Annotated in this window: 182 protein-coding genes, 1 tRNA gene and 1 pseudogene (1 of these 184 cut by a window edge); 100 read left to right on the top strand and 84 right to left on the bottom strand. The window is 57.2% G+C overall.

Going from position 1 to position 228,532, the window contains the following annotated elements; genetic code table 11:
* Positions 1-32: 32 nt before the first annotated feature.
* The 5 genes from DSM3645_RS10905 to DSM3645_RS10885 form a co-directional block, all read right to left on the bottom strand.
* Positions 33-1,436, bottom strand: coding sequence for a leucine-rich repeat domain-containing protein (locus DSM3645_RS10905; RefSeq protein WP_040351774.1), 1,404 nt, complete (start codon positions 1,434-1,436; stop codon positions 33-35).
* A gap of 73 nt (positions 1,437-1,509) precedes the next feature.
* Positions 1,510-2,592 (bottom strand): hypothetical protein, encoded by a 1,083-nt coding sequence (locus DSM3645_RS10900; RefSeq protein WP_131282440.1) that lies wholly within the window; start codon positions 2,590-2,592, stop codon positions 1,510-1,512.
* A 298-nt stretch (positions 2,593-2,890) separates the two neighbouring features.
* Positions 2,891-4,198 (bottom strand): beta-ketoacyl-[acyl-carrier-protein] synthase family protein, encoded by a 1,308-nt coding sequence (locus tag DSM3645_RS10895; protein ID WP_002652210.1) that lies wholly within the window; start codon positions 4,196-4,198, stop codon positions 2,891-2,893.
* 179 nt (positions 4,199-4,377) lie between these two features.
* Positions 4,378-5,718, bottom strand: coding sequence for a hypothetical protein (locus tag DSM3645_RS10890; RefSeq protein WP_131282437.1), 1,341 nt, complete (start codon positions 5,716-5,718; stop codon positions 4,378-4,380).
* 184 nt (positions 5,719-5,902) lie between these two features.
* Positions 5,903-6,895 (bottom strand): zinc ribbon domain-containing protein, encoded by a 993-nt coding sequence (locus DSM3645_RS10885; protein WP_040351773.1) that lies wholly within the window; start codon positions 6,893-6,895, stop codon positions 5,903-5,905.
* 463 nt (positions 6,896-7,358) lie between these two features.
* On the opposite strand from DSM3645_RS10885, the gene DSM3645_RS10880 reads away from it, so the two are divergent.
* From DSM3645_RS10880 to DSM3645_RS10855, 6 genes are all read left to right on the top strand, one after another.
* On the top strand, positions 7,359-8,924 hold the full coding sequence (locus DSM3645_RS10880; protein ID WP_050769349.1) for a MotA/TolQ/ExbB proton channel family protein: 1,566 nt from the start codon (positions 7,359-7,361) through the stop codon (positions 8,922-8,924).
* Complete coding sequence (locus DSM3645_RS10875) at positions 8,925-9,740, top strand: hypothetical protein (protein WP_002652206.1); 816 nt, start codon at positions 8,925-8,927, stop codon at positions 9,738-9,740.
* Complete coding sequence (locus DSM3645_RS10870) at positions 9,740-10,864, top strand: hypothetical protein (RefSeq protein WP_002652205.1); 1,125 nt, start codon at positions 9,740-9,742, stop codon at positions 10,862-10,864. The genes DSM3645_RS10875 and DSM3645_RS10870 overlap by 1 nt, the downstream gene beginning before the upstream one ends.
* 380 nt (positions 10,865-11,244) lie before the next feature.
* On the top strand, positions 11,245-15,024 hold the full coding sequence (gene amt / locus DSM3645_RS28100; RefSeq protein WP_002652204.1) for an ammonium transporter: 3,780 nt from the start codon (positions 11,245-11,247) through the stop codon (positions 15,022-15,024).
* A 2-nt stretch (positions 15,025-15,026) separates the two neighbouring features.
* Positions 15,027-16,073: a response regulator gene (locus tag DSM3645_RS10860; RefSeq protein WP_237564797.1), complete on the top strand. Its 1,047-nt coding sequence runs from the start codon at positions 15,027-15,029 to the stop codon at positions 16,071-16,073.
* Between the two features lie 372 nt (positions 16,074-16,445).
* Positions 16,446-17,003: a sugar O-acetyltransferase gene (locus tag DSM3645_RS10855; RefSeq protein ID WP_002652201.1), complete on the top strand. Its 558-nt coding sequence runs from the start codon at positions 16,446-16,448 to the stop codon at positions 17,001-17,003.
* Between the two features lie 26 nt (positions 17,004-17,029).
* Here DSM3645_RS10855 and DSM3645_RS10850 read toward each other — a convergent pair whose 3' ends face one another.
* Positions 17,030-18,154: a GTP-binding protein gene (locus DSM3645_RS10850; RefSeq protein ID WP_002652200.1), complete on the bottom strand. Its 1,125-nt coding sequence runs from the start codon at positions 18,152-18,154 to the stop codon at positions 17,030-17,032.
* A 44-nt stretch (positions 18,155-18,198) separates the two neighbouring features.
* Positions 18,199-19,026 carry an MIP/aquaporin family protein gene (locus DSM3645_RS10845; RefSeq protein ID WP_002652199.1) on the bottom strand — a complete coding sequence of 276 codons (828 nt, stop codon included), beginning with the start codon at positions 19,024-19,026 and terminating at the stop codon, positions 18,199-18,201.
* Between the two features lie 248 nt (positions 19,027-19,274).
* Here DSM3645_RS10845 and DSM3645_RS10840 point away from each other — a divergent pair, with 248 nt between their 5' ends.
* The 5 genes from DSM3645_RS10840 (at position 19,275) to DSM3645_RS10820 (ending at position 22,758) form a co-directional block, all read left to right on the top strand.
* A complete protein-coding gene (locus DSM3645_RS10840) occupies positions 19,275-19,964 on the top strand; it encodes a hypothetical protein (RefSeq protein ID WP_131282434.1) in 690 nt (229 codons plus the stop codon).
* A gap of 148 nt (positions 19,965-20,112) precedes the next feature.
* Entirely contained in the window at positions 20,113-20,763 is a 651-nt protein-coding gene (locus DSM3645_RS10835) for a hypothetical protein (protein ID WP_237564796.1), read from the top strand.
* Positions 20,760-21,437 carry a hypothetical protein gene (locus DSM3645_RS10830; protein WP_002652196.1) on the top strand — a complete coding sequence of 226 codons (678 nt, stop codon included), beginning with the start codon at positions 20,760-20,762 and terminating at the stop codon, positions 21,435-21,437. Before DSM3645_RS10835 ends, DSM3645_RS10830 begins: the two co-directional genes overlap by 4 nt.
* Positions 21,434-22,111: a hypothetical protein gene (locus DSM3645_RS10825; RefSeq protein WP_040351772.1), complete on the top strand. Its 678-nt coding sequence runs from the start codon at positions 21,434-21,436 to the stop codon at positions 22,109-22,111. Before DSM3645_RS10830 ends, DSM3645_RS10825 begins: the two co-directional genes overlap by 4 nt.
* Entirely contained in the window at positions 22,108-22,758 is a 651-nt protein-coding gene (locus DSM3645_RS10820) for a hypothetical protein (protein WP_002652194.1), read from the top strand. Before DSM3645_RS10825 ends, DSM3645_RS10820 begins: the two co-directional genes overlap by 4 nt.
* Positions 22,759-23,145: 387 nt before the next feature.
* Here DSM3645_RS10820 and DSM3645_RS10810 read toward each other — a convergent pair whose 3' ends face one another.
* Positions 23,146-24,159 carry a hypothetical protein gene (locus DSM3645_RS10810; protein WP_002652192.1) on the bottom strand — a complete coding sequence of 338 codons (1,014 nt, stop codon included), beginning with the start codon at positions 24,157-24,159 and terminating at the stop codon, positions 23,146-23,148.
* A 151-nt stretch (positions 24,160-24,310) separates the two neighbouring features.
* Here DSM3645_RS10810 and DSM3645_RS10805 point away from each other — a divergent pair, with 151 nt between their 5' ends.
* Entirely contained in the window at positions 24,311-26,740 is a 2,430-nt protein-coding gene (locus DSM3645_RS10805) for a PVC-type heme-binding CxxCH protein (protein WP_040351771.1), read from the top strand.
* Here DSM3645_RS10805 and DSM3645_RS10800 read toward each other — a convergent pair.
* Together DSM3645_RS10800 and DSM3645_RS10795 are read right to left on the bottom strand one after the other, a co-directional pair.
* Positions 26,734-28,146, bottom strand: a complete 1,413-nt coding sequence (locus DSM3645_RS10800) for an undecaprenyl-phosphate glucose phosphotransferase (protein WP_002652190.1) — start codon at positions 28,144-28,146, stop codon at positions 26,734-26,736. The two genes, DSM3645_RS10805 and DSM3645_RS10800, sit on opposite strands and share 7 nt — an antisense overlap.
* 189 nt (positions 28,147-28,335) lie before the next feature.
* Positions 28,336-29,280 carry a DUF1559 family PulG-like putative transporter gene (locus DSM3645_RS10795; RefSeq protein WP_131282428.1) on the bottom strand — a complete coding sequence of 315 codons (945 nt, stop codon included), beginning with the start codon at positions 29,278-29,280 and terminating at the stop codon, positions 28,336-28,338.
* A gap of 254 nt (positions 29,281-29,534) precedes the next feature.
* Here DSM3645_RS10795 and DSM3645_RS10790 point away from each other — a divergent pair, with 254 nt between their 5' ends.
* On the top strand, positions 29,535-31,130 hold the full coding sequence (locus DSM3645_RS10790; RefSeq protein WP_002652188.1) for a PilW family protein: 1,596 nt from the start codon (positions 29,535-29,537) through the stop codon (positions 31,128-31,130).
* Positions 31,131-31,514 (top strand): hypothetical protein, encoded by a 384-nt coding sequence (locus tag DSM3645_RS10785; RefSeq protein WP_002652187.1) that lies wholly within the window; start codon positions 31,131-31,133, stop codon positions 31,512-31,514.
* A 453-nt stretch (positions 31,515-31,967) separates the two neighbouring features.
* Here the strand turns inward: DSM3645_RS10785 and DSM3645_RS10780 are convergent, their stop codons facing one another.
* Positions 31,968-33,899: a cation:proton antiporter gene (locus DSM3645_RS10780; RefSeq protein ID WP_237564794.1), complete on the bottom strand. Its 1,932-nt coding sequence runs from the start codon at positions 33,897-33,899 to the stop codon at positions 31,968-31,970.
* A gap of 154 nt (positions 33,900-34,053) precedes the next feature.
* Here DSM3645_RS10780 and DSM3645_RS10775 point away from each other — a divergent pair, with 154 nt between their 5' ends.
* The gene (locus tag DSM3645_RS10775) at positions 34,054-35,259 is read left to right on the top strand and encodes a 3-keto-disaccharide hydrolase (RefSeq protein WP_002652185.1); all 1,206 of its coding nucleotides are present in this window, start codon (positions 34,054-34,056) and stop codon (positions 35,257-35,259) included.
* Positions 35,260-35,269: 10 nt separating this feature from the next.
* Here DSM3645_RS10775 and DSM3645_RS10770 read toward each other — a convergent pair whose 3' ends face one another.
* Together DSM3645_RS10770 and DSM3645_RS10765 are read right to left on the bottom strand one after the other, a co-directional pair.
* Positions 35,270-35,752, bottom strand: a complete 483-nt coding sequence (locus DSM3645_RS10770) for a hypothetical protein (RefSeq protein ID WP_131282425.1) — start codon at positions 35,750-35,752, stop codon at positions 35,270-35,272.
* 152 nt (positions 35,753-35,904) lie between these two features.
* Positions 35,905-37,002, bottom strand: a complete 1,098-nt coding sequence (locus DSM3645_RS10765; RefSeq protein WP_002652183.1) for a DUF1559 domain-containing protein — start codon at positions 37,000-37,002, stop codon at positions 35,905-35,907.
* A gap of 342 nt (positions 37,003-37,344) precedes the next feature.
* Between DSM3645_RS10765 and DSM3645_RS10760 the strand changes: the two genes are divergently transcribed.
* Positions 37,345-38,280 (top strand): cupin-like domain-containing protein, encoded by a 936-nt coding sequence (locus DSM3645_RS10760; protein WP_002652182.1) that lies wholly within the window; start codon positions 37,345-37,347, stop codon positions 38,278-38,280.
* A 9-nt stretch (positions 38,281-38,289) separates the two neighbouring features.
* Here the strand turns inward: DSM3645_RS10760 and mdoH are convergent, their stop codons facing one another.
* The 3 genes from mdoH to DSM3645_RS10745 all read right to left on the bottom strand — a co-directional run bounded on the left by mdoH (position 38,290) and on the right by DSM3645_RS10745 (position 42,331).
* Positions 38,290-40,275 (bottom strand): glucans biosynthesis glucosyltransferase MdoH, encoded by a 1,986-nt coding sequence (gene mdoH / locus DSM3645_RS10755; RefSeq protein WP_050769347.1) that lies wholly within the window; start codon positions 40,273-40,275, stop codon positions 38,290-38,292.
* A gap of 83 nt (positions 40,276-40,358) precedes the next feature.
* The gene (locus DSM3645_RS10750) at positions 40,359-40,769 is read right to left on the bottom strand and encodes a hypothetical protein (RefSeq protein WP_002652180.1); all 411 of its coding nucleotides are present in this window, start codon (positions 40,767-40,769) and stop codon (positions 40,359-40,361) included.
* The gene (locus DSM3645_RS10745) at positions 40,757-42,331 is read right to left on the bottom strand and encodes a glucan biosynthesis protein (RefSeq protein ID WP_081444792.1); all 1,575 of its coding nucleotides are present in this window, start codon (positions 42,329-42,331) and stop codon (positions 40,757-40,759) included. The genes DSM3645_RS10750 and DSM3645_RS10745 overlap by 13 nt, the downstream gene beginning before the upstream one ends.
* Before the next feature lie 461 nt (positions 42,332-42,792).
* Here DSM3645_RS10745 and DSM3645_RS10740 point away from each other — a divergent pair, with 461 nt between their 5' ends.
* The 3 genes from DSM3645_RS10740 (at position 42,793) to DSM3645_RS28095 (ending at position 48,533) form a co-directional block, all read left to right on the top strand.
* A complete protein-coding gene (locus DSM3645_RS10740) occupies positions 42,793-44,661 on the top strand; it encodes an FAD-dependent oxidoreductase (protein ID WP_116344477.1) in 1,869 nt (622 codons plus the stop codon).
* Positions 44,662-44,815: 154 nt separating this feature from the next.
* A complete protein-coding gene (locus tag DSM3645_RS10735) occupies positions 44,816-45,238 on the top strand; it encodes an ExbD/TolR family protein (protein WP_002652177.1) in 423 nt (140 codons plus the stop codon).
* A gap of 4 nt (positions 45,239-45,242) precedes the next feature.
* On the top strand, positions 45,243-48,533 hold the full coding sequence (locus DSM3645_RS28095; protein ID WP_002652176.1) for a hypothetical protein: 3,291 nt from the start codon (positions 45,243-45,245) through the stop codon (positions 48,531-48,533).
* Positions 48,534-48,642: 109 nt separating this feature from the next.
* On the opposite strand, the gene DSM3645_RS10725 is transcribed toward DSM3645_RS28095, so the two are convergent.
* Positions 48,643-49,311 carry a hypothetical protein gene (locus tag DSM3645_RS10725; RefSeq protein ID WP_002652175.1) on the bottom strand — a complete coding sequence of 223 codons (669 nt, stop codon included), beginning with the start codon at positions 49,309-49,311 and terminating at the stop codon, positions 48,643-48,645.
* A gap of 213 nt (positions 49,312-49,524) precedes the next feature.
* On the opposite strand from DSM3645_RS10725, the gene DSM3645_RS10720 reads away from it, so the two are divergent.
* The 3 genes from DSM3645_RS10720 (at position 49,525) to DSM3645_RS28090 (ending at position 54,713) form a co-directional block, all read left to right on the top strand.
* Complete coding sequence (locus DSM3645_RS10720; RefSeq protein ID WP_002652174.1) at positions 49,525-51,333, top strand: hypothetical protein; 1,809 nt, start codon at positions 49,525-49,527, stop codon at positions 51,331-51,333.
* A 103-nt stretch (positions 51,334-51,436) separates the two neighbouring features.
* Positions 51,437-52,282 carry a hypothetical protein gene (locus DSM3645_RS10715; protein WP_040351768.1) on the top strand — a complete coding sequence of 282 codons (846 nt, stop codon included), beginning with the start codon at positions 51,437-51,439 and terminating at the stop codon, positions 52,280-52,282.
* Between the two features lie 256 nt (positions 52,283-52,538).
* Positions 52,539-54,713 carry an alpha/beta hydrolase gene (locus DSM3645_RS28090; RefSeq protein ID WP_050769346.1) on the top strand — a complete coding sequence of 725 codons (2,175 nt, stop codon included), beginning with the start codon at positions 52,539-52,541 and terminating at the stop codon, positions 54,711-54,713.
* Positions 54,714-54,747: 34 nt separating this feature from the next.
* Here DSM3645_RS28090 and DSM3645_RS10705 read toward each other — a convergent pair whose 3' ends face one another.
* Positions 54,748-54,984: a winged helix-turn-helix domain-containing protein gene (locus DSM3645_RS10705; protein WP_040352411.1), complete on the bottom strand. Its 237-nt coding sequence runs from the start codon at positions 54,982-54,984 to the stop codon at positions 54,748-54,750.
* A 212-nt stretch (positions 54,985-55,196) separates the two neighbouring features.
* A complete protein-coding gene (locus DSM3645_RS10700; protein ID WP_002652171.1) occupies positions 55,197-55,739 on the bottom strand; it encodes a hypothetical protein in 543 nt (180 codons plus the stop codon).
* A 220-nt stretch (positions 55,740-55,959) separates the two neighbouring features.
* Here DSM3645_RS10700 and DSM3645_RS10695 point away from each other — a divergent pair, with 220 nt between their 5' ends.
* On the top strand, positions 55,960-56,877 hold the full coding sequence (locus DSM3645_RS10695; protein WP_002652170.1) for a YybH family protein: 918 nt from the start codon (positions 55,960-55,962) through the stop codon (positions 56,875-56,877).
* A gap of 161 nt (positions 56,878-57,038) precedes the next feature.
* On the opposite strand, the gene DSM3645_RS30435 is transcribed toward DSM3645_RS10695, so the two are convergent.
* Together DSM3645_RS30435 and DSM3645_RS28085 are read right to left on the bottom strand one after the other, a co-directional pair.
* Positions 57,039-57,476 (bottom strand): hypothetical protein, encoded by a 438-nt coding sequence (locus tag DSM3645_RS30435; protein ID WP_002652169.1) that lies wholly within the window; start codon positions 57,474-57,476, stop codon positions 57,039-57,041.
* Between the two features lie 169 nt (positions 57,477-57,645).
* Positions 57,646-58,374, bottom strand: a complete 729-nt coding sequence (locus DSM3645_RS28085) for a hypothetical protein (protein WP_050769345.1) — start codon at positions 58,372-58,374, stop codon at positions 57,646-57,648.
* 171 nt (positions 58,375-58,545) lie between these two features.
* Here DSM3645_RS28085 and DSM3645_RS10680 point away from each other — a divergent pair, with 171 nt between their 5' ends.
* Positions 58,546-59,139 carry a hypothetical protein gene (locus DSM3645_RS10680; RefSeq protein WP_002652166.1) on the top strand — a complete coding sequence of 198 codons (594 nt, stop codon included), beginning with the start codon at positions 58,546-58,548 and terminating at the stop codon, positions 59,137-59,139.
* A gap of 322 nt (positions 59,140-59,461) precedes the next feature.
* On the opposite strand, the gene ispH is transcribed toward DSM3645_RS10680, so the two are convergent.
* The gene (ispH, locus tag DSM3645_RS10675) at positions 59,462-60,403 is read right to left on the bottom strand and encodes a 4-hydroxy-3-methylbut-2-enyl diphosphate reductase (RefSeq protein WP_002652165.1); all 942 of its coding nucleotides are present in this window, start codon (positions 60,401-60,403) and stop codon (positions 59,462-59,464) included.
* 111 nt (positions 60,404-60,514) lie between these two features.
* Here ispH and hpnC point away from each other — a divergent pair, with 111 nt between their 5' ends.
* From hpnC to hpnE, 3 genes are read left to right on the top strand one after another with little or no spacing between them, the layout of a single operon-like run.
* On the top strand, positions 60,515-61,474 hold the full coding sequence (hpnC, locus tag DSM3645_RS10670) for a squalene synthase HpnC (RefSeq protein ID WP_002652164.1): 960 nt from the start codon (positions 60,515-60,517) through the stop codon (positions 61,472-61,474).
* The gene (locus DSM3645_RS10665) at positions 61,471-62,358 is read left to right on the top strand and encodes a phytoene/squalene synthase family protein (protein ID WP_002652163.1); all 888 of its coding nucleotides are present in this window, start codon (positions 61,471-61,473) and stop codon (positions 62,356-62,358) included. The genes hpnC and DSM3645_RS10665 overlap by 4 nt, the downstream gene beginning before the upstream one ends.
* Entirely contained in the window at positions 62,358-63,791 is a 1,434-nt protein-coding gene (gene hpnE / locus DSM3645_RS10660; RefSeq protein WP_002652162.1) for a hydroxysqualene dehydroxylase HpnE, read from the top strand. The genes DSM3645_RS10665 and hpnE overlap by 1 nt, the downstream gene beginning before the upstream one ends.
* Before the next feature lie 178 nt (positions 63,792-63,969).
* Here the strand turns inward: hpnE and DSM3645_RS10655 are convergent, their stop codons facing one another.
* Entirely contained in the window at positions 63,970-67,068 is a 3,099-nt protein-coding gene (locus DSM3645_RS10655; protein WP_002652161.1) for a VWA domain-containing protein, read from the bottom strand.
* Positions 67,069-67,193: 125 nt separating this feature from the next.
* Between DSM3645_RS10655 and DSM3645_RS10650 the strand changes: the two genes are divergently transcribed.
* From DSM3645_RS10650 to DSM3645_RS10630, 5 genes are all read left to right on the top strand, one after another.
* On the top strand, positions 67,194-67,799 hold the full coding sequence (locus DSM3645_RS10650; RefSeq protein WP_002652160.1) for a nitroreductase family protein: 606 nt from the start codon (positions 67,194-67,196) through the stop codon (positions 67,797-67,799).
* Between the two features lie 562 nt (positions 67,800-68,361).
* Positions 68,362-69,666, top strand: a complete 1,305-nt coding sequence (locus DSM3645_RS10645; protein WP_040351766.1) for a DUF1501 domain-containing protein — start codon at positions 68,362-68,364, stop codon at positions 69,664-69,666.
* 222 nt (positions 69,667-69,888) lie between these two features.
* Positions 69,889-72,324, top strand: a complete 2,436-nt coding sequence (locus DSM3645_RS10640) for a PPC domain-containing protein (protein WP_040351765.1) — start codon at positions 69,889-69,891, stop codon at positions 72,322-72,324.
* Between the two features lie 79 nt (positions 72,325-72,403).
* Positions 72,404-74,830, top strand: coding sequence for a DUF1549 and DUF1553 domain-containing protein (locus DSM3645_RS10635; protein ID WP_116344476.1), 2,427 nt, complete (start codon positions 72,404-72,406; stop codon positions 74,828-74,830).
* 81 nt (positions 74,831-74,911) lie between these two features.
* On the top strand, positions 74,912-77,446 hold the full coding sequence (locus DSM3645_RS10630; protein ID WP_002652154.1) for a c-type cytochrome domain-containing protein: 2,535 nt from the start codon (positions 74,912-74,914) through the stop codon (positions 77,444-77,446).
* A gap of 32 nt (positions 77,447-77,478) precedes the next feature.
* On the opposite strand, the gene DSM3645_RS10625 is transcribed toward DSM3645_RS10630, so the two are convergent.
* On the bottom strand, positions 77,479-78,276 hold the full coding sequence (locus tag DSM3645_RS10625) for an HpcH/HpaI aldolase family protein (protein WP_002652153.1): 798 nt from the start codon (positions 78,274-78,276) through the stop codon (positions 77,479-77,481).
* Between the two features lie 156 nt (positions 78,277-78,432).
* Between DSM3645_RS10625 and DSM3645_RS10620 the strand changes: the two genes are divergently transcribed.
* The 4 genes from DSM3645_RS10620 (at position 78,433) to DSM3645_RS10605 (ending at position 82,817) form a co-directional block, all read left to right on the top strand.
* Positions 78,433-79,647 carry a protein-L-isoaspartate(D-aspartate) O-methyltransferase gene (locus DSM3645_RS10620; RefSeq protein WP_050769344.1) on the top strand — a complete coding sequence of 405 codons (1,215 nt, stop codon included), beginning with the start codon at positions 78,433-78,435 and terminating at the stop codon, positions 79,645-79,647.
* A gap of 237 nt (positions 79,648-79,884) precedes the next feature.
* Positions 79,885-80,934: a TIGR03000 domain-containing protein gene (locus DSM3645_RS28075; RefSeq protein ID WP_002652151.1), complete on the top strand. Its 1,050-nt coding sequence runs from the start codon at positions 79,885-79,887 to the stop codon at positions 80,932-80,934.
* A gap of 168 nt (positions 80,935-81,102) precedes the next feature.
* Positions 81,103-81,852 (top strand): hypothetical protein, encoded by a 750-nt coding sequence (locus DSM3645_RS28070; RefSeq protein WP_237564793.1) that lies wholly within the window; start codon positions 81,103-81,105, stop codon positions 81,850-81,852.
* On the top strand, positions 81,849-82,817 hold the full coding sequence (locus DSM3645_RS10605; RefSeq protein ID WP_002652149.1) for an HTTM domain-containing protein: 969 nt from the start codon (positions 81,849-81,851) through the stop codon (positions 82,815-82,817). Before DSM3645_RS28070 ends, DSM3645_RS10605 begins: the two co-directional genes overlap by 4 nt.
* 681 nt (positions 82,818-83,498) lie before the next feature.
* On the opposite strand, the gene DSM3645_RS10595 is transcribed toward DSM3645_RS10605, so the two are convergent.
* The gene (locus tag DSM3645_RS10595) at positions 83,499-84,923 is read right to left on the bottom strand and encodes a hypothetical protein (RefSeq protein WP_002652148.1); all 1,425 of its coding nucleotides are present in this window, start codon (positions 84,921-84,923) and stop codon (positions 83,499-83,501) included.
* A 245-nt stretch (positions 84,924-85,168) separates the two neighbouring features.
* Between DSM3645_RS10595 and DSM3645_RS10590 the strand changes: the two genes are divergently transcribed.
* Positions 85,169-85,678 carry a hypothetical protein gene (locus DSM3645_RS10590; RefSeq protein ID WP_002652147.1) on the top strand — a complete coding sequence of 170 codons (510 nt, stop codon included), beginning with the start codon at positions 85,169-85,171 and terminating at the stop codon, positions 85,676-85,678.
* A 51-nt stretch (positions 85,679-85,729) separates the two neighbouring features.
* Here the strand turns inward: DSM3645_RS10590 and DSM3645_RS10585 are convergent, their stop codons facing one another.
* Entirely contained in the window at positions 85,730-86,089 is a 360-nt protein-coding gene (locus DSM3645_RS10585) for a SpoIIAA family protein (protein ID WP_002652146.1), read from the bottom strand.
* Between the two features lie 342 nt (positions 86,090-86,431).
* On the opposite strand from DSM3645_RS10585, the gene DSM3645_RS10580 reads away from it, so the two are divergent.
* Entirely contained in the window at positions 86,432-87,307 is an 876-nt protein-coding gene (locus DSM3645_RS10580; RefSeq protein WP_040351763.1) for an SDR family oxidoreductase, read from the top strand.
* Between the two features lie 44 nt (positions 87,308-87,351).
* On the top strand, positions 87,352-87,549 hold the full coding sequence (locus tag DSM3645_RS10575; RefSeq protein WP_002652143.1) for a CsbD family protein: 198 nt from the start codon (positions 87,352-87,354) through the stop codon (positions 87,547-87,549).
* 93 nt (positions 87,550-87,642) lie between these two features.
* Here DSM3645_RS10575 and DSM3645_RS10570 read toward each other — a convergent pair whose 3' ends face one another.
* Positions 87,643-89,310 (bottom strand): ABC transporter permease, encoded by a 1,668-nt coding sequence (locus DSM3645_RS10570; protein ID WP_002652142.1) that lies wholly within the window; start codon positions 89,308-89,310, stop codon positions 87,643-87,645.
* A gap of 346 nt (positions 89,311-89,656) precedes the next feature.
* Between DSM3645_RS10570 and DSM3645_RS10565 the strand changes: the two genes are divergently transcribed.
* Positions 89,657-90,112 (top strand): ferritin-like domain-containing protein, encoded by a 456-nt coding sequence (locus DSM3645_RS10565; RefSeq protein WP_002652141.1) that lies wholly within the window; start codon positions 89,657-89,659, stop codon positions 90,110-90,112.
* 152 nt (positions 90,113-90,264) lie between these two features.
* Here DSM3645_RS10565 and DSM3645_RS10560 read toward each other — a convergent pair whose 3' ends face one another.
* Positions 90,265-90,591 (bottom strand): hypothetical protein, encoded by a 327-nt coding sequence (locus DSM3645_RS10560; protein ID WP_002652140.1) that lies wholly within the window; start codon positions 90,589-90,591, stop codon positions 90,265-90,267.
* Positions 90,592-90,893: 302 nt separating this feature from the next.
* On the opposite strand from DSM3645_RS10560, the gene DSM3645_RS10555 reads away from it, so the two are divergent.
* From DSM3645_RS10555 to DSM3645_RS10545, 3 genes are all read left to right on the top strand, one after another.
* Positions 90,894-94,334: a transglutaminase family protein gene (locus tag DSM3645_RS10555; RefSeq protein WP_002652139.1), complete on the top strand. Its 3,441-nt coding sequence runs from the start codon at positions 90,894-90,896 to the stop codon at positions 94,332-94,334.
* Positions 94,335-94,414: 80 nt separating this feature from the next.
* Positions 94,415-96,952, top strand: coding sequence for a circularly permuted type 2 ATP-grasp protein (locus tag DSM3645_RS10550; protein ID WP_161603321.1), 2,538 nt, complete (start codon positions 94,415-94,417; stop codon positions 96,950-96,952).
* A gap of 19 nt (positions 96,953-96,971) precedes the next feature.
* Positions 96,972-97,871 carry a transglutaminase family protein gene (locus DSM3645_RS10545; protein ID WP_002652137.1) on the top strand — a complete coding sequence of 300 codons (900 nt, stop codon included), beginning with the start codon at positions 96,972-96,974 and terminating at the stop codon, positions 97,869-97,871.
* Between the two features lie 315 nt (positions 97,872-98,186).
* Here the strand turns inward: DSM3645_RS10545 and DSM3645_RS10540 are convergent, their stop codons facing one another.
* Positions 98,187-99,143: an alpha-E domain-containing protein gene (locus DSM3645_RS10540; RefSeq protein WP_002652135.1), complete on the bottom strand. Its 957-nt coding sequence runs from the start codon at positions 99,141-99,143 to the stop codon at positions 98,187-98,189.
* Positions 99,143-100,612, bottom strand: a complete 1,470-nt coding sequence (locus DSM3645_RS10535) for a circularly permuted type 2 ATP-grasp protein (RefSeq protein WP_002652134.1) — start codon at positions 100,610-100,612, stop codon at positions 99,143-99,145. The genes DSM3645_RS10540 and DSM3645_RS10535 overlap by 1 nt, the downstream gene beginning before the upstream one ends.
* 301 nt (positions 100,613-100,913) lie before the next feature.
* On the opposite strand from DSM3645_RS10535, the gene DSM3645_RS10530 reads away from it, so the two are divergent.
* Entirely contained in the window at positions 100,914-101,132 is a 219-nt protein-coding gene (locus DSM3645_RS10530; protein WP_002652133.1) for a DUF1653 domain-containing protein, read from the top strand.
* Positions 101,133-101,222: 90 nt separating this feature from the next.
* On the opposite strand, the gene DSM3645_RS10525 is transcribed toward DSM3645_RS10530, so the two are convergent.
* The 5 genes from DSM3645_RS10525 to DSM3645_RS10505 all read right to left on the bottom strand — a co-directional run bounded on the left by DSM3645_RS10525 (position 101,223) and on the right by DSM3645_RS10505 (position 106,593).
* Positions 101,223-101,414 carry a hypothetical protein gene (locus DSM3645_RS10525; protein ID WP_002652132.1) on the bottom strand — a complete coding sequence of 64 codons (192 nt, stop codon included), beginning with the start codon at positions 101,412-101,414 and terminating at the stop codon, positions 101,223-101,225.
* Positions 101,392-102,009 carry a Tll0287-like domain-containing protein gene (locus DSM3645_RS10520; protein ID WP_081444788.1) on the bottom strand — a complete coding sequence of 206 codons (618 nt, stop codon included), beginning with the start codon at positions 102,007-102,009 and terminating at the stop codon, positions 101,392-101,394. Before DSM3645_RS10520 ends, DSM3645_RS10525 begins: the two co-directional genes overlap by 23 nt.
* 48 nt (positions 102,010-102,057) lie before the next feature.
* On the bottom strand, positions 102,058-103,404 hold the full coding sequence (locus DSM3645_RS10515; RefSeq protein WP_002652130.1) for an ammonia-forming cytochrome c nitrite reductase subunit c552: 1,347 nt from the start codon (positions 103,402-103,404) through the stop codon (positions 102,058-102,060).
* A 20-nt stretch (positions 103,405-103,424) separates the two neighbouring features.
* Positions 103,425-105,383: an FAD-dependent oxidoreductase gene (locus DSM3645_RS10510; protein WP_002652129.1), complete on the bottom strand. Its 1,959-nt coding sequence runs from the start codon at positions 105,381-105,383 to the stop codon at positions 103,425-103,427.
* Positions 105,384-105,774: 391 nt separating this feature from the next.
* Positions 105,775-106,593: a c-type cytochrome gene (locus DSM3645_RS10505; RefSeq protein WP_002652128.1), complete on the bottom strand. Its 819-nt coding sequence runs from the start codon at positions 106,591-106,593 to the stop codon at positions 105,775-105,777.
* 133 nt (positions 106,594-106,726) lie between these two features.
* Here DSM3645_RS10505 and DSM3645_RS10500 point away from each other — a divergent pair, with 133 nt between their 5' ends.
* On the top strand, positions 106,727-107,530 hold the full coding sequence (locus tag DSM3645_RS10500; RefSeq protein WP_002652127.1) for a class I SAM-dependent methyltransferase: 804 nt from the start codon (positions 106,727-106,729) through the stop codon (positions 107,528-107,530).
* Here the strand turns inward: DSM3645_RS10500 and floA are convergent.
* The 3 genes from floA to DSM3645_RS10485 all read right to left on the bottom strand — a co-directional run bounded on the left by floA (position 107,527) and on the right by DSM3645_RS10485 (position 109,552).
* Positions 107,527-108,609 carry a flotillin-like protein FloA gene (gene floA / locus DSM3645_RS10495; RefSeq protein ID WP_002652126.1) on the bottom strand — a complete coding sequence of 361 codons (1,083 nt, stop codon included), beginning with the start codon at positions 108,607-108,609 and terminating at the stop codon, positions 107,527-107,529. The genes DSM3645_RS10500 and floA overlap by 4 nt on opposite strands.
* 83 nt (positions 108,610-108,692) lie before the next feature.
* A complete protein-coding gene (locus tag DSM3645_RS10490; RefSeq protein ID WP_002652125.1) occupies positions 108,693-109,034 on the bottom strand; it encodes a hypothetical protein in 342 nt (113 codons plus the stop codon).
* 2 nt (positions 109,035-109,036) lie between these two features.
* A complete protein-coding gene (locus DSM3645_RS10485) occupies positions 109,037-109,552 on the bottom strand; it encodes a hypothetical protein (RefSeq protein WP_002652124.1) in 516 nt (171 codons plus the stop codon).
* A gap of 288 nt (positions 109,553-109,840) precedes the next feature.
* Between DSM3645_RS10485 and DSM3645_RS10480 the strand changes: the two genes are divergently transcribed.
* From DSM3645_RS10480 to DSM3645_RS10470, 3 genes are all read left to right on the top strand, one after another.
* Entirely contained in the window at positions 109,841-110,047 is a 207-nt protein-coding gene (locus DSM3645_RS10480; protein ID WP_002652122.1) for an SEC-C metal-binding domain-containing protein, read from the top strand.
* Between the two features lie 293 nt (positions 110,048-110,340).
* Entirely contained in the window at positions 110,341-111,660 is a 1,320-nt protein-coding gene (locus DSM3645_RS10475; protein WP_116344393.1) for a carbohydrate porin, read from the top strand.
* Between the two features lie 524 nt (positions 111,661-112,184).
* On the top strand, positions 112,185-113,723 hold the full coding sequence (locus tag DSM3645_RS10470; protein WP_040352399.1) for an arylsulfatase: 1,539 nt from the start codon (positions 112,185-112,187) through the stop codon (positions 113,721-113,723).
* A gap of 126 nt (positions 113,724-113,849) precedes the next feature.
* Here the strand turns inward: DSM3645_RS10470 and DSM3645_RS10465 are convergent, their stop codons facing one another.
* The 3 genes from DSM3645_RS10465 to DSM3645_RS10455 all read right to left on the bottom strand — a co-directional run bounded on the left by DSM3645_RS10465 (position 113,850) and on the right by DSM3645_RS10455 (position 119,749).
* The gene (locus tag DSM3645_RS10465) at positions 113,850-116,900 is read right to left on the bottom strand and encodes a PVC-type heme-binding CxxCH protein (protein ID WP_002652117.1); all 3,051 of its coding nucleotides are present in this window, start codon (positions 116,898-116,900) and stop codon (positions 113,850-113,852) included.
* Between the two features lie 57 nt (positions 116,901-116,957).
* Entirely contained in the window at positions 116,958-118,313 is a 1,356-nt protein-coding gene (locus tag DSM3645_RS10460; RefSeq protein ID WP_002652116.1) for an SGNH/GDSL hydrolase family protein, read from the bottom strand.
* A gap of 305 nt (positions 118,314-118,618) precedes the next feature.
* On the bottom strand, positions 118,619-119,749 hold the full coding sequence (locus DSM3645_RS10455; protein ID WP_002652115.1) for an ISAs1-like element ISBlma8 family transposase: 1,131 nt from the start codon (positions 119,747-119,749) through the stop codon (positions 118,619-118,621).
* A 285-nt stretch (positions 119,750-120,034) separates the two neighbouring features.
* Between DSM3645_RS10455 and DSM3645_RS10450 the strand changes: the two genes are divergently transcribed.
* Both DSM3645_RS10450 and DSM3645_RS28065 read left to right on the top strand, forming a co-directional pair.
* Positions 120,035-123,811, top strand: coding sequence for an SIR2 family NAD-dependent protein deacylase (locus DSM3645_RS10450; RefSeq protein WP_040351761.1), 3,777 nt, complete (start codon positions 120,035-120,037; stop codon positions 123,809-123,811).
* A gap of 134 nt (positions 123,812-123,945) precedes the next feature.
* Positions 123,946-124,569 carry a hypothetical protein gene (locus DSM3645_RS28065; RefSeq protein ID WP_154657803.1) on the top strand — a complete coding sequence of 208 codons (624 nt, stop codon included), beginning with the start codon at positions 123,946-123,948 and terminating at the stop codon, positions 124,567-124,569.
* A 511-nt stretch (positions 124,570-125,080) separates the two neighbouring features.
* Here the strand turns inward: DSM3645_RS28065 and DSM3645_RS10435 are convergent.
* The 4 genes from DSM3645_RS10435 to DSM3645_RS10420 all read right to left on the bottom strand — a co-directional run bounded on the left by DSM3645_RS10435 (position 125,081) and on the right by DSM3645_RS10420 (position 130,774).
* A tRNA-Glu gene (locus DSM3645_RS10435) sits at positions 125,081-125,153 on the bottom strand.
* Between the two features lie 298 nt (positions 125,154-125,451).
* The gene (locus DSM3645_RS10430; protein ID WP_002652110.1) at positions 125,452-126,882 is read right to left on the bottom strand and encodes a DUF1501 domain-containing protein; all 1,431 of its coding nucleotides are present in this window, start codon (positions 126,880-126,882) and stop codon (positions 125,452-125,454) included.
* A 34-nt stretch (positions 126,883-126,916) separates the two neighbouring features.
* Positions 126,917-129,514 carry a PSD1 and planctomycete cytochrome C domain-containing protein gene (locus DSM3645_RS10425; protein WP_050769343.1) on the bottom strand — a complete coding sequence of 866 codons (2,598 nt, stop codon included), beginning with the start codon at positions 129,512-129,514 and terminating at the stop codon, positions 126,917-126,919.
* Between the two features lie 201 nt (positions 129,515-129,715).
* Positions 129,716-130,774 (bottom strand): lactonase family protein, encoded by a 1,059-nt coding sequence (locus DSM3645_RS10420; RefSeq protein WP_002652108.1) that lies wholly within the window; start codon positions 130,772-130,774, stop codon positions 129,716-129,718.
* A gap of 231 nt (positions 130,775-131,005) precedes the next feature.
* On the opposite strand from DSM3645_RS10420, the gene DSM3645_RS10415 reads away from it, so the two are divergent.
* Positions 131,006-132,019: a sugar phosphate isomerase/epimerase family protein gene (locus DSM3645_RS10415; RefSeq protein ID WP_002652107.1), complete on the top strand. Its 1,014-nt coding sequence runs from the start codon at positions 131,006-131,008 to the stop codon at positions 132,017-132,019.
* Positions 132,020-132,037: 18 nt separating this feature from the next.
* The gene (locus DSM3645_RS10410) at positions 132,038-132,274 is read left to right on the top strand and encodes a hypothetical protein (protein WP_002652106.1); all 237 of its coding nucleotides are present in this window, start codon (positions 132,038-132,040) and stop codon (positions 132,272-132,274) included.
* A gap of 357 nt (positions 132,275-132,631) precedes the next feature.
* On the opposite strand, the gene DSM3645_RS10405 is transcribed toward DSM3645_RS10410, so the two are convergent.
* A complete protein-coding gene (locus DSM3645_RS10405; RefSeq protein WP_002652105.1) occupies positions 132,632-133,909 on the bottom strand; it encodes a polysaccharide pyruvyl transferase family protein in 1,278 nt (425 codons plus the stop codon).
* A gap of 302 nt (positions 133,910-134,211) precedes the next feature.
* Between DSM3645_RS10405 and DSM3645_RS28060 the strand changes: the two genes are divergently transcribed.
* Entirely contained in the window at positions 134,212-135,228 is a 1,017-nt protein-coding gene (locus tag DSM3645_RS28060) for an endonuclease/exonuclease/phosphatase family protein (protein ID WP_081444787.1), read from the top strand.
* Between the two features lie 7 nt (positions 135,229-135,235).
* Here the strand turns inward: DSM3645_RS28060 and DSM3645_RS29985 are convergent.
* The 4 genes and pseudogenes from DSM3645_RS29985 to DSM3645_RS10380 form a co-directional block, all read right to left on the bottom strand.
* Positions 135,236-135,433: pseudogene (locus DSM3645_RS29985) on the bottom strand (type II secretion system protein); the annotation flags it as partial.
* Positions 135,434-135,590: 157 nt separating this feature from the next.
* Positions 135,591-136,001 carry a hypothetical protein gene (locus DSM3645_RS10390; RefSeq protein ID WP_002652102.1) on the bottom strand — a complete coding sequence of 137 codons (411 nt, stop codon included), beginning with the start codon at positions 135,999-136,001 and terminating at the stop codon, positions 135,591-135,593.
* Positions 136,002-136,117: 116 nt separating this feature from the next.
* The gene (locus DSM3645_RS10385; RefSeq protein WP_002652101.1) at positions 136,118-137,104 is read right to left on the bottom strand and encodes a DUF1559 domain-containing protein; all 987 of its coding nucleotides are present in this window, start codon (positions 137,102-137,104) and stop codon (positions 136,118-136,120) included.
* A gap of 291 nt (positions 137,105-137,395) precedes the next feature.
* Positions 137,396-138,172: an NRDE family protein gene (locus DSM3645_RS10380; RefSeq protein WP_002652100.1), complete on the bottom strand. Its 777-nt coding sequence runs from the start codon at positions 138,170-138,172 to the stop codon at positions 137,396-137,398.
* 418 nt (positions 138,173-138,590) lie between these two features.
* On the opposite strand from DSM3645_RS10380, the gene DSM3645_RS10375 reads away from it, so the two are divergent.
* Complete coding sequence (locus DSM3645_RS10375) at positions 138,591-138,950, top strand: DUF2750 domain-containing protein (RefSeq protein WP_002652099.1); 360 nt, start codon at positions 138,591-138,593, stop codon at positions 138,948-138,950.
* A 173-nt stretch (positions 138,951-139,123) separates the two neighbouring features.
* Here DSM3645_RS10375 and DSM3645_RS10370 read toward each other — a convergent pair whose 3' ends face one another.
* Both DSM3645_RS10370 and DSM3645_RS10365 read right to left on the bottom strand, forming a co-directional pair.
* Entirely contained in the window at positions 139,124-139,525 is a 402-nt protein-coding gene (locus tag DSM3645_RS10370) for a hypothetical protein (protein ID WP_002652098.1), read from the bottom strand.
* A 475-nt stretch (positions 139,526-140,000) separates the two neighbouring features.
* Positions 140,001-140,549, bottom strand: a complete 549-nt coding sequence (locus DSM3645_RS10365) for a hypothetical protein (protein WP_002652097.1) — start codon at positions 140,547-140,549, stop codon at positions 140,001-140,003.
* Between the two features lie 276 nt (positions 140,550-140,825).
* On the opposite strand from DSM3645_RS10365, the gene DSM3645_RS10360 reads away from it, so the two are divergent.
* Both DSM3645_RS10360 and DSM3645_RS28055 read left to right on the top strand, forming a co-directional pair.
* A complete protein-coding gene (locus DSM3645_RS10360) occupies positions 140,826-141,782 on the top strand; it encodes a hypothetical protein (protein WP_002652096.1) in 957 nt (318 codons plus the stop codon).
* Between the two features lie 100 nt (positions 141,783-141,882).
* Positions 141,883-143,436, top strand: coding sequence for a serine/threonine-protein kinase (locus DSM3645_RS28055; protein WP_002652095.1), 1,554 nt, complete (start codon positions 141,883-141,885; stop codon positions 143,434-143,436).
* Between the two features lie 108 nt (positions 143,437-143,544).
* On the opposite strand, the gene DSM3645_RS10350 is transcribed toward DSM3645_RS28055, so the two are convergent.
* Together DSM3645_RS10350 and DSM3645_RS10345 are read right to left on the bottom strand one after the other, a co-directional pair.
* Positions 143,545-145,089, bottom strand: a complete 1,545-nt coding sequence (locus DSM3645_RS10350; RefSeq protein ID WP_002652094.1) for a sulfatase family protein — start codon at positions 145,087-145,089, stop codon at positions 143,545-143,547.
* A 274-nt stretch (positions 145,090-145,363) separates the two neighbouring features.
* Entirely contained in the window at positions 145,364-145,756 is a 393-nt protein-coding gene (locus DSM3645_RS10345; protein WP_002652093.1) for a hypothetical protein, read from the bottom strand.
* 159 nt (positions 145,757-145,915) lie between these two features.
* On the opposite strand from DSM3645_RS10345, the gene DSM3645_RS10340 reads away from it, so the two are divergent.
* A complete protein-coding gene (locus DSM3645_RS10340) occupies positions 145,916-148,111 on the top strand; it encodes an alpha/beta hydrolase family protein (RefSeq protein WP_002652091.1) in 2,196 nt (731 codons plus the stop codon).
* A 19-nt stretch (positions 148,112-148,130) separates the two neighbouring features.
* Here the strand turns inward: DSM3645_RS10340 and DSM3645_RS10335 are convergent, their stop codons facing one another.
* The gene (locus DSM3645_RS10335; protein ID WP_002652089.1) at positions 148,131-148,361 is read right to left on the bottom strand and encodes a hypothetical protein; all 231 of its coding nucleotides are present in this window, start codon (positions 148,359-148,361) and stop codon (positions 148,131-148,133) included.
* Positions 148,362-149,365: 1,004 nt separating this feature from the next.
* Between DSM3645_RS10335 and DSM3645_RS10330 the strand changes: the two genes are divergently transcribed.
* From DSM3645_RS10330 to DSM3645_RS10320, 3 genes are all read left to right on the top strand, one after another.
* Positions 149,366-149,647: a flagellar biosynthesis anti-sigma factor FlgM gene (locus DSM3645_RS10330; RefSeq protein ID WP_002652088.1), complete on the top strand. Its 282-nt coding sequence runs from the start codon at positions 149,366-149,368 to the stop codon at positions 149,645-149,647.
* Positions 149,648-149,900: 253 nt separating this feature from the next.
* On the top strand, positions 149,901-150,422 hold the full coding sequence (locus DSM3645_RS10325; protein WP_050769342.1) for a Fur family transcriptional regulator: 522 nt from the start codon (positions 149,901-149,903) through the stop codon (positions 150,420-150,422).
* A 137-nt stretch (positions 150,423-150,559) separates the two neighbouring features.
* Complete coding sequence (locus DSM3645_RS10320; RefSeq protein WP_002652085.1) at positions 150,560-151,102, top strand: DUF6790 family protein; 543 nt, start codon at positions 150,560-150,562, stop codon at positions 151,100-151,102.
* A gap of 29 nt (positions 151,103-151,131) precedes the next feature.
* On the opposite strand, the gene DSM3645_RS10315 is transcribed toward DSM3645_RS10320, so the two are convergent.
* Positions 151,132-151,914, bottom strand: coding sequence for a haloacid dehalogenase type II (locus tag DSM3645_RS10315; RefSeq protein ID WP_002652084.1), 783 nt, complete (start codon positions 151,912-151,914; stop codon positions 151,132-151,134).
* 290 nt (positions 151,915-152,204) lie between these two features.
* On the opposite strand from DSM3645_RS10315, the gene DSM3645_RS10310 reads away from it, so the two are divergent.
* Positions 152,205-153,116, top strand: a complete 912-nt coding sequence (locus tag DSM3645_RS10310; RefSeq protein ID WP_002652083.1) for a lactate/malate dehydrogenase family protein — start codon at positions 152,205-152,207, stop codon at positions 153,114-153,116.
* A 68-nt stretch (positions 153,117-153,184) separates the two neighbouring features.
* On the opposite strand, the gene DSM3645_RS28050 is transcribed toward DSM3645_RS10310, so the two are convergent.
* Together DSM3645_RS28050 and recQ are read right to left on the bottom strand one after the other, a co-directional pair.
* On the bottom strand, positions 153,185-153,910 hold the full coding sequence (locus DSM3645_RS28050; RefSeq protein ID WP_131282415.1) for an FkbM family methyltransferase: 726 nt from the start codon (positions 153,908-153,910) through the stop codon (positions 153,185-153,187).
* A gap of 448 nt (positions 153,911-154,358) precedes the next feature.
* On the bottom strand, positions 154,359-156,569 hold the full coding sequence (recQ, locus tag DSM3645_RS10300) for a DNA helicase RecQ (RefSeq protein ID WP_002652081.1): 2,211 nt from the start codon (positions 156,567-156,569) through the stop codon (positions 154,359-154,361).
* Positions 156,570-157,241: 672 nt separating this feature from the next.
* Here recQ and DSM3645_RS10290 point away from each other — a divergent pair.
* The 13 genes from DSM3645_RS10290 to DSM3645_RS10225 all read left to right on the top strand — a co-directional run bounded on the left by DSM3645_RS10290 (position 157,242) and on the right by DSM3645_RS10225 (position 171,036).
* Positions 157,242-158,126 carry a DUF1559 family PulG-like putative transporter gene (locus tag DSM3645_RS10290; RefSeq protein ID WP_002652079.1) on the top strand — a complete coding sequence of 295 codons (885 nt, stop codon included), beginning with the start codon at positions 157,242-157,244 and terminating at the stop codon, positions 158,124-158,126.
* 87 nt (positions 158,127-158,213) lie between these two features.
* Entirely contained in the window at positions 158,214-158,615 is a 402-nt protein-coding gene (locus DSM3645_RS10285) for a carboxypeptidase regulatory-like domain-containing protein (protein WP_002652078.1), read from the top strand.
* A gap of 133 nt (positions 158,616-158,748) precedes the next feature.
* Positions 158,749-159,633, top strand: a complete 885-nt coding sequence (locus DSM3645_RS10280; RefSeq protein ID WP_002652077.1) for a DUF1559 family PulG-like putative transporter — start codon at positions 158,749-158,751, stop codon at positions 159,631-159,633.
* A 556-nt stretch (positions 159,634-160,189) separates the two neighbouring features.
* A complete protein-coding gene (locus DSM3645_RS10275) occupies positions 160,190-161,215 on the top strand; it encodes a DUF1559 domain-containing protein (protein WP_002652076.1) in 1,026 nt (341 codons plus the stop codon).
* Between the two features lie 65 nt (positions 161,216-161,280).
* The gene (locus DSM3645_RS10270) at positions 161,281-161,706 is read left to right on the top strand and encodes a hypothetical protein (protein ID WP_131282412.1); all 426 of its coding nucleotides are present in this window, start codon (positions 161,281-161,283) and stop codon (positions 161,704-161,706) included.
* Positions 161,707-161,822: 116 nt separating this feature from the next.
* Positions 161,823-162,842, top strand: a complete 1,020-nt coding sequence (locus DSM3645_RS10265) for a DUF1559 domain-containing protein (RefSeq protein ID WP_040351758.1) — start codon at positions 161,823-161,825, stop codon at positions 162,840-162,842.
* A 119-nt stretch (positions 162,843-162,961) separates the two neighbouring features.
* A complete protein-coding gene (locus DSM3645_RS10260; protein ID WP_002652073.1) occupies positions 162,962-163,342 on the top strand; it encodes a carboxypeptidase-like regulatory domain-containing protein in 381 nt (126 codons plus the stop codon).
* A gap of 215 nt (positions 163,343-163,557) precedes the next feature.
* Complete coding sequence (locus tag DSM3645_RS31275; protein WP_002652072.1) at positions 163,558-165,588, top strand: GDSL-type esterase/lipase family protein; 2,031 nt, start codon at positions 163,558-163,560, stop codon at positions 165,586-165,588.
* Between the two features lie 183 nt (positions 165,589-165,771).
* A complete protein-coding gene (locus DSM3645_RS10245) occupies positions 165,772-166,785 on the top strand; it encodes an aspartate-semialdehyde dehydrogenase (protein ID WP_040352384.1) in 1,014 nt (337 codons plus the stop codon).
* 151 nt (positions 166,786-166,936) lie between these two features.
* Entirely contained in the window at positions 166,937-167,719 is a 783-nt protein-coding gene (gene truA / locus DSM3645_RS10240; RefSeq protein ID WP_002652070.1) for a tRNA pseudouridine(38-40) synthase TruA, read from the top strand.
* A gap of 17 nt (positions 167,720-167,736) precedes the next feature.
* Positions 167,737-168,897, top strand: a complete 1,161-nt coding sequence (locus DSM3645_RS10235; protein WP_002652069.1) for a glycosyltransferase family 4 protein — start codon at positions 167,737-167,739, stop codon at positions 168,895-168,897.
* 225 nt (positions 168,898-169,122) lie between these two features.
* A complete protein-coding gene (locus DSM3645_RS10230; RefSeq protein ID WP_081444784.1) occupies positions 169,123-169,992 on the top strand; it encodes a serine/threonine protein kinase in 870 nt (289 codons plus the stop codon).
* Between the two features lie 57 nt (positions 169,993-170,049).
* Positions 170,050-171,036 (top strand): acetyl-CoA carboxylase carboxyltransferase subunit alpha, encoded by a 987-nt coding sequence (locus tag DSM3645_RS10225; RefSeq protein ID WP_002652067.1) that lies wholly within the window; start codon positions 170,050-170,052, stop codon positions 171,034-171,036.
* A gap of 1,316 nt (positions 171,037-172,352) precedes the next feature.
* Here DSM3645_RS10225 and DSM3645_RS28040 read toward each other — a convergent pair.
* Positions 172,353-173,300, bottom strand: a complete 948-nt coding sequence (locus DSM3645_RS28040; RefSeq protein ID WP_002652065.1) for a CvpA family protein — start codon at positions 173,298-173,300, stop codon at positions 172,353-172,355.
* 224 nt (positions 173,301-173,524) lie between these two features.
* On the opposite strand from DSM3645_RS28040, the gene DSM3645_RS10205 reads away from it, so the two are divergent.
* Both DSM3645_RS10205 and DSM3645_RS10200 read left to right on the top strand, forming a co-directional pair.
* Positions 173,525-174,268 carry a metal-dependent hydrolase gene (locus DSM3645_RS10205; RefSeq protein WP_002652063.1) on the top strand — a complete coding sequence of 248 codons (744 nt, stop codon included), beginning with the start codon at positions 173,525-173,527 and terminating at the stop codon, positions 174,266-174,268.
* The gene (locus DSM3645_RS10200; RefSeq protein ID WP_002652062.1) at positions 174,268-174,750 is read left to right on the top strand and encodes a PH domain-containing protein; all 483 of its coding nucleotides are present in this window, start codon (positions 174,268-174,270) and stop codon (positions 174,748-174,750) included. The genes DSM3645_RS10205 and DSM3645_RS10200 overlap by 1 nt, the downstream gene beginning before the upstream one ends.
* Here the strand turns inward: DSM3645_RS10200 and dtd are convergent.
* The 3 genes from dtd to DSM3645_RS10185 form a co-directional block, all read right to left on the bottom strand.
* Positions 174,747-175,196, bottom strand: coding sequence for a D-aminoacyl-tRNA deacylase (gene dtd / locus DSM3645_RS10195; protein WP_002652061.1), 450 nt, complete (start codon positions 175,194-175,196; stop codon positions 174,747-174,749). The genes DSM3645_RS10200 and dtd overlap by 4 nt on opposite strands.
* Complete coding sequence (locus DSM3645_RS10190) at positions 175,193-175,852, bottom strand: hypothetical protein (protein WP_002652060.1); 660 nt, start codon at positions 175,850-175,852, stop codon at positions 175,193-175,195. The genes dtd and DSM3645_RS10190 overlap by 4 nt, the downstream gene beginning before the upstream one ends.
* 344 nt (positions 175,853-176,196) lie before the next feature.
* Positions 176,197-177,723 (bottom strand): sialate O-acetylesterase, encoded by a 1,527-nt coding sequence (locus DSM3645_RS10185; RefSeq protein WP_002652058.1) that lies wholly within the window; start codon positions 177,721-177,723, stop codon positions 176,197-176,199.
* A 268-nt stretch (positions 177,724-177,991) separates the two neighbouring features.
* Here DSM3645_RS10185 and DSM3645_RS10180 point away from each other — a divergent pair, with 268 nt between their 5' ends.
* From DSM3645_RS10180 to DSM3645_RS30430, 4 genes are all read left to right on the top strand, one after another.
* Positions 177,992-178,681: a 3-keto-disaccharide hydrolase gene (locus DSM3645_RS10180; RefSeq protein WP_002652057.1), complete on the top strand. Its 690-nt coding sequence runs from the start codon at positions 177,992-177,994 to the stop codon at positions 178,679-178,681.
* Positions 178,682-178,813: 132 nt separating this feature from the next.
* On the top strand, positions 178,814-179,620 hold the full coding sequence (locus tag DSM3645_RS10175) for a site-2 protease family protein (protein WP_131282406.1): 807 nt from the start codon (positions 178,814-178,816) through the stop codon (positions 179,618-179,620).
* Positions 179,601-180,404, top strand: a complete 804-nt coding sequence (locus DSM3645_RS28035) for a hypothetical protein (RefSeq protein WP_131282403.1) — start codon at positions 179,601-179,603, stop codon at positions 180,402-180,404. The genes DSM3645_RS10175 and DSM3645_RS28035 overlap by 20 nt, the downstream gene beginning before the upstream one ends.
* Positions 180,405-180,790: 386 nt before the next feature.
* A complete protein-coding gene (locus DSM3645_RS30430) occupies positions 180,791-181,048 on the top strand; it encodes a hypothetical protein (protein ID WP_050769340.1) in 258 nt (85 codons plus the stop codon).
* A 94-nt stretch (positions 181,049-181,142) separates the two neighbouring features.
* On the opposite strand, the gene DSM3645_RS10160 is transcribed toward DSM3645_RS30430, so the two are convergent.
* The 3 genes from DSM3645_RS10160 to DSM3645_RS10150 form a co-directional block, all read right to left on the bottom strand.
* Complete coding sequence (locus DSM3645_RS10160) at positions 181,143-182,225, bottom strand: Mrp/NBP35 family ATP-binding protein (protein WP_002652052.1); 1,083 nt, start codon at positions 182,223-182,225, stop codon at positions 181,143-181,145.
* A gap of 24 nt (positions 182,226-182,249) precedes the next feature.
* On the bottom strand, positions 182,250-182,678 hold the full coding sequence (locus DSM3645_RS10155; protein ID WP_002652051.1) for a hypothetical protein: 429 nt from the start codon (positions 182,676-182,678) through the stop codon (positions 182,250-182,252).
* Between the two features lie 78 nt (positions 182,679-182,756).
* Positions 182,757-184,121 (bottom strand): helix-turn-helix domain-containing protein, encoded by a 1,365-nt coding sequence (locus DSM3645_RS10150; RefSeq protein WP_040351754.1) that lies wholly within the window; start codon positions 184,119-184,121, stop codon positions 182,757-182,759.
* Between the two features lie 137 nt (positions 184,122-184,258).
* Here DSM3645_RS10150 and DSM3645_RS10145 point away from each other — a divergent pair, with 137 nt between their 5' ends.
* Entirely contained in the window at positions 184,259-185,443 is a 1,185-nt protein-coding gene (locus DSM3645_RS10145; RefSeq protein WP_002652049.1) for a M20 family metallopeptidase, read from the top strand.
* Between the two features lie 77 nt (positions 185,444-185,520).
* A complete protein-coding gene (locus DSM3645_RS10140) occupies positions 185,521-185,895 on the top strand; it encodes a hypothetical protein (protein WP_002652048.1) in 375 nt (124 codons plus the stop codon).
* A gap of 125 nt (positions 185,896-186,020) precedes the next feature.
* On the opposite strand, the gene DSM3645_RS10135 is transcribed toward DSM3645_RS10140, so the two are convergent.
* The 6 genes from DSM3645_RS10135 to DSM3645_RS10110 all read right to left on the bottom strand — a co-directional run bounded on the left by DSM3645_RS10135 (position 186,021) and on the right by DSM3645_RS10110 (position 191,046).
* Positions 186,021-186,344 carry a hypothetical protein gene (locus tag DSM3645_RS10135; protein WP_002652047.1) on the bottom strand — a complete coding sequence of 108 codons (324 nt, stop codon included), beginning with the start codon at positions 186,342-186,344 and terminating at the stop codon, positions 186,021-186,023.
* A 188-nt stretch (positions 186,345-186,532) separates the two neighbouring features.
* A complete protein-coding gene (locus tag DSM3645_RS10130; protein WP_002652046.1) occupies positions 186,533-187,315 on the bottom strand; it encodes an MBL fold metallo-hydrolase in 783 nt (260 codons plus the stop codon).
* A gap of 165 nt (positions 187,316-187,480) precedes the next feature.
* Entirely contained in the window at positions 187,481-187,714 is a 234-nt protein-coding gene (locus DSM3645_RS10125) for a hypothetical protein (protein ID WP_002652045.1), read from the bottom strand.
* A 283-nt stretch (positions 187,715-187,997) separates the two neighbouring features.
* Complete coding sequence (locus DSM3645_RS10120) at positions 187,998-188,882, bottom strand: NAD(P)H-hydrate dehydratase (protein WP_002652044.1); 885 nt, start codon at positions 188,880-188,882, stop codon at positions 187,998-188,000.
* 17 nt (positions 188,883-188,899) lie between these two features.
* Complete coding sequence (gene larB, locus DSM3645_RS10115; RefSeq protein WP_002652043.1) at positions 188,900-189,673, bottom strand: nickel pincer cofactor biosynthesis protein LarB; 774 nt, start codon at positions 189,671-189,673, stop codon at positions 188,900-188,902.
* 44 nt (positions 189,674-189,717) lie between these two features.
* The gene (locus tag DSM3645_RS10110; RefSeq protein ID WP_002652042.1) at positions 189,718-191,046 is read right to left on the bottom strand and encodes a hypothetical protein; all 1,329 of its coding nucleotides are present in this window, start codon (positions 191,044-191,046) and stop codon (positions 189,718-189,720) included.
* A gap of 286 nt (positions 191,047-191,332) precedes the next feature.
* On the opposite strand from DSM3645_RS10110, the gene DSM3645_RS10105 reads away from it, so the two are divergent.
* The 7 genes from DSM3645_RS10105 to DSM3645_RS10075 all read left to right on the top strand — a co-directional run bounded on the left by DSM3645_RS10105 (position 191,333) and on the right by DSM3645_RS10075 (position 198,706).
* Positions 191,333-192,283 (top strand): bifunctional riboflavin kinase/FAD synthetase, encoded by a 951-nt coding sequence (locus DSM3645_RS10105; protein ID WP_002652041.1) that lies wholly within the window; start codon positions 191,333-191,335, stop codon positions 192,281-192,283.
* Positions 192,284-192,300: 17 nt separating this feature from the next.
* Positions 192,301-193,290 (top strand): DHH family phosphoesterase, encoded by a 990-nt coding sequence (locus DSM3645_RS10100; RefSeq protein ID WP_002652040.1) that lies wholly within the window; start codon positions 192,301-192,303, stop codon positions 193,288-193,290.
* A gap of 152 nt (positions 193,291-193,442) precedes the next feature.
* Positions 193,443-194,012, top strand: coding sequence for a QcrA and Rieske domain-containing protein (locus DSM3645_RS10095; RefSeq protein WP_002652039.1), 570 nt, complete (start codon positions 193,443-193,445; stop codon positions 194,010-194,012).
* Positions 194,009-195,928 (top strand): cytochrome b N-terminal domain-containing protein, encoded by a 1,920-nt coding sequence (locus DSM3645_RS10090; protein WP_002652038.1) that lies wholly within the window; start codon positions 194,009-194,011, stop codon positions 195,926-195,928. Before DSM3645_RS10095 ends, DSM3645_RS10090 begins: the two co-directional genes overlap by 4 nt.
* A 266-nt stretch (positions 195,929-196,194) precedes the next feature.
* Entirely contained in the window at positions 196,195-196,911 is a 717-nt protein-coding gene (locus DSM3645_RS10085) for a hypothetical protein (RefSeq protein WP_002652037.1), read from the top strand.
* A 254-nt stretch (positions 196,912-197,165) separates the two neighbouring features.
* On the top strand, positions 197,166-198,203 hold the full coding sequence (locus tag DSM3645_RS28030) for a DUF1559 domain-containing protein (RefSeq protein WP_002652036.1): 1,038 nt from the start codon (positions 197,166-197,168) through the stop codon (positions 198,201-198,203).
* Positions 198,204-198,307: 104 nt separating this feature from the next.
* Positions 198,308-198,706 carry a hypothetical protein gene (locus DSM3645_RS10075; RefSeq protein WP_002652035.1) on the top strand — a complete coding sequence of 133 codons (399 nt, stop codon included), beginning with the start codon at positions 198,308-198,310 and terminating at the stop codon, positions 198,704-198,706.
* Between the two features lie 292 nt (positions 198,707-198,998).
* Here the strand turns inward: DSM3645_RS10075 and DSM3645_RS10070 are convergent, their stop codons facing one another.
* Both DSM3645_RS10070 and trpD read right to left on the bottom strand, forming a co-directional pair.
* On the bottom strand, positions 198,999-199,328 hold the full coding sequence (locus DSM3645_RS10070; protein WP_261339712.1) for a transposase: 330 nt from the start codon (positions 199,326-199,328) through the stop codon (positions 198,999-199,001).
* Positions 199,329-199,529: 201 nt separating this feature from the next.
* Entirely contained in the window at positions 199,530-200,552 is a 1,023-nt protein-coding gene (gene trpD / locus DSM3645_RS10065; RefSeq protein WP_002652032.1) for an anthranilate phosphoribosyltransferase, read from the bottom strand.
* Between the two features lie 201 nt (positions 200,553-200,753).
* Between trpD and DSM3645_RS10060 the strand changes: the two genes are divergently transcribed.
* Positions 200,754-201,701, top strand: coding sequence for a nucleoside hydrolase (locus DSM3645_RS10060; protein WP_002652031.1), 948 nt, complete (start codon positions 200,754-200,756; stop codon positions 201,699-201,701).
* 30 nt (positions 201,702-201,731) lie between these two features.
* Here the strand turns inward: DSM3645_RS10060 and DSM3645_RS10055 are convergent, their stop codons facing one another.
* Together DSM3645_RS10055 and DSM3645_RS10050 are read right to left on the bottom strand one after the other, a co-directional pair.
* Positions 201,732-202,856 (bottom strand): S1C family serine protease, encoded by a 1,125-nt coding sequence (locus tag DSM3645_RS10055; RefSeq protein WP_002652030.1) that lies wholly within the window; start codon positions 202,854-202,856, stop codon positions 201,732-201,734.
* A 186-nt stretch (positions 202,857-203,042) separates the two neighbouring features.
* Positions 203,043-203,447 carry a TraR/DksA family transcriptional regulator gene (locus tag DSM3645_RS10050; protein WP_002652029.1) on the bottom strand — a complete coding sequence of 135 codons (405 nt, stop codon included), beginning with the start codon at positions 203,445-203,447 and terminating at the stop codon, positions 203,043-203,045.
* 562 nt (positions 203,448-204,009) lie between these two features.
* Between DSM3645_RS10050 and DSM3645_RS10045 the strand changes: the two genes are divergently transcribed.
* The 4 genes from DSM3645_RS10045 to DSM3645_RS30215 all read left to right on the top strand — a co-directional run bounded on the left by DSM3645_RS10045 (position 204,010) and on the right by DSM3645_RS30215 (position 208,631).
* Complete coding sequence (locus tag DSM3645_RS10045; protein WP_002652028.1) at positions 204,010-205,641, top strand: FHA domain-containing protein; 1,632 nt, start codon at positions 204,010-204,012, stop codon at positions 205,639-205,641.
* Between the two features lie 200 nt (positions 205,642-205,841).
* Complete coding sequence (locus tag DSM3645_RS10040) at positions 205,842-206,432, top strand: hypothetical protein (protein WP_040351753.1); 591 nt, start codon at positions 205,842-205,844, stop codon at positions 206,430-206,432.
* 96 nt (positions 206,433-206,528) lie between these two features.
* The gene (locus DSM3645_RS10035; protein ID WP_002652026.1) at positions 206,529-207,836 is read left to right on the top strand and encodes a lactate racemase domain-containing protein; all 1,308 of its coding nucleotides are present in this window, start codon (positions 206,529-206,531) and stop codon (positions 207,834-207,836) included.
* Positions 207,837-207,905: 69 nt separating this feature from the next.
* On the top strand, positions 207,906-208,631 hold the full coding sequence (locus DSM3645_RS30215; RefSeq protein WP_131282400.1) for a hypothetical protein: 726 nt from the start codon (positions 207,906-207,908) through the stop codon (positions 208,629-208,631).
* Positions 208,632-208,751: 120 nt separating this feature from the next.
* Here the strand turns inward: DSM3645_RS30215 and DSM3645_RS10020 are convergent, their stop codons facing one another.
* Entirely contained in the window at positions 208,752-209,615 is an 864-nt protein-coding gene (locus tag DSM3645_RS10020) for a universal stress protein (protein ID WP_040351750.1), read from the bottom strand.
* A 286-nt stretch (positions 209,616-209,901) separates the two neighbouring features.
* A complete protein-coding gene (locus DSM3645_RS10015) occupies positions 209,902-214,305 on the bottom strand; it encodes a DEAD/DEAH box helicase (protein WP_002652023.1) in 4,404 nt (1,467 codons plus the stop codon).
* 162 nt (positions 214,306-214,467) lie between these two features.
* Between DSM3645_RS10015 and DSM3645_RS10010 the strand changes: the two genes are divergently transcribed.
* Entirely contained in the window at positions 214,468-215,898 is a 1,431-nt protein-coding gene (locus DSM3645_RS10010; RefSeq protein WP_002652022.1) for a PQQ-binding-like beta-propeller repeat protein, read from the top strand.
* Between the two features lie 79 nt (positions 215,899-215,977).
* On the opposite strand, the gene DSM3645_RS28025 is transcribed toward DSM3645_RS10010, so the two are convergent.
* The 3 genes from DSM3645_RS28025 to DSM3645_RS09995 all read right to left on the bottom strand — a co-directional run bounded on the left by DSM3645_RS28025 (position 215,978) and on the right by DSM3645_RS09995 (position 218,251).
* On the bottom strand, positions 215,978-216,379 hold the full coding sequence (locus DSM3645_RS28025; RefSeq protein WP_002652021.1) for a hypothetical protein: 402 nt from the start codon (positions 216,377-216,379) through the stop codon (positions 215,978-215,980).
* A gap of 14 nt (positions 216,380-216,393) precedes the next feature.
* The gene (locus DSM3645_RS10000) at positions 216,394-217,332 is read right to left on the bottom strand and encodes a DUF1559 domain-containing protein (RefSeq protein ID WP_002652020.1); all 939 of its coding nucleotides are present in this window, start codon (positions 217,330-217,332) and stop codon (positions 216,394-216,396) included.
* 271 nt (positions 217,333-217,603) lie between these two features.
* Complete coding sequence (locus tag DSM3645_RS09995) at positions 217,604-218,251, bottom strand: 3-keto-disaccharide hydrolase (RefSeq protein ID WP_002652019.1); 648 nt, start codon at positions 218,249-218,251, stop codon at positions 217,604-217,606.
* Positions 218,252-218,956: 705 nt separating this feature from the next.
* Between DSM3645_RS09995 and DSM3645_RS09990 the strand changes: the two genes are divergently transcribed.
* Positions 218,957-219,910, top strand: coding sequence for a DUF1559 domain-containing protein (locus DSM3645_RS09990; protein WP_040351749.1), 954 nt, complete (start codon positions 218,957-218,959; stop codon positions 219,908-219,910).
* Positions 219,911-220,024: 114 nt separating this feature from the next.
* Positions 220,025-220,441, top strand: coding sequence for a hypothetical protein (locus DSM3645_RS09985; protein WP_002652017.1), 417 nt, complete (start codon positions 220,025-220,027; stop codon positions 220,439-220,441).
* A 174-nt stretch (positions 220,442-220,615) separates the two neighbouring features.
* Here DSM3645_RS09985 and DSM3645_RS09980 read toward each other — a convergent pair whose 3' ends face one another.
* The 3 genes from DSM3645_RS09980 to DSM3645_RS09965 all read right to left on the bottom strand — a co-directional run bounded on the left by DSM3645_RS09980 (position 220,616) and on the right by DSM3645_RS09965 (position 225,516).
* Complete coding sequence (locus DSM3645_RS09980) at positions 220,616-222,601, bottom strand: hybrid sensor histidine kinase/response regulator (protein WP_002652016.1); 1,986 nt, start codon at positions 222,599-222,601, stop codon at positions 220,616-220,618.
* 202 nt (positions 222,602-222,803) lie between these two features.
* Positions 222,804-224,771 carry a chloride channel protein gene (locus tag DSM3645_RS28020; RefSeq protein ID WP_002652015.1) on the bottom strand — a complete coding sequence of 656 codons (1,968 nt, stop codon included), beginning with the start codon at positions 224,769-224,771 and terminating at the stop codon, positions 222,804-222,806.
* A gap of 181 nt (positions 224,772-224,952) precedes the next feature.
* Positions 224,953-225,516, bottom strand: a complete 564-nt coding sequence (locus DSM3645_RS09965; protein WP_002652014.1) for a hypothetical protein — start codon at positions 225,514-225,516, stop codon at positions 224,953-224,955.
* Between the two features lie 267 nt (positions 225,517-225,783).
* On the opposite strand from DSM3645_RS09965, the gene DSM3645_RS28015 reads away from it, so the two are divergent.
* Positions 225,784-226,167: a GlsB/YeaQ/YmgE family stress response membrane protein gene (locus tag DSM3645_RS28015; protein ID WP_002652013.1), complete on the top strand. Its 384-nt coding sequence runs from the start codon at positions 225,784-225,786 to the stop codon at positions 226,165-226,167.
* Between the two features lie 160 nt (positions 226,168-226,327).
* Here the strand turns inward: DSM3645_RS28015 and DSM3645_RS09955 are convergent, their stop codons facing one another.
* The gene (locus DSM3645_RS09955; RefSeq protein WP_002652012.1) at positions 226,328-226,666 is read right to left on the bottom strand and encodes a P-II family nitrogen regulator; all 339 of its coding nucleotides are present in this window, start codon (positions 226,664-226,666) and stop codon (positions 226,328-226,330) included.
* Positions 226,667-227,560: 894 nt separating this feature from the next.
* Here DSM3645_RS09955 and DSM3645_RS09945 point away from each other — a divergent pair.
* The gene (locus tag DSM3645_RS09945; protein ID WP_002652010.1) at positions 227,561-227,995 is read left to right on the top strand and encodes a SufE family protein; all 435 of its coding nucleotides are present in this window, start codon (positions 227,561-227,563) and stop codon (positions 227,993-227,995) included.
* A 112-nt stretch (positions 227,996-228,107) separates the two neighbouring features.
* Positions 228,108-228,532 carry the 5' end (the start) of a 3-keto-disaccharide hydrolase gene (locus tag DSM3645_RS09940; RefSeq protein ID WP_002652009.1) on the top strand. 565 nt of this gene lie beyond the right edge of the window, so the window shows 425 of its 990 coding nt (coding positions 1-425); its start codon is at positions 228,108-228,110; its stop codon lies beyond the right edge, outside the window.

Here is a 228,532-nt window from a genome sequence, read left to right as displayed (position 1 = left end):
CTTCTTGGGCCGTATAGCGGACTCTACGCCGATTAGGCGCTGGGGCGGTAGTTGCGCGCTTTGGCGAGCGCCTCGTGCAGTTTGATCTGCTCTTCGTTGGTCAGATTAGTCTCTTCGACATAGATCTCGTCGATGTGATAAAGCTGCTTCAGATAGGGCAAGTCGGCGGCGCCGATCGGCGTGTTCATCAGAACGACGCCGCGCAGCTTTGGCAACTTTCGAAGCTCTAGCAGTTGCTCTCCCTGGACGTTCGACTTGCTCAAATCGATCCACTCCAGATTCTTCAGCTTGGCGATATCGACCATCGCCTGACCGTCGAGTTTCGTGTTGTGCAAATGGAGTTCACGGAGCGATTGCAACTGCGAGAAATGTTTGGCCGCAGCCGAGCTGATGTTGGTTTCGCTCAGGGTCAGCGATTCGAGCTGCGACAATTCGGACAAGTAAGCCAGCCCGCCGTCGGTGATTTTGGAGCCGGTCAGATCCAACTCACGCAGATTGGGGAAGTCGCCGATGGTGGAGAGGAATTGATTTCCAATGCCGGTCTGCCCGACGTTTAGCTTTTGAATCTTCAACTGTTGCGTCGCGAGCGGGCAAGACTCGTCAGGGAGCGATGACCTGACCAAAGAGAGATCGACCAAATTCGGCAAGTCGGCAAGACGCCGGAAATCGTTGATCGTGAATTGGCCCACGGGACAGCTGAGCTGTAGTTGCTGGAGCGTGGGGATCGAACAGACCTCGCCGATCAGGGCCGCGTCCGCTTTTCCGCCGTCAATCAACAACGTTTTCAATTGCGGAAAAGAACGTTCGTCGAGCGCCCAAGGCAACGCCAGTTCGCTGTTGCGAATGTTGAATTGATTCAGATTGGGCAAGCCGCGGAGGCCGCCGATCACCGCTTGATTGATCACCAAATCGGTAAACTCGACCTGCTCCAGCTTACGAAGCTCTTCCAGTCCAAAAAAACTATCGGAAGAGGCCTTCGTTTTGGCGATCAGCAACGCTTTCAAAGGGCTGAGCGTCGTGACGACGCGAATTCCCTTGTCATCAAAGCTTTCGTGCAACTGCAATTCGGTCAGTTGGTGCAACTGACCGAGAACGTCTCCCACTTCTTCGGCAAACTTGGTCTGGTGCAGCGACAGCAGCTTTACATCGGGAAGCTGCAGCAGCAGTTTCCACTGCTCTGGCTTGATCTTGTCCCCTTCGACGCGGACACAGGCGTATTCGTGCCAATGAAAGAGTTCAGAACGAAGCGAATCGGCATACCCAAAGGTACATCCGGACCGTTCCAACTCGGCGACGATCGCTTCGGTTTCGCGCGCCTGATCGCTGGCGATCTGCGGAATTAACTCCAAGGGAGCCGGCGCAGGCTGTGCCGCGACGACAGAATACAGAAGCAGTGGTAACAGTAGTGCTGCCGTACAACAACGATGCGAAACCATATTGAACCTCCTGCTCAAAAGGACGCCGCCATTTTCATGGAATGCCCCAGCGCCTCTTCTCCACCAATTATCGCTACTCTTTCAAATTTGGCGACTTCAACTTTGCCTCAGGCGACACTTGCGGCTCGATAAAATTGATCGATGCGCTAATAATCAACTGTGGCCATTTCCCCTGCAACGCCTGTAACCCCTCTTTTGTCACTGTCGTATTGCGGACGTTCAGCGTGTTGAGCCGCTTCATTTGACCGAGCTTCACCAGCCCGGCGTCGGTGATTTTCGTATGCGCGAGATTGAGGTTCGCCAACAGCGGTAGTTGCTGTAATGAATCGAGATCCTCGTCGCGGATCGTCGAATTGGCCAGTTCTAGTCGATGCAAGTCGCGGAGATCGCCGATCGGCCCTAGCCCCCCTTTGATGCTGCTGTCGTTCATCGTCAGAAACTGCAACTCTTGCAGTTGGGCGAGCGGTTTCATTTGCTCCGCCGTCGTGCGGACATTCCGCAGATTGAGACTTCGCAGATGGGTTAGCTTTCCTATCTCGGCGAAACCGGCGCCATCGACGCTTTGCACGCTCAAAAACAAAAGTTCGAGCTGCGGCAATTCGCCCAAGCCGGCCAGGTCACTTGATTTTAATTTGTCCGATTGCAGCGTCAGATTGGTCAGGCTGCGAACGTTCGCGAGATAATGAAAGCAGTCGCCATCGAAGCTGGCGCTTTGGATCGTCAGGTTTTCGAGAAAGCGAAGTTCCTCGAGATACCACAATCCAATGTTGCTCAGATTGCGCCCGTCGATCAGCAAGGTCCGCAAATTGGTCAATTGCGCGATCTGGCGCATGTCGTCATCGGTCGGCTGCGAATGGAGATAAAGATACTCCAACTCTCGCAACTGCATGATCGCTTCCCACGACCGTTCATTCAGCTTGAACGAACGGCCGAGCCAGAGGCGCTCGACATGGGGGAGCTTGACCAGGTGACGCAGATTCTCTTCGGTCGCGGCGGCATCCACAAAGTTCACGTTGAAGAGCATTTGCCCTTCCGCATTTTCGTAATAGTTGACGCTCGCTCCGCTCTGACGCAGCGCTTCGGTCGCTTCCAAGATCGCAGGCGAAATCGCAATTTCGTCGGCCTGCGCCATGATCGGCGCAAGCAAAAGCAGCAAAAATCCGCAGGCTGCTCGCAACGACCTTAAACCCAACATATCTTCCATTCTGAATAAAAACCGTATCCATTCCGAATTATGCGATACCAGACCAGATTTCACGAAATACGTCAAACTGACTCTGACAACTCAACATTTCCTATCCGCTCAATTCTACACGCCCTCTGCCGGGCGACAGCGAAAGATCCAGCTTGATCTTGGCAGAATTGCGCTAACGCTCTCTTCGCCGTCGCACGACAAAATCGTGCGCAGCAGTCGCCTACGCCAACGATTGCAACAACGAAAGAACCAACGCTTTCTAGACGCCGGCGATGATGACCGCCGCTTGTCCTTGCGGCGTCACACTGAGATTCAGAACCGGTCCTTGGGGGGCGGGCATCGACTGACGAACCAAATTGACCGGACAAGCAGGATCGGGCGTCTCGTAGTTCAAAACAGGAAAGAGCTGTTTTTCACGAATCGCGACCAAACTGGCGATTAGTTCAACAACTCCGCCAGCGGCGCCTAGATTGCCAAAGCTACTTTTCGCCGCGACTACCGGAGGCTGTTTCGCCGCATCGCCGAAGACCTCCACAATCGCCGCCGCTTCCTGCTGGTCGCTATCAACGGTCGCTAGCCCATGCGCATGAATATGGCCGATATCCGCAGGAGACAGTTGGGCGTCGTGCAGCGCGGCTCGCATCGCATTGGCCAAAGCCTGACATCGATTGGATTCCCCATTTTTGGCGATCACGGTCGACATCCCTTGCCCCAGAATTTCGGCCAACGGCTTGGCGCCGCGAGCTTCGGCGTGCTCCAGCGTCTCCAATACCAACGCTCCTGAGCCTTCGCCCAGCACCATGCCGTTGCGGTTTTTGTCAAAAGGGCGGCAGAGTCCGGCAAATTCACCGGTTGCGACCGTCTCTTGCAAAGTCGTATGAACCGAACGCATCTCGTGCACTCGCGTGCCGGTCGCTCCGGTGATGATCACGTCTGCATGGCCGCGACCAATCGTCATATACGACTCGCCGATGGCGGCGTTGGAGGACGATTCACGCAACGTCAACGAGTTATTCGGCCCCCGCATATCGTTGAAAATCGCGATATGACTGGCCGGCATGTTGGGCAAATACTTGAGCAACCACAGCGGATTGATCTCGGGCATTCCCAGCCCGGCCCAAGTATCAAAGTTGCGATCATTCAGTTCGCGTTCACACTTTTTGACGCCTGCGGCATATTCCTCAGGCAGCGTCATCATGTAGTCAGAACCGTAAACGACGCCGGTCCGCTCTGGGTCGTACGTGCCGCTCGCGAGCTCGGCGTGATGGATCGCGAGTTGCGCTGCGGCGACTCCCATCTGAATTTCACGGCACATCACTTTGATGTTTTTGCGAATCGAGCGTTGCTGCGCTTTGTCGAGCGGTCCAAACTCTTCGATCGCACCGGTAAACGCGAGCGCTTCGGCGCCGTAGGGAGTTGGCAGCGCGTCGTCTGGCAAGCTCTTCAACCGCGCAACGGCGTTTCGAGAAGAAGATAGTCCATCCCAAGCCGCTTCGGTCGTGTTACCAAAGGGGGTGATGCAACCGTATCCGGTGACGACGACGCGGCGCTGTCCGACTTCCGCCATATCTCAACTTCTAAACGATGCGGATGCTGGCGGGAAAGTCCCCCCAGCAACCGGATTGATGCAGGATGCAAACCGTGTAATTACTTAGAGTTCTGTATTTTAAACACGCTTCTCCAGCGTGTCGACGGGACACGGAGCCCATCGCGATTAGCTCAAGCGTCTTCGCCGTCGCAATCGGGTTAGTATCGCCCACGATTATCGATCGCAGCCGCGTCCGGCGTAATCGCCGGTTGTCCCGGTTTCGATTTCGCCGGCCCCAAATATTCGACAAACATCAGTCCATCAGCTCGGGCCGGGCCGCTCGGCAGCGAAAGAGACAGGGGGAACGAGGCCGCCGTGGAGACCCCCATATCAGGCTGAGCCACCACTCCGCAGCTAATCAGAAGCACCTGATCCGAGGGCCAGCGAAACCGCTCGTGCAATCGCCAACTAACCATTTGGGGGATCTGCACTTGGATCGTTTGCGTTCCGCCGGTAGCGGTCGGCACGTCGATATCGACGTTCACAAATTTTTCGATCTGATCGACGCTACATTTGAGGACCGCATCGATCGTCTTGTCGTCAGGAGCCAGCAGAGGGCTCACTTCCAGCGAGAAACCGGCTTCGATCTGATCGCTTTGCAGTTCATACCCCGGCCAGGCGGCGGTTGCCCGTACTGACCGCATAAAGGTTTGCGGCTTGAGCATCGAGACGGCGCTCGACTGTCCGTTATGGATGAGCAAATTCGCCGCTTGGTGTTCTTTGTAGTCGCTCCGTTTTCGCAAGCTGTCGAGCAAAATAGCCGCATTTTCTTTGCTCAACAACCAAGCTTCGATCCCCGGCGTTTTGACCGAGACCGGCTGCATCATGCGATAGGCCAGACGGCGCCAATTGGGGCTTTTCACGGTGACCAGACGCAGTCCAAGCGTTTTGACTTCGGCCTGACTTTCGACAAAGTCTTCGACAACGTCCCGGACAATCTGCTGCATCTCTGGAGTGTGATAGACTCGCAGCGTGTTTTTGTCGGCGTGCAGCATACCCAGCGGTTCGCTGAACCAAACGTCAGTGCCGGTTTCTCGCAAGATCCAATCGATGATCGCTTGCTCGGGCTTCGACGTCGAAGTTACTCGTAAGGTGTAGGGAGTAATATCGTAGTCGCGCCAAACTTGGCCTTGATCGTGTGGCAGCTCGTTGAGCCCGCTCTTCACTTTCAAGAGCGAACCAGACGGGGGGAGCGCTTCGCTGCGCGGTGCGGACGACATCGGCGCCGCCGTCGAATCAGACGAGTAAGCCGATGCGGTTTTGATCGCTTCGTTAGGGTTGCGCCACGCCGAGTTGGCGACGGCGCCTGGCGTTTCGGCGATGACGGCCGGCAAAGGAGCAGCGGCCGCTTTGTCGCTTTCGCTGAGCGGGGACGGCGGTTTGACCGTGGGAATCGGCCGAGCGGTCGACTGCGAGCTAACTCTTCCCGCTTCTTGGGCGAAGGTCGAGCCGACGCAAATCAGCAGCAGGGTTAGCATTGTCATCCAAGTACGCATCATAGCCGTCATCCTTGTCGGCGCGAAAACGATCGTCAGCGTCACGCAAACGCGAGCCAATTGGGTCCATAATTCGGGCGGAGTATAGGAGTCGAGTGATGGACTCACAAGGTCGATCAGCACGAACTTGGCGAAATCGCTCAAGTTCTCGCCCCCCTTTGCCGACAACCTAGGCAGCTAGCAGTGACTACAGAAGATCGCTCAGCCAATCGTCGTCGGCTGCTTTCGGCTTTTGCGGCTTTTCGACGACAGGCTTAGCTGCCGGCGGAGCAGGGGACGCCGGCTTGCGATCCTGCTGCGGCATCGGTTCGCTTTTCGCCGGACGCGCCGCAGGGGATGATTTCCCACTTGAGGCTGCCGTTGGCGCGCTGGTCGAACCAGGACGGACGACTTTTCGCTGCGGCGTGGTCGTTGTCGGCCTGGGCTTGGGTGGAGACTTTGACTCGCTTGGCAACTCGGCGTCGGGAAGATCGAAATTTAAGGGGCCAGTCGAACTCGCCGCGTTGCTTTTGACCGGAGCGCCGCTGACCGGAGCGCCGCTTCGAACGCCGGCACTGGATTTGACCGGGGTGACCGCAGCCGCTGCAGTTTCACGTTCCGCTTGTTCTTTCGCCAATTGTCGTTTCCGCGTTGGATCGTGCAGCAGTCCGACCAACTGCATGATGCGATACCAACCGATCCAAACAGCGACGAGCAGCGGTAAGGTCAGCAGTGCCCAAGCGCCCATCCGAAAGTGGGCGACCGCGAGAAAAATGATCGTGAGAACGACTCCGCCGATCGCCGAATAGTTTAAGACATCGCGGGGGCGAGTCGATTCGTGCAGTTGGTCGGCGAACCAGGCTTCCCACTTCGTCTTCGGCTCTTCCCGCACGATCAGATTCTCGGCCTTCAAATCCTCAAAGTAGGTTTCGAGCTCGAGATGCCAACCGCACTGTTGGCATAATTTAGCGCTGGGGCGCAACGAATGGGAGCATTTCGGACAGATGCGCCCCACATTGTCTTCTTCCAGGGGGACCGCGTCGTAAGCTGCTTCGACCGGCTGGGCGAAATCATCCTCCTCGGAACCTTTAATTGGGACCAGACTTACGCATTTCGGACAACGAATCGTTTGTCCCGCCAATTGAGGTTTGGCGCGCAGCGAAACGCCGCAGCAGGGGCAGACGACACGAATATCACTCATGAAAATTCCTTAAGGGGTCCGACGCGTTCTCTATTTTCTCGGTTGGCGCTAGAATTTGCAACAAACAGGATGTGCGTCGACCCCAACGCAAAAGCGCTTCTAGATACGTAAATTTCAGGGGCAAACCATGACAGCTGGGAATAAAAAGAGGTTCAAAATCAGAATAAAGGGTATTAGGCCAGAGTTGCCCTAGCTTTTTTCTTTTTTATCCTGACACCCGGTTATTGGCAGTTTGGTTGCATAAACTAGAAAACTAGTGCATATCATGAGGGTGTAGCCCTCTTTTCTTCCCCCCGCGGATCGCTCCGCAGCATTCGCTCCCTCCTGAAGATTTATGTATTTCAAATTTAAATGCCCGCAATGCGGCCAGTCGCTTAAAGTACGCCAGGAACTTGCCGGTCAAAAACGGAACTGCCCTTACTGTAAGGCCAGCGTCCGTATCCCGAATACGACGGAGATCGATATGGATCTTCCGCCGTTGGAATCTTCTGGCTTTCCGAGCTTCGATGACGGCGGCGGCGCTGGAGGCAACCCGCTAGGCGGACTCGATCTCGGCAATCTGCAAACCGACCCGCTATCGACCAAAACAGCCGCCAAAGCCGGGGGCAAAAAAGGCGCCGCGACGCCTCCGCCGCGACAAGCGGCCGCCGCAGCGTCCTCAGCCTCCTCTTCGGATGGTGAGTTCACCGATCCGAGCGACGTTGGACTGGTCGGTTCTGGCATCTTCGGATTTTTCGCGGCGGTGACCTTCCTGCTCCTCCTTTGGCCTTCGAAGGGAACCTACATCGGCGACCTGTTTTTGGCCGGCGGTTTTCAGGGGGTGATGATCCAGTTCCTCTCCACGTTCATGTTCTTTTGGGCGATGGCGATTCTCTGGAAGAAAAATCGCAAGATCAAACGTCAACGCGACTATCTGTTGATGGACGTGCTGCCGACCGATATTTCGCCCGAAATACGCTTCGATACGCTTGATCGCTTTGTCGACAATATTCGCCAACTGCCGGGCGAACATGGCGAGAGCTTTTTGATCAACCGCGTTTTGCGCGGCTTGCAGCATTTCCGCGTTCGCCGCAACGCCGCCGAAACGGTGACGATGATGGCGTCGCAGTCCGAAATTGACTCGAACAACGTCGCGTCAAGCTACACCGCGATCAAAGTGCTGATCTGGGCGATTCCGACGATGGGTTTTATCGGCACGGTGCTTGGTATCAGCTTGGCGGTCGCGTCGCTCGCAGGCGCCCTGGGCGGTAATGATCCGTCGCAGTTGATGACCTCTTTGACGTCCATGTTCTCTGGCCTCGGCACCGCGTTTAATACGACGCTGGTCGCGCTGGTCATGAGCATGATCATTAAGTTCCCCATGTCTTCACTGCAAAAGAGTGAAGAAGGGGTGCTCAACTGGGTCGACGAATACTGCAACGAAAACCTGCTCCGCCGCTTGAACGATGGTCGCGAAGGGGGCAACGAGCCGACTGGACCGCTCGACACCAAGATCTTCCGCCGCGCGGTGGAAGAAGCGATGGCCGCGCAGCAGTCGGAGCTGGAGGTCTGGATTCAGAAGCTCGAGCTGGTCGGGCATACGATCACGAAGCAAACGACCGAAGGCTGGACTGATATCCAAGCCAAGCTGCTGGAAGGTCAAAAAGAGATTACCGCTCAGGTGCTCGACCAGATGCAGGCGAAAACCGGCGAAATGCAGACCCGGCAGGAAGAACAACGCGCCGAAATGCAGGATCAACTGACGCAGATGCAAGAGATCGCAGCGCAGTTGCAAAGCACATTGGGCATGGTGGCCAACGTCGCGGCTCAGTCGTCGAACCAGATGAACGCCAATGTCGCTGCTTCGACGGAACGACTGGAAGACTACTTCTCTGGCGTCGAACGTGGATTGACCGGCCTGAATGAAGTGTTGTCCAAACTTGGCAACGAAACGGTCGTTGTTCAGCAGGTCGAAGCGCCGTCCCACGGCGGCGGCTGGTTTGGCATGGGCGGCGGCAAAGCGAAATCACGTCGCAATGGGAAACGATAAATGGCCAAACGCAGTCAAGACGGGGGCGATGACGTATCGCTCTTTCCGTTTCTTAGCGTGCTGGCCTGCGTGATCGGCACGTTAACGATGATCATCGCTGCGGTCGCGGTCCAGGCGCTCGACAACGATACCGTCGACCAGGCGATCAAGTACGAAGAAAAGAAGGCCGAACTTGCCGAAACGGACGCTGCTTTGGCCAAACTCAACGCCGAGTTGAAAAAGAAAGAGGCCCAGCTCAAATCCGAGCAATCGGCCGAACAAAAGAAATTGGCGGACGCCAAGAAACGGCTCGCTGAATTGTTAGCGAAATTCGATGAGGCGCAAAGCAAGCTCTCGCAAATTTCGCTCGATGGCCCAAAAGTCGATCTCGCCGGCGAAGCGGAATCGATCAAAGAGATGGAGTCCGAGCTGAAATCGAAGCGCGAGAAAATCGCCCAGATGGAAAAAGAGATCGCCGATCGCAAGCTGCCCCCCAAAGAATCGGAAGTGTCGATTTTGCCCGGCGGCTCCGGCGTTGGATTTGATCCAACCTTTATTGAATGCGACGAGTCGCGAATCGTGATTCATGACGGCGCGAAAACGACGCCGGTGCGTACGAATGAACTGAACACCAATCCCGATTTCGCCAAAGCCCTCGCGGAAGTCAAAGCCAACCCCAAAGGTTCGCTCGTCTTTCTCATTCGAGACGACGGCTTGTCCACCTATTGGTCCGCACGAAATTTTGCGCGAGCCAAAGGGGTCAAAAATGGTAAGCTGCCGGTAATCGGCGACGGACGGATCGACTTGAGTTACTTCAAAAAGAAGACCCCGGAATAATGGCCAGACGCAAACCAGACAACGACGAAGACGGCGGACTTGACTCGTTGCTTGACACGATGTTTAACGTGGTCGGCATTTTGCTGATCGTGTTGGTCGTCGTCCAGCTCGGCGTGCAAAAAGCGGTCGAACGAATCGCCGAAACTTCGGCGGTCGATCCCGCGGCGCTCGAAGCGATGATCAAAAGACTGGAAGAGGCTCATAAGGAAAAACTGAAGGTCGAGACCTCGATTGACGAGCTCAATCCAGACGAGTCGAAACTGGAAGAATTGCTCAAGCGTCTGCAGTCGGAATCGGTCGCCAAAGAAGCGACGCTCGTTGGCAAAGAAGGGGAGTTGAAGAAAGCGCTGATCGCCCAAAAAGTGCAAGAAGAAGCACAGATGAAAGCCGGCGAGAACAAAAAGATCCGCGAGAAACTGTCGACCGATTTGAACTCGAGCCTAGAGAAGCTGGCCAGCTTGGAAGCGAGATTGGACGACTCGAAACCGCGAGCTCAACTTCCTCCCAAGGTTGTTAATTTGCCCGATCCACGGCCGGCCCCCGAGGGAATCAAAGAGGCGGTCTTTCTATGCGTAAACAATAAGATCTATCCGCTCAATCCGACCGAGTTGCGTGAAGACGCCAAAAAGCGCTCGGAATATCAGCTTTCCCGCGGACTGAAGAAATACGTGAAAGATCCCGCGAAAGGAGTCGACGGCGAAGAGTTTGTCGAGGACTTCAACCAGCGCGTCTTGCAAGACGATTACTTTAAAGCCGAAATGTACGTCTCGGGCCGATACCCCCGCTTGCGACTCACCCCGCGGGAGAGCGAAGGTTTTTCGATCGCCGAGATCGAGAACCCCCGTTCTCGCTTCCAAAAACTGTTGCTGATGACCAATCCGGAAAAGTACTACTTCCGCTTCTTTGTCATGCCCGACAGCTTTGAAGCCTATGTCGCCGTGCGCCGCGTCTCGGACAAGGCCAACTATCTGTCCGGCTGGGAACCGCAGGCGCCCGATTGGAAATATACGACTTCGGTCGGTGGTAAAGTGAAATTCGGCCCCGAACCGGTGGTCGATCCCAATGCGCCGAAACCGCCGCCCAAACCGGCGACGCCGGCCCCCAAACCGAACGTGCTCGACTAGATTGTCACGCCGTCGGATTCTTTCGCATTTCTCAGCTCGGTCTTTTCAGACCGAGCTTTTTTGTTGCGCGTTCCTGCAGGCTTTGCGGGCATTACAGACGACCTGTATCAATTGCGCCGCTGGCGCTGACCAATATCGATGCGCAAAAGGCGCTAAATCGCCTAGTGGGCTGCTGTTACCTGAAAAAGAGCATTTGATTTGCTATTCGTAACCTAATCTTTGGGAGCTCAGGATCACCCTTATGGGATGCCCTGCAAGTTCTCACGGTTGTGGATTCACTCCCAAAAATTAACCTGCCCCTTTCGATCGGAACGCGCTTCTTGGCGGAAAGCGTTTCTCGATTTTGCCCACCCAACAATTGTTACTCGCGAGACTTCGCTATGTCCGCTGCTGATCCATCTCTTGATATCGCCTGGATGCTGATTTGCGCCGCTTTGGTCATGTTGATGCAAGGAGGTTTTTGCTTGCTGGAAAGCGGCATGGCCCGGGCCAAAAACAGCTTCAATGTGGCGCTCAAGAATCTGATCGACTTCTGCGTTTCAAGCGTCATCTTCTGGGCGTTTGGATTCGCGCTAATGTTTGGCGCCAGTTATCACGGGTTATTCGGTACGACCAACTTTCTTTTAGAGGATTCCGCGTCTCCTTGGCTCATGGCCTTCCTCTTCTTTCAGTTGGTCTTTTGCGGCACGGCCACCACGATTATCTCAGGCGCCGTGGCCGAACGTATCCGTTTCCAGGGCTACCTGCTGATCAGTCTATTTGTCTCGGCCATCATTTATCCGCTGTTTGGGCATTGGGCCTGGGGGGGTGCGATCGAAGGCACGCCGACCGGTTGGCTTGCTCAACTGGGCTTCATTGACTTCGCCGGTTCGACGGTCGTTCACTCGGTCGGCGGCTGGGTCGCTTTGGCGGCGGTGGTGGTGATTGGTCCGCGAATTGGTCGCTTTGACGGCGGCGAAGACCGCCCGATCTCCGGACACAACTTGACGCTGGCGACGTTTGGCGCGCTGGTGCTGTGGTTTGGCTGGTTTGGCTTCAACGGCGGCAGCACGCTCAGCATGAACAGTGACGTTCCTAAAATTCTGGTGAATACAAATCTCGCTGGCGCGATGGGCGCGTTGACTTGCCTGGTCCTGTCCAAGTGGGTCCACAAGCGCCCCGATGTCGGGCAAGTGATGAACGGCGCCATCGCCGGCTTGGTGGGCGTGACCGCGTCTTGCCATATCTTGGCGCCTTGGGCGGCGGCGCTGGTCGGAGCCGGTTCGGGTCTGATCTGCAGCGGCGTCACCTACTTGCTGCCAAAAATGAAAATTGACGATGTCATCGGCGCCGTTCCTGCGCATGCTTGTGCCGGCTGCTTTGGCACGGTCGCTTTGGCGCTGTTGGCCGACCCGGTTCACTTCGGCGAAGGGGTGACTCGTTGGCAACAGCTGGGCGTGCAACTACTGGGCGTCGGAACTTGCTTCGTCTGGGCGTTTGGCGGCGGCTATGCATTCATCTCGCTCGCCAATTTGGTGATGCCGTTCCGCGTTCCTCGGGATCATGAGCTGCGGGGACTGAACATCTCGGAACATGGGGCCAGCACCGAACTGATCGACCTGCTGACCGACATGCAGCGACAACGCAATTTGGGGGACTTCTCCGACGACGTGCATGTCGAACCGCACACCGAAGTCGGTCAGATCGCCGCCGAATACAATCGCGTGTTGGCCAAAGTGAACTGCGAGATGAAGCAGCGCAGCGAAGCCGAACGACGCTTTCGCGAGATCTTTGAAAACGCCGTTGAAGGGATCTATCAAACGACGCCGGAAGGGTTCTTTGTGACCGCCAACCCGGCGCTTGCCCGGATGCTGGGTTACCCCGATCTCGCTTCGTTACGCGATGATATTAAAAACGTCGCGACGGACGTTTACGTCAATCGGGATCGGCGTGATGAATTTGTGGACGAAATCCATCAGAACGGCGTCGTCTTCAACTTCGAGTCAGAGATTCGTCGCGGCGACGGAACATTCGCGTGGATCTCGGAGAACGCGTCGGCGCGACGAAATCAAAACGGAGACGTGCTGTACTACGAAGGAACGGTAGAAGACATCACGGAGCATCGCAAAGCGCTGCAACTGACGGATGAAATCAAAGCGGCCGAAGCGGCTAACGAAGCGAAAAGCACGTTCCTGGCCAGCATGAGTCATGAAATCCGCACGCCGCTGAACGGCGTGATCGGCTTTCTTGATCTGCTGCATACGACCAAATTGGATGATCAGCAAGGCCGATTTGTCGAACTCGCCAAGTCGTCGGCTAGTTCGCTGCTGCATCTGATCAATGACATTCTGGATCTCTCGAAGATCGAAGCCGGCGGTATTGAACTGGAGCAGACCGAGTTCGTGCTGACCGACCTGATCGAGTCGGTCCCGGAAATGTTCGCACCGCAGTGCCGCATGACCGGGCTGGAACTGAACAGCAGCGTCGCGACCGATGTTCCCCAGGCGGCGATCGGCGACTGCGAACGCATCCGTCAGGTATTGGTGAACTTGTTCGCCAATGCGGTGAAGTTCACCGAGACCGGAGGAGTCTATTTGCGTGTCGAGCGCGAACGCTCTGTCGCGTCGTCCCACGACGCGATCGCTCGCATCCGCTTTTCGGTCGAAGACACCGGCATCGGCGTTCCCCGCTCCAAAATGCAGCGATTGTTTAAAGCCTTCTCGCAAGTTGACGCGTCGACGACGCGCAGTTACGGCGGCACCGGGTTGGGTTTGGCGATCTGCAAGCAGTTGGTGGAATTGATGGGAGGTGAAATCGGCGTCGAGAGCGAAGTCGGCAAAGGCTCGACTTTCTGGTTCACGCTGCCGTTGCAAGCGATCGAACGATCGACTTGCAACCTCATTCCCAACATCCAGGGATTGCGCGTGTTGGCGGTCGACGACAACCACATGAATCTGCAGGTCATCAAAGAACAATTGCAATCGTGGGGAGTCGAAGTTTCTACCGCCGGCAATGGCCGTCGCGCGTTGGCGCTGTTGGAAGACGCCGCCAAACGGAATGTCCCTTATCAATTGGCGATCCTGGATCACTTGATGCCTGAGCTCGACGGCCTCCGTCTGGCGCATTTGATCAACGACCATCAAATGCTGCACGAAACCCGATTGTTAATGCTCACCTCGTACGAACACACGATTCCGCACGCCGAATTGAAAAAGCTGGAGATGGTTTGCTTGCCGAAACCGGTTCGGCAAACTCGCCTGCTTGATGCGCTGGTCGCGTTAACCGGCGAGCGTTCTCCGAAGCAAAAAGTGGAGAAAGTCGAAAACCAACAGCCGGTCCGTGAGCGAGCTCCACTGGAAGGCGCTATCCTGGTTGTCGACGATAACGAAATCAATCGTATCGTCGCAAAAGAAATCCTGCAGTCGGAAGGGTTCCAGGTTTCGCTCGCCGAAAATGGGCGTCAAGCGGTCGAAAAGATTCAAAGCGGACAGTTCGACCTGGTGCTGATGGACTGCGAAATGCCGGAAATGGATGGCTTCGCCGCGACGCGCATGATTCGCAATCTCGCCGAAAATGGACATCCCGAGTTAGCGAATTTGCCCATCGTGGCGCTGACCGCTCAAGCGGTTCTCGGCGACAAAGAACGCTGCCTGGCCGCCGGCATGAACGGCTACGTGATGAAGCCGGTCAATCGAAGCGAACTGATCGACACGATCGTCGACTGTCTTTCTCGCAAGGACTCAAGCGTCGCTGAAATGGATCTGTTGAGCTTGGAAGAAGAAACCGATCACCTGGAAGAATTCGTCATCGATCCCACCGAAATCGAAAGCTCGATCGACGTGGACGATCTGCTGGCGCGTTGCGGCGACAATGACGATTTGGCTCGCCTGATTTTGAATAAGTTTCGCGATCGATCGACAAAAGACGCCGCCGCTTTAGCGGAAGAAGTCGCTGCGGGTCGAGCCGACGCGGTCGCCCAGTTGGCGCATTCGCTTAAAGGTATGGCCGCCAACATTTCGGCCAAACAAGTCGCTGCGGCGGCCGATCTGTTAGAACAAGCGGCCAAAGCCAGCCAAACTGAAGAACTTGCAGATCTCTTTTCGAGCGTCGTCGCACGCTTGGAAACATGTGAATCGGCAATCGATCGCCTCCTTGCCGGGACGGAAATCGGAGAACGTTGAATATGACGCCTACTGAACCTGCTGTGGACATTCTGATTGTCGACGACGATGACATCTCGCTCGACCTCTTGCGATATGCGCTCGAAGCACACAACTTTCGCGTCTGGTCCGCCGCTAACGGAGCCGAAGCGTTGCGCGTGCTGGAGTCGCAAAACATCAACCTGGTCGTCACCGACTGGGAGATGCCGATCGTAAATGGTCTCGAGTTTTGTCGCGAAGTTCGTCGCCGGCAGTCCGATCACTACATCTATGTCATCCTGTTGACCAGTCATGGCGCGCGCGATGAGATCGTCGAAGGCATGGCGGCCGGCGCCGATGACTTTATCGTCAAACCGTTCAATCCGCCTGAGTTACTCGCGCGGATTCAGGCCGGCCGGCGCGTGCTGGCGCTCGAAACGCGCGACCTGGTCATCTTCGCGCTGGCTCGACTCGCCGAATCGCGCGATACCGACACCGGCCAACATCTCGAGCGCGTGCGACTTTACGCACGACGCTTGGCGGAAGAGTTAGCCGCGTCGTCCGCTTTTCCGGAAGAAATTGACGCCGAGTTTATTCGCCTGGTTTTTCAAACCAGCCCGCTGCATGATATCGGCAAGGTCGGCATTCCCGACTCGGTGTTGCTAAAGCCAGGCAAGCTGACCGAAGAAGAATTCGAGGTCATGAAACGACACACGATCATCGGCGCCGAAACGCTGGACGCCGCGCTCTGTCAGTTTCCGCATGCTCGCTTCTTGCAGGTTGCTCGCGACATCGCGATCGGACACCACGAAAAATGGAACGGATTCGGCTATCCTTACGCACTCATGGGTCAGCAGATTCCGCTGGCGGCCCGCATCGTGGCGATTGCTGACGTCTATGACGCATTGACGACGCGCCGCGTCTACAAAGATGCGATTCCTCATGACGAAGCGGAAGCGATGATCATCGCCGAAGCCGGCGAGCATTTCGACCCGCTTATCGTCGCCGCATTCCAGCGCTGCAGTCACGAGTTTGTCCGAATTTCGCAGCGTTACGCCAATTCCCACCAACCGGCGGTTTGCACCGTGTAACGAAATGGCCTGCGACAGCACGAGTGCACCTACTGCACAATCCGACCTATCTGACTTGGCCCATTCCTATTGCAGGGTTGGGGAAGCTGGTTTCTAGTGAATGCAAGCGTCTCCGCGGGGCTATCTGCCGCGGTGGGCCCTTACTTCATCCCATAGGCGGTCGTGTTGGCCGCCGCAGAACAGAGCCTCCATCGACTCGGTAGTGGGCGCGAGTCGTCCGATTGCCACTCTGGACATGGTGCTCCGCTTTGTGGTTATCATGATGCTGATCGCCGATCTCGATCGCCCCCTGGAAGGCCTGCGGCGCGTGAACCATCAATCGATGGTCGGGCCGCACCAATCAATCCAGTAGATTGCAAGGGAGAAGACGCTGTGCCCACCGAACGAGAAAAAATGTTGGCCGGCGAGTTGTATGACGCACTTGCCCCACAGCTGACCGCCGCGCGAGCCAGAGCGGAAGATCTTTGTTACGACTTCAACGCGACGCGCCAACGTCAGTCAGCGGAACGTCGCGAGATTTTGCAGCAGTTGCTCGGCGACGGAGGCGATTCGGCCTGGATTCAGCCGCCGTTCTTTTGCGACTATGGAACCAATATCTATCTCGGCGAGCGCGTCTATTTCAATTTCAACTGCATCGTGCTTGATGTTTGCGAGGTACGGATCGGCGACTTCACATTTCTGGGCCCCGGGGTCCACCTCTATACGGCGACGCATCCGCTGAACGCCCAACTGCGACGAACACAAGAATTTGGGAAGCCGATTACGATTGGTTCCGATGTCTGGATCGGCGGTGGAGCGATCATCTGCCCAGGCGTCAACATCGGCTCGAAAACGGTAATCGGCGCCGGCAGCGTCGTCACCAAAACCATCCCGCCCGGCGTCTTAGCCGCCGGAAATCCCTGCCGAGTCATTCGCGACCTAGCGCCCTAACCAAGCCACCGCTCTCCGCTTTACTTCTACTTCGGCGCCGAAAACCGGTGCGTCGGAACCGGACGCCCTGGCCGAAAGTATTGCGTTTGCTGTCGTTCAATCCGCACGCCAAACTTCTTCGCCGCCGCGTCAATCGCATCGTCGACTTGCTGGCGCAGTTCTTCCGGCGAGATTCCGACCCGCGCATTGACCACCACGTCGGCTTCTTTGGCCTGGCAGTTCGAGGGCAAAGAGAGGATCGGCGCGGTATCGCTGCTGACCAAATTAGCGACTCCGTAAAAACCTTCCCACAGGCCAATCGTCTTTAGGTGGGCTGTTTCCGCATGCGAGTTCGCCAATGTCTTTTGCATCGCGTTCATGATCGCCATCAGAAAAGCGTCCAGGTCAAACGCCTCCGAAGCGGTCGCCTTCAAACTGCTGTTGAGCCAGCCCAGTTCGGCTTCTCCTTCGGCATAGACGTCGTAGTCAATATCGAGGATCTTTTTGCCAAACTCGCCGCGTTGATCGATCAACTCCACCAACGCGTCAAAGCCGGCGCCGGTCTTGGCCGATGTCCGCAGGATCGGCGTTCCGGGAAACGCTTCCGTAATCAAGCTGGCGAGTAGATCGACTTTTTCGGCGTCGAGTTCGTCGATTCGATTGATGATCACAAAATCGGCTTCTTCCAACTGCTTTTTGAAGATGTAGGCCGCTTTGGGAGAGAAGCCGCCGCTATCTTCTCCCTGCAAAATACGGAGCCCGTGCGACGGTTTCAAAATCACGCCGTAAGGAGCGACGTCAAACTGAGCGTCAAACATGCGAACCAGCGGCTGTACGACGGTCGCGACCAGATCAGTGCAGCTGCCGACCGGCTCGGCGATGACGATGTCGGGACGATCTTCGGCGGCCAGCTTTTCCACCGTGCCGGTCAATTCGTTGAAGTTGCAACAGAAGCATGCGCCGGCGACTTCTCCCACCCGAAAACCTTGCGAGCGCAGCATCTGCGTGTCGACCAGATCGGTCGCCTGATCGTTGGTGACGATCCCGACGTTCAAACCCTGATCGCGATAGTGCTGAGCCAAACGGCCGATCGTGGTCGTTTTGCCGGCGCCCAAAAATCCGCCGATCATGACAAAACGAATCAAGCCGGTTTCATTGGCGGAAGTCGACATGCGAGTGCTCCGAGAAAATAATGGTCGAATGATGGATTGGGAAACTAGTCCGCCGTCGGCGTCGGTTCGATCACGTACGGTCGCACCAATTTTTGATACAGACCGCAACCCACGATCGAGCCGACAATCGGCGCAACGATGTAAACGGTAACCATGCCGATTCCGTTGGGCCCCGGAATCGCCGCGCTTCCCCAACCGGCGAAATAGGCGAACAGCCGCGGCCCAAAATCGCGAGCCGGATTAAAACAGGCCTGGGTAAGCGGCGCGATCACGCAAATCAGCACCGCGACGCATAAACCAATAAAGACCGGCGCCAGATTCTTGGGCCCGCCCAGGTTTTCTTTTTCGGTCGTCGCCAACACGACCATCGCCAAGATCGCGGTCCCCACGGCTTCGGCCAACCAGGCCATCGGCTGACTAAAACCGGCCTCCCAAACCGCCAAGTCGGCGTCCGTCACCGCGGCGCCGCCCAGTTTGCCGGGGTTGGGATAGTACTCGCCAAAACACATCGCCGTCACGATGCTGGCCGGTTCTCCCCGCACGATCCCTCGCTCGGCTTCCGTCGCACCGAAATAAGACGCATTGATCGCAAACAACAACGCCGCCGCCGCAATCGCGCCGACGAGCTGTGATCCGACATAGGGGGCGACGCGCCGCGCCGGAAACAGTCCCCATGTCGACAGTCCGATCGTGATCGCCGGGTTGATATGAGCGCCGCTGATCGGCCCGATCGTATAAATGGCCAGCATGATCGCAACGCCCCAGACGATCCCGACCTGCCAAAGTCCGGCCAAGTCCCCATGCAACACGGCCGTTTGCACGGCGCCTAAGCCGAAAAAAATCAGCAGGAAGGTGCCGACTATTTCGGCCACGCAGCAGATCCAAAGGGGGCGGGGAATCATCAATTGACCTTCAACGTTTCGCCCAGGAAGAGTAGGGTGACCCCTATTTTAACCGCGCCAGCGCGGCGACTCATCCTTCGAAAACGTGTCGAGAGAGGAAACATTCAAACGTCCATTTGAACCAAAATCGGTACGAATTCAAGATCCGGTTCCGCCTTCGGCTCATTTTTCCGATTGGCGCAATACTTCCCGCTCCTCCTTCAGCCGCAGATCGCGTCGTGGAAAAGTCACTTCACCGTCAACTGAAAAATCTCTATGCGGGCGCAGACGCCGCGACCGAGGTCCGTTTTGGCCGTTATCGAATTGACGCCGTCGTCGGCGAAGAATTAGTCGAAGTGCAGTGCGCGTCGCTCTCGGCGATTGGTCCCAAGATCGCAGCGCTGGTCGAGCAGCGGCCCGTTCGCGTCGTCAAACCGCTGATCCAGCGGAAGCGAATCATCAAGCGCGCCAGCAGCGGTGGTAAGATCCTCAGCAACCGGCTCAGCCCCAAGAAAGGGACCTGGCTCGATCTGTTTGACGAGTTGGTTTATTTCACCAAGGTTTTTCCACACGCCAATCTCACGTTGGAAGTGCCGCTGATCCATATCGAAGAGCATCGCCTGCCGGGACATGGACGACGGCGCCGCAAACGTCAGAACGACCATACCGTCGAAGATACGCACTTGGTCGAAGTGATCGAGACCCGTCGCATCAAAACGGCCGATCAACTCTGGAAATTTTTGCCCGGCAAGCTGCCCCAAGAATTTGATACCGGCGATCTGGCCCGCATGCTCACTTGCCAACGGTGGATCGCTCAACGCATCGCCTACTGCCTGCGCGAAACCGGCGCCGCCGAGATCATCGGCAAACGGGGCAACGCCGTCCTGTATGCGAAAGCAAAAAAGCGGAAGAAATCAAAAGCGGCGTGACGCCGATTTATCGCGCAAGATTTTCCTTCCACCAGCGAATCGACTAAGATCGGAAATCACTCTTCCTAGCCGGAAGACGTTGGACTTTCGGCTGCACAAATTCCCCGGTATGACGCAACTGCGAAAGCTTTGTTCTCGGTCTACTATGGTGACAGTTCAACGCATCTTGAAACTTGGCCTCACGCTGGCGTTTGTCGTCGGCGTGGTGATGTTCTGCTTGGCCAAACGCGAGCAGCAGCCGATTAAAGCCGAGTACGATCGGCTGACCGCCAAGTTTGGCGAGATGCCGGCGATCGCGCCTGATCGCTATCAGGTGCTGCGTTTGCCGACCAACGAGCCGTGGGACTTGATGTGGCGATTTCGCCGACCCGAGAATACAGGGATTCTTATCGAAGATTACATTGCTTTCGGCGGCGGCTCTTGCAGCGGAAGTTTGTATTCCAATGATAACAACCGTGACGCTTCGATCGTTCGCTTTCACATCGATTTTGACCGTCCGCAGATGCGTTGTTTCTTCAAGTTTGATGGAGGCGCTTCGACGTGCGGCTCGGGAGATAAAAAAACGGCCGATGCGTTTCGTGAACATTGGGACGAACTGAAGATAGAGACCGTTTCGTCCAGCCATGCCGTCGACTTCTCCCCAGACGAGATCCTAGAACTGGTTCGCATTACGGCGCCCGCGAAGTTTGCCGACGGTTCGTCGGTTAGAAGCGGAAAAGATGGTCTCTGCCTGCTGGTCCGCGTCGGCGCCCAAGCCGCGTTTGATCAAGAAAAAGCAGCCGCCGAGAAGCAGCGATGAACGCAGACCCGATTTTTGAAGGCAACACGACCGGCTTAGAGCCGCCGCGACCTTCGCTCTGGCGATTCAGTCTCTACACCGTGATGTCGACCACCGCAGTCATCGCCGTGTGGGTCGCCTACTTGGTCACGTTGGAAGAAACGAAGCGGATGCAGTTGCAACTGCCGGGGCTGCGCGAAGTCGCCCGCGAACTGCAGATTGACGATCCCCAGCAGTACGCCGTCGTGCGCCATCATGAGCTCTCGAACGATGACTATCGCTGGCGCATCTATCTGCCGCCGGAACAAAAATATCAACTCTTCCTGGCGACCAAAAATGTGGATCAAAATCACGCTCCGCAGAAACCGAAACCCGGTCCATCAATCGCAACGCCGATCGCCCCCGGTGAACACGAGTTGTCGCTCAGGTACGAAAAGCAGACAGAAGGCTGGATCGTTCAAGTCAGCGTCGACGGCCAGATTGTCTTAGAAGAGTTGCAACCGCCGGAGTGGAACCTGGGAATCGGCAGTACCGGCGGAAGCAATTTTCAAGGGAGTCAGCAGCAAGCGACTGACGAACCGCTGGAGCTGTTTGATCAAGTTTTTTCGGTTCCACATCCGGAATCGCCAAACTCTTCGAGCCCGCGCGATTCAGAAACGGGGGGGCGGCTGTGGATTGAGAAGTTGGAACCATGACAGAAAAGCTCGGCTGGCAACTAACACCGCTGAGATTCCTTCACATCTTTCTGATGTTACTCACCATGTGGGGCTTGTTCGGGACGTGCATTTCCAATCATGAACTGCGCCAGCTCAACGCGCAGCGAGCTCAAATACTCGCGAATCTGGGCGACTTCGGCCAGAACGATCCGACCAAGTTCAAGCTCATGAAGCTTCCCAGCAAATACGACCACGAACTTCGCTGGCGTTACTATCAGCCTCCCGGCGTATTGACGCAAGAGCGAGCCTATCACGGTCATCAAGGGCCAGGCTACCAATCCACCATGATGACTCCGGAAGAGGGAGAATATCTCTACCGCATCAAGCTCGTAAAAGTAGGTGAGCAAGTGATCCTCTTTTATACCGGCGCCAACCGTTCCAGCTATTGGCCGATCAAGGATCCCTTCGTCGCGCGATTGCTGTACGACCACTGGGACGAGTTGGAATTTGAACATGCGGAGGAGGGACGAATTCAGGAGGTCGACGCGGATGCGACTTTCGACCTGGTTCGTATCGTCGCGCCCCTCGCATTGTTGCGGCAGTTGGGAGACGACAAGCGACTTGAGGATCATCAACTCCTTTGGATCCGCCGGGGAGCGGACGCGGCGTTCAAGAAACAAGACGCGCTGAATGCGAATCGGATGGCGCCATGAATTTAGACGAAGAAACGCCTGCTTCGCCGCCGCTGCGCCGACCGGGTCAATTTGGCATCTTGACATTGATGCTGCTGTCGATGGCCATTGCTGCTTGGGTCGCCGCTTTTCAACTGCCGCAGCAATGCCGACAAGCGCGGGTCGAGTTGGATGCGCTGCGACGACTCACGAACGCGGATGAACAAGAACCTTGGCGACGTCTTTCGGCGATCCCTTTTACCGGTCGCAATATTACCGGATTCCTCTGGGCTGTCTACCTTCCGCCGCAAGCATCTTATCGGATCGCGTGGACGACGGCCCGCTCGCCGGATAGCGGCGGCGCGTTCGTGTCGATGGAGAGTGCGCCGATATCCGCCGGCGAACATGAGATTGCCATTCGCTATTTTTTCGAGGACGACCATTGGGTCGCGCAAACACGGATCGATGATCAGGTATCCTTCGAGCAGCAATTGCCCGCCGATTGGAATCTTCAATTGGGCTCTTTCGACTTGATGAAAAATCGCGGCGGCGTCGAACAGCCGGCGAATCAAGCTTGCGTGCTTCACGACGAAATCTACTACACGCCTGACGAAACTAGGTCGAACCGTCCCAGTACGAAGAACTCCAACACCGGCTTACGCGTTTGGCTCGAACCGATCGAACAATGATGCAGTCAGGGCCGAGCACGCCAAAGGTTGTCTCTTGACGAAGCGCACAGACTTCGGATCGATTGGGGAGTCGGATTCTAAGACGCAAAACATGGATCGCCGCAAACTTGCGGTTGCGTTAGAGATGCGCGCCGCCGGGCCGATATTTGGCGGCGCAGTTCGCAAGTTGGTTCGATCCCAGCCGCCGGACACAAAAAAACAAAGCAGTCCGGTCCAGTCCAACCTTTCCGACGGAAAAACAAAGCAGTCCGGTCCAGTCCAACCTTTCCGACGGAAAAACAAAGCAGTCCGGTCCAGTCCAACCTTTCCGACGGAAAAACAAAGCGGTCCGGTCCAGTCCAACCTTTCCGACGGAAAAGCAAAGCGGTCCGGTCCGCGGTGATGGCCTTACTTTTTCAGCTGGTAATCGGCTGGCGTCGTACCGGTTTTGAATTTGCCAAATCCGAAAAAGCTCGGCTCGTAGTCGCCGACCAGTTCGACGTTCGCTTGGCCGTCGATCTTGTCGGTCAGACCCGTGAAGTAATAAGTTCCGTTCACCAGTAGGCGACGATAATCTTCACACAAGAAGTCGGGCGCCGAGCCGAACGTCGTGCAAAGCGACGGCGTGGTCACGCCGTTTTCGCCTTGGTATTTGTTGAGCCAAATGATCGGCATCATCGGATCGTTGCGATTGTCGGTGACCGGAGCGTCGTCTGGCTTCATTCCGGTCAAGATCTGGCCACGCACTAAGACTTCGGCGTTGGCCGGCAGTTTTTTCACGCCATACACGTCGGTCGGACCCCAGATGTCCGTGACGCCGCGCAAGATCGGGTGATCTTTCATGTCAGGATTGATCACGCCGCGAGTGCTCTCGCTGCCGTGGTGACCATGATGGCTGATCCAGGTTTCGCCAAAGACCTGGCGACCAAACCCGCCGGACCACGCAGCGTCTCCGTTGTTCCAACTATATTTTGCGTAGGGCGAATCTTTCGGAAAGTTGAACGCGTGGGTCGACGTGCGAATCGCGATGATCGGTTTGCCGGAATGGAGATAGGCGAGGATCGGCTCCATCTGATCGGCCGGCAGGTTGCGGAACCGGGTCAGCATGATCAGCAGGTCAGCGTCGGCCAGCGCCGAAGTGCCGGGGATGTTCGTTTGATGCGATGGGACGATCTCCCCTGACTTGGGATCGATCGGAAACAGCACTGTGCACTTAAAACCATGCCGCTGCGACAAGATCAGTCCCAACTGCGGCAACATTTCTTCGGAACGATATTCGTCGTCGCCGGAGATCAGGACGACATGCTTGCCGGCGCCGGGTCCTTCGCCGCCGGGATACACGACCCACGGGTCAGCCGCCAACGAGAAAGAAGCGAACGAAGTAGTGGCGAGGGCGAAAAGCGCCAGCGAGAATATTCGCATGGGAAGTTACAGGTCCTAGGCGGGAGAAAGGGTGTTCGGCCGGTCACTTTCCGTTATAAACCAAACTTTGACGCGGTGCGAGAACTTGCCCCGTAATCGGGTTATAATAGCCGCAAACCCCATCCCAATTACCTTCCCCTGGTTTCCCTCCATGTTACATCGGTTCTCTTTATTCATGCTGTTGGGCGCTGTTGGATTTGCTACGACCGCCGCGGCGGAGCCTCCGCGCGTGCTGGATGATCGGATGCAGTTAGAGATGATCGCCGAGAGCCCGGCGATCGTGACCCCGATCGGCGTCGCGTTTGACGCCCAGGGACGGCTGCTAGTGATCGAATCGCAAACGCACCATCGCAAAGAAGATTACGTAGGCCCCGAGAAAGATCGCATTCGCGCCTTCGTCGACAGCAACGGAGACGGCAAGCGGGACGCGTGGAGCACCTTCTACGAAGGGACGACCTTCACGATGAGCCTGGCCGCGGCGACCGATGGTTCGATCTACGTCGCGACGCGAATGGAGATCTTCCGCCTCCGCGACACCAACAACGATGGCGTCGCCGATGAAAAAACGCCGATCGCGCATCTTGAGACCAAGGGCAACTATCCGCACAACGGTCTGGCTGGTCTGACGTTCGCTCCGGACGGTACGTTGATCTTTGGCATGGGCGAGAACCTGGGAGCGCCGTTCGCGCTGGTTGCGGCGGATGGAACGCAAATCACCGGCGGTGGAGAAGGGGGCTGCGTCTATCAATGCGAAGCGGACGGATCGAAGCTGCGGAAGATCGCCACCGGCGTTTGGAATCCCTTCGGCATGTGTTATGACCCTGAGGATCGACTTTTCTGCGTCGACAATGATCCCGATGGTCGACCGCCGTGCCGGTTGTTAGAAATCGTCCCCACCGGCGACTACGGCTATCAATTTCGGTACGGCCGCTCCGGCGTTCATCCGCTGCAAGCTTGGGACGCGGAACTGCCGGGCACATTGCCGATGGCGGCCGGAACCGGCGAAGCGCCCTGTGCCGTGCTTTACGATCATGGTTCGCTGTTAGTCACCAGTTGGGGCGATCATCGGATCGAACGCTATGCCCTCGAACATAGCGGCGCGACGGTTCGCGGACGGATGTCGCCGGTTGTCGTAGGTGACGAAAACTTCCGTCCGACCGGCATGGTCGAAGGCCCCGATGGCGCTTACTACTTCGCCGATTGGGTCGATCGCAGTTACCCGGTCCACGGGAAAGGTCGTCTTTGGAAACTCTCTTGGAAAAACGGCCCGCCGAAAGAGGTTCGGCTGACGCTCTCCGACGCCGAACAGGAAGCGCGCAAGTTGGCTGGGAAGTTTGATTTCAAGCCGCTCGACTCGAAAGATCTCTTCCTTCGCCAAGCGGCGATCGCCGGGCTGACCAAACAGCCAGCGCGATTGCTGGGGGTCGACTGGGATACGCTGCCGACCGGCCAGCAGCGGCTCGGCGTGCTGCAAGCGCTCCGCTGGATCGGCGCGACGCCAGACGAAGCGCACCTAGACGAGGCGCTTGCCGACGAAGACGAAGCGGTCCGCATCGAAGCGGTCCGCTGGATCGCCGATGAGCAATTGAAGCCGTACGAAGCAGAACTCCAAAAACAACTCGCCGCCGGCAAACTATCGGCGCGCGCGTTTCCCGTTTATCTGGCGGCGATCGCCTGGCTGCAGAGCGGCAAAGTCGGGGGCAACAGCGAATGGCTGAGCCAAAAGCTGCTCAGCGACGCGGCGACATCCTCTACGGCATCGCCCGAAACGCGTGCGATGGCGATTCAACTGCTGCCGCCGAATCACGCGTCGCTCAAGACCGACAAGTTGACCGAATGGGCGCATCAAGACAATCCCGCGCTGCAGAAGGCGGCGATCCAAACGTTGGCGCTGCAGCACACGCCGGAGGCCAACGACCAACTTGCCAAGTTGGCGGAGGATCGTCAACTTTCGCCCCAGTTGCAAGCCGACGCGATCAGCGGCTTGGCGAGCGATCAAGAAAAATATGGCCCGCTGTTGACCAAACTGGCCAGCGACGACAACCCGACGATCGTCACCGCAGCCCAGCGCGCCGCTCGCAACGGCGACAAAATCGACGCGGCCAATCGCCCGCCGCTCGACAATGTGGACGCTTGGCTTTCGCAACTTCCGCAAGAGACAAGCCGCGCCGCCGGTTGGCGGGTCTTTACTTCGGATCGGGCGATGTGTTCACGTTGCCACACGTTCGACGGCCGCGGCGCCAAAGTTGGTCCTGACCTGACGCATATCGGCGCTCGGACCGATCGACGCCGGATTTTGCAATCGATCTTGGAGCCGAGTAAAGAGATCGCGCCGATGTTTGTCGCCGAGATGTTATTGCTGGATGATGGACGCGTATTGAGCGGCTTTCCGCTGCATCAACTGGTCGAAGACAAACGCGAGCTGTTTGTCGACGCGACCGGCAAAACGTTTGAAGTCGATCCCGATCTGATCGTCGAGCGCCGCGCGGCGGAGAAGTCGATCATGCCGGAAGGATTGCCGGGACAATTGACGCTCGACGAAGTGGCCGACTTGCTGACGCTCCTCTCGGGAGATCAGTAGGCGTTCTTTTTCAACAGCACCACCGAGATCGTCTGCAGCAGAATACGAACGTCGCTCCAGATGCTCCACGTGCGGATGTACTCGTGATCGCACTCGATGCGGCGTTCCATTTTTTCCAGCGTATCGGTTTCACCGCGCCAGCCGCGCACCTGCGCCAAGCCGGTGATCCCGGGCTTGATCTTGTGACGCAGCATATAGCCTTGGATCACTTTGCGGTATTCTTCGTTATGAGCGGTCGCATGCGGCCGCGGTCCGACGAGCGACATATTGCCGTACATCACGTTAAACAGTTGCGGCAGTTCGTCCAAAGACGTACGCCGCATGAAGCCGCCGATCGAGGTCACCCGTTTGTCGTCTTTGGTCGCCTGCGTGACGACGGGCCCATCTTCGCAGACAGTCATCGTCCGGAACTTCCAGACGTAAAACTCGCGTCCATCCAAACCATAACGGCGCTGGCGAAAGAAGACTGGTCCCGCAGACGTTAGCTTGATAGCCAGCGCGATCGCCGCCATCGGCAAGGCGCACAACAGCAACAACAGCGAACCCAACACCAGATCGGTTGTCCGCTTCACCAAACCGTCGACGCCGTAGAGCGGGTTTTCAAAGACGCTGACCACCGGCAAGCCGCGGATGTCGGTCCAGCGCGAATGCAACAGTTCAAAGACAAAGAAGTCAGGCACAATATAGACCGATACCGTCGAGTCGCTCAACTGCGCCAAGACCTTGCGAATGCGATCTTCGGCCCGCATCGGGAAGGTGATGTAAATCCGATCGACTTCGCCGTTGCGAGCGGCGGCGACCAAGTTGGCGATATCGCCCACTTGCGTGCCGAGCGAAGCGGGAATCGAAGGTAAACGGCTTTGCGGGCGATCATCAAAGAAACCGACGAAACGCAAACCCAGGTCAGGCGTATCCCGAATGTTGGCCGCCAACTGAATCCCCAAAGGATTGACGCCGACAATCGCGAATCCGCGGTTATTAAGTCCTCGCGCACGCAACGCTTCTAGCAAGCAGCGAATCGAGACGCGTGTGAGCACCATCAGACCCGGCGTCATCCATAGCCAGTACCAAGCGGTCAGCAGCGAGTAGGACGCTGCGTGACCGGTGAGCAATCCAACGACGATCAACGCGCCTAGGCTCACTCCCCAGGTCACCACGCCGCAGCCGATTTCTCGCTGGGTCGAAACGCCGCGCCAGTTGCGGTACATGCCGGTCAGTTCGGCGATCACATAAAACAAGCCGATCGCGACGGCGGCGGCAAATTGATGCGCAAAGCTGAACGTGGAGTTCGACCAATCGACGGCGAGCCACAACCCGACCAAGATCGAGATGCCGTCGACGACGCGATAAGATGCGTCGAGCAACGTGGACTGCTGTCGAATTGGCGATATGTTGCTGGGAGTCATTGCGCTTTGGGCGGTACCGCGCTAAAGATGGAACCCAAAAACATAGGTCACGGTGACTCACACGTCCGATACGCAACGGGAAGTTTTCGCGCTCCACCGCAAACCGGCTGTGGAAGGTCCGGTCGTACCGGTCGCACCATCTCCGCTGGCGCCCAGCGACTCTTCGTAGCCCGAAGAACAATGCCGGCCTTAGGGGACTTTGGCTGCGGGGGCGGTCGCTGCGGGCCAGACCAACTGATCGGTCCCTGCGACTTTGGCCTGGGCGTCGTTGGTCGCTTGCATTTGAGAAAATAGAATTGCGTCGATCCGCTCGTTGATAAACTTGCCGGCGCCGCTGCCGAACATCACGTTGACCCCGCCGGGATGATAGCTCGAAAGTCGAGAAAAGCGGGCGCTGCCGTTCCCTTGGCCTGTTTGCTGATTGATTCCTAGGATGGCTTCGGCGTCATTGCTCCAGAGGAACGCGACGTCGGCCTCGGTGGCCGACGTCCAACTGCCGGCATCGACGTTTTCGCCCAATAGCAACGTCATCTCTAAGCCGTCGAGTTCGGAGATCTGTTGCAGCGTGAATTGCTCAAAGGCGACGCCCGAGTTTTGATGGAGCCGATTTTGAAAGATACCGTTGGCGGCCCAATCGGCCGGGATCTCGCTGGTTGGCGGCACATCCGGCATGCCGCTGTTAGCGACAAACGAACTGACGCCGCCCCATTGTTCAGGATCCTCCGGCGCGTCGTCGGGGCAGATCGCTTCGTAAACCGTGAAGTCAGGAACTTGCCCGGCGAGTTCGCCATCGGCGGAGTAGGCCTGAAACGCTTCCAAATAGGGGGGCGGCGGCATCTCGCCGGGGGTCGGATAAATCCGACTTTGCAGGTAGGGAAGGGCCGGAAACAACCAGCCGGTATCGATCGACGTAGCCTGCAAATTGGCGTATCCCGGCAGTTCGCGGAGATCTTCGTCATACGCAATCAAAGCATCCGCCAGCAGCTTTTGGCGGAAAAGACAGGTGTTCCGACGCGCATTTTCGCGACTACTGAGCAACAGGGGGGCCGCCATCAAGAAGACCACGCCCAGCAGGGCGATCACGATGATGATTTCTTTAAGCCCAAAGGCGCGGCGGTTGTGATGATATTTCACGTAAGTCCTTGTGAATTCGGCAGCTTGCGTCGACCAATCGCTTGACGAATCGACGTTTTGTTGCTGCAATGGATCTGTATAAGATAACTTTTCAAAGTAGCGCCGCCAAATCACAGCGTTACGAAATTACAGCGTTGCCAAATCGCCTCCGGCCAGCAGGCGATGCCCCGTCTCTTCCTCAGAGCACGCTCCCATTTGCGGTCGATTGCGTAAGTACCTTCCGGCGCTTTCCTCCGTCAGGAAACAGATACGTCATGATTCGAACCTTTGCTCATCCTCTCGCTCGTCGCGGGCTCACGCTCGTTGAAATGTTGGTGGCGACGACCTTGACGCTGATCTTGTTCTTCTCGGTCGCCCAAATCTTCGCCTTTTTGGGCGATACGATGCATGACGCGCGATCGACCATTGAGCTCTCTGGCAATTTGCGCGGCCTGACCACAACGATGCAGACCGACCTTGATTGCCACACCGCGCCGGGTCTTCCCTGGCTGCCGGTCGGCGGCAATCAAGGCTACTTCACGGTGATCGAGGGCTCAGACCGCGATCGTGATTTCGCGACGCTGGCCAGCGTCGCGGGAGACGCCGACGACATCATCGCGTTTACCGCCTATAGCAAAGACCAGCCGTTTGTTGGGTTGATCAACGGCAGCTTGCAACGCGACACACTGGATGGCGTCTTGCGCGTCACCCAGCCAACCGACTCCAGCGACGTTTCTCCGCTGACTTCTCACTACGCCGAAATCATCTACTGGACCGAATTCACCGACTATGACGACACCGATGGCAATGGAGTCCGCAATGCGGACGAATCGGTCACGCTGTTTCGCCGCGTCTTGTTGATCCGCCCCGATATCGACTTCACGCAGTATGCCGAATCGCCGCTGGGGACCGCAGGGGGTCCCAGACGAATCACCCATCTGGATGTCTTTAACAATTCGGATCTCTCGGTTCGTCCCGTCCCACAAAGCGGCGGCACATACGAATGGGCCACCAACTCACTGGAAGACCTGCAAACGCGACAAAACCGTCACGGCTCGTGGCTGATCGGCTCTTTCGATCCGACCAACTCGATTTATGAATCGCTCGCGTCGAATTCGATGGATGCTCGCAAGTTTCCCTTTCCACTGAAGCCAACCTATCTGCGATCCTTTGAAACGATGGCGAAAATCGTCGCCGACGAAGTAACGGCCGGCGGTACGACGACCAACTTCCGCGATCGAACCGGCGAGGACGTGATCATGGCCAAGGTACTGGCCTTTGACGTGAAGGTGTTTGATCCCTTCGCGCCGATTCTTATTCATTCGACCGACAACGATATCGCTGCGATTCCTGGTGATGTCGGTTTTGACACGATGAATACCGGAAGCACGTACAACGACGCCGGAACCGGCGCCTTTGTCGACTTGAACTGGTCGAACATCGTTACAGGCGGCGCAGGGTCCCCGAAGAACTTTGATCGAGGACACTTTTTCTCTCCGCCCAGCGGCAAGTTCCTCGCGGATAACGCCGCGGCGTTCACCTTGGCTGCCACAGCTCGCAGTCCCAGCATTGCCCCCGCAGGTCGGGCGATGGTCGTCTATGACACTTGGCCGATGATCTACGAACAGGACGGTTTGAATCAGGATTATGTCGCCGATGGCGCCGCCAATATTAATACCGCACCGATTGACGAAGGATCGAACGGCATTGATGACGACGGCGCCAACGGTGTTGATGATCCGGCCGAACGCGAAACGGCGCCGCCGTATGATCGTCCGCTGCGCGGGATTCAGATCACCATTCGAGCGATCGAAGATGGCTCGCGTTTGATTCGCCAAGACACGGTCACCGCCAACCTGATGACCGAGTAAGTGAGCGACTCCCCCCATTCGATTCGCCTGAACGGTCCCTGGCAGGCCTATTTTGGAACGGACGCGAATCCCACGCGAATCCAATTGCCGCGTGATTGGTCGACGATTCCGGCGGTGACGCGCGACGATGGATTGAAGTTGACGCGTGCGTTTCATGCTCCCACCGGAATCGCTCCCGGCGATGAAGTCGTGCTGGTCCTCGACGAACTGCCGATCTCTGGTAAGGTCTCGCTGAACGGCCAAGAGTTGGGAGACTTCTCGCGCAGCGAGCGTTTCACGATCACCCAACACCTAGCGCTCCGCCACGAAATCAAGATCGAGGGACTGTCGCTAGACGCCGGCGAGCAAGCCGGCGAAGTGCGACTTGAGATCTTCGCTCGATAGGTGGGCTGATCGAAGTCGATCCCTCATCGTAACCCGAAGCGCGCGTTTTGAAGCGGCGCTATTTTCGGCTTCTACGAAATCAGCCGCACGGCGTTAGCCTCGGTTTCTGTCACCAATTGTCTTTCGCAAATGAGTTCCCGTCAGAAACCGGTGCGAACGCACTACGGCTAATAAGAAAATGGCGCCCGAATATTGTCACGTGACAAAACACTAGCCCGCAGCGCCAGCGAAGTAATCCGCTCGGCGATACCAGAACGGATTGAAGCGGCGAGCCGCATTCCCTCGTTGGCGCAGCGGGCTAGTGTTACGGTGTTCGAATGGATTCCGACCGTGTTTTACCGCTTTTCATCCGTGGCTTGGCCGTGTTCCATTCTTCTCTTCCCGCAAATCGCGCTATTTCCTAACTTGCGATTGGGGCGACGAAGCCCAAGCGTCAGCCGGCGGCTGTTTCGCCTAGGAGGAACTGGGCGATTCGGTCTCGGACGGCGATTCGTCTTCTTCGTCCGTGTCCGCTTCTTCGGCGACCGGTTTGACGGGATCGACCAGCGAAATCAGCGATTGCCCCGGCTTCGGGGTCGACGTCGACTCGGCCGTACGGACGTCGAGCTTCTTTCCTTCGTCGATGACAAACAAGACGAGCGCCGAATCGCCGTATCTTTTCAAGAAGTCCGCATAGGTGAACTCAGCGGTGAGTGATGTCTTTTTGATCTGCGCACCGGCTGCAAAACGCCGCGCCAACACGTAAAAATCAACCCCTTCCGAGAAGAGCACGCGACCGCGGAGATGTTCCGAAACCGATGCGCGACGCCCTGATCCCGAATCCCAAGCCGCCAACTGATAGACTTCTTTGCGGCCAAACAGGTGGATAAATTCCTGGCACGCCAGCGCGTTCACTTCATCATTCGCGGTGATCGCCAATAGCCGGCCGATGCCGCCGATGTTGATCTCTTCGGTCACGTAGTCGGACAAAATACTGGCGCAGTGGGCCGGCAGTCCCGCCATCTTCGCCGCCGAAATGTTGCGATAGTTGGTGTCGACCACCAGCACTTGGAACCCGGCGTCTTGAATCACTTTGCCCAACTCACGCACCCAGCGATCGGCGCCGGCGATCAGCAAGCCTTGCGGGTTGGGAGAGGCAAGCCCCAACAGCCGCGCGACCGGCGCCGCGGTCAATCCATAGAAGGTCACCGTGCCGACAATCACTAGCAGCGTCAGCGGCGCTAAGAGTTCGGCTTGGGCGATCGTCGCGGCGTCGGCGCCGCGATGCACAAATTCTTCAACGATTTCAAACGCAAAAACCGAGGAGACCGCCGCGGCGACAATCCCGCGCGGCGCCATAAAGCAGAGGAATACCTTTTGCTGCCAGCTGAGACCGCTGCCGATCGTCGAGAGGAATACCGATACGGGCCGGACGATCACGATCAAAATCGCGAGGAACATTAGACCTTGCCAGCCCACCTTGGCGATCTCGGCAGGCGATATTCGGGCCGCCAGCACGATAAACAAGCAAGAGATCAATAGTACCCGCAGGTTCTCTTTGAACTCAAAGATATGCCGCACGGGGATTCGTTTTTGATTGGCCAACACGATTCCCAGGACGGTCACCGTCAACAAGCCGGACTCGGGCTGCACCGCATTCGACACGGCGAAGACGACCAGGATCGCGGCCAGGATCGACGCGTTGTGCAAAAAGTCAGGAATCCAAAACCGGCGCAGCAGGAAGATCAGCGTCACCGCCGACGCGGCGCCCAATACCAGGCCAACGACCAACGTCTTGACGATCGCCAGTCCTGCGACGGCGAAAACATGGTTCACGCCGGTTACGACGACCGCTTCATAAACGAGAACCGCCAACACGGCGCCGATCGGATCGATCACGATCCCTTCCCATTTGGCGATCGAGCCAATCTTGCGAGTCGGGCGAATATAGTTCAGCAGCGGCGCGATCACCGTCGGTCCCGTTACGACCATGATGGCGCCGATGAGCGCCGACATTTCGATCGGAAAACCCATTACAAAATAGGCGCACAGGCCGACCAATCCCCAGCAAACCGCGGCGCCGATGGTCACCAGACGCAACACGACCCCGCCGGCTTCGCGCAGTTCGGTCAGTTTCAGACTCATCCCGCCTTCGAACAGGATCACCGCGACCGAAAGCGAAACGATCGGGAACAGCAACTCTTTGCCGATGATCTCGTCCGGATCGCCGGCTAGCTGGGCGAAAAAGCCAAACGCCAACAACAGCAGGATGGAGGGCAAATGCAAGCGCCAGGCGAGCCACTGCGCAGCAATGCCCAACCCCAACACACCGGCAAGATACAGCGGATAGTAATCTGGCGTTACAGGCGGCAAGAGACGGCTTTCACTCGAAATCGAAGTGGACAAATCATGATGTGCGGTCTGAACCTACGAGTCTAGCTCGCAGCGACTCGACGGCGCGGAAAGTTTGATGTAATTTGAACCAGCGTCGAGAGTTAAGAAAACCCCTCACACGTCCAATTCAGCCGTTCCCCCCGTCCAACCCATCCAGGTCGCAGCTATGCAATACTCGCGAATTTTGCCGGCGTTTCTGTTAGCGCTGATCGTCGCTCCCCTGACTGCGGCTAACGCCGAGCAAGCCCCCAATACGCTTTCGGAGGCGGAAATTGCGGACGGTTGGCTGCTGCTGTTTGACGGCGAAACAACTTTTGGTTGGAAATCGGAGGGAAAGATCGATTGGACCGTCGACCAGGGAGTCATTCGCGCGACCAAGGGAGATGTCGGACAATTGCGCACGACGACCCAGTTCGCAAACTATGAATTGCACGTCGATTTTCGCGCGCCGGCCGAGACCAACAGCGCCATCTTTTTGCGAACTTCGCCCAAACCGGAGAGCCCGACCTATGGCTGCTATGAATTGAATATCGCGCCGGAAAGCAATTCTTATCCGACCGGCAGCCTGGTCGGTCGCATGAAAGTCACTCCGCCGTGCGTCGCCGATCAATGGCACTCGTTTGACGTCACCGCCGATCAAGGCACAATCGTCGTGAAACTGGACGGCGCCGAAGTGCTGAAGTACGAAGATCCGCAATACGTGGGCCTCGGCTTCATTGGATTGCAGCACAACCAAGGGGAGATTGAGTTTCGCAACGTGAAGCTGAAACCGCTCGGCATGCAGTCGATCTTTAACGGCAAAGACTTGACCGGCTGGAAAACGTACCCCGCGATGGAAAGCGAATTTACGGTGACCGACGAAGGTACGATTCACGCCAAAAATGGTCCCGGTCAGTTGGAAACCGAGAAATCTTACGGCGATTTCGTGCTGCGGTTAGACGCGATCACGCATGCGAAGAATCTGAACAGCGGCGTCTTTTTTCGCTGCATTCCCGGCGACAAGATGATGGGCTACGAAAGCCAGATCCACAACGGCTACGAAGCCGAAGATCGCACGCTGCCGATCGATCACGGCACCGGAGCGATCTTTCGCCGCATGAAGGCGCGTCGCGTCGTCAGCGACGACCAGAAGTGGTTCACCAAAACGTTGATCGCCCAAGGGCCCCATATCAGCGTCTGGGTCAACGGCTATCAAGTGACCGATTGGACCGATCAACGTAAGCCGGACGAAAACCCGCGGCGCGGACTTCGCATCGAGCCAGGCACAATCATGCTGCAAGGGCACGACCCGACGACCGACCTGTCGTTCAAAAATCTGCAGATCGTCGAGTTGCCCAAACGTTGGCCTGCCGACCGCGGTGGCGACCAATAATTTTGTCGACCTAGTCGACGAGTTCCAGGTCAAACTCATTCGGGCCGCGCGGCGTCACATCCGCCGTCAGGCCCGACTTGCTGGCGTCGGCGTACTTGGCCGGCAGCATGTTTTTCGGACCTGGGGCTGGGCGAGCGTTGTCGTCAGGAGGCGTATATTTCTCTTCGACGTTTTCACCGCTTGGTCCCGTGGCGCTCGACTTTTCTGCCGCCGCCGGCTGTTTCGACTCGTATTTCATCACGGTAATTTGGTACTTGCCTGCGACGGCGCCGGCGAATTCTCGCGTCGTCAACTGAAAGACGCCGTCGACGCCGGACTTGCCGACCGCCGGCTGCGCAGGCTCTCCGCCAACCGGTTTAAATTGCACGATCGCGCCCTCGACCGGCTTCCCGCGATAGGTGACCTTGCCGCTGACCGGCACAGTCTCAGGTCCGCCGGAACCAAAATTACAACCCAAGCTGGTCGTTATACAAGCGAGAGCAAGAAGCAGCATGGGCTGCACGGCAGCGCGAAGATAGGAGGCGTTCATAGGGCAGGCGTCAACAAGGTTGGGGTGTGCGATAGTCCAAAAAAGCGCCAACTTACGGCGCAGGCGATCTCTCCACCAACGCCGCAGCAAGCGACAAACAGGGAAGGGGAGCGCGGCTAGAAACTGCTAGTCGGCTCGCCGCCTGCCTTCGATCCGAGAGCGCCCCAAACGCCGTAGTTGCTTGGTCCGCTCGCCGGTTGGGCGACGCTGAGATCGCCGGTGTCGATCGTCTCGGCGATAAAGTGGATCGAGCCGTCGGCGAACAAGCCGTTCACGCCGCCGGGATGCTCGCTATTCGGCGGGATCTGCACATCCGCTCGATCTCCATTGGTCCCCGAATCGTCGGTGCACGCCGGACCGTTGGGCGGCAAGATTGTCGTGATGCCCACGTACATCGGCTGAGCGTCGCAATAGGCGGTGCCCCACCGTCCTTGAATATTGGTTCCAGCGACGATGTACTTGCCGCTGATCGCGGTGTAACAAACGTTGGGCGCGGCTTTGGTACCTGAGATGCCGACGGCGACCGCCAACTTGTACTGGATTTCGTTTGCCGTCGTCGTATGCCCTGCTGAATCTCTGGGCATACCAGCTTCGCACAAACGTTCGCTCATCATCAACGTATTGCTCGAGCCGTCGACGATATCGGCGAAGCGCGTCGTCCGAACGCGACCAAAGATTCCGCGCGGATTCATTTCGTTCGTCGCACCGTCCATGCGATCGCCGATTACAAAGCCGTAACTATTATAGGCGCCGCTATTATCCGGAACGCCGGCGTCCGACGGACAGACCAAGAGATCGGGAGCATCTCTCCAGCCAGCCCAGCCCGCTTGCCAACCAGAAGGGCCCTCCGGATTTCGGTGGTCCGCCGTGTTCGGCAAATTCGTGCCGCCTGATTTAATTTGATCCCAGAGCGCGCTTTGTTCCAAGAAAGGCAACAACGAGATAAACCCGCTTCGACGCCCGAAGTTTGAAAGATCGTAGTCGGTCTCTCCCGACGGGCTATTGGTTCCCCCTTTGCGATAGACGAACGAGCCATAGGTGTCGTGGTAGTTGTGCAGCGCCAGCCCCAACTGCTTCAGATTGTTGGTGCACTGCATCCGCCGAGCCGCTTCCCGCGCTTGCTGAACCGCCGGAAGCAGCAGCGCGATCAACACTCCAATAATTGCGATAACAACCAATAATTCGACCAGCGTAAAGCCGCGCTGTTTTTGCATGATTCGGGGCCCTATGGGAATATGCATGACATAGCCAAGAAATGATCTATTCATTACTTCTTACCCCTTCTAGAGCGGGATGAAAACAGTAAAAAGCGAAGTTCCACCCTATTTTTTGCCGCTTTTCAGCATTTATTCGCCGCTATACCGAAATAAAGGAAGTCAAGATACCACTAAACAGGCCGATCTCCGCGAAACGGCCCAAGGACCGCCGTGAGCAGAAAGCGTGTTGCGTCCTCCCGCAAGCGAGCGTGCGTGACCTATGCTTTTTCATCTTTCGAACTTCTGCGCAGACGTCCGCTATAGCGACGTCGTCCCTTCATTGCTGAAAAGGCCATCGCCATGTCGTACGGCAATTTGATTGATTGGAATAAGAACCTGCATCAAATGGAGACCGAAGCGATCACCACGACGCATCGTCTGGTCGAGACCGGTCTGTTTGATGACGAGCATCTGGTTCGCATTCTCGATACGCATCCCCGTGACGCGTTGAACGTCAATACAATGGGAACCGACGCGACGAAGACCGAATGGAAAGAAGGAGACGCGTCCAAACTCAACGGCGAGCAACTGCTGCAAGCGACCAAAGAGGGGCGGCTGTGGCTGAACATTCGTAACATGCTGACCCATCACCGCGAATACGCCGACCTGATCAACGGCATCTATGACGAGCTAGAGAGCAAGGTCAGCGGCTTCCAGGCGCTCGAGCGTTCGGCCAACTTGCTGGTTTCGTCGCCGACCGCGATCGTCTACTATCACCTCGACATTCCGATCAACATGCTGTGGCACTTGCGCGGCAAGAAGCGGGCCTACGTCTATCCTCCTTACGACGAACGCTTCGTTTCGCAAGCGACGATCGAAGACGTCATTTGCGGCGAAAGCTATGAAGAGCTCGCCTACGACGCGACATTCGACGAGAGCGCCTTCGTCTGCGATTTGGAACCAGGGCACATGGTGACCTGGCCGCAAAACACGCCGCATCGCGTGAGCAATGTTGAAGGATTGAACGTTTCGCTGACGACCGAGCACAAAACGCCTAAAGCGATCCGCCGTATCAAGCTGTTTCGCGCCAATCGCTTTTTCCGTCATCAGTGCGGCTACCAAAACCTGTCAACGGCGACAGAAGGGGTTGGCTACAACATGAAGATGGCGGGCTTCGCATTCGTGAAAGCGTATCGCAAGTTGTTCCGGAAGAAATCTGGCAACTACGCCTATCCGGTGACGTTCGAGTTGGATCCGATGAATCCAACTCAAGTTCGCGACATGACGACCAAATAGGTCGCCGCCTTAGCGTGCTCGAGCTTCGACATCTTGCAGTAGTCGTTCCGACCAATAGGCGGCATGCGCCTGATGCAGTTTGTCCGCGTCCACTAATAGCTCGCGTCTTTGATCCAGCGTCATTTCGCTCAGCGCTAGTTCGCTGACCGGCAGATTGCTGAGCGGATCTGCGCTGAGTTGTGCGATTGCGATATGCGCCGCCATCGCGTGCGGGTCACGCACCAAGCGTTCTAACGTCGCGTCTTCGCTCGGAACCGGCAGATCAAAGTAGGCCTGTTGCCGCTGCATTACAGGGCAGGGGTTCGACTCTTCGGCAATCAATAGCCGACCATGGCTCTGCAGCCAGCGCCCCAACTGCGGCGAACTCAACACCAAAATCAGCGGCGCCGCTCCTAACCAGCTTGCTAACAGCGGCGAGAACCACAGCAGCGCCGTTGGGTTGACCAGCCAAATCAACACGGCTGCGATCGATCCCAGGACAACCAACTTCCAACCGACCGCCCAAGCGTCTTCCCAGGTGAGATTTACGTCTCCCCGATTCTGCGCGTTCCATTCGACCCGCCGACCACGCAGCGTGGCGATCACAAATTGCGAATGGAACCACATCAGTAGCGGAGCGAACAAGGTTGAAGCGACCGTCTCCAGCGCGGCGTCCAGCCAAATCGCGCGGGCGGGCCGACGGTTTTCGATCGGCGTCGAGCGGATAAAGTCGGTCACCGCCAATACTTTGGGCGCCATCAACAAGATTAAAGTACCGACCAGCAGCAGCAGCGAAGCCGAAGCGGCGCTGATTCCCAGCGAGGTCGCTCCAGAACTCGACACGCTCAGCAGTAAGGTCAGCTGCAAGACGACAAACGCCAGCCAGAGCGGGCTCGCTAAATACGAAAAAGCGCCGCAGAGCAGATGCCAACGATTCGTCAGCGGCAACTGGCAACGGACCAAAAAGTTTAAGTGCTGCAGATTCCCCTGGCACCAGCGTTGATCGCGTTGCAGATAGTCGAGCACCGAACCAGGCGTCTCTTCGTAACTTCCCCCCAAGTCATCCGCGATCCGGACTTTCCAGTCAGCACGGCGGAGCAGGGCGGCTTCAACAAAGTCATGGCTGAGGATTTCGCCCCCCATGGGGCGTTCGCCCGGCAATGTGGGAAGTCCGCAACATTGGACGAAAGCGCGCGTGCGAATGATCGCGTTATGCCCCCAGTAGTTGGCGGCGTCACCGCACCAATGTCGATAGCCGCGCAAGAAACCGCTGCCGTAAGTCGCCGCGGCAAATTGCTGCGCACGAGCCAACAGCGACGCGCCGTTGATCGGACGCGGCGGAACTTGGATCAACGCGACGCGTTCGTCCTGTTCCATCCGTCGAACCATTTCGACCAATGTTGCGCCCGACATCAGGCTATCAGCGTCGAGAACGATCAGGTAGCGATAACGGCCGCCCCAGCGTTCGCAAAATTCAGCGATGTTGCCCGACTTGCGGGCGATGTTTTTTGGTCGGCGGCGATAGAAGACCGACGGTTTGAGCGAGTCCGAGGTCATTTCTAACCAGACCGCTTCTTCTTCGGCGGCGATGTCGGGATTGGTCGTATCGCTCAGCAGAAAAAACTCAAACGTCTCTCCCCCGCCGATTTTGGCCAGTTCTTCCCGCATCGCACGTACGCCGGCGGCGACGCGTCGCGGCGATTCGTTGTAAACGGGAACCAGAATTGCCGTCGACGGCAATTGAGCAAGTTCTTCCGGCGACAGCGGCTCGGTCGAAAGCGGCTCGGGCGGAGGTAACAAATGACCGACGATCGACATGCCGATTCCATATCCCAGCCAACCTGTCAGCAGCACGAAGAACGTACCGGTCACCGCGTCGATCGGCCCTAGACCGCCGTCGGCGGCGGCGATATCGAGAAACAGCCAGCTCATCAGTCCGCAAACCGCCAATGCGATCGACATGATCGACGCTTTGGGATGATTTTGAGCAACCGATTTCACCGCTCGGAGAATCATGTTTTTTGATTTGGAAGGTTCCACAGCTACCTGCGTCTCTCTGCCCCAATTGAATGTTTTACGCGCGCGGCCCATGGCGTGCTTTAGAACATCCGCATTGAATAAGCGAATTGTCGAAAGACGTCTTGCGTTCTTCGCCACGCGGCGACGTAAAACTCGGGTCGAACAACGATCGGCGGTTCGTGCAGATCTTGCAATCGCATCGGCGCAGTTGCTTCGTTCGGCACGGCGAACAGCCGTTCGAGATCGTGAAATCGAGATTCCGGGCGTTTCAAATAGGCTTGGACGCCAAAGTAAATAATCGAACGAGTTCGATCACGTCCGACGACGTCGTCGGAAATCTGATGCAGCGCCGCTTCGACTAACTCATGCGTCGTCTGAACTGCTTGCTCTGGATCGTCCACCCCATTGGCGACGACATACCGGAGCAACGCTCGTCGTGCGAGCACAACTTGCGCGTCAGCCAGCGACTGAGGCTCAATCACGGTTGACATTGGTAACTCCATGTTTCACTTAAGTAATCGGATCCATCCTTGAGGCAAGCGCGAATCTCTCGACTCACACCGGTTTTGCTGGCCGTTGTAAATGTCGCGATCAGGCGGTCTCCTTGCCGGACCACATCCGTGCGACTTTCCACGGGAAGCTCCGTCTCAATCATCAATTCGGGATCGGCCTCCGGCTTCACCCCGGTGAACGTCAACACAAATTGCGTGCCGCCGTCCGCTTGGCGTTCGATTCGCGACTCGACCACTTTGCCGCCGACATGTTCCGCCGGGTCGCCGGGGCCAAAATCGATGGAGTACGCCAACTCAATGACGTCGCCGCATCGTATCGGCTCGTCAGGCGTCCAAAAAGTAGCAAGATTATCGATCCATTCGCCCGGCGATTCGATTTCTAACAATTCGATTCGTCCTGCCGGAAACGCCCCCTTTGGACGTATCCAAACGGTGGGCCGTCGATGATAGTTCGCTTCTTGATCTTTGTAATTTTTTACGTCGCGATCGCGCTGCAACAGTCCGAAGCCCTTCACACCAGGCAAGTAGAACGCCGAGAGTCGGGTTGCGTCAGGATTGCGTACCGGACGAAACAGCCATTCGCCGGTGACCGACTCGGCCAACAAGCCATCCGAGTCATGGACCTCGGGACGAAACTCTTGTCCCTCGGGGGGCGATTGTCCGTCTCCCCAGGTCCACATGCTCGTGATCGGCGCGACGCCCAACTTTTCGATATCGTTGCGGGCCAGCAAACGTGCGCGAACTTCGATTCGCGTCCACTCGCCGGGGATCACGGTGAACTGATACAAGCCGGTAGCGCTTTTACTGTCGAGCCAAGCGTAGAAGGTCGCTGATTGATCGTTGGTCGGTTTCTCGAGCCAAAACTCACGGAAGACGGGGAACTCTTCTCCCTTGGCGGCGCCGCAGTCGATCGCCAGCCCGCGCGCCGAAGCTCCATAAACGGTATCGGCGGCGACGGCGCGAAAGTAACTAGCGCCTAAAAACGCGACGACTTCCGAAATCGGCTTCCCTGCTTCCAGGTGATTCCACAACCGAAAGCCGGCGTAGCAGATCGGATCCCCTTGAAGATGATTGGGGTCGATAACTCCCTGATGATACTCAAAGAGGCTCGTATCGATTTCAATCGGCTTAGCGTTACCTGCCTTCGATTGAAATTCGTTCAAACGAATGCATTCCCGAAAGATATAGCCGGGGTGAAAGTAATCGAGCCGCCAGGACGAGCCGCTATCGGCCCATTGCTTTTTCGCGGGATCATATACAATCTTGCGATATTCGTCATAACCAAGTTCGGCTAAGGGCCCATAGTTGACGATGGGATAAGCGTTTTCGCCAAACTTGCGTTTCTCCACCGCTTTCCAAAGCTCTTGAAAACGGGGCGATACCGCAGCCGCTTCGCCGGCGGCGACGCCAAATAGACGTTGATCAGCAAGCGTTTGCGTCTGGCAAAAAACAATCGCCAGCAAGGCCAAAAACCATTGGCAGCCGCTTCGCCTGCTAGGGCGGATAACGCGTGCGTCAAAATGTAAGAGAGGAGACGACATAAGGAAACTTCTCCGTTCCTGAGAGTTCGCCGCTCTTAGAGCAAGAGTCGTGCCACAATCCGTTCTACCAAGTCCCTGTTAAGTCGGTTACGGGTCGAAATTGAATAGGGATCGCAAAAAATGACCAAGGTTTCATATCAATAAGATTTAGTTTGTCGGCTATGTCCGTGGCGATTCCATTGAATCCCATTTAACGGCAGTCCAATGAACAATTTGCCTGTTTCTGCTATTCTGAAGTCTTTCGCAAACAGGTCTCGGAACTAACCGCCAAATCGATTGGCGCAAATTAACGTTGATGCGTTGCTTGGCTACCGAGCGACCACAGCGACTAGGAAACGAGCAACAGCTAGCGAAAAACATGAGCAGCCAAGCAATCAAACCGTTTGGCTGCTACCTGGTCACCAATCAACTTCCTCCCGCGCAATCCCCCACCTACGCCTTCTCAACAAGAGCCTATGCCGATGTCCCGATTCGTTCCGGCCGCAATCCTGTCACTTCTCATCGCTGGTTTTCTCCCTTGCGTTTCGTTGGCGGATCGCCCCCAAAAGCAGCAATATAATGTGGTTGTCATTGGCGCCACTCCCTGCGGCATCGCAGCCGCCGTCAGCGCTGGGCGAACCGGCGAATCGGTGCTACTGGTCGAACCGACCTCACGGCTGGGCGGCCTGATGACCAACGGCCTGTCTCATCCCGACTTTCGCAGTTTTGAAGCGTTGACCGGCTTCTACAAAGAATTCGCCGATCGCGTTTTGGCTTACTACGCCAAAGAATATGGCGCCGACTCACCCCAAGCGAAAACCTCGTTGGGCGGCACGCATGCCGAACCGCGGGTCAACCTGCTGGTCTTTCAGCAGATGCTCGCCGAGCTTCCCAACATCACGCTGCTGACGGAGCGTCAACTTGATCGGGTCGACGTCGGCGCCGATCATCGGATCGCGTCGGTAACGCTGGTCGATCGTCAGGGCGACGAACAAACGTTCGCTGGAAAAGTCTTCGTCGACGGAACGTACGAAGGAGACCTGATGGCCGCCGCCGGCGTACCGTTCTCGGTCGGGCGTGAAGCGGCCGCCGAGTATGGCGAATCGCTCGCTCCCGCCCAAAGCGATGACTGCGTACAGGGCTACAACTTTCGTCTGACGATGACCGATCAGCCGGACAATCGGGTCCTGGCCGCCAAGCCGGAGGGTTACGACCGGAACGACTTTCTACCGCTCCTGAAATTACTGGAAACCAAGAAACTGAAGTCGGCCGCTTTTCGCATGACCGACGGACACACGACCGCGGCAATTTACAAAGTCCAAGACCCGAACCTTCCCAATGGAAAGTTTGACATCAATGACATGTCGCGCGGCGTTGTTCGACTTTCGCTGCCGCAGATCAACAACGCCTGGCCGACCGGCGACGCCGCTACCCGCGCCGAGATCTTCGCCGCGCATGTCCGGCACAACGTCGGCATCCTCTACTTCCTGCAGAACGACGACGAAGTGCCGGCCGATATTCAAGCCGGAGCGCGTGAGTTTGGCTTCTGTCGCGACGAGTTTGTCGACAACAATCACCTGCCGGTTCAGCTGTATGTGCGGGAAGCGCGGCGGATGAAGGGGAAGTCGATCTTCACCCAAGCCGACGTCAGTCAGGGCGACGATAACGATGTTCGCAGTCACTTTGCGCCAGACGCGATCGCGATGGGCGACTACGGCCCCAACTGCCATGGAACCGATCACGAAGGCCCGACGATCGGCGGCAAACATACCGGCGAGTTCTATCAGTTGGCTGCTCCCTACCAGATTCCGTACGGCGTCATCCTCCCCAAGCAACATCCCAATCTGCTGGTTCCCTGCGCCATGTCGGCTTCGCACGTCGGATTCTGCGCCCTCCGGTTAGAGCCGATCTGGGCTTCGTTAGGAGAAGCCGCCGGTGTGGCCGCCTGTATCGCGATAGAAGAAAACTCACCCGTACAACCGATTGATCCGGCGGCGATTCGCGCGCGATTGCATGCCGTCGGCGGCGCGACCCTCTATGTGAGCGACGTCCCGCGCAATCATGCCGACTTCGCCGCCGTGCAGTGGTGGGGCTCGCTGGGAGGATTGCATGGTCTGCACCAGGTCGATTCCGACCAGTACGGCAAGCGGGGACCGCATTTGCGAGGTCAGTACTTTGCGGCGTTCCCGCTGCACGCGGTCGAGTTGGATCAGCCGCTCGATGGCCCATTGCGTCAAGCCTGGCAAGAGTTAGCGGCACAACATGGGATTACCGGTAAGAAGCTCTCCGCAGCGACAACGCGTGGGGAGTTCATTCGCGCAGCGCACCAAAGTACGCAGGATAAGCGCTAAGGGACGATATTTTTGCGAAAGCACATAACTTTCGCCTATCGCTCTTCACAAAACCTTGCTCATTCCGCGGTTGGTTGCGACAATCGAAAGCAATCCCTTTGCGCGGACCAATCCAACCTTTGCGCCCCCACCTAAACGCAGTAGTCGCTCGCCCATGGCGGTAAAAGTCAAAAAAAGCTCCGCCTTATTGGCGTTGAACATTACTCCGTTGATCGACGTTGTGTTCTTGCTGCTCGTCTTCTTCATGGTGATGACGCGGTTTGACGAAGAAGACTACAAGCTGGAAGTGGCCTTGCCGGCCGCTAGCGAAGCGCAGCCGCTGATCGCTCAGCCGCGTGAGTTGATCATCAATATTGACGCCGACGGCAAGTATCACGTGCAGGGCGACTTCGTCTCGTTGGAGCAAGTCGAGAAGATATTGCAGCAGACCTCCGCCAACAATCCCGATGCAGCGGTGATTATTCGCGCCGACCGACGATGCCGGCTGGAGTTCCCGGTCAGCGTGATGAACGCGTGCAATAAGGTTCACTTAACGAACTACTCGTTAACCACGTCCGCGCCTGAGCGCATTGACTAACTTCATGCCCGAAACGAATCGACCTCGAAAACCAGAGAGCGGCAAGCCAAGCGCGTGGGAAGAGCGCAGCTGGCCGGTCTACGTTTCGCTTGCGCTGCTGGCCGGCTACTACGCCGCCGTCAGCCAAGCGTTGTTCGATTGGGATCACCCGCAGTGGTATTTCAACGCCAAGTTCTACATGGCGCTCGCGCCGGTATTACTAGTGCTCGGTTTTTTGCTGGTCAAGTTTTCTGAACAGCAAGCGATTCGCCGCGGCATTCAGCTTTCGATCATTCTTAGCTTGATCATGCACTTGAGCTTGTTTGTCGGGATGGTGGCGCTTGACCTGGTCAGCGTTCCGCAAGGCGAGGACGTCGCCGCCACGCGTCGCCAGGCGCGGCGCGATCCGGTGATTTTGCCTGACTACCATCCGTCGCAATGGGACTCGACCAACGAGACGCAGCAAGACTATGAGAAGCCGGTCGAAGCGGACGAGGCGCAGCCCGATCAAAAAGAAGTCGAGCGGCGTCAGATCGATCCCAAACAGCCGAGCCGCGAAAACCAGCCGACGGTCGATCCCGAAATGGAGCGCGAAGCCACCCCCAATACGCCGACCAAAGTCGCTCGCCAAGAGCAAGCGCCCGCCGAGACGTTGCAGCAGATGCCGTCGAAGCTGAGCCGCAATTCGGCCGAAATGGAAACACCGAAACAGCAGCCGGAACAGATCGAAGTCGAGCGTTCGTCCGATCCGCAGCAACCGCAAACCTCGGCCGCCGTCGCCGAGATGTCGCGTCAGCAGAACTCCGCGACGCAATCTCGCCAAGAGAGCCAGATCGAAGCGGCCGCGTCCACCGCCGCCCAAATGAATCGCCGCGACACTTCTCAACAGCAGCCGCAGCTCGCCGCGTCCAGTGCGCCGCTCGAGCGACAGTCGGCCGAACCGACCCTTTCGGCGTCGGCACAAGCGCTCGCGGTCCAACGGATGTCGGACCAACCGGTCGCTCCGGCGGCGCAACCAACTTCCAGCGCTCGCAGTAGTGCGGCGGCGGCCGCTTCGAGTCCGCAGCAGTCGCAGGTCGCATCGGCCAACAGCGCCGCTTCCGCTTTGCCAAGCAGCGCGATGTCGCGAGCCGAAGCCGCGGCCTCCTCGGCGAGCCAGATCGCTCCGGCTTCTTCCGCTCAGATCGCGAAAGCCAGCGGAGCCCGTGCAAATCCAACCGCGTCACTATTCGCCGAACCATTGGACTACGCCGCCGAAGCCGGCTCGCGCAATCCAAGTCAATTGGCGAGCGCCGCGACCAACATCGGCCGCAGCGCCGCAGGCGCCGGAGCCGGCGACGATGGCGCCGCCGGCGAAATGCTGGGCGGCGTGGAACTGGGAGTCGTACGACTCGCATCGAACGGAACATTACGCCGCGCCACGAGCGATGGCTCCCCCTCGTTGGAATCGGCTCTCTCCGGCGGAGGTCAGGCCGGCGGACAAGCAGGGCGCTCCGGCGGCGGACTCTCGCCGGGAGCTTCCGCTTCGCTCGATGGCGCCGTCGGCGGAGCAGGAATGCGAAGTAATGGACGCAGCAGCGGCAACGCCGATGGACCGCAACTCGCTTCCGGTTCGAGCGGCAGCATGACCGAAATCGGCCGCCGCGACTCCTCTGGCGTACCCGGCGGATCGGCGTCAGGCTCTGCCGTAGGAGTCTCTGGAACCATGGGAACCACCGGATTGGCCAGCGGTGCGATTGGATCGCGGGCCGGCGGCGGCGATTCTGGCTCGGGACAATCGCTCGCAGCCGCGGCCAGTATCGGCGGCGCAACCTTTGGCCGCAGCGGCGGCTCTGGCACTGGTCCCGGCGCCGTAATGATCGCCGGCGATGCTCCAGGGATGGGGGGCGACATTCGCGCCGCGCCCAGCGGCGGCGGACCATCCGGCGGATCGCTCGCTCCAGGATCAGCCGGCCCCAGCATCGAGCGACGCGGCGCAGGAATGTCTTCGATCGTCAAAGTCAACGCGGCCGAAGGCGCCGGCGGGCTGGGAGATCGGATGGCGCCGGCAGTCGGCACGGTCGCACGTCGTCAAAGCAACGACGCTCCCCAACTTTCGATCAATATGACCCAGTTCCCGTTGCGGGCTTCGCGTTCGGGACTGCCGCAAATCTCCTCGGCGATTGCGATGCCGACCGAAGCGTTCCGACGCCGCATGATGCGTGAAGAGGAAGCCGGCGAAGGCGCCGATGGACCTTCCCCGGAAGTGCGGGAAGCGATTGAACGGGGTCTCGCGTTTCTCGCGCGCCATCAAATGCCCAACGGCAGTTGGAGCCTGAAGAACTTCCCGCTGACGCAACCCGATCATGCCGCCGCTTATCGCAATGAACGTTCACGGATGGATTCGGACACGGCCGCCACGGGATTGGCGCTGCTCGCATTTATGGGCGCCGGCTACCATCACTTGGATGACAAGTACCAAAACGAAGTCCGAAAGGGGCTCACCTTCCTGATCGAAAATCAACAGGAAAACGGCGATCTCTTCGTGCGAATGGACAACTACTCCAACTCCAACGCTTGGCTCTATAGCCATGGCATCGCATCGATTGCGCTCTGCGAAGCGTACGGCATGACGCAAGACGCCAACCTGCGTGAGCCGGCGCAAAAGGCGATCAACTTTATTACCGAGTCGCAGGATACGTCGGTCGGCGCCTGGCGGTATATCCCCGGAGTCGGCGGCGATACCTCAGTTAGCGGCTGGATGACCATGGCCCTGAAAAGTGGTCAACTCGCGGGGCTCGACACTTCGCCGCAAACCTACAACGGGATCAATCGCTGGCTCGCTCGAGCCGCCTATCAGCCCGAAGGCGGAGCATTGTTTGTTTACAATCCCGACGCGATCAACAACGCCGAGCAACGTCACGGCCTTTACCCGTCCAAGACAATGACCGCAGTCGGTCTGCTGATGCGACTCTATATGGGCTCGAATCGCGAAACCGAAGTCATGCAGCAAGGCGCCGAGCACTTGTTGGCCAATCTGCCGGAAATCGGCAATCGCCAACAACCGCAACGCGACACCTATTATTGGTATTACGCGACCCAGGTCATGTTCCATATGAAGGGCGAATACTGGCAAGCCTGGAACAACCGTCTCGAGCCGATGCTCGTCGAGTCGCAATTGGTCGACGGCCCGCTGGCCGGCAGTTGGGAACCAGAAGGCCCCATCCCAGATCGCTGGGGCGAGTACGCCGGGCGCATCTACGTGACGACCATGAATTTGCTCTCGCTAGAAGTCCATCACCGGCATCTGCCGTTGTATGTGGACGCGGCGAAGTAACAATTCGCCGGTTCGCGCCGGGCTGCCATCAAAGAATTACCTTGTTCCGTGAGAGGCGGATGCGTTTGTTTCCCCTCGCTCGTACGAGCATGCCGAGGCCGAGTGAGTGCTATTTAGATCCCTTTGCCTGGTAGTCCATTAAAGAAAGTTCCAGCCGACCGAGGATGAACGAAACGCCATGTCCGGTCTCTCTACCCAAGTAAAAGCCCCGCATTCTCTTGCCGCAGGCTAAATACTCCAAATGAACCGAGCCGTAGATTCGCATGCGATCGTTCTGAATCTCGTAGGTGCCGGCCAGATGATTGCCACCCTCTTGGACACGACCTTCGATGGCAACTTTGTCAAAGTCATGGTCGTATCCCTCCCCAACAACGCGATTTCCTTCAAGGCGAAGCTCAATTTTTGCAGTATGTTTTTTCACGCCATTTGGGTAATCGAAATGCCCAGGAACAACGATATCTTCACCACTCGTTTCCCAGTGGCCAGAGCAATCACGAATTTTTAATTGTGATGCTTCAATTCCAACTCCGTTTTCCCCCACGACAAAGTCTTCGACCGGTTGGCCAAATATCCTCTCATATATTGCTAGCTTCTCAAAAGATCCACGATGACGGCGACCATCCAAGGATGTCTCGTAACGGCCAACGACATCACGCGAAAGCTCAATTCCCTCGGTTTGTAAATGAGCAATAAAGGCATTTCGCGTGCGAAATCCGTGCTCAAATCGCGCTTTCGTGATGGCTTCTCCGTTAATTAGAGGCCCCTTCTCGGCTCCCATGAAATCCTCCCAAAGGCTGGCAAAATAAAGACTTGGAGTATCTTAACCGGTTAAAAACTCCGATTCGAGCACTTTTCACACGGCATTTGAGCCATTTCACGCAACTTTTCTACTCCCCGGTCACCTCTAGGATGAGAGTGCTGCCAAAGCGGCAAAACAGGAATGGTTGATTTTCAAAGTAAAAAGCCCTGTTACTTCAAACGGTGTTGAACGATGAAATGCCCGAAAAGCTTAGTGCTGATGCTTTGTTGTCTCATGATCACGGCGCTGATTCTTCCGCAACCATTGCTGGCGCGATGGGGTGGCGGCGGCTTCAAGCCAAACCTCAAGCCAAACCTCAAGCTAGATCCCAAGCCAAACCTCAAGCTAGATCCCAAGCCAAACCTCAAGCTAGATCCCAAGCCAAACCCCAAGCTAGACCCCAAGCCAAACCTCAAGCTAGACCCCAAGCCAAACCTCAAGCTAGATCCCAAGCCAAACCTCAAGCTAGATCCCAAGCTAAACCTCAAGCTAGATCCCAAGCTAAACCTCAAGCTAGATCCCAAGCTAAACCTCAAGCTAAACCTCAAGCTAGATCCCAAGCCAAACCTCAAGCTTGAAGAGGTTCTACCGAATGGCCACCATCTCTCCGAATCCATCATCGATAGCGGACCGAACGTTGACATCAGCGATTTTCAGTTCAAGCATTCGAAGAAAATGCAGGCCGAATTGTCCGCTTTGATCGCGGACCAGATTCCCCCAGTTGGCAAATCGGTTCCATTTCAAACTCCGGGTCAATCGATCTCGCCAATTAACGGTTCGTGGAAAGACATTGCCCCTCAGGAATTGCTGAACGCGATTGACGAGGGAAGTTTAAAAATCGATGCGAGTGAACTCAATCCCGAAAATTGGGATCTGAGTCGCCTTGACCCGAGTATTCCTTTGTCGAGCGTCGACCCCACGATCATCGCTCTCGCGATTGATCCTTCCGGCACGCTGGTACTTGCATTGGAACATCAACGTCGTCGAGAAGCCAAGGAGGCTCAAGCTGCATTGCAGAAGTATGAACGCGAAATTGACGATGCGATCGTCGCGTTGGAGACGCAGGAAAAAGAACTTCTCGCTGAAGTCATGTCTGTACTCGACGGCGCTCGCCAATCAGATGTTTCGTCCGAAAGTCCATTGTTCGACTTCTGGCGAAATGTAAATCAATTTGACAAAGACTTACAATCCGCGATCCATGAAATCGAACGAAGCGTCAACAAGGCGGCCGAAGAATATGAACGCAACCTGCGAACGCAATTCACTGCAGAACGAGAGCGTCAAATCGCGGACTTTTTGGTCCAGGAAGACGAAGCGATTTCCCAACTCAATACGCATTTCCGAGGCTTGAATCGTGAAAATTGGAAGAAGGCATTGGCGGAATTGGAACAGATTTTTCAGACCCAATCCCAGTTGATTCACGATTCGCAACATTCCGAACACGAGAAGCGAGAATCCTTCAGCTACCTGGAATCCAAAGTGAAAACCAGACGGGCTCAGCTGAACGCAAAGTTCCAACGTCAAGAAGAGTCACCGTCGCCGACCTGGCAAGAAGCAAGACAACAAGTTGCTAGTCAGTCTGCCGAATATCGCGACAAGTTTGACACGCTACTGGAGAATGAATTCGTCGCGAAACTGGCGAAATATCACGCTAAGCTGGTCGCCGAAGAAAGCCGACTCACTACCGATACCACTCAGGCATTCCATTTGGAGCTTTCCGAGTACGCCAACGAATCGGCGCGTGGTTTGAAGTTGGCGATCGCTGACACAATGGCCGAATTGACCAAATGCAAGGCCCAAATCAACGATCAACAGAGCGAATTGAAAAACGCAAACGACTGGCGAAATCGCATCCAGCCGAAATTGCCGAAATTGCTATTTGCATCGCCGGTGTTCAACTATCCTTCGACTCGTGAAGTCGGCGAACTGCAAGACGCAATACAGCGATTTAATCTCGGGAAAATTGCGATCGAGCAGCCTATTTTTTTTCGATCTTTCTAAGTGATCCAATACTCGATTCGATTGGAAACGCGGTCCCTTAACGATTGGCAGAGCCAAGCGAGTTGCGATCCTGATTACTAATTTTTAAGAAGGGTGATTGACGATGAAACATATTTTAAAATTGATTGTCATCTCGATTCTGCTTCTGGAAACGTCGTTTTTGTTTGCCGATGGTGATCGGCCATTCTTCCGATACTATGGCGCCTACGGGGGTTTCGGAAATCAGGGTGGAGAACCTGAGGATTCACTTGACGAAGTATATCAACGACACGACGAAGGCTATGGGCGTCGAGGACGATTCGATGCCAAATCGGACGCGATTTTGATCGAGCAGACTCCAACCGCGCTATCACGCGGGGATGTCGGTGCCGAAGGCATCGTCAAGGGACCGATGGCAGCCTGGTTCTTCTTACACATGCCCTCCGTCTATCGGTTCAAACCTGATGGTGAAAGTACTGTCCTCCTACCGCTTCCCGACGGCGCGAGCGCCGTTGGCGTTCACAAGCTGGAACAAGCTGCGGGGCTTGTTAAAAATCCAGGGCAAATTTCGGTCGAAGTCGACCGACTCAAGTCGCAGCACCACGCGTTGCGAAAAAATATTGACGCCGCCTTCGATGATTTCGAGGATCGCCTCGAAGTCTCGCTGCCAAACGCTTCCGTCGCTTGTTCTGTCGATCTTTCTGAGATCAGCGTAATCGATTTGTCCACCGTGAAGAGCCTTGGTTCAGCACCCAAATTTCGGAGTCTTGGCAAATTCCAGCAGAATGCGTTAGCACACGGCGTTGGCGCACTAGCTGGTCAGGGAACCGGAGTGGCGGCCGGGTATCTTGCTGGCCCATATGCTGGTTGGGTCGTGGGAACTTCGACCGCAATTGTCGTCGGCAATCACGCCAAAAAGAAATGGACGGGGCGCGGACTGAACAACTGGCGTCGTCCATCCCATTGGTAACAAATTCCTCGTTCAATCGATGGAAGCGGCTTTCTCGCGTTCAACGAAATCTGCATTGACATTCTAAAATTGACTCGGGGCATACATTCCCCTGTGGCCCGTCCAAGCTGCTGTAGACCGGACGGGCCACACGATGGCGAAGTAACAATTCGCCTCTTTTTGCGCTTCGTGAGAGATCCAGCTTTCACTTCCCCTCCAAATAGGGAAGAATCGCAGTTTATGCGATACGAAAGGGAGTCCTAACGGGAGCAATACTGTGCAGCGGCAATTCTGGGGACGAGGCCATATTTTCTTGGCGTTTGTCTGTTTCTCGGCGCCAGCGGGTCTAGCCGTCGCTCAAGGGCAATCGCATATCAAGCTCCCGCTTGATTCTCCGATCATTCGAACGATCGATGCCGGCGTCGGCGCGACGCTGGTCGTTTCGGATCAGGGTAAAGTGATTCGATTTAACCCGAATGTCGAGAACGGACAGCCTGAGAGTCTCGCCGCGCTCGCTCAACCGATCGCCGACCTGGTCCCGCTGCGTGATCTCTCGGCGACGCTGATCTTGGATCTCGAAGGGCAACTGCGACTTTTGCGCGATGGTGCGATCGACTCCGAATTCCTCCTCGCAGCGCCGATGCAAGGAAAGCTGTTCGCCGCCGAAAAAGGTCGAGCGCTGGTCGCAGACTCTGATGGCAACTACGCGCTGATTGACGTCGCGTCCAAGACTGCCGCCCCGGTCAAAACCTTTCCGGACTTCGGGACCAATCTCAAGCTGTACGACGATCTCTCGCTCGCTGGTTTTCAGGCGAGCGAGTCGTTGCAATTGGTCGATGTTGATACCGGCGAGAGTCTCGCGTCGCTGCCGATTGGGGAAGCGGTGGACTTTGACGTTTCGAAAACTCGCGGCCTGGTCGCCGCCGCTAGTCAATTCGGCGGCGTGCAGATCTGGGATCTCGTCCAGCAAGAACCGCTCGACTTCACGTTGGGGATGCTCGACGAAGTCTGGTATCTGAAGTTTTTGGAAAGCGGCGATCTTTTGACCATCACGCGCCCCGGCGTCGCGACCATCTATAGCAGTCAGGACTGGCGGCCTGTGCATACGTTTCAGGTTCCGCCGATGTCGGAACTGCGATTTGCGAACGTTAGCGGCAACAACGAACTCATGCTGACGACCGAAGCGGAGTCGGTGCATACGATTCCGCTGGTGCAATATGGCTTCGCCGCCAGACTAACTTCCAGCGGCTATGTCCCCGTCAAGCTCTGGTATGCGACTAATCGACTGCCTGGCGAACAAGCGAGCTCGCTCTCCAGCCGGCTTGTCCAATGGATCTTTCAGGCCGACGTCGTGGCGGTACTTGCGATCGTCGGAGTTTTGGCTGCGACCCTGACTTTTTTCACAATCAAGAAAGGGTGGAGACTGCTGACGTCGGTCGCTGTCGCCGCTGCGTCGATTCTCGTGCTTGCCGCCGGGCTGTTCACTCTGGTCGATCGCAATGCGAAAAGTGCGCCCGCCGCACCCGAGTCTTACTATGGGAATGTGCTGAATGAAAGCGGCGACATTGCGTGGGGCAAGTGCGAAATCACCGTTCCTGTCGATCGCCTACCCGGCGAGATCAACGAGCCAGGCGGCTTTCTCGGATTTCAGGAAGCGGCGAACCCCGAGAAGCACTTTATCATCACCGCTGTCGAGCCGACTTCGTCGGAATCGATCCTCGACCAAGTAAAATCCCGAGGAGAACCGGAAGAGTTCTTAGTCTTCGTCCACGGCTACAATGTTCCCTTTTCTGCAGCCGCCAAACGAACGGCGCAGTTGAAGGTCGACTTGAATATCCAAGGAGAGGCTTTCTTTTTCTCTTGGCCCTCCCACGGCGACCTAAGCAAATACCTGGCCGATGAAGACAACGCCGAACTGTCGAAAGCCCCATTTCAGGAGATGCTGAAAACGATCAGCCAATCCTTCCCCAACGTGCGGATTCATCTCATCGGGCACAGCATGGGCACGCGCATCATTCATGAAAGCATCCGGCAATTGCATGCCGAACGCTCGCCGGCGCTTGATTCGCTAGACTCCTTGGTGCTGGCCGCGCCCGATATTGACCGCCGCCAATTCCGCAGCGAACTAGCGAAAACGGTTCAAGAGCTCGACCTGCCGATCACGTTATACGCGTCCGCCAATGACAGGGCGCTGTTGGTTTCGGGCCAGTTGCACAATAACAGTCGGCTGGGAGATGTGTTTCCCGAACCGGTCGTCATGCCTGGCGTTGAGACGATCGATTGCTCACTGATCGATACCGACTGGCTCGGACATGGCTACTACGGCGATAGCCGGGATCTGCTCCAGGACCTGATCCAAGTCATCCGCGACGATCGGCCCGCCGCACAACGATTTGGGCTCACCGTCCAGACAATGGATAACGATCAGCGCTATTGGTTTCTGCGTCCGTAGCGTCGACTTGGGCAGCCGAGCAGAATCCGCAGCGTTATTCCGTCGCTTCGCGCAGACAGACCAACTTGTTGCGTCCGCTTTCTTCAAACGCCAGCTTATCTTCGCGGGCGAGCCATCCGATTGCCTGCATCACATGGTCGCGCGGCAGGCCGACCTGTTTGACAAGTCGCGATAAAGACATCGGACCGTCGGCGTGCAGCGTTGACCAAATAGCGCCGGCCGTTTCGCCAATCCGTGCAAGCGATTCGAACGTGGCGGAGTCCGTAGACATCGCAGTCGTCATAGTTTTCCCTCGTAGGCGAATTCTCGCAAAGTGCGTCGATGAACATGCAGACGTGGGGGGCGCGCTGATTATAACGAATGTCGCCTGCATTGCTCAAATATTTCCTGGCCTGTTCTTTCGACGCTGCGCATAAAAAAACGCGACGAGGGAAATTCGTCGCGTTGGAATTCGCGTTTGTCGCGGCTAAAGACCGCGGTGGACTACGGAACGATGATCGATTGCATCGGAGCGTAGTAGGTGGTCGTCGGCGTCGTCGCGGGGACAGTACCGTAGAACGACGTTGTCGGAGCGTAATAGGTCGTGGTCGGACTCACCACTTCCGTTCCGCCGTAGTAGGTGGTCGTCGGCGCAGCCGCCGCGGCGCCGCCGTAATACGTCGTGGTTGGTGCGGCCAATGTCGTTCCGCCGTAATAGGTCGTGGTCGGGGCCGGCGAATAATAATTCGTCGTCACGACGCTTGGCGCCGGCGAATAGTAATTGGTGGTGATCGGGGGCGCATAGGCCGGAGCGTAATAGTTGGTCGTGATCGGAGCCGCGACGACCGGCGCCGCATAAGCGCCGTAAATCGGGCGATACGAGGTTCGCCATCCAAACAGTCCACGGCGCTCTGGAACATAACCGACGACCGGCGGAGCGGCGACAACCGCAGGCGCCGCATAATAGGCGACTTGCGCGTGGGCCGCGCCGCAATACGAGGCCAAAACCAACAGGGCGGCCGAGGCCCAAACAAATGTACGATTCATGACTTGTGTGTCCCGCATAAAGAAGACGAGATTTGGTTTTTCAAGCATAGGTTCTAATTTCACTGCATCTGGAGCATTCTACGCGCATTTCTGCGGTTAGAGGGGAAGGTTTCTCCAGGAATTCTTGAGAAAGCGTTTGGATTGATTCATTACCAGTCGTAGAAATCAGAGTGGATAAGCTAGCTCGTTTGACCAATACCGGCGAATAAGGTGGACATTTATGAAGGCGCAAACGTTTCTAACGGCAATTTGCCTGGCGATGTTGACATTTGGCATCATTCAAGCCGAAGAACCTCTTACCGCCGAGGAGGAAATCACCGCCAACGTCGTTTCGTACATCGCCGCATTTAATGCAGCCGATCCTGACCGGCTCGCAGAACACTGGGCGAAAAACGCCGAATATCTTTGCCGTACTACCGGCGAAAAAGTGGTCGGCCGAGACGCGATTCGCCGACAATTCGCCGAGCGCTGCGAGCAGGGCGATCTGCCCGAATTGACGGTCGAAATCGACTCGATCCGCTTCGTGAAACCCGATGTCGCCGTCGAAGAAGGAACGGCGCGGATTTCCCATTCCGGAGAAACGCCAAAACTGCTGTCCTACACCGCGATTCATGTCAAAGAAGACAAAACGTGGAAACTGGATAGCGTTCACGAAACGATCATTAGCGACCAGCTGTCAAGCGAGCCGCAAGTTTCTCTGGCCCGGCAGCAACTAGAGCCGTTGGCCTGGCTCGTCGGCCGCTGGGTTGACGATTCGGAAGGAGCGACCGTCGAGACGATTGGACGCTGGAGCAAAAATGAATGCTTCTTGATCCGTTCCTTCAAAGTCTATGTGTCCGATGTGGTCGATCTGGACGGGACCGAAGTCATCGGCTGGGATCCAGCCCAGCAATGTATTCGCGGCTGGGTGTTCGATTCGGATGGTGGATTCGCCGAAGAAAAATGGGTCGAAGAAGATGGACGCTGGTTTGTCCGCTCGACCGGCGTTTTGCCCGACGCTCGCAAGGCTTCGTCCCTGCGCACGATGCGTCGCACGGCCGACGATAAATATGAGTCGCGATCGATCTGTCGCACGCTTGACGGAGAGCTGCTTCCTGATCTTGGACCTTTCCATGTGGTCCGACAGCCCGAACAATAACCCAAGATGCTATTTGTCCAACTTGCCGGGACAAACAACCGAACCAACATGAGGCGCGTCATGCACGCTCGAAATATTTTTCTGACCGGATTAATCGTATCAGCCCTCGTGCTGCCTAGCGCAGCCTTTGCCCGCGGCTTTGGTGGCGGCGGCGGAGGAGGTCATGGGGGCGGGGCCCGCATGAGCGGCGGTGGCGGCGGTGGCGGCGGCGGACACATGAACGCCGGGCGCCCGAGCGCTCGTCCCAGCGGCAGTTTTGGAGGAGGATCCCGCGCCAGCGCTAACTCTGGCGGAGCAGGGCGAAGTCCCTCGATGAGCCGCCCGTCAGCAAGTCGACCCTCCCCAAGCCGACCTTCGACCCGTTTGCCAAGCAGCAGCAGTCGCCCTTCCGTAAGTCGACCGGCAGTTTCTAGTCGTCCCAGCGCCAATCGACCGACGACCTCCAATCGGCAGAACTCGCTGCCGACGTTGGATCGCTCGTCGCTCGGTAGCAATCGCCCTTCGCTCGGTAACAACAATCGCCCCGGCTCTGGCACGCCTGGTAACGGTCGTCCAGAAATTTCGCGTCCGGGCAATTCCAGTAGCAGCCGACCGAACATCACGGCACGTCCCAATTTTGACAACAGAGGCGGTAGTCGACTCCAGGAGCGCCCCTCGAATACGCAGCTGAATGATTTCTTGGGCATCACCGGTAGCCGACCTGGCGCCAATCGACCTACGACGCAGCCGGGCAACACGACTCGGCCCACTCGACCAAACGTGGGAAATCTAGATCGCCCCAATCGCCCTGCCGCAGGGGATCGACCTACGACTCTTCCAGGCAACATCAATCGCCCCGGCAATAACAACCGCCCCGGTAGTGGTGACCGCCCCGGAATCGGTGATCGACCCGGCAATGGAGATCGGCCCGGCATCGGTGATCGACCCGGCATCGGGGATCGACCCGGCATCGGTGATCGACCCGGCATCGGGGATCGGCCCGGCATGGGTGATCGGCCCGGCAACGGAGATCGGCCCGGCAACGGAGATCGACCCGGCATCGGGGATCGGCCCGGTAACGGTGATCGGCCCGGTAACGGCGATCGACCCGGCAACGGTGATCGGCCCGGCAACGGTGATCGGCCCGGCAACGGTGATCGCCCCGGCATGGGTGATCGACCCGGCATCGGTGATCGGCCCGGCAACGGTGATCGACCCGGCAACGGTGATCGACCCGGCAACGGTGATCGACCCGGCAACGGTGATCGGCCCGGCAACGGTGATCGGCCCGGCAACGGCGATCGGCCCGGCAACGGTGATCGACCCGGCAACGGTGATCGACCCGGCAACGGTGATCGGCCCGGCAACGGTGATCGGCCCGGCAACGGTGATCGGCCCGGCAACGGTGATCGGCCCGGCAACGGGGATCGGCCCGGCAACGGGGACCGCCCCAATCGTCCCGGCAACGGGAATGTCGTTCGTCCCAACCATCCGCATGGTCCTGGACACGACGCCCATTGGAACAACTGGCAGAACCGCGGCAACCACGTTCGTAATCGCTACAACTATTGGAGCGGTCGCAACAACTGGAACTCCGGTTTCTGGGGTTGGAACAACGCCGGTTACAACCGTTGGGGTTTCTACAACTATCGCCCGTATCCTGGATATTGGTGGCGTTGGTCGACGCCGGTGGGACTCACTTCGTGGTTCTACTGGGGCAACACTTGGGGAACTCCTTGCTATTACTACTACGGCGATAACGTGATTTACGACACGCAGTACGTCTACATTAACGACGCGCCAGTCGCGACGACGGTGCAGTACGCTCAACAAGCGTCGGACTATGCCGCCGTCGGTCGAGAAGCGCTCGCCGCCAATCCGCCGACCGATGAGAACGGCGAGAACTGGATGCCGCTCGGCGTCTTCGCCCTGGCCAACCAGGACGAAGGGGATCCGATCATGTATCTGCAGTTGGCGGTCGACAAAGACGGGATCATCGCCGGCACTTACTACAACACCGAAACCAAGACCAACTTGCCGGTGCAGGGGAGTGTCGACAAAGATTCGCAACGCGCCGCTTGGACGATCGGTGACAAGACCAGCACGGTCATGGAAACCGGCATCTACAACCTGACCCAGGACGAAACGCCGCTCTTGATTCACTTTGGTGAAGAAAAGACGCAGACCTGGATGCTGGTTCGCTTGCCGGAAAACAAAGAGGCGCCGGCCGCGGGCGACCCAACCGTGGCGGATCCCAACGCCGTCGATCCATTTGGTCCGTAGCAAGTCGTTAGCAAAACAATGGCGCCGGCGGCCTTGCCGCGGCGCCTTTGTTGATGCGCAAGTTGTGAGGTTGTGCTTTTCGGCAGGTTCACCAGAAATAGCGACTCGCACTTCATCGTAGCCCGCGGCGCGAGCCGAGGGAATTCGGCTGGGTAGTTCGAGTCGTTGAACCGCTTGCTCTTGGCTCGCGCGTCGGGCTACGATCGGCTTGACGATTTCCTATTTCCTGGAAAATCCGCAATCTCACGGAGATTGCGGTCGCAAGTGCGCCGCTTCAAGATAGCGCAACATCAAAACGCGCAGCGTTCTAGCGTGAAGAATTTTACGCCTTCGGCAGCGCCTTCTCTCGCAGTTCGCGCGGCAGCGGAAAGTGAACCTGCTCTTCGCGAATGCTGTGCGGCGTGATTTGGGCGCCGTGATTCTCAACTAGATAGTCGAGACATTCCTGCACAACTTCTTCGGGCGCACTAGCGCCGGCGGTGACCAGGACCGTTTCCACCCCTTCAAACCACTCTGGCTTCAAGTCGGAAGCTCCGTCGAGCAAATAGCCCTTCGTCCCTGATTCTCGCGCCAGTTCTTTCAGCCGTTGGCTGTTCGAGCTGTTCTGGCTTCCCAGCACCAGCACCAAATCGGCCTCGGTCGCCAAAATGCGCACCGCTTCCTGGCGATTTTGCGTTGCGTAGCAGATATCTTCTTTCGGCGGACCGATCACCTGCGGAAAACGCTGCTTGAGCGCACCGATAATCCGATTGGCGTCGTCGACGGACAATGTCGTCTGCGTCAGATAGGCCAACTTGCTGCCGTCGGCGACTTGCAGATTGGGGACATCCTCGGCCGATTCGACCAAGATGATCGCCTCGGGGGCTTCCCCCATCGTACCGATCACTTCGTCGTGACCTTCGTGGCCGATCAAAAAGATCGTGTAATGTTGTTTGGCGAAACGAATCGCTTCAAGGTGAACTTTGGTCACCAGGGGGCAAGTCGCGTCGATTGCGAAGAGTTTGCGGTCCTTCGCCATCTGGCGAATTTCGGGCGAAACCCCATGCGCGCTGAAGAGCAACGTCGAGCCTTCGGGCGCTTCGTTCAAATCGTCGATAAAAATCGCCCCCTTCTCTTTGAAGGTGGTCACCACATATTTGTTGTGGACGATTTCATGATAGACGTAGACCGGCGCCCCAAACGCCTGCAAAGCAAGGTCGAGACTCTCAATAGCCATGTTGACGCCGGCACAAAAGCCGCGGGGACTGGCGAGGATCACTTTCATCGTAGCGCACTTCTCCTTACGATTGCATCATACTGAATCGCCGCAGCGGCAGATAGCGGCGTTTGCTCCCCCCAACTTCCGGAACCGTGACGCCCAAGGCGGATGTAACGCGTGCCCGATTCACGATTTGAGCGGCAGCTTCAACAATACGGTCCCAATTCTCAGCACGAGCCCTGTTCGCTCGCGGCGGCGACCGATTATTGCCAACAGCTGACAAAAAGCCATTACGAAAATTTCACCGTCGCTAGCTGGCTTCTGCCGCAAGAGTTGCGCCCTCATTTCGCCCACGTCTACGCTTACTGCCGCTGGTCCGACGATCTGGCTGACGAAGTGGGAGACGACGCTCGCAGTCTGCAGCTGCTCGCATGGTGGAGATCCGAACTCGACGCTTGTTATCGAGGTCAGACCTGGCATCCCGTGTTTGTCGCGCTGGCCGAGACGATTCGCCAGTTTGAGATTCCGATCGAGCCGCTGGCCGACCTGCTGACCGCTTTCGAGCAGGACCAGCGGGTCAAACGGTACGCGACGCATGAGCAACTGCTCACCTACTGCGAAAATTCGGCCAACCCCGTCGGGCGACTCGTCCTCTATCTGGGGCGGTCCTCCCACGCCGAAACCGTGAAGCTCTCCGATTCGATCTGCACCGGGCTGCAACTGGCCAATTTTTGGCAAGATGTGGCGCGCGACTATGCGATCGGCCGTATTTACCTACCGGAAGAAGATCGCCAAAAATTTGGGGTGACGGAAGAAATGCTCGCTTCGAGCGTCGCGACTCCCCCATTTCGGCAACTGTTGCAATACGAAGTCGAGCGGGCCGAGCAATATTTGCACGCGGGTCGTCCCTTGATGGACCAGATCGCGCCGCAGTTACGGCTTGATATCGAACTGTTTCTGGCCGGCGGGCTGGCGATCTGCCAGGCGATTCGCCGACAAAATTTTGACGTACTGAAATCTCGCCCCACCGTCGGCAAATGGCGCAAGCTGCAACTGCTGCTTGGTTGCCTGACGCGGCGCACCTTTTCGCGCGGTTCACGCCAATCGATCGCCGCAACGCCGGAGGCGCTCCTTTGACGCACTCGCTCGCCGACAGTTACGCCTATTGCCGCAAGGTGGCCAAGCAATCCGGCTCGAACTTCGTCATGTCGTTCATGCTCTTGCCGCGTCCCAAGAGCCAAGCGATGTATGCGCTCTATGCGTTCATGCGACAAACAGATGATTTGGGAGATCAGCCCGGCGACCTGCTCGAAAAGCAAACCGCGCTCAAGCAATGGCGGCATGACCTGCACGCCGCGCTCGCCGGAGAAACGCCGAGCGATCCTCGTTTGCCGGCGCTCGTCGATACGATCCGCCGCAACGAAATTCCAGTCGAGTATCTCACTGCGGTGATCGACGGCGTCGAGCGAGATTTGACGCCGCAGCCGTTTCCCACATTCGCCGAGTCGCAACATTACTGCTACCAGGTTGCGGCCGCGGTAGGTCTGGCCTGTTTGCACGTCTGGGGTTTTCAAGGGGAAGCGGCGATCCCGCCGGCGCTTGCTTGCGGCTACGCGTTCCAATGGACCAACATCCTCCGCGACCTGCACGAAGATGCGTTAGCCGGCAGACTCTATCTGCCGCAAGACGAAATGACCCGTTTCGACGTCTCGATCGATGACTTTGCGACCAGCCGCGCGACCGACGGTTTTCGCGAACTGATGCAATTTCAAATCCAGCGGGCCGAACAATTTTACGACCAGGCCGAACCGTTGCAGTCGCTGCTGCATGCCGATGGCCGCAAGATTTTTCCGGCGATGTTTTGCACCTATCGAGGTTTGCTCGCCCGCATCGAGCAAGATCCAACCGCCGTGCTACGGCAGCGCGTCTCGGTAGGATCTTGGAAGAAAATGCGGATCGTCACCTCGTTGATGCTGGCCCAACTCTTTGATTTCTCCACTCCGACGACGGTCTCGCGCTGATGAAGTCTGGCAAACGAAGTGAAGCGGCGCACCGGCCTTCGGTCGCAGTCGTGGGCGGCGGGCTCGCCGGACTCGCGGCGGCCGAAGCGCTGTCACGCAGCGGCATGTTGGTCACGTTGCTCGAATCGCGGCGCTATTTGGGGGGACGCGCCGGTTCGTTTAAAGAGGAAGCGACCGGACAACTTTTTGATCATTGTCAGCATGTCGCGATGGGCTGCTGCACCAACTTTCTCGATTTCTGCGAGCAAACCGGCGTCGCTGCGTACTTTCGCCGCGAGCGACGACTGCACTTCATCGATGCGCAGGGGAAAACGTACCCTTTTGCGCCGGTCGAAGCGTTGCCGGCTCCGCTGCATCTGGTTCCGGCGTTCTGGCGACAAAGCTATCTCACGATGGGAGAACGTCTCGGGATCGGCACAGCGCTGCGCCGTATGGCGCGACTCTCCGAGGAACAAGCCGAATCGCTGTGCGTGGGGCCTTGGCTGCGAATGCAAAAGCAATCGGCCGACGTCATTCGTCGCTTTTGGGAAATCATCCTGGTCAGCGCGCTGGGGGATTCGATTGAGAAGACCTCAGTCGCCGCCGCGCGTAAGGTGATGATCGACGGATTTTTGGCACATCATCACGCGGCCGATTTGCACCTTCCGGCCGCGCCGCTGGGGCAGATCTACGAAGAGGGGATCGCGCGCAGTCTGTTTGACCGCGGAGTTCGCATCGAGATGGAATCGCCGGTCGACGAAGTCTTTCGCAAATCGGTCGGCGGCGGATTCAGCGTTTCGGTGAAAGACGAAGCGACGCTGCAATTTGAAAACGTCGTGTTGGCGATTCCCGGTCGTCGCGTCAAAGCGGTATTGTCGCCGCGCTTGTTTGAAAAGGTCCCTGATCTGGCCCGCGTCGACCAGATTAACCATGCGCCAATCACCAGCGTTCATCTCTGGTTTGAAAAGCCGATTACCGATTTGCCGCATGCGGTTCTGCTTGATCGAACCAGTCAGTGGCTCTTCGCCCATGGCGCAGCGACATCACCGCATGACGGTCAATCCGCGGCTTACTACTATCAAGTGGTGATCAGCGCATCGCACGATCTGCCGTCCGGCGATCAGGCGGCGATCATCGCCGCGGTGACGCGTGAACTGGCCGAGTTGTGGCCAATCGCCGCATCCCCTTTGTTTGCTCGCGTGCTTACGCAAAAGGCGGCGGTCTTTTCTGCAGTCCCCGGGCTGGAAGCCATTCGTCCTCCGCAGTCGACGCCGGTCACCGGTCTATTTTTAGCCGGCGATTGGACCAAGACCGGCTGGCCCGCCACGATGGAAGGAGCCATCCGCAGCGGTCGACTCGCCGCCGAAGCGCTGCTGCGGCGATACGGCCGCGAAGAGAAGCTGGTGACGCCAGACTTGCCGCACACCTGGCTCTGCCGGAAGCTGTTTCGGTAGAACCGAAAAACGAGTTTGCTGCGCCCGTTTTAATGTGCCGCTATTTAGCCTTTGAGCTGACATCTATCTTCGTAGCCCGCTGCGCCAGCGAGGGAAATGCGGTCGGCTACTTCGATCCGCTTTGGAATCGCCGAGCGATTTCCTCTCGCTTGTGCAACGGGCTACGAAGAGAAAACGACTACGAAAAGAAATCGTCGTCATCGGGGGAATGCTCACTCGTCTCGCTAGCCGCTTCTCGAGCTTGCCGCTTCGCTTTCAAGAGCCGAGTGACGTAGTCCTCTCCCTCTGACTCGCCGCCGGATAATTGCGTTTCTTCCTCCGTGAGAGTCTGCGAATCTTCCTCGTGCAGCGAAGGAGCGACGCGGGATTTGGCTTCCGGCTCGGCTAGTTCCGGCGATTCGAAGCGGGCCGACGCTTGATAAGAAGCGGAAGCGCGTTGCTTGGTGGCCCGCAGTCGCTCGAGCCGATCATCGTCTTTCGATTCGTCCCCTTGCAGTTTCAGGCCGAGCCAACGTCGCACGGCGATCAACCATTCCCAGCCGATCGTGATCCGGCGAAACGCGACGTCGCCGACAAACGCCGCTGCCGCCAACACCAAAACCCACGGCCAGGCTTGCTGCAAACTAGTCGCCGCCGACAAGCCGCGGCGAAACGTATCGACGCGAGCATCGACGCTTGCGTCGGAAGTCGCGTTGTTGATGACGGCGCCTGGCTCGCCCCCTTTCGGCACGTTGCCGGCGATCTGTTCGAGGAGATGGAGATTGGTCGGACGGCGCAGGAATTCGGCTGAGTAGCTGATATTGACGCCGGTCCGCAAGACCGGCTTGCCGGGTCCGGTCGCGATCGACACAAAGTAACTTCCCGAATCGCGAGCCGGAAAGCTGCCCTCGTAACGCCCTGGAGCGGTTTGCGTCAGCGAGAAGTTCTCCGCCGCCATGCCTGGGGTGACCGCAGCGCCGACGACCGTTAGAAAGTTCGTGTCCTCCTTCGCCGTATCGAGCGCCGTAACAATTACCTTCACTTTGCCGTTCGCTTCTTCGGTCGCGACGGCGAAATCGGCCTGATCGCCGGCGGGTCGCATCGCGTAACGCAGCATTTGCATGAAGAACTTGTCGTAACCTTCCCACTCGGTCCAGCGATTGGTCCAACGCGCGCCGGCGTCGCTGGTAAAGACGACAGTTCGACCCAGTCCATATTGCCAACTCGCGAGCAAGGTGGCGTTTTCGGGATGCTTCTCCGGAATCGGCGCGACCAGGCCAACTTCGACAAGCGGACTATCTTTGATCGTCGTCATAACAAACCCGTCGAAGGTCGGCATGCCGTCGACGCCTTGCAAGATTTCATGCGAAGAATAGAGAGCCGGAGACATGCCTGGCGCTTCTTTGACCAGCGGCTGCGCCACGCGGCGCGCTTCTCGCATAAAAATTCGGGGGATCGCTTTTGGATTGTTGACGGCGTAAAACTTGCCGCCTCCATTCCTCGCGACGGTCGCCATCAGTTTTTGATCGGCGTCCGATCCGACCGCGACGGCGCTGACGGTCATGCCCATCTTCTTCATGTCGCTGGCGATCTGCGCCACGTTGCCTGGTTCGGTTTGTCCGTCCGACAAAACGATCATATGCTTGACGCCGGCATCGACGTTTTGCAGATCACGAAACCCTAGCGCCACGCCCGGCGTCATGTTTGTTCCGCCGGAAGCGCTTAATTTGCGAACTTGGGCGACAAACATGCCGGGGTTATCAACCTTGCGTATCGGCACGATCCGCTGGGCCTGCGAGTCAAATCCAATGACGCCGGCAAAGTCAGCAGCGCCCATCGCGCGAATCGCCGCGAGCGCCGCGCCTTGCGTCATCTGCATCTTTTCGCCTTGCATCGATCCTGATTTATCGAGCACCAGCATCAAAGCGCCGACCGGCACCACCTTCGCGTCGCGAATCGTAAAGCGAACCGGCGACGCTTCTTCCAGCTTGGTGTTCGCCCAACCGCCGGCGCCAAAACTGCTGGGACCGCCCAGGATCAGCAATCCGCAGCCCAACTGTTGCGTGTTGCGAACCAGCAGTTCGATCTGACGATCGCTAAAGCTGGTGATCTCTTCGCCGCTCGATCCGCTCGCCCGCGGCACATCGGCCAGGATGACCGCATCGTACGGCTGCAGATCGGCCATGCTCGTGAACAGCTGATTGCTCGGCTGGACGTCGACTTCCAACTCGTGCGCTTTCATCCGCTGAATCAGATGATCGAACTGCCCGGCTCGCTCCCAATCTTCGATCAGCAAGATTCGTCCTTTGCCGTGCGCATTGACAAACGACGTCGCTTCGTTGTTTTGCGTCAGCAGGTCGTCTTGTTGGTCGCGAGGCGTAAACCGAACCCGGTACGTGTAGAAGTTCGCTTCATTCAACACATTCTCGAACGCGAACACCTTTTTGCCCGGCGGCAATTCAATGTCTTGTTCCGCGAGAACAACTTCGTTGACGCCGGCTTTGCGGATCAGCGAGAGCTTGCCATGCGCGGTGCGAGCCTGGCCATCTTCAGGCGTTTCGTTGGTCAATACGACGCTGGCCTGAAAGGTTTGTCCGACGCGGGCCGTCTCTGGCGTCGTCAACTTCTCGACGATCACTTCGGCGGAGGAGGGAGACGCGAAAATCGGCGCCACGTCGATTCCCACTCCGCTGGCCGCTAAGCTTCGCGCGATCGGCAACGCATCGCCGATCGTTTGGTTGCCATCCGAGACGATCACGATGCGCCCGGCCGAGTCCGACTGCAGAGAAGCTTGGGCCAACTGCATCGCGCCGGCCAGATTGGTTTCGTCCGTCTCGACCAGCGCGAGTGCGGCCAAACGTTTTAGCGGGGGCAGGGGAGCGTCGGTCGGGGGAAACTCGATCGCCGGCTGATCGCCAAAGACGATCACGCCTACACGATCACCCTGTTCTTCGCGGCGATGCGCACTGACTTCGCGCACCACATATTCGACCATCGCCTGACGTTGATCGCTGGGAATGCTTTGCGACTGATCGAGCAGATAGATGACCGTCATTCGGTCGTGTCGCTGCAACGTTTGCGTTTCAGCCAAGGCCGCGATCAGCAGCAGCAGAATGAAGACGCGAAGCAGAATCGCCGCAGCCCCGCGCGAGCGGGTCATGACCGACAACGACTTCCGTCCCAGCTCGATCACCAAGGGGATCAGCAGCAAGAGCAGAAAGAACCACGGATTATCGAAACGGATCTCGCTGAACATGCCGAGAAAGGCTCCGCTGTTGAATGAAGATGAGTCTTGCATTCTAGCATAGACGCAAGACGACAAACTTCGCTAGCCAAACGCATAGGGGTCGAAGGGGAATTCACCGATGCGGTACAATGCGGACAACCGACTTCGCCCCCTCTGCTGATCTTTTCAAGGTAGACATGGACACTTTTGACGCGATTTACCAGCGACGCTCGATCAAGCACTACGATCCGACGCACGAGATGACCGAAGCTGAAGTCCGCAAATTGATGGACGCAGCGCTTCAATCTCCGACCTCGTTCAACATGCAGAACTGGCGGTTTGTCGTTGTCCGCGACAAAGAGGTCCGCAAGCAACTGCGGGCCGCCGCCTACGGTCAAGCGCAGGTCGAAGAAGCGTCGATGGTGATCGTCCTCTGCGCCCACCTTAGCGCTCATGCACTGGAACCGCAGCGCTACTGGCGAGAATCTCCCCCCGAAGTCGGCAAAAAACTAGCTGACATGCTCTTCAATCTGTACGAAGGAAACGAGCAGCTCCAGCGTGACGAGGCGATGCGCAGCGTCGGAATCGCGGGGCAAACGATCATGTTGGCCGCCAAAGCGATGGGCTATGACAGTTGCCCCATGGTCGGCTACGACCCGGCGAAAGTCGCCGAAGTGATTCGCCTGCCCGAGGAACATGTGCTGGGCTACCTGATCACGATCGGCAAAGCGGTTCAGCCGGCCTGGCCGAAACCGGGTCAGTTGTCGTCGGAAGAAGTGGTCATCCACGACCAATTCAAGTAAGCGTTCAGATCGACGCGAACTACCCAGAATCTGCCATTTGGTAGCTCGTGATATCACGCGATTGCGCCGCCAGATCTCGAAATAGGGCGGGAGATTTGAAGAATTTGATACAAAAGCATGCGGTGACCAAGATTTCCAAAGCCGCAAGCATCTGAACCGTAACGAGTTACGTCCATTTCTGGCCGTTTGGCGAACCGCGGCAAAGAGTCGGAATTACTTTGACAATTCGGGCGAAGACGGTTATCTTCTTCTCTTACGTCCCTTGAGACCGAAACTTTGGTTGCAAGTCGCACTTTATTTTCGGAACTGAAGCGACCCCACCGATTTAACCGGTTCCCATCCGGTCCTACCAACTTACCCCCAATGGTCGAAAAGGCATTTCGATCAACGAGCCAACCACCAGGGATGATCGGACGTCTTTTTCCCTTGCGTCCCTAAAAAAGACAAATTCGACATTCCTCATCGCAAAATCACCGCTAACGGTTTTTTTCGCGAAACCATTTTTCACACCTGCGCCATATCACTCCGTACTCACGTGCCCACCACATCAGGAGAGCATCCGATGCAATGCAAGGGAAATCTGCTAAGCCGACGTAACGCGCTCACCATTGGCGCAATCGGCGGTCTTGGACTGACGCTCAGCGACATGTTCCGCCTCCGCGAAGCTCGCGCCGAGCTCAAGCAATACGACAACATCGCCGTGAAGGCGAAGAGCGTCATCCACATCTACCTGCCGGGCGGCATGGCTCATCAAGAGTCATTCGATCCGAAGCCGTACTCGCCGATCGAGTACCGCGGCGAGATGGGCACGATCAAGACAAACACCGGCGAAATGTTCAGCGAAACGCTGCCGAAGACTGCTCAAGTCGCCGACAAAATCGCCGTCATCCGCTCGATGACCCATGGCGAAGCGGCCCACGAACGCGGCACGCACAACATGTTCACCGGCTACAAGCCGAGCCCGGCCTTGAATTACCCTTGCTTCGGCTCGGTGGTCAGCCACGAGTACGGCCCGAAGAACAATCTGCCGCCGTACGTCTGCATTCCGAACCAACCGAACGAATTCGCAGGCACCGGGTACCTCAGCTCGTCGTTCGCTCCGTTCAGCTTGGGGGGCGATCCGGCCTCCAAAGGTTTCAAGGTTCGCGATTTGAGCCTGCCGGGCAACGTCGATGAAGCTCGCTTCTCGCGTCGCCGCTCGGCCCTGGATGCGGTCAACGATTACTTCAAGCAAAAGAATGAATCGGACGCCGTCGGCGCGATGGACACGTTCTACGAACGAGCCTATAGCCTGATCAGTGCTCCGGAAGCTCGCGAAGCGTTCAACATTGACGCCGAAGACGCGAAGATCCGTGACGAATATGGCCGCAACACGGCCGGTCAACGCATGTTGATGGCTCGCCGCCTGGTCGCCGCTGGCGTCCGCATGGTCACATTGACCTACGGCGGATGGGACATGCATGCCAACATCAGCGGCGGCATGCGTAGAACCATGCCCAGCTTTGATCAGGCCTATGCGGCCTTGATTCGCGATCTTGACCGTAACGGTCTGCTCGACGAAACCTTGGTGATGGTCTCGTCTGAGTTCGGTCGTACTCCGAAGGTCAACAAAGACGCCGGTCGCGATCACTGGCCGAAAGTCTTCAGCGTCGCGATGGCCGGTGGCGGTATCCGCGGCGGCCAGATTTACGGCACGTCGAACGCGACTGCCAGCGAACCGGAAACCGATCCGGTGCGACCCGAAGATTTGGCGACCACGATGTACCACTTGATGGGCATCGTCGCCGACAAAGAACTGATGGCCCCAGGCGGTCGACCGATCGAAATCGTCGACGGTGGTAAGGTTGTGCAGGGTCTGCTGGCCTAGTAAATGGGTCTGCTGGCCGAATAACTGGCGCAGCTAGACGACAAATTGTAGAAAAAGCGCGCCGGCGCGGCGGTTCTGTAGGGAACCCCGCGCCGCGTGATTATGATGAAAACTGCATACCCGGCGTTGTCCACGCTCCTCAGGCGCGCCGTACGTAGGGGGCTTTTGTTGGCCCCAATCCCGCCTGTGACATCGCGAACATCCTCCTTCAGAAGGTTGAAGATGAATCGCCATCGACTATTAGCGATTGCTATTTGCTTCGTCTCTACGTCCATTCTCTCTGCGGCCGAACCGCAATTCAGTTCGATTTCGCCTGTCGGCATGCAGCGTGGGACCGAGCTTGAAGTCGAAATTCGGGGTGACCGTCTCCAAGACTTCGCGGGGATGGTCTTTTACACGCCAGGTTTGACTCTGAAAGAGATCAAGCCGGTCGAGGACAAAGACAAGCCGAAAAAAGCGGTCGCAGTTCTGGTCGCAGATTCGACCTGCCGACTCGGCATGCATGCAGTCCGCATTCGGACCAATTCTGGCGTCTCCAACATGCAGACGTTCTACGTCGGCGCAATGCCGGAGATTTCCGAAAAAGAGCCGAACAGCGAATTTGAAGCGCCGCAACCGATCGAGATGAATGTCGTCGTCAACGGCGTCGTGCAAAACGAAGACGAAGACTTCTATGTGATCGAAGCGAAAAAGGGACAGCGAATCACGGCCGAGCTCGAAGGACTTCGCATTGGTCGCACCAACTACGATCCCTATCTGGCGATCCTGAACGAACAACGATTTGAACTGGCGCGAAGTGATGATGCGCCGTTGCTTTATCAAGACTGCGTCTGTTCTTTGATCGCTCCCGAAGATGGTCGTTACATCCTCCAGGTTCGCGAAAGCAGCTACGGCGGTAATGGCGCCGCCAGTTATCGTCTGCATGTGGGTGAATTCCCGCGACCGCTGGGCGTTTACCCCGGCGGCGGACGTCCCGGCGAAGAAGTCGAAATTACGATGGTCGGCGACGCAGGCGGCGAGAAAAAAACGCGTGTGAAGCTGCCTGACGCGCCCGGGGTATTTCAGTTCTTCGCCCAAGACGAGAAAGGAATCGCTCCTTCGCCGAACCGGATGCGCGTAATCGACATCCCCAACGCGCTGGAAGCGGAACCGAACGACGCCCAAGCCGAAGCGACTCCGATGGAAGCGCCCGGCGCCGCCAACGGCGCGATCGGCGGCAAGGGAGACACCGACTACTTCAAGTTCTCCGCCAAAAAGGGAGAGCAATACGACATTCGCGTTTACTCGCGTGAACCGCTTCGCTCGCCGCTTGATCCGGTCGTCAACGTCTATCGCTCTAACGGCGGCAGCGTCGGCGGTAACGATGACTCCGGCGGACTCGACAGCTTCTATCGCCTGAAAGTCCCCGAAGATGATGACTATCTGGTTCGCGTCATCGATCACCTGCAAAAAGGTGGCCCCGAGTTCATCTATCGGATCGAAATCACCCGCGTCGTGCCTGCTCTGACGATGGGCGTTCCCGAGGTTCGCCAGTACGTCTCGCACTTCGCCGAGGTCCCGCAAGGGAACAACTATGCGTTGCTGCTGAGCGCCAAACGCGAAAACTGGGGGGGCGATCTGAACGCGGTGCTGACCGATCTTCCTCCCGGCGTCGAATACGAGATCCTCACGATGAAGGGGAATCAAACGACCGTGCCGGTGTTGTTTAAAGCGGCGGCTGACGCTCCGTTGGCCAGCGCCTTGGTGAATGTCACGGGAAGTCCCGTCGACGATAAAATCAATGTCACCGGCAACATTGATCAACGAACGTTGCTCGTTCGCGGACGCAACAACTCGGACGTTTGGGGTCACAACGCCGATCGCATGACGTTGGCCGTGACCGAAAAGATCCCGTTCAAGCTCGAAATCATTCAGCCCAAAGTGCCGATCGTGCGCAACGGCTCGATGCAGCTGAAAGTCAAAGCGATTCGCGAAGAAGGTTTCGACGCCGAAATCTCGCTCCGCATGCTTTACAATCCGCCGGGCATCGGCTCGTCCGGCTCGATCAAGATTGAAAAGGGCAAAGACGAAGCGTCTATCCCTGTGACCGCCAACGGCGGCGCCGAGATCGGCGACTGGAAGATCTGCGTCATCGGCCGCGCCGGCTACAAATCTGGCGCCGTCGAAGCGGCGACTCCCTTCTCGACGCTGACGATTTCGGATCGCTTCTTTGATTTCGCGTTCGCCAAGACGGCGATGGAACAAGGGAGCGAGTTGCAATACGTCATCGAGGTCACCAAGAAGCTCGACTTTGAAGGCGCCGCCAAGATCGAGCTGTTGGGATTGCCCAATGGCGCTACGGCGGAACCGACCGAGATCACCAAAGACTCAGCGCAAGCCGTCTTTACCGTCAAAGCGACGCCCGAGACGAAAGATGGTCGCCACAAGTCGATCATGGCTCGCGCGATCATCATGCAAAACGACGAGCCGATCACGCATACGCTTGGAACCGGCGAGATCCGCGTCGACAAGCCGCGTCCCAAAGAAGTGGCCCCGGCGCCCAAAAAAGAAGAGCCCAAAAAAGAAGAACCGAAGAAAGAAGCAGCTCCCAAACCGCTAAGTCGCCTTGAGCAATTGCGCATGGAGAAAGAAGCGGCCAAAGCAGCGGCGGGCAATTAGTTTCTTTTCCAACGTTACCAACGCATACGACTTCCCCCCCGGAAGCGACAATAAGACTAGGAGAATTGCTGTGAAACAAATGACAGCCTCAGGGATGATCGCCCTCGCGATGACCGTCGGCATGGCCGCTCTGGCCGTAGCCGAGTCGGAGATCGTCAAGATCGACGTCTATCCCGAATCGGCCGAATTGTTGACGTCACGCGATCAGCAAAATTTTGTCGTGCGTGCGACCCGCGCCGATGATGTCACCATTGACGTCACCAGCGAAGCCAAATGGTCGGTTGGCGATGAAAAAATCGTCAAGTTGCAGGGGACGACGTTGTTGCCGGCCGCCGATGGCGAGACCAAGCTGACCATCGAATATTCCGGCTTCAAGTCGGAAGTGCCGGTCAAAGTGGAACAAGCAGGCGCCGAACGCGCCGTGAGCTTCAAACAGGACGTCATGCCGGTCTTCATGCGATCCGGTTGTAATACCGGCAGTTGCCATGGCGCGGCTCGCGGCAAAGATGGCTTCCGTCTTTCGCTCTTCGGCTTTGATCCCAACGGCGACTATGACCGCGTGACCCGCGAATTGGCGGCACGCCGCATCAACCTAGCCGTTCCAGAGGCGAGCCTGTTGATGGAAAAAGCGATCGGCTCGGTTCCGCATACCGGCGGTAAGCTGTTCGATCAAGACTCTGAGTATTACTCGACGCTGCTGCGTTGGCTCGAAACCGGCGCTCAACGCGACGCCAGCGAACCGCCGCTTTGTGAAAAGATCGAAATCTATCCTCCCAAGGCCGTTTTGGAAGGGGAAGGCGCCAAACAGCAGTTTATCGTCAAAGGCTTTTACGCCGATGGCACCACCCGCGACATTACCGACCTGGCCGTCTTTTTGACCAGCAACGACAACTCGGTGCCGGTCGGAAAAGATGGCATGGCGGTCGCCGCCAATCGAGGCGAAGCGTTCGTGATGGCTCGCTTCGACACGCATACGGTCGGCAGCCAAGTCATCGTCCTGCCCAAAGACCTGAACTACGAAAAGCCGGCGATCGAGGGCAATTACATTGATAAACTGGTCGGCGCCAAGTTGCACAAGCTGCGGATTACTCCTAGCGGACTCTGCACCGACGAAGAATATCTCCGCCGTGTGACGATTGACATCACCGGCCAATTGCCGAGCGAAGAAGAATACGCTGAGTTCATGGCCGACCAATCGGCCGACAAACGCGTGAAGCTGGTCGATCGCCTGCTCGAGCGGAAAGAGTTTGCCGAAATCTGGGCGATGAAATGGGCCCAGTTGCTGATGATCAAGAGCGAAAACAATCGCGTCAGCTACAAATCGGCCTTCCTGTACAACAGTTGGTTGCAAGAGAAAATCGCCAACGGGGTTCCGTTGGACGAGATGGTTCGCGAGATGCTCGGCGCTACCGGCGGTACGTTTAGCAATCCTCCCACCAACTTCTACGAGATCGAACGCGACACCCTGAAGACGGCGGAAAACGTCGCTCAGGTCTTTATGGGCATTCGCACGCAGTGTGCGCAGTGCCACAACCATCCGTTCGATCGTTGGACGATGGACGACTATTACAGCTTCGCCGCCTTCTTCGCCCAAGTCGGACGCAAGAATGCGGAAGATGAACGCGAACGCATCATCTATGATCGACGCGGCGGCGACGTTCGCCATTTGGTCGACAACCGCGTGATGGCGCCAAAGTTCCTCGGCGGCGAACAGCCCGACTTAAAGGGCCGCGATCGCCGCGAAGTTTTGGCCGATTGGCTCACTTCGCCAGAGAACCCGTTCTTTGCGACCAATACGGCCAATCGAATCTGGGATCACTTCTTTGGGGTCGGCGTCATCGATCCGGTCGACGATATCCGCGTCAGCAACCCGGCCAGCAATCCGGAACTGCTGGAAGCTTTGTCGGCCAAACTGATCGAGTACAAGTACGACTTCAAAAAGTTGGTTCGAGACATCTGTGCGTCGCACGCCTATCAACGGTCGACGTTGCCGAATGAATTGAACAAGACCGACACCAAGAATTTCGCCTACTCGCAAGTTCGCCGCATTCCGGCGGAACAACTGCTCGACTGCATTAGCCAATCGACCGAGACCAAAGATAAGTTCAAAGGTCTCCCGCTTGGCGCCCGAGCGGTCCAGATCGCCGACGGCAAAACTTCGACCTACTTCCTGACCACCTTCGGCCGCGCCGAACGTGCGACGGTTTGTGCGTGTGAAGCGAAGACTTCTCCCACTTTGTCGCAAGCTCTGCACATGCTGAACGGCGACGCGACGCAAGGGAAGATCTCACAAGGCAAGCTGGTCAGCACCTGGCTCAAAGAAGACAAGCTGACGCCAGATCAAGTGATGGAGCAGATTTATGTTCGCTGCCTTAGTCGCAAGCCGACCGAAGAAGAAAAGACTCGCCTTCTGGCGGTGATTGATCAAGATGAGAATAAGCAGCAAGCCTTGGAGGATATCTTCTGGGCGGTGCTGAACTCGCGAGAGTTCCTGTTCAACCACTAAGACGCAATTTCGCAGTGAGCGGCGACGCCTGGTCGCCGCTGCTTGATTTCCTGCCTCGCTTCCTTCCGACGCTAGTCTGCTATGAAAAAAATCTACACCACCGCGATGTTGTTGTTGGTCGCCGCTCCGTTGGCCGCGCAAGAGAAGCCGGCCAGCCCCAAGATCACCTACGACGATCATGTGCGGGCGATTTTTCGCGAGCACTGCTTCTCTTGCCATAATCAATCCGACGCCAAAGGCGGACTCGCCCTTGACTCGTTTGGCAAATCGATGGAAGGGGGCTCCAGCGGCGAAGTGATCGTCGCGCAGGACATCGAAAGTTCGCGTCTGTGGGATCTGGTCGCGCATATCGACACTCCCGCGATGCCTCCCAATCAAGACAAACTGCCGCAACCAAAGCTCGATCTAATCAAAGCCTGGATCGAAATGGGCGCGTTGGAAAACAGCGGCTCGACCGCGAAGAAGTCGAACAAGCCGAGCCTGAAAATGGCCGGTCCGACGACAACCGGCAAGCCGGAAGGTCCGGCGGCGATGCCAGAGAACGTTTGGCGTGAGCCGATCGTTTATACCGATCGCGCCGCGGCCGTCTCTTCAATCGCAACCAGCCCTTGGGCGCCGCTAGCCGCAGTCGCTGGACAAAAGCAGATCTCTCTGTACAACACCGACAACGGACAACTGCTCGGCATCCTTCCCTATCCCGAAGGAATTGCGTACATCCTCCGCTTCAGTCGCAACGGCGAACTATTGCTGGCCGGCGGCGGTCGCGGAGCGCACTCCGGCACGGTCGTCTTGTACGAAGTCCGCACCGGCAAGCGTTTGATGAAGTTGGGTGATGAGTTGGACGTCGTCTTGGCCGCCGATATCAACCCGAGCCTGACCCGCGTCGCGCTGGGCGGTCCGCAAAAGATCATCCGGATTTACTCGACCGAGGATGGGTCGCTGCTGCACGAGATCAAAAAGCACACGGATTGGGTGACGGCGCTCGAATACAGCCCCGATGGCGTTCTCTTGGCGAGCGGCGATCGCGCCAATGGTCTCTTCGTTTGGGAAGCGGACGCGGCCCAAGAGTATCTGAATCTGCAAGGTCACAAAGCGGCGATCACCGCCGTCTCCTGGCGCGGGGATTCCAATGTGCTCGCTTCGGCCAGCGAAGACAGCGCCGTAAAACTGTGGGAAATGAACGAAGGCAAAACGATCAAATCGTTCAACGCACACGGCGGCGGCACCGAATGCGTCCGCTTTGGCCAAGATGGTCGACTCGCGACGGCAGGTCGTGATCGCTTCGCCAAAGTCTTCAGCGGCGACGGCAAAGAAGAAAAGAAGTCGCCCGCCTGCGACGACATCGCCTTAGAAGCGGTTTTGACCTACGACGGCAAACGCCTCATCGCCGGCGATTGGAACGGCATCGTGCGAATGTGGGATCTTGAGAAGATGGAAGAAGTGGCCCAACTGCCGCCGAACCCGCCCACCTACGAGATGCAGATCGCGACTCAGCAAACGGCGCAGACCGCCGCAAAAGCGAAAGCCGACGAAGCGGCGACTCAACTTGCAGCCGCCGTTAAATCAGTGGCCGACAAGAAGTCACAGCAAACCGCCAACGTCGAAGCGCTGGCGCGCCTGCAAAAAGAAATCGCCGATCTCGCCGCTAACACGAAAACAGCGGATAGCGAAAAGAATGCTCAAATCGCCGCGATCAAGCAGAACGGCGACAAGCAAAAATCGCTGGAAGCCGCTATCGCCAAAATGGATCAGGAACTCGCCCAAGCGGTGAAGTCGGTCCAAGGCGCCCAAGAGAAGATGAAAAACGCCGCCGCCCAACTCACCAAGCGCCAAGCGGAATTAAAAGCCGCCCAAACAGCGCTCACCACGGCGACGCAACAAACCGAAGCGGCGAAGCAAAAAGAAGCGACCGCCAAGGCCGATGCGACCAAAGCGACCGCGGCCGCGACTTCGACGGCGGCGGCTCTGAAGACTTCGGAAGAGCAACTTGTTTCGGCGACCGACGCCGACAAAGAAGCGCTCACGCAACAAGTCGCCGAAAATCGCAAAGCCGCCGACGCCGCCAAGATCGCAGCGGATCAAGCCACATCGCTGGCGGCGGCCGCTACGGCGGAAGTCGCCAAGCTGACGAAAGCCGCAGAAGCCCAAGCCGCTGCCGCCAAGCGGTTGGAGCAACAGGTTGCGGCGGATGACGCGGAAGTGAAAAAGCAAACCGCCGAATCGCAGCGTCTAGACGGAGAACGTCAACAGAAGGCCGCTGCGGTCGCCAAATCCAAGGCCGACCTGGACGGCGTCAAGAAGGTGATCGTCGCCGCCCAGGCCAAGCAGAAGCAGTTGGAAAGCGCTATCGCCGGTTACGCCAAAGAGACGCAGCAACGTCAAGCGGCGATCAAACAAGCCGAGGAAGCGAAAGCGAAGCTGACGACCGAATTGGCCGAACTGGAAAAGCAACAGGGAGAACGCGCCGCCGCCGTCGAAGCGACCAAAAAATCGCTCGCCGCCGCCGAGTCGACGCTCACCAAGCTGAAAGCGGAAGCGGCCGCCTACGCCGCACAGCCGCAACAGGTTTCGGCCGACGCGCCCCCCGAGACCCAAGTCTCGGAGGTCGCCAAGTAGTCTCCCCGGCCGAGAAATCTACCGGGTCGGCCCTAGTAATGAACCACGCTTTGCGTCCCTTCCTCGGGACGCAATTTTTTTAGGGTCGCTTCCGCTTCGAGCGCCATCATGCGAACATCGCTGCCGATCGCGATAAATTGCATTCCCTGTTCGGCACGTTGCAGCGCTTGTTCCGCCGTCATCACATGCATGCCGGTCGGCGTGCCGACATCTTTGCCGGTCGAGATCACCTCTTGGATCAACGCTTCGTGTCCGGCTTGGGTGGGGTTGGGATTTTCGACCGTCTTCATCTGGGCCCACAGATCGTTCGGTCCGATGAAGATCGCGTCGCAGCCCGGCAGCGCGTAGATCTCTGTCGCATTGGCGACGCCGCGGGGACTTTCGGTCTGCAGCACGACCAAGATCTCTTCGTTCGCGGCGGCGAAATACTCGTCGGGCGAAGCGTCAAAGTTCATCGAATGCATGCCGCCGCCGACGCTGCGGTCTCCCTGGGGCGGATACTTGGCCGCCGCGATCGCCGCTTTCGCCTGCTCGACGGTATCGACCATCGGCACGACAATCCCCCAAGCGCCGGCGTCGAGTACTCGTTTGATCAGGTCATGGTCACCGCGGGGGACACGCGCCAGCGGCACTCCGCCGGCGTCGGCGACGGCGCCAAACAGGATCGCCGCCTGAGCCCAATCGATCGGCGAGTGTTCTAGATCCAGCGTCAGCCAATCCCACGGCATGCGGGCCAACGTTCGCGTAGCAAAGTAGTCGCCCATTGAAAGCCAGACGCCAAAAGTGGGCTGACCATTTTTCAGCTTCTGCTTTACCGGATTTGTACGCATGATCGATCCATTCGGTACGAAAGGGCGGGGGGAGTACGCAAGTGTTTCACATTCGCTGGCGCGTCGCAAGCGCACGACGATTTTTCGATTTGGCGAAGCCACAAGCTATAATTGCAGAATTCGCCCAAAAATCCGCACGATTGGAGGAACACGATCATGCATCGCCCCTCACTGACTCTCTTGTTGTCGCTGCTCGTCTTCGCCAGCGCTGGTCCCCTAACGGCCGAGGATCCAGCGGCCGCCGCGCGGCGCGTGATGGTGGAAGAAGCGGTCATCGCGAACGGCGTCACCGATCAGCGCGTGATTCAATCGATGATGAGCACGCCGCGGCATGAATTTGTCGCTTACAAGTATCGCTCGCAAGCCTATTACGACATGGCCTTGCCGATCGGCGGTCAACAAACGATTTCGTCGCCGTTCATCGTCGCCTACATGACCGAGTCGCTCGAAACCAAACCGGATGACAAAGTGCTGGAAATCGGCACCGGCAGCGGATTTCAAGCGGCTATTCTTAGTCCGCTGGTGAAGGATGTCTATTCGATCGAGATCGTGCCGGAACTGGGCCGCAGCGCCGCTCGAACGCTGCGCCGACTTGGTTATGAAAACGTCCATACGAAGATTGGCGACGGTTACAAAGGGTGGGCCGAGCACGCGCCGTTCGACAAGATCATCGTGACTTGCTCCCCCGAAAAGCCGCCGCAACCGTTGATTGATCAACTGCGCGAAGGGGGCCGCATGGTCATCCCGGTTGGGGAACGCTACCAGCAAACCCTTTATTTGTTTACGAAGAAAGATGGAAAACTCGTCGCCGAAGCGCTGCGTCCCACGTTGTTCGTGCCGATGACCGGAACCGCCGAAGACAATCGTGAGGTCAAACCCGATCCGCTGCATCCCTTTGCCGCAAACGGCGATTTTGAGGCCGACTTGCAAGAGCATGATCAGATGGCCGGCTGGTACTATCAACGCCAGTTTGAGTTGGTCGAGGACGATTCGGCGCCGCAAGGAAAACGTTTCGTTCGCTTTCAAAACAGCGACCTAGGGCGAACCTCGATGGCGCTGCAAGGCTTCGGCGTCGATGGCGAAAATGTTCATCGTCTGCAAATCACGGCCTGGGTCAAAACCAGCCAAATCGGGCTAGGCGACGATCGTCGCGAAGCCCCGATGATCGCGGTCACTTTTTATGATGCGGCTCGCCGTGATGTGGGCCGCGGAGTCGTCGGTCCCTTTGTCGCCGACTCGGACTGGCGACAGATTGACGAAACGATCCGCGTCCCCCCTGCGGCTAGAGAAGCGCTGCTCCGAATCGGTTTGTTTGGCGCGACCGGCGAGGCCTGCTTCGACGATGTCAAAATGACCCCCCTAACAGATTAACCGGAAAAATAGGTCCCTAAAATTGGCGTCTGCAGGGATTTATGTCAAAGGACCCCCTCTATTGCAACAATCGCACCTGGCCTCAAATTTTACCTATTCTGCTTGAACTACTGTCGGAGCATGTTATGTTCGAGTGATAGCAGCTGGCGTCGCCAGTGCTCTCAAGTCGGTAGGACAACGTTCAGACGCTTTAGGAGATACAGCAAGATGGCGAGGCTAGGACACAAGGCGGCTGCGATGGCCGCCGTAATGGCAATCGGTTTGATGTCAACTTCGGTGCAAGCCGGTTGGCACGGTTCATGGGGATCCAGCGGCGGAAGTTCCTGCAGCTGGGGATCCAGCGGCGGCAGCTCCGGCAGCTGGGGTTCCAGCGGTGGAAGCTCGAGCGGCAGCTACTATTCCAGCGGCGGCAGCTCGGGCGGTTCGAGCGGCAGCTACTATTCGAGCGGCGGAAGCTCGGGCAGCTACGGCAGCAGCGGCGGACTGATCAGCCGTTTGGTCCAACATCACCGCATGAACAAATATTATCGCAGCCACTACTCGAGCGGCGGTAGCTCGGGCGGATCGAGCGGCAGCTACTACTCGAGCGGCGGAAGCTCCGGCACGTACGGCAGCAGCGGCGGTTCGAGCGGCGGAAGCTCCGGCACGACCTACGGCGGCAGCTACTACTATGAAGCTCCTGCTACGCCTGGCACGGACGTGATGCCAGCGGCTCCGGCTGACGCGATGCCGACCCCGATGACCAGCGCTCAAAACGACGCCGTCATCAACGTCGAAGTCCCCTCGGACGTCAAAATCTTCGTCAACGGCAAGGCCACGACAAGCGAAGGGCTCCAACGCCGCTTCGTCTCGCGTAACCTGATGCCGGGCTTCAAGTACGTCTACCAACTGCGTGCCGAAACGGTTCGTGACGGTAAGACCGTGGTGGAGACCAAAGAAGTTCAACTCGGTGGCGGTGATTCGGCCAACTTGTCGTTCGAGTTCAACGGCTCGGCGGATCAGCCGCAAGTCGCCAGCGAACCGGTCGACACCAAGCTGACGCTGCACGTTCCCGCCAACGCCAAAGTGTCGCTGGCCGGTAACGAAACTGCGTCGAGCGGCGAAGTTCGCACCTACAACACCAGCGCCCTGAAAAATGGCGCCGTGTGGAGCGACTACCGCATCCTGGTTACCGTCAACAAAGACGGTCGTGAAATCACCAAAGAGAAGGTGATCAACCTGGCTGCCGGCGACGTTCGCGACATCAGCTTTGACTTTGACGCGACCGAACTTGCTTCGGCCAAGTAAGCGACGCATTCGCTGACAATCTGCATAAACCATAAGACCCTCGCAGTCGGCCTTTCCGCTGCGAGGGTCTCTTTTTGCGCCGCGCGGGACAAGCGGCCGGGCATGGTCGATAAAATGCGTGTCGCAGCTTTCTATTTGCTCCACGCATCCAACGCACAACCGTTCGCTATGGCGAAGCTCAGTCGAACTGCCCGCACTGCCGCTCCTAGTCCGATCGTATCGGCCCCCACGCCGACGCCGGACGTGCAGCCGCGCATTCTTTGGAGCGGCGCCGTACGCGGCTGGGTCAGCATTCTGCTGCTCATCCATGTGACCGCGCTGTTCGTCGGTCCCTGGGCGTCTCCCCCGCCATCTAGTTATTTGTCGCAGCAAGTCGAAAAGCTGTACGCTCCCTATTTGCGCATCACCTTTTTGAAGGACCATGGTTACCGCTTTTTTGCGCCCAATCCCGGCGCGAGTCATCTGGTCCGTTATGAGTTGCTTGACGCCGCAGGCAACCAGGTCGGAGCAGGGCGGTTTCCGAACCTGGAAGTTCATTGGCCGCGCCTGCTGTACCATCGGCACTTCATGATCAGCGAGTCGCTGAACAACGTCACCAGCATTCCGCCGCAAGGTCCGCCCCCAGAGGCGCCTGCCGAAGCACGAGCCGGCTATCAAAACGCGGAGCGCTTGCGCGACGCCTATCTCGCGTCGGTCGGCCGTTATTTGCTCGAAGAAAACGACGCCGCGCAGGTGAAGCTGTTTCTTGTCGAACATGGGATTCCTCATCCGTTGGATGTCGCCGCTGGCATGCCGCTTTCCGATCCTTCGCTCTACAGCGAACGCGAGCTCGGCGTCTACACGCGTGATGGAGTTGAGAAGAAGTCTTCCGTTCCGGTGATGCTGACCCCTCCGCCGGTAAAGGCCGAAGAAATATGATTCGCGACTATCTGCACGAACTCTATCGCGGCGTTATCGACGGCTGGAACCGCTTTTGGTTCACGCCGACCGATCCGGCCACGCTCGGGCTGATTCGGATCTTGGGCGGCGCGATGATCTTTTATACGCACCTGGTCTGGTCGTTGGACCTCTATGGTTTTCTGGGCGCAGGCGGACGCATCTCGCATGACTTGGCCAATCGCATGCAAGGGCAGAGCCCCTTCGCGTGGAGCTATCTGCCGCTAGTCGACGGTTCGCCGGCGCTGCTATGGTCGGCCCACATCGTGGCGCTGGTCATCTTGCTGATGTTTACGCTCGGTCTTTACACTCGGATCACCGGCGTGCTGTCGTTCATCATCACCATCAGCTACGCGCATCGCGTGCCGGGCGCCTTGTTTGGTCTCGATCAAATCAACGGGCTGCTGATCATGTACTTGATGCTGGGCGCCGCCGGCGAAGCCTATAGTCTTGACCATTGGCTCAAGCGCCGCCGCAAGGTCCGCATGGATGGACCGCAGCAAAGCACCGTCGCGAATATCTCGATTCGTCTGATTCAGGTTCACATGTGCGTCATCTATCTGTTCGCCGGTTTGAGCAAACTGGGTGGCGAAACCTGGTGGGATGGCTCGGCGATGTGGGGCGCACTGGCGAACTCCGAATATCAATCGCTCGACATGACCTGGTTGGCCGCCTATCCGCTGGTCATCAACGCACTGACGCAAATCAGCGTCGCCTGGGAATTGACCTACACCTTTTTGGTCTGGCCCCGACTGACTCGCCCGCTGGTGATCGGCATGGCGATACCGCTGCACTTGGGCATCGCCATCTGCATGGGGATGATCACCTTTGGCCTAGCGATGCTAATCGCCAACATGGCGTTCATCTCTCCCTGGATCATCCGCCGGCTCGAACAAGCGATCACCGATCGGTTACGCCCCAGCGCGGCCGAACCGGCCGTCGCCTAACCGGACCGGACCGCTCTGCTTTTTTTTGAAGTTGGCGGACTGGACCGGACCGCTCTACTTTTTTCCTAGGTCGTAAGGAGCGATCTGCCCCCCGAGTTCCTCCTTTTCAGCCTTTTATGCGATTCGACGCACTCGGCTACGACTTCGTGACTGGTTTCACAATGTGGACTGGACTCGAGCGCGTTTTTTCTGGAGCGAACCACTGGACCGGATCGCTTTGATTTTTTGTCACGTCCAGCGGACCGCCCATCTTCAAGCTTGACCTCGATCTCCCCAACTAACCTTACCCAGCTTGTCCACTCCCATTGGACCAGGTTGGACTGGACAGCGATCCGGACTCCCTCCATCGTCGCCTTTCGTTCCCGCATGAGTAGCGTTCTAAAACCTAGTGCTAGTATGTATGATCCGTTGGCCGCCGTCCGATCATAAATCGCTGGTGGGTCCTCCGCCTAGAATCGACCCGAATTCCGTGCGTTCTGTCAACGGACAATCTTCGGCATTTCCAGAGGCGCACCACCCCGCGCGTCGCATGCAATCAGCGTCGCTCCCGGCATGTAACACGCGTAGGTGAAGCAAGCCAAGCTCCGGTAGTTAAGATCGATCGAGATTGCCGACCGCGCAACCCACCAAGGAGGCCCTTCGCTTGATGGCGACGGCTTTTGGAGAAATGAAATACGAGACTCACGACTCACGGACCGTCTCGTCCGCATCTTCCCACCGCTGAAGATACACGGTTAGTATCTTCTTGGCTGCTGCGTGAGGCGCGAGATCGCGCGCCGTCTCTAACTGACTCTTGATCAGGATCCAATCGATCTTTTTGCGCCGGCAATGATCCGCGTAAGAGGTTAATTTCGAAGCCGCTATCCACGACGAATTTTCGTCTCCGCCGACGATCAGTTCTACCAGAAGGTCGAAGCCATCCTCGCATATTTTACGCTTGGAATCGCTATACCGGCGCATCAGCCCGTCGAGCGCCGCGCAATACGAAATCGCGGGGATTTGCCTTTCCGGATGATGCAGCGGATGGAATTGGCGATGGAAATGCAACACAGCGGCGTAGGTCGCTTCCTGGTCGATATCCTGCTTGGGGACATACAAACCGCCAGCGAAACGGATCACGCTCGAACGATATTCGATGCGGACATCAGGAGTGATTTGTTTTTCCAATTCCGTAAGCGCCGCTCGCCGCAAGACGCCTGGCGTCTTCGAATAGGAATCGCAAAGCAAATACCGGATCTCATTGTTGAGAACCCGGTAGTTGACTCCGTCCGGTTCGGTGAAAATAGTGGCGAACCGACGCAGATGACTTCGATGTCTCATCTCATGCTCGTCCACCGTAAGCTCCCGTTGGGCAAGCCTCTGATCAACGAATTGATAGACCGCCGGATGCGTGCTGGGATCCTGGAGGATCTTCCACAGCAACGAAGAATACTGCTCCTCTGATATCCAAGCTCGAATCGCGCCATAGACTCGCTCGTGCCTTAGATCGCCGCTTTGCTTTGGATATGATCCATGGACGCTCAGGCACCAAATCGCGAAGTGCGGATCTGGATCGACGCATCCTGCGATCGTCCGTTGGGCCGCTTGCTGCGAATCCTTCATGGCGATGATCTGTTTCGCCCGCTCGATGCGATCAATTTCGACAGAGACCGCCTGACCCAACGGAGCCCGACGAAACAGTTCCGGCAATTTACGATCTTCATTGGCTCGATATTGGTAAAAGACCTGGTCGCCGACTCGCGGATGCCCCAACTCGCCGCTGGCAAGATAACGAGAGGGATCATACCAGACCGATTCCAAGATGAGTTCCTGCTGCGGAAGGGGAGGGCCCAGCATCGTCCGCTCGATCGTGATCGTCAACATGACTTGTATGCGACCCTGGATCGTGCCTTGTCGCTGTTCTGGTTGCTCAATTTTCTTCAGCGTTCCCAAGACCAGCGATTCCGCAGATCCTTCCCAGGCGCCTGGTCCCAGCGGATAAAAAGGGACCGGCGTCGAAAGTTGCTGTTCGCCCGCAATGCCGTTCTGAGAGACGATCACTAGCAGCAAGATCGCAACAAGGCGTTGAATCTTCAAGATCTTGGCTCGACTGTAGGGCCAGGTCACGTTGTTGAACTGCTTATTGACGACGTTTTCTTCCGCAAAGTCAACAATTTCGTGTTCAGAAGACTGTAAGAATGAAGCTCGTTGGCCCCCAGACGCCTCATGCTACCGCCGCTAGAACCTCAATCCACAAAAACTGACTAATCGTTAAAGTCTGCCACAAAAAGGGTCGATGTGTATTGATAAGCCGGTAAGAGGAATGGAAGCCTCGCTGCTAGCACCGGGTTTATGAGGAAGGATCGACGCACATGCTATCCGAATCGAGACGATTGCCGCTCTTTACGTTGCCCGTTCTGGCGATCTTGCTTGTCGGCGGCGGATGCAGCGGCATTCCATTGGCCAAACAAACCGCCGAACAAAATGCGACGGCTGCCGCCGGGGGACCGCAATACATTGTGGAACTAGTCGATGAAGAACATCGCGGCGAAACGAAAAAGCTGCCGCTGACCGAAGGCGCAACCGTGCAAACGGCGATCGACGCTTCGCGTGCGAATCGCAAGTTCCATCGCTTTCATGTCGCGATTAGTCGCTTGCCGGCCTACCCCGGAGCGCCGCCGCAAAAGCTGGTCTCGGGATACGATCACCTCTCGAAACAAGTTCCGATGGAATACGATTATTCGCTGCGGCCCGGCGATCGTATCGTGATTTTGAAAGACACGAACAATTCGCTCGACGACATGTTTGGAACGCTGATTAATCCGTTCCGCATGATGGGGGGGGCCCCTTCGGTCGACGCCAATCCGCTGAGTCACGACTGACCGTCGGTTGAAAAACTCAGAACGGAGTTCTTCACGGAACTCCAGCATCCATCAGTCCTCGAGCCATTCGAAGGCTTCGGCTCGTTGGTCCGGTCCAAAGAAATGGATCTCGGCTGCTGTGAACGGCTTGCAGATCACGGCCATCCATTTCTCCCAGCTCGACTCGCCGATCAGCGCGACCTTGCGAATGTGGTGATAATGTTCGACCGCGAACTTCGTATCTTCCCACGCCGCGCCGGCGTCCCAGCCTTCAAACTGGTCCATCACGAATAAGATGCGGACGCGACCTACTTCTTCGATCATCCCTTCCACCGCCGGCACAAACGTCGCATAGTCGGCGCTGGTCAGCTTGCCCGACGCGGTGACTTGCAACAAATCGGCTTCATAGTTCTCCGCAATCTCGATGGTCATCTTTATTCTATCTGGCTAAGCGATTCCGGGCAGTCGGTACTGACAAACGCCCGCTCCATTGTCGGGCGTAAAGAGGTCGCACGCAACTCGCCATTACGGCGTCTGGCTCTGGTTGACCAATTTTTCTTGCGAACTTCGCTTGTCGACGATCCTGGCTGATTGCCGCACGTCCAAACGGAACGACCACCAGGCCCACGAGCGTTCCGCGAACTCTCGCTTTTTCTCGCGATATCAAGCTGTTTTTGCTCCCGATAGCTCGATTTTCGCCGGACGGCGCAGCGTTTGCAAACTGCTGAATTACTTCCTCGCCGGGATCTATTTTTGTACGGAGAGTGATCACGTATGGCTACGAAAATTGATGAACCTCGTCCACCGTTCCCCCCCCAAAACATGAGTCCGCCGGGACTGGAACGCGAGATGTCGCCGAGCCCGCAATTTGAAGCCCAGCAATATCGCGCGGCAGGCAAGTTGGAAAACTGCGTTGCGTTGATTACGGGAGGAGACTCCGGAATTGGTCGTGCAGTCGCCTACCTTTTCGCTCGCGAAGGCGCCGACGTCGCGATTCTCTATTTGCCCGAAGAACAAAACGACGCGGCCGAAACGAAACAAGCGATCGAAGCCCTGGGACGGCGCGTCTTGCTTTTGGCCGGCGACATTTGCGACGTCGATTTTTGCAAACAAGCCGTCGAATGGACGCATCAAGAGTTTGGCCGCATCGACATTTTGGTCAATAACGCCGCCTATCAAAAACATCGCGACGGGCTCGAAGAGATCTCCAGCGACCAGATCGATCGCACGTTTCGGACCAACGCGATCGCCATGTTCCATATTTGCAAAACGGCCGTCCCGTACATGCCGCCTGGTTCGGCGATCATCAACACGGGTTCGATCGTCGGCCTGGAAGGGAGCGGCAGTTTGCTCGACTACGCCGCGACCAAAGGGGCGATTCACGCATTCACAAAATCGTTGGCGCAAAATCTCTTGGACCGCGGCATCCGGGTCAATTGCGTCGCACCGGGTCCCGTCTGGACTCCGCTGAATCCTGCCGAGCGTCCCGACGAGGAGACCGTCAACTTTGGAGGCAAAACGCCGATGGGGCGTCCGGCTCAACCCGAAGAAATCGCCCCGGCTTATGTCTTCTTGGCTTCAGCGGCGGACTCGAGTTACCTCACTGGACATGTCCTGCCGTTGACCGGCGGTTCGCCAACCGCTTCCTGAGTCACCCCTTTTGCGTACCTGCTCTTTTTTACAAGGATCCAACAATGAACTGGGATCAGATCGAAGGAAATTGGAAGCAATTCAAAGGCAAAGCCCAACAGCAATGGGGCAAGCTGACCGATGACGACCTGAATCGCGTTAACGGCAAGCGTGAAGAGTTGGCCGGCTGTATCCAAGAGCGTTACGGCACAGCCAAAGAAGATGCCGAGAAAGAAATCGACGAGTTTTGCAAACGTTGTTAGTCGCAACGCATACGCATACGCATAATCGATGGCGGCGCCCGCAAGGGTCGCCCATTCGACAGCCGATTCCACCAGGCGGACGGCTGTCGTTTTTTATTCGGCGACGCGCCAACGACGATTGAATAGCCAGGTCATGGAGCAAAACAGCGCCAGATTTAGCAGCGACGTAAACGCCGCGTAGTAGCCGAACTTGACCCAACTGCCGACAATGCTCTGCGACTGGTCGCCCACTTGAAACGACATCGGCACGTTCCAGGTTGCGGCGAAGGGGCTAATGATTGTCAAGCGATCGGCCCAAGAGACAATCGCGGCGTTGGTCGCAATGACCTCGGCAGGCGCATCGAGCGGAGTCTGCCCGAACGCCAAATCGGCGAAGTAGGCGAACGCCAGCGGACCGGCGAACATGGTGATGATCACCAGGTAGGTCGTCATCAAACTATGGGCCGTCTTGCGGAAGTTGACCGACGCGAACAACGCGAGCATCGAAGAAGTGAAACAGGTCAGCGCGATGATCACCAGATAGCCCAGCACCGACGTGAAGTTCTCCCAATAGTGAGTCACCATCACGCAGGCCAACAGCAGCGGCCACAACAAAAAGCCGGTCAGCACCGTCGAGACGCGCAGCCCGGCCAGCAACTTGCCCGAGAGGATCTGCCAAGGGGAAATCTCGGTCGTCAGCAACAAGTCGAGCGTTTGTCGCTCTCGTTCTGACGTAATGCTGCCGGCGGAAAAGACCGGGCCGACCAACATGTTGAACAGCACGACGTACGAAATGTAATAAGGCGCGTTGTGCGGCCAGATGTACAAGCAGATCGCCATCAACGGGATCGCCAGCACCATGCTGACCTGGATCACGACCCGCAGCATCAACGTTCCTTGCGCGAAGATCTCGCTATGAATCTCCTTCTCGTAGACCGGGTTGGCGTTGTCTTCCAACAACTTCGTGCGTTTGGGAGGTGCGAACAATCGGTCTGGAAACTGATCGCGCTGGATCACCAAGCCGACCGCTTCTTCCGCTTCTTTATCAAGATCGACGACCTCGCCCCCTTCGCTGCCGACATCCGGCGGATAGAGCAAGCGCCGGCTGGTGATTGCAAACAGGACGCCGCAAATCGCGACCGAAGCGAGCGGCACAAACGCCAACAAGACGGCGAGTCGCGTAGCGCCAGAGCCTTGGAACGATTGCCAGAACATCGCGCCAACCAGCGCAATCGGCAAGATAACCAGATACGAGACGACCAGCGACGAAGCGGTCCGCTGAAAGTAACTGCTGCACGCGACGCTAATCATGCCAAAGGTCGCGACCGCGACCATCAACAGAAAGTAGGCGGCGATCACTTCGTACAGCGAAACCCCTCCCAACGGCAAACAGAGCAGCACGATCGGCAGCGACGTAAAGATCAGCAGCGCCAAGTGCGCGAGCGACGCCATCAGCTTGCCGATGACAATTGCGCCCGGCTTCAGCGGACTGGCCAGCAGCATTTCGTAAGTCTTCCGCTCTTTTTCTCCGGTCAGCGCACCGGCGGCGAAGCTGGGCGCCATCATCGACGCGAGGATGAACTGGCCGAGAAAAAAGAGATTGAACAGCTTCTGCGCTTCGGCCCGGTTTCCTTCGGGATCCCAGCGTTCGACCTGCGGCCAGGCCGCATAGACGACGCCTGCCAACAAGACATGAAACAGAAACAACAAGACGAACGAGCGAACCGTCCGCAAATTGACCAGCAATTCCCGCTGCAGCACGGGATTTTCAACGAGGTACATCCAGGTGTGCGCTCCGTCAGCCGTCGCAAGGTGATGATTTCTGGCGTCATTGTAAGCGGCCGATCGCCGGTCCGCCCACCACTTTGTCGATCAGATCGCCGAGAGTCGCAAACTTATTGAGACTGAATCACCCCACACGAACGCATCAATCAAGGCGCAAATGAGACAGGCTATCTTTTTGAAGAAAACTAAGCCCCTACGTCATAAAGACTTAGCCCATTCTCGACAGCCGCCGAAAGAACGCTAGGATAAGAGTAGAAGTTGAGACTAACCGCGAGCCAAAGGGCGCCTGACTTTTTCGGCGTCTGCCGCCAGCAATACATACGCCCAGTAAGGAGAGACAATCATGGACCAAACAGTCATCGACAAGTTGAACGACATTTTGCGGCACGAGTGGACCGGAGTCGCTCAATACTCGCAAGCTGGTTTCGTCGTAACCGGCCTGATGCGTGAAGTTTACTCCGACATGTTCCTGGACAGCGCCAAAGAATCGTTTGGCCACGCCAAGAAGATCGGCCAGAAGATTTCGGCCCTAGGCGGTGTTCCGACCGTCGAACGCAATCCGGTCAAACAGTCGACCGACCTGACCGAACTGCTAGAAATCGGGCTCGAATTCGAGTCGAAAGCGGTCGCGCTGTACACCGAAGTGCTGAAGATGGTCGACGGCAAAGATCGCCCGTTGGTGATTTTGCTCGAAGATATCCTGCTCGAAGAGCAAGAAGGGGTCGACCACATTTCACTGATCCTGAAGGATCACCCCGGTTCGGCCGCCAGCGGCAAATCGACCAGCAAAGTCGGCTAGCAGTCTACCGCAGCCTAATTTTTGGGGACCATTGCCACGGCCTTGCGTGGCAATGATTGTGCATGAAATAAACGTTTGGCGGTGCACTGCTCACTCGATTCCTGCGTACTTTCACGCTAGGAATCGACCGCAACAGGTTAGAAGCCGAATTATTAGGCCGATTCGGCTTGCCAGACTTTCAAATGAGACGCAAAGACGTCGGGGCGCTCTCCAGCGATCCGGCGTTCTTTTTTGGATTCGGCGACCATTTGCGGCATCGCACCAGCTTGTCCGAGGGCCTGACGCATCGGCGCCAATTGATCGGCGGCGAGACGAATGCTGGACTGGGTAAACCAGCCGACGCGATCGCCCCCCCATGACTGCTGTCGCACCTCGATGTGGCTATCGCCAGCGTCGTTGGTGCAAACAACCACAGCAGTGCGCTCTCCATCCGTGGAAGCGTAAACGGTGTTGACCGTATATTCTTGAGCAATCTGCATATTGAAGCGTACTCTTCAGAAAATGAGACTCGATCTCATGTGCAGTGCAATTATCAAGGGTGGGAGCAACTATGTCAAGCGCAAACGATTCACGTCTGTAGGATTCCGACGCGCCAATCGTTATTTCGCGACACGAGCGCGCATGGTGCTTTAAATTTAGGCAAAAAACGCCCGGAAAGTTTTGCCTGGACCTAACTTAGAGCAAAATTAGAGCGGGGCCCAAGATTTGCTTGATAGCATAGAAGCTTTCCCCACCCCACCCAAAGCAAAATAGCCGCGACGCACGCAAAGGCACTACCACGATGGCGATTCTGACCGCGCTGCACCATTCGACCTTTTATCAATACGACCGTCATATTGGGATGGGCCCGCAAACCATTCGTCTGCGGCCAGCGCCCCATTGTCGTACGCCGATTCACAGCTATTCGCTAACGATCAGCCCGAATGCTCACTTCCTGAACTGGCAGCAAGATCCGTTCGGCAACTTCGTCGGCCGCGTCGTCTTCACCGAGCCGGTCGATCATTTCCGGGTTGATATCGACTTGATCGCCGAGATGACGGTGATCAATCCGTTCGACTTCTTCATTGAGCCCGCAGCGGAGATGTACCCCTTCGCTTACGAAGCGGCGCTGAAGGCCGATCTCCTGCCGTTCCTCGAAAAGGAACCGGCTGGTCCGCTCTTGAATGAGTTGGTGCAGTCGATCGATCGGACGCCGCGGAAGACGATCGACTTTGTCGTCGACCTGAATCAACGCATCCACCAAGAGCTGGAATACGAAATCCGGATGGAGCCCGGCGTGCAAACGCCAGAAGAATCGTTGACGCTCCGTCGCGGTTCGTGTCGCGACTCGGCCTGGTTGTTGGTGCAGACGCTGCGCAACCTTGGCTTCGCGGCTCGCTTCGCTTCGGGTTACATCATTCAGTTGAAGCCGGACGTCAAATCGTTGGACGGCCCCTCCGGCACCGAAATCGACTTCACCGACTTGCACGCTTGGGCGGAAGTCTTTCTGCCTGGCGCCGGTTGGATCGGACTCGACGCGACCTCGGGTCTGTTGGCCGGTGAAGGACATATTCCGCTCGCGTGCACTCCTTCGCCGATCAGCGCCGCGCCGATCGACGGCGGTCACGAGGCGTGTGAGAAGGTGGACTTCAGCTTCTCGATGAACGTATCACGTTTTCGAGAAGATCCGCGCGTCACCAAACCGTACACCGAAGAAGAGTGGGAGAAGATCTACGCTCTCGGCGGAGAAGTCGATCAGCGTCTCGATCAAGCCGACGTCAAAATGACGATGGGCGGCGAGCCGACGTTTGTCTCGATCGATGACATGGAAGGGGACGAGTGGACCACCGCCGCGGTCGGCCCCACCAAGCGCCGCCTGGCCGACAACCTGATGCGTCGCTTGTTCAATCGCTTTTCACCCGGCGGTCTGCTCCATTATGGCCTGGGCAAATGGTATCCCGGCGAGCCGCTTCCGCGCTGGGCGTTCCGCTGTTATTGGCGCGAAGATGGACAACCAATCTGGGAAAACCCAGAACTGTTCGCTGTCGATCATGTCGACTACGGCCATACGGCGGACGTCGCGAAAGAATTTGGCGTGATCCTGGCCGAAAAGATCCAGGTCAATCCGCAGCATGTCAGCTTCGCCTATGAAGACGCGTTTTACTATGCGTGGCGCGAACGGCGGATGCCGGCGAACGTGAATCCCAAAGATTCCAAACTGGAAGACAAAGAAGAGCGTCTGCGCATGGCGCGGATCTTCGAACAAGGGCTCACCAGCCCGGTCGGCGTTATCCTGCCGCTGCAATTCGCCCATTGGGAGCCGACGCCTCGCTGGATCAGCGGCGAGTGGGTAGTTCGTTCTGAGGAATTGTTCCTCGTCCCCGGCGACTCGCCGATGGGATTGCGCCTGCCGCTCGACTCACTGATTTGGGAAACGAAAAACGAACGTTCGATTCTTTTCCCGCTGGATCCGTTGGCCGAGCGAACTTCGCTGATGTCGCACGAAGAACTCGTAGCTCGCCACAGCGGGATGGAAATGCTGGCCGGCGCGTCGCATGCGCCCATCTACGCTCGCACGCATAGCAACGGCGGACTCGGCGGCGTGCGTCCTGGCCAAGCGATGCATGGCCAATCGCTCGGCGATGGACGACCTGCGTCAACCGGCGGCGGCGGCGGTGGTAACGGCCAAAGCGCTGCCTGGGACAGCACCACGTACGATTCGTCCGTCATACGGACCGCGCTCTGCATCGAAGCTCGCGAAGGACGTCTGCATGTCTTCTGCCCGCCGCTCGACCGGATCGAAGCCTATCTTGATTTGATGACCGCGATCGAACAAACGGCCAAAGAGTTGAATGTTCCGGTCGTGATCGAAGGCTATTTGCCGCCGCACGATGATCGGATCAACAGCTTCAGCGTGACTCCCGATCCCGGCGTGATCGAAGTCAACATTCAACCGGCCCACAACTGGGATCAGTTGGTCGATATCACCACCGGCGTTTACGAAGATGCGCATTACTCGCGTCTAGGAACCGAAAAGTTCAACCAAGATGGGCGCCACACCGGCACCGGCGGCGGAAATCACGTCGTCATCGGCGGCCCGACTCCCGCCGATAGTCCTTTCCTGAAGCGTCCTGACTTGCTTCGCAGTTTGGTCGCCTATTGGCACAATCACCCTTCGCTGTCGTACTTGTTCAGCGGTTCGTTCATCGGCCCGACCTCGCAAGCGCCGCGCGTTGACGAAGGTCGTCGCGACTCGATTTACGAGTTGAAAATCGCGTTTGAGCAAATTCCCGAAAGCGGCGAATGTCCTCCGTGGATGGTCGATCGAATCTTCCGCAACTTGTTGGTCGACATGACCGGCAACACGCATCGCTCTGAGTTTTGCATCGACAAGCTCTTTTCGCCTGACAGCAGTTCCGGCCGTCGCGGCCTGCTCGAGTTCCGTGCGTTTGAAATGCCGCCGCATGCTCGTATGAGCCTGACGCAGCAACTGTTGCTGCGTTCGCTGGTCTGCCGCTTCCTCGAGGATCCGTATCGCACGCCGCTGGTCGATTGGGATACGACGCTGCACGACCGCTTTATGTTGCCGTACTTTGTCTGGCAAGACTTTGAAGACGTCATTCTGGAAACGAACCAACACGCTTTTGATATAAAGGCCGAGTGGTTTGCTCCTCACTTCGAATTCAAGTTCCCCAAGATCGGGCACTTTACGCAGCGCGGCGTAAACATCGAACTTCGAACCGCGATCGAACCTTGGTACGTGCTGGGAGAAGAGCAGGGCGCCGCCGCAACCGCTCGCTACGTCGACTCGTCGATTGAACGACTTCAGGTGCGTGTCGACGGGATGACCCCAGACCGCTACATGATTACCTGTAATGGCCGCAAAGTGCCGCTTCATCCGACTGGGGTACAAGGGCAATTTGCGGCAGGCGTCCGCTATCGGGCCTGGCAGCCGCCGTCATGCTTGCATCCGACAATTCCGGTCGACGAACCGCTGACGTTCGACTTGTTTGACATTTGGCAACAGCGTTCGCTCGGCGGGTGCCGATACTTTGTGGGCCACCCCGGCGGAAATAATCCAGAGTCGTTTCCGGTGAATGCCTTTGAAGCCGAATCGCGCCGAGCCGCACGCTTCCACCAAATGGGGCATACTGCAGGCAAAATGCCGATGCCGCAAGATGAACCGAATTCTGACTTCCCCTTCACGTTAGATTTACGCCGGGGTAAAACGGTACGGAAGTGAGCCCGCTTCGTCGCGATCCATTTGATCCGTCGACTGATCCGTCGACGACGACGCCCCCACCATTGTCGAACGAACGCCCCGTGTCGAATGCTTCCCCGAACGCGCCGCCGACACCTGCTCTCTTTTCCCAATATCGGAAAGGAGAAGGGGTCTACGACGAATTGTATGACGCCAGCGGAGTGCGCGGCGCCTGGCGCCCTTTTGTCCAAGCGATTGAAGGGCTCGGCGTCGAGGGCTTCAAACGACGCTGGCAGCAAGCGAATCGCGCGCTAAACCGTAACGGCTTGGCGTACAGCTCGTGGAAAGAAAACGAAAAGGAGGCTCGTCCCTGGGAGCTTGATCCCATTCCATTGCTCATCGCGAGCGAAGACTGGGACATCGCGGTCAAGGGACTGCAGCAACGTGCGCGGCTGTTGGAAGCGATTTTGACCGACATCTACGGTCATCAAGAGCTGATGAAAAGCGGCGTGCTGCCGCCGGAAGTCGTGTTTAGCCATCCCGGCTTTTGCCGACCGTTCCATCGCCAGCGACCGCCGGCCAATCATTTTTTGCATTTTTACGCCGCCGATATGGCTCGTGCGCCGAACGGCAAATGGTGGGTGCTGGCCGATCGGACCGAAGCTCCTTCCGGCGCCGGTTTCGTACTGGAGAATCGCCTGATTCAGTCGCGTACGTTACCGACGATCTTCCATCAAGCGAACGTGCAGCGTCTCGCCCAATACTTTCTCGCGTTCAAGCGCGCGGTCGCCGCCGCGGCCCCCCGCGTCGAAAATCCGCGCGTAGTCATTCTCAGTCAGGGCTCCGGCGGCCCCAACTACTTTGAAGACGCTTACCTGGCGCGGTATCTCGGATATACGTTGGTCGAAGCCTCCGACCTGGCGATTCGCAATCACCGAGTGATGCTGAAAACGCTCGGCGGGTTGATCCAGGTCGACGTCATTATTCGTCGCCCCAACAGCGATCAATGCGACTCGCTTGAGTTGAGCCATACCGCCGAAGGGGTTCCCGGCCTGCTGCAAGCTTCGCGTAACGGCAACGTCGCGGTGATCAATCCGCTCGGCTCGGGACTGGTCGAGTCGCCGATCTTTATGGCTTTCATGCCGAAGCTTTGCCAGGAGTTGTTTGGCGAACCGCTGCTCATGCCAGGCGTCGCAACCTGGTGGTGCGGCGATCCTGGCCAGATGGATCATGTGCTCGCCAATCTCGATACGCTGATCGTCAAACGCTCTTATCGCATGCGTGGCCGCGAGTTGGCGTTCGCCAACATGGTGCGCAATCAGTCGCGGGAAGCGACGATCAAGATGATTCGCTCCGACCCCCACCAGTACGTGGGGCAAGAAGTCGTCAAGCGTTCGACTTGTCCCGTCTGGAAATCGCAGGGCATCGCTCCCGCGCCGATCGCGATGCGTGCGTTCGCCGTCGCATCCGGCGATGATTTTGAAGTGATGCAGGGGGGACTCGTTCGCGTTTCGGCGGCGCCTGATCCGCTCGAAATGTCGATCCTGGCCGGCGAAAAAAGTAAAGACGCGTGGATCCTTTCGCAAGGTCCGGTCAATCGCGTTTCGTTGCTGAAAAAAGCGGGCGGACCGATTGATCTGAAACGGACCGGCGGCGAGCTTCCCAGTCGCGTCGCCGAGAACTTGTTCTGGCTCGGTCGCAATCTGGAACGCGCCGACGTTTGCGCTCGCTTGCTGCGCGCGACGATCGTGCGTCTGACCAGCGAATCGATCTTGGAAGAACAGCCCGAAACGCCGGCGCTGCTGCGAGCGCTGGCCGACATCGGCCAGATTGAAACCGGTTACGGCATCGAAGAAATTCGGAAACAACTGCCGCCGCTCGAAACGGCGTTGCCGCCGGCCGTGTTTGATGCGAGCGACTCGTTCAGCTTGCGCGCGATCGTGACCGAGATCTTCCGCCTGACGACGCGCTCACGCGATCGCGTTTCGTCCGACAGTTGGCGGATTTTGCATCGCATCGATAAAAGTTTTACGCCACCGGCCGTCGGTCAGTGGGATCTGTCTGACTTGCTGACGCTATTGGATGATTTGATCCTCGATCTGGCGGCGTTTAGCGGTATCGTGTCGGAAAGCATGACGCGGACGCAGATCTATTACTTCCTCGATATGGGGCGTCGCATCGAGCGAGCGCTGCAGCAAGTTCGGCTGCTCCGCAATTGTCTGATCGAGCCGACCGGCGATCTGACGGCGATCCTGGAAGCGTTGCTGGAAATCTCCGACAGTTCGATGACTTATCGCTCGCGTTATCTGGCCGATGTCCAGATGCCGGCGGTGCTCGACCTGCTGCTGACCGATGAAACCAATCCGCGTTCGATCGCTCGGCAGTTGGTGCAACTGCTTGACCATGTGAACGCATTGCCTCATAACACGAGTTCAGGACTGTTTTCGCTAGAGCAGCGACTAGCGATGACGCTGTTGAACGAAACGCGAATGTGCGACGTGACTGCTTTCCGAGAATCGGAAGATCTCAATCCCAACGCTCCGCTCAGTCTGCTGCTGCAAGACATTGAGTCGCTCTTGCCAAAACTTGCGGACGCATTGTCCAATCGCTATTTGGTGCACGCCGGCGCCCAAGTGCAACTTACCGAGATTCGTTCCTAAACGGTCAACGCGACGACGTATGCAATATCGCATTTCGCACACGACGAAATACTCCTACGCCGAGCCGGCCTCGGTCTGTCATAACCTGGTTCATCTGGCCCCGGCCAATTTTCCTCGCCAGGCCGTTCACGAGTACCGCCTGACCGTCCAGCCGTCGCCGCCGACCATCGTCAATCGCCGCGACTATTTCAACAACCGGGTCGACTACTTCTCAGTCACCGAGCCGCACGATGGACTGACCATCGTCGCGACGAGTCGGGTCGACGTCTCGCCGCCGCCGCCGATCGAAGACAATCCTCCCTGGGAACAAATCGTCGCGGAGTTTCGCCCCGGCACGCCGCGGATCCTCTCGGTCTTGCAGTTCGCCTTCAAATCGCGACACATTCCGATGCTGGATCAACTGCAGGAATACGCCAAGATTTCGTTCACCAAGAATCGTCCGATCTATGACGCAGCGCGAGAATTGACCAAGCGGATCCGGACCGATTTCAAATACGATTCGTCCGCGACCACCATTCAAACGCCAGTCGCCGAAGCGTTCGCCAACCGACATGGCGTTTGCCAAGACTTCGCCCACATCGCGATCGGCTGCCTGCGTTCGCTGGGCTTGCCGGCGCGTTACGTCAGCGGCTATCTCCGCACGTTGCCGCCGCCGGGCAAACCTCGTTTGGTTGGCGCCGACGCGTCGCACGCTTGGTTTTCGGCTTATTGCGGCGACAAAACTGGTTGGGTCGATCTGGACCCGACCAACGACATGTTGTGCAGCACCGACCATGTCACCAACGCGTGGGGGCGTGACTTTGAAGACGTCACGCCGATCCAAGGAGTCGTCGTCGGCGGCGGCGCCCACATGATGAGCGTCTCAGTCGATGTAGAACCACTGGAGCCGACGGCGACCCAATCACAGTCGCAGTCGTAGGCCGGTAGATCTCTAATTCTTCGTAGCCCGAAGCGCAATCTTGGAAGTTGCCGTTTTTCGAATCAAGCGAACACTAGAGCGTTGCGCCAGCAAGGGAAAGCGGTTGGCGATCCCCGCTCGGATTGAAGTGGCGAACCGCATTCCCTCGCTGGCGCTGGCGGGCTAGTGTGATGATTTTCGGTTGATTCTGGCCGTGCTTTACCGTTCTTCAGCGGTGTTCAATACTTCGCGAATTGCTAAATGGCGCAGCTTTAAAGCGGGCGCAGCCAACTACAAAGAGAGAGTCGCGACCCGTATTCTGGCAGCCGCACGGCGTTACGCCACGTCGGCTTCTCGCGCGAAAAAGGTATTGGAGAGCGCCAATCCTACGGCGTTGACGCGGCGCTGCATGTCGTCGACAAATTCGTGCATGCCGCGATTGATGATGTCGTCGGCGCTGGTGAACGCCAGGCTGGCGCGTAGCTGACCGAGTCGTTGTTCCGGCAGATTGCTGAAGCTTTCTGGATCGGAGCCGGAGATCGCGTGCAACGAATCGTTCGCCTTCGACAGGCAATGCAGGATGGCGCGCGGAAAGGCGCGATCCAACACGAGGAAGCTGACAATGTTGGCCGGAATGATTCGCCCATAACGCTGGCGATACATCTCAAAAGCGCTGGCCGAACGGAGCAGGGCGGACCACTGCAATTCGTCAAACGGCGAACCGACATGTTGCGGGCTCGGCAGCAAGATATAGTACTTGACGTCCAGGATACGCGACGTTTTGTCGGCGCGTTCCATGAAGCGTCCAAATTGACCAAAGTGCCAACCTTCGCCATGGGTCATCGTCGCGTCGGTGATGCCGATAAAGTGCTGTCCCGAGGCTCGGATTTGCTCGTAGAAAACGAGTTGCTCTTCGCTGACGCCGTCGGCGCCGCCGACATCTTTCACCATCAGGTAAAAGTTGTTGATGTGCTCCCACATCTCGGCCGAGATCACCTCGCGAATGCTACGAGCGCATTCTCGCGCTCCGACGAGCGACGACAAAATCGAGTTCGGATTGTTGCGATCGAACGTCAGAAACTGCAGCACGTTTCGCTTGGTCGGTGCGTCGTAGTGTTCGTAGAACAGCTTGTCGTCACCGGTCGTGGTCACCAAAGGTAGCCATTGCTGATGCCCCTCCGAGGCCAGATCCATGCTGAGGTTTAGATTGACGGAAATGAAACGCGCCACGTTCTCGGCGCGTTCCACGTAACGGCTCATCCAATAGATGGATTCCGCGACGCGGCTCAGCATTACGGCAGTTCCTCAACAACCCAGGTATCTTTGCTCCCGCCGCCTTGCGAGGAGTTAACCACGAGTGAGCCCTTTTTCAAAGCGACTCGGGTTAATCCGCCTGGCAGCACGAATACGTCGCGACCGTAGATGATAAACGGTCGCAAGTCGACGTGACGTCCTTCCAGGTGATCCTCAATAATCACCGGCGCTCGGGAGAGACTAAGCGTCGGTTGGGCGATGTAATTGCGTGGATTGGCTTTGATCAAGTCGGCGAATTTCGCTTGTTCTTCGCGGGTTGATCGGGGGCCGATCAGCATGCCGTATCCGCCTGACTCATTGGCCGGCTTAACGACAAACTTATCCAGATTTTTCAGCACATGATCGCGTTGCTTCTCGTCCCAACATACAAAAGTCGGGACGTTCGACAAGATCGGGTCTTCACCCAGATAATACTTGATCATCTCCGGCACATAGGCGTAAACGACCTTGTCGTCGGCGATTCCAGTGCCGGGCGCGTTCGCCAGAGCGATGTTGCCGGCCTCATAAGCTTCGATCAGACCAGGCACGCCTAGCAGCGAATCTTCACGGAAGACTTTCGGATCGATAAAATCGTCGTCAATGCGACGATACAAGACATCGATCCGAGCCAGTCCCTTCGTCGTGCGCATGTAGACTTTTTTGTCTTGCACGACCAGATCGCGGCCTTCGACCAGATCGACCCCCATCTGCTGGGCCAGGAACGAATGCTCGAAATAGGCGGAGTTGTAGACCCCCGGCGTCAGCACGCCCACGGTGGGAGTATCGGTCCGGTCTTCCGCCAAATAGTTGAGCGCGTCGAGCAGCTTGCCGCAATAGTCGTCAATCGGGCGGACCGACAGCGATTCAAACAGATCGGGAAACGCCTGCTTCATCAACTGGCGATTTTGCAGAACGTAGGAAACGCCGGACGGGCAGCGCAGGTTGTCTTCGAGAACGTAGAACTTTCCCTCTTGATCCCGCACCAGGTCGGTTCCGGTGATATGACACCAGATCCCCTTGGGAGGCTTTAGCCCCACGCATTGCGGTCGGAAGGAAGCGGCGGAACGGACGACATGTTCGGGAATCGCGCGATCTTTTAGGATCTTCTGATCGCTGTAAATGTCGCCGATAAATAGATTCAACGCGGCGATGCGCTGCTTCAGGCCGTCGGTGACCCATTGCCACTCGTCGGCGTTGATAATCCGCGGGAGAATATCGAAAGGAATGATCCGCTCGGTCCCTTCTTCGTCTCCATAGACGTTGAAAGTGATCCCAAGACGCACCATTGATCGCTCGGCCGCCAATTTGCGACGCTGCAGATCCAGCGACGTCAGACCGATGACCCGTTTGTAGAGTAAGTTGCAATTGTCGCGAGGCGACGAATCGTGCGCGAACATTTCGTCGTAAAAATCGCCGACGTCGTACTCCGAAACTCCGTTAATTTGTTCCATGGATGTTTGTTGTTGCATGACGTGCGGCTCCTGCGCTTCGATGGGGTTTTCTCAGCGTAGGGTGAAAGTAGCACGTTCTGTGCCACGTCGTCACAAGGACGGAAATGAATCGCAAATTAACTGTTTTCAATCGTTTGCGCTGTTTATTTTGCCCTCGGACAAAAAGTCCCCAAGGGCAAATGCCCGTTTTTCGCGCAGCCTGATTGAAAGTTTGCGCGGCCTGACGGCCGTTGCGCATTCATGATATCAATTGAAAGAGCCGCCGCGACCATTAACTTGGCCACTCTCCAGAATTAATCCTATCGACGGGAACCGCACCATGGACGCCCATATTTCCCCTGGCCGTTATCGCCACTACAAAGGGCCGGAATATACCGTGCTCGGCGTCGCACGGCACAGCGAAACCGAAGAACTGCTGGTCGTCTATCGCCAAGAATATCCCCCGCATGGTCTTTGGGTCCGGCCAGCCGCGATGTTTGCCGAAACAGTCGAGATGGACGGTAAAACGATTCCGCGGTTTGAAAAAATTGCCGAGTGATCGCTCCCCAAAGAGCGATCCGACTACGGCGCCGCTTCGCAGGCCGTGATCATCGCTCCGGCGAGGGTCGTGTAAACCACGGTCCAGGCCTCATTCGTTTCCGGCGTGAACGCATCTCCAAACTTTGGTCGAGCGCCCCAACAACGCGGCGCCGACCGGTTGGTAGTCCTCCGCCTTTACGCCGTAGTCGTGATGGCGGCTGGCCAGCGCGGCGATCGCCGGCGTAATCTTCTCTCGCCGAACAAGCGACGAGCCGACGCTAGTCGATCGGCACGCGGACAATCACTCCCCCCATCGTGTCCCCCATTTTGAACTCGGGGAATTCTGCGCCTCGATTCGGATGATTGTTGTGGCAATCGAAGCAAGCGTTGGCGACCGCTTTGTCGGCGTAGACCGCGACCAGATACTTCTGGCCGGCGAGTTCTTCTTCACCATAAAAGTTATCGTCATGCTCGGCGACATATTCGAGCGCCTCGATTTCGACCGGCGTCGCCGCTTTGTTCTGATCGTTAAGCGGCCACTTTGATTTCAGAGCGTACTGGAAGCCTGCGTCCTCATCGTCGGCGACGATTTCTGATCCCATCCGAAACATCTGCGCCGGCAGCGGAATCGTGTCGTCTTCGTCCTTCCAATATTCGCTCGGAGTGACCGAGCTCTCCTGACTCTTCAAGCGATTGACGACATGCTTGGTATAGACGGTTCGGTCGGCCATCATGACCGAGTGAACCGCATCCGCAAATTTCTTCGGCGAGATGCCGCCGCCTGCGGTCGACGGTACTCCAACAGCGCCTCCCGCGGCTGGCCCGCAGCCGGTCAGTCCCCCAACGATCGTCGTAATCGCGCACAACCAGAGTACGCTGCAATTTCGTAATGACATGCTTCTAGCTCCTTTGGGATATGTTCGATGGAATAACCACTTGGCTCGTCAGTCGCTTGACTGTTTGCGGTTTCTCGCCTGTTTCTCTCGCTCTTTCGCTTCGAACCAGGCCTTGGCCATTTCCAGGCTCTCGACATGCACGGTCGGCTTCGCCTGAAAACAGTTTTCCAGCAGTTGGGTGTCGGCCAGCGAGTCGAGCGAAAACTGCAACCCATGGCAGTTCAGGCAGACCGAGCGAACCATCGCCTCGTTGGGCTGCAGGTTCGCGTTTTGATTGTGTTGAACGGTGACGCGGCGTCCTTCCTCGACGCGCGGCAGATGACACGTCGCACAGCTGACGCCGGAACCGGCCGGCGCCGTGCCGGCGACTTCCGCTTTCCAGAGTTCGAAATGGGAAGAGGCTTGATAGGCTTGCGAATGTTCATCGTCATGACAATTCAAACAAGCGTTGACCGCCGCGTGTTGCGTATCAAACCGATGATCATCGTGACACGACGTGCAACTCAGCTCGCGATGCGCGGCCGCCGCTTTCATGGGCAATCGCGCTTGCTCTGGAGTCATCGGCGACAAACCGGCCGCAATCCGCATTCCGTGCATCCCCTGCAGAAACCCGGCATGCTCGCTCTGGTGACACGTTTCGCAGTCGTGCGTCGTTAGCTGTTCGCGCCATTTGGCCGTTCCACCTTTTTCCACCGGCTGCGCGTGGCACCCGGCACAGTTGACGCCGGCGGCGGCATGGGCCGTTTCGCGCCAATCTGTTTCGAGCGTTGCGTCGTATTTTGTTCCCGCCGGCGCATCTGGCTTGACGACCCTTTTGGCGGGATCTATCTCTGGAGAGAGCAACGGGACGTGCGGATCAGCCAGGATGTCCGATGCGCCGTCGTGCTTGAACAAAAAGTCTTCGTACAACGCCGAGTTGTCGTGGTAGTTGTGACAGCCGGAGGTGGTGCAAGTGTTGAATTCAAAGTTAGCGTGACTGGGTCGTGATTGCGCGATCTCGTCGTGACAATAGACGCAATAGTTGGTGGGGATCGTCACTCCCATCGCGGTCGTCTCATGCGGATCATGCTCGCGATGGCAAGTCACGCACTCGCGAGCTTCAATCTTCTCTAAACGATGCGCGTTGGTCGGGTCGCGAAATTTCTTCGCGGGATGCGTGTCGTACTCTTGAAGCGCCGTATGACAATCGCGACACGAGTTGTTGTTGACTCCGGCGCCGGCGTCATGACAGGCGCTGCACTTCAACTCAATTTGATAGTGCCCATGCGTCGTTTCACCCGGCAGAAAGACGGACTTCGCGACGCTTGGCTCGACGACAAACAGCGAATAGACCAGCGGTGCGCTTACCGCCAAGGTAAGCAGCGCCGCCCAGATCGCTACGCCATATCGGGCCATGATTCGCCGTTCGTCCGTATTTAGAAGTAATAAACGCAGGTCACATGAAATGCGAGAAACACGCCGAGCGGGACCAGAATCCAAATATGAATTTGATTGATCCAGGGACGATATTTTCGCAGCCAAATCGCGACGTCGCCGGTAAATTGGCTTTCGAGCGCCGCTGCGGCGCCGGTCAAACCGCCGGTGATCGCCAGCGCGATAAACGCCAGCGATAGCCATAAGTTCAAATTGGCGCCGAGCCCGCCCCCGGTGTGCAGCCACAACCCGCCCAGTGTTGTAAAACCAACGATCGCGTGAAACGCGCGCCAATAGCCATACTCGCCCCACGTCATGCGCGGCCAGCGTTTCCGCAGCGTAAACAACGTGCTGGCCAACATGACCGCCAGCAGTCCGTAGCCGGTGATCTGCTTGAGCAGGTCATTGCGCCACAGGAGCGACAGCTGATAACGAAACGAATCGACCGATTCGGCCGCTGCGACTTGTCCAATTAACAGCAACGTCGTCATCCCCAAGAGCGTCAAGATGGACGCGGATAACAGCGAGTTTCGCCCAGGAATGCGAGTAACAACTTCGGATGAACCCAAGATCTGTTTCACCAGCGGTTGGCACGATCCGCACGAGGTCGATGCGCCGGTCGCATGGGCGACTTCGGCCACGGACGCACACCCGGAGGCGACCGCCAAATCAATCGCTCCTTTGGTGACGTTCTTACAGCTGCAAATGATCGCGCCGTCGGGCCACTGTTGCACGCTGGCATCGCTTCCCCAGACGTTGCCGGTTCGCTGGAACCGAGCTTGTTGCCAAGGCCAGATACGACCGCCGGCGTCGATCACGGTTCGCAAACGTTCACATTCGCTCCAGGGCCCCACGCCAAACGCACCGACCGCTTTGCCGCCGAGCAAGAGGATCTTGCGCGCGTAGTCGTCACCCGCCGCGGCGATCAGCGTGATATTCGGGGAATCTCCCAGCGGCGATCCCAACGAAGTTACGTCGATATCCAACAGTTTCAGTCGGGCCGATTGATCGGCGCCGACAAATCGGGAGGATCCGCCGAGCAAATTGTCTCCCAGCGTTGTCGCCATCGCGATGCCGGGCCCGACCAAACCATAGACCATGCCGCGATGTTCGGCGCATTCGCCGATCGCAAAGATCTGCGGATCGCTGGTCCGCAGCGCATCGTCGACTTCGATCCCCCCTCGCTTGCCGATCGCCAACTCGGCCTGAGCGGCAAGTTCGGCACGCGGGCGAATGCCGGCCGAGATCACCACCATGTCGACGCTCAGCGAGTCTCCGCTCGCGAACTGCAGCACGCGGCTGTGACCATCGGCGATGATTTCGGTCGAACGCTTGATGAGGTGCACCTGACAACCAAGTTGCTCGATCTTTTCTTTGAGAAACGCGCCGCAATCGGCGTCGAGTTGACGCGGCATCAGGCCGGGCGCAACTTCGATGATGTGAACTTCAAGCCCATAGTCATGCAGCGCCTTGGCCGCTTCCAAACCAAGCAGCCCGCCGCCGATCACCGCCGCTGATTTTGCCCGCAGTGCGTGATTGCGGATCGCGTCGACATCGTCGAGCGTGCGGTAAAGATAAACGCCGTCGAGTTCGACGCCGGGAACATCAGGCCGCCAGGCGCGCGATCCGGTCGCCATCACCAAGCGATCGTAGCCCAGCTTGTCGCCCGACGCACAGGTTACTTCGTGACGATCGCGATCAATCTCGATCACCGCGTCGCCGGTCCGCAGTTGAATGCCGTGGTCTTCATACCACTGGCGCGTCGCGAGTTGCAACACCTCGGGATCCGGCGTCTCAAAGTATTTGGTGAGCCGCACGCGATCATAGGCCGTGCGCGGCTCTTCGCCGATCACGATGATCGAATAGGAAAGCCTTTCGCGGTCAGCGACAAGACGTTGACAAAGAGCATGGCTCACCATGCCGTTGCCGACCACGACTAACGTCTGTTGAGCTGCGCCCATCGAGACAACGTTTCCCCACGTGAAGAATGTTCCAACATCGACCGTCTGGCTGTCGGCAGACTCTTTGCAAGAAGAATGCCAATCGCAGCGATGGACGAGTGGGAGCCAGGCGCCCGAAGAACAGTAACTGCATGGCCGACCTAAGTTTGCGATCGGCAGAGCAGGGGGGGAATCGCGCAATTATTTGACCGCTGTGATGAGTTTGCCCAGGTGCTGCGCAAATCCCTAGCAGCTAAAGTGGACAAGTTGCTCCATTTTTAATCAGCGGGCGACGATTCGAAGAGTTCGGGCGCCTTTGCCGCTCAACGCCGTGGCAATGCCGCCCGGAAATCGGCAAAATCTCGTGCTAACCGACGCATGTTTTGCCGAACATCTTTGGGCACGGCAGGCCCTACTTTTCGGCGTTGTACTCACCGCGCTTCTCCAGCGGCGGCAAGTGCTCTTTCAAGTTGAAGTGGGGCCGCGCGTAGCTGTTCACGAACGCGGCGACGTCGATCGCTTCTTGCTCGGTCAGCGTCGCGTCATCCAGCGGCATCGCTACTTTCAACCAAGGCGCCAGCTTCTCGACGCGGCTCAGGCCGGCGCCGTCGTTGTACGATCGATCGCCCCAGAGCGGCGGGTTGTCGTCATCGCCGCCGCCATCTTCGCCGTGACACTCAGCGCACCTCTGCAGGTAGACAATCTCGCCACGCTCGCTACTGGCCGGCTGATGCGCGGCAAGATCAATCGGCGGCACATGGTTGGGGCCGAGCGGCTTTTCGGCGTTCATTTGGATCTCGGCGCCGGTCGATAGCCAAGTGATATACGCTGTCACCGCGACTGCGACCTGACTCCCGTTCGGCGGACGAACGCCGTTCTGACTGCGCATGAAGCAGTTCAGCACGCGATCTTCGAGCGTGATCACGCGTTTCTCACGCGGCGACCAGGCGGGATAGGCGGCGGCCGTTTGCAAAAAGCTGCCTGCCTGCGGATGCTTTCCCCCTTCCAAATGACACGACGTGCAGCGCAGCGCGTTGCCGACATAGGGTTTCGAGAGAGGATGCTCGTTGGTTCGCAGGACGATCTCTTCGCCAAGCCGGACGACTTCTCCCAGTTTACCTGGCGGGTATTCGGCGGCTGGCTCTGCAGCGAGACAGTTGCCCGCGAAGAACCACCAACCGACGATCAGGTAAAGCGCTGCGACGATCTGGTGCAATTGGCCGTGACTCATTCCGCTCTCCCTTGTCATAAAACGCCCATCAATCGACAAAAAAACTGCCGAGAAAGCGAACCTTAATTGTATCGATTGCGTCGCAATAGCGGCGGTATGACGACTTACAGACTCTGTGCGGTGAACCCAATCGATGACGCGACCGACCGACGATCACATCTTGGCGCACAATCGCGCCGCTTGGAATGACGCCGCACGCAGCGGTAACCCCTGGTCACTTCCCATCGATGCCGCGACCGTGGCCCGAGCGCGAGCCGGCGACTGGCAAGTGATCCTCACGCCGACCCAAGCCGTGCCGAGGTCTTGGTTTGGCGATCTGCCAGGCAAGCAGGTGCTCTGTCTCGCGTCTGGCGGCGGCCAACAATCACCAACCTTGGCCGCGGCCGGCGCCGATGTCACCAGTTTCGATCTTTCGGACGAACAACTGGCGCTTGATCGGCTAGTGGCCGAAAGGGAAGGGCTGCGGATTCGTCTGGAGCAAGGAGACATGGCCGATCTCACTCGCTTTGCCGACGCTTCGTTCGATCTGATCTTCCATCCCTGCTCGAACGTGTTTGTCCGTGACATTCAGCCGGTATGGAGAGAAGCGGCGCGGGTACTGCGCCCCGGTGGTCGCCTGCTGGCCGGCTTTATGAACCCCAGCTATTTTCTATTCGATCATGAAGAAGACGCGGCGACAGAAACGCTGCAGGTCCGATATCGACTCCCTTATGACGAATCGATTCACCCCGACCTGAGCGAGACGCGCCGTCGCCAACTGGCCGGCGGAGAAGCGCTCGAGTTCAGCCATAGCCTGCAGTCGCAAATCGGCGGGCAACTCGCCGCTGGGCTCGTATTGATCGACATCTACGAAGATTGGTGGTCCGATGCGGCGACGCGATTAAACCAGTTCTCGCCCACCACGATCGCGACTTTGGCGACCAAGCCGCCGCTCTAGTTGTCGTCGCCGGATTGCGGCGGCATCAGCAGGGGGCCGTCGGTCGAGAGACCATCAACCGGGCGCGTGTTGGTAGAACGATTGAGAAACAGCACGGGGGCGCCGGTCGAGTACAAGTTGCCTTCTCGAATCGCAAACGCGAGCGCTTTGGGGACCTGGGCTTCGGCACGCACCATCGCGACGCGACAGTCGACCACTTTGGCGACCATTTCCTGCTCGAAGGCGACCGCTTCGGCGCGTCGTATTTCGGCCAACGCTCGAGCGACGCGCGTGTCGGCTTCGGCCTGATCGGTCTGCAGACGAGCGCCGATGTTTTTGCCGACATCGACATCCAGAATGTCAATCGAGACAATCTCAAACGCGGTGTTCGCGTCGAGCCCTCGCTCCAGCACTCCGCGCGAGATGTTGGCTGGCGTCTCCAACACTTCCATATGCGTGTTGGAAGAACCGATCACCGTGACAATCCCTTGACAAACGCGGGCGACAATCGTTTCTTCGGTGGCGCCGCCGATCAACTGGGCCAGATTGGTTCGTACGGTCACGCGGGCGCGCACTAACAGTTCGACTCCATCTTTGGCGACGGCGCTGAGCGACTTGTGGACGCCGCCGACCGGCGTGGGACAGTCGATCACTTTGGGCGAAACGCTGGTGCGAACCGCGTCAAATACGTCGCGGCCGGCAAGTTCGATCGCGGCGGCGCGTTCAAAATCGAGATCGATTCCGGCGCGATCCGCGGCGATTAACGCTTGCATCAGACGCATCACATTTCCGCCTGCCAAAAAGTGGGCTTCCAACTTCTGCGTGCTGATGCCGGTCTGACGGTCGATGCTCAGCCCGGCTTGCTTGCCCATGATTTTCGCGGTGACGATGGTCGCCGGCGGGACTTGTCGTAGACTCATGCCGACCAAACTGCGCAGGCTAATATCTGCGCCGGAGACAAACGCTTGAAACCAGATCGCCCCATAGCGCAGCACCACAATCAGGAAGATCAGTCCGATGACGGCGAGGAAAGCAATGCCGCCGTAAGATAGCATCGGCAGAAATTCGAGATCGGCCAGCAATAGAGCTTCTGCGAACATGCAGGTTTCCTTGATCGGCCGCTAAATGTCAGAAACGAGGACGAACGGCTGACCGGTACGCGCGTCGCGGGGGATAATTCATTCTATGCGTGGGCGGGCGCATCGCCGGCATGACGGCGCATGCGAGCTAACTTTCGCTTCGCTTCGGTCTTAATATTGGCCGGAGTTTCGGCGACCGCCAAGACTTGATTCAAATCATCGGTCGCTTTGGCGCCGTCACCTAAAGCCGAGTAAACCAAGGCGCGATTATAAAGCGCCATCCCGCGCACATCAGCAGGGGTCGCCGTCAGCGCGATGGTTTGCGAATAAAAGTCGACGGCGCCAGGATAGTCGCGCAGCTTGGCTTTGGCCATCCCGCGACGATAAAGGGAGATCGCCTTGCCGCGAGCGGAAAACCAACTGGTCATCCAGAGGATTAGATTCATTTTCAGCGAGCCCTGTTTGTAGTTTGCGGAGTCAGCGAATCCAATTGGCGACATCGCTGCCGCACCGATTGGTATGGCATGCCGCTGGGGCGCTGGTATCGCTCTGCGCGAATAAACCAGAAAGCCAATCCGCCGGTGTTGTGATTTGGCGCGGTCGCCGACTTGGCGGCGCGAACGCCCAGCGATCCCTTGCGGCCGGTCTTGCTCCAACCGCGGGCCTCCATCAGCATGCGCACGATGACGCCGATCGCTTGTCGCAAGCGTTTGCTTTGGTTTAGCTGCATTTTAGCGAGCGCTTGATCGACGGCCGGAATCGCTTCCAGCTCGCGCACCACGCCTGCCAAAGGGGGACGATCATGATGGATCTCCGCCTCTTCCATGCGACGCTGGCGGCCTTCGTCGCTAAAAAAGGCGAGCACCTCGTCAAAGGGTTGCTCAGGATCGTTCGCAACGTCCGCAAACGTGCGTCCCTGATCATCGCTAAGAAACCGCTCGCGAGTCATCTCGACACAATCCATGGTCGAACTCCATTCCGTGAGTCGCGTAGAGCGTCGCGACCAACCGCCGATTCAAAGTGCAGATGCAAAATTTGAATGTCCGATTATTGTACCTGAACCCCGGCGATCCACCAAGGAAATAAACCGACCGCGAGGCCACAATCGACATCTTGGTCCACTCGCTCGCCGGCCGATCGCGCCCCAACACCCAGCGACGCGTTCTCGCGAACTTCCCCGCGCTTGTCGTGTCCACTCTCGATCATGGTCGTTTCTCTTTAACCGATAGGAGGTGCATGATGCGATCGAAACATGACCAACCGGCGGACGACGCTTCCTTTTGTGGGGCCGATGATTAAACGTCGCCGCGGGTTCCCCTCAGAATCGCGAGTCAAACACGGCGTGCGCCTTGTCCAAAGCGTCAAGTTGCTGGAAGAGAAACTGGGGCGCAATGATCCTTATCCTTGCGGATCAGGCAAACGCTTCAAGAAGTGTTGTCTCGACCGGGGCCGATTTTGACGGCGTTAACCGGGACCACTTTTTTTAACGAGGGAGATCACGCAACGATTACGGTCCGTGATTAGCCGGCGTTTCGCCCTAATCGCCAAACTCGGTCCGGCGTCAACTTCCGTAGGGAAGAATAGTAGGCTGTCACGATTGGAGGTCGTCGCGCGAAGTCGATCCGGCGAAATCGCGCGATCGGTTACGTAAAGTCTGCCACTGCCGGGGAGAACTTTTCATCCGCTTGCCAGCATCGACGATAAAAAGGGGGGGGGAGGACCTCGATCGCGTTGACCAAGGCAGGCTGGATTATGCTGTTTCTCGTTCGACGATTTGTCACGTTGCTGGTGCCCCCCCTCGTGATGCTGCTCGGCGGCGTCAGTTCGGCAGTCGCCCAGTGCGACTGTCCCTACTGCACGGCCGGCGCCGCGGCGCCGGCGGCGCCCAACTATGCTGGCTGCATTTGCGAACGCCAGGCGTTATTGGGAGATTGGCTCGGCACGCGCAGCTGCATGCTCGCGCATGGGATGCAGTGGGACATCGATCAAACGGAGTTCTATTTTGGCGTCGCCAGCGGCGGCAAAGAGCAACGGTTTACGTTCGCCGGCCACGGCGACTTTCTGCTGAACTGGGATCTGGGCAAAGCCGGCATTCAAGAAGGAATGTTTGTTAAGCTGCGAGCCGAACATCGTTATGGCGAATCGATTTCTGGTTCGGACGGCGCCATCTTGCCGGCCACGGTCTTAACCGACTTGCCGGCGCCTGGCAGCAACGACGTTTTTCTCACCAATGTCTTGTTCACGCAGTTTCTGTCAGAAGATTTTGCGATCTTCGCCGGCAAGCTGGATACGCTGGAAGGTGACGCCAACTTGTTCGCCCACAAACGGGGCAAGGATCAATTCTCGAACCTGGCGTTTGTCGTTAATCCCTTGCTCCTCCGTTCGGTTCCCTACGCCACTTTGGGAACCGGTTTTATCTTGCTTCAAGACCAAGCGCCGATTTTTACGTTCACCGTTTTGAACTCGACCAATACGGCGAGCACCGCCGGTTTCAACGAACTGTTCGCCAACGGAGTCTCGCTCATTGCCGAAACTCGCTTGCCTTACGAGATCGGAGGCAAGCAAGGGCATCAACTGCTGGGCGGATCTTGGAGCAGTCGTGAATACGTTTCCTTGGGACAAGATCCGCGTGTCGTGCTACCCGACGTCCCCATCGATCGCGCATCTGGAACCTGGGGTTTGTACTGGAACATGGATCAATACCTGGTTCACTACTGTGATGACTCGACCAAGGGCTGGGGAATGTTCGCTCGTGCCAGTGTCGCCGACGATCGGGCCAATCCGTTGGCCTCGTTTTTCAGCATCGGCGTCGGCGGCGATAGCCCGCTCGCTTGTCGACGGCAAGATACCTTTGGCGTCGGCTACTATTACCTCGAGACGAGCAATCAAATTGGTCCCTTCTTAGAAGCGGCGTTGGGACCGATCGGCGACGGCAACGGCGTCGAGATGTTCTACAACGTCGAGGTCACTCCCTGGTTCCATTTAACCGCCGATATGCAAGTGCTGGAGCCGGAGCAGAAAGACTTTAACACGGCCCTGCTGGTCGGTTTGCGCGGCAAGATCAGCTTCTAGTCGCACTGCTGGACGGGCCGTCGCCAAGCGAGACGCGCTGCGAACCTGACTGCGGCCAACCGCATCACTTTGACGCGCTTCAATTCTCTGAACAATCATGTGGCCCCAACAAGACGCGCGTGTCGCCTTTCTACTTCGAGACCGAGTTGGGTTCCCCAGGCTGTTCTAACCATGCTGACAACCGCGGTCGTCGCATCGAGGGGCTGATGAAGTTTCTCGGAAGCTCGCTGTTTTTTTCTTTTGACGGTCCTTTTTAGGGGTTACACTTACGGTTGTCCCAGCTTATCTAATGCAAATTCTCTCCCATCTCTTCCAAGGCAATACTTGAGCGCGCCTCTTTCATCGCGATTCTTCGCGATGTTGATTACAACGCTGCAGAGTCAATGTCAAATCTCGAGGTCGAATCAGCCATGATTCGCCTTCCCAACTACCTCTGTCAATTTCGAGCAGGTCATCCGGTTCAGGATCCACAGCCAGGAGTAATTACAACGATGAAAATTCCTCGTTTACTACTTTCGGTCAGCATGTTGTGCTGTCTGGGAGTAACCGCCGTCCACGCGGCCGACCAGCCGAATATCTTGGTCATCTGGGGCGACGATATCGGCATCTGGAACATCAGCCACAACAGCCAAGGCATGATGGGCTATCAAACGCCCAACATTGATCGCATCGCCCAAGAAGGCCTTTCGTTCACCGACTACTACGGGCAGCAAAGCTGCACCGCCGGACGCGCCGCGTTTATCGGCGGCAATGTTCCGGTCCGCACCGGCATGACCAAGGTCGGCTTGCCCGGCGCCAAAGAAGGTTGGCAAAAGACCGACGTGACCATGGCGACCGTCCTGAAATCGCAAGGCTATGCGACCGGGCAATTTGGCAAGAACCACCAAGGCGATCTCGACGAGCATCTCCCCACGATGCACGGCTTTGACGAGTTTCTCGGCAACCTTTATCACTTGAACTCGCAAGAAGAACCCGAAAATCGCGACTACCCGACCGATATGGTGCTCGCGAACGGGAAAAAGTTTACCGACGTCTATGGTCCGCGCGGCGTGCTCAAATGCAAAGCGGACGGCGACGGCGGGCAAACCATCGAAGACACCGGCCCCCTAAACAAAAAACGGATGGAGACGATCGACGATGAAACCGTCGCCGCCGCGACCGATTTCATCAAACGCAAGCATGAAGCGGATCAACCGTTCTTCTGCTGGTGGAACGGAACGCGGATGCATTTCCGGACGCATGTGAAAAAAGAACTCACCGGCATCAGCGGACCGGACGGCGACGAATACCATGACGGCATGGTCGAACATGACCGGCATGTCGGGATGCTGCTTGATCTGTTGGATGAGTTGAAGATCGCGGACAACACGCTGGTCCTTTACTCGACCGACAACGGACCGCACTACAACACTTGGCCTGACGCCGGCACGACGCCGTTCCGCAACGAGAAAAACAGCAACTGGGAAGGCGCCTATCGCGTTCCGGCGTTCGTCCGTTGGCCCGGCAAATTTCCGGCCGGCAAGACGCTGAACGGCATCGTCGCTCACGAAGACTGGCTGCCCACCTTCGCCACCATCGCCGGCGCGCCGGACATCAAAGAGAAGCTGCAGGCAGGCGTCGAACTAAACGGTCGCAAATACCACAACTATATCGACGGCCACAATCAGCTCGAATACTTGACCGGGAAGACCGAAGATTCTCCTCGCCACGAATTCATTTACGTCAATGACGACGGACAGATCGTCGCGATGCGCTACGACGCGTGGAAAGCGGTCTTCCTGGAAAACCGCGGCATGGCGTTCGAGGTCTGGCGCGAGCCGTTCGTCCATCTGCGCGTTCCGTTGTTGTTCAACCTGCGCCGCGATCCGTTTGAGAAAGCGCAACACAATGCGACCGTCTATAACGATTGGTTTCTCGAACGCGTCTTCACCTTGGCGCCGATGCAACAATTGGGCGCCCAATTTCTGATGACGATGAAAGACTATCCTCCGAGTCAATCGCCTGGTTCATTCAATCTGGACAAAGTTCAGAAGACGATCGAAGACAGCATGGGCGGAAGATAGTCGCGCCCGCGAATAGCACGCAGAGGCTTGCGGTCGCCACCGACCGCAAGCCTTTTTTATGCGCCCGACGAATAGACGAGACCATCGCCGTCGGCCGCCGCTGCTTCAGCGTCCGCAACGCGCCGCTTACTCTGGCGGCAGCGGCGCTTGGACGGTCGACATCAGATAGGCGATCAGGTTTCGCGTTTCTTCGTCGCTCAGCTTTTGCAGCTGACCTTCCGGCATCAGCGAAACCTTGCTCGTCTTCATCTCTTCGATCTCTTGCCGGTCCAGCGTAATCGACTCTTGCGCTGATTTCAGCGTCAGCGTCCGTTCGTTCAGTTCGCCGATCACGCCGTTCAGCACGCGGCCATCGTCCATCGCGATGACGACCGTCCGGAAATCGGCGCCGACGCTGGCGCTCGGATCGATCACATTTTCCAGTAGATAATCAATGTTCTTCCGATTCGACCCGGTCAGGTCAGGCCCCAACAGTCGCCCTTGGCCATACAAGACATGGCAACTGGCGCAAGTCTTCTGAAACAGCGCGCGCCCCGCCGACAGATCGGCTTGCGCCAAAACCTTTGGCGATAATTTCTCCTTGAAGCTGTCAATCAACGCTCGCTTCTCGGCGGCGCTGACGCGGACATCTCCCCACAACCGGATCAAGTCACTCGTCAGCTCTTCATTCTCCAGCGACGCGATTTGCCGCGCCTGAAACGCAGAGATCTCGCTAGCTGCGATTCGCTTCGCCTGGACGGCGTCAAGCAGCGATCGCGCCGAACTCGGCCGCGCGGCGAGCGTCTGGATCATCTCGGCTCGCGCGGCGGCGTCATACTTCGAAACACGCGCCAAAATCTTCGCCGGAATCGACGGGTCATCGTATTGGGCCAATCCGCGCAGCGCCGCGACCATCATCGCCGGATCATCCAGCAATTGCACCAACGTCGGAACATAATCGGCAGGCCGACTGACCAGCAGCGAACGGAGCGCAGAACGTCGCGCCTCGGCAGGCAGCTGGTTATTGGTCACGATCAACCGGATCTCGTCCAGCGCACGGCCGTCGCCAAAGACCACGCTCAGGCTTTGCACGTGATTGCGGATCTCGACGTCCGAGGCCTGACCATACTTCTGCGCGACTTCCGCCCAATGCTTCGGCGCGGTCGCTTTCTGCCAACCGTTGAGCGCCGCGGCCATGCCGCGGATCACGCTCTCGGGAGCGCGGCGTTTTCCATTCGCCGCGAGCGCCAACATCTGATCGACGGCGCCTGGGTTGCGCTCGATCTCTAAGGTCATCCGTCGCGCAACTAGCTCGGTCAGCAGCGGAATTTTTGACTTTTCCAACAGCGCCAGCGCCTGCGTCGAATCACGCGTTATCGCCGGTTCAATTCCATACCAGATCATCAGCGGCAAGACGGCGTCGGTTGCGTATTCGTCGCGCTGCGCCAGTTGCTGGGTGATCTCCCAACGCAGATCCACCGGCAGTCGCTGCAGCGCCGACGCGAGATGCAATTGCACCAATCCTGATGGATCATTGGCCGCCGATTGTCGCAACGTCTGCAATACGGCCGCCGAGGGCGTCGCATCCGCTTGCGTGGTCAGATCGACCAAAAATTTCAAAGCGGCGCTGCGCTGGTACTCATCTTCCGCCGCCAACTGTTCGATCCACCATGACTCGTCCGCTCCGGCGGTTGTCGCGATCGTCTCCAGCAAACGAATCCGCACGATCGGATCACTGGTCTCGCCGAAGCTTTCCTTCAGCGCCGCATGCAGCGTCTTCAGTTCTTCCTGGCTCATCATGGTCGCGGCGCGATTGGTCAACAGCCGCCGTGCCTGACGCGCCCACCAAGTGTTACGATGCGCGAGCAATGCGATCAGTTGGTTCGTCGATTGCTTCTGCAAATCAAACGGGGCGATCCGCTCTGGCTCACCATACGTCAACTTATAGATTCGCCCGCTGCTGCGATGAACTCCGTCGTGGTCATGGCATTCGCCGGTGTCGCTCCAATCGGCGAGGTAGACGCCGCCATCGGGACCGGTGAGCAACTCCATGCCGCGGAACCAGGGATCTTCCATAAAGCAGATATCGGGCCCATGCGTCGCCGCGTATCCGGCGCCGCTTCGTTTGAGATACTCGGTATTGATCCGCAGCCCATGCAGATTGAGCGTATACAAGCGATTGCGATACTCGGCGGGCCAGTTGTCTCCTTGGTAGATCATCAACCCGATATGAGCATGCCCGCCGCCGGCCGCGCTCGTTTTGTCGGTGATCCCTTTACGAACGTCGGCCCAAGCTTCTCCTTCGTCCCAATGCACATGATCGGCGACCTGCTTGAGCAGCTGGTAAGAGTGCGGGTTGATGTCGATCCCAAACATCCGCTCGGTATGTGCGCCCGGGATCACGTGCCACAGATGGCCGATCACGGTGTTGATGACAAACATCTCGCCATGCTGGTCAAAGTCGAATCCCCACGAGTTGGTCATCCCGTGCATCACCGGTTCGGCCACATCGCGCGTCGGATGATAGCGCCACACGCCGGTGTTGATCGCAAACCGCTGCGAGTCGCTCGCGCCCGGCTTGCCGACGCGGCTGGTCGCCAAGATGCCGTGCCGACCATACAGCCAACCATCGGGGCCCCACTTCAGTCCATTGGCCGGCGTATGCGAAACTCCTTTGCTGCTGTCGAATCCATCCAACACAACCACCGGCTCCCCATCCGGCACATCATCTCGATCACGATCCGGAATAAACAACAAGTGCGGCAGACAGATCGCCCACACGCCGCCATCACCGATCTCGATGCTCGTCAGCTTATAAGCCTGATCCCAAAACACCGACCGCTTGTCGAGCGTTCCGTCGCCGTTGGTATCTTCAAAAATCAAGATTCGATCGCGGATGTCGCCGTTAAAACCACCGGCGCCGCCGCCTGCCCAACTGTAGTTCTCCGCAACCCACAGCCGCCCACGCTCGTCCAGCGTCATCGCAATCGGATTCCGCACATCAGGCTCAGCCGCGACCAACGACAACTGAAACCCCGGCGGCAACTTCGCCGACTTCACCACCTCGACAGGATCCACCGGCGTGGAAGTCGATTTCTCGGTGTTATCGGGGATGGCGAATTCGTCGGCGATGGCCTGACCGCCGAAAAGGCCCAGACTTACAACGACCGCAATCAATGCTTGCTTTACCAATGTCATCTTCTCAATTTTCTCGACTACGATCGATAATCAGGGGCGACGCCGGTGATCTTCTTATTACGGAAACAACCCCATCAGCGCGTCTGCAAAAATCGCCAGCCCCGCCGGCCCCGGGTGATTGATGCAGTTCACCATCAGACTGTTGTACGGTATCCCTTGACGCCAGAGTCGACCATACCGCAGCGATGCGTCGGCCAGCGCTACCGGATGCTTCGCGGCGAACCGGCGAAGCCCCTGCACATACGGGCGCGGGTCGTCATCAATGTCATTCTGCCGATCCAATCCCATCCAGTCGGGCCGCACGTAATGCGGCGTCAAGATGATCCACTCGGCGCCGATCGCTTGAAAGTCGGCCAGCAACTTGCCGTAGCGCTCTTCCACCGCCGCCGGGCTCAGACCGGCGTCATTCACAAACTCGCTAATCACCAGGTCAGGCTTCGCGTCCAGCACTGTTTCCTGATAATTGTGCGGCTCACCCGGCGGGACGGCCAGATAGGAACCGGTCGTTCGACCGCCCCAAGCTTCGGTCACTAGTTCGATCTTCGCTTGGGGAAAGCGCTGCCGCAGCCGCGCGACAAATTGTTGTTGCCAGCGCTCGCGCGCTGGGTCGGCCAGATAGGCGCCGTCGGTCACGCTGTCTCCCCAAGCCAAAATTCGCAGCGGCTCGCCAGACCGCAACTTGGCCAGCGTGCGAGGAATTTTCTGCTCGGCCAGCGACGGAGAAGTCGCCGCCGGCTCGGGATACGCCGTCTCTAAAATGGGAAACAGATTCTTCTTCGTCAGCCGCGCGATCTGCCCTGGTATCCAGACATTCGCCAGGCGTCGTTCTCCAGCAGCGATCGACGGCGCCGCCGGAGTTTCGGCCTTCGGCTCGCCGCCGCGATAGTCGATCTCTCCATCGCCGTTCAACACGATCGAATCGATTCGCGACAACGTATGCTGATAGCTGATAAACACCGGCGTCTCCGCGGCGATCTTCCCCCCGGCCAAACGACCAATCCCGCCCCACCGATTTTCAAATTCATAATCGCGACCACGCACGTAGGTTTCGTCACTATCGGTAGGCCCACTGCGAACCACCACGCTGCTCGGATCCAACAAATCAGGCGCCGTCAGCGATTCAGAAATCAACGCCGTCAACCGAGCCCCACGCCGATACTGCGGCCCCGCCGGATCATAAACCGGCAAACTCGCATGCCGCTCAGCCGTCACAGTAAACAACCCCGGCAAATCGACCGCGACCAGCGCCGACACCCCTGGACCATCCGCAGCGCCAGCCACATCGACCTGCACCGCCCAATCCCCACTCAAAGTCACCTTGGCTGGCGGCTCCACCGCCAAAGCAGCCGACGCCGCGAGCCCGCTGATCAGCAGCGCCAACGAAGTAACACGGATTACGAAGAAGCTTTTCATAGAGGGCTCTTTGCTTGCAGAACGGCAGGGGGAGGGAACAAACAGGGCAGGGGAGAAGCGGTCAATCGAAGCGATCAACCGGCGAGGCAAGAGGTGCATTCTACACTGCGGTTGGGGGCGATTGCCAGAAGAAGAATTGGGGGGCGGGGGCACCAGCCTTGTGTCGCAATGAACGAACGTGAGAGCACCGGATTGAACGTAAAAAGCCCGTTTACAATCGCCTCTTCAAGACCTTAAAGAAAGTACACCAATTGAGCTAACGATCCCATCCACTGCCTCGCCCCGCACGGCGATCGCACCATAAATCACGTCCCCAGCAACACTTCCAACAAGTAGGCGTCGTTCCTTCCAGCTTTTAGCCGCTTGTTCTTCACGCCCACCTTCGCCGTTTTGTTGTTCTTCAACAAGCTCAGGCTTGTTCTTCTTAGCAGACTGAAGTTGACGTCGGCGTGGCCTTTGCGGATTCGACTTTGGTCTTCGCCGAACGTTACGTCGAGTTGCCAGTGGAGCGAATTCTCAATGCTCCAGTGCCCTCGGACCGCTTCGGCGAAGCGTTTGCCGGTGAGATATTTGCTCACGATGTAGTAGCGTACTTCACTCGTCTCTTTGCCGTTTTGCTTGACGATATTGATCGTCATTCCGATCGCCTTCAGCTTCGTCCAACGCGAGGCGTACGGAAAATCATCGGCGTCGATTGGACAGAGATAGTAGTAACGCGACTCTTCGCGGCCATGCCCTTTCTCGTGCGTCTCGTGGCGGTGAACTTTCATTTTCGCAAAGTCGATTTCCATCGCAGCGGCGAAGTGATCGCGAATCGCTTGATGCAGATAACGCTGATTCCCTTTAATCGCCAGACAGTAATCACCGCCTGCGTTAACGATCTTGGCGGCGATCTCTTTCTGACAACCCATCGCGTCGATCGTCACCAAACAGCCGGAAACCTCGATGATTTCGAGCAATTTCGGAATCGCCGTGATCTCATTACTCTTCGCGTCAGTCGCGACTTGCCCGAGACTCACATGATTGGCGGTCGCCCAGGCGCTGACCATATGAATCGCGGCCTTGCTGCTGGCGGCGTCAAAGCTGCGCCGCAAAGTTTTGCCGTCGATCGCGATAATCTGCCCATCGGTAATCTCTTGCAACGAAGTGATCCAGCTAAGCAAACACTTCTCAAATTCAGCCGGCTTCAAAGCGCCGAGAATCGCGTTGAAGCGATCATGCGAAGGAACGCCGGTGCTCATGTCGAGGAACTGCGAAAGCCACTCTTTCTTGTCTTCGGCCCAGTCAGTGATCGCAACGAAATCATCTGCTCCACCTAGCACCGCACAGAGCGACATCGTGACGATGTTGACTAGCGGATAAGTTACCTTGCGAGTCCGCGGATCCGTCAGATCGGCGAAGTGTTCTTGAATCGAAGCGCGCGATGAAGACGACATGCTGAACAACTCTCGGCAAGACAAACGCTTGGCCGCGATCAAGCAATCACGAAACCGCCAAGACGCACTTGCCGGATTGTCGCAGGTTGCCCATCATGGCGCAATCGCCGTGGCCTCGCCCCCATGACAATAGCGCCATGACACAGTATTGCAATCGTCGAATTTCGCTCTTGAGAGGTACGCTTACCGAAATGATCGGTAATATAGCTGATAAACAATGGTTTGTGGATTCATCTCAGACTAGCATTTTACTAACCGATTCGAGAAATCCCAGAGCTTCCAATAATGTCTGAGACTAGCAAAAACGAGTTTGAGCACATCCTTTTCGACCTTAGAAACAGACTGCACGACAAACGAGGGTCTAAGGCGTCTGTAATGATTGGCGCAGGATTCAGTCGAAATGCAGTTCCGCGTATTCCTGGTGCGACACCTTTCCCATTATGGCGAGACTTGGTTCAACGAATGGTGACAGAACTGTACATTGATTCAGCAGAAGCCGAACGTCAGCTTATTCGCGCCGAATCTACCAGCTCAGCACTACGGTATGCTCAAGAGTATGAAGCTGCTTTCGGAAGGCCTGCCCTCACGGATTTAATCCGAGAGGAAACTCGTGATGACGAATTCGAACCAGGTGAGATCCTTGAATCCCTCGTAGACTTACCATGGGCTGATGTCTTTACAACTAACTACGATCGGATGTTAGAGTGGGCAACTCGTTCTAGGTCGAGCAAGACGCTTCGCAAACAGACCTACGAAGTTGTTACCTCGGCAGCGCACTTACCGCTTGCTCGTCCACCTCGAATTGTGAAGCTACATGGGAGTCTACCCAGTCTTGATGGACTAGTAATTACAGAAGATGACTTTCGGAAGTATCCGCTCGAGAACCCAGCCTTTGTAGGCCTTGTACGCGCATCACTTTGCGAGAATGCTTTTTGCCTTTTTGGATTTTCCGGTGACGATCCGAACTTTTTGGCATGGACCGGATGGGTCCGAGACACGCTCGCTCTCTCCGCGCCTTCTCTGTATTTGTTTTGCTTAAACGAACCTAAGCATTTCCAAAGAAGACTACTAGAAGAACGGCATGTAATTCCAATTCCGCTGACAAGGGTTTCACAAAAGGAAAATCTCAAAGATGCGCTAAAATGGGTCCTGAATTTCCTCGCACAGGAACCATCCCTAGCGAATGTGGCTTGGAATCGCCCTCCAGATGTCGTGGCGGAAAAGAGCGAAGCAAATGAGCAAACGTCTCCGACTAAAATCAAACACATAGACGTATGCAAGATATGGAAAAAAAATCGCCTGAAATATGGAGGATGGAACATACTCCATATTGAAGGAATAAAACGCCTTTGGATCGATACTCAATTCTGGTTACGTTACACACGATATATCAGCAATAGTACGCATGAAATTTGGCAAAGAGTATTCTTTTCACGAGAACTAACTTGGAGAATGTCAACCTGCCTCCATCCTCTTTTCGATTCCATTGTCTTTAATAACATTGACCCTATGCTTATCGAGGTCAATGCCATGAATGAAACGCAAATCGGCGAAGCATGTCGCTCCCATCCAAGTTTTCTTCTTGATGTATTCGCGATTCGATGCGAGCTTTTGCGACACGCGCGTGAGATTGGAGACTCAAAGAGGTTCGAGGTTCTGTACAGAGCAATCGAGTCGGACGAGCTAAAAGACGAAAACATCCAGAACTTCCTTTTCTACCAACATGCCCTACTACTACTTGGGCAGCTTAAAGCCAAAGAAGCGCAACAAATTATCTCAAACTGGAACACGAACTCCGATTCAATTTGGTCGATCCGCAAGGCCGGGCTCCTTCTCGAACTGGGAAATTTTTCGACCGCGATAGAACTCCTAAACGAACTTGCTAATGAATTAACGGTCTATCGTTCGTCGCGCAACGTTGACCTGAGGGCGCGATCTGCGGAGGGATTGGTACTGTTCCTTCTCTCGGCTTGCGACCAATTCCAGACAGCAAACTCTAGGACCCCACTCCTATCTAAGCGTTTCGATCCTACGAAAAAAGACTCGGAAAACGAAATGATTGGCGAGGGTGACATCCAGCGAAGACTTCGCGAATTGCGACCACTAGGTTGCGACCCACGGCCACTTCTACAAAATCTTCGCGATTCGCTAAAAACAAGACACGAATTCAAGGATATCCGAACCGTAAAAGCCTCTTTTGATATTGGATCCGAAACAATTGACTACAGGCTTAGTGACGTCGATGAAATGACGGACACATACCGAGCGCTTCGTTTCATTGAAGATTCGGGGATTCCACTTCAGATTCACGGCGTAATTCCACTTACCATTACTGCCAAGGTATTCGAGAATGCAACGCACCACATCTCACAGTTATCGACAAGTGAGGGACTAGGACTAGTCTTGCGAAGCCGTAGCGAAAAGCAGATCAAGTCTTTCTTCAACCGACAGCGATTGATCAATACCACCGAAGCTCAAGTCGATAGCTTATTAACGTCGGCAACTAAGACCGTCAACGAGGCGATGGAAAACTTGGATACCCAGCCCACGCTGCGCGAGCATAACGACCAATGGTGGGAGCAACAACTAGGAGTAGCACTCACCGTAATGGACCGCATTATTCCCAAGCTCAGCGATGCTGCAATCACCAATTTGTCCGAACTCTTCATTTCCATTCTCACTCGAACGGATCTCTGGAAAAGGCATGGCATTAGCCCAATACTAGGCAGCTTCATCGACCGATTCGCAAAATGTATGCCCTCACAATCGCTACTCGACCATGCTGCCATGATAATGGAATTACCAATTCCGGGCAGTGATGAATTCCTACATTTCGGCGACCATGTTGGGAACTGGCGCGACCCGTTGACCGTAATTGAAGACAATCAGCGTAAGCTCAAAGCTCCGAAAGAACTGGAGGCAGCGATCAATAAATCCATCTATCGAATTTCACAAACGGAAGGAGTTGCTCGTCAAATTCTCACCCAGCGATTAGTGTCATTCTTTCATCAGGGCTTTCTATCTCGCGAACAAACAATTTCGCTGCGAGATGCGATTCTCGTGAAGAACCAAGATGGCATCCCAACCGATACCAACTGCTTCCCTTCGATTCTCTTAACACTCCCCAAGAAGACCGGTTTTAACGAACAACGAGTATTAAAAACATTTTATCTTTCAAGCAAAACTCACAGAAATGGAGATTACTGGAAAGGCCTCGCAAAAATCGGCGCGGTGAATAGCGCTAGACCTAAGCAACGCACACTAAGATGGACTTCTCACGATCTTTCTCAGCTCTTGATCTATTCTGGCACATGGCTGGAAGAATTTGCTTTACAGAACAGGGAGAATCAAAAGTGGAAAGACAGTGAGTATTCATTCATGCACGCCTTCGGAGAACCTCAGTTGGAGAAACAACGACAGGAAGGGATTGCATGGGCATTATTTTTGGACTGCGTCATAATCCCATCGCAAAATCTGACCGACGACCAACGGACGGAATGCACGCGACTTCTTGACAAAGCAAATAAAGCGGGAATTCCACATGTAGCAACGACTGCATCTCGCTATCTCACTAATATGACATCCGAATCAATGGCGTTTTCTCAGATTCGTGATGCCATTTTATCTCAAGACAGAGAGATGACACCAATATCATGCTATGCAATTCGTAGGTGCATTGAATTTGCTGTGGCGAATCAGATTCGTGTACCCAATGAATTAATTATCTTTGTGGTCCACGCAATTCGAATGCGGCATCCGCAACGGCATTTATATATCTCGATGATTGCCGATCTGATCAAAGTTCTTCCTAAACTGTTATCGAAAAAAATGACTGGTGAGCTGTACGCTTTGCTAGTTGACTTGCTCACCGAAACTGAGTACGACACACGTACTTATCTTTCCGTTGAAGAAAAATTAAACCTACGCATTAGTTGTGCTGAATTAACAGGATCGCTAATAATCGCGAAAAAAGACCATAAATCTCTCGCACTCTGGAAACTCGCAATTGAATCTGATTTATTTGCTGAGGTGCGTCGTTCAGGTGAAAACAATTTCCCCTGAGCATGAAATCCCCTCGCGAACTAATGCACACGAACACCATTCCCTGCCAACGAGCGATTGGTGGAGTTTCGCAAGGGCGTTACCGCCACCAGGGCCGGCCCACGACAACATCACGGTTTAACGAGGCTTCAGCAATGTCAAACCGTAAGAAAACCTCACTCAAAAGCTGCAGGCCGCCTCAAAAGAGATCAGGCGGATGCGTCCCTTCGTCAAAAGATGCCAACCTTAACTCCTACGCCGCGATCGTTCGTCACTACTTGAAGCATTACCAGTCAGGGGCGAACGAAGAGATTCAATTCTACGAACAGCTCCCCTCTTGGGACGAAGCGCTTCGTCGGGCGTCGTTTGCGGAAACGCCTCAGGGCCGGCGGCATCCGCATCAGTATCGTTTGAAGTGGGTCAATCTGCAGAAGGTTCATGCTCGATTGCGAAGACGAAATCTCGCCGCATGCGAAACTTTTCACGAACTGTTCCTGCTGGTCGAAGAGGCGATCCTGAGCATTTCGGGGATCGGCGAACTGATGGTCTATGACACGGCGCATCGCTTGGGCGCCTTTCTCAGACTTTCGCCGGAGTTCGTCTATCTCCATGCCGGAGTGCGGGTTGGAGCCGTCGCGCTAGGCCTGGAACGTTCGCAGAAATGGCTGGAACCCCGCGATCTTCCCAGGGCGTTTCGCCGGCTGACTCCACAACAGATGGAAGACTGCCTGTGCATCTATAAGTATGAGTTGCAAGCGATCCCGGCGAAGCGGAAGTAGTAGGTCCGTCAGGCCAATGATTGTCGCTTGACAAAGCGCACGAATCCGGGGTCCACTACCCAGGAAATTCCGAACCAACCACGATCACTCGCCGGCCGACAAGGCCGATTCGAGGCCGCTGTGCTGCGCCATGAAAATTTCCGCCGCCGATCAACCGGACCGCTGGACGCCGCGTATGCAGATGCAGCCGGTCCGGTCCAACGTTCCAACTCAAAAAAGCGCGGAGTCCGGTCCGGTCCAACGTTCCAACTCGAAAAAGCGCGGAGTCCGGTCCTGTCCAACGTTCCAACTCAAAAAAGCGCGGAGTCCGGTCCGGTCCCACGTTCCAACCCGAAAAAACGTGGACTCCGGTCCTGTCCAACGTTCCAACCCGAAAAAACGCGGGAGTCCGGTCCGGTCCAACGATCCAACTCAAAAAAGCGCGGGGGTCCGGTCCAGTCCAATGATCCAACCCGAAAGAGCAGGGGGCCGTTAGCGCATAAAAAAAAGCCGCATTGCTGCGGCTGGAAAGTACCCCCTAGGGGAGTCGAACCCCTGTTTTCGGACTGAGAATCCGACGTCCTGGGCCACTAGACGAAGGGGGCGTACTTTTTGGGTTGTGGTTTGCTGGGGAGTTTGCCCCAACTTCAAGCAGGCCTAGAGGTTGGCTCGCAGGGGAAGCGGCTGATTTCCACTCCCGTTTCATCGTCATCCAGACACCGGCGAATCAAGGATGTTCGCCAAAGGGCAGGTTAACGAAGGTTTCATGATTTTAATGCCGCAGTCCATCTAGTCAACCGGCCCGCCTTTGACGGGAATGACGAATGAGGAAACCAGAATGTCGAAAGAAGCCTGAATGACTGAATCGAGGAGACCTCCAATCCGGCATTCGTCATTTCGCCGCTAGGCGATGATGTCGTTCACGACGTGCCCATGCACGTCGGTTAGGCGGAAGTCGCGGCCGGCGTAGCGGTAGGTTAGTTTTTCGTGGTCGAAGCCCATCAGTTGCATGATGGTCGCGTGGAGGTCGTGGACGTGGACTTTGTTTTCGACGGCGGCGAAACCGAAGTCGTCGGTCGCTCCGTGGATGTGGCCCCCTTTGACGCCGCCTCCGGCCATCCAGACGGTAAAGCCATAATGATTGTGATCGCGGCCGTTGATTTTGCCCTGGTTCGAGCCTTCCTTCGGCATCTCGACGGTCGGCGTGCGGCCGAACTCGCCGCCGCAGATCACCAGCGTATCCTCAAGCATGCCGCTTTGTTTCAGGTCTTTCAGCAGAGCGCCGATCGCCTGATCGCACTGCTTGGCCAAGCGGCGATGATTGACTTCGATATCGTCATGACTGTCCCACGGCTGACCTTGGCCGTGCCAGACTTGCACGAAGCGGACGCCGCGTTCGACCAGTCGACGCGCGATCAAGATTTGGCGAGCCTGGGTTCCTTCGCCGTACATGTCGAGGATATGTTTCGGTTCGCGGGAAACGTCGAACGCTTCGGCCGCTTCGCTTTGCATGCGGAACGCGAGCTCGAACGACTGAATCCGCGATTCCAACTGCGGGTCGGCGCCGCGCTGCGCTTGATGCTGCGCGTTGAGTTGACGCAGCAGCTCCAACTGGCGCACCTGGGCGTCGTGATCGATGCGTTGATTGCGGACGTTGGCGATCAGCTTTTCGAGGTCGGTGTTTTTGGTGTCGACGTAGGTTCCCTGAAAGACGCCTGGCAGGAAGCCGGATTGCCAGTTTTGCGACTCTTGAATCGGGTAGCCGCCGGGGCACATCGAGATGAACGACGGCAGGTTTTGATTTTCGGTTCCCAGACCATAGACGAGCCACGAGCCGAGACTGGGCCGCGGCAGGCGGGCTTCGCCGCAGTTCATCAACAGCAGCGACGGCTCATGGTTGGGGACGTTGGCGTGCATCGAGCGAATGAAGCACATGTCGTCAACATTTTCGGCGACATGCGGAAAGATGTCGCTGACTTCGATCCCGCTTTGCCCATACTTTTTGAACTTGTAAGGGGAGGGGAGCGCAACGCCGGTCGGGCGTTCGGTCCGCATTTTGACCGGGATCTCTTTGCCGGCGTATTCTTCCAGCTTCGGTTTGGGGTCGAACGTATCGACGTGCGACGGACCGCCGTTCAAGAAGATATGAATGACGTGCTTCGCTTTGGGAGCGAAGTGGGGCGCCTTCGGCAGCAGCGGATTGGCGGGCGCAGCCGACGCCGAATTGCCGAACATCGAACCGAGCGCCAGCGAACCGAGCCCCATGCCGGTCATTGAGAGCATGTCGCGACGGTTCAGAATATTGCGATCGGGCGAGTTGATCCAGTTGTCCATAACTTCCTCTGGCGGCGAAGGGTCGCACGCGTCGTTAGTCGACAAAGTGAAATTCGTTGGAGACCAGCAGCACTTGGGCAAGTTGCGTCCAAGCGTCGACCGGTCGCTGCGTGTTGAAGTCGGAGGCGCTGTTCCAGGCTTGAATCGTGTCGCCGCGCATCAGCAGGTTGACGGTCCACTCGAAGGTGTCGTTGCTAATCGTTTCGCCGGACTCGGTGACAAAGTCGATCACGTCGCCGGCTTTGACTTCGACCTGCTCAACGTTGGTAGCAGCGCCGCCGTGTTTGGCTTTCCAATTTCCGACAGGTCCGCCGGGACCGATGATCGAAACAAAGACGCCGTCGCCGTTTTCCGACTTATGACGCAACTTGCCTTCAATCGTGATCACGCCGCCGGTCGGAGCCACAAAGCGGCGAATCGCGGCGAACTTTAAGCTGCCGGGATGACCGCCGCCGGCGTTGAGACTGGACCAGCCGGCGACCTTGTTGGGCAGCTCGGCCGCGGCTTGCCAGGTTTTGCCATCGGCCGAGACCGACGCATACGGCGTGAACTGAGCGACTTTGCCGGTCTCGCTATCGCGACTGCCGTAGCCATACAGCCAAGGCGTCGCCGGCGCCGGGTCGCTGGGAGCGCTGGTGACAAACTGGATCGCCAGCTTGAGTTCGGCTTCGCTGGGATCGCGGCCGAGCGCTCGTTGGTAGAGCTGTTTGACGCGCTGCTGCGGATCGGCTTGCGGGGCCGAGTCGCGAGCCAGCTTGTCGGCCTGATTCATGATGAACGAGCTGTTGAGCATGAAGAGCGCCTGTTGCGGCACGGTCGTCTCGGGACGAATCGGACAATGCGCATCGGGGCCGGCGAAGTCAAACGTGCGGAACATCCCAGGCAAGTTCTGCCGGTCGACCTGGCCATAGATCGTCCGCCGCGGCGGCGAAGGATTGGCCGTGATGTCGACGGCTGGGCCGCCGAGCGTTTCGTCGAGCGAACCGGTCGCCACCAACAGGCTGTCGCGCGACGCTTCAAAATCCAAGCGGCGGCGATTCATCCGCCAGAGATAAATGTTGGTGGGATCGATGGCGCGACAGTCGGCGCGATCGGCGCTGGCTTGCTGATAAGTAGCGGTCAACAGCAGACGGCGAATCAAACGCTTGACCGACCAGCCATCCTCCATGAACTCGACCGCGAGATCGTCTAACAGCTGCGGATGGCTCGGCTTCTCGCCTTGGGCGCCAAAGTCGCTCGGCGTGGTGACCAGGCCTTCGCCAAACAGATGACCCCACACGCGATTGACAAACACGCGAGCCGTCAGCGGGTTGTCGCGGGCCGTGATCGCTTGGGCAAGCTGCAAACGTCCACTGCCGTCGGTCAACGGCAGCGGCTTGTCTTTGTCGGTCAGAACCGAAAGGAACTGCCGCTTGGCGATGTCGCCGCGATTACCGGCCTGGCCGCGTTTGAAGATCCGCACGTCGTGCGGCTTTTCGTCGTGCAGGATCGGCGGCATGCCTTCCGGCGTTTCTTCCTTCGTACCGCCGAGGACGCCGTACATGCTGTAGTAATCGGCCTGACTGATCGGATCGAACTTGTGATCATGGCAACGCGCACAAGCGACGGTCAGCCCCAAAAAGCCGCGAGCGACGACGTCGATGCGATCGTCGAGAATGTCATGTTTGTTGTTCAAAAAGCGACGTCCCAGCGTCAGATAGCCGAGCGCCTCGAGATGACGTTCTCCCTCCGGAAGACGATCGGCCGCCAATTGCTGGGCGACAAACTGGTCAAACGGCAGGTCTTCGTTCAGCGACGTCACGACCCAGTCACGATATTTGTAGGCGCCGGGATAAGCGCGATCTTCCTGGAAAACGTAACCCTTGGTGTCGGCGTAGCGCGCGACGTCCAGCCAGTGCCGCGCCCAACGTTCGCCGAAGTGGGGCGACGCCAACAGTTGATCGACCAGCTTCTCGATCGCTTCCGGAGAGCTGTCAGCGGCGAACGCGTCAATCTGCTCTTTGGTCGGCGGCAGGCCGGTCAAGTCAAAATAGAGCCGGCGAACCAGCGTGGTCGGGGCGGCAGGCGGAGAAGGGGAGAGCCCTTGTTCTTCTTGCTTCGCCAAGATGAAATGATCGACGCGGCCCTGCGGCCAGTCGGCTTGTTTGACTTGCGGAGGATCGTGACGCTGCGGATCTTTGAACGACCAGAAGTCGCGGGGGTCTTTTTCGACGTAGGTGATCGCTTCGCCGCCGCGCGGATCGGCCATCCCATCGGCGACCCACTTCTCGAAGATCGCGATCTCTTCGTCGGCCAGTTTGGCCTTGGGAGGCATTTGATACGAGAATTCGCCGTAACGGACCGCTTGGATAAACAAGCTGTCTTCGACGTTGCCGGGTTCGACCGCGGCCCCGCTATCGCCGCCAGCCAAGATGCTGGCGCGATTGTCGAGGATCAGACCACCTTCCAACTTGCGCGACTCGGCCGAATGACACTCGCTGCAATGCTTGGTCAACAGCGGAGCGACCTTCGCTTCGAAGAACTGAATCTGCTCTGGCGAAAACTTCGCTTCCGCGGCAGGCTCTTCCGCCTGCGCAGCGGCCGACACAAACAGCGAAATCGCAAGCGGCATCCATAGCCAAGTACGGCGCATGGGCGGCATTTCCTAGAGGCGGGAGGTTGGTAGGGAGGCGGGGAGCGGCCAACGGCCGGAGTGCACGTTTCCTACCCTCTAAGATACGCAATCGACGACGGTTCGGCAACAAGATTCCCCAAGTGCGCACAGAGGCGCAAAGTGACGCAGCACGCCCTTAGTTCGTTTCGCTGGCTGAAAAGGATCACATTAACCCCTATATTAGTCCGCGAAAGTAACAACCTGCACCCAACTGGGGGTTTTTCCCGTTTTGTAAGTTGCGAGCGGAGTGAGATCGCCGCTCGTTTGATCGAAACGATAGGCGGCCAGCTGGTCGCTTTTTTGGCCGGCCGAGTAGAGAAACTTTTGATTGGGGGCCAAGTTGAACGATCGCGGGACGCTTTCGGTGGGGGTTTGCCCCAGCGCGGTTATCTGACCATCGTCGCCGATTGCGAAGCGAGCGATCGAATCGTGCCCGCGGTTGCTGACCAGGGCGAACTTGCCGTTGGCGGTCAGCTCGAGATCGGCACAGGTGTTTTTCAAACCGTCATAGCCGGCAGGCAAAGTCGAAACGGTCTGCCGCGGCTTCAGCGTTCCTTTCGCCGGATCAAAGTCGTACGACGTGATGCTGTCGCCAACCTCATCAGAAGAGAAGACCAACGGCAGGGTCGGGTGATATTGCACGTGTCGCGGCTCAGTCGTCGCCGGACCATTGACCGACGGCGGATCGTTGGCGGTCAACTTGCCGCTGGATGGATCAAAGCGGAACTGAAAGATCTGGTTGGGGCCCGTGTGAGGGACCAGCGCAAAGCGGTTGGTAGCGTCGGTGCGGATACAGTGGGCGTTTTTCACGGTCGGAATCGTCTGCGCCAAGTCGCCGATGTCGCCGCCGCTGACGGGATGAGCCGTCACTTTGCCGGCGCTGTAGTACGTGTTGAGCAACCACTTACCGGTCGGATCGCAGTAGACGAAGCAAGAGGTCGCATCGAGCGGAACCGCTTCAAGTTGCGTCAGATCGCCGGTCTCGGCGTTGACGGCGAAGCTCAACAGACTGTCGGGCCGCGAAGTGGAGACATACGCGAACTTTTGATCCGGCGACAGCGCCATCGGCCCCGGCGCCGCTTCCAGCTGCATCGTGTTGACCAATGTCAGATCTCCCTTTTCTTCGTCCATCGAGAAGAGCGAGATCGTTTTGTCGCCCCCGTTCGAGACGTAGACGAAGGACTTGGCCGAAGCCGAAGCGGAAACCAACAAGACCAAGAGCAGGGACAAAACGCGCATCACGTGTTCTCGCAATCCGAACAGGGCAGGGGGGCGGGAAAAAAGAGGGGAGAGGTGAGAGTCCGCCTCCAACGAAGGCGATGACTAACAGAATAACTCCTTTTTTCGCACGAAGCGACCACTTTTTTGCGTCTCTTTGCGCGGTGCTAGGGTGGTTGCGACTCCGCCGCTTCCCCCGCACAATACACGTCTTTCTCCGTGTTCCTGAAACCATTTTCGCTAGGGCGATTCATGAACGAGCTTCCCCAAGTCCTCCTCTCCGGCTTTGCGGATGAAGCGGCGAATGACAAACTCGCAGTACAACAATTCAGTGCGTTCGCGGCTCTTGGACTCGAGTATTACAGTCTCCGTTTTATCGATGTCGGCAACGGCATCAAAAACGTGATGCAGCTGAACAAGTCCGAGATCTCCAAGATCCGCAAGATGGAAGGGGAATACGGTCTGAACGTCGCGTCGATCGGTTCGCCGATCGGCAAAGTGAAACTGGTCGACTCTGACGATGGCTCGAAGAACAAGTTCGTCAAGTTCGATAAGTATCTGGCGACCGACGTGCAAAAGGCGTGCGATCTGGCGCATGCGTTCGAGACGAAACTAATCCGCGGCTTCTCGTTCTATCACCCGATCGGATCGGATCCGTACGATCACATTCCGCAAGCGGTCGAACAGTTGGGCCAAATCGCCGAAATGTGTCACCGCAGCGATCTGACCTTCGGGCTCGAAGTCGAAGCGAACCTGATCGGTCAAACCGGCGATATCTTGGCCGAGATTCACAAGAAGGTGAATCACCCGGCGATGATGCTGATCTTTGACGCCGGCAACCTGGTCTGCCAAGGCTATACGCCGGACGAAGTTTATCAGCAGTACGTCAAGATGAAGCCGGGCCTCGGCTGGATGCACATCAAAGACTACAAGGTGACCAAGCCGATCACCGAGAAGGGGCACATTGACGAAGACGCACTCAAGAACTTCGTGCCGTCCGATCTGGGCGACAGCGCTCATGAGCGGATCTTGCGCGACTTTGGCGCGATGATTCCGAAGCTCGAGAAGAAGTTGCAAAAGCGGGGCATTCCCGGCGTCTTCCTCGACCTCGAACCGCACGTCAAAGGGGGCGGACAGTTCGGCGGTTTCAGCGGCCCCGACGGCATGGGCGTCGCACTTCGCGGCCTCTGTCGCACGCTCGATTTCGCCGGCGTCGATTATCACCTGCGTGACTTCGACGACATTTGTGCAGCCCGCGGCTTCTAACAACAGCGGCTACCAATTATGTCACGCGATCGTCAAACGATTGGCGGTTGTCCCAAGTGCAAGTCAGATACGATGACTTGCACTTACAACCACTTTCAAAACGACGAGCTGGAAATCCACAGTTGGGAGCACAAGTGCCCCGACTGCGGACATCGCGAAACGTCGGCGCTGCGCAGCGACGAAGAAGACGACGCCGAAGATTTTCCGAACGGCGATCGCTGCCCGTTCTGTGAACGAACCGTCGCGCCAGCTTAAACCACTAGCTCGCGCCGCGAGCCAAGGGAATTCGTTCGGCGACTTCGTGCTTTACGGGATTCGCAGAATCGATTCCCTTGGCTCGCGTCTTTTGAAGTTGCGATTATCGGCCGGACGGAGGCCGGGTGGCCCGGATAGCTCCGCTATCTGGACCGACGAAGTCGGTAAGAGGACTTTATCCGGGGTTGGCGTCCAAGCGGATGCGTACTCGGCGGATTCGGTTCGCAAAAGGTTCCTTCGCTGCAATCCGCTAACAAAGGCCTCTAACGGCTGCGCCGCCCCGATAGCGGAGCTATCGCGGCCAACCGGGGAAACGCTCGCACCGTGGGAAAGTGTTTCCTCGTACGGTGCTATGCGTTACGACTTCGCCAACTCTCGTTTCAAAACGGCCATCGATTCGGCTTGCAGTTTCTCGACACGCTTCTGAGCGGCGACTGCTTTTTGCTGGGCCTGCGCCGGATCTTTGGCGATCTCCACCACGGTCGGCACGATCTTGCCCACGCTGGCTGGATCGTCCATGTCGAACAACCAATCGCCGAGCCCGATGTCTTCCCACATGTAGCCTTTGGTCGTCTGTTCTTTCCAGCGACAAACGACGGCCGGCACGCCGTGGCCGATGCACATGATCGGCGAGTGCATCTCGTTGCCGAACAGACCAGCGCTGCGGATGTAGGTGCTGACCGCTTCGCCGGTGAGCCAATAGTTGGGGCGCCAGACGACGCGTGTAAGAACGTCGGCCGGCAATTTGTCGAGCAACATCTCTTTGCCGATCTGCATCTGGGTTTGATCTTCAGGGCAGATTAAGACTTTCATGTCGGTGGTTCTGATGACTTCGACGATCGCGTCGCGTAATGGAGCGTGATCGTGCTCTTTCATTTCCTCATTGCGAACATGCTTGGCTGGATCCACGGCGGTCTTTTTGTAGATCCAGGATGGAGTGTAGCGGAGTCGTGGAATACAGCAAAGAAACTTGCCGGTTTCGAGACCGTGTTTCTTCATAAACGCATCGGCCTTGTCATCATCACGCAGGTCGCAGGCGAACGCGCCGTCAGGACCGAACTGCATAATCGGCGTTTTACAACCTTTTTCTTGGGCGAACGCCAACGAGCGGGAGTCGCGGAAATAAACAAACTGCGCCCCGTTCAAAATGCGGACCGATTCCATCACCGCCTTCTCGCTCCTCGGAACAGTGCTCGATGAGCTCTTGGGGGGGAAGGTAATCCCGTAGATTCCGTACGGCTTCTGCGTTTCGTCGGACCAACGTCGCACATCTCTCTCGGCGACAAGCGATGCGCCGGAGCCGTGCAGCAGAAAATCGCAATCTTCGAACGCCGCACTGAGCTGCTGCTTTCCTTGCGCGATCCGCAGCTTGGGGAAATTGGCCAACAGCAGCTTGTCAACGCCGTTGTCGATCTTACTGGGCCACAACGTCACCTCGGTATCGGGCAAGTACTCGGCCAACAGTCGCAACACGCCCGGCGTATGAGCGATGTCGCCGATGTTGATCGTCTGCCATGACGAGCGAAGGAGAATGCGTTTTGGCTTGGGCTGGGCGGCGAATGCGGTGGAGACGCCGGCGGCGGTGAGACCAAGAAGTCCCAGCGCGCTGCGCCGGCTGATGCGGGTGGGGTTCATGCGGAGATTACAGGTTGGTGGTGCAATAAAGGGGGCGGTTCATAACACGCTCTCGTTTCGTCTGCTATGCACTATAAACGCGGCTCGCTCCATTTGCCACGGTCGGCGAACACTTTCGGGGGGGCTTCTCCAAGGTTTCCGATGTCGGCGACAGCTGAACGAAAAAGACTTTTGCTGCGCAAATCGTCAGGCGTGTTGCGCCGATTGCTGGTATGTCGTTCACCATGAGCAATTTAAGATGAGATTTCGTCAGCTGCTGCGTTTCTCCCCACTCATTCCACCACTTTCCCAGGAGTTGCTCGTTGCGTATTGCAGCCCTCTTCGTCATCAGTCTCGCTATCACATTGCCCTCTAGCAGGATCGTACTTGCGCACGACGGCGACTCCATTCAGCTGCGAGTGCTGTCATTCAATATTTTGCAGGGAGGGAACGACGCGAACAACACGGGGTTCTCCAACAAGCGGTTCGGCGGATCGCGGCATGATGAACTCGCGGCCGTGATAAAGCAAACGCAGGCGGATGTGATCGGCGTTCAGGAAGATACTTCGTCGGATCGCCTGCTGACCGCTTTGGGCGACAACTGGCGACGCGCCGGCTCGATCTACTCCAAGTACCCGCTCACGCCGATTTCCGTCGATCGTCTGCCGACGGTCTGCCGCGTTCATCTCCCTTCCGGCGATTCGATCGTGATCGTCAACACCCACTGGAGACCGGGGCCCTATGGGCCTTATGACATTCAAAAAGATATTCGTCAGAATGGAGCTCCCCAGAATTTTGATTTGTGGGAACAACAGATTCTTGATGGCTGCGACAAGAATCATGGCGCGAGGGGATACCAAGAAACTGTCGATACGATTCAATCCTATGTCGCCGCCGGCGAGACCGTCATCCTGACAGGCGATTTTAACGAACCGTCGCATCTCGACTGGACCAAGCGCGCCGCCGAGCAGGGTCTCGACCGCTGGGTGGAAAACCCAACCCACGTGCCGCTGCGATTCGCCATCGCTTGGCGGGGATCGCAAATGCTGGAACAAGCCGGAATGCGCGACGCCTATCGCACGGCGTTTCCCGACGAAGTCGAAAAGCCGGGACTAACATGGACGCCGACCTATCCCGCTGGGACCCCAGGGCGGCATCCGAACGCGGATCGCGTATTGGATCGAATCGATATGGTCTACTTCACCGGAGCAAACTTGCGTGTGAATGATGCGGCTGTCGTTGGCGAGTCGGCGGCGTTCAGCGAAATTGTTTTTCCTGGCGAATGGCCGTCCGATCATCGTGCCGTTCTCGTCGAGTTCGAGATTGGCGCCCAGCCTTAGTCATTTTAAGCGAGAGCCCGATCTGCTTCAGATTGTTGGTGCAACTCATCCGCCGCGCCGCTTCCCGAGCTTGCTGAACCGCCGGCGGCAACAATGCGATTAAGACGCCGATGATCGCAATGACCACCAACAGTTCGACCAGCGTAAATCCTGACTTTGATCTCCTAGAACTAGACTTTCGAAAAGAGCAAGAGAGAGGACGAATGAGAAGAACGCCGACGGCCGCCAAGCGAGTGATGGATCTTGGGGCGCATCAAGCTCACACGTTGCGATCATGATTCTTTGGAAACGAAGCGCGCCTAAAAAAACCTCGCCGCTGAGGACGAGGTTTTTTCAAGGGAATCTGAGCTGGCCGCCGGTCGCTATTTGGACTGCAACTCGAACACAAAGTTGTTGCCCCACGATTCGACCGTCTGCGTCAGTTCGGTGTCACGATTGTAGCGATGCGGAACGACTTCTTTTTTCAACGACGACATTTCTCCGTTGGGACCGATTGGGTGCGGCGCTTGATAGGTGGAAATGCGAACGCTGTGATCACCAACCAGCGCTCCTTTACGCGTCGCCGAATAGTGGACCTCAAAACGACCATCGGGGTCAGTGGTTCCGACCGAGGGTCGGCCGGAAACCGGCTGAAATGTGACTTCCGCTTCTGGGAGCGGCTTTCCGTCGAGTAGAACCTGACCTGCGACCTCGGCAATCGGAGGACCATCGGGGCTGCACCCAACTGCCGTCAGCAGAAATGAAAATAGTAGCAACAAGCCGTAGCGCGCCATGATGAAACTATCCCTGGAGACGATCTCCAAACTGAAAAATGAACGGAACCTGAGACGCGAGCAAAGCGACGTTTGCATTTTCCGTCGAGGATCTCGAACGGCATGCGGCCGGTACGTTAAGGGATCGCAACGACGTTGCCATCGTTGATCACGTGCAGCGCTTGGTAAACTCCGGTAAACCGAGAGGGATCATCCTGACCGTCGGTGATATTCGGCCACCAGGTTCGGTCGGTCTTCGAGTCGATATGCTCGCTCAAGAAGTGAACGGAAGCGTCGCCAAACAAAAAGTGCGCTCCACCGGGATGATGACTGCCGAATGCATGGTGAGCGTTGTCATAGTACGTATCGGCCGCCGCGTGATAGACGTTCATCGGATAGCCGGCGTTACGAATGATCGCAAACGTGCGACGATAGGTGTTGTCGTCAGAACCGACGCCGCAAGGATCGCCGTTGTGGTACCACGGAACAGTCACTTGCCCACCGTAGTAATGTTGCAAGTTGCGTGCAGCGTTGCCCGACATATATGGCGTGACGCGCCAGACGACTTCGCCGACCACAATCGAATTGGACGAACCATCGGTAAAATCACGAAAGGCTCGCTTGCTGTTGTGATAGAAGACACCTTCTTCGATTCCGCTGCACTTGTTGGGAGTGTACATGTTCGCGCCGCCTGAGGCGCAATAACTAGTTGTCGCCTGCTCGGGAAGCGACAGTTCATCGTTCGTCTTCGGCGCCTGATCGCTGGGACAATTGGCGATCGGGATGGTGTTGAGAATCGCCGTCGCATTGCTCCCGTTGCTAGGCGATAGCTTGAAGTTGATCGCATCATGAATGCTGCTCTGCTCAATAAACGGAAGCAGCATCGAACCCCAAGACCAACCGCCGTTGGCCGAAGCGGTCAGACCCGGCGGCAATACGCCGTGGACGTCATGGTAGTTATGCAGCGCCAATCCAAAATTCTTCAGCTGACTTCGACAAGTCAGACGTCGCGCCGCTTCGCGCGCCTGTTGGACCGCCGGTAAAAGCAGCGCGATCAATACGCCGATGATCGCAATGACGACAAGTAACTCCACCAGAGTAAAGCCGGTCTGTTTCGGTTTCATAGGACGCTCGCACCCAGGGAGGGAAGTGGGGCCGCATACCCCTTACGTGCTAGAAAATAACCCAATTAAATAATGTTTTCAATCACAAAACGTGGGATTCTTTGTAGCGCCTTATTCGCTTGCAAATCATTATATTAGGCCAACTTTCGACAGTTCGATCTTCGCCGCTATGTGTCGGCCAGACGCGAGCCGGTTTACTGCTGCAAGATTCTCGCTCTCGGGCGGCGCGCAAAAAAAGAGCCTCGTTGCGTGCGAGGCTCTTGGAGAGATCAAGCTAGTAACGCAAACGCGTTAGCTGGTTTGCGTTTTGGTTCGCGCTTCGCGAAGTCCGCGGCTGAGGATGTCACGCAACAGCGGCGAGAAATCTTCGTACGGAACTTTCGTCGGAGCGCCGGCAGCAAATTGATAGATCGCATCACGCGGCTTTTTGCCGAGGGCGATCAGCGTGGAGCTGACCGTTCCCCATTCGCGACCTTCCATCACCATGCCGGGACGACCGGGAGCGGCTGACGGTCGAGCAAAAACTTTGCTCGCCACAGCGAGGAACTTCACGGCTGAATCGAGCGTTTGCAGCGTCAACAGTCGATGAGCCAGCTTGACGCGTTCGTCGCGGGAATCGTTCAGATCACCGCCGCCGATCAAGTTCAAACCTTCTTCCAACGGTTGAGCGTTGATGTCATCTCCCCCATGAATCGCATAGCCGGTACGGCCATCAGCGACCACAAAGTTGACTCCGTCATACTCGTCATTGTTGAGTGCTTCCATCGCCATATCAACGGCCGCTTGGGCCGAACTAGCGCGAAGCAGTTCGCGACAGAGCAGTCCACGCGATCGAGGAGCGATGGGGCGATTCATCTTGCGGCGATTGCACGCACCGACAAATAGCCCGTGTTGATTGACGCCCAGCCACGTTCCGCCGGCTTGCTGATCAATTCCGCATAAAGCACGAGGCTTCCCTGATTGAATCGAAGGAGCGGAGCTGGGACGATCGTAAAATTCTTCTCGATTGGCGGCGACCAAAATGGGCGCTTCGGCAACCGAGCGATATTGGATTGCCAGTAGGCACATATTGTGAAAGATCGGGGCAGAAGGTGATGGACTTGCATACTCCCTGGACACGCACCAAGGCAGTTACAATCCTTAAGAGTTTATTCGATTTCCCAAGTTCGGACACCCTTTAATGGGGGCCATGGTCTCGAATTTTATCGAGGAAACATGCGAAAATATTGGACATTCGCTTCCTAACTTACGTTAGCGGCTACTACTCGTCCGCTGAGGTTCAGTTAACGGGCAACAACGCCGGTCCAACCGACCGGTGACGATAAACCGCAACTCCTCGTCATTTTTCCCATTTGCCACGCCGCGACTCGCGAGAGCCCTCCTACTTGGCTCGAAGCAGCGATGGTCCGGTGGACAGCTTGCCCATCCGCATCGGAGCATGCGGTTTACATCATCTCCTCATATTTCATAGTAGAAGTCAAATCGCATGTTCTCCTCGAAACGATTTAACGCCGTTGATCTCAGCGGCGACGAGCGTCTGCAGTACTTCATTCGGACGGTTCGCGAGAATAAAGAACTGTGGGGCTTGTATGCCGACGGCTGGGCCGAATCAACCGATGAGCAGCGGCGAAAGGGATTTATCGTGTTTCCCGATCAGCCGCATGCAGAGCTGTGCGCGACCGACAAATGGAACCGCTATTCACCCAAGCTCATTAAGCTTTCGAGCTTTTTAGATCGATTTCTCGACAAACTTGCCAAGCAAAAGTACACCATCGCTGTCTTTCCCACGCCGTTTGACGGCCCGGTGCAAGTGGAGCCAGACGCTTTACGGCAGGAACTCGCTTAACGAACGGCGCTCGGTTCTCGCAGACTGGGGGCCGGTCGACGGAATCGTCGCGAAGAGTCGCCACAGAGGATTCGAAACCAGCGCGTGCCCGAAAGCTCGAGCACGCGCTGCCCCTACGAGCCGCTGGCGCGACTCGTGCTGATCTACAATCGGTTCGCGATCAACGACGCCGATTATTTCGATTTAGCCGCATTTCCTGCCGAAGCGCGACGTTCCGCACGTCGCTTTTCGGACTCGGCCCGCAGATCCGCGATCTCTTTTCGCTGCTCGGGAGTCAAAGTCTGGTCGACTTTGGCGTCTCTTTCAGCCTTGAGCACGACGATCTGACGGACCAGTTCGTCAAGCCTGGCCTCGTACTCGCTCTGGATCGAGTAGATCTCTTCCTTTTGCTTCTCACTGACTACTTGACCGTAGAAATTAGGAAGCCGGCCACGGGGCTCACTACGAGCCTTGGTCGCCATTTTCGGTTGAGCCGCAACCGACGGCTCGTCTGCCGCTCGGGCCGAGAATGTTGTGAAACCGGCGACGGCTAGCCCCAAGATCATCAAAGCAGAAATGAATCGGACACGCAGCATGCGAAAATCTCCTACCCAAAATGAGATGGAAGCTTCCGTGCCGAAAAAATTCCTAGACTGATGAACCGCAGTTTATATCTAGAGAGGGGGACAATCAATCCACAGAGGGGTAATTTTCACCCCATTTTCGGGAGCGCCTTAGAGGGGCCCGAGCAGACAAGATTGCCTACGGCGCACAAAAAAAGGTCATGGTTGGTCGGTCCGTCGATCCCCATGACCCAATGGAAACGAAACGCGTCTTGCATTCCGTCCGCTCGCGTTGAGTGTGTTGTTCATCATCGGATGCTGGTCGAAGTCTGCTGTAGCCAAACTTGAGGAAAATAATGCTAGCAACGACTATAGCGACAACGCCGCGTTCACTTCAGCGCAAAAAAAGGGCGCGTCTCGGAGAAGACGCGCCCTTTCCCGCTGCTCTGACTGCTTTTGGATCCAAGTCGATCATCACTCCCCGCAAGGATCGGCTCGATCCGAGAATCTAGTTCGGAAGCGTCGCCCGATGGCTGGGGTAGATCAGCTTCGCTTCTTTGGTCGGAACACGCGGCGCCGACGGCATCATTTGGATCTCTTGGTACGACGGTTGTCCCAACTGAATGATGCGGGTACTCGCTTGACCGCAAGCGCTGCAACCTGGAGCGCCGCAGCTTCCGCCGCTGTAACCACGCACTTTGAACATCTTCAGGCAGCTCGGGCATTTCTCGCAAACGCGCTCGAAATGGGGACCATTGCAGTTGCACATGGGGTACTCATCACAGCAAGCGCCGGTAGCGCAGGTCGGTCCGCAACCACAAGCGGTCGGGAGAGCGAACCAGTGGTAACGCCCTTGAATCGGACTGCGGCGTCCGCAGCTCTGATCGGCGCAATACCCGTCCCAAACGTTGGCGCAGTTGGGACCGCAAGCGGCCGTCGAGGCACAACCGCAATCGGCGGCGCTTGAGTACCCCATCATTTCGCCCCAACCGCCGGCGTGGGCCAGCGTGGCGAACATCATCATGCCGAGCAACGCGGCCATGGCTTTCAAATTCATCGGACAGTCTCCAGGCAATTGAGTGGGGGAGTCGGATCGCTCAATCGCCGCAATCCCAAGTCAGGAGCATGGCAAGCGCGAGCGTCGCTCTGGAGAAACATTGCCCACCGTTGGCGTTGTGCAAATGCATCATGGTGATTTTTGGAGAAATTGCGAATTGCCAGCCGCTGCAGAATCGCTCTATCCTTTGTTCACGGCAGCAGTTGGTGCTACGATCAAAGAGGCCCAAAGTCGCCCTGCATATAGAAGGGAGGCAGTCCTGCGTCGGACCGGAACATGACGATTTTGCAGACTCTCGGAGATATCCAGCCCGGCGTCATCACCGGGCTAACGGCGATGATTGCCGGAATTGTCGGCATTTTGCTCTTGGCCTCACGTCGCCGCTCGTTGCAGGGAACAACCCTGATCGCTCCTTGGTGGTGGGTGTTGATCGCCTGGATTGCGGTCACCGGGGTCGAAACCTGGATCGGTCTGGCGGTCTCCGCCGGATCCGCCGTCCCGTTTCGCGATTCGCTTCGCTTTACCGCCGGCATGACTCTGTTTTGCCCCCAGATGGCTCAGCTGGGCGCCAAACGCCCGCAGAATGTCGCCTGGCAATGGGTGGTCGTCACGCTGTGGGCCGTGCTGGTGATGCCGGTCGGCGAGCAATTCGCCTCGGGGCGGGGGGGAGAACTTGTCCTGGTCGGCGCTCGTAGTTGGTTTCTATTTGTGCTGATCGTAGTGGGACTACTAAATAACGGCCCCACGCGTTTCTGCATGACCGCAATTCTGTTGGCGATGGCGCAAACGCTGGTTCTGGCCAAGCATCTGCCGGGAATCGGCGTCGGACTTGCCGCCGGAGGAGCGACGCTGGCAATCCTACTGTTGCTGACCGCGATCTTTTTGACGGTCGTCGACTGGCCGCCGAAGGGGCCCGCGTTACGCCCCGAAGATCGAGTCTGGCTCGATTTCCGCGACAGCTTTGGCGCGTTTTGGGCACTACGTGTCGCCGAGCGGATCAACGCTTCCGCGACTCGCTATCAATGGGGACTGTGGCTCACTTGGAGCGGATTTACCCAGGTCGAATTTGTCGGCGTCACCGGCGAAGTTAATGATGAAGTAAATTCGGCCCTCCGAGTCAGCTTGCGGTCGCTGCTGCGGCGCTTTGTGTCGGACGAATGGCTCCACCAACGGATGCCGCCAGAGAAAGCGGAAGATTCGCGAAAAACCCCTCCTCCAGAGGCCCACCTCTAATCGGCGGATCTGGGGCGACGGTTTCACCCGTTGGTTGCCTTGGAGGAGATCGCCGCCCATACTGAATCTAGGATGTCACTGTTCACCTTGCGGACGCCCCATGGCCGAATCCTCAACTCCAGCCTTCGCCGCGACTTGCGACCTTACGGGCAAATCGTTGGGCGACTATCAAGTGCTTCGGCGGTTGGGTCGAGGCGCGATGGCCGAAGTCTTCCTCGCGCAGCAGACTAGCCTCAGGCGGCAGGTCGCCCTCAAAGTCCTTCTGCCGGCGCTCGCGCAGCAAGAATCGTACGTCAAGCGATTCCATCGCGAAGCCCAGGCTGCCGCCGCACTAACGCACGCCAACATCGTGCAGATCTTCGAGGTCGGTTGCATCGACGGGACGCATTTCATCGCCCAAGAGTACGTCCCGGGGCAAACCCTGAAACAGCTGACCGGCAAAACCGGTTCGGTCGATGTCAAAGCGGCGTTCGCGATTCTGCGTCAAGTCGCCGCGGCCCTGGTCAAAGCGGGAGAGCAGGGGATCGTCCATCGCGACATCAAACCCGAGAACGTGCTGATCACCGCTTCCGGCGAAGTGAAGGTCGCCGACTTCGGCTTGTCACGCGTCATAAGTCAAAACGGCGAAGGGCTGAACCTGACCGAGATCGGCGTCAGCCTGGGAACGCCGCTCTATATGAGCCCTGAACAGGTCGAAGGAAAACCAACCGACTCGCGCAGCGATATCTATTCGTTGGGCGTAACGATCTATCACTTGGTCGCCGGCCGGCCTCCGTTTGACGGCGACACCGCGTTGTCGGTCGCCGTACAACATCTACAGACCGAACCACCGCGATTGGAAACGCTCCGCAAAGACCTGCCGCCGCAACTGACCCGCGTCATCCATAAGATGCTGGCGAAGAAGCCGGAGAATCGCCAGCAAAACGCGACGGAACTGCTGCAAGAGCTGCGCGACGTCTTGGAAGCGGTCGGCCCCGAGACCTTAGGCGGGGGAGTCCACGATTGGTCGATGTCCGAGTTGGCCGCGATCGGCGATCGTTCGGCCGCGACCCGCGAGTTGGATCGCATCATGAAAATCGCCGGGCGATCCCGAAAGCGCTATGCCGCCGCGCGACAGTGGGGTATGCCCATCGCTTTGGTGCTGCTTTGCTTTGGGCTTGGCTCTGCGATCGCCTGGTCGAGTCGCGAAGCTCCGCTACTGCAACCCGAGCGACCAATCGCCGGCGCAAAGTTACCGAATCACGGCTCGGCCGAAGAACAGTTTTATCGCGCGATGATGGATGGGACGCCTGAAGCGTTTCATAGCGTCGGCGAATACTTTCCTCCGGACACTAGCGCTGACGCCAAAGCGTGGACGCTGAAAGCCTGGAAGCAAGAAGCGACGATCCTGATGAATCGCGGCGGAACCGAGAACTACCTCCGCGCGATGCACCTCTTCCGCGATCTGGCCGAGCAAGACAGCTCTGAGACCGAAGCCCGCGCGTTTGGCGCCGCCGGCCAGGCGATCTGCTTGTACCGCATGGAAGATTTTGAGCGAGCCCGAAAAGTCGCGGTCGACGCCAAAGTGATGCAAAAATCAATCGAAGTCGACGCCGACTTCAACCGCCAGTTTGAAGAAGTTTGGGAAGCGCTGAGAAATCGTCCCGGCGCTTAGGCGACGGAAATTCTGCCTTGGCCAATGTTATTCGGCACGAACAATAACCGGCGCCATGCCAAACGTTGACAAAGCGCCGTATGGTCGCCAAACGCTGCAGGTGATTTCCTAGCGGGAAGCCTTGCCGCGACTACTCGGTTTTTTGGTAGAGGGAATCGCCGGGCGAGCCGCCTTCTCTTCGGGGCCGCGAAAGACGTACGGCTCCCAAAGCGTTTTGACTTTGCGCCATTCTTCCAAGGTGCGCGTCGGATACCAACCGGGTACGCCGAGTTGGTTGAAATCGTACTCGGAACTGTGCTCCTGAACCCATTGGCCCACCGTTGCGGTGGGGCACGATTTGGGAAACGCTTCGAGGGCGCGAAATTCCGCCGTGACTCCTTGATCATGGATCACTTCCGTTCTCCATTGCTCCAGCTCCGCCAACATTTCGGCTTTCACCGCGGCGTAGGCGGGATCATCGGCGACGTTGTGAACTTCGTAGGGATCTTTCTTTAGATCAAACAGTTCGACCGGAGGTTTACTGGAAGCCATAAATGCGGACTGCTCCGGCGTCAGTTTTCCTTCCAGGTTTAGGACATTCATTTCCGCCAGCGGCGGATAAGAACCTTCCTTGTAGAAGCTGAACTGGCAATAGGCGCGTTCCGGCATCAAGTTCAAAATCAATTTGTGCGTTTGAGAGCGGATCGCTCGCATCGCGTCATGCGTGTCATCCATTTTGTCGCGTGCGGTGAAGATGTATTTCCGCTCTTGGACTTCCCGGCTGAAGAGACTTGCACCATGCAGAGCAACCGGCGGCTTGATCGCCGCGGCCTCTAAGATGGTGGCGCAAATATCGATCGAATAGACCAGGTCATCGCTCACTTGGCCTGGCTGCACCTTGCCGGGCCAACGCATGATCATCGGGATGCGCGTCCCTTCGTCATACAAAAACTGCTTCCCTCGGATGTGACAACGTCCATGATCGCCGATAAAAAAGACGATCGTGTTTTCCGCGAGCCCATCGTCTTTCAAACGCTTCAAGATCGCGCCAACTTCGCGATCGACCAACTGCATTTGCTCGAGCCCATTCGCCCAATCGCGGCGAATGAAAGGAGTATCGGCGTAGTAGGGCGGAAGTTCGACATCCTCGATCTCAATGGGGCGCTGCGGATCGCGTTTCCAAGGGCGATGCGTTCCGCCAAAACTGATTCGGGCAAAAAATGGCTGCCCCGGCTTTCGTTCTTTCCAATCTCGTCCCTGAAATAACTCCTTGCGAGAGTCGGGCAGGAAGTTGCAGTCCGTTTTCGAACTCATCAGACAGGTGAAATAGCCGGCATCCGCGAACAAATGCGGTACAGGACGAATGCCGTACGGCAGCGGCTTCTTGTCGTCGGTCCGATGTTGCTGCGCACCGATGTAGTTCTGGTGAAACCCGGTCATCATCGCAGATCGCGAAGCCGAACAGACCGGCGCCGTCGTGAAGGCTCGTTCGTATCGAATCCCTTCCGCGGCGAGTTGATCGACATGCGGCGTCTGAATCCCCTTGGTTCCATAACAGGAAAGATCGGGACTCCAGTCTTCGATCGTGATCCACAGAATATTGGGACGATCATCCGCCTGCAGCCATGCGGCGGAGAGCAAAAGAACAAACAGACTGAGGGCAGTACGGATCATTTTCGCTCGCGGGATCTTTGGGGCTATCGGCTTGGGGTGAAATATCTCGCCGGCATTCCATCATGCGGTTCCCAATTTAACTTGAAAAGAGAGAATTGCCCGTTTTCTTAAAATCGTGCAGAGAAAGGGGGCCTGCCGACCCGCGAGCTTGATGATGATTGCTTCTCCAACGGTACGGCAATCCCGCGACGAGTGATCGAAACGCCGTGATCAAGCCAAGAGAAAATGCACCCCCAATCGATTGAGTCGATTTGCACGCTGACCCATCAAATTCTTACCTGTTTAAGACAATCGCAAACCAGATCAGCCCACCTAGTCCTACCGCAACCAACCCCAGAATCGTCCACCACTCGCGGTGTGACATCGCGCGGAACATCTCGCTGATCGAGAGCCGCTCGCCATCTTTAAATTCGTGGCCGCACCAAGCGCACGTCTCATAGAACTGGGGGCGAAACTGATCGTCGCACGTCGGGCAGACCAGCATCGGGTGCTGGTCGCCGGTGACCGGCGCAGCTTGCGGTCGCGACGAGCGCATCTCGTTCCCGGTCTCTTGATATGGCGCAAGTAAAAAATCTTCGGACGCTTCGCCGCAAGCAGGGCAATGCGTCATCCGCCGCTGCCCGCAACCGGGACAAGTGGGCCACGCGGTCCAATCACGACGATTCATCGGTAGGGAAGGGGAGTCCGCCTTCGAAAATTCTGCTTGCATGTTGGGGTCGCTGTCGGTCATCTTGGTATTAACATTTCACGTGACATCGTCGCTCGCTCGACGATCCCCAATTATTATCGACTCCCACCGGTTGTAGACTTCGACAGGATTCTTCCCATGATTCGACTGTTCTGCTTCATTCTATCGCTATCGTTGCTGTCGATCACCGGCGAACTGTGGGCTGATTCACCAAAACCGCTCGCGGCGCCCCAAGCGTTAGCAGACGACGCCCAGCCGGCCGACTATCGTCTGAGCTCGCTGAAAGATCTGCACGGCTACTTTCCGTTCAATCCGCCGGCGAAGGATCAATGGCCCGCTCGCGCCGAGCAAGTGAAACGCCAGCTGAGCGTGGCGCTTGGTTTGTGGCCGCTGCCAGAGAAATCTCCCCTCAACGCCGTCGTGCATGGCAAGCTTGACTTCGAGGACTATAGCGTCGAGAAGGTTTACTTCGAGAGCTTTCCTGGTTTCTACGTCACCGGCAGTCTCTATCGGCCCAAAAATATCAGTGGTCGCATTCCGGCTGTTCTCTGCCCACATGGCCATTGGGAAGATGGTCGTTTTTACGATCGGGGAGCCGACGGCATTCTCCACGATGTGAACAACGGCTCCGAGCGTTTCGAGAACGGCGGTCGCTCTCCGGTTCAGGCCCGTTGCGTCCAACTGGCCCGCATGGGTTGCGTTGCGCTGCTGTATGACATGATCGGCTATGCCGACAGCCAGCAAATTTCGTTTGACGTCGCGCATAAATTCGCGGACCAACGCGCCGAGATGAACACCGTCGAAAACTGGGGACTCTTCAGTCCTCAGGCCGAAGCGAACCTGCAATCCATCATGGGTCTGCAAACGTGGAACTCGATTCGGGCGCTCGACTTTCTCGAGTCGCTCTCTTACGTCGATCCCCAACGCTTGGCGGTGACCGGATCTAGCGGCGGCGGCACGCAAACCATGATCCTGGCGGCGCTCGACCCGCGGATCATTTCGTCTTACCCGGCCGTGATGGTCTCGACCGCGATGCAGGGAGGCTGCACCTGCGAGAACTGCTCGCTGCTTCGCGTCGATACCGGCAATGTCGAGTTCGCCGCTTTGTTTGCTCCCAAGCCGCAGGCGATGACGGCGGCCAACGACTGGACGAAGGAGATGGAAACGAAAGGGTTTCCGGAGCTTCAAAAACTGTATGCGGATCTCGGCGCCAAGAAGAACGTCTCGCTGCACGCCGCGACCCACTTTAACCACAACTACAACAACGTCGCCCGCGCGCCGATGTATGACCTGATGAACCGCGCCTTTGGCTTGGGGTTGAAAACGCCGATCGTCGAGCATGACTACGATCGTCTCCAGCGGGATCAACAAACGGTCTGGGACGAGCAGCACCCGCAGCCCCCGACTTCTGTCGACTTCGAACGCAAACTGTTGCACCAAATGAAGACCGAGTCCGACCGCGCGATCGCCGCGCTTACGCCGCAAGACGAAGAGAGCTTCGCCAAGTTCGACCAAGTGGTCGGCGGCGCTTGGGATACGATCTTGGGAGCGAAGTCCCCAACATTCGACGCGCTTCAATTCAACGTTTCCGACAAGCAGTCGAGCGATGGCTATCTGCAGATCACCGGGCTACTGCAAAAAAACGGGGGCAGCGATCATCAGACCGAACTGCCGATCGTCTTCCTTTATCCCGAGAAGTGGAATGGCCAAGCGGTCATTTGGCTTTCACCAGAAGGGAAGGGGGGGCTCTATGCGAAAGACGGAACCTTGCGTCCGATGGTGCGGCAGTTGGTCACCCAAGGCGCGTCGGTCATCGGCGTTGACCTGTTTGGCCAGGGAGAGTTTGGCGGAGAAGAGACCAATCGCATTGTCGAAAACCCGCGTCAGTTCGCCGGCTACACCTATGGCTACAATCGTCCGCTCTTCGCCCAACGGGTCGCCGACGTCCTGACGGTCGGCGCGTTTGTGCGAGGGCATGATCGAGCCGCCAAGTTTGTCGACCTGGTCGGCGTCGGCCATTGCGGCGCAATCGGGGCGGCGGCCCGGGGCACGGACCCTGCGATGTTTGATCGCGCGGCGATCGCGACCGGCGGCTTCCGCTTTGGCCAACTGCTCGACTTCCGTGATCCGTCGTTCGTGCCGGGCGGCGCCAAGTATGGCGACTTGCCGGCGCTGCTAGCGCTAGCGGCGCCGCAATCGACGCTGGTCTTAGGAGAGTCAAGCGAAGGATTGGCTTTGGTCCAATCGGCCTATGCCGCACGCAAAGCTGCTGAGGCGCAAAAAAATGGGAACGACCGAAGTTCGATCGTCCCCTATTTGCTGGCTCCGCGTTAACCGCAGAGGTTTCCGTAAACTAGAAAAGGTCGTTTTGGGTCGCATCGTCCAAAGCGGCGGCGCGACGATCGAAAGGACGCGCGAGCGACCGTTCGGTTTCAAAGCTACGCCAGGTATGGCGTAGTTCGTTCAACTCGGTGTCGAGTTCCTGCGAAAACTCTAGGTAAGGACCAAGTCCCACCAAAAGTTCGTCGCCTGTGCGACTATCGAGAAGACGAATCTGCAGCTGGTCAATGAGAGGTTCGTCCATGGCGCGAACTCCTTAATGGAAGTCCGCTACGAATCCCTGTAGCTTGGGAAGCGATGATCCTTCACCGCTGAATAGTTAACGTCCGCATCTATCTATTGGACGTTTCGCAGACGAAAAGGGTTCAACCTTTTCGTTTGGGCTCCCGCGTTTGCGGAGAACCACACCCCCAGCTGCTATCGACTCTAGTTAGACGCCGTCATTGTAGATTTGACAATCACTTTGGAAGCGTTGGGTGCAAAATTGGCGAGCCGGCGTCGCTGGGCGCTAGACAGGGTCGCAAAATCCAGAAAGTTTTTTTGCTGTCTGCGTGCAAGCTAGCCGCATGACACTTGGGTCCGCCGTCGCTATCCCGGCGGCCTGCAACTTACGCAGATTCACTACAACGCTAAAAGTTTCTCGGCCGAACCGTCAGAATCGTCTCAAGTAGCCGCGCTCGCCTGCCGCAGTTGCTGTTGATTCGCCAACCCGCATTTTCTATAAACGACGACCGGCATAACCGGTTCAAAGCGTTTGGCGCCAAATTCGCGAACATGGTTTGGGGTCGGGACGTAACAATTACGACCAGACAACTGAACAAATGATCAAGTGGGTGCGTGGCCCGAAGACTGCAAGCCGGTTGAGTTCGCTCAACGTGATGCACAAAGGCGACAAACTTTCGCCGTTCGGAAAGCTCCCCGCGAGTTGTTACAACAAGAAACCAACCATTTGCGATCCAGCGCCGGTGCTAGCATGTCGATGAGAGTAGTGCTTACGCTATTCTCAAGCCGCGAAGTCTCACGCTTCGCATGGATTGTCGGCTAGACACGGAATGCGGCGCTCAGCGGCAAGCTTTGAACTATATTTTTGAGGCACGGAAGCGGTCACTACCTGACTTTCAGATAAATGACTAGCTGGGGCCTCCAATTTCCGGTCAACAACGCCTGGACGAAACGGAACTGAATACTGACGCCCGCAAACGGCGGTAAACGGTTCCACAGCGCCCGAAGGGAGTAGGAAGAAGCTTTATGTATATTAACGGCCCAACTCAATTGCACGGTCCTCAGTCGATTAGCGGTCCGCATCGCGCCGGTGGCGCTACGCAGACGCTGGAACCGACGTCACGTTTTGACACCGTCGATCAGGTCGATATTTCGGCCGAAGCCGATATCGTCAGCCGCGTTCGTGAAACGCCTGATATTCGGGCCGACAAGGTCGCCCAGATCAAAGCGCAAATCGCGGACGGCAGCTACTTTAGCGACGACAAGCTCGATATCGCGCTGGAACGATTGCTCGACGAGTTCGGTTAATTCAGCCCGAACTTTCGGCCCCCCCGGGCCCTCCAAATCAACGTCTCGAAAGCCGGCGCAGCTCGGATGGCTCGCCGGTTTTTTTCTGCGCGCTGCAAGCCGCCCGTTGCAAATAACGCCTCTGCGCCTACAATTTCTTATTGAGACTGCCCACAGCCCCATTTGTCCTAACTATGGGCCTCTAAACGAGATTGCTTGTTGGGAAAGAGTCTCAACAAGCCTGCTAGTATCGTTTCCGTAATTTGAGACCAGCATGTCCCACTCGCAACTTGGCGAATCGTACGCATTGACCAGCGTAGACGTCGCTTTACCCCCCATGGAACGCTTTGAAGAGTATCTTCAGGCCAAGGGGAAGCGAATCACGCAGCCGCGCCGTATTTTGGTCGAGCATGTTTTCAGCAAGCATGAACATTTTGACGCCGACGCGCTGATCGAAGAGTTGGCCCAACGCGACGCCGGCCCCAAACGGGTGAGTCGCCCGACCGTCTATCGCACTTTAAACGAGCTGGTCGAAGCCGGCCTGCTGCGCAAGATGGACATCGGCGGTCGAGCCGTCTACGAACATGACTACGGCTACCCCGACCACGACCATCTTTACTGCACCCAGTGCGGCAAATTGTCAGAGTTTCATAGCGAAGAACTGATCCGCCTGCGTGACGCCGTCGGCCGCGAACAGGGCTTTCGCGTCACCGGCCACAAGTTCATCGTCAACGGCACTTGCCAGGAATGCCAGCGCAAGACGCGGCGGCAGAAGCGGAAAGTCGATTTGATTTAGTTGCAGGCAATCCGGCGATAGCCCAGATAGCTCTGCTATCTGGGCCGGCGATGTCGGCGAGATTCTTCCACGCCAGGCTGTAGCGAATCCGCAGTTTCATCTGCTCGCCCCAACCGCGATTGCGACGGAGTTCAGTCATGCTCGCAGCGATCATCCAATGGGTTCTTAGCAACTACGCCGTTACGTTTTTTCTGATCGGATTATTCTGCTCAGCGGCCTCGCTTGCCGTCCATCGCCAAACGCTCACCCAGCACCGCGTCTTTGAAGCGTTGCTGGCCTACTACTGCTTATGCGGCGTCGGGCTCTTCTACATCTACAACTTTGTGATGCATGTCTTCTTTGGCGAGATCGCGGCTAAATTCATTGGCTGGGCAGATAGCCCATTCCAGCTTGAAGTTGGTTTCGCGAGTCTCGGCTTCGGCGTGGTCGGACTACTCGCGTTTCAAAAAGATTTTGGGCTGCGACTGGCTGCGAATGTAGGGCCGGCCTGTTTCATGTGGGGAGCGGCGGCCGGCCATATTTACCAGATGGTCGCGCGTCACAATTTCGCCCCCGGCAATGCCGGAGTGATGTTCTGGGCTGATATTTTCCTGCCGGCGATTGGCTTTTTCTTTTTGATCGGCTGGAGTTGCTCTTCGCCGGACTTACCGACTCCTCCTGATGCGGATGCGCCCGCCTAAAGATTCCTGCAGAAACCGCCTGCCGCGGCCTACTCCTTCTCGCGCCTCTTCAACGTCTCCGCCAACTCGACCAGATCGCTGACAACATAGTCCGGCTCCATTCCCAGCGGATACATCACCTTACCCGGTCGCGCCACGAACGCCGTCTGCATACCGGCCGCTTTGGCGCCGGCGACATCCCAGCCATGAGCGGCGACCATCAAGGTCTCGTCCAACTCTACGCCCAGTTGCTTAGCCGCCCATTGATAGGTCAGCAGGTGCGGCTTGTAGACCTGGATGTCTTCAATGCTCAAACGGCGATCGAAAAGGTCGGTCAGGCCGGCGTTTTCAAATTGCTTCTGCACTCCCTTGTTGGTGGAGTTTGTCAGGCTGACCAACGTGTAACCTTGGTCTTTCAAAGCCTGCAAACCTTTGACCACATCGGGATGCGGCGGCAATTGCAGCATCGGCGTGACGATCGCCGCTCTGGCCTCGGCTTCGGTCAACGTAATCCCGTTCGCTTCGGCCACCATCATCAGCGCCGCCGTGCCGATGTCGCCAAACAGATGATATTGCCCCGTCGCACTATCGACCAACGAATGATGCAACATGGTTGAAAACCACAGCGGGAGCAAATCCTTGCGGCCCCCCAGCGCCTTCGCGACGGAATCTTGCATTGACTCTAAATCGAGCAGCGTTTCGTTGACGTCAAAGAAAATCACCTTCGGCTTCACCATGGCGCTGTTCTTTCCTTTATCTTCCGCCATCGCAGTGGTCATGGCGATTGCACACAAAACCATCGCGATAAACAATCGTACAACTTTGCTTTTCATAAGTTTCCCACATCGATGTTGTTGGCGAATCTGCAGTTACACCCAGTAAAAGCGGGGAAACGTGACTCCAGTCATCTTTCCCCCCAAACTTGGCGTCCAGATTGGATCGTCGCAAGCTGGTCATTCCCTAAAATGCCAAAAGATCGCGACCGGGCCTCTTCGCTGACATTTCGAACCCAGCACTTTCCGTGCAAGCCCACCCGACTCGCCGCCGCGGAAAGGACATCTCTCTTGATACGACACGGTTATACTTAGGATTCCAGTCGCATCCGAGAAGGAACAGCCTTTCCATGAAAATCAGTATCGTCGGCACAGGTCACGTCGGCTCGGCGATCGCGTTCGCCGCGACCATCAATCCGCTGGCGACCGAATTGCTGTTGCTCAATCGCAATCTGGCGAAAGCCGAAGGGGAAGCGATCGATCTGTCGAACGCCAGCGCGATGCAAAATAGCAACATGCGCATTCGCGCCGGCCAGATCGCCGATTCAGAGAATTCGGACCTGATCATTTTCACCGCCTCCGTTCCGTATGGAGACCCGACTCGTAAGCGAACCGAACTTGCGGCCGAGAACTATCAGATCCTTGAGCAGTGGATTCCTCCGTTGGCCGCCGCCAGCCCCGGCGCGATTCTGATCATGGTGAGCAATCCGGTCGACGCGTTAACCTACGCTGCGATTCAATTATCCGGCTTCCCGCCAGAGCGCGTTATCGGCACCGGCACGCTGCTTGACAGCGTTCGCTACCGCGCTCTGCTGTCGGCAGAACTGGGAATCCATTCCGACGATATCCGCGCCTACATCCTCGGCGAACATGGCGACACTCAGTTCGCCGCGCATTCGGTGGCGATGACCGGCGGACAACGATTTTATCCCAGTGACATGTCGGCCAAACTGTTTCAACAGACGGTCGCGATGGGCTACAAGGTCTCAGGCCTGAAAGGACACACCAACTACGGAATCGCGCTGGCGACGATGATGATCATCGACAGCATCGTCTACGACCTGAAACACACGATGCCGGTCAGCGTGCGGATCGACGGCTTTTTGGGCGTGAAAGAAGTTTGCCTATCCTTGCCAGCCGTGATTGGCCGCACAGGAATTACCCGCGTCTTGTTTCCGGTCCTCTTGGCAGAAGAACAAGCGGCGTTTCAACGCTCGGCTGCAGCGGTGAAAACAAGTATTCAAGCGTTGCAGCCATCGTAAGGCCCGAACGACGCCGACGATGCAAGGCGCCCAATTGCGCCTTGCCTATCCGATTGGATTTTTCACAACTACGCTGCTGATCGTACCGGAGTTGGCGTCGCTACTTTTGGTGAAAGCCGCGAGCGGCCCGTGTCGACCAACGGCACAAGATGAGCGCGTTCTTCTGGAACAAAGACAAAGTCTTTGAACGCACGCTTGTGAATAAATGGTCTCAACTCGACAAACTCCTCCACCGGCGCAAATCCATCGCGGTAAAAGCAGAATCCGCGATAGCCTATCTCGCGGAGATACGCGAAGACATCGACCCGATTTTTTTCAGCATAGAGACATTCGAACAGCAGATCAGGACGATCTTCCGTCAAGATTGACTCGCCGCCGCGAAACACTTCCACTTCGTGACCTTCTACATCGCACTTGATGAAACTGACCGGTCGCGCATCGACCTTTGTGAAGTGCTCGTCAAGGGTGGTGACCTTGATGGTTAAATACTCGAATTCGTACGATTCCTGCGAACGATCCTCGAAGGTTGCACAGTCCCACTTACCCGGACGTCGCGTCATCCGGAGTTCGGTCGGCTTCGACGAAACTCCTTCCGGAATGATACTTAGATTCTCCAGCCCAAAGGACTGCTTCATATCCGTGATAAATTCAACCATTTCCGGTTGAGGCTCAAACGCAAAGACGCGTCCTGTACGCCCGACTTTTCGATGCATCCAATATGAATAGACGCCTTTGTTGGCGCCGACGTCAACAACTGTCTTACCCGCCAGGTTACGGCTCAACAGATAGTTCACTCCCCGCTTTTCATAGCGCAGGCGAAATCGCCAGGCGCGATGCCAAAAACGTAAACGCTTGTATAGATTCACATCCAATCCCCTCAAAAGGCGAAGAAAAACACACCATTCTGCGGGGGAACGTAGGTAAATCGACCAAGACCATCAACCCCATAATGGGTATTTTCTGGCAATTTTCTTCAATTGGGGCCAGTTGATGTTGCTTCATTCGCCAAAACACGCTTTCCAAAGGCGATCGTTCTCGCCAGCACTGGCGCTGCCACGGATTCCTTGACTCAATCGATGAGGGTCGGTGGCGCCTCAAAAAAAGTGACTCCACTCGACCATTTCGACCACCCTCGTCCTGGCGAATCGCGGAGACCGATCGTCATTCGCAGTACTTCCTTTCCCAGGGAAATCGCAACTGCAAAAAATGGAGCGGTGGACGATGAAGAAAGGCCTGTGCGTCTTAAGCCGCTTCACGGTTCTGCAGACACGCCGCGACGATCCGGATCTCGCTATACGGCACTTCTTCATTCAGATGCTCATAGATCGGACGCAGTCCGCCGGTTCCGCATTCTTCGATCGCCGCTTCAATACGGCGTGCGGTTTCGCCGGTGACCCAAGCCGTGGGATCTTCCAGCTTTTCTTCGCGAATGAACTGCTCGAGATAGCCTTGCACGGTGGACTCGGCGCGGCCGATAACGTTGGCGACTTCGTTGACCGTTTGCCCTTTGGCGAACAATGTGAACGCGTCCTTCAAAGCTTGCGATTGATTCTTAGGGGGCTCGCGGCGGGGAGCGGCGATTACCTGCACTTCCATCGCTTCCACTTCCAGCCCGTTCTGCTGGCAATAGTTGACGATGTGCTGGGTGAAGACTTCGCCGTAGTCTTGGCACTTCTTATCGCCGACTCCTTTCATCAGCCGAAAACTTTCGAGCGTCGCAGGACGATGGCGGGCCATTTCGCGCAGAGAACTGTCGCCAAAGACAATGTAGGCGGGGATGCCGGCTTCTTCCGCTTTTTCGCGGCGAAGCGTACGCAGCGACTCGAACAGTTCGCGATCGACCCCTTCCCAGTCATCGGCCCTGCGCGGCCGCTTAGAGCCGCTGCTTTTCTCGGGGCCGGCTTTGTCAGCAATGTCCGGCTTGGTCAGCTTCGGCGTCACTTCGCCGCGTAGCAACTCTCGACCGGCTTCGGTCACTTTCAACACGTTGTATTCGCCGGTCTTGGCCAGATAGCGCTGGCCAGCCAGTTGTTCGATCCACATCCGGACGCTGCGAATACTTTCGTTTTGCAGCAGCCCGTAGGTGCTTAGCTTGTCATGATCGAACTCAAGCACCCGCTTGTCGCGTGAGCCGCACAGGACCTTGGCGTTGTGATCGGCGCCAAAGCGTTCGCCGGTTCGCAGAATGCTCGAGAGAATCTTTTGCCCTAGCACGGTCCCGTCTTCGACCAGCTCCACCGTCCCCAGACAAACGTCGCACGCTTCGCATTCTTCCGCTTCCAGTTCCTGGCCAAAGTAGCTGACCAACATGCGGTGGCGACACTCGGCGCCGGTGCAAAAATGATCGAGTGCGTCAAGCGAACGCATCGCCGCTTGCTGCGCCGCGTCTGGCAAATCGCCCAGCATTCGCTTCCAGGTGACTAGGTCGCCGCTGGAGTAAAGCAGCACGCACTCCGCCTCCAAACCATCACGACCGCCGCGGCCGCTTTCTTGCTGATAGCTTTCCAGCGACTTCGGCATGCCGGCATGGATGACGTAACGCACGTTCGACTTATCGATCCCCATGCCAAACGCGACCGTTGCGACGATCACGTCGGTGCGCTCTTGGATGAACGCTTCTTGATGCTGCTGTCGTTGCACATCGCTGAGCCCGGCGTGGTAGGGAAGGGCTTTGACGCCGGCCGCGTTTAATTGCTCGGCGATCGCTTCGACATCCGCGCGGCGAATGCAATAGACGATGCCTGACTCGTTGGGATGCCGCGCGATCACCTCTTGGATCTGGGCCAAACGATCGGCGCGGCGCAGGATACGGTAGTTCAAGTTCGGACGATCGAACGAACCAACGAGAAACTCGGGGTCGACCAGTCCCAATTGCTGCGCGATATCGAGCCGCACCGTTTCGGTCGCCGTCGCCGTGTAGGCGTGCACGCCGACGCCGGGAAAGCTTTCTTTGAGCGTCTTCATCATGCGATACTCGGGACGGAAGTCGTGCCCCCATTCGCTGATGCAATGCGATTCGTCGATCGCGAAAAACGAGACGTCGGCGCCTGCCAAGAAGTCGAGCATCCGCTCCGAGAGCAATCGCTCTGGCGCCAGGTACAACACGCGCATCGATCCGCTGCGAATATCGGCGGCGATCTGGCGACGCTCGTCGGCCGTGATCGTGCTGTTAATACAGGCCGCTTGAATGCCGCAGGCCGTCAGCGCATCGACCTGATCTTTCATCAGTGAGATGAGCGGCGAAGCCACCACCGCCAGACCTGGTTTGCAAAGGGCAGGGACCTGGTAGCAAAGCGACTTTCCGCCGCCAGTCGGCATCACGACCACCGAATCGCGATCGTCCAGAACGGCCTGCATCGCTTCTTGCTGCAAAGGGCGAAACCCTTCGTAGCCCCAGTATTGCTGCATGGTCGAAAGCAATTGCTCGTGAGTGACCAAAGAAGTCGATTCCATGCGAGGCGCCCCGACCCTATCCATATCTTGCAAAGTCCCCGCGTGATCGGTTTCGCCGCATCGCCAACGGCAGGGGAACGCCGACGATCCTTCGTATTAGAATCGATCAGCCTAACCGGAAATCGGGGGGTAGGTCAAACCACTCGTCTTGGCCGCTTCAGCGCGTTGAATTGCGAAGTGAGAGCGGTGCAAACAGCCGCTTCGCGCTTGGCAGGAATCGGTCAGCCAGGGCGTTCCAACCAAATCCATACCGCTGAGATCGCGGTGGTTGCAAACCAACTGCATGTGATTCTGAACTCCGCCCCAATGGCGCTGGCGAGCTCGGATCGTGCAACGAGAAAAACCTGACAGCAGCGAGATTTCATCCATAGACCGTCCATTAGCAGGGGATTCTTCACACACAAACCCCTTAATACAACTAAGCCGACTACTTATTTATGTGTTAATAATTTTTTTTGCGGCATTCTCCATTTTATACTTTGCATCTGTGTGCAAAAATGCCTCCTGTCTTTTGCGTGATTCTTGGGGCCTATTTTCCTCCTCTTTCTTTTGGCCGCAGGGGTCCGCTGGCGTTTCGCCGGAAGACGCTCTTTTCCCTAGGCTACGCCGCATTCGCGGTCGCCCAGAATCCTCCTTTTTATTATCTAATCAATCATTTTAAAAGGAATTGCCATGGCCCGTCGCTCAGGTTTTACGCTCGTTGAATTGCTCGTCGTGATTGCGATTATCGGCGTGCTGATCGCACTGCTGCTTCCCGCCGTCCAACAAGCCCGCGAAGCGGCTCGCCGGATGGAATGCGTCAACAAGATCAAGCAGCTCGTGCTTGCGTCGCACAATGTCCACGACACTTTTCGCGTGTTTCCGCCGGCCGGCGGAAAGTCGGGCGCACATAACGCGAGAGTCGAACGAAAGGGACCATTCCATAATCTCGCCGGTTCGTTTTACTTCCATATTCTGCCGTACATTGAGCAAAATTCGCTCTACGACGGCGCCATCAGCGCCGGCGGCAATATGGACAATAGCGTCAACGGTCAGGGGGTCTACCGATACATCATCGAGGCTTATCGCTGCCCGTCGGAACGAAGTCCCGCAGCAGGCACCGGGTACGGTTATCCCACCGGCCCCGATGGGACGCATGCGATCTCCAATTACGGCGTGAACTATATGGCCTTCTGCGATCGCTCTAACAATAACCAAGAAGGCGCGTCGACCATCGCCACGATTACCGACGGCTTGTCCAATACGGTCTTCTTCGGCGAACGGTATGGCCAATGCGCCTCCGATAATTCGAGCCTGTGGGCGAATTCCTCCGGCACTTGGGCGCCGCAGATTTGCCGCGGCGTGAATGTCAACAGCGGCACTTGCCCCGTTCCGCAGATCACTCCGTACTACAAGAACGCCGGTATCTCGAGCAGCGGCGGCAGTTCGCCCCATCCAGGCGCAATGAATATCGGCCTAGGCGATGGCAGCGTTCGCAATGTCGCCGGCACGGTTGACCCAACGGTTTGGGGCAATCTGACCAATCCGATCGACGGCAAAGTCATTGGTGAATTCTAATTCTCTCGTCTCGCAGCCACCACGTGATCGCCGCGGTCATTTCGATCGACCGCGGCGAGTTGCCGATTTCTAGGAGCAGGTGAAATTATGAAATTGCATTTCGTTGGATTCTTCCTCAGCGCCGCGCTGATGTCGTTGCTGTTCGTTGGTTGCGGCAGTGAAGGTGAAACCTTCCAGGGAACAGTGACCATGGATGGAACTCCGCTGGACCGCGCCGGAGTTCAGCTTTATCCCAAAGACAACGGCGCAAAAGGAATTCACTACGGCACGGCCGACGCCCAAGGTGCGTACAAAATCACCGAAGATAGCATCAACCCAATCACGCCGGGCGACTACTACGTGGTGGTCGATAAGGTCCCCACGGAGATGGGCGGAAAGAGCGTCGTTCCGGAAGTTTATCGTGACAAAGAATCGTCGCCGTTGACGGTTACGATTTCTAGCGGCAGTAATCAAATCCCGCCGATCGAAATTTCCAGCAATCCCAAATAGCAACGCCGTCGCACCGACGTCATGCGGCCAGCGCCGGCGTTGTTCCACCTTTGACTGAATTGATGCATGGAGACGGTCCCCCCAGCGTTTCGTCTCTTCACCGTATTTCCTCCCTGGTTAAAGGAGAGTTGAAATGACACAGCGCCAAGGTTTTACCCTCGTTGAGTTACTGGTTGTCATCGCCATCATCGGAGTCCTCATTGCGCTGCTGCTTCCGGCTGTTCAACAGGCGCGTGAAGCGGCTCGTCGGATGGAATGCACCAACAAAATCAAACAACTGATCCTCGCTTCTCACAATGTGCACGACACCTATGGCCTCTTTCCGCCGGCCGGCGCCAAGTCGGGTAACTGGAACGGGCGCGTTGAACGAAAGGGACCGTTTTTTGATCTCTCCGGCTCGTTCTTTTTCCATATCCTACCGTACATCGAACAGAACACTCTGTATCAAGGCGCCATCAGCGTCGGCGGCGGCATGGACAACTCCTACAGTGGTCAGCCGGTCTACAAGTACATTATCGAAGCTTATCGCTGTCCGTCCGAACGAAGCCCTGCCGCAGCGACCGGCTATGGTTATCCCACGGGGCCCGACGCGACGCATGCGATCAGCAACTACGGCGTGAACTACATGGCGTTCTGCGATCGCGCCACCAACAATCAGGAAGGTGCGACGAACATCGCCACGGTTACCGACGGCTTGTCAAACACGGTCTTCTTCGGCGAGCGATATGGCCAGTGCGCCGCGAACGAATCAAGTCTGTGGGCGAACTCTGAAGGAAGATGGACTCCTCAGATTTGCCGCACCGTCGATCCTCAAACCGGCACGTGTCCCGTACCGCAGATTACGCCGATCTACTCCAACGCTAGTCGCGCTACCGGCGGCGGCAGTTCGCCGCATCCTGGGGCGATGAATATCGGCCTGGGAGACGGCAGCGTTCGCAATGTAAGCGGCACAGTCGATCCGACGGTTTGGGGTAATCTGACCAATCCGATCGACGGCAAAGTCGTGGGCGACTACTAATCTTTCTCAAGACTTCAAGTGATCGCGATCGCTGCAGCCACTCGCTTGGCTGCAGCATTTTTTTTTTGCTTTAAGCACCCCTGAGAAGCATGAAAATGCCCGGCGCGGCGCCAAGCCGGACAATCGCGACTGGCGCGCTGCGCGGCGACGGGACTGTTGGTTGGTCGCCTGCTGGGTTCCTGCCGTGATTTTAAGCATTCTCTTCCCCGGCAACCGCTGGGAGTAAGTCCCGCATGCTTTCTCGTCATCTCTCAGCCGCTTTTCCTTGGGGGGGCAAGACGCAAAACGCCTCCACTATTTCAGATTTATTGCTGTATTCCTCGATACAGCCTCCGTTCGACGACTTCAGCCGCCGGTTCCCCCCACGGCAGGGCAGGTCGTGGTACGACAATTGCGTTAATTGCTCTTTCGCGGGCTAACGCTGCTTTTTTTTGCATCTTAGATATCACGTTGTATCACCTCTGGTCGGCGTAAGCCGAACTTGGGCCAGCATTTTTCATTCTTACAAGCTTTCGTTCTCGCATCGTAGCGAACTTCAACACACAAAGGTTCTGGCATGGTTTTCCGAACTCGACGACCTGACGGTTTTACGCTCGTTGAGCTCCTGGTGGTCATTGCGATCATCGGCGTCTTAATCGCTTTGTTGTTACCGGCCGTCCAGCAGGCGCGTGAAGCCGCGCGGCGAATGTCTTGCCTGAACAATCTGAAGCAGATCGGCCTGGCGATGCAAAACTACCACGACACGTACGGCCGCTTTCCGGCCGGGGCCGGCGCTACGTCTTCGTCCGCCGCCACCGACCAGAAAAACGCCGCGAATTGGCGCGTCGCGATGCTTCCTTACATCGAACAGAATGCCGCCTATCAGCAACTTGATCATGCGCATGGTTCGTTTTGGGCACACTCAGCGACTCCTCAGGTGCTGTCCGACCTGCGCGTGCCGATGTTTCAGTGTCCCTCTAGCGCCTTCGAGATGACCAATCGCAAAGACATCGTTTATAGCGGTCGAACGTCTGGCGGCGTCGATATCGATTGTCAGGTAATGGACTACGTCGGCGTCGTCGGCGCCTATCCGGACCCAGCCGGTCGCGATGATCTCTGCACCGCCTCGTCGGCGCTACGGTACGGCGCGCTTTGCGAAAACGGCATGATGCGAACCTTAAAGGGAATCGGCCTGCAGGAATGCCTGGACGGAACTTCCAATACGATCCTGATCGCCGAGCAGTCGGGACAAGTCGACGGCGTTGAAAAGAGCGCCAATCCGCTCGGCGGTTGGCACGGCTGGGTTTTCAACAGCGAGACGCACTACACATCTACGACGGATATCGCCACCTATACCGGCACGATCTATGCCGGCGGCATCACCACGGTCCGCGTCGCCCCCAACACGTACTGGAAGTCAGGTGCGCCGTCGAACGCCTACAACCAGTATGCGCCAAACACCGTCTTGAATTCGTTCCACCCCGGCGGCATTCAAGCAGTTTTCGCCGATGGTTCGGTTCACTTCATTCCGCAAACGATCGATTTCACGTTGCTGTCGAAGCTGTCGGTTCGTGACGACGGCGAAGTGATCGGACCCTACTAGGGGCGATCGCAATTCACGCAGCGTCTATCGGTTTTTGATTGAATTGGTCAACTCGGGAGCGTCTTGTGACAAATGCTTTTCAAATGACTTGGGTCGGCGTCGCCGGCTGCTTGCTTTGTTTGGGGTGCGGCCCCAACCTTGGTCGCCCACTCGATCCCGGCAAACCGATCGTCATTCAGATCTTGTCGGGCGGATCCCCCCTCGGCGAAGGCTTGATTGATCTTTCCGGCGCCGGCGGCGGCGCCAAGATCACTTCGACCGGCGAAGCGAACTTCGAGCATGTGCCGTACGGCGTTTACCAGGTGGTCATCCATCCGCCGATGGACCTTAGCAACGTTGCTCCGCTTGACGACGCCAAGCCGACTCCCGTTGTGAAGAAAGCTCAACCCAACCTGATTCCACGAAAGTTCCAACACGAACAAACGACTCCGCTGCAAATTGAAGTCGCGGAAGGAACTGCTGGTCGTTTTGAGTTCGACCTCAAGAAATAGAGCGATTGGAAGCAGCGCCCCGAACGGCGGCGGAGTTCATCCCAAGCCACAATTTTCGGCCGCTAGCTGACTTTGTCTCATCCTTGCATGCCTGGTATCGATAGAAAGTGATTCGCATGACTCTTCGGTCTCGTACTACATCTGGTTTTACCCTTGTTGAACTTTTGGTGGTCATCGCGATCATCGGCGTCTTGATCGCGCTTCTCCTACCGGCCGTGCAGCAGGCCCGCGAAGCCGCGCGGCGGATGTCTTGCCAGAACAATCTGAAGCAGATTGGGCTGGCGATGCAGAATTATCATGATACGTATGGTCGCTTTCCGGCCGGCAGCACCGCCGGGGTCCCTTATACGAAATCGATCAATTGGCGAATCTCGATTCTACCCTACATCGACCAGATGCCGCTCTATCAGCAATTGGACTTTTCGACCACGGTTTTTTGGGGGCATAGCTCCTCCACGCCGCAGGTCCTCACGGACGCGCGCGTTTCCATGTTCCAGTGCCCATCCAGCGTTTTCGGAATGACAAACCGCAAAGATTTTCCGAGTTCGGGCCTGACGATCGGTTCGGTCGAACGGGACAGTCAAGTGATGGACTATGTCGGCGTGGTAGGCGCTTATCCCGATCCCGCGGGCCGGGCCAACGTCTGCACTGGCTCCTCGGCGCTCGTCGGCGGCGCCTTCTGTGAAAACGGGATCATGCGAACATTGCGCGGCGCCGGACTAAACGAATGCATCGACGGAAGTTCGAATACGATCGTCATCGCCGAGCAGTCGGGACAAGTCAATGGAATTGAAATCAGCGCGAACACGCTCGGCGGATGGCACGGCTGGGTCTTCAACACGACCGGCACTCCTTACACGCTCGAAACCGATATCTCCACCTACGCAGGCAGCAATATGTATACCTGCGCCCTGACCACGGTGCGCGTTCCGCCGAACACCTATTGGAAGTCAGGAGCCCCTAGCAACGCGAATCTCCCGTATCGCCCCAATACGATTGTCAACTCGTATCATCCCGGCGGCATTCAGGCGGCGTTTGCAGATGGTTCGGTCCACTTTATCTCGGAAGTCATCGACTTCGATTTGCTGGCGAAGCTCTCGGTCCGTGACGATGGCGAAGTCATCGGCGAATACTAATGGGCGCGGTTTGCATCGCTCCCATCGTTAGACGCGTCTCTTATCTCGAAGAATCCGCTCCGGAGATTAACGTGACTATTTCGCCTAAGTCCAGCCTTGTCACTCTAGGACTGATAGTCTTGGCTTGCTGGGGATGCAATCACGCGTCCGGTCGGCCGGTCGGCGCCGGCAAACCGATTGTGATCCATCTCACCAGCGAAGGCGCTCCGATCTCGGACGCCGCCATCGATCTATCTGGAGTCGGCGGAGGGACTCTCTCGTCATCCGAAGGGGACGCGACGCTGGAACATGTGCCATTTGGATCGTATCGCGTGGTCGTTCACGCCAACGTCAGAATGTCGGAGATGATTCCAACCGAGGAAACCGCCACGCAGCGCAGCATGAAACGTCCGGCTAAATCGTCGATCCCCCGCAAGTACCACGACGAAAAAACGACGCCGCTGGAAATCGAAGTAACGCAAGATGGCCCTGACCGATTTGAGTTCGACTTGAGCAAATAGACAATTTTTTTCGCAGAGGCCTTACGCGACCGAACTCCCCGTTACAGGGGCCAACACACGCATCAACGGGCCCAAAGGGGAGGGTAGGGGACAAAAATCGTCCGATCAGTGACGATTTGGATACAGGACCAATGATTGCGACTTGGTCGCGGGTCAACCATGATAAAAGGTCCTTCGGTCTTGCCCCGCCAAAATTCTCCCCAACGCGATCCGCCATGATTCGACTTGCTTGCTCGCTGCTGTTGTCGCTCCTCATTTGCTACGCTTCGGCCCATGCCGCAACTCCTGATTTCCCCGGCGCCAAAAGCCAATACCAAGGCTTCGACCGCTACGACTTTGATGTTGACGGTAAAAAAGCGACCGTCGTCGTTCCGAAGCAAGCGGCGCCTGGCAATCCCTGGCTCTGGCACGGCGAGTTCTTTGGTCACAAGACCGAGCCTGACGTGGCGCTGCTCAACGACGGCTTCTTTATCGTTTATATGCACGTGCCGAACATGCTCGGCTCGCCGACCGCAGTCGCTCACTGGAACGCGCTCTACCAAGAGCTGACCGAGAAATATGGGTTGGCGAAAAAGCCGGCCCTGACCGGACTTAGCCGCGGCGGGTTGTACGCCTACAACTGGGCGGCCGCCAACCCAGAAAAAGTGGCCTGCATCTACGGCGACGCGCCGGTTTGCGACATCAAAAGCTGGCCCGGCGGCAAAGGCAAAGGGCAGGGGAGCGCCGGCGAGTGGAAGCGTGCGCTTCAAGCCTACGGTTTCGCCGACGAAGCGGCCGCGCTGGCTTACGATCAAAACCCGGTCGACAAGCTCGAGCCGCTCGCCAAAGCGGGCGTTCCGCTGCTGCACGTCTACGGCGACGCCGACGACGTAGTGCCGTGGGACGAAAACACCGGCGTGATCGCCGAACGCTACAAAAAACTGGGGGGCGATATCCAGCTGATCGCCAAGCCAGGCGTCGGTCATCATCCGCATGGCCTGGAAGACCCGACGCCGATCGTCGACTTTGTCGTGAAACATGCTTCGGTCAAGCCAACCTACGAAGCGCAACCGGCCGAGAAAGTGAAACCGCGCGACGGTCTGGGCAACGTTCTGAAAAAGCTGAACGCCGGCCAACCGGTCAAGATCGCCTATCTCGGCGGTTCGATCACCGCCGCCAACGGCTGGCGCGTGAAGTCGTTCGATTGGTTCCGCAAACAATTCCCCCAGGCGAAAGTCGACGAGATCCACGCTGCGATCGGCGGCACCGGCAGCGATCTGGGAGTCTTCCGAATTCAACAAGACGCGCTGCAATACAAGCCCGACTTGCTGTTCGTCGAGTTCGCTGTGAACGACGGCGGCGCCGCGCCCGAACAGATCTGGAAAGCGATGGAAGGGATCGTCCGCCAAACTTGGACCGCCAATCCCGAGACCGACATCTGCTTTGTTTACACCTATCGCACCAGCTACGAAGAAGCGACACGCGCTGGCCTTTGTCCGCGAGCGGCGTCGGCGATGGAAATGCTGGCCGATCACTACGCGATCCCGTCGATCAACTTCAACTTGGAAGTCGTCAAACGAGAAGGGGAGGGGACCCTCGTCTTTCAAGCGGCCGAAAAGCCAGCCGACGGCGTGCTGCAATTCTCCAAAGACGGCGTTCACCCGCTCGACGCCGGACATGAATTGTACGCGGCCGATGTCGCCGCCGCGGTCGAGCAAATGAAAGACCTGCCTCCGGTCGATCACGCCAAAAAGCTGGCGACGCCGTTTGTGGCCGACAACTGGGAAGCGGCCAAGATGGTTCCGCTCCAGCCTTCAATGCTGAAGGGGGATTGGAAAAAACTGACCGACGCCGATTCGCTGCAGCGCAGTTTTGGCAAACGACTCGGCCAGATCTGGGAAGCGACCGAGCCCGGCAGCGAGTTGACTTTCAAGTTTCGCGGCTCCCAGGCGAAGCTTTATGACATTGTTGGACCCAACGGCGGCCAAGTCAGCATCACCGTCGACGGCGTGACACGCGACAAATTGATCCCCCGGTTTGATAGTTATTGCACCTATCATCGCATCGCGACGTTGCGAATCGCCTACGATCTGGATCCGCAAGCCGTCCATACCGTGACGATCAAGGTCGACGCCGAACAACCCGATCGCACGCCGGTCGCGTTCCGCCTGAAAGACCCGGAAACGGAACTGAAAGCCCCCAAGTACCAGGGGACCAACATCTGGGTCGGGCAGATTCAGCTCTTGGGGGATCTCGTTACGGAGTAAGCGGATCGGCGCTATTTCGGGGCGAATTTGTTCGGGTTACCGCCGACTTTCGTCCCCAGACGCCAAATTCCGAACCATCGGCAGGATTGAACAGTCTGGTGAAAACCCGCTATAATGCGGGTTTGTCCTGGCCGCATGTGCCGCGGCAGGGACCTCTTTGAGTTTTCACAGCGGGAGTTGATGGTGTACGAGAATATTGGAATCGTAGGGGCCACCGGGGCCGTAGGTAGTATCATTCGCCAACTGCTGGAAGAACGAAACTTTCCTTACAAGACGATCACCTTTCTCGCATCCAAACGTTCGGCAGGCACAAAGCTGACGTTCCGCGGTGAAGAACATACCGTCGTTGAAATGACTCCCGATGCGTTCAACGATCTCGATCTGGTGATCGGCAGCACGCCGGACGAAACCGCGCAAGAGTTCGCTCCCTGGGCGATCGAACGCGGCTGCGTCGTCATCGACGAAAGCGGCTACTGGCGCATGGACAAAACCGTGCCGCTGATCGTGCCGGAAGTCAATCCAGAAGCGATCAAAGATCATAAGGGACTGATCGCCAGCCCCAATTGTTCGACCACGCAGATGGTTGTCGCGATGCAACCGCTGCATGCCGCGGCCAAGATTCGCCGCGTGATCGTCTCCACCTATCAAGCGACCAGCGGAGCAGGGGTCGCGGGCCAAGCCGAACTGACCGACAGTTCGCGAGCTTCGCTCGACGGTCAAGCGTACGATCGCAAGACCTTCGCCCATCCGATCGCGTTCAATCTGATTCCGCAGATCGGCGGACCGAAGCACGAAGGTTACACCTCGGAAGAAATGAAGATGGTGTACGAAACGCGCAAGATCTTCGGCGACGATTCGATCCTGGTCTGCCCGACGTGCGTCCGCGTGCCGGTCACCAACTGCCATAGCGAAAGCATCTTGGTCGAAACCGAAAAGCCGCTGTCGGCCGCCGAAGCGACGCAGCTGTTCCGCGACTTCCCCGGCATTACGGTGATCGACGATCTGGCGAACGGCCAATACCCGATGCCGCTCGGCTGCACCGGCAATGACGATGTCTATGTCGGTCGCATCCGCAAAGACCTCTCCTGCGAAAACGGCATCGCTTTCTGGTGCGTCAGCGACAACCTACGCAAAGGCGCCGCGACCAACGCAGTGCAAATCGCCGAGTTGCTCGTCAATTCGGCCGCGACGGTTTAGGTCGCTTGCAGATTCAATCGATTCAAACACTAGCCCGCTGCGCAAGCGAGGGAAAGCGGATGGCGATGCGAACATGGTTCGAAGTGGCCAATCACATTCCCTTGCTTGCGCTGCGGGCTAGTGTCATGCTCGCCTGGCATGGAGGCGCGGCGTGACTGAACTCCCTGAGCGAGCGCTGCAACTGATCGTGTCGTATGACGGAACCAACTACGCTGGTTGGCAAATCCAAAATGATCAGCGGACCATTCAAGGGGCGCTCGAGCGGACGCTGCTGAAAATCACCGGCGAAAAGATCCGCGTCACCGGCAGCGGGCGAACCGACTCCGGCGTCCATGCGATCGGGCAGGTCGTCAGTTTTCGGATGCAATCCCAGCTTTCGCCCGACGTGATGCGCCGCGCGCTCAACGCCGAACTCCCCCCAGACATCGTCGTCCAAAGCGCCCGCAACGCGATTCCAGAGTTCAACGCGATCGACTGCGCCATCAAAAAGCGCTATCGCTATTTGCTGCAGGAAGGGCGGATCGACGACGTTTTTTCTCGTCAGTACGCCTGGTTCGTAAAAAAAGAACTCAACTTCGCCGCGATGCAAGCCGCCGCTCAACACCTGATCGGCGAGCACGACTTCGCCAGCTTCGAATCGGTCGGGTCCGAGCGCATGACCACGGTTCGCCATGTCTTTGACGTGCAAGTGCTCCGTAGCGAGCGGCACGAGTTTGACAAGGTCGCGATCGAAGTCGAAGCGAACGGCTTTCTCTACAACATGGTGCGCATCATCGTCGGCACGTTGGTCGATGTAGGCAAAGGACGCCGCCCGCCCGAGTGGGTCGCGGAAGTGCTGGCCGCAAAGAAACGGACCGCCGGCGGCATGACGGCGCCGGCGCACGGACTATACTTGCTACGCGTCGATTATCCCGAAACTTGCTGGCTCGACTAACGAAAGCGACCCTTCCCATGCGTATCGCGCACGTCATTACGCGGATGATCGTCGGCGGCGCGCAAGAAAATACGCTCTACAATTGCCAAGACTTGATCCGCGACTTTGGCGATGACGTGCTGCTGATCACCGGCCCATCACCAGGGCGAGAAGGGACGCTGCTCGATCGAAGCGATCATCAGGTGCCGGTCGCTTTGGCGCCGCATTTGGTTCGCAACATCTACCCTTGGGACGATCTCCGCGGCTATTACGAAATCAAAAAAATCCTCCGCGAGTTTCGCCCTGACGTCGTGCATACGCATAGCGCCAAAGCCGGCATGCTGGGCCGGATGGCCGCGACCTCGCTGCGTGTGCCGGCCGTGATTCATACCGTGCATGGGGCGCCGTTTCATCCTTATCAATCGGCGGCGGCTCGTAAGTTTTTCACCGCATGCGAACGCTTCGCCGCCAAACGGTGCGATCAAATGATCTGCGTCGCCGACGCGATGACCGACCTGATGGTTGACGCGCAAGTCGCACCGCGTGAAAAGTTCACCACCATCTATAGCGGGATGGAAGTCGAGCCGTTTCTCGAGTCCGGCCAGTGGCGAGACCAACTGCGACAGCAACTTGGCTATCGGCCCGAGCATGTCGTGATCGGCAAGATCGCTCGGCTGTTTCACCTGAAAGGGCACGAGTACGTGCTGGCCGCGGCTCGCCAAGTGATCGACGCCGTACCCAATGTCCGTTTCCTCTGGATCGGCGATGGGCTGCTGCATGACAAGTATGTTTCAGAAATCAACGCGGCCGGCCTGACCGACTATTTTCAGCTGGTCGGACTGATTCCGCCGGCCGAGATTCCCCGCTATGCCGGTGCGATGGATATTTTGGTCCACGCCAGCCTGCGCGAAGGGCTCGCCCGCGCCCTTCCTCAAGCACTACTATCAGGCAAACCGGCCGTCAGCTTTGACATTGATGGAGCCCGGGAAGTCGTAGTGACCGACGAAACCGGCGAGCTGGTCCCCCCCAAAGATGTCGCGAAATTGGCCGCGGCTCTCATTCGCTTGGCGGGTGACGCCGACTTGCGGCAACGGCTGGGAACCGAGGGAAGACGCCGCGCCGCCCAGGTCTTCCCGCATCGGCACATGACCGCCGAGATTCGTAAGTCGTATCAAACGGTGCTGGACAAAAAGTCGTAAAGCTATTTCCATCAACGACTTGTCCTATTCTTACCGCGAAAGTGCCGACGCAGCTCGCTCTTTTGAATTTGTAGCGGTTAGGGTAGAATTGACGGACTTTTCGTGCGAATCGCCTCGGGCGCGCTTCGCCGTCCGGAAACAGAGAATCGACGCGCCCCGTGGCGCAGGTGACTGCGAGTGGCTACAGCAGGACGTAACTACATAGGCTCTTATCGCTTGGTGCGCATGCTTCGCGCTAGCCAGTCCTGCCAGGTGTGGGAAGCGATCAACGACCTTGATCGCCGCCGCGTCGCATTGAAGGCGCTGCATGATAAATTCTGCAAAGACAAAGAACAGATCCATGCGCTGAAGCATGAATACGAGGTGGCTCACAACTTTGACCACCCCTTGGTGATTCATGTCTACGAGTTCAACATCCATCGCGAGATCCCCTACCTGACGATGGAATGCGGCATCTCGCGCAACATGAAAATGGCCCTGCGCGAGGATGGCGCCGAACTCGCCTACTGGACTCCGAAGATCCTTGAAGAAGCCGCCAAAGGACTTGGCTACGTTCACGAGCAAGGCTGGATCCATCGCGACGTGAAGCCAGACAACTTTCTGCTCGACTACGAAGGAAACCTGAAGCTGATCGACTTCTCGATCGCCGAGAAGAAACGCTCCGGCCTTTCCAAGTGGTTCGGCAGTTCCAAAGTCCAAGGAACCCGCAGCTATATGTCTCCTGAACAAATCAAAGGCGAAGCCCTCGACGGCCGCTCTGATTTGTATGGTTTGGGTTGCACGGTATTTGAATTAATGAGCGGCAAGTTGCCTTTTACGGCGACCAGCGCTGACCACCTGCTCGACAAACATCTCCGTGGGCAGGTCCCTTCACTGCAAGCCGCCAACCCCAACGTGACCGACGAATTTTCGACGTTGGTGGCCCGCATGATGGCCAAGAAAAAAGAAGATCGCCCCGACGACATGGCGACGCTGCTGCGCCTGTTTCATCAAACCAAGATTTACAAGATTCCGCCCAAGAAGCCGCCGTCGCTCGCCGAACGAGAACGGAAAACGCCGGAAGAAATTCCTCCGGTCGAAGAAGAAACCAAATAACGCCGCAGACTCGCGCCGTTCAGAACTTACGCAATCCTACGGGAGTCAACTCCGCGCATGGCCGCCAGAATTTATCTCGGTTTTGAAGAACCGATCGAACGCTTAGAAAAGCAACTACAAGATCTCGAAGCGAAAAAAGACGACAGCGTCGAGACGCAAGAAGAAATCCGCTCGCTAAAGCGCGAGATCGCCGATAAGACCAAGTCGATCTACGAGAACCTCTCGGCCTGGCAAACGGTCGAAGTCGCGCGTCATCAACAGCGTCCGCAGTCGGCCGACTATTTGAACCTGGTCTTCGACGAGTTTGTCGAGTTGCACGGCGACCGCAAGTTCGGCGACGATCGCGCCCTGCGGACCGGCTTCGCCAAGCTCGACGCGTTCAAAGTAATGTTCCTCGGGCACTTCAAGGGACGCAACCTCAAAGAACGGAGCGAATGCTACTTCGGTTGTGCACACCCCGAGGGTTATCGCAAAGCGATCTCCAAGATGCAGTTGGCTGAGAAGTACCAAATTCCGGTCATCGCCTTCATTGACACGCCGGGCGCCTATCCCGGCGTCGGCGCCGAAGAACGCGGCCAGGCGATGGCCGTCGCCGACGCGATGTTCGCAATGTCGCGACTGCGGACTCCGGTCGTCTGCGTCGTGATCGGCGAAGGGGGCTCTGGCGGCGCTCTCGGCATCGGCGTGGGTGATCGCGTCGCGATGCTGCAGCACTCGTACTACTCGGTGATCTCGCCGGAAGGTTGCGCCGGCATTTTGTGGAAGAGCCATCAGTTCAAAGAGCAAGCGGCCGACGCGCTGCGCTTCACGTCGAAGTACCTGCCGAAGTTTGGCGTGGTCGACGACGTCATCGAAGAACCGCTCGGCGGCGCTCATCGCGATCATCGCCAAATGGCGGCGCGGCTCAAGATGTACCTGCTGAAGACCTTGAAAGAACTCAACGGCGTCGAAGCCGATAACCTGGTCCAACAGCGCTACGACAAATTCCGCCGCATGGGTGAGTTTTTGGAACGAGAAGTTACCCAAACCGAAGCAACCGCCTAATCCGGCGCCCTGCCGCCATCGCTCAACATCAAGCGTTCGGTCTGTCACGCACAGGCCGGACGCTTTTTTTATTCCAGCAATGAAGAACAACCGGCGATGCCTGCGCACGCCAGACAAGCCGCGCCCTATTTCAGGCCCCTTCCGTACGATCGGCAGACTCCTCGGGATCAAAAAGAATCGCCTGTTCCGCGCGACGTCGTCCTCACGCTTGATCGCCAAATATGCGATTTTGGTTGCGATCCCCAAATCATGGCCAAAGCCCCCTGCTTCCAGCGAACAAATTGGAAAGCCGGCGGGCATCTCTCTTCGCAGCCTGTTGCGCAAGCGAGGAAAACTTGCTCGGCGATTCCAATACGGATCAAAGCAGCCAAACGCATTCGCTCGCAGGCGTATTTTGAAGTGGCGCTATTTTCGGATCCCAGAATGGAACACGGCCGAGCCACGGATCAAGGACGGAAAACATGACTCGAGTCAGTCGAAAATCGTCACGCTAGCCAGAGGTGCAAGCCGATGGAACGCGCTCGGCGATCCTAACACGGACTGAAGTGGCCAACCGCATTTCATCGGCTTGCGACTCTGGCTGGTGGTCGCTTGGTTCGACCGCCAACAGAGTTGCTTTATCGCGGCCCGTTGGGCCTATGCGCTCAGCCAATAAAAACCAAATGACAATCGTCTGAATTCTCTACGCTCGCTGTAACGAAATCGTAAAGACCAATTTGCCTTCCCAGGATTTCAAACCTACCGGCACACAACCAAACAGAGCAGGGCGGTAGCACCCAATTTTGGGTCGGCCAATGATCGTCGAATTCAACGTGCTAGCGATGGCCAAACGAACTCCAAGAGTTCCAGCTAGAAGCCTGGATCCGCAATCCAATCCGGCGGAATTCGATCACATTTCGAGAGTTGATTTTCGCTCCCAACTGGCGACCAAAATCCGCTCCCAACCGTGACACGAACTCCAACACTTTCCGCTCACCGCGCCAGACCAAGACCGCCACTGAAATCTTTCGCAGGGTCCGCAGTGCGGACCATCGCCGCACGAGTGATTCTTGGGCCGCACAGCGGACCCTACAAGATCAGGCGCCAAGGACGCTCCCAAGAACCAGAAACCTGTCCAGAAGCTCACAGGTCCGGCCATATCCCAGAAAAGCAGGGCCCAACCGCAAACCCACCCCAACGTCCGATAATGTTTCTTATGTTCGGTTGTGGGCCCATTTTCCTCGGGTTTTAGCGATCTAGGCCAAAACCGGTCCCCTGCACCAAAACCGCTCGGCCGAGAGAATCCCCGAGGCCCTTTGTCGCACTTCAGCTGCCGCTCAATACCGCGGGAGCTGGCCGCTGGGCTGCGGTGCATAGCCTTGCGGATAGTATCCCTGCTGCTGCGGATAGGCCGGCTGCGGCGCGTAACCTTGCTGCTGGTAGCCTTGTTGCTGCGGGGTGTAATTCGGCTGTTGATAGCCTTGCGTCGCGGCGCCCCAGCGCTGGTCGATTTCGCGCTGCACTTGGTCGCGCAAATTCTGCTGAAATTGGTTCACATACGGCTGGGCTGCTTGTTGCGGATTTTGGAGCGCCTGATCGACCGCTCCCTGGATCTGGCCGTAGTCGGCCTTCAGCTGGTTGTAGCCTTGCTGCGCGTCCTGTTGCCACTGCTGCGGGATGACCTGGTACGGATCTGGCGCCTGTGGATTGGTCGCCGTCGGCTGGGCCGGATCGCCGGAAAAAATATTGGCGGTCGTGATCGGCGGTTGATCTCCGATCTGCTGCTGAAAGTTGTCGATGTACGGCTTCACGGCGGTATGCACCTCTTGCGGCATGATCGCCTGGGCTTTGTCGATAAAATGCGAGATGTAGTATCCAGACCTCGACTGCACGATCTCTTCGCGACGATTGCCGGTCGCAAACGAAACCGAGAACATCGTGATGATCACGCAGAGCAAAACGCCCTTGGCCGCGCCCAACAAGGCGCCAACCTGACGGTCGAAATCCTTGAGCTTCATGCTTTCGATCGTTTTCGAGATGAATCGAAAACCGACCCAGACGACCAGCGAGCAGCCGACGTACAGCGCGAGCATCGCCGCCAATTTGTTCCACGGAGGATCCATGGGAAAGAGGGCCGCAACCGGTTCGCGCAGCTGCACAGACAACACATAGCTGGCGAAGATCGACGCGAACGAGGCGATCTGCCACGCCATCCCTTTGTACAAACCCCAGGCCGTCGCCGCGAGCAGCACAATCACCATCAATACGTCGTATCCGTTCGCCATCGCTCGGCGCCTTCTTTCTCTCAAGTTCCTGATTTGGTGCGGTCACGCGCACCGCGGCGAAGCAGTATATCGACCCGATCGTTTCGCTCGAAGATCAGTTTCGCCGCGATGCTAGCGGCGGAACGTTTTGGACTGGCGTCGCCGCGCACGTTTCGCGTACAACCGCAGACCGTCGGTACCCGTACGTCGCGCTCGAGAAATCAAAGGATGGAAGCAGGGGACTCATGGCCGGTTTCAACACCCACATTACGACCAGCACCATCATCGGCGTTGGCTATGGCGCCGCCGCCTATACTTTCATGCCTGACATTTCGGCGACCACCTGCATGCTGAGCGCAGGGCTGTGCAGCATCGCCGGCATCTTGCCAGATCTCGACAGCGGTTCAGGGCGCCCAGTGAAAGAAATTTCGGCGTTTGTCGCCGCAATGGCGCCGATGCTGATGATCGATCGTTTTCGCCGGCTCGGCATGGATCCCGAAGCGATCGCACTCGCCGGTGCGATCATCTACATCGTGATCCGGTTTGGCGTCGCCGAAGTTTTCAAAAAATACACCAAGCATCGCGGGATGTGGCACAGCGTACCGGCCGCGATCTCCGCGGCGCTCTGCGCGTTTCTGGTCGTGTCTGGCGATGAACTTGATATCCGGTTATTAAAAACGGGCGCCGTCTTCCTCGGCTTCATGGTCCACTTGACCCTCGATGAAATCTGGAGCGTCGAATGGCATTCGTTTCGACCGCGATTCAAAAAGTCCTTTGGCACGGCGATCAAGTTTTGGAATCCCAATAGCATGTGGTCCAACGTCTCGACCTATGCAAAACTGGCCGTGCTGCTGTTTGCGGCCGTGGGCGATCCGCTGCTGATGGAGCACTATCATCTCCATCCGTCGTCGCAAGAGCTGCAAGAAGCGCCGGCGATGGCCACTCAGCCACAAACATTTCAACCGCAGACATTTCCGATCACGCGCTGATGGAAAACCCGCTTACGCTTTATCCCAGCGGTCGCCGCGCCATGTTGATGGCCGGCGCCAGTTCGCTTCTGGCGCTCTCCTGCATGGCGCTCGGCATCTCTGGAAAAGAGATCGGGTACGTCGCTGGCTTTTTCTTCGTCGCCTGCGGCGTGCTGGGAACCGCCGAGATTTGGCCGCGCAGCTCTTGGTTACGTATCGATGAGACCGGGATTCGTTACTGCTATCTTTTCACGTCGCAGCATGTCGCCTGGGACGAGATTGATCGCTTCGAGTCAGAGCTGGTCAGTCACTCTGGATTGTGGGGGCAACAGATGACCGGCTTCTATCGCAAGCCGGGCCCTCAGCAAGACGAAAAACGCAATCGCTTGGATGAACTGTTGCCGAACAACTATGGCCGCAGCGCCAAAGCGCTGACGAAGCTGCTGAATCAATACCGCGTCCATTTCACACGCGAACAAGCGACGCCGCCCGACGAAGTCTAAAACTGTTTGCGACTATCCAAGAGGAGCGTCACCGGGCCATCGTTGAGGAGCGAGACTTCCATCTGCGCGCGGAAGACGCCGGTCTCCACAGGCAACCCCAACCGACCAACGGCGGCGACATATTCTTCGTACAGCACGTTGGCCAACTCGGGCGGCGCCGCGCCCGTGAACGCCGGTCGACGACCTTTGCGACAATCGCCCAACAACGTGAACTGACTGACGGCCAGCACCGCGCCGCCGATGTCGATCACCGAGAGATTCATCTTGCCCGCGTCATCTTCAAAGATTCGCAGGTTCGCCGTCTTGTCAGCCAAGTAGGCGACATCGGCGCTGGTGTCGTTGGGTTCGACGCCGAGCAACACCAGCAGGCCTTGCTGAATCGCGCCGACGATTTCGCCTTCGACGCGAACACTGGCCGAAGCGACTCTTTGCACGACGGCTCTCATTCGGCCGGCTCCTGCGGCGCCGCGAAGTGGGAGTCATCTCGAATCGCAGAGACGGCGGCGGTAATCGCTTCGATCATTTGATAGTTCTCTTGAATCAAAGTCGCTTGACGAAACAAAGCGAGCGCCACAAAGCCGACCGTGAGAAACGCGGCGATCGAGTGGGGAGTCGCCATCGCCGCGGACCACTGGGGAAAATTGTCAGGACTTGCGGCGACGCCGCCCATGGCGACCAAAACCATCATCGCAACCATGCTGCTAATCGCCAAGGGAAACGCTTGACGCTTGAGCGCTGCACTGCGGATCGCCCATTGGGGATCGAGACCGTACGCTTCGGTCACTTCTTTGCACCAGCGACTTGTGCCGACAAAGTAGGTGACGCCGATGCTGCAAACGGCGACACAACCCAGCGTTCCCAGCATGCCGATTAAAATGTGGAAACTAGCGCGCGAGCGGGTTGCGTCCCACACCGCCATCTGGGCGGCTAGTTTTTCTTCACTTTGCGGATTACGTCGCGCGAGCGGCTGACGCGACTCTTCCGCCAGGGCGTGCAAACTTTCGTAGTCGCCGTGATAGTCGCCGATCCGCAGCCCCAGCAGAAGATTCAACGCCAACAGCGACGCAGCGGCGATCGAGATGATGCGAAAGAATCCAGCCAAAGTCCCCTGCCCTGCTCTACGGCGTACGGAAAAATAGGAAAGCGCCGATTATAGGCGGCGCCGCGGTTTGGAACTACGGATGGAGAAGAAGAATGGAGCGCCGGACCATAGAACCGTTACGCAAAAATCACCTTCGTCCAAGGCGCGAGTTTCGTTGGAAGAACCTATCGACTGGACCTTCGCCATTGTCGGCAAGCTTGCTTTCCGGCCATGTTTTTCCGTGATCTTCACCGTGCCCTCCATGTTCTATTCTTCTTGGATTTCCAAATTGCGCATGAAAAAGATCGCTCGCACTAAAAGCGCGAGCGATCTTTCGATGGATCTTCTTCTCGAACCGACGTCACTTATTCCGGCTTGTCGCTTCGGAACGGCGTCACCGGCAAGCCGGCCGAGTTTTGCAAGGTGCAGACCGGGTTGTCCGCCCACGCATAACGAACGCTGACCGGCTCCTTCACGCTGGGACTCGAAACTTCGACCTTGTCGTCGCCGACCAGCTTGGCCGTCGCCCACACATATTTGCCATCGGCGCCGGCGATCGCGAAGCCAACCGGTTGCTGGGCGTCAAACGAATACAACTTCGTACCGTACGTGTTGAACGTGACAAGCGCTTTGCCATCTTTCACTTCCAAGCTTTTGAAGCGAGGGCTTTGATACGGAACCGCAATTCCGTAGTCGCGAGCCAGCGCGATTCGCGCCAAGCGCTTCGCGACATCTTGCTTGTTACGCGGATGAATGTCGCGACCTTCGCCCAGATCGATGATCACCGCTTCCCCCGTGTTCGGCAGCTTGTCCATTGTGAAGGTTTGCGACTCACGCAGGGCAGCCCAACTGCTGTCGACAGGCTCTGGACTCTCGGCTTTGAAGTCCGCCAACTGGACCCAATAAAACGAGAAGTCTCCTTGCGCCCAATCGTCGCGCCAGTTTTGAATCATCATCGGGAAGAGATGTCCATACTCTTCGGGACGACCAGCGTTCGATTCGCCTTGATACCAGATCGCGCCGCGGATGCCGTAGCCGATGATCGGGTTCAAGACGCCGTTATAAAGATTCGCCGGACGATGGTTTCCGTTGACGCCGGGATCTTTGGGGGGCTGCGGCTTGTCCGCTGATTTCTTGTCGGACGACTGATTCCAAGTCGCCAGCGCCGTTTTGTAATCGGCCAGCTTCGCATCGTAATCAGCGACGCGTTGGTCCCAGCCCTTCAACATGTCGGCATAGCGAGTATCCGCTTCCAACAAGTCGCGATTGGTCCAAGCTTCGGCCGCCGAACCGCCCCACGCGTTGTCGATCAATCCAACCGGTACGTCGAGCGTTTGCTGCAACTGACGACCAAAGAGGAAACCAACTGCAGAAAAGCCCTTCACCGTTTCCGGCGTGCAGACGTCCCACTTGCCGTTGAAGTCAGACTTGGGCGACTGCGCGGCGACGTTCGGCACGGTGATCAAACGCAACTGCGGCAGTTTGGCGGTCAGCACTTCCAGATCGGCGTCGATGGCGCGATCAATGGGCCACTGCATGTTCGATTGGCCCGAGCAAACCCAGACCTCACCGACCAGCACGTCTTCGATTGCAATTTCGTTCTTGCCTTGGATCACCAAGCGATGCGGGCCGCCTGCCGGCAACTCGCCCAACGTGACTTTCCAATGCCCGTCGGCGTCGGCAGTCGCTTTGCCTGCCAACGAAGCGACCGAGACGGCGACCTCTTCGCCCTTGGCGGCCGTGCCCCAAACGACGACCGGCAGATCGCGCTGTAGCACCATGTGGTCCGTAAAGAGAGCCGGTACCTGGACTTCGGCCTGGAGGCGGCTAGTCGCAAAGAGCGCAGACAGACCAATTGCCGTCGCGGCAATCTGGAGGAATCGAAGCTTCATTGGGAATCTCCAATAGCGAGGTGAATAAGTTGAGGGGGGAGGGAAACGAACTGGCAGGAAGCAATCTGCGAGAAGGGACATTATAGTCGCCTCGCCGCGGAAATGGCATTTCACGCGAAATAGCGACTATTTTCGCTTGCCATCGAGTGCGATAGGCAATCTGGCGGCCAAAACCTGGACAACTAATCGACAACGCGCAGATACTCAACTATCCTGAGATTTTGACAACCAATCAATCACCCCCCTGCCCTACCCCTGGAACCTAAGTATGTTGAAACGAATCGCCTCGGCGCTGCTGCTTGGATTGGTCGCTTGCTCTTTCTCGCTGGCGGCGGACGCCGATGGCTTCAAGCCGCTATTCAACGGCAAAAATCTGGAAGGCTTCACGCAGCACGGCGGCAAAGCGGTCTACACGATTGAAGGAGACGAGATCGTCGGCACGTCGACGCTGAATACGCCCAACACTTTCCTTTGCACCAACAAAGAATATGGCGACTTCATCTTGGAAGTCGATTTCAAAGTCGATCCGAAACTAAACTCCGGCATCCAGATCCGCAGCCAGGTCTTTCCCGAAGCCACAGAAGTTGACTTTGGCGATGGTAAAATGAAAAAGATGGCCAAGGATCGCGTCCACGGATATCAAGTCGAGATCGACCCTTCGGCTCGCGCTTGGAGCGGCGGCATCTATGACGAAGCTCGTCGTGGCTGGTTGAACGATCTGAAGAACAATCCGGAAGCAGGCAAAGCGTTCAAGCAAGATGACTGGAACCATTACCGCATCGAGTGCCGCGGCGATTCGATCAAGACCTGGATCAATGGAGTTCCGGCGGCCGACCTGAAAGATGGCCTCACGTCGAAAGGTTTGATCGCGCTGCAAGTTCACGGCATCGGCGGCGACAAAGAGAAAGCGGGCACGCAAGTTCGCTGGAAAAACATCATGATCAAAGAGCTCGACTAACGCTCTGGGTACATTCCGTTAACGAAAACGCCGCGCAGAGATGTGCGGCGTTTTTCGTTTCGGATCGAGTCCAACCGCGCTTCGTGCTAGAATTTGGTCGACAACTCGCTTTGCTTTCTCTCAGGATACGACGTGAATCTCTCTGCTCCTCAACCAACCAGCTACGATATCCAGTTTTCCGCCTTCGGCATTCCTGTCCGGATCAGCGTCTATTTCTGGATCACGGCGTTCTTACTCGGCTATCAGTTTGGGCAAGCGTTCAGTCGGGGGGATGTCGGCACGTCGGATCCGCGCGTCGTGGTCATTGCGATTGCGGTCATCTTTTTATCGATCTTGATCCATGAGTTGGGGCACGCCATGTTCATGCGCTGGTATGGCTTCTCGCCGCAAATCACGCTTTATCATTTTGGCGGGTTGGCGAGCTATGACCCTGGCTTCTCACCGCATGGCGCATCGTATCGACGCGCCGGCAATTCGACCTGGGCGCGAATTACGATCTCCATCGCCGGACCATTGGCTGGCTTTTGTTTCGCGGGACTCACCTTTCTCATTCTTGTGGGAGCAGGCTATCTCTCTGGGCGGCCGCCGTTGGCGCTAGAACTGCTTCGACCAGGCAACGAAGTCCTGGGGGCGGGCACCCATGCAATTCGCGCCTTAGTTTGGATCATTTTGTTCATCAATATCGGTTGGGGCGTTTTAAATTTGCTGCCGGTTTATCCGCTTGACGGTGGACAGATCGCACGCGAACTATTTCTCTGGTTCAATCGCGTGAACGGCCTGCAATACTCGCTCTATGCATCGATGGCCTTCGCGGGACTGGTGATCTTGTTCGGCGCGAATTTCGGCGATTCGTTTCTGGTGATCATGTTCGCTCTGTTGGCGATGGGTAACTACCAACAACTCTCCGGAGGGAATTCCTTTGGCGGACGTCCCTGGTAGCGCACCGGTCTCTCCGACTGTTGATCCAACTTCACAACGCTGCATCGTACTTGGCGCGAGCAACGTCGCGCAGTCATTGGGATCGGTCATTCGTCTGGCCGATCAATCCTTTGGGCCGCGCATGAACATGCTGATCGCAGGCGGACGCGGAAGATCTTTTGGATCGACCAGTTACTTCGCAATGCGACGCTTGCCCAGCATCTTACAGTGCGAACTTTGGAACGCGGCCCAAGCGCAACCACCGCAAGCGACCACCGCCGTCGTGACCGACATCGGCAACGACATTCTGTATGGTCGCAACGTAGAAACGATCATCACGTGGGTGAGTGAATGTCTGGCGCGATTATGCAGTTTGAACGCCAAGATCACGCTCGTCGGCTTGCCTCTTGCGCGCGTTCGGCGATTAAACGCCTCTGCGTTTTATTTTTTTCGCACTTTCCTGATCCCGCGCAGCCGCATGGATTTGAGGACCACGTTGCAGCGCGCTGAGGAGGTTGATCAACGACTGCGCGACGAAGCGGCGACGTGCGGCGCAACGTTTATTGAGCCGCATTCAAGTTGGTATGGAGTCGATCCAATTCACTTGCGATCAAGTCATGCGCAAGCGGCTTGGCGCAGTTACCTGAGCGCGAATTCACACAACGTGACAGCGCAACCGAAAGTGCGGAACTCCCTTTACTATCAAGTAATTACGCCGCATGAACGTTGGATCATGGGACGCAAACAACAGCGTCCGCAACCATCGATTCACCTTGCCGGCGGCAGCGTCGTTTCTCTTTATTGAACGATGCGCCAGCGCAAGATGAAACAGCGCTGCGCTATCGCGCGCTCGCGCTATTGTTGGTTGCCGCAACATGCGCCGCGCGTCTCTTCGCACATCGTTGTTGCGCGCTGCTCGCGATGTAAAAAGTTGCACGTTCTGTTCATCACGCTACAAATTGTGTGGAAAACGTGTTGCAATAAATCCGATTATGCGTACAACTTAAAACAACTTTGTCTAGCAGGGGCCAATTGCTAGAGCGAAGCGATTCACTTAGCTGCACGGCGACGAGAACGCTTCGTAGGAATTATTGTTTTGTTGCCGGCGCTTTTGTTCATTGGGCATTCTTCCATGGTAGGAAGTTGCATGAGCGAATCACGTCGGCGGCGCTAACGAACGGAGGACGTATCGTGGCCACTAAGAAAAAAGTTGCAAAGAAGAAGACCGCCAAGAAGGTCGCCAAAAAGGCTTCGCCGAAAAAGGCAACCAAAAAGAAGGTCGCCAAGAAGGCCGTAAAGAAGGTCGCTAAGAAGTCGACCAAAAAGGCGCCTGTCAAAAAGAAGGTCGCCAAGAAGGCTACCAAAAAGGTCGCCAAAAAGGCTTCGCCGAAGAAGACCGTGAAGAAGAAGAAAGTTGCGAAGAAGAAGACTGCGAAGAAAACCGCCTAGTCTCTTTGCTTCATGCACAGCGATACAACGAGAAAGAGCCGCCAACTTGGCGGCTCTATCCTTTTCTTGTTCGCCTATTTCGCCAAACTGCGATTTACAGCACCGTTAAGGTCGGCATCGGCGGGTTGGCGGCGGCATTTTCCGCCAAGCCGCGCACCAGGTTTTGGCAAATCGCCTGAAAATAAGGGGCCGTTTGCTCATCTTGAACCACTTGCGGCGCTGCGCCTTGGTCTCCCTTTTCGCGGATCGAGATGGTGATCGGCACGTCTCCTAAAAACGGCACGTTCATTTCGTCCGCCTTCTTCTTTGCGCCCCCTTTGCCAAAGATATCCCACTCTTTGCCGGTGTCAGGACAAATGAAACCGCTCATGTTTTCGACCACGCCCAAAACCGGAATCTTCACGGTCTTGAACATCGCGATCGCTTTGACCGCATCCAGCAGCGCCACATCTTGCGGCGTGCAAACGACCACGGCGCCGGTTAGCGGCAACAACTGACTGAGCGTCAACGCAATGTCGCCGGTCCCCGGCGGCATGTCGATGATCAGATAGTCGAGTTCGCCCCATGCGGTGTCGCGCAAGAATTGGGTGATCGCGCCGTGCAACATCGGGCCGCGCCAGATGACGGCTCGTTCTGGTTCGACCAGAAATCCCATCGACATCACTTTGACGCCGTCGCGCTCGAGCGGAGCAATCTTCTTTTCGGCGATCAGTTCTGGCCGTCCGCTTAATCCCAACAAGTGCGGCACGCTGGGACCATAGACGTCGGCGTCTAACAAGCCGACCTTGGCGCCGGCATTCTTTAACGAGAACGCGAGACTCGCGGCGATCGTGCTCTTTCCCACGCCCCCCTTCCCTGACCCGACGGCGATCACGCTGCGCACGGTCAGTCCGACCTGGCCGATCGCTTCGATCTTGCGCGTATGTTCGGCCAGATTGACGCGAATCTCTTTCAGCTGCGGCAACTCGGCTTTCAGCAAGTCGATCGCCTTCTGCTTCGTTTCTTCCCACAACGGCGCCGAGTGCGTCGTCAGCTCTAACGTAAACGACAGGTCGCCGTTCAGCAGATCAATCTCTTTCACCTGGTCCGTCTTCGTCACGGGGCGACCCGAGAAAGGATCGGCCAACTTATCAAGAACGCGAATCACGTCAGGAACTTGCGGCTGCGAATCGGACATGCAAATTTACTCCGGCCTTGTCAACTATTCGGGATGTTCTCTCCACGGAAGCGATCGCCAGATCGAATCGATCGGCGTTTCCGCAGCGAGATCAGGAAATTGTGCCTGGCGACGTCGCACCAAGCGAATCAGGGGGTCGAGACGCCAGCGCCCGATCTGCACCCAAGCGGCGCCTGCCTCGTAAGCGGTGGTCGCCAAACTGCGATCCTCTTCGGCCAACAGCACCACCAAACACATGTCAGGAAACTTGCGCTGCAATTGAGCGGACGCTTCCAGCAAGCGTGCAAATCGGACAGCGTCGCAACCACGGGGCGCCGCAATCGCTAATATTGAAGCGGGGCTCGCCCGAAATTGAGGGAGCCAACGCTCGAGACTACGCGTCTCCCGAATCGGCAAATCGCCAGCCGCCGCTTTCAAAGCGACCGCCCAGCGGCCGTCGGTCTCGTGTAACACGCATATCGATCGTGGCGCCATTCAACTACTGGAAATTATGGTAAGTTCGAGAGAATAGGATGACAACCGGACGCAATTCTAGCCGTCGCTCGGCTCCGAGTCCGATTCCGAAGCTTCGAGCCGACGATGCAACCGTGCTCGGGAGACGCTAAGCAGCTCGGCCGCCTTCGATTTGTTCCCTTTTGTCTGTTCCAGGGCACGGCGAATCAACTCTTCTTCGACCTGCGCCAAAAAGGCGTCCAATTGGATGGGTTCGGCCGGCTTGGCCGCAAACCGCTTCGCGTCGCGGGCATGGCGAATCTTTTTCGGCAAATGCTCGGCATCGACCCAGACCGAGTCGGTCGCCGCCGCCGCTTCGGCGATCACCGCCGCGAGTTCGTCAATATTGCCAGGCCAATCGTAGTCGAGCAGCACATCGGCCGCATGTTCGGTCAGGCCACGCAATTGTTTAGCGCCTTCGAGATTGTGTTGTTCGATCAATGCCTGCGACAACAGCGGGATATCCTCAGGGCGATCACACAGCGGGGGCAGCGCGATTTCGATCGTCGACAACTGAAAAGCCAAATCCTCTCGAAATTTTCCATGCTCGGCCACTTCCAACAGCGACTGCCGCGCGGTCGATACGATCCGCAGGTCCATGTCGATCAATCGCAGCAGATGAAAGAGTTCGGACTGCGCGTCTCCTGGCAATTGATCGGCGTCCAACAAGATCAACGACGCATTCGAAGCGTCATCCGCTTCTTTACAGCGCCGCACGAACGAGCGCACGGCGCTTTGAATCAACTCGGCGTCCATTAATTCGCCGCGAATCGAGATCACCGGGCCGCTCCCCTCTCCATGCAGCGCATAGCAGACGGTCCGCGCGGCATGCTCTCGTCCGCTGCCGGCGGGACCAAAAATCACCACCGGCAGCCGCGTTGTCGAAGACAAGGCAATTTGACGACGCACTCGGCTAATCGACTCACTCTCACCGATCAAACGACTCGTGGCGAATCGCTTGCGCCAACTGCGCCGCCAAACCCGCAGTTGATCATGCCGTTGATCGGCTTGGGTCCCCTCCCCTGCTCCGACTTGCGGATAACAGATCGCCAGTGCGCCAAAAGCGCCCCCGTCGCACTGGAGCGGAGAGAATTGCACGCTGTAAGCGCTGCTATGGCCATCGCCTGTGGGCAACGTAAGAGGAACTTCCATCCGCAGCCCGGCAAAAACATCCGGCGGCGGCGCCAGATCGGCCGCTTGTTGCTGCCGCGGCGGCAGCTGTCCCGCCGCATGGTACCGACATTTCATTCCCAACAGCTCGTCGGCGGCATCGCCCAGCGCGCGTCGACAAGCGTCGTTCAAGTACGCCAACTGCTGATTTTGATCGATCGCGTACGCCGGATACGCATGATCGTTCAAGATTTGGGCCAACAAGCTGGCAGGTCGGGTACGTGGTCGCGCCATGAAAAAAACCAGATCCTAGGGTTCGCTTAACGCTTCCTATTATAGACGCTGCGGCGGTTGCTCGGCTGGCCCTCTTTTTGCCGCTTCGATAGGATGGAAGGGGTGATTTGTGTCGAACTCTTCAAGAGAGCCCCCCTATGACGTCGGACGTCGTCGCGCTGCTGCAACAGTTGATTCGGATCCCCAGCGTCAATCCCATGGGAAGAGACGTCCAGGGAGAGATTTACTACGAGGCCCAGCTGACTTCGTTTCTCGAGCAATACGTCGCCGATTGGGGTTATTTTTGCGAACGCCAGCATGTTTCTCCGCAGCGTGAAAATTTGCTGATCGCCACCGTCGACTTGTCCAAGCTACCGCCGGACCGCCCAATCTTGATGCTCGAAGTCCATCAAGACACCGTCCCCGTCGACGGCATGTCGATCGATCCCTTCGCCGCCGAGATTTGTGACGGCCGCGTCTACGGCCGCGGATCCTGCGACATCAAAGGGGGAATGGCCGCGATGCTGACGGCGATCTCTCGCTTTCGTGATCTGCCGATCGAGAAACGCCCTGCCGTGGTGTTGGCCTTAGCCGTCAACGAAGAGCATGGCTTCACCGGCGCCAAACGCATGACGCAAGGCTGGACCGAAGGCCAATCGAAACTCCTCACGCGGCCTCCTGCGGCGATTGTCGTTTCGGAACCAACCATGTTGGATGTGGTCGTCGCGCACAAAGGGGTTGTCCGCTGGAAGTGTCACGCGAAAGGGATCGCCGCCCATAGCAGCAATCCGTCGATCGGCGCCAACGCGATCTACCGCATGTCGAAAATCGTCAACGCGCTCGAACAGCACGCGACCCAACTGCCAGGCTCCATCTCACCGCTGGTCGGCGGCCCAACGCTAAGCGTCGGAATCATCAGCGGCGGCGTCAGCGTCAACACGGTCCCCGATCATTGCAGCATCGAAATCGATCGACGCCTGGCGCCCGGCGATAATCCACTGGTCGCCCAACAAGCGGCGATCGACTTTGTCGCCCAGCAGTTGGGCGATCCTGACTGGATCGTGCACGACCAGCCGTTCATTATTTCGCCCGGCCTGGCGCCGACCCACAATCAAGCGCTGGCCGAGGCGCTGGTCGCCACGCTGCAGCAATGCGACATCCAAGCGAAAACGATCGGCGTTCCGTACGGAACCGACGGCGCAATCCTTAGCCAAGGAGACGTACCCACTGTTGTTTGCGGCCCCGGCGACATCGCCCAAGCCCACACGCACGACGAATGGCTGGCGATCGATCAGCTGGAAAAGAGCGTTGAAGTCTACGAGACCTTCTGCCGTCAGTTTTAATACAAGCGGCGCGACCGCGTGTTCTTCTGTAAAAAAATTTGTCATAACACTCACAGCTTGAATCAGGAGCCCAAGCCATGGCGAATTTTCGTTGCGAACGAATCTTACTTCGCATCAATGAAATGATCCGAGACTTTGATCCCAACGCTGGTCTCAATCATGAAGAACTCGCCTGGTCCCTTGGATTCGAGCACGACTATGAGCCGGGCGAACCGCAAATGTGGGATTTCGTTTCGGGACCGGGCGAACGTCCCCGCTGGCATTCCGCGCTGAAAGGGTTAAATGTTTTGCGCCAATTGATCGACCGCTTGGAACAAAAATCGACCGCGGCGCCAGAATCGTCAGACACGACTCAAAAACAAATCGAAGCACTTCGCTCACTGGAAGACAAGCTCGACACCATCGATACTTACGATCGCAAGTTTTCTCTGTTGGCCAAGGACCTGGCGTAGCAGCTGCCATTGGTCCGCACAGGGGCCCCCACTTTTTACAGAGAGTTCTCTGCACGCATTAAAAAAGCGGAACGCCTAGTCGGGCGTTCCGCTTTTTTGTTTGTGCGATCGGTTCGGCGCGTCGATTAAAAGACGTCGAGCTCGAACTGATGGCCGTTGTGGTACAAGCGGCCGTTGGGGTAGTAGTTTTGCCACCCTTTGTTGTAGACCGGAATTCGCATTTCGGCCGGATAGCGATAGTACAGACTCTCGCTGCTGCGGTAGTAGTCTTCGCCGTAGAAGTTCTGCGGGTAGTAGACGTAGGGGTAGTGGTAAAACCGCTCCCAGTCATACGTGCCGTAAGTTCCGCCCCAAACGCGGCCAAAGGCGCGTTCGCCAGCGTCGGCCGATTGGGTCGCCGATAGCAATGCTGTCGCGACAATGAGTCCCAAGACGATGCGCTTCAACATCGTTTCCCCCCAAAAACTTTTAGTGCTTCCACGAAAACCGTAGCGCGGCCGACGGTCGACGACGGTTCCGCTGCTCTATCTTTCGGCTATCGAGGGAGACGTCGCTTAACGAAAATCCGCTAGAACCGTCACAATACGATCGAATTGTGTTGAGGCAGTCCTGGCGAGCGGGGGGATTCGCACTGCGACTACTGCGGCAGCTTGCCTTCGATGATCTCGTCTTCCCAATCATCCATCAGCGGCCAATCGACGGCGCAAGTGCCAAAATCGGCCATGTGCTGATACGACTCGAGACGCGCAATCGTCTTGTCGAGCAGCGCGTCATCTTTGCGGAAGATCGGTCCGTGACTGGGCAAGAGCCACTTTACGTCGCTCGCTCGAATCCGCTGCAGCGACTTGATGAACGCGGGAATGTCGCTGCCGTGATGCGCGTCAATCGCGCCGACGCAGCCGTCGCGATAGATGTTGTCGCCGGAGAAGAGCAAATCGCCCATCCGAAAACTTAGCTGGCTGTCGGTATGCCCCGGCGTGTGCCAGACTTCCAGCTTTAGCGTGCCGACCGTGATGACGTCGCCGTCGTTGACTTGATGCTCGATCTGAACCGGCGGCATCTCGAGATGGATGTTCTGCGCCGCGATTTCGGCGAAGGTGATCAGCTTGTCCCCTTGCTGGAGCGGCTCAACCGCCAAGGGATGCGACGTGATCGTCGTGCCGAGCGTTTGCTTCGCTTTGGCCAAACCTTGGATGTGATCAACGTCGGCATGCGTCGCGACCAACGTCTGGCAATGCGACAACGGAAAATCCAGCTGACGAATCAACTCGATGATCTCGTCGACCACTTCTTCGTAGCCGATGTCGATCAAAATCCATTGGTTGTCGGCAAAGATCAGATAAACATTGCAGCCCAACAAGTGGCCTGCCTGAAAGTTCATCTCGATCACATTCGGAAAAATCTCGCGCCGCGGCAGCATATCTGAGTCCTGACTATCACATCGTCGGGTAAGTTTCGATTTCTTCGATCTTACCTAGATCGACGCCAAAACGACAGTGACCGAACGGGCCGAGAGCCGTTTCTCCCCTATTTGAGATAGGGTCGCAAAACGAAAACCGGCATTTCGTCGCTGCGGGAAGTCCCCTTACGGAAGACGTTGCGTGATCATCCGCGCCAGATCGCGGGCATGGATCGTCTCGGGCTGCTGCCCCATTCGTTGCCAGATCAGATTGGCGTCTTCCCAATCCAAAGAGAGATCGTTGCGGTGCGCGAATTCACAAATCGAACCGAGGGCGGCTCGCTCGTTTTCGGCGGAAAAAGCCCAAATGTAAGTTTCGCCGTTTTTCTCGTAAACGACTGCATTCATCGTTTGATTCATAGCGCCATGTCCTCCCTGGCGTGAAAGCCGGTTCGCCTCTCTCGTATCTGACATTTCGGAAACATCAGCGGATCGATCCAGCGAATGTTTCAACGACTCCAGGTGACGGCGTCGGCGTCGCTCATATCCTTGAGCAACGCGACCTACGGTGAAATTCAAGTCGAAAGAAATCACAGTCGTCGCACTGGAAAGAATACTCCCGGCGCAGGCGCAATCCAAGCGCAATTTGCGTACGGCTTCCCACACCTAACCTGGGGGCAAACGCTACGATCGCTACGAACGTCTAACGTCGGCGGCGATGCTGTTGAAACGCAGCTTCTAGATAGTCCAGCAAATCCGAGGCGATCAGTCCGTCGCTGCCGATCGCTTTCGCCGCCAAGTCACCGGCCAAACCGTGCAGATAAACGCCGAGCTGCGCGGCCTCGAATGCGGGAATCCCTTGCCCTAACAGCGCTGCAATGACGCCGGTCAGTACGTCGCCGGCGCCGGCTGTCGCCATGCCGGGGTTACCGGTCTCATTGGAATAGACATGGTCGCCGTCGGTCACCGTGGTACGATGCCCCTTTAAAACGAGAACGACGCCGTTTTGTTTGGCCATGTCGGCGGCGACATCGGTCCAGCGTCCCTTGGGCAGCTCACGATTGTGGGCCAAACGGCGGAACTCGCCTGGGTGCGGCGTCAAAACGCGCGGTCCGCCTGGCGCAGCGAGCGGATTTTCACGCGATCCCAACGCGTTGATCGCATCGGCGTCGACCACCATCGGCGTGGTCAAATCGCAATAGAGATCTTTGATCAACAGATCGAGACCATGCGAGCGGCCAAGTCCGGGCCCCACCGCAACCACATCCGAAATACGGGCCGCTTTGGCGATTTCTGCTCGCGCGTGCATCGGCAACTGGCCGTTGCGATCTTCCGAAAGTCCGATCGTCATGCACGAAGCTTCGAACTGCGCGATCAGCGGTTGCAGACTTTTGGGCGCTGCGATCGTCGTCAGTCCTGCGCCGCAGCGGAGGGATGCGACGCCGGTCAAAGTGATGGAGCCTGACATGCCGGGCGAACCGCCGACAGCCAAAACGCGACCATAGTCCCCTTTGTGGCTGTTGGTCTTGCGCGGTTGCAAGCGAAGCAATGCGGGTCCAGCGTCGTCTTTGCGTTTAGTTCGGTCCATCCTTGAATTCCTTTGTCTTAGCGACGCCGACGCGTCGCAATGAGTCCTGCGTTATAGGCGGCTCGAAATCCGGCGTCGATGTTTACCACCGTGACGTTCGAGGCGCAACTGTTAAGCATCCCAAGCAGAGCGGCGACTCCGCCGAAACTAGCGCCGTAACCAACGCTAGTCGGAGTCGCAATCACGGGACAAGCAAGATAGCCGCCGACGACGCTCGGAAGCGCTCCTTCCATGCCGGCGACAACAATGACAGCGTCGCAATCGGCAAATTCGCCGATCCGTTCCGGTAAGCGATGAGGTCCGGCGACGCCGACATCATGAATCGTCGTCACATCGACGTTCATCCATATCAGCGTTTCCCGAGCTTCTTCGGCGACCGGCAAATCGCTGGAGCCGGCCGTAATCAATCCGACCTTCCCCAGCGGCTTCTGTTTTGCTTCGCCCAACCGAACCGTCCGTCCGATCGGGTTATAAATCGCGGTCGAAAACTCGGCCGAGAGAATCGCCCCTTTGTCGGCATCAATGCGCGTCGCCAGACACGATTCGCCTGACTGCAGCTGGCGTCGAAAGATCTCGACGATGGTTTCGGCCGACTTCCCTTCGCCATAGACGACTTCGGGGAATCCGCACCGCGCAGACCGATCCAGGTCAAGCGATGCGCCCGCGAGTTGAGCCGTCTTGGCAGCCGGCTGCGGCGTCGCCATTTGGGTGACTTGATCCATAAAATCAGGAAGCGAGACGCGTCCAGCTCGGAGCGACTTCGCTAGTTTTTCCATTTCGCTGCGGTTCATGGGAGCCATAATACCGCAGACGAGACTCCACGTTGAGGGCGGTATCAGGCGACACGCGGCTTCTCGGGCGTTTCCCCCGTGTCCTGCGAGCATTCCCACCCCAATTTTCCGAGCCAAACCGCGTAAAACAGCAAAAATCCGGTCGCCAAAACTCCGGCCGGCAACACCATGTACTTGGCGTATTTGTACTGTTCGCCCGAAAAATAATAGCCCAGAGCGCCCAAAACCAGGATGCCGAGCAAAACGCCCCCGGTCACGATGTAGAACAAAAGCCATTTGTGAAGTTTGCGTCCCATCGCCGCCAGGATCGCGCCGCTAAAGGGGACAATCGGGGAACCCGAATCGAGCAGCGCGAGATAGAAGTAGGGAAAGAGGAAAAAGCCCAAGATCCCCAGCGGCGCCGCGAGCCAAGGATTAACCATCGCCGCGACGAGCCCCGCCGGGGTCAGCGCCAAGATCAACGCGACGACAAAAAAGATCGTTTCCATGATTCGCTCAAAGATCGGGGTCTCGGGCCATTCCAATTGGCTCACGCCGCTCGCGATCGAGGTCGAAATGTTCATGAACGCGGACGCCAAAAAAACGAGCACGATCGCGCCGACTACCACCGTCATCGTGGTCAGCGCAAAACTATTGAAGTACGCGCCGAAGTCGGCGGCCCCCGAGCCGAGCGCGACGGCGTTGATCGCCATGTAAAAGACGACGGCGGTCGCTATCGCGATGACGATCCAACGCGTCAAAAATTGAATTTCGAGGAAAAATTTGACGTCGGTCGCAATCGCGTCCGCCGAAAGCGAAAGGGGATACTTCACGCGCGTCGAACGGGGATCGTAGTCTTCCGGCGTAAGACTTGCACGCTTGGTCTCCGGCGGGATGTCGGCGTCAAATTGCGCCGCCGCTCGTTCTTCCACCATTTTCCGGTAAGGCTTGTCTGACAGATTGGGACGTTCTTTTTCAGCGCGGGTTTGCCGCTCCGCTTCTTCAAAGTAACGTGCGGCCATCTGCTTCGAGGAAGTGTCGTCGTGGGTCGCTTCCTTCAAGCTGTAGATGTCGTCATCCGACATCTCGACTTGTTTGGCCGGCGCCTTCTTCGCCGCCAGCTTGGCGACAAACGCCGTTTGACAGTCAGGACACATCACGCGTTTGCCGAGGTCGCGCGATTGAATCGTGACGCGGGTATTGCAGACCGGACAGACGACCGATTCGGTTGGCTCCTTGTCTTTCGCGCCGCTGCGGATCACGCCGACGTCGCCCGGCTTGGGAACGCGCATCGATTGTTCGCAGTGCGGACAGACAAACGCCTCGCCGGAGGCCGAAGCGGCCGCTTGCAGTTGGGCGTTGCACGATTTACAGGCGAATTTCAAGATTTCCATAGCTTGTCTCGACGTCGCGCCTTCTACTGCCGGATAAAAGTGGTTCGCTCTACAGTATCGAGCGAGGGCCATTACTCAAGTCTACTGCTGTCGATTGGATGCGGCGAATCGCCGGTTCGAGATAAATCTTAAGCCAATCACGCATTTCCGTCTTTTATTCGCGCCAAACTGCGCCATATTTCATAGAAACATCGCCGGAACCTGCGAAGTCGCTTGTCGAAAGCGGTAAGACCAACAAAAATAAGCAGTTTCGTCGAACATCCCCCCATTCAAGTTAGGGAGCCGCGTGCGACTGTTGCACGACTTGGAGCATGTCCCCCCAGAGGTTTTGGGCGGCGCGCTTACCATCGGAAATTTTGACGGCGTCCATTTAGGGCATGCCCGGATCGTGGAATCGATACGCCGTCAAGCGCGCGCCGTGCATGGTCCGACGGTGGTCTTCACGTTTGATCCGCATCCGGTTCGCTTGCTGCGTCCTGATCAAACGCCGCCGCCGCTCACCTGGACGCGTCGCAAAGCGCAGCTGCTTGCGCAACTGGGAGTGGATGCGATGATCGCCTATCCGACCAATCGGGCGCTGTTGGAACTCTCGGCCGAAGCCTTCTTCCAACAGATCGTCGTTGACCAATTACAAGCCAAAGCGATGGTCGAAGGCCCCAACTTTTACTTTGGTCGAAATCGCCAAGGAAACACGGCGCTGTTGGGTCAGCTTTGCCGACAACACCAGATGGCGCTCGAAATCGTCGAACCGATGCAACTCGCCGGTCATGACGAGATCATTTCGAGCAGTCGCGTCCGTCAGGCGATCGCCGGCGGCGATGTCGAGGCCGCGCGCCGCATGTTGACCGAACCTTATCGCCTGCGCGGGATGGTGACGCATGGCGCCGGACGGGGCGGATCCCTTGGTTTCGCGACGGCCAACCTCGAAGCGATCGACACCATCATTCCCGCCCACGGCGTCTACGCCGGCTATGTCGTTCGCCAAGAGCTGACGCACGCCGCAGCGATTCATATTGGGCCGAACCCGACGTTTGGCGAAGGTCAGGCCAAGGTCGAAGCGCATCTGATTGATTTTGCCGGTTCGCTGTATGGCGAACCGTTAGAGTTGGCCTTTCTGGCGCGGTTGCGTGACGTTCATACATTTAACGACGTACAGCAACTGACCAGTCAGATTCACCAAGATGTCGAAGCCGTAAAACTTTCTTACAGCGATTGGCTGACGCCGCGCGTCGCCTGAGGATCGAGATAGCAACCATGAGCATTGACTGGAAACGACTAGCCGCCGCCATCGCGCCTTATCAGCGATTTCTTCTGACTAGCCACGTTCGCCCTGATTGCGATGCGCTGGGCAGCGAACTCGCGATGGCCGCACTGCTGCGCCAGTTGGGAAAAGAAGCGACGATCGTCAATGCTTCCGAAACGCCTCCGCATCTCGCGTTCATCGATCCGACCAACGAAGTCCGCGTGCTCGGTCGCGACGTCACCGCCGCGGCGCTGGTCGGCACGTTTGACGCTTTCATGGTGCTGGATACCGGTGCGTGGATCCAATTGGCCGAAATGGGGGAAGTGTTGAAAGCCTTCGTCGGACCGAAGTTCGTGCTCGATCACCATGTGAGCGAAGATGATCTAGGCGCTGAAGTCTTTAAAGACTCCACTTCCGAAGCGACGGGACGACTGGTCTACGAAGCGGCTCAAGCGTGGGGGCTTTCGCTCGCGCCGCAGACCGCGTCGCAACTGTTCACGGCGATCGCGACCGACACCGGTTGGTTTCGCTTCGGCTCGGTCACCAGCGGCACCTATCGCGCTATCGCCGGCCTGATGGAAGCCGGCGCATCGCCGCCGGCCGTGTATGCGGATCTGTACGAACGGGATCGATTGGCGCGGGTTCTATTGCGCGGACGCATCTTGGCGAAGGTCGCCGTGACCGACAGCGGACGTTTGGCGTACAGCACCGCCAAGCTGGAAGATTTTCAAGCGACGGATTCGACAACCAGCGATACCGAAGACGCGATCAACATGATGCTCGTCATTCAAGGCGTGAAAGCGGCGGTGCTGTTTATTGAACTGCCAGACGGCGGCATCAAAGCCAGTTTCCGCAGTCGCTCCACGTTAGATGTTTCGCAAATCGCCGGCCAGTTTGGTGGAGGCGGTCACAAGGCGGCGGCCGGCGCTACGCTCTCGACGACACTTTCTGAAGCGATCACGGTTGTTCTTGACGCCATGGAAAACGGCATGAGACAATAGGGGACGACTCGATACGCGTCAACCTTCTGTTTGACGACGCCGATTGCGTCGTCACCTCCTCCTAAAAACGCCTGAAATCAGGCCGTTTTCGCGATAGTTGCTACGCTTGATGGCCTTAGTCTTGCATTTGCTTTGACGCACAGGTACCCGTCATGACGCACGAAACTGATCCGTCTCTTCCTGACGAGCGGCGCAGTTTTTTGACAAAAGCAGCGGCCATAATCATCGGTGGTTTTGTCGGTTTTGTGCCCTTCGCCGCCGGCTTGGCGACCTTTCTCGATCCGGTCTTTCGCAAGTCGAACGCCAGCAAGTTACTCAAGATCGCGGCGCTCGATTCGCTGCCCGCCGATGGCGTGCCGCGACAGTTTCCGGTGGTCAGCGATCAGACCGACGCTTGGAACCAAAATCGCAATCAACCGATCGGCGCCGTTTATCTGCGTCGCATGCCTGACAGCGAAACGATTGAAGCGTTCAACGCCGCTTGTCCCCATGCCGGCTGTGCGGTCGACTTCAAACCAAGCGCCGGCGAAGCAGGCCTGTTTCAGTGCCCTTGCCATAAGAGCGAATTCAATCCTGATGGCGTTCGCTTGGATCCGGAGACTTGCCCCAGTCCGCGTGATCTCGATCCCTTGCCGGTCGACGCCGAAAAGCTAAAGCAAGGCGAAGTCTGGGTCGAGTTCATGAACTTTCAGACCGGACCAGCGCGAAAGCCGATTACATGAACCGCCTCTGGGAATGGCTCGACGACCGGACCGGTTACAAGCATCTGGTCAACGAAGCGCTTTACGAACATATCCCCGGCGGTTCGCGGTGGCGCTATGTCTGGGGAAGCACGCTGGTATTCGCCTTTGTGGTGCAGATGATCACCGGAACCTTTTTGTGGATGGCCTACAGCGCCAACTCGAAAGGCGCGTGGGAAAGCGTTTACTACATCCAATACGAAATGCAGGGAGGCTGGATCCTCCGCGGCCTGCATCACTTCATGGCCCAAGCGATGATCGTGCTGCTGGCGCTTCACTTTCTGCAAGTGGTGATCGACGGCGCCTACAAAGCGCCGCGCGAGTTCAACTTTTGGACCGGCTTGATCTTGATGAAAATCGTGCTCGGTTTGTCGCTGACCGGCTACTTGCTGCCGTGGGATCAAAAAGGTTACTGGGCGACCAAGGTCGCGACCACGCTAATGGGCCTGATTCCTGCCATCGGCGGAGATTTGCAAAAAGTAGTCGTCGGCGGAACCGACTATGGTCACGCGACTTTGACCCGCTTCTTTGCGCTGCATGCCGGCGTACTACCAGGCCTGCTGCTGGTCTTCCTCGGCATTCACTTGTATTTCTTCCGCCGAGCCGGCATTCATGCCGTCGGCGCTGACAAACGAGCGGCCGCTTATTTCTGGCCCGATCAAGTGCTGAAAGACGCTGTCGCTTGCCTGGCCGTATTGGCCGTCGTGATGCTGTTTGTCGTCAAGGGTTTTATGTTCCCGCCCCAGCAGCACGTCCCCGGCGTCCCGGTCGAAGCGTACTTCGGCGCCGAGTTGGGCGCCCCCGCCGACCCGGCCAACAGCTACGCGGCCGCGCGTCCGGAGTGGTATTTTTTATTCCTGTTTCAGTTCCTGAAATTGAAGACCTTTGCTGGTCACAACGAAATTTACGGCGCGATCATCATCCCCGGCCTGGTGATGGGCTTGCTGTTTTTGATGCCTTTTATCGGCCGCTGGAAATTGGGACATAGGTTTAACGTCGCGTTGGTTTTGGGTATCCTGCTTGGCGCCGGATCACTGACCTTTATGGCGCTGCGTGAAGATTGGAGCGACGCAGGTTATAAAGCGGCGGTTGCCGACGCTCATGTTCAATCGCTGCGCGCGGTGCAACTCGCCCAGCAAGGGATACCGGACGGCGGAGCGATCTCGCTGATGCGGAACGACCCTAAGACGCAAGGTCCGATCTTGTTCGCACGGCATTGCGGCAGCTGCCATGCGCACCAACCGGTCGAAGGTTTGCTTGCGGCCGATCCGCTCTTTGCGGCGACTAAACCGCCAGAGCCAGCTTCGGCGCCCAATCTGTATAAGTTTGGAACGACCGAGTGGATGACGGCCTTCCTGGATCCCCATACGCAAATGTTGGCCACAGCGGATGGCGAAGCGGAAGTCGCGCCGATCAACAGCCTGACCTTCTTTGGCGGCACGGCCCATGTCGAGGGTGAAATGGCCGGCTACGTGACTGACACGATCGGTGACGAAGCGGAGTGGACGCCCGATCAAATCGAAGCGGTCGTGATGGCGCTGGCCAATGAAAGCGGCGTGGAGTCGCCTGATCAACTAGACGCCGACCAAATCGCCGCCGGCCGCGTGTTGTTGCAAGACGGCAATCGCTGCGCAATGTGTCACAAGTTTCACACCGAGAACGACGCCGCCTATGCTCCCGACTTAACCGGCTACGCTTCCCGCAAATGGCTGCTCGAGTTCATCAGCAATCCCGCGGCCGAGAAATTCTATGGCGACAACAACGACCGGATGCCGTCGTTCTACATCGATCCCCACCAACCGCTGGCGAACCGGATCCAGAAGAGAGAGTTGGAGTTAATCGTTGACTGGATTGCCGCTGACTGGTACGAACCGGAAGCGGTTCTCGAGTCGCAATAGCGCCGCCGAAATGCCCCTAGCACCGAATGATTGAGATTACGATCTCTGAAGCCGCGGACGCCCCTTGGATCGCGTCTTAGAAAGAATCCAACCGGCCAGAAGCAGTCGCTAGCGGTGAAGGCGCCGCGTAGGTTCGCTTTACCGGAGAAACCGGCAGAATCGTTCGAGTCAAGCGTCGCCGCTAGCCGATTCAAGGGAAGACGCCCTTCACGGCGCGGCGAGCGATTGCTAGCCGTCCATTGGTCTCTTTGCGAATCCGGCTCCCTATGTGGTGCGAACACTGCCGCCAAGACGTGACTGCGATTGCCGCAGCGGATGATGCGCGCATCGTCTGCGGGCGTTGTCAGCAAACGTTAGAAGCGAAGTCGGACGAACCTCCGTCGCTGCGGATCGACGCGATGCGGCTACAGGAAGATCTGCAAACGATTGACCGCATCGTCGCTATGATGGGACGCGACGCGGCCCCAGACCGTAAGCTAACGCCCAACTCCCCTCCCCTGCCCCGAGAAACTCCGCCGCGCGAAGCCCAGCGGCCCCGCTCGCCTGCGGCGCCCCCGCAACGCAAGTTGAAAGGGCTACGCACGCCGATCTTTTCGTGGCTCGCGACTTCGGTCGGTTCGATCACGCTCGTTTGCGGGCTCGTCTTACTTGGCTGGGCGATGTTTGACCCGCGCCCCGCCTTGGCGACCGTCGGATTACCTTTGGCCCTGTTGGGACTCGCCGGGATGCTGGTGGGATTGGTCTTTCAGCTCGATAACGTCTCGCAACATAATCGTCGCCTACATCGTCATCTGATGGCAGTAGAAGACGAACTGGAAGATCTCAAAGCAACCACAAAGTTAGCGGGTAGCTCGCACGCGTCGCCTGGCCAAAACTTCTATCTGCACATGGTCGAAGGCGCGAGCCCCCATGTGTTGCTGGCGGACGTGAAAGGCCAGCTAGATCTCTTGGCGACGCAGATGGCTGGGGAACGACGACGGTAGGCTGCCCCTCTTCGTAGGCCGACGCACGAGCGACGGAAATACGTTCGCTAACGAACTTCCGGCTGGAAGTGTCGAAACCTGGGAACTACTGCGCCAACTCTTTGTCTACCCACCTAAATCGGCCACGCACCCCTCTAGCAACATTATTGCACCCCCCAAGTTAAGCAATTAGAATGGCGATGCTCAACCGTTTTCTTCTTAAAATGCTTAATTGTTTCGCTTTCCATACAATGCCCCTAGCCGGAGCCCTCTGCATGCAAACGTCCAAGCTTTCACGACGTGGTTTTACCCTCGTCGAACTGTTAGTGGTGATCGCGATCATTGGCGTCTTGATTGCACTCTTACTTCCAGCCGTACAGCAGGCTCGCGAGGCTGCACGACGGATGCAGTGCACGAACAATTTGAAGCAAATGGGGCTGGCGGTTCATAACTTCGCCGACACGCAGAACGGCTTGCCTCCCTCGACGATTGGGTATAACTCAAGCGCCGAAGGTAGTCAGGCCCGCGCGTCGTTCTTTATTTTGATCCTGCCCTATCTGGAACAAAACGCCGCGTACGATTTCATCTCCAGCAAGACGAACAATTTGTCAGGCTTGGTGACCAATGCGGCATTTTGGAATACGCTTTCCACTTCCGAGCGGGAATCACTCACTTTCTCTCCTTACTTTTGCCCGTCACGCCGTAGCGATGCGACGGTCATGGATGATGGACCGACTACGTATGCTGCGGAAAGCGTCCATGGTCCCCGCGGCGATTATGCAATTGTGCAAGGGCGCGACACGCGTCATTGGGCCAATTGGCTGATGAATGATCAGGAGTCATCCGCCTCGTCCCAAATGGGCCCGATTCGCGCAGCGCGCTGGTCGCCAACGGTCGCATCGTGGCGCCCTCGCGATACGTTCGCCAGATGGCAAGACGGCACGAGTAACCAAATCGTCGTCGGAGAGAAGCATATCCAGAAAGATGATCTCAACATCTGCTCCACCAATGCCGGCACCACCGAGCAACGACAGGAACAATCGGACTGTTCGATCATCTCGTTGGGCGACTGGACCACGATGCCGTCCGGTCGATCTTTTAACGCCGGCATCGCCCGCAGCCCCAACGATCCCGTATCGTTTAACGAGGATGGCGCTCACTGGGGAAGCAGCCATCCCGGCGTCTGCAACTTTCTGTTCGGCGACGGGTCGGTTCGTCCACTGTCGGTGACCATTCCGACCGGCAACGGCTCCAGCTTCTTGCTGTCGCAATTGGGCAACGTTGCGGATGGCAATGTGACCGTTATTCCGTAGTACAGACGTCGTTCGGTTCGCGGCGCGTCGCAAACGTCGCGTTCCGCGAGTCGGCGCATAGGTATCTGATCCCGGCGATACATTGGGTGACAAGGATTGAGACGATGAAACTAGCGACGCTCCTTTTGTTTTCCACTCTCTTCATCGGCGTTAGCGGCTGTCGCAGCGAATTCAATTCGCTGCACGGAACGGTGAAGTACGAAGATGGAACGCCGGTTGATCACGGCATGGTCTGCTTTCTCAAAGAAGGATTTCTGGCGAAAGGGGTCATCGAATCGGATGGCGCGTTTGTCGTTGGCTCGCTGAGAGCCGACGATGGCCTGCCGGAGGGAACTTACCAGGTCTACATCGATGGCGCGGTGGTCGAAGATCTCAAAGCGCCGACCGGCGTCCGGTCGATCGTCCCGCAGGAAATGACAAATCCTGAAAAGTCGGGCCTGATGTTCGAGGTTCCCGGCGATGGGCGCACGCTGGATATTGTGGTCGCGAAACCGAAACGGTAGAGAGCGTTAAAAGAAGATGCGCCTCGTTCGCTGTTCGACGACTTCGCTCGGCAGACGGACCTAGGACTGAGAGCCAATTCTTGTCGACCGACGTGAAACGCCAGTTGGATCTACTGGCGACTCAGATGGCGGGCGATCAACGACGGTAGGTCATTTCGCGTGTTTTGCAAAATTCTTCAGCCCCAACAGGGGCGGCGCTAAAGCAGCCCAGGGTAAGTCCGCCGCAGGCGACGCAGCCCTGGAACTACCTGGTCGGATTTACCCGAGCCCCAACAGGGCGATCTAAAACATTTCAATCCCAAGCAAAACGCTCATCTAAGACCACGCCATGTCGCGGGCAAAGCGTGCGAAATTCGGTCTGAAAATCAAACCGCTGATGATATTCTTCTTGCTGGCGGATGTATTCTACGACATCGGAAACCTTGGATTCGCTGACCGAAAACGCGCCGTATCGGGCCTGCCAATAGAAGTCGTGATACGACGGACCTTTCGTCTTTAGGCATTTGGATGACGATGACTTCACGTTGATCACTACATCAGCAAGTGTCATCGTCCGCGAAAGGCGAAAGAGCAAATGGACGTGATCTCTGGATCTAAACTTACGTCTATACGTGCTTGCAATTTTGCCAAATGTTCATCAAGCAGTTCGAAGAGCCCACTCAAGAAATCGAGTTCAAAGTCGCAAAAACGATCATCGCATTTAACGTACATGAGCCCGCCCGTTTTATGAATTCTCGTCCCGAACATCGTTGGACAAACAGTTTCCCGAAATAGTTCGCTGCATCAGATCTCCGCAAAATCCGTTAACTTCTAAATCGATACTCTAGAATTTCGAGACCTGATGCGACAACTTGGCCAACTGCTCCAACTTCCGCTGCGCCGCACCGTTGTCGATCGCTTCTGCGGCCATCGCGGCCGCTTCGTCGGGGCTCGCCGCTTTCTCGGCGGTCCAGATCGCCGCGGCGGCGTTGAGCACGACGATATCGCGGGCTGGGCAGTTTTCTTTTTCCAACACGCGGCGGATCATCGCGGCGCTTTCGGCGGGGCCGTTGACCAGCATTGAATCGAGTCCGTTGGGCGTTACTCCAAAATCAACAGGGCTCCAATCCCAGCGCTGCAGCTGATCGTCGGCCGCCAGCGTTACATGCGTTTTGCCGGTCAGCGTGACTTCGTCCAGCCCATCTTCGCCGGTCACGAGCACCGCGCGGCGAACGCCCAGCTTTAACACCGCGGCGGCCATCAAGTCGCGCATGCCGGGTCTGCCGACTCCCAACAGCTGATACTGAGCGGCGGCGGGATTGCAAAGCGGACCCAGCAGATTGAAGATCGTCGGCACGCCTAGGCTCTTGCGCACGGCCGACACGTGCCGCATCGACTGATGCGCAAGGGGCGCAAAACAGAAGCAGATGCCGATCTCGTTTAGGCAATGCTCGATCTGGAGAACGCTCGCTTCGATATTGACGCCGAGCTGCGCCAACACGTCGGCGCTGCCGGTCTTGCTAGTGACGCTGCGGTTACCATGTTTGGCGACCGGAACTCCGGCGGCCGCGGTGATGATGGCCGCCGCAGTGCTGATGTTGAACGTCCCGCTCCCGTCCCCTCCGGTGCCGCAAGTGTCGATCACATCGGTCCGATCGGTGCGGATGGCCGCCATGTTGCGACGCATCGCGATCGCGGCGCCTGCGAGTTCGTCGACGGCCGGCCCTTTGGCGTTGATCGCGAGCAACAGCCGAGCGATCTGTTCATCGGGCCAGGCGCCTTGCATGATTTGATCGATTGCCGCTGACATTTGGTCGAGCGACAGATCGCGGCCTGCGTCTAATTTTCCCCAGATGGCGTCGTCCACGTTTTAATTCCTTGCCAAACAATTGGTTGCCGGCTGATTTTACCGAGACTCGCGGTCCGCTCCCACCCGCGTCCGACTGCACGTAGCGGCGGCCATTTGATATAAATAGAGGGGGCAAGCCTTGATGTAGCGAGACAAGATAGTCTTGCGAGGCGAGATTCACGCTATAACCACCGCTGCGAGCGAGGTCGAAGATCGACTATGGCCAGGAAGGTTATCATTGATTGCGATCCAGGGATCGACGATGCTGTCGCCCTGATGGTCGCTCTGTTCGACGCTGAATTGGACGTAGTCGCGGTAACCTCCACCGCCGGAAACGTCCCAGCCGATCAGGCGGGCCGCAATCTGCAAGGGTTGATCGAACGGCTCGATCCGCCGCGCCGTCCGCGAATTGGGGTTGGATCTGGCCCCAGCTCGGCGCCACCGGTCGACGGCACCGAGCTAAACGGCTCGGACGGACTTGCCAACCTTCAGCTGGTCGTCTCGTCGCTGCATCAACGGCACCCGGCCGAAAAATTAATCTGCGATGAGATCCGCGCCGCGCCTGAAGAAGTGACGATCGTCGCTTTGGGCCCGATGACCAACATCGCCCGGGCGCTGCAGCGCGACCCGACAATCGCTTCCCAGATTGGCCGCATTGTCATCATGGGGGGAGCGATCAATTGCGTCGGCAGCGTTACGCCGGCCGCCGAATTTAATTGCCACTTTGACGCGATGGCGGCTCGAACCGTCTTCAAGTCGCGCACGACAAAGACGTTGATCCCGCTGGATGTGACCCGGCAAGCGGCCTTTGGGCTCGACCTGCTGGATCAGTTGCCCAATCTTGAATCGTCGCCGGCATCTCAACTGCTGCATCAACTATTGCCGTTCGTCTATCGCAGCCACCGACAAGTACTGGGAATCGAAGGGATCTTTTTGCACGATGCGATCGCTCTGGCGGCGGTGCTGCATCCCGAAATGTTCGAGATGGAAGAAATGGCCGGCGACGTCGAAACGAGCGGCGAAATCACGTTGGGCGCGACGATTTTCGATCGCCGCGAACATCGCAGTTGGGCCACCAACATGGAAGTCGCCACCAAAATCAACGTCCCACAAGTACAAGATTGCCTGGTGCAGGGATTACGCGCCGCAATTCGCGGTGCTCGCTAGCGCCGCACAACGCAATTTTTGTCCGCTTTCCTAAGGTTTTAGCGTCGCATCGCGGACCGCGAGTTCCAATTTCACCACGGTCAACACGCCGCCGCGATAGAGTTCGACCGGCAGCTTGATGTTCAGCGGCGACAGACTGACGACGTTGACCAAATGCGAGTCATCGTCGATCTCTTGATTGTTGAAGCGAATAATCACGTCCCCCACCAAGATGCCGGCCTCAGCAGCCGGCGAATCGGGGGTTACGCCGTTGACGCGGGTTCCTTTCGCCATCGGCAGGCCTAGTTTCTCAGCTACTTTGCTGTCGTACTGCGAATCGAGTACGACTCCGAGAAAGGCGCGAGAAACTTTGCCGTCGTCGATCATCTGCCGAGCGATGTTCAGGGCTGAGTTGATCGGAATCGTAAATCCAATCCCGTCGTTGCCGCCCGAGTTGCTGGCGATCGCCGTATTGATGCCGATCACTTCCCCCCGCAGATTGAGCAGCGGACCACCGCTGTTGCCGGGGTTGATCGCCGCGTCGGTCTGCATGAAGTTCTGAAACTTCAAACCTTGGCGGCCCAGTTGCAAATCACGGCGCCCTTTGGCGCTGATGATGCCGTAGGTGACCGATTGACTGAGTCCAAACGGACTGCCGACCGCCAAGACAAACTCGCCGATCTCGACTGTCGAACTGTCGCCGATTTGCCCCGGAATCAACCGATCCGCCGAAATCGCCATGACGGCGACATCGGTCTCGCGATCGGTCCAAACCTGAGAAGGTCGCAAGATGCGGCCGTCGTCGAGATGGATTTTGATGTCTTGATTGGCAGCTTGGCTGATGACATGGCGGTTGGTCAGCACATAGTTTTTGTCATGGTGGCGAATGATCACGCCAGAGCCTGCTTCGTCGACAACGTTACCGCCGTAAGCGAGCGATTCCCCTTCTTTTTTGCGGGCTTCAATATGTACGACCGACGGTCGTACATAGCGGCATACCTTTTTCAACAAGTTGCCGTGCGCTTCGAGCTGGGCCACTTCGGCCAAGATATCTTCACGCAGTTGTTGGCGCGGCGAGACTGCTTCTTCTTGGCCCCAAACCGTCCCTGCGAGAGTTACGCTGAGCAATGACAACGCGATGACCGCGAATGAGATTTTGGATTTACGCGTGTTCATATCGCTGTCCTACGCAGGAATCGCCAAATGGGAGCATCTTCGACGAATTCTAGGCTGTCTTAGGACGAACGCAAGTCTGAACTGCACGGCGAACTTGCCGCAAAGCCCATCAGCGCATAGAAAAAGGCGGCCTGCTACGAGAGCTTACCGCCTTGATTGTCTGGGTCGGAAAATCGTTGCGATCGTTTAGATCGAAACTTGATCTTCCGAGTTTTGACGCCAGCTGACTCCATCTTCACCCAACTCTTCCAACTCGCGTTGGCACTTGATGCAGAGGGTCGCGTACGGCAGCGCTTGCAGTCGAGCGGTCGGGATCTTGCAAGTGCAGCCTTCGCATTCGCCAAACGAACCGCCCCGAATTCGCTCGAGGGCCTTGTCGATTTGAGCCAATTCGCGGCTTTCTACTTCCGCAAGTTGCGAGCTCAACTCGTCTTGAGCGCTGTCGAGAGCGAAATCGACCACGTCGCCAGCCGTCTGCTCAAGCTCTTTCAACATGCTCAAGTCGCCTGCGAGGGCCTTGCGGAGCGCATCACGGCGCTTCAACAAGATCTCCTTGGTCTTATCAATGAAGTCCGTTCGAGATTTACCCATGGTGGTCACCTTCTTATGGCGGAAACCGGCTATGTTATCGACGTGAAGACGTCTTCGCTACTAGTTTCCGAATTTTGGACTTTGCCCGTTCTCATTATTTCGGCATGAATCACACAGTTGCGTTCACCATCCTGCCGAGGGGGCCGGTTCGGCGATTTCATGCGTAACGAAAATATAGTACCGGTTTCGGACAGGGGAAGTCGGCAAACGCCATTTTCTTCCCGGTCTTGGCCGAAACTGGGCGAACCATCCTAAATTACGCGGCAGAAAAGGGTTCGGTTCATTCATTCCCGTTGATTTCTCCGAGAAATTTTGCTTACGAATCTCTCCGATTTTTTTCCAGGACACTTTCGCCGCAGTGTGTAACCGTAATCGTCCAAACGGTGAAAGCGATTCGAGCAGTTTTTTGGAATTCCCCCCGTTTTCTTGGTCTATTTCCCCTTTCTCTCACGGGGCGATTCTTTGACCAGTGCGTCGCCGTGGGCTATATCCCCTTATCGCTGCTTGATTTACTTCCGAATGCACTCTGTTTTCCAAGCCTTTCTGCAAGCTAGGCGCCGCTATGGTCACTCAAGTCGATCCCTTCCATTCTCCCCTGCTAGGCAAGCCGCTCAGCCCGCTCGTCCTGCGCGTCGAGGGTACCGAACGAGATGGACAGATCGTGCGACTCGAGCGCGCCAAGTGCGTGATCGGTTCAGCCGCTAGCTGCACGCTGCGATTGGCCGCTGCCGGAGTCCGACCGCGACATTGCGTTATCTGGCGCGGTTCGGCCGGCATGATCCTGCAACGGGTCGAAGCCGATGTCCTGGTCAATGGTCAAAGCGTGTGCGAAGCGGCGCTGGTCGCTGGCGACTTGATCACCGTAGGCGCAGTCACTTTCCGCATCGATCCCGATTCGGCGCAGGTCGATTCACTGGCAAGTCAGCGACACCTCCAGACGCTCGAGCGACGGTTGGGCGAAATTCGGGGACGCAACCGGCGTCGGATGCATCGACTTGTCGATCTGGTTCGCCAATCGACTTCCCCAGCGAACCCCGTCGCTCCGCAGCCGACAGCTCCGCCAGAAGATACCGCGGCTGTCGAGCGATTGGCCGAGACCGAGCGTTTGTTGGAAGAGATGCAACAACAGCGCGATGCGAACGAAACGAAAATCAATGAGCTCCAGCAACAGCTGGAAAAATTAGAACAAGACTATTGCGAACTGGACGCCGCCGGCAGTTCCGCTGCGCCTGAAGTGACCGAAGCCCAGGATAAAGCGCATCGAGATGCGGCCGACGCCAACGAGCGTCTGCAAGTACTCTCGCGCGGCTGGTCGCAACGAGAAGCGGAATTGATCCAACGCATTGAAGAGTTGGAGAACATGTCGCACCAACTCGGCGCGTCCCCGGCTCACTTCGCACTCACCGAAACAGAGCAAGCGGCGGATACCGTCGATGCGGAAGACGAACCGCAAGAGTACGCGCCCGAGCCGGCCGCTCCGCAAGCCAGCGCCGCCGATGTGCTCGCCAAGTTTGGTTTCAATCCCGACGCCGACGACGACGAGGAAGAAGAGTACGACGAACCTTCGCCCCCGGTGATGGCGGTCAGCGACGATGAACCAGCCGAGAATTCCGCGGATGCGGATGATGTTTCGATCGAAGAATACATGTCCAGCCTCATGAACCGCGTTCGTGGTCGTGAGGGGACGAGCACCAATCCTTCACCGTCCCAACAGGCCGCGGCGCCAAAACCTCCAGAGCCGCCCCAACCGGAAAAGGACCAAACGCCGTTCAATCCCGGCGAATTTGTTCCTTCGCGTAAAGCGCCGGAGCAAACCTCCGACCTACGCGCACTCCGCGATTTGGCGAATCAATCGGCCCGCTCGGCGATCGACAGCCATACGGTGAAACGCTGGAACAATATGTATGTCACCAAGGTGATCGTTTCGTTCGTCGCGCTGACGACGGCGATCTGCCTGCTGGTCGAAACCAAAAGTTTCGTCTCGCTGCAGTTCCTGGGAGCTGCGATCGGAATCATCATCTCGATCTTCTGGGGCTTCCAGGCAGCAATCGTCTACAACCAAGTCCGCACGGCGCGCAAGTTAGCCGATGGACAGGAAATCAAGATCCTGGACGAATCGTTGATGGGATTCGATTCGCCAGAAATCGGGCACGACGACGTGGACGACGCTCCCCAATCGACCGAAGCCGAATAGCAACCGAAACATTCGACAAACAGGCCGCCTCTGACGATGCGGCCTGTTCTATTTCTTGGCGGATCGCCGAGAAGGAAGCGGGAAACTGCGCCGTTTGCTTGCCCTGGGTCCCGAAGAAGTCTTAAAATGAATCGCGAGAGCTGGGTCTTGCTCCAGCCTATACGCCAGAGAAGTTCTTCTTCGACGGACGGAGTCGATCGATGCGCACTCTCCTTTTTCTGTCGCTATTATTGGGACCGCTGCTTCCCAGCATCCTGGCGGCGCAAGTTCTCCAGTTACCAGAGTGGCGTACCTACTCCAATAGTTCGTCCTATTTGATCCCCGATCGCGGCGCCGTCTACGGCGGAGGCGTCCTGCGTCGCGCCGAAACAAGCAGCGAGGGCGGAACTCCTTTTCTCCCCAGCAATCGCAGCGCGGCGGTCCGCACCGGCGCGACCAGCACTAGCGCGTCGGCGTGGATCCACCGGCCGCCAGACTGGGCGCTTCCCCACGCACAGCAGCAGCCTGCCGGCGACGACAAGTCTTTACGGATGATCGGAGCCGCCGATGTAAACCAGGCGGCGCCCGGTAGTCTGGCGGCGATCCGCCGGCAACTTTCGGCCGCCGACGCAGCCGCCAATCAAAAAGCGGTCAGGTATGCCGACATGGCCGAAGATTGCATCCAACAAGGGAAAACAAACATCGCCAAGCTCTTTCTGCAATCCGCAATTTCGACGGCACGGGGAGACTATCAGGCCCGATTGAAACAACGCTTGGTCCAAATCAGCGAGACTTCGACCGCCAAACGATAACAATCTCTGCATCCCCGCTAATCTTTGCAAATCCAGCTTGCTACAATCGTCTGCTGCTGAACCTCCCACCGACGATTCCTTCTGAAAGCGACCGCAATGCCCTGGATTAGCGAACAGGCCGACAGTATCTCTTGGGACCGCATCGAAGCGATCCTGCAACAAACCGTGGCCGAAGCTCGTCAGCGGATTTGCGCCACTCCAAGGCGCGTGTTGTTGCTGCCGCCCGACATCACGCGGATGCACTCCGGCTCAGGGCAAATCACCGAGATGCTCTACAACATGCTCGCCGACGAAGCGGACGTGCATGTCATTCCGACGCTGGGCCAGCACGTTCCGCATACGCCGGAAGAAAACGTGACGATGTTCGGGTCGATTCCGGAAGAGAAAATTCACCCGCACGATTGGCGCGGCGGCTGCGTGCAGGTCGGCGAGATCTCGGCCGAGGAAGTTTCGGCTGCGTGCGGGGGGATCGCCGATTGGCCGATTCCGATCACGCTGAACCGGATGCTGATGGAAGAGCCGTGGGACCTGATCATCAACATCGGGCACGTCGTTCCGCACGAAGTGCTTGGTTTCGCCAACCACAACAAGAACTACTTCATCGGTCTCGGCGGCAAAGACCTGATCTGCGCCGCGCACCTGATGGCGGCTCGCTGCGGGATCGAAAACAATCTCGGCAATCTGATCACGCCGGTCCGGCATTGTTTTAACCTGGCCGAAGAGCGTTACCTGAGCAAGCTGCCCGACTTGTACGTGCAGATTGTTATGGCGCGTAACGACAATGACCAATTGGTCCACACCGGCGTCTACGTCGGTGATGATCTCGACACTTACCTCGACGCCGCCAAACAATCCCGCGAGCAAAACATCACCGTCTTTGACAAGCCAATCCAAAAGATGGTCTGCGTAATGCAGGGAGACGAGTTCTTCAGCACGTGGGTCGCCAACAAAGCGGTCTATCGCACGCGCATGGTGATGGCCGACGGCGGCGAATTATTAATTTTGGCGCCGGGTCTGAAACGCTTTGGCGAACAAGACGACGTCGACGCGCTGATTCGCAAGTATGGCTACTGCGGCACCGAGAAAGTGATGGCCGATTATCAAACCTGCGAAGACCTGCAAGAGCTCGCCCACGGCGCCGCCCACTTGATGCACGGCTCTTCCGAAGGCCGCTTCAAAATCACCTACGCACCGGGGCATCTCGGCAAAGAAGAAATGGAATCGGTCCACTTCGGCTACGCCGACCTGAACGAAATGATGGAACGTTACCAACCAGGCACGCGTCGCGAAGGTTGGAACAAAACCGACGACGGCGAAGAGTTTTACTTTATCCCGACACCGTCGGCCGGACTGTGGTCGACGCGTGAGCGACTCTATGATCGTGCGACTGGGTTTAATCAATAGCGAGTTCGCCCAGCTTCCATTCCGACTTCAACCAACGCCTTTTGCCGATTTTGGCAAAAGGCGTTTTGCGTGGGGGTTGAAGAAAGGTCAGAATACAGGCGTCGCTACGCAACTTCTTTCACTACCAAAACTCGGTGTGGATCACCCATGGAAACATTGACAAACTCCGCCTCAGACCCATCTCGATTGGTCTGGGAGCCGCTGCCCAGAAGTAAGTGCCCCCGACTGGCGTCGACTGGGGCAGCCGCCTCAGATTTCCTGAAGGTCATCCTCTTCTTCGGTGGTCTTGCTCTTTCCGTTATCTTATGTGTCATTGTTTTCGGTCGCCCTGCCCCGCTCTTTAAAGACCCGATCTGGTGGGTTTGCGCCGTGGTGCTGAGCATTGGACCGTTCTTGTTATTTGAATGGCAGCTCACGCGGCGTCACAACCGCAAACAGCTTTCGATCGACCAAAATCAAATCTGCTTTGGCGGCTCCTGCGTCCCACTAGCGGAGCTGAAAAGCATCTCGTCTGGACAATTCAAGGTGGTGATGGAGCGATTCTTTCCTTCCTTAGAAAAAGCGGCAGTCATGGTGAATCGCCCCGTTGGCGGAGCGGCGACGCTCCGCGCAGCAACCGACGCCAGGCAAAAATTGCGAGATCATAGCTTGACGATCACCAAGCAAGACGGAAAGCAAGTTCCCTGGATCGGTGCGTTGGCTTTCTTTGAATCGTCGGATCTGGAAGCGTTTTTTGCGACGCTGCGGCAGCGAAAGCCAGAACTGGAAATTGAACTCCCGCCAATCGCAGAGTGATCTTCCGGCGCAGCGGCGTTCATGAGCCTGGCCGCAATCATTGTCATGCAAGGCAACGGCACACGCGCCAATCGCGTCGTCTCTCTAAAGACGACGCGATTGCGAACGTCCGTCGCCAAGCTATTTATAAAGAAACAGCAACGACTCCGAATTTTCGAGCATCCTGTTGGTCGAAGAGCCGAACAGCGCTTCGCGAAATCCGCCGCTGCCATAGGCGCCCATCACGACGGTTCTTGGCGCGATCTCAGCGATCGTTTCGGACAGATGCGTCACCACTTTGCTGGTCAACTGCACCGGATGCAACGTCGCTTGGACTTGATGGTACTGCAGTAACACGGCCGCTTCTTCGCAATGCTTTTGCGCGATCGCCAAGTCGCGGTCGACGCTGACGACGTGAACCTGGGTTTCGGGGCGACGCAGTTTGAGCAACGTCCACATGTGCAGCGCGTGCGACGACGGAATGCTGCCGTCGTAAGTAATCACGACCACGTCTTGCTCGGGGGGCGATTTTGGCATCACCACGACCGGACGCGCATTATCGAGCAACAACCGTCGGACGGTTTCGCTGATCGTCTTGTGCGTCTCGTAGTGAAAGTTGGTGTCTTGGCCGATCATGATCAAATCATGCGTGCGCGAGACGGCTTCGATTTGCTCATACGGCAAACCTTCGCTGCGAACCGCCGTATGCGGAACGCCAGCGGCGGCGCAATCGGCTTCGAACTTGGCCAAAATCACTTCGGCCTCGGCGTTCGCTTTCGCCAACAGCACTTCGTCGCGATCTTTCTTGTAAGTCACGGCCCCCAACGGAACCGCCATCGGACCGCAAATGTTGGGCGTATCGACAACGGCGACGCCGGTCAGATGAATCGCGACGTTCGACATGTCTTCTCGCTGACTATGGTCGCGACAAAACCGAATCGTCAGTTGAAGAGCGGCTTGACTCGCTTCGCTGGCGTCCAAGGCCAGTAGCACGCTGCGGATCATCGAATCATTCCTTTCTAGCCCTGGCCGCCGCCGCGCCATACTGGCGACGTTGTTTCCTGTTCGGCCCACGAGCAACTAATGAATACCGCGAAAATATACCACAGCGTTACGCCGAAACAGGGTTCACGAACATGCTTCTTGCCGGGTAACGGCGGCACATTCGGACGATTGCTCCGAACCGGTGCAATCGGTCCTACTTTCGCTCTATTTTATCGTGATCGACGGTGGGGGAGAACCAACCTTCCGAAGCAAGCGACTTACCTAAAGGAATTAACATATTTCTCGCCTAGCCGGCGGTCGTCCGGCGACGCGGCATGCCGAGCGGGATTTCTCGCGGTGGAACGCGGCGACCGGCATGCAGGGCGCGCGTCATCTCGTGAACTTCTTCGGGCGCGACATCGATATGAAAATCAATTTTTCCGGATCGCTTGGATGCGACAATTTGTCCGTTGCGAATCACGAGCGAGTTACCCGAAATTGCCGGAATTCTCCCCCCGGCGGTCACTACGCCAAACAGATTGACCGGGTCGGCCGCGCTGATCGCGATCCAGTCATCGACGCTCTCATCGTTCCGTAGTTTTCGCAACGCATAGATCGTCGCTTCGGTCGCGTACTGTTCGCCGGCGACATCGGCGATAAACCGACCGCCCCGAATTTCGCCGCGACGCTCCATCCGCCGAAAACAAGCGACCAACCGCCACCAGGGAGGCGCGGTCGACTCACGCGTCAACACGTCACGAAATACGACGCCGTAACGTGACAACAACAACCAACACCAGTTTTGCGCGTGCTCGTCGCTCGAGAGCGTTTCGACGATGCCCGGAAAAAGCGACCAGCGCCCGGTCCGCGTCGGCGCGCCGCGACGTTTGGCTTTCCGCTTTTTCAGCACGTCGTCCACCATCTCACGCACGCCGACCAACGAATCGCACGTAATCAACCCGAGCGCCGCGAGTTCGCGCAGCGCTTCTTCCAAATGGGTCGGCAGCAACTTCGTCAGGATCCGCAAATCTTGATCAAAGAGCGCTCCCCGCTGCTTAAGCGAATCGAGCACGTCGGTCGCATTGCCGCGGGCCAGCGCTTCGGCCGGCGCATGATCGGTCGGCAACAGCCAGCCTAGATTGGCCCGCAGCGCGATCGTCATCGGCAAGCTCTTGCGGAGCGATGCCATGCTCTTTTGCTCTTCGCCGTTGGGAAGCGGAGGTCGCAGTCGTCCCCAGGTCGCTTCGCCCGATGCGAGCAGTTCGTCCAGACATTGACCGTCGTAGTCGTCCATTCGCCCGCTTAGCAGACTACGCTCCCAACTGCCGGCGGCCGACTGAAAGCCTTGCAGTTGTTCCAGCGATTTGCGCAGCGCCCGGGGCCCGCTGTTCTTGATCTTGCGCAACAGATCATGATGCCGCACCAAGAATCGCAGATAGGTCTCCGGCGACGCCGGCCGGATCTGTTCGCGCAGCCCCGAAATCGTCAAACGATGAATCCGCGCGAGCAAGCGACGATCGCACCACTGCGTCGTCTCCTGCGTTTGCTGCGGATTGTCATAGAACTGGCCGCGCAGAACCGTTCCTTCCGCTTCGAGCGCCTCGCAGGCGGCGAACACGCTGGACGCCGGAAGATCGAGCTGGCTGCTCAATTCTTCGGCGCTGAACGGCCCCAAGTAAGGAACCTGCCCACGGATCACTTCGACCCGAGCCGTGTGGGATTCGATCTCACGCTGCAGCGACGCGGGAACCTCAATCGCCGGTTGAGAGACGCCGGCAGGCCAAACCGCCTGAGCGATCGGCAGGTTCTCGAGCGCTACCCACAACGGTTCGCCGCCGGGTCGCGTGTAGCGAACCGCCCTCCCCTGCTCTGCTAAGCGAGTGAAATGAGGGCTCCAGTCGCTAGCCAGCGTTTGGGGCAATACGATCATCGAAGCGAGAACGTCGTGCAGTTCGTCCGCGTCCCGAACCACCGGCCAGGCTTCTTGCCGGACGGTCGAAATCGCTTCGTATGACAGCTTGCCCAGCTCTTTCATTTCGCTGGTCGAGAGGGTTCGCCGCGTTGCGACAGCTCGTGTGCGGCGTTCTTCGAGCGGCGCCGGATCGAGGAACGCATACGGGTTGGCGTTGATCCGCTCATGCGCAAACGGCGACGGCTCGCGCGTGTCGCGCGGCACAAACTCGACGCGCCCTTCCTGCACGTCGATCAGCATCTGCTTCCAACGATCAAGATCCATCGCTTCGGTCATGCAGTCATGTAAGGTCTGCTGCACGATCGGGTGATCTGGATACTCGATGTCGGCGCCATGATTCTCGAGACAACCAACCTGATCCGGAAAAGCGGCCGCCAACATGTCATCAGCCCGAAACCGCAACATGTGCGGGGGTACTTTTTTGCCGCCCGAAAAACGGAGCAGCGCCAGCGCCCGCGTGACGTTCCAGCGCCAGCGAACGCCGAACATCGGCACGGCCAACAGCGCTTGCTCGAGCAGTTTGGGTCCCGACTCGATCGTCAACATGCGGAACATGTCTTCCAGCGGAAAACTATGCTGCGGCCCTAGCGACAAGACAATGCCGTCATCATCAGCGCTCGCTTGCAGTTCAAAGTCAAACGAACGACAGAAACGCTTACGAAACGCAAGTCCCCACGCGCGATTGATCCGTGTCCCCAGCGGCGAATGGACGACCAACTGCATCGCGCCCGACTCGTCAAAGAATCGCTCGAACACAATCTGCCGCTGCGTCGGCACCATGCCGATCGCCGACTGCTGGGCGGCGACGTAGCGCACCGCCTGCATTGCGGCGAAGCGGGATGCCAAACATTCGCTCTCGACCCACGCGACGGTTTCGGCGTCGAGTTGGTCGAATGAATTTTCGAGCACTCCAACGGACAGCGCCGGCAGCTGAATTTTCTCGCGACTTCGATCTCGATCGGCGGCGATAATCCGCTGCGCCATCTCTTCGCGCAGCAGCGAGATCTCGCTCGACAGTTCGACGGTGCGTCCCGGCGATTCGCCAAACCAAAACGGAATACTGGGGGGCTGTCCTTGGGCGTCGTTGACGACCACTTCGCCGTTGCGAACGTAGGCGATTCGCCAAGACGTATTGCCCAGCAAGAAGACGTCGCCGGCCAAACTTTCGATCGCAAAGTCTTCATCGACCGAGCCGACGAAAACTTTTTCGCCTTCGGTCACCACACGATACTGGGCCGTGTCAGGAATCGCGCCGCCGCTGGTGCAAGCCGCGATCCGAGCGCCGCGGCGCGCTTTGAGCATCCCGTTGATCGGATCACGATGCAGGTAAGCGCCATTTTTGATCGAGCGCGTCAGGCCGCGATTGAGGATCTCCAACACGCTGTCGTATTCTTTCCGCTGCAAGTTGCGATACGGATAGGCGCGGCGAAAAAGATGGAACAATTCGGTTTCGTCCCGATCTTCGGCGGCGACTTCGGCGACAATTTGTTGCGCCAGAATGTCGAGCGGCTTTTCGGGGATCTCGATCTTGTCGAGCACCCCTTTGCCGATCGCGCGCATCAAGGCGCAGCACTCGATCAGCTCGTCGCGGGTCAGCGGCATCAACCGCCCTTTGGGGGTCGCACGTAGCGAGTGTCCCGAGCGTCCGACGCGCTGCAGAAAATTGGCGATCGAGCGGGACGAGCCGATTTGTACGACTAGGTCGATATAGCCGATGTCGATACCCATCTCGAGCGACGCGGTGGCGACAATCGCTTTCAGCTGACCTGCTTTCAGACGCTGCTCGGCCGAGTGGCGAATATCTTTCGATAAGCTGCCGTGATGCGACGTGATCACTTCTTCGCCCAACGCTTCGGTCAATCGATGGGCGACGCGTTCGGCCATGCGGCGCGTATTGACAAAGACCAGCGTACTGCGATGCGATTGGATCAGCTCGATCAGTTGCTCGTAGACCTCGGCCCATTGCTCGTTCGAGCAAACCGCTTCAAGCGGCGTCGGCGGGACGACCACTTGCAGGTCCAAGTCGCGACGATGCCCCGCGTCGACGATCTCGCAACGGGTCGCTTCGCTCTCCTCTGCATGGGGAGCACCGACTAAAAACGCGGCGATCTCTTCGATCGGTTTTTGCGTCGCCGATAGTCCAATCCGGACCGGTCGCTCATGGCAAACCGCGTTGAGCCGCTCCAGCGTCAGCGTGAGATGAGATCCCCGTTTGTCACGGGCCAGCGCATGGATTTCGTCAACGATGACCGTATCGACATGCTGCAGCGTCTGCCGTGCTTTGGGAGCGGTCAGAATCAGATACAGCGACTCCGGCGTCGTCACCAAAATGTGGGGAGGACGGCGAACCATCTTCTGTCGCTCGCTGGACGGCGTATCACCGGTCCGAACCGCGGTACGAATCTGCGGAGGCAAAATGCCGCGACGCTCAGCCAGATTGCAGATCTCTTCTAGCGGCGTGTCAAGATTGCGCTGAATATCGTTCGACAGCGCTTTGAGCGGCGACACATAGACCACATAGGTCGCATCTCTCAGACTGCCGGCCATCCATCGCCGGAACAACCGATCGAGACAAACCATGAACGCCGCCAACGTCTTACCAGAACCAGTCGGCGCAGCAATCAGCGTATTTCGACGTCCAGCGATCGAAGGCCAACCTTGAGCTTGGGCATCGGTCGGCTCGCCGAATTTCGTCTGAAACCACTCGCGAACAATCGGATGAAATTGGTCGAGGATCATGATGATTCATCATACCCAACTGTACAGGCGTGCATAGGCGCGAAACCGACACATCGGCCTGGATGAATTCGTCGTTTTGTGAGCCTGCCAACGGCCCTCAGCGTCGACAGCGGGGTAAGATCAGGGTCGCTGTCTGCACTTATCTCAGCCCAGAGGTTCGCTATGTCCCGCAACTTGCTCTACTTCCTTGTTGCCGCCCTGCTTTTGGCGGGCGATATTGCTATGGCTGCCGAAGATTGGCCCCAGTGGCGCGGTCCGAACGCCGATGGAGTCGCCACAGGCTCACCGCCGACCGAATGGTCCAGCGACAAAAATATTGTCTGGAAGGTCGACGTGCCGGGTCGCGGCAGCTCGACCCCCATCATCTGGGGCGACAAACTCTTTTTGCTCACTTCGATTGAAACCGACAAGCCTGGCGATAAAGAGGCCGAAGCAGAGCAGACCGTCGAAGCCGAACCAACGCCGCGCCCCGAGCGTCCCGCAGGCGAGCGACCGCGCGGCCGCGGTGGTTTTGGCCCCGGCGGCCCGGGCGGACCCGGTGGATTTGGTCGCGGCGGCGGACGCGGCGGTTTCGGCGGAGGGGGCGCTCCTTCCAAACTGCATCAATTTGTCGTGCTGTGCATCGATCGCAACACCGGTAAAACGCTCTGGCGGCAAGTTGCCTGCGAAGCGGTTCCGCACGAAGGGGGACATGCGACCAACACGTTCGCTTCGTCCTCGCCGGTGACCGACGGCAAACGGCTATACGTTTCGTTCGGTTCGTTCGGCATTTACGCCTACACGCTGGACGGCGACTTGGTGTGGAAAAAAGATCTCGGCAAGATGCAAACCCGGAATGGTTTCGGCGAAGGCGCGTCGCCGGTATTAGCCGACGACGAGCTGATCATCAATTGGGATCACGAAGGAGAATCGTTCATCACCGCACTGAGCGCCGTCGATGGCGAAACCTTGTGGAAAAAAGAACGAGATGAGCCGACCAGTTGGAACACGCCGCTGGTGACCGAACTGGATGGCCGCAAGCAAGTGATCGTGAACGGCACCAATCGTTCGCGCAGCTACGACCTCAAGACCGGCGAGCTCATTTGGGAATGCGGCGGCCAGGTGACCAACGCGATTCCGTCGCCGATTCGGCACAATGATCTAGTTTACTGCATGACCGGCTATCGAGGCTACGCTTTGTATGCGATCCCGCTCCGCTCGCACGGCGACATCACCGATACCGACAAGGTCGCCTGGTCGCGCGACGACGGCACGCCGTACATCGCTTCTCCGATCTTGTGCGACGGCTTGCTGTTCATCACCAAGGGACGCAACGCGGTTCTTAGCTGCGTGGACGCCGACACCGGCGAAACCTACTTCGAGAACGAACGTCTCGATGGACTAGATACGCTCTATGCTTCCCCGGTCGCGGTCGGCGGCAACCTTTACTTCTTCGCCCGCAACGGCGCCGCGATGGTGGTCAAGTGCGACAAAAAATTTGAGGTCGTCGCCGAGAACAAATTGGACGACGAGTTCGACGCGTCGCCGGCGATCATCGGCGACAAGATGTATGTCCGCGGCGAGAAATCGCTCTACTGTATCGGCGCGAAGTAACGCATCCGCTTCGTTGCGAATCGCAAAAAGGCCGCGAGCTTGCTCGCGGCCTTTTTTTGTTCAGCGATGGAATTCAGATCTATTTTCGCGGCACGTTAAAATCGTACTCCGTGTCTTCCTTCGGCAGGTCGATCGTCTCCAAATGCGGAGAGAAGATCGTCACTCCGCTATAGCTCTCGGAATTTGTTTTACCGTCGTAACCCGTGATCCGCACATTATGCGGGCCGCCGACCACGCCGCGATCACTCGGCGTTTCGTAGCGTCCGTCCTGGATCTTAGCGATCGTACCGGGGCCGGTATTTCCCTGCTTTGAATCAGGCGAGAACTCCACTTCACCAAGCGGGATCGGCTGACCGCCAAAGGTAGCGGCGCCCGATACCTGGTATCGGGGCGGTCCATCTTGCCGACTGCAGCCCACCAATGCGATCACGGCGAGAACAGCGGCGCCCACGACGCAGGGAAAGTTGATTTTGGATTTCATGGCTCACGTCTCCCTTAGTTCGCGTTGAATCCGGAGACCGGCAAACCATCGTTACGAATCGCCAACTGACGATACATATCGACATCCATCGTTTCGGTAAAGAACTGCACCGAAGCGTCGCTCATCAACATCTCGCAACCGCCGGGATGATAACTGCCAAAGCCGCGCGACTGCGTGCTATGCGACGCCTCCGTCAGCGAATTGATCGAAGCGATGGCGCTGGCGAGCGTTCCTCCCATGCACCACAGGTTCGTCGAATTCGCGCTGCTCGCCCAGCCAAAGTTTTTACCGTCCGCTCGATTGTGCGTCTGATACTTGCTTTCGCCGACAATGATCACATTGGTCGAGCCGTCAACTGCGCTGTTGAAACCGACACGAGAATTGATGTAGAGCATGCCATCGGTATCCAAGCCCCGGTTGGCGTCGCTGGAGCCATGACATTGGAAATCAGGACCGCCCCCTTGAACCCCCATATAGCACAACAGGTTGGGCTGGATCTCGGTGCGCGGATCGGATGGACACTGGAAGATCTTCAACACTTTCAGCCAGGCGGCTTGATTCGTTGCGCTGCCGAGGCCATCAATGGGATTCATCGTGAACTTCTCTTTAAAGTTCATCGAATCGTGCAGCGCCGACTGTTCGATAAACGGCAACATCAGCGCCGTCCAAGGAGCGAACTGAGTGTTTTCGCCGCCGCTCGACCAGCACGTGCCGCTCGACGCCGGCGTTCCTCGATTGCTGATAAAGCCAGAAGGGAAGCTGCCAAACGTATCGTGATAATTGTGCAGCCCCAACCCAATATTCTTCAGATTGTTACTGCAGCTCATCCGCCGAGCTGCTTCGCGTGCTTGCTGGACGGCAGGCAACAACAATGCAATCAAGACTCCAATGATCGCGATTACGACCAGGAGCTCAACCAACGTAAACCCTTCCCGTTTTTTGCTATATTTCATGCAACACCATTATGTACGAGATGACTCCGCAATGCCCAAGCTAGGGCGCAAATAGACATTTTACCAAGAATACGCCCCATTCGAAAGCTCAACCGCACTTGGGATCGAACGATTCGCCACCAAAGCGACGACAAGCGTTTCCTAGGCAGGAGCCCAACCAAGCGCAAATCCATCCCAAGCCCCATAAAGCCGTGAGACACCGCTTCAAGGGAAATGAATTCACCGCCGACAGAGAGATCGGCATCCGATCGCGAGGCAACATTTTAGCGCGCTATTTCAGCCGCTTCAGCTCCAAGTTCCGCAGCGCCGCCGACGTGTTCCAGGTTGCGATCCCCAGCGGACGCATCGGCTCTTGCTCCCACCAGATGCTGAACTTCGCGTCGGCGATCTTTACGTTGAAGATTGAATCCCCGTCGATCCAAGCGGTGACGCTCTCTGGCGTCACGCGCAATCGAATCTTGTACCACTGATCGTTTTTGAACTCTTGATAACCGGTCGCGCCATTCTCGACGGCGCTCAGATCATCAACATTCGACAACCCGGTCACTCCGCCCCCCCAACCGCCGATCAACATCGTGCAGTACTCGTCGTTGATCGGAAAAGTGAGCCCGCAGAAAAAATCAGAACCGTCCGTCCGCTTCGCTTCGAGCGAGATCTCGTAGTTCATTCGCGGCGGTTGGTCAGCGCGGAAGATGCCGGTGCTCGAGTCTCCTTTCACGAGAAGAATCTCTCCGCCTTTAACGGTCACCGCGCCATGCTGGTCAAAGGCGCCCTTCTCGGCAATTTTCCAGCCGGCCAACGACTTACCGTCAAACAGTTTCTCGGCAGTTGGTTCTTTGGCTTTTGGCTCTTCGGCGTGCAAAGCCAATCCGGAGAGAAGACAACAGATTGCCGTCATCGCAACACAGCGATTGAGCATTACAAATTCTCCAAGAGCGAAGGAAAAAATTACCATAACTTTAGGATATCAGCCGGTGGAGCGCGTTCCTAGGCAATCAGCAACTAGTTTGTTTTCCCTTCGCAACGTGACGAATCAATCTGCATTTCACAGGGAGATCGAGCGTTCGAATGCACGTTTCATGCAATTAGGCAAAAAGGAGCATGAATATTTCACGGCCCTCTCAAAAGTTCATCCCATTTTTTCATTCAATTTGCATAAGAGATCGCAAATCACATCACCGGAAACAACGAAAAGAATTCAAATCGGTTCACAAAAAGCAGGAGTTTTCTTTCTCCTTTCCAGCCAATTCTGGGGGGAAAACTAACTGCTTTAATCCACAATGCCGCAAACAAAAAACACGCAAAATCGAGATAAAGATAGACAGGCACAAATTGCCGCAATTTAAGCAGGCACGCTCTCGACATCGCATTCCCTTATTTCTAGTATTAAGGGGCAATCATCGCGGTTGCCGCTCTAAATAATGACTTTTCCTTTTTGATTTCTTGCGACAAGTCTTCGACATTTTCAATCACTGATTCTCAAATTGTCGGATCTGCATCACACGGAATACGCTCCAGAAACTACGGGAACCCTGGTTCGCAAACCTAACAATCCTGCCATATCGGCGAAACGATATTTTTTGTGTCCTCAATTGCAGCGTTGGAGAAAAACTTGAAAGCCACCATGCCTCGAGAACGACAGACGAGCGGTTTTACTCTTGTGGAGCTTTTGGTGGTGATCGCCATCATCGGCGTTTTGATCGCCCTGTTGCTGCCTGCAGTTCAGCAGGCACGTGAGGCCGCACGCCGCATGCAGTGCACCAACAACTTAAAACAGTGGACTCTGGCGACCCATATGTTTGCCGACACCTATCGCGACTGGTTTCCGCTCGGCGGCATGAACGGTACGGATAATCCCACCAAAGTCCAGAACGGCCGATCGTATCATCGAGTTACCTGGGCGGTTCAGTTGTGGCCCTACATCGAGCAAACGGCGCTGTATGACCAATACGACTTCAACGAACATTTTCACAACGGCCCTAATCCGGCGACGTTAAGAGTTGCCGTGGACGGGTACTACTGCCCTTCTGATAAAGTCGGAGCAATTCAAGATCAGGGCGACGCCAACTGGCGCGTGCTAGGCAATTACACCGCGAATATGGGCAATGCGCACTTGCATCACACCGGAGCGGATGCGGCCGCCTATCTCGGTTCCCCCTTTCGCATCCGTCACGTTTCTCGCCTCAGCGAAGTGACTGACGGTACGTCCAACACCGCTTGTTTCTCGGAATTGATCATCGCCTCGCCGGACGCAACCGATGACAGTCGCGGCGACTTTTTGAACAACGAGGGAAGCCCCGGCTTCATGTCGTTGTTGACGCCGAACGCTTCCAGTCCGGACCAATGCATTCAATGCAAGGATTCGGCGGAAGATGCAAACAACGTCGACTTCCGTCGAATACCCTGTTCTTCAGTGGGCCAACCCCATGAAATGCAAATGGCCGCGCGTAGCCAACATCCCGGCGGCGTCATGGTGAGCATGTGCGACGGATCGGTGCGGTTTGTTTCCGAAACGATTAGTCAAGGGAATTGGGAAGCGACGTTGTCGACCTATGGCGGCGAGGTTATTTCGGAATAATCGCCGATTCGTCCCGCAAGAATGTTGCTAGCCGTTCGGCTTTCGAGACGCCGAACGGCTCGCCATGACTTCCTCATCTCTTCCCAATATTTGCTTTTGCAAGCGAGATTCCCTATGCGTTACTACTCCATTGTCGCTCTGCTGGGACTAGTCGCCCTGACAGGGTGCGGCGCCGATACAAAATCGGGCGAAGTCAAAGTGCAAGGAACGGTATCGATCGATGGACAACCGGTCCCCACTGGCTCTATCTCCTTTGTGGCTGTCGACAAGTCGACTCCTACTGGCGGCGGCGTCATCAAAGAGGGTAATTTCACCGGCTATACCATGCAGGGCGAAAAGAAAGTGCTGATTGTCGGCAACAAGATTGTTGGCCAGGTAAAGCTGTATGACACGCCTGACAGCGGCATGCGCGACAAATACGAAAGCATCGTTCCGCCTGTTTACAATGCGGTCCAATTGACGCCGCTCACCGTAACCATCGATGGACCGAGAGATGACCTGAGCTTTGAACTAGACAGCAAAGCGAAGTAAATTACTCTGGTCCCTCCGCAGTAAATCACGGCGCCTTCGCATCGGGACGCGCCTTTCGATCTTCCCCCCCGCTGGGCCCGAATGCTTTTGGAGATTTCCGCCGCTTTGTTTTTTCTGGGGGGAAAATCGAATCGCAAACAGAGCGGCGCTCACTCGTCCAGCAAACTACGACGCTTAATCGTTCGCCGCCGCGTTAGAGCTGAGGTTCAACTCGTTTCGCAGGCCGCGTCCTTCTTCGATCCACGATCGACAGATCGCGATAAAACGACTGCGTTCGACCGGCTTGGCGATGTAGTCGTTACAGCCGGCGTCCAGGCATTTGGCGCGATCATCGGCCATCGCATGCGCCGTTAACGCGACGATCGGTTTGCGATATCCGGCCAATCGCAAGACGCGCGTCGCTTCGTAACCGTCCATGACCGGCATCTGCATGTCCATCAAGATCAGATCAAACCCGCCGCCGTCGACGGCCGCTTGCTCCAGCGCGACTTCCATCGCTTGGCGGCCATTCTCGACCACCGTTACTTTGGCGCCGGCGGTGCGCAGCAACAGGTCATATAGACGCTGGTTGTCTGGACCATCTTCGGCCAGCAACACGCGTCCGCTGAGCCGCTTCGCGGGGAGCTTCTCTTCCTTGGATTTACCCTGTCGCCGCTTGTCAGACGCAGTTCGTTCGATCGGCAGGCGCACCGTAAACTGCGATCCGGCGCCGGCCTGACTGCGTACAGAGATATCGCCACCCAACATCTGGGACAGCTTTTGACAGATCGCCAACCCCAGACCAGCGCCATCATGCCGGCGCGTGGAGGAGTTGTCAGCCTGACGAAATGGTTGATAGATCGAGCTGAGCATTTCCGCCGGGATGCCGCAGCCGGTATCGCGAACGTTCAGCTCCAAGTTTCCGTCGGCCACGCGAACCGCGACTCCGATTTCACCGGCGTCGGTAAACTTCACGGCATTCGTCACCAATCGCCACAAAATCTGACGTACGCAAACCGGATCAGTGATGATCATTTCTGGAATCTGGTCCGAAACGTCCACCACAAATCGCAGTCCCTTGTCATCGGCCAACTCGCGAAACGATTCAAACGTACTCTTTAAAAATTCGTAAGCAGGAGTCGGCATCGCGCTCACTTCCAGCTTGCCCGATTCGATCCGCGAGAACTCTAAAATATCGCCGATCAATTCCAGCAAATGCTGGCCATTGCGGCGGATCGTATCGACCGCTTCCAACGACTCGGATGTGACGGCATGATCTTCCATGATTTCGGAGTAACCCAAAATCGCCGCCAGCGGCGTACGCAGTTCATGGCTCATATTCGTCAAAAATTCAGACTTCACGCGAACGGCCGATTCGGCGGCGCGTTTCGCACGTTGCAAAGCGAACTCAGCCTCTTTACGCGCGGAAATGTCGGTCGATGCGCCCAGGATCTGTTTACGGTCCGCGTCATTTTCGGCCACGCAACCGCTGGAGAGATACCAACGGTAACCGTCGTCGCCGCGGCGAATGCGATGCTCGACGACAAAGCGATCCGAACGCCCTGAAAAATGAGCGTCGGCCGCGTCGAGTGTCGCGTGCCGATCATCGGGATGAATTCGTTCGATCCATTGCGCTAGATCGCTCGGCAGATCGTCATGCGCAATACTCAACATGTCTTGAAAATGGTCGGCCAGATAAAAGAAATTACAGGGGCGGTCCCAACGCCAGAGGCCGACATTTCCTTCGGCGACCGCAACGCGATACCAACGCTCGCGATGTCGCAACTTATCAGCGGTCATACGCCGCTCGACGCATCGCATCACCGTCCGTTCGATCGCTGCGGCGGAAAGATGCGAAGTCGGCGCAAATTCATCGGCGCCGCTCGACCATGCATCCAGTTCGACTTCGCCAGACTTTTCGTCACCGACGACGATGACGACCGCTTGAGGAAGACGTTGCCGGACGCGGCGAAGCTCCGACATTTCTTCGCGCAGCGGATGCGTGCGATCGATCAAGAACAAACAGATTTCGACCGGCTGATCGCCGATAATCGATTTTGCATCGGCAACAGCGTGGAATCGCCATTCTACCGATTGGCTGCTACTTAGCTCACTTGATACCGCCGCAATCAAATCAGGATTGCGACACACAATGAGCGTTGTGAATCGTTCGCTTTTCATGTTCTGCCCCTGGGACGATCGCTGCTACGATCTAACCCGATGAGCAGGGAAAATCCCCCGCCTGGAGAGACACTAGGTCAAAAAACGTTACACGGGGGGAGTTAAGCCGCAAAGTCAACCCGTTTCGCGCTCATTATCCGAGAATTGCCGCTGGGGTCGTAACGACTATGCGGTTAGCGAACGGCGGAGCCACGACGCCGCTCTAGTGGCGCGAAAGCATCGCTTCGCGATAGCGGCTCATGACGTCGGCTCGCAGCAGCAAACCGATCAACTGCCGCCGCCCCCCTTCCCCGATCTCGACCGGCAACGTGTCGACGTCGCGCGATCCGAAATCGCGCAGCGCCTCAAGCAGGTTCTCCTCGGGCGAGACCGAGATCGGCATCATCAGCGCAATATCGTCTGCATTCACCAAATAGGGAGAGACGTCAGTATCCATCACGCGATGCAAGTCTTCGGGACGAATGATTCCGATCAATCGATTGTCGTCATCCATGACCGGGAGACTTTCAATGTGCGGATTTTGCCGCGCCACCTTGATGATCTGCACCAGGTTGTCCGTATTTTTCACGGTCGGAAAGCGGCGGATCATCACGTCCCGCACTTTGATATGCTCGGCGCCATGCAAGTCATGGCTGCGCGCGATCGACTCGCCGCTGCGCGCCAGCCGTTTCGAGTAAATATTTTCCGGATCGCTAAACCAGGCGACCACGCTCGAGATACAAGCGGCGCCCATGATCGGCAAAATAATGTGATAGTCGCCGGTTAACTCGTAGACAATCAAAATCGCGCTGAGCACTCCATGCGTTGTGCCGGCGACCACGGCGCCCATGCCGACCAGCGCATATGCGCCGGGGCTGGCGCACATGTCGGGCGCAATTAAATTGCAGACGATTCCGTAGGCGCCGCCCAGCGTCGCTCCCAAGAAAAGGGAAGGCGCGAAGATGCCGCCGGCCCCGCCGCCGCCCAGCGTCAAACTTGTGCAGATCGGCTTCAGCAGGATTAGGGGAACCAGCCACCAGAGATGCGCGATCATCTCTTCTCGACTAAGCGGCACCACCTTCGTGCTGGCGATGTCAACGTTTTGACGACGAACCGGCATCGGCTTGTCCGCATTCTGAAGATGCAGCGAGTGCTCGACCGTGTCGTAGCCGACGCCGTAGAGCGCCGGTCCGCGGGGATGATGCCCTTCTTGGCTCATTTCTTCGGCCAGCGAATCCGACTCGTTCGCCGATTCTTCGGCGGAGATCGTCGGCGGCGCGGGATAAACGACAAAGTAACCGGCGCCGAGAACGCCGACCAACGTGCCGCAGGCCAGCGCCCTTATCCACCACTTGGGCGTCCAGGCTTTCGCGACGTCTTCGGTCCAATACAACAGCCGCACAAAGGCGATCGAAGCGAATCCGCAGATAATGCCCAGCAAAAAGTAAGACGGCAGTTCGACCCAATTGCCGGCATATTCGTGGGAAATTTGGGGAAAGGCGACATTCACGCCGTGTTCGCCCACTTGCTTTTGCACCACCGCGGCAAGCACCGCAGCGATCACGATCGGGGTCAGGCTCTCGACCGCGAAACTGCCGAGGATGATTTCGCACGAGAAAATCACGCCGGCGATCGGCGCATTAAACGCGGCGCTAATGCCGGCCGCGGCGCCAGCTGCGACCAACGTCCGCAGATTGCGTGACGACAAGCGAAAAAACTGACCAGCGGCGCTGGCGATCGACGAACCGATCAGCACCATCGGACCTTCGGGTCCCACCGAACCGCCGACGCCGATGCAGACGGCCGACGAAAAGACCTTGGCCAACGACCAGAAGGGGCGAATCACGCCATCCTTTCGCGCGACCGATTTGATCACTTCCGGAACGGCTTGACCTTCGAGCCGAAAATAGCGCGTAAACCAGGCGACAAACAGAATTCCCAGCGCCGGCGACGCCGCAAGAGCGACGTAACCCCAGATGGTGAACTCGCTCCACGCGACGAAACGCAAGACCGTCAGTTCACGAATGATCTCAAACAGATAGGCGAATAAGACCGAGCCATAGCCGGTGAGCACGCCGGCGATCGCCGCCAACACAATCGTCAACGGCGCTGCGGGGATCGTTCCGCGCCGAAGGCGTTGGAAGATCCAGCCGAACGCCTCTGGATAGATCTTTTTAATCCGGTCGTGCATGGACGGACTGGTGGAGGTTTACGGCAAAGAGTTCTAGCCTAGCACGGAAAAATCCCTCGTAAAGGGCGTTCAGATGGACCACAAGTTCAAAAAAAGAACCGCGAAACAGTTTGTTCCGCGGCTCTTTGATTTGAAACTCAATCGCCTTGAATCTAATTTCCAGGCGTTTGACGTGGGAGATTTACTCCAAGATTTTCTTCGAGTCCGAGACGATCGTCGAGATCTGCTCTTTCGAAGGGTTCGTCGCATACGCGTGATTTACTTTCACGCCCTCGGCATTCCACATCATGACGCTGACCTTGGCGTCTTTCGAGACGTTGTAAGGGCTCGGACCCTTGCTGTCTTTGAACACGGTCAGCGGGGTCTCTTCGATCTTGTTGGCGGCGGCGACCTTTTCTAGTTCGCTCTTGCAATCGGCCGGAGCGTCGCTCAGCAGAACCACAAAGGCCGACAGCTTTTGATCGGAGTTCTTGGCGACCGCTTCGTCGATCTGCTTCACCAGATTTTGGACGCTGTCGTCCATTTCACGGGCGAAAATCGCGATCGTCGGGCGTCCGCCGTAACGGCAGCGATAGCAAAGGGTCTCTCCCTTGGCCGGGCCGGTGACGTCTTCGACATAGAACGCAGCCGGTTGAGCGCCCATATCAAGGCCCGACTTTACTTCCGCCGCTTCCGCGGCCATCAGATTGTGAGCCGACAGGCCCAAGCAGAGAGCCAACGCGAGTCCAAATACGAGCTTCTTCATGCGGTTACTCCAGTAACGGGGGATCAACAAAAGGAAGGAGGGAATCAAAAGATTCACCCCAGCGGTGAGTCGGTGGGAAACAGCGTCGTTTACGTCGGCCTTGAGGAGGCCGCTCTCTACGAAACGCTGCGATAGACCTATTGTGGCGGGAAGTCGGGGACAAATCCGTGAATTTTCCTACATCGAGAAAACTTTACCAAGATCGTTGGCCGATTCCAACTGAAAACCCCCACCACTTCGGTGCTAGCGAGTACGGAGCAAATGACTATGGATGGCGAATTTTCGGCTCAAATTCAACATTGGTGCGAAATTGTGTTGATGTGGGTGGGATTTGGAACAATTACCGGACTTCTCGCCAAAGCGATCATGCCTGGCCGCGACCCAGGCGGACCCATCGCAACTTTGGCGATGGGAGTTGGCGGCTCGATCATCGGCTGCGCCGTTCTGGCCTATTTCTATACTGGAGAGCGGGTTTCACCGATTAGCCCGCTTGGTTTTGTGGTCGCCGTGGCCGGCGCCTTCGTCATTCTGACGTTCTACCGCTTGTTGGCGGGTCGCATGATCGACGAAGGGGGCGCCTCTCACCGAGTACGGGGTCCAAGCTTCTTTCGTTCGCGCCGTAGACGCTACGCCGATCAAGAGACGGAATAGCTGACGCCCAAGCTGCGAATCCGAGCACCTGCGGGCAAGAATGCAAAAAACCGCTTTGGTATCGGCCAAAGCGGTTAAGAACGATTTGCAACATCGAATCGGTAATTGCCTAAGCAAGAGAGCCTTTTAAAGAGCTAAACTTGCGTGGAAGCCATGCGATTTAGATTGCGGCCGAACCCGATTCGGCGGTCCGAATGCGGATCACGTCCGTCAATTCGCTGACAAAAATCTTGCCGTCGCCGATCTGACCCGACTGTGCTTTTTCGATGATGGTGTCGACAATCTCTTGGAATTGTTCGTCGGTAGCGACGATTTCGATTTTGATTTTTGGGACGAAATCGATCGAGTACTCGGCGCCTCGATAGGTTTCGGTCTGACCCTTCTGGCGACCAAAGCCCTGAACTTCGATTGCGGTCATTCCGCCAAATCCCTTGCTGACCAAGGCATCTTTAATCTCATCCAGCTTGTGATGACGGACAATCGCTTCAATTTTCTTCATGGACGAACATCTCCGTATTCTGACGTGACGTGGAACGGGCGCTATAGGACACTCGCCCTTCGCAACGCTCAAACTTGCCTTACCGACACCAACTGTCATCTGCGTTGGGCAGACGAGAGAGACTGTTGGACAGCCAGCGCAGACCGCAAAACCGGCCTCCCGCAAAATTTGAGCGACTTGCACCACGGAATGCAATCATTATGCCAAACGACGAAAAGAGGCTAGCATCCGACCGCAAACCCTTTTACAGACAAGAGTTACAAACATCATTCCAATCGCGAATAGTACAAAGAATGCCGGCGAAATTAGCAATAATCGGCGCAACACGCGCGAAATGCATGCACAGAAATGAAAAAGACTTGCGCCATTGAGGGTCGCGCAAAAAAAAACGGCCGAGGCCAAAGAGACCTAAATCTCCTCAGCCTCGACCGCCGTTCCCAACAGCCCCGTCGTCAGGAACAACACCCCATCATGCTTTGGGTAAACGAGGTCGTGCCTCGTAGTTGATCGATGTTGAACTCTCTCTTGGAAAGAGAGCGATGCGTTGGCCAGTTCCCGGCTCACTCCCGCATCCTGCAGAGTGAATTGAGAAATGGACCACGCGTCTGCAAAGTTGAGCCGCATACGTTCCCGCGACAAATCGATGACCATCCTGGTCGATCCTGATCTGTCGAAACAACTTCGACTCTTCTTCGCTGCGTAACGGCAATTGCATTCAGCGTGCCGAAATCGAAAAACATGATGCAATTGTATAAAAATCGCCTATTTCGCCGTATTATCTCAGCATCGCGACAGAATCCGCCGCGAATTTCCCGGAAGCCGGTTGCCTAAAATGAATGCAACTGCCCATGATGAAAGCACTGCGATTCATTTTTGTGGGAGAGCTAGGCACGCGTGACTGATATTCCGACCCTTACAGCCGCTGAACTCGTCGAAGAATTTGAGTTCTATGACGATCCTATGGATCGTTTTCAATTTCTGATCGAGCTCGGCAGGCAGATGCCCCCGCTCGACGACGCCTACAAAGTCGAAGCCTTCCGCGTGCAAGGCTGCCAGAGCCAAGTCTGGCTCGTACCGCAAGCCAGCAAGGATGGCGGCCAACTCTATTTCCTCGGCGATAGTGACGCTCAGATCGTCAAAGGTCTGGTCGCTTTGTTGGCGATGCTCCTCTCTTACAAGACGTCCGAAGAGATTCTGGCGTACGATTTAGAATCGCTCTTCGATCAGATCGGCTTGGCCCAGACGATTACTCCTTCACGGGCCAACGGCTTTTACAACATGGTGCAGCGGATTCGGGATTTAGCCGCCGCTGCCAAAAACAACGCGTAGTTTCGCTAATCGACGTAACCCGGTTTAGTTGCGTCCCCTTTGCCGTCAGGGCACAATAGGCGTTTCTGTTCCCAAAATTCCCCCCAATTCCATAGCCCCCAGAGACCACCTGATGAAATTGAACCTCACTCGTATTGCCCTCGCCGGCCTGATCTCGCTAGCGACCGTCGGTTACGCGACTGCCGCCGACGACACGCCGACCTACACCAATCCCAAAGAAGCAGGCGAAGCCTATCCCATCCAAGGCGAATACGTCGGAACCGTGACGATGGATGGCCAGGATGTGCCGCTCGGCGTGCAAGTGATCGCGTTGGGTGAGGGCAAGTTCCGCGGGGTCGGTTATCCCGGCGGACTCCCCGGCGACGGTTGGTCGCGCGGCATGGAAACCCACTCAGCCGAAGGCAAGCTGGAAGATGGCGTCGTCACGATGGAAGGGGATCACGCGAAGATCACCATCGCCAACGGCGTGATCTCAGTCTTCTCCACCGCCGGTGACAAGATCGGCTCGCTGAAGAAAACGGTTCGAAAAAGCCCGAC

It is taken from the genome of Blastopirellula marina DSM 3645 (genome assembly GCF_000153105.1).
GTDB classification, from domain to species: domain Bacteria; phylum Planctomycetota; class Planctomycetia; order Pirellulales; family Pirellulaceae; genus Blastopirellula; species Blastopirellula marina.
Note: the sequence above shows the minus strand (reverse complement) of the source record. Positions and strands in the feature narration are given on the sequence as shown.

Excerpts from the sequence above, each read along its gene's own strand:
- DSM3645_RS10010 (WP_002652022.1), top strand. The coding sequence starts at position 214,468 with ATGTCCCGCAACTTGCTCTACTTCCTTGTTGCCGCCCTGCTTTTGGCG.
- DSM3645_RS10370 (WP_002652098.1), bottom strand. The coding sequence starts at position 139,525 with ATGCTGCGTGTCCGATTCATTTCTGCTTTGATGATCTTGGGGCTAGCC.
- DSM3645_RS28075 (WP_002652151.1), top strand. The coding sequence starts at position 79,885 with ATGGCCGCCGTAATGGCAATCGGTTTGATGTCAACTTCGGTGCAAGCC.
- amt (WP_002652204.1), top strand. The coding sequence starts at position 11,245 with ATGTCCGCTGCTGATCCATCTCTTGATATCGCCTGGATGCTGATTTGC.
- DSM3645_RS10365 (WP_002652097.1), bottom strand. The coding sequence starts at position 140,549 with ATGAATTTGAAAGCCATGGCCGCGTTGCTCGGCATGATGATGTTCGCC.
- DSM3645_RS30435 (WP_002652169.1), bottom strand. The coding sequence starts at position 57,476 with ATGTTCGGTCGGCTGCTACTGGAATTGCCCGGACGCGAAATTTCTGGA.
- DSM3645_RS09995 (WP_002652019.1), bottom strand. The coding sequence starts at position 218,251 with ATGCTCAATCGCTGTGTTGCGATGACGGCAATCTGTTGTCTTCTCTCC.
- DSM3645_RS10850 (WP_002652200.1), bottom strand. The coding sequence starts at position 18,154 with ATGTCGACTTCCGCCAATGAAACCGGCTTGATTCGTTTTGTCATGATC.
- DSM3645_RS09990 (WP_040351749.1), top strand. The coding sequence starts at position 218,957 with ATGCCTCGAGAACGACAGACGAGCGGTTTTACTCTTGTGGAGCTTTTG.
- DSM3645_RS10465 (WP_002652117.1), bottom strand. The coding sequence starts at position 116,900 with ATGACATTGGTAAAGCAAGCATTGATTGCGGTCGTTGTAAGTCTGGGC.
- DSM3645_RS10735 (WP_002652177.1), top strand. The coding sequence starts at position 44,816 with ATGGCGGTAAAAGTCAAAAAAAGCTCCGCCTTATTGGCGTTGAACATT.
- DSM3645_RS10285 (WP_002652078.1), top strand. The coding sequence starts at position 158,214 with ATGAAATTGCATTTCGTTGGATTCTTCCTCAGCGCCGCGCTGATGTCG.
- DSM3645_RS10200 (WP_002652062.1), top strand. The coding sequence starts at position 174,268 with ATGGAAAACCCGCTTACGCTTTATCCCAGCGGTCGCCGCGCCATGTTG.
- DSM3645_RS10885 (WP_040351773.1), bottom strand. The coding sequence starts at position 6,895 with ATGAGTGATATTCGTGTCGTCTGCCCCTGCTGCGGCGTTTCGCTGCGC.
- DSM3645_RS10650 (WP_002652160.1), top strand. The coding sequence starts at position 67,194 with ATGGACACTTTTGACGCGATTTACCAGCGACGCTCGATCAAGCACTAC.
- DSM3645_RS10060 (WP_002652031.1), top strand. The coding sequence starts at position 200,754 with ATGGCCAGGAAGGTTATCATTGATTGCGATCCAGGGATCGACGATGCT.
- DSM3645_RS10390 (WP_002652102.1), bottom strand. The coding sequence starts at position 136,001 with ATGGCGCGCTACGGCTTGTTGCTACTATTTTCATTTCTGCTGACGGCA.
- DSM3645_RS10235 (WP_002652069.1), top strand. The coding sequence starts at position 167,737 with ATGCGTATCGCGCACGTCATTACGCGGATGATCGTCGGCGGCGCGCAA.
- DSM3645_RS31275 (WP_002652072.1), top strand. The coding sequence starts at position 163,558 with ATGATTCGACTTGCTTGCTCGCTGCTGTTGTCGCTCCTCATTTGCTAC.
- DSM3645_RS10875 (WP_002652206.1), top strand. The coding sequence starts at position 8,925 with ATGGCCAAACGCAGTCAAGACGGGGGCGATGACGTATCGCTCTTTCCG.
- larB (WP_002652043.1), bottom strand. The coding sequence starts at position 189,673 with ATGAACCGCAGCGAAATGGAAAAACTAGCGAAGTCGCTCCGAGCTGGA.
- DSM3645_RS28020 (WP_002652015.1), bottom strand. The coding sequence starts at position 224,771 with ATGCACGACCGGATTAAAAAGATCTATCCAGAGGCGTTCGGCTGGATC.
- DSM3645_RS10015 (WP_002652023.1), bottom strand. The coding sequence starts at position 214,305 with ATGATCCTCGACCAATTTCATCCGATTGTTCGCGAGTGGTTTCAGACG.
- DSM3645_RS10230 (WP_081444784.1), top strand. The coding sequence starts at position 169,123 with ATGCTTCGCGCTAGCCAGTCCTGCCAGGTGTGGGAAGCGATCAACGAC.
- DSM3645_RS10545 (WP_002652137.1), top strand. The coding sequence starts at position 96,972 with ATGCAATATCGCATTTCGCACACGACGAAATACTCCTACGCCGAGCCG.
- DSM3645_RS10425 (WP_050769343.1), bottom strand. The coding sequence starts at position 129,514 with ATGCGCCGTACTTGGCTATGGATGCCGCTTGCGATTTCGCTGTTTGTG.
- DSM3645_RS10455 (WP_002652115.1), bottom strand. The coding sequence starts at position 119,749 with ATGTCGTCTTCATCGCGCGCTTCGATTCAAGAACACTTCGCCGATCTG.
- DSM3645_RS10540 (WP_002652135.1), bottom strand. The coding sequence starts at position 99,143 with ATGCTGAGCCGCGTCGCGGAATCCATCTATTGGATGAGCCGTTACGTG.
- DSM3645_RS10345 (WP_002652093.1), bottom strand. The coding sequence starts at position 145,756 with ATGAATCGTCGTGATTGGACCGCGTGGCCCACTTGTCCCGGTTGCGGG.
- DSM3645_RS10360 (WP_002652096.1), top strand. The coding sequence starts at position 140,826 with ATGACGATTTTGCAGACTCTCGGAGATATCCAGCCCGGCGTCATCACC.
- DSM3645_RS10800 (WP_002652190.1), bottom strand. The coding sequence starts at position 28,146 with ATGACTCCCAGCAACATATCGCCAATTCGACAGCAGTCCACGTTGCTC.
- DSM3645_RS10075 (WP_002652035.1), top strand. The coding sequence starts at position 198,308 with ATGAAACTAGCGACGCTCCTTTTGTTTTCCACTCTCTTCATCGGCGTT.
- DSM3645_RS10130 (WP_002652046.1), bottom strand. The coding sequence starts at position 187,315 with ATGCTGCCGCGGCGCGAGATTTTTCCGAATGTGATCGAGATGAACTTT.
- DSM3645_RS28030 (WP_002652036.1), top strand. The coding sequence starts at position 197,166 with ATGCAAACGTCCAAGCTTTCACGACGTGGTTTTACCCTCGTCGAACTG.
- DSM3645_RS10340 (WP_002652091.1), top strand. The coding sequence starts at position 145,916 with ATGATTCGACTGTTCTGCTTCATTCTATCGCTATCGTTGCTGTCGATC.
- DSM3645_RS10380 (WP_002652100.1), bottom strand. The coding sequence starts at position 138,172 with ATGTGCCTACTGGCAATCCAATATCGCTCGGTTGCCGAAGCGCCCATT.
- DSM3645_RS10790 (WP_002652188.1), top strand. The coding sequence starts at position 29,535 with ATGATTCGAACCTTTGCTCATCCTCTCGCTCGTCGCGGGCTCACGCTC.
- DSM3645_RS10145 (WP_002652049.1), top strand. The coding sequence starts at position 184,259 with ATGACGTCGGACGTCGTCGCGCTGCTGCAACAGTTGATTCGGATCCCC.
- DSM3645_RS10740 (WP_116344477.1), top strand. The coding sequence starts at position 42,793 with ATGTCCCGATTCGTTCCGGCCGCAATCCTGTCACTTCTCATCGCTGGT.
- DSM3645_RS10725 (WP_002652175.1), bottom strand. The coding sequence starts at position 49,311 with ATGGGAGCCGAGAAGGGGCCTCTAATTAACGGAGAAGCCATCACGAAA.
- DSM3645_RS09955 (WP_002652012.1), bottom strand. The coding sequence starts at position 226,666 with ATGAAGAAAATTGAAGCGATTGTCCGTCATCACAAGCTGGATGAGATT.
- DSM3645_RS10335 (WP_002652089.1), bottom strand. The coding sequence starts at position 148,361 with ATGGACGAACCTCTCATTGACCAGCTGCAGATTCGTCTTCTCGATAGT.
- DSM3645_RS10745 (WP_081444792.1), bottom strand. The coding sequence starts at position 42,331 with ATGTCGTCTCCTCTCTTACATTTTGACGCACGCGTTATCCGCCCTAGC.
- DSM3645_RS10100 (WP_002652040.1), top strand. The coding sequence starts at position 192,301 with ATGAGCATTGACTGGAAACGACTAGCCGCCGCCATCGCGCCTTATCAG.
- DSM3645_RS28025 (WP_002652021.1), bottom strand. The coding sequence starts at position 216,379 with ATGAAATCCAAAATCAACTTTCCCTGCGTCGTGGGCGCCGCTGTTCTC.
- DSM3645_RS10510 (WP_002652129.1), bottom strand. The coding sequence starts at position 105,383 with ATGGGCGCAGCTCAACAGACGTTAGTCGTGGTCGGCAACGGCATGGTG.
- DSM3645_RS10090 (WP_002652038.1), top strand. The coding sequence starts at position 194,009 with ATGAACCGCCTCTGGGAATGGCTCGACGACCGGACCGGTTACAAGCAT.
- DSM3645_RS10490 (WP_002652125.1), bottom strand. The coding sequence starts at position 109,034 with ATGAATCTAATCCTCTGGATGACCAGTTGGTTTTCCGCTCGCGGCAAG.
- DSM3645_RS10225 (WP_002652067.1), top strand. The coding sequence starts at position 170,050 with ATGGCCGCCAGAATTTATCTCGGTTTTGAAGAACCGATCGAACGCTTA.
- DSM3645_RS10720 (WP_002652174.1), top strand. The coding sequence starts at position 49,525 with ATGAAATGCCCGAAAAGCTTAGTGCTGATGCTTTGTTGTCTCATGATC.
- DSM3645_RS10110 (WP_002652042.1), bottom strand. The coding sequence starts at position 191,046 with ATGGAAATCTTGAAATTCGCCTGTAAATCGTGCAACGCCCAACTGCAA.
- DSM3645_RS10055 (WP_002652030.1), bottom strand. The coding sequence starts at position 202,856 with ATGAACACGCGTAAATCCAAAATCTCATTCGCGGTCATCGCGTTGTCA.
- DSM3645_RS10775 (WP_002652185.1), top strand. The coding sequence starts at position 34,054 with ATGCAATACTCGCGAATTTTGCCGGCGTTTCTGTTAGCGCTGATCGTC.
- DSM3645_RS10450 (WP_040351761.1), top strand. The coding sequence starts at position 120,035 with ATGTCTGAGACTAGCAAAAACGAGTTTGAGCACATCCTTTTCGACCTT.
- DSM3645_RS10890 (WP_131282437.1), bottom strand. The coding sequence starts at position 5,718 with ATGATGCGTACTTGGATGACAATGCTAACCCTGCTGCTGATTTGCGTC.
- DSM3645_RS09965 (WP_002652014.1), bottom strand. The coding sequence starts at position 225,516 with ATGAAGAAGCTCGTATTTGGACTCGCGTTGGCTCTCTGCTTGGGCCTG.
- DSM3645_RS10180 (WP_002652057.1), top strand. The coding sequence starts at position 177,992 with ATGTTGAAACGAATCGCCTCGGCGCTGCTGCTTGGATTGGTCGCTTGC.
- DSM3645_RS10470 (WP_040352399.1), top strand. The coding sequence starts at position 112,185 with ATGTTGTGCTGTCTGGGAGTAACCGCCGTCCACGCGGCCGACCAGCCG.
- DSM3645_RS10150 (WP_040351754.1), bottom strand. The coding sequence starts at position 184,121 with ATGGCGCGACCACGTACCCGACCTGCCAGCTTGTTGGCCCAAATCTTG.
- DSM3645_RS10095 (WP_002652039.1), top strand. The coding sequence starts at position 193,443 with ATGACGCACGAAACTGATCCGTCTCTTCCTGACGAGCGGCGCAGTTTT.
- DSM3645_RS09985 (WP_002652017.1), top strand. The coding sequence starts at position 220,025 with ATGCGTTACTACTCCATTGTCGCTCTGCTGGGACTAGTCGCCCTGACA.
- DSM3645_RS10035 (WP_002652026.1), top strand. The coding sequence starts at position 206,529 with ATGCCCTGGATTAGCGAACAGGCCGACAGTATCTCTTGGGACCGCATC.
- DSM3645_RS28015 (WP_002652013.1), top strand. The coding sequence starts at position 225,784 with ATGGATGGCGAATTTTCGGCTCAAATTCAACATTGGTGCGAAATTGTG.
- DSM3645_RS10705 (WP_040352411.1), bottom strand. The coding sequence starts at position 54,984 with ATGTCTACGGACTCCGCCACGTTCGAATCGCTTGCACGGATTGGCGAA.
- DSM3645_RS10605 (WP_002652149.1), top strand. The coding sequence starts at position 81,849 with ATGATTCGCGACTATCTGCACGAACTCTATCGCGGCGTTATCGACGGC.
- DSM3645_RS10505 (WP_002652128.1), bottom strand. The coding sequence starts at position 106,593 with ATGAGTCACGGCCAATTGCACCAGATCGTCGCAGCGCTTTACCTGATC.
- floA (WP_002652126.1), bottom strand. The coding sequence starts at position 108,609 with ATGTTCGCAGAAGCTCTATTGCTGGCCGATCTCGAATTTCTGCCGATG.
- DSM3645_RS10040 (WP_040351753.1), top strand. The coding sequence starts at position 205,842 with ATGCGCACTCTCCTTTTTCTGTCGCTATTATTGGGACCGCTGCTTCCC.
- DSM3645_RS10535 (WP_002652134.1), bottom strand. The coding sequence starts at position 100,612 with ATGCAACAACAAACATCCATGGAACAAATTAACGGAGTTTCGGAGTAC.
- DSM3645_RS10045 (WP_002652028.1), top strand. The coding sequence starts at position 204,010 with ATGGTCACTCAAGTCGATCCCTTCCATTCTCCCCTGCTAGGCAAGCCG.
- DSM3645_RS10810 (WP_002652192.1), bottom strand. The coding sequence starts at position 24,159 with ATGCGAATATTCTCGCTGGCGCTTTTCGCCCTCGCCACTACTTCGTTC.
- DSM3645_RS10530 (WP_002652133.1), top strand. The coding sequence starts at position 100,914 with ATGGACGCCCATATTTCCCCTGGCCGTTATCGCCACTACAAAGGGCCG.
- DSM3645_RS10375 (WP_002652099.1), top strand. The coding sequence starts at position 138,591 with ATGTTCTCCTCGAAACGATTTAACGCCGTTGATCTCAGCGGCGACGAG.
- DSM3645_RS10895 (WP_002652210.1), bottom strand. The coding sequence starts at position 4,198 with ATGGCGGAAGTCGGACAGCGCCGCGTCGTCGTCACCGGATACGGTTGC.
- ispH (WP_002652165.1), bottom strand. The coding sequence starts at position 60,403 with ATGAAAGTGATCCTCGCCAGTCCCCGCGGCTTTTGTGCCGGCGTCAAC.
- DSM3645_RS10860 (WP_237564797.1), top strand. The coding sequence starts at position 15,027 with ATGACGCCTACTGAACCTGCTGTGGACATTCTGATTGTCGACGACGAT.
- DSM3645_RS10560 (WP_002652140.1), bottom strand. The coding sequence starts at position 90,591 with ATGCAGATTGCTCAAGAATATACGGTCAACACCGTTTACGCTTCCACG.
- DSM3645_RS10485 (WP_002652124.1), bottom strand. The coding sequence starts at position 109,552 with ATGGATTGTGTCGAGATGACTCGCGAGCGGTTTCTTAGCGATGATCAG.
- DSM3645_RS10185 (WP_002652058.1), bottom strand. The coding sequence starts at position 177,723 with ATGAAGCTTCGATTCCTCCAGATTGCCGCGACGGCAATTGGTCTGTCT.
- DSM3645_RS10280 (WP_002652077.1), top strand. The coding sequence starts at position 158,749 with ATGACACAGCGCCAAGGTTTTACCCTCGTTGAGTTACTGGTTGTCATC.
- DSM3645_RS28065 (WP_154657803.1), top strand. The coding sequence starts at position 123,946 with ATGTCAAACCGTAAGAAAACCTCACTCAAAAGCTGCAGGCCGCCTCAA.
- DSM3645_RS10460 (WP_002652116.1), bottom strand. The coding sequence starts at position 118,313 with ATGAAAAGCTTCTTCGTAATCCGTGTTACTTCGTTGGCGCTGCTGATC.
- DSM3645_RS10140 (WP_002652048.1), top strand. The coding sequence starts at position 185,521 with ATGGCGAATTTTCGTTGCGAACGAATCTTACTTCGCATCAATGAAATG.
- DSM3645_RS10880 (WP_050769349.1), top strand. The coding sequence starts at position 7,359 with ATGGATCTTCCGCCGTTGGAATCTTCTGGCTTTCCGAGCTTCGATGAC.
- DSM3645_RS10580 (WP_040351763.1), top strand. The coding sequence starts at position 86,432 with ATGGCTACGAAAATTGATGAACCTCGTCCACCGTTCCCCCCCCAAAAC.
- DSM3645_RS10420 (WP_002652108.1), bottom strand. The coding sequence starts at position 130,774 with ATGCGCGTTTTGTCCCTGCTCTTGGTCTTGTTGGTTTCCGCTTCGGCT.
- DSM3645_RS10760 (WP_002652182.1), top strand. The coding sequence starts at position 37,345 with ATGTCGTACGGCAATTTGATTGATTGGAATAAGAACCTGCATCAAATG.
- DSM3645_RS10265 (WP_040351758.1), top strand. The coding sequence starts at position 161,823 with ATGACTCTTCGGTCTCGTACTACATCTGGTTTTACCCTTGTTGAACTT.
- DSM3645_RS10050 (WP_002652029.1), bottom strand. The coding sequence starts at position 203,447 with ATGGGTAAATCTCGAACGGACTTCATTGATAAGACCAAGGAGATCTTG.
- DSM3645_RS10385 (WP_002652101.1), bottom strand. The coding sequence starts at position 137,104 with ATGAAACCGAAACAGACCGGCTTTACTCTGGTGGAGTTACTTGTCGTC.
- mdoH (WP_050769347.1), bottom strand. The coding sequence starts at position 40,275 with ATGATTCTCCGAGCGGTGAAATCGGTTGCTCAAAATCATCCCAAAGCG.
- DSM3645_RS10430 (WP_002652110.1), bottom strand. The coding sequence starts at position 126,882 with ATGGACAACTGGATCAACTCGCCCGATCGCAATATTCTGAACCGTCGC.
- DSM3645_RS09980 (WP_002652016.1), bottom strand. The coding sequence starts at position 222,601 with ATGAAAAGCGAACGATTCACAACGCTCATTGTGTGTCGCAATCCTGAT.
- DSM3645_RS10350 (WP_002652094.1), bottom strand. The coding sequence starts at position 145,089 with ATGATCCGTACTGCCCTCAGTCTGTTTGTTCTTTTGCTCTCCGCCGCA.
- DSM3645_RS10275 (WP_002652076.1), top strand. The coding sequence starts at position 160,190 with ATGGTTTTCCGAACTCGACGACCTGACGGTTTTACGCTCGTTGAGCTC.
- DSM3645_RS10805 (WP_040351771.1), top strand. The coding sequence starts at position 24,311 with ATGTTACATCGGTTCTCTTTATTCATGCTGTTGGGCGCTGTTGGATTT.
- DSM3645_RS10570 (WP_002652142.1), bottom strand. The coding sequence starts at position 89,310 with ATGTACCTCGTTGAAAATCCCGTGCTGCAGCGGGAATTGCTGGTCAAT.
- dtd (WP_002652061.1), bottom strand. The coding sequence starts at position 175,196 with ATGAGAGCCGTCGTGCAAAGAGTCGCTTCGGCCAGTGTTCGCGTCGAA.
- DSM3645_RS10700 (WP_002652171.1), bottom strand. The coding sequence starts at position 55,739 with ATGAATCGTACATTTGTTTGGGCCTCGGCCGCCCTGTTGGTTTTGGCC.
- DSM3645_RS10405 (WP_002652105.1), bottom strand. The coding sequence starts at position 133,909 with ATGAACCCCACCCGCATCAGCCGGCGCAGCGCGCTGGGACTTCTTGGT.
- DSM3645_RS10120 (WP_002652044.1), bottom strand. The coding sequence starts at position 188,882 with ATGGACCGAACTAAACGCAAAGACGACGCTGGACCCGCATTGCTTCGC.
- DSM3645_RS10870 (WP_002652205.1), top strand. The coding sequence starts at position 9,740 with ATGGCCAGACGCAAACCAGACAACGACGAAGACGGCGGACTTGACTCG.
- DSM3645_RS28070 (WP_237564793.1), top strand. The coding sequence starts at position 81,103 with ATGGCGAAGCTCAGTCGAACTGCCCGCACTGCCGCTCCTAGTCCGATC.
- DSM3645_RS10325 (WP_050769342.1), top strand. The coding sequence starts at position 149,901 with ATGTCCCACTCGCAACTTGGCGAATCGTACGCATTGACCAGCGTAGAC.
- recQ (WP_002652081.1), bottom strand. The coding sequence starts at position 156,569 with ATGGAATCGACTTCTTTGGTCACTCACGAGCAATTGCTTTCGACCATG.
- DSM3645_RS10475 (WP_116344393.1), top strand. The coding sequence starts at position 110,341 with ATGCTGTTTCTCGTTCGACGATTTGTCACGTTGCTGGTGCCCCCCCTC.
- DSM3645_RS10085 (WP_002652037.1), top strand. The coding sequence starts at position 196,195 with ATGTGGTGCGAACACTGCCGCCAAGACGTGACTGCGATTGCCGCAGCG.
- DSM3645_RS10655 (WP_002652161.1), bottom strand. The coding sequence starts at position 67,068 with ATGCAAGACTCATCTTCATTCAACAGCGGAGCCTTTCTCGGCATGTTC.
- DSM3645_RS10590 (WP_002652147.1), top strand. The coding sequence starts at position 85,169 with ATGCTATCCGAATCGAGACGATTGCCGCTCTTTACGTTGCCCGTTCTG.
- DSM3645_RS10330 (WP_002652088.1), top strand. The coding sequence starts at position 149,366 with ATGTATATTAACGGCCCAACTCAATTGCACGGTCCTCAGTCGATTAGC.
- DSM3645_RS10410 (WP_002652106.1), top strand. The coding sequence starts at position 132,038 with ATGTCACGCGATCGTCAAACGATTGGCGGTTGTCCCAAGTGCAAGTCA.
- DSM3645_RS10205 (WP_002652063.1), top strand. The coding sequence starts at position 173,525 with ATGGCCGGTTTCAACACCCACATTACGACCAGCACCATCATCGGCGTT.
- DSM3645_RS10575 (WP_002652143.1), top strand. The coding sequence starts at position 87,352 with ATGAACTGGGATCAGATCGAAGGAAATTGGAAGCAATTCAAAGGCAAA.
- DSM3645_RS10480 (WP_002652122.1), top strand. The coding sequence starts at position 109,841 with ATGACCAACCGGCGGACGACGCTTCCTTTTGTGGGGCCGATGATTAAA.
- DSM3645_RS10320 (WP_002652085.1), top strand. The coding sequence starts at position 150,560 with ATGCTCGCAGCGATCATCCAATGGGTTCTTAGCAACTACGCCGTTACG.
- DSM3645_RS10820 (WP_002652194.1), top strand. The coding sequence starts at position 22,108 with ATGAATTTAGACGAAGAAACGCCTGCTTCGCCGCCGCTGCGCCGACCG.
- DSM3645_RS10020 (WP_040351750.1), bottom strand. The coding sequence starts at position 209,615 with ATGATCCGCAGCGTGCTACTGGCCTTGGACGCCAGCGAAGCGAGTCAA.
- DSM3645_RS28095 (WP_002652176.1), top strand. The coding sequence starts at position 45,243 with ATGCCCGAAACGAATCGACCTCGAAAACCAGAGAGCGGCAAGCCAAGC.
- DSM3645_RS10625 (WP_002652153.1), bottom strand. The coding sequence starts at position 78,276 with ATGCGTACAAATCCGGTAAAGCAGAAGCTGAAAAATGGTCAGCCCACT.
- DSM3645_RS10310 (WP_002652083.1), top strand. The coding sequence starts at position 152,205 with ATGAAAATCAGTATCGTCGGCACAGGTCACGTCGGCTCGGCGATCGCG.
- DSM3645_RS10515 (WP_002652130.1), bottom strand. The coding sequence starts at position 103,404 with ATGGCCCGATATGGCGTAGCGATCTGGGCGGCGCTGCTTACCTTGGCG.
- DSM3645_RS10715 (WP_040351768.1), top strand. The coding sequence starts at position 51,437 with ATGAAACATATTTTAAAATTGATTGTCATCTCGATTCTGCTTCTGGAA.
- DSM3645_RS10415 (WP_002652107.1), top strand. The coding sequence starts at position 131,006 with ATGAACGAGCTTCCCCAAGTCCTCCTCTCCGGCTTTGCGGATGAAGCG.
- DSM3645_RS10825 (WP_040351772.1), top strand. The coding sequence starts at position 21,434 with ATGACAGAAAAGCTCGGCTGGCAACTAACACCGCTGAGATTCCTTCAC.
- DSM3645_RS10585 (WP_002652146.1), bottom strand. The coding sequence starts at position 86,089 with ATGACCATCGAGATTGCGGAGAACTATGAAGCCGATTTGTTGCAAGTC.
- DSM3645_RS10750 (WP_002652180.1), bottom strand. The coding sequence starts at position 40,769 with ATGTCAACCGTGATTGAGCCTCAGTCGCTGGCTGACGCGCAAGTTGTG.
- DSM3645_RS10160 (WP_002652052.1), bottom strand. The coding sequence starts at position 182,225 with ATGTCCGATTCGCAGCCGCAAGTTCCTGACGTGATTCGCGTTCTTGAT.
- DSM3645_RS10135 (WP_002652047.1), bottom strand. The coding sequence starts at position 186,344 with ATGTTGAAGCGCATCGTCTTGGGACTCATTGTCGCGACAGCATTGCTA.
- DSM3645_RS10290 (WP_002652079.1), top strand. The coding sequence starts at position 157,242 with ATGGCCCGTCGCTCAGGTTTTACGCTCGTTGAATTGCTCGTCGTGATT.
- DSM3645_RS10765 (WP_002652183.1), bottom strand. The coding sequence starts at position 37,002 with ATGCAAAAACAGCGCGGCTTTACGCTGGTCGAATTATTGGTTGTTATC.
- DSM3645_RS10630 (WP_002652154.1), top strand. The coding sequence starts at position 74,912 with ATGAAAAAAATCTACACCACCGCGATGTTGTTGTTGGTCGCCGCTCCG.
- DSM3645_RS10645 (WP_040351766.1), top strand. The coding sequence starts at position 68,362 with ATGCAATGCAAGGGAAATCTGCTAAGCCGACGTAACGCGCTCACCATT.
- DSM3645_RS28055 (WP_002652095.1), top strand. The coding sequence starts at position 141,883 with ATGGCCGAATCCTCAACTCCAGCCTTCGCCGCGACTTGCGACCTTACG.
- DSM3645_RS10125 (WP_002652045.1), bottom strand. The coding sequence starts at position 187,714 with ATGAATCAAACGATGAATGCAGTCGTTTACGAGAAAAACGGCGAAACT.
- DSM3645_RS10520 (WP_081444788.1), bottom strand. The coding sequence starts at position 102,009 with ATGTCATTACGAAATTGCAGCGTACTCTGGTTGTGCGCGATTACGACG.
- DSM3645_RS28040 (WP_002652065.1), bottom strand. The coding sequence starts at position 173,300 with ATGGCGAACGGATACGACGTATTGATGGTGATTGTGCTGCTCGCGGCG.
- DSM3645_RS10620 (WP_050769344.1), top strand. The coding sequence starts at position 78,433 with ATGCATCGCCCCTCACTGACTCTCTTGTTGTCGCTGCTCGTCTTCGCC.
- DSM3645_RS10640 (WP_040351765.1), top strand. The coding sequence starts at position 69,889 with ATGAATCGCCATCGACTATTAGCGATTGCTATTTGCTTCGTCTCTACG.
- DSM3645_RS10315 (WP_002652084.1), bottom strand. The coding sequence starts at position 151,914 with ATGAAAAGCAAAGTTGTACGATTGTTTATCGCGATGGTTTTGTGTGCA.
- DSM3645_RS10830 (WP_002652196.1), top strand. The coding sequence starts at position 20,760 with ATGAACGCAGACCCGATTTTTGAAGGCAACACGACCGGCTTAGAGCCG.
- DSM3645_RS28085 (WP_050769345.1), bottom strand. The coding sequence starts at position 58,374 with ATGGGCGTCGTGTCCAGGACCATGCGGATGGTTGGGACGAACGACATT.
- DSM3645_RS10770 (WP_131282425.1), bottom strand. The coding sequence starts at position 35,752 with ATGCTGCTTCTTGCTCTCGCTTGTATAACGACCAGCTTGGGTTGTAAT.
- DSM3645_RS10565 (WP_002652141.1), top strand. The coding sequence starts at position 89,657 with ATGGACCAAACAGTCATCGACAAGTTGAACGACATTTTGCGGCACGAG.
- hpnE (WP_002652162.1), top strand. The coding sequence starts at position 62,358 with ATGAAGTCTGGCAAACGAAGTGAAGCGGCGCACCGGCCTTCGGTCGCA.
- DSM3645_RS10635 (WP_116344476.1), top strand. The coding sequence starts at position 72,404 with ATGACAGCCTCAGGGATGATCGCCCTCGCGATGACCGTCGGCATGGCC.
- DSM3645_RS10555 (WP_002652139.1), top strand. The coding sequence starts at position 90,894 with ATGGCGATTCTGACCGCGCTGCACCATTCGACCTTTTATCAATACGAC.
- DSM3645_RS10905 (WP_040351774.1), bottom strand. The coding sequence starts at position 1,436 with ATGGTTTCGCATCGTTGTTGTACGGCAGCACTACTGTTACCACTGCTT.
- DSM3645_RS10695 (WP_002652170.1), top strand. The coding sequence starts at position 55,960 with ATGAAGGCGCAAACGTTTCTAACGGCAATTTGCCTGGCGATGTTGACA.
- DSM3645_RS10000 (WP_002652020.1), bottom strand. The coding sequence starts at position 217,332 with ATGAAATATAGCAAAAAACGGGAAGGGTTTACGTTGGTTGAGCTCCTG.
- DSM3645_RS10500 (WP_002652127.1), top strand. The coding sequence starts at position 106,727 with ATGACGCGACCGACCGACGATCACATCTTGGCGCACAATCGCGCCGCT.